Origin of the sequence: Ramlibacter sp. (assembly GCF_035655895.1) — a bacterium.
GTDB lineage: Bacteria > Pseudomonadota > Gammaproteobacteria > Burkholderiales > Burkholderiaceae_C > Ramlibacter.
Genome location: NZ_DASRTN010000008.1, coordinates 110,579 through 330,151 on the forward strand (window position 1 = coordinate 110,579; position 219,573 = coordinate 330,151).

General features: G+C 70.2%; 216 protein-coding genes, 2 tRNA genes, 1 pseudogene and 1 riboswitch (2 of these 220 only partly in view). Of the genes and pseudogenes, 102 read left to right on the forward strand and 117 right to left on the reverse strand.

What is annotated here, in order from left to right; translation table 11 throughout:
* Window positions 1-702: the 5' portion of an ATP-dependent DNA ligase gene (locus VFE82_RS10100; protein ID WP_325000181.1), read on the reverse strand. It extends 399 nt beyond the left edge of the window; 702 of the gene's 1,101 nt are visible here — the first part of the coding sequence; the start codon lies at window positions 700-702; its stop codon lies beyond the left edge, outside the window.
* A 160-nt stretch (window positions 703-862) separates the two neighbouring features.
* A riboswitch (S-adenosyl-L-homocysteine riboswitch) is annotated at window positions 863-930 on the forward strand.
* Between the two features lie 63 nt (window positions 931-993).
* Between VFE82_RS10100 and ahcY the strand changes: the two genes are divergently transcribed.
* The 4 genes from ahcY to VFE82_RS20035 all read left to right on the forward strand — a co-directional run bounded on the left by ahcY (window position 994) and on the right by VFE82_RS20035 (window position 4,557).
* Complete coding sequence (gene ahcY, locus VFE82_RS10105) at window positions 994-2,430, forward strand: adenosylhomocysteinase (RefSeq protein WP_325000182.1); 1,437 nt, start codon at window positions 994-996, stop codon at window positions 2,428-2,430.
* Window positions 2,431-2,507: 77 nt separating this feature from the next.
* Window positions 2,508-3,257 carry a TlyA family RNA methyltransferase gene (locus VFE82_RS10110; protein ID WP_325000183.1) on the forward strand — a complete coding sequence of 250 codons (750 nt, stop codon included), beginning with the start codon at window positions 2,508-2,510 and terminating at the stop codon, window positions 3,255-3,257.
* Window positions 3,254-4,081, forward strand: coding sequence for a methylenetetrahydrofolate reductase [NAD(P)H] (gene metF / locus VFE82_RS10115; RefSeq protein ID WP_325000184.1), 828 nt, complete (start codon window positions 3,254-3,256; stop codon window positions 4,079-4,081). Before VFE82_RS10110 ends, metF begins: the two co-directional genes overlap by 4 nt.
* A complete protein-coding gene (locus VFE82_RS20035; RefSeq protein WP_414708750.1) occupies window positions 4,081-4,557 on the forward strand; it encodes a septal ring lytic transglycosylase RlpA family protein in 477 nt (158 codons plus the stop codon). The genes metF and VFE82_RS20035 overlap by 1 nt, the downstream gene beginning before the upstream one ends.
* Before the next feature lie 162 nt (window positions 4,558-4,719).
* On the opposite strand, the gene VFE82_RS10125 is transcribed toward VFE82_RS20035, so the two are convergent.
* A complete protein-coding gene (locus VFE82_RS10125; RefSeq protein WP_325000185.1) occupies window positions 4,720-5,622 on the reverse strand; it encodes a 23S rRNA (adenine(2030)-N(6))-methyltransferase RlmJ in 903 nt (300 codons plus the stop codon).
* 215 nt (window positions 5,623-5,837) lie between these two features.
* Between VFE82_RS10125 and rplM the strand changes: the two genes are divergently transcribed.
* The 5 genes from rplM (at window position 5,838) to erpA (ending at window position 8,317) form a co-directional block, all read left to right on the forward strand.
* Window positions 5,838-6,266, forward strand: a complete 429-nt coding sequence (gene rplM / locus VFE82_RS10130; protein WP_325000186.1) for a 50S ribosomal protein L13 — start codon at window positions 5,838-5,840, stop codon at window positions 6,264-6,266.
* A gap of 10 nt (window positions 6,267-6,276) precedes the next feature.
* Window positions 6,277-6,669, forward strand: a complete 393-nt coding sequence (rpsI, locus tag VFE82_RS10135) for a 30S ribosomal protein S9 (protein ID WP_325000187.1) — start codon at window positions 6,277-6,279, stop codon at window positions 6,667-6,669.
* A gap of 79 nt (window positions 6,670-6,748) precedes the next feature.
* A complete protein-coding gene (locus tag VFE82_RS10140; RefSeq protein ID WP_325000188.1) occupies window positions 6,749-7,465 on the forward strand; it encodes a DUF6776 family protein in 717 nt (238 codons plus the stop codon).
* 24 nt (window positions 7,466-7,489) lie between these two features.
* Entirely contained in the window at window positions 7,490-7,894 is a 405-nt protein-coding gene (locus VFE82_RS10145) for a polymer-forming cytoskeletal protein (protein ID WP_325000189.1), read from the forward strand.
* A gap of 57 nt (window positions 7,895-7,951) precedes the next feature.
* Window positions 7,952-8,317, forward strand: coding sequence for an iron-sulfur cluster insertion protein ErpA (gene erpA, locus VFE82_RS10150; protein WP_325000190.1), 366 nt, complete (start codon window positions 7,952-7,954; stop codon window positions 8,315-8,317).
* Here erpA and VFE82_RS10155 read toward each other — a convergent pair.
* Together VFE82_RS10155 and VFE82_RS10160 are read right to left on the reverse strand one after the other, a co-directional pair.
* Complete coding sequence (locus VFE82_RS10155; RefSeq protein ID WP_325000191.1) at window positions 8,314-9,423, reverse strand: anhydro-N-acetylmuramic acid kinase; 1,110 nt, start codon at window positions 9,421-9,423, stop codon at window positions 8,314-8,316. The genes erpA and VFE82_RS10155 overlap by 4 nt on opposite strands.
* Window positions 9,424-9,436: 13 nt before the next feature.
* On the reverse strand, window positions 9,437-10,780 hold the full coding sequence (locus VFE82_RS10160) for a M23 family metallopeptidase (protein ID WP_325000486.1): 1,344 nt from the start codon (window positions 10,778-10,780) through the stop codon (window positions 9,437-9,439).
* 181 nt (window positions 10,781-10,961) lie between these two features.
* On the opposite strand from VFE82_RS10160, the gene tyrS reads away from it, so the two are divergent.
* On the forward strand, window positions 10,962-12,197 hold the full coding sequence (gene tyrS / locus VFE82_RS10165) for a tyrosine--tRNA ligase (RefSeq protein ID WP_325000192.1): 1,236 nt from the start codon (window positions 10,962-10,964) through the stop codon (window positions 12,195-12,197).
* Window positions 12,198-12,227: 30 nt separating this feature from the next.
* Here tyrS and VFE82_RS10170 read toward each other — a convergent pair whose 3' ends face one another.
* The 4 genes from VFE82_RS10170 to VFE82_RS10185 all read right to left on the reverse strand — a co-directional run bounded on the left by VFE82_RS10170 (window position 12,228) and on the right by VFE82_RS10185 (window position 15,587).
* Complete coding sequence (locus tag VFE82_RS10170; protein WP_325000193.1) at window positions 12,228-12,914, reverse strand: ankyrin repeat domain-containing protein; 687 nt, start codon at window positions 12,912-12,914, stop codon at window positions 12,228-12,230.
* Entirely contained in the window at window positions 12,911-13,402 is a 492-nt protein-coding gene (locus VFE82_RS10175) for a heme-binding protein (RefSeq protein ID WP_325000194.1), read from the reverse strand. Before VFE82_RS10175 ends, VFE82_RS10170 begins: the two co-directional genes overlap by 4 nt.
* A 104-nt stretch (window positions 13,403-13,506) precedes the next feature.
* Window positions 13,507-14,142, reverse strand: coding sequence for a response regulator transcription factor (locus VFE82_RS10180; RefSeq protein ID WP_325000195.1), 636 nt, complete (start codon window positions 14,140-14,142; stop codon window positions 13,507-13,509).
* A complete protein-coding gene (locus VFE82_RS10185) occupies window positions 14,139-15,587 on the reverse strand; it encodes a sensor histidine kinase (protein ID WP_325000196.1) in 1,449 nt (482 codons plus the stop codon). Before VFE82_RS10185 ends, VFE82_RS10180 begins: the two co-directional genes overlap by 4 nt.
* Window positions 15,588-15,629: 42 nt before the next feature.
* Between VFE82_RS10185 and VFE82_RS10190 the strand changes: the two genes are divergently transcribed.
* Window positions 15,630-16,547: a cation diffusion facilitator family transporter gene (locus VFE82_RS10190; RefSeq protein WP_325000197.1), complete on the forward strand. Its 918-nt coding sequence runs from the start codon at window positions 15,630-15,632 to the stop codon at window positions 16,545-16,547.
* Complete coding sequence (dtd, locus tag VFE82_RS10195) at window positions 16,544-16,993, forward strand: D-aminoacyl-tRNA deacylase (RefSeq protein WP_325000198.1); 450 nt, start codon at window positions 16,544-16,546, stop codon at window positions 16,991-16,993. The genes VFE82_RS10190 and dtd overlap by 4 nt, the downstream gene beginning before the upstream one ends.
* Before the next feature lies 1 nt (window position 16,994).
* Here dtd and ybeY read toward each other — a convergent pair whose 3' ends face one another.
* Both ybeY and VFE82_RS10205 read right to left on the reverse strand, forming a co-directional pair.
* Window positions 16,995-17,447, reverse strand: a complete 453-nt coding sequence (gene ybeY, locus VFE82_RS10200; protein WP_325000199.1) for an rRNA maturation RNase YbeY — start codon at window positions 17,445-17,447, stop codon at window positions 16,995-16,997.
* Window positions 17,434-18,381: a PhoH family protein gene (locus tag VFE82_RS10205; RefSeq protein WP_325000200.1), complete on the reverse strand. Its 948-nt coding sequence runs from the start codon at window positions 18,379-18,381 to the stop codon at window positions 17,434-17,436. The genes ybeY and VFE82_RS10205 overlap by 14 nt, the downstream gene beginning before the upstream one ends.
* Window positions 18,382-18,427: 46 nt before the next feature.
* Between VFE82_RS10205 and ruvA the strand changes: the two genes are divergently transcribed.
* On the forward strand, window positions 18,428-19,006 hold the full coding sequence (gene ruvA, locus VFE82_RS10210) for a Holliday junction branch migration protein RuvA (protein ID WP_325000201.1): 579 nt from the start codon (window positions 18,428-18,430) through the stop codon (window positions 19,004-19,006).
* Between the two features lie 7 nt (window positions 19,007-19,013).
* Window positions 19,014-20,069: a Holliday junction branch migration DNA helicase RuvB gene (gene ruvB / locus VFE82_RS10215; RefSeq protein ID WP_325000202.1), complete on the forward strand. Its 1,056-nt coding sequence runs from the start codon at window positions 19,014-19,016 to the stop codon at window positions 20,067-20,069.
* Between the two features lie 2 nt (window positions 20,070-20,071).
* Here ruvB and VFE82_RS10220 read toward each other — a convergent pair.
* From VFE82_RS10220 to ttcA, 5 genes and pseudogenes are all read right to left on the reverse strand, one after another.
* Window positions 20,072-21,208 (reverse strand): annotated as a pseudogene (locus tag VFE82_RS10220) (sterol desaturase family protein); the annotation flags it as partial.
* Between the two features lie 100 nt (window positions 21,209-21,308).
* Window positions 21,309-22,505 carry a DSD1 family PLP-dependent enzyme gene (locus tag VFE82_RS10225; protein WP_325000203.1) on the reverse strand — a complete coding sequence of 399 codons (1,197 nt, stop codon included), beginning with the start codon at window positions 22,503-22,505 and terminating at the stop codon, window positions 21,309-21,311.
* On the reverse strand, window positions 22,477-23,118 hold the full coding sequence (locus VFE82_RS10230) for a histidine phosphatase family protein (protein WP_325000204.1): 642 nt from the start codon (window positions 23,116-23,118) through the stop codon (window positions 22,477-22,479). The genes VFE82_RS10225 and VFE82_RS10230 overlap by 29 nt, the downstream gene beginning before the upstream one ends.
* A gap of 58 nt (window positions 23,119-23,176) precedes the next feature.
* Window positions 23,177-23,860, reverse strand: coding sequence for a DUF4136 domain-containing protein (locus VFE82_RS10235; protein ID WP_325000205.1), 684 nt, complete (start codon window positions 23,858-23,860; stop codon window positions 23,177-23,179).
* A 10-nt stretch (window positions 23,861-23,870) separates the two neighbouring features.
* The gene (gene ttcA, locus VFE82_RS10240; RefSeq protein WP_325000206.1) at window positions 23,871-24,791 is read right to left on the reverse strand and encodes a tRNA 2-thiocytidine(32) synthetase TtcA; all 921 of its coding nucleotides are present in this window, start codon (window positions 24,789-24,791) and stop codon (window positions 23,871-23,873) included.
* 186 nt (window positions 24,792-24,977) lie between these two features.
* On the opposite strand from ttcA, the gene VFE82_RS10245 reads away from it, so the two are divergent.
* Window positions 24,978-26,408, forward strand: a complete 1,431-nt coding sequence (locus tag VFE82_RS10245; protein WP_325000207.1) for an MFS transporter — start codon at window positions 24,978-24,980, stop codon at window positions 26,406-26,408.
* Here VFE82_RS10245 and VFE82_RS10250 read toward each other — a convergent pair.
* The 3 genes from VFE82_RS10250 to VFE82_RS10260 form a co-directional block, all read right to left on the reverse strand.
* Window positions 26,392-27,024: a DUF4136 domain-containing protein gene (locus tag VFE82_RS10250; protein ID WP_325000208.1), complete on the reverse strand. Its 633-nt coding sequence runs from the start codon at window positions 27,022-27,024 to the stop codon at window positions 26,392-26,394. The genes VFE82_RS10245 and VFE82_RS10250 overlap by 17 nt on opposite strands.
* Before the next feature lie 120 nt (window positions 27,025-27,144).
* Complete coding sequence (locus VFE82_RS10255; protein WP_325000209.1) at window positions 27,145-27,513, reverse strand: dihydroneopterin aldolase; 369 nt, start codon at window positions 27,511-27,513, stop codon at window positions 27,145-27,147.
* Window positions 27,514-27,567: 54 nt separating this feature from the next.
* Complete coding sequence (locus VFE82_RS10260) at window positions 27,568-28,344, reverse strand: SDR family oxidoreductase (protein ID WP_325000210.1); 777 nt, start codon at window positions 28,342-28,344, stop codon at window positions 27,568-27,570.
* A 19-nt stretch (window positions 28,345-28,363) separates the two neighbouring features.
* Between VFE82_RS10260 and VFE82_RS10265 the strand changes: the two genes are divergently transcribed.
* Genes VFE82_RS10265 through VFE82_RS10275 form a run of 3 tightly spaced genes read left to right on the forward strand, consistent with a single transcriptional unit; the run spans window position 28,364 to window position 30,627 of the window.
* Window positions 28,364-29,458, forward strand: a complete 1,095-nt coding sequence (locus tag VFE82_RS10265; RefSeq protein WP_325000211.1) for a class I SAM-dependent methyltransferase — start codon at window positions 28,364-28,366, stop codon at window positions 29,456-29,458.
* Window positions 29,459-29,498: 40 nt separating this feature from the next.
* Complete coding sequence (locus VFE82_RS10270; protein WP_325000212.1) at window positions 29,499-29,693, forward strand: DUF2905 domain-containing protein; 195 nt, start codon at window positions 29,499-29,501, stop codon at window positions 29,691-29,693.
* A 10-nt stretch (window positions 29,694-29,703) separates the two neighbouring features.
* Window positions 29,704-30,627: an ROK family protein gene (locus VFE82_RS10275; protein WP_325000213.1), complete on the forward strand. Its 924-nt coding sequence runs from the start codon at window positions 29,704-29,706 to the stop codon at window positions 30,625-30,627.
* Window positions 30,628-30,675: 48 nt separating this feature from the next.
* Here the strand turns inward: VFE82_RS10275 and VFE82_RS10280 are convergent, their stop codons facing one another.
* The 4 genes from VFE82_RS10280 to VFE82_RS10295 all read right to left on the reverse strand — a co-directional run bounded on the left by VFE82_RS10280 (window position 30,676) and on the right by VFE82_RS10295 (window position 35,254).
* Window positions 30,676-31,935 carry a multifunctional CCA addition/repair protein gene (locus VFE82_RS10280; protein WP_325000214.1) on the reverse strand — a complete coding sequence of 420 codons (1,260 nt, stop codon included), beginning with the start codon at window positions 31,933-31,935 and terminating at the stop codon, window positions 30,676-30,678.
* Window positions 31,936-31,970: 35 nt separating this feature from the next.
* Window positions 31,971-32,654, reverse strand: a complete 684-nt coding sequence (locus VFE82_RS10285; protein WP_325000215.1) for a glutathione S-transferase family protein — start codon at window positions 32,652-32,654, stop codon at window positions 31,971-31,973.
* Window positions 32,655-32,733: 79 nt separating this feature from the next.
* Window positions 32,734-33,258, reverse strand: a complete 525-nt coding sequence (locus VFE82_RS10290) for an MgtC/SapB family protein (protein ID WP_325000216.1) — start codon at window positions 33,256-33,258, stop codon at window positions 32,734-32,736.
* A 4-nt stretch (window positions 33,259-33,262) separates the two neighbouring features.
* Window positions 33,263-35,254: a lytic transglycosylase domain-containing protein gene (locus VFE82_RS10295; protein WP_325000217.1), complete on the reverse strand. Its 1,992-nt coding sequence runs from the start codon at window positions 35,252-35,254 to the stop codon at window positions 33,263-33,265.
* A gap of 10 nt (window positions 35,255-35,264) precedes the next feature.
* Here VFE82_RS10295 and VFE82_RS10300 point away from each other — a divergent pair, with 10 nt between their 5' ends.
* Complete coding sequence (locus VFE82_RS10300; protein ID WP_325000218.1) at window positions 35,265-35,852, forward strand: 5-formyltetrahydrofolate cyclo-ligase; 588 nt, start codon at window positions 35,265-35,267, stop codon at window positions 35,850-35,852.
* 9 nt (window positions 35,853-35,861) lie between these two features.
* On the opposite strand, the gene VFE82_RS10305 is transcribed toward VFE82_RS10300, so the two are convergent.
* Window positions 35,862-36,845 (reverse strand): LysR substrate-binding domain-containing protein, encoded by a 984-nt coding sequence (locus VFE82_RS10305; protein WP_325000219.1) that lies wholly within the window; start codon window positions 36,843-36,845, stop codon window positions 35,862-35,864.
* Between the two features lie 114 nt (window positions 36,846-36,959).
* Here VFE82_RS10305 and VFE82_RS10310 point away from each other — a divergent pair, with 114 nt between their 5' ends.
* From VFE82_RS10310 to VFE82_RS10325, 4 genes are all read left to right on the forward strand, one after another.
* On the forward strand, window positions 36,960-37,430 hold the full coding sequence (locus VFE82_RS10310) for a DUF2917 domain-containing protein (protein WP_325000220.1): 471 nt from the start codon (window positions 36,960-36,962) through the stop codon (window positions 37,428-37,430).
* A gap of 27 nt (window positions 37,431-37,457) precedes the next feature.
* Window positions 37,458-37,985: a gluconokinase gene (locus VFE82_RS10315; RefSeq protein WP_325000221.1), complete on the forward strand. Its 528-nt coding sequence runs from the start codon at window positions 37,458-37,460 to the stop codon at window positions 37,983-37,985.
* A gap of 76 nt (window positions 37,986-38,061) precedes the next feature.
* Complete coding sequence (locus VFE82_RS10320; RefSeq protein ID WP_325000222.1) at window positions 38,062-39,051, forward strand: MBL fold metallo-hydrolase; 990 nt, start codon at window positions 38,062-38,064, stop codon at window positions 39,049-39,051.
* Between the two features lie 99 nt (window positions 39,052-39,150).
* Entirely contained in the window at window positions 39,151-39,375 is a 225-nt protein-coding gene (locus tag VFE82_RS10325; RefSeq protein ID WP_325000223.1) for a hypothetical protein, read from the forward strand.
* 110 nt (window positions 39,376-39,485) lie between these two features.
* Here the strand turns inward: VFE82_RS10325 and VFE82_RS10330 are convergent, their stop codons facing one another.
* Together VFE82_RS10330 and VFE82_RS10335 are read right to left on the reverse strand one after the other, a co-directional pair.
* The gene (locus VFE82_RS10330; protein ID WP_325000224.1) at window positions 39,486-40,601 is read right to left on the reverse strand and encodes an MFS transporter; all 1,116 of its coding nucleotides are present in this window, start codon (window positions 40,599-40,601) and stop codon (window positions 39,486-39,488) included.
* A 23-nt stretch (window positions 40,602-40,624) separates the two neighbouring features.
* On the reverse strand, window positions 40,625-41,518 hold the full coding sequence (locus tag VFE82_RS10335) for a DUF6279 family lipoprotein (protein WP_325000225.1): 894 nt from the start codon (window positions 41,516-41,518) through the stop codon (window positions 40,625-40,627).
* Between VFE82_RS10335 and glmU the strand changes: the two genes are divergently transcribed.
* The gene (glmU, locus tag VFE82_RS10340) at window positions 41,517-42,917 is read left to right on the forward strand and encodes a bifunctional UDP-N-acetylglucosamine diphosphorylase/glucosamine-1-phosphate N-acetyltransferase GlmU (protein ID WP_325000226.1); all 1,401 of its coding nucleotides are present in this window, start codon (window positions 41,517-41,519) and stop codon (window positions 42,915-42,917) included. The genes VFE82_RS10335 and glmU overlap by 2 nt on opposite strands.
* Before the next feature lie 6 nt (window positions 42,918-42,923).
* Here the strand turns inward: glmU and VFE82_RS10345 are convergent, their stop codons facing one another.
* The gene (locus VFE82_RS10345) at window positions 42,924-43,421 is read right to left on the reverse strand and encodes an Lrp/AsnC family transcriptional regulator (protein ID WP_325000227.1); all 498 of its coding nucleotides are present in this window, start codon (window positions 43,419-43,421) and stop codon (window positions 42,924-42,926) included.
* A 129-nt stretch (window positions 43,422-43,550) separates the two neighbouring features.
* Here VFE82_RS10345 and glmS point away from each other — a divergent pair, with 129 nt between their 5' ends.
* Window positions 43,551-45,401: a glutamine--fructose-6-phosphate transaminase (isomerizing) gene (gene glmS / locus VFE82_RS10350; protein WP_325000228.1), complete on the forward strand. Its 1,851-nt coding sequence runs from the start codon at window positions 43,551-43,553 to the stop codon at window positions 45,399-45,401.
* A gap of 181 nt (window positions 45,402-45,582) precedes the next feature.
* On the opposite strand, the gene VFE82_RS10355 is transcribed toward glmS, so the two are convergent.
* Together VFE82_RS10355 and VFE82_RS10360 are read right to left on the reverse strand one after the other, a co-directional pair.
* A complete protein-coding gene (locus VFE82_RS10355) occupies window positions 45,583-46,539 on the reverse strand; it encodes a toll/interleukin-1 receptor domain-containing protein (RefSeq protein WP_325000229.1) in 957 nt (318 codons plus the stop codon).
* A gap of 32 nt (window positions 46,540-46,571) precedes the next feature.
* A complete protein-coding gene (locus VFE82_RS10360) occupies window positions 46,572-46,808 on the reverse strand; it encodes a hypothetical protein (protein WP_325000230.1) in 237 nt (78 codons plus the stop codon).
* A 76-nt stretch (window positions 46,809-46,884) separates the two neighbouring features.
* Here VFE82_RS10360 and VFE82_RS10365 point away from each other — a divergent pair, with 76 nt between their 5' ends.
* Together VFE82_RS10365 and VFE82_RS10370 are read left to right on the forward strand one after the other, a co-directional pair.
* The gene (locus VFE82_RS10365; RefSeq protein ID WP_325000231.1) at window positions 46,885-50,931 is read left to right on the forward strand and encodes a helix-turn-helix domain-containing protein; all 4,047 of its coding nucleotides are present in this window, start codon (window positions 46,885-46,887) and stop codon (window positions 50,929-50,931) included.
* 301 nt (window positions 50,932-51,232) lie between these two features.
* The gene (locus VFE82_RS10370) at window positions 51,233-52,162 is read left to right on the forward strand and encodes a hypothetical protein (RefSeq protein WP_325000232.1); all 930 of its coding nucleotides are present in this window, start codon (window positions 51,233-51,235) and stop codon (window positions 52,160-52,162) included.
* 167 nt (window positions 52,163-52,329) lie between these two features.
* Here the strand turns inward: VFE82_RS10370 and VFE82_RS10375 are convergent, their stop codons facing one another.
* The 3 genes from VFE82_RS10375 to VFE82_RS10385 form a co-directional block, all read right to left on the reverse strand.
* Window positions 52,330-55,416, reverse strand: coding sequence for a helicase-related protein (locus VFE82_RS10375; protein ID WP_325000233.1), 3,087 nt, complete (start codon window positions 55,414-55,416; stop codon window positions 52,330-52,332).
* A 96-nt stretch (window positions 55,417-55,512) separates the two neighbouring features.
* Complete coding sequence (locus VFE82_RS10380; RefSeq protein ID WP_325000234.1) at window positions 55,513-56,517, reverse strand: hypothetical protein; 1,005 nt, start codon at window positions 56,515-56,517, stop codon at window positions 55,513-55,515.
* 144 nt (window positions 56,518-56,661) lie between these two features.
* A complete protein-coding gene (locus VFE82_RS10385; RefSeq protein WP_325000235.1) occupies window positions 56,662-57,423 on the reverse strand; it encodes an SDR family oxidoreductase in 762 nt (253 codons plus the stop codon).
* Window positions 57,424-57,515: 92 nt separating this feature from the next.
* On the opposite strand from VFE82_RS10385, the gene VFE82_RS10390 reads away from it, so the two are divergent.
* Complete coding sequence (locus VFE82_RS10390) at window positions 57,516-58,442, forward strand: AraC family transcriptional regulator (RefSeq protein WP_325000236.1); 927 nt, start codon at window positions 57,516-57,518, stop codon at window positions 58,440-58,442.
* A gap of 34 nt (window positions 58,443-58,476) precedes the next feature.
* On the opposite strand, the gene VFE82_RS10395 is transcribed toward VFE82_RS10390, so the two are convergent.
* A complete protein-coding gene (locus VFE82_RS10395) occupies window positions 58,477-59,373 on the reverse strand; it encodes a LysR family transcriptional regulator (RefSeq protein WP_325000237.1) in 897 nt (298 codons plus the stop codon).
* A gap of 102 nt (window positions 59,374-59,475) precedes the next feature.
* Between VFE82_RS10395 and VFE82_RS10400 the strand changes: the two genes are divergently transcribed.
* Genes VFE82_RS10400 through VFE82_RS10410 form a run of 3 tightly spaced genes read left to right on the forward strand, consistent with a single transcriptional unit; the run spans window position 59,476 to window position 61,538 of the window.
* Complete coding sequence (locus tag VFE82_RS10400; protein WP_325000487.1) at window positions 59,476-60,345, forward strand: NmrA/HSCARG family protein; 870 nt, start codon at window positions 59,476-59,478, stop codon at window positions 60,343-60,345.
* Between the two features lie 39 nt (window positions 60,346-60,384).
* A complete protein-coding gene (locus VFE82_RS10405; protein ID WP_325000238.1) occupies window positions 60,385-60,873 on the forward strand; it encodes an AtaL-like protein in 489 nt (162 codons plus the stop codon).
* Window positions 60,870-61,538, forward strand: coding sequence for an SDR family oxidoreductase (locus VFE82_RS10410; RefSeq protein WP_325000239.1), 669 nt, complete (start codon window positions 60,870-60,872; stop codon window positions 61,536-61,538). The genes VFE82_RS10405 and VFE82_RS10410 overlap by 4 nt, the downstream gene beginning before the upstream one ends.
* Before the next feature lie 78 nt (window positions 61,539-61,616).
* Here VFE82_RS10410 and VFE82_RS10415 read toward each other — a convergent pair whose 3' ends face one another.
* On the reverse strand, window positions 61,617-61,934 hold the full coding sequence (locus VFE82_RS10415) for a DUF2000 family protein (protein ID WP_414708751.1): 318 nt from the start codon (window positions 61,932-61,934) through the stop codon (window positions 61,617-61,619).
* 217 nt (window positions 61,935-62,151) lie between these two features.
* Between VFE82_RS10415 and VFE82_RS10420 the strand changes: the two genes are divergently transcribed.
* The 6 genes from VFE82_RS10420 (at window position 62,152) to VFE82_RS10445 (ending at window position 65,324) form a co-directional block, all read left to right on the forward strand.
* Complete coding sequence (locus tag VFE82_RS10420) at window positions 62,152-62,544, forward strand: hypothetical protein (RefSeq protein ID WP_325000240.1); 393 nt, start codon at window positions 62,152-62,154, stop codon at window positions 62,542-62,544.
* Window positions 62,545-62,606: 62 nt separating this feature from the next.
* Entirely contained in the window at window positions 62,607-62,903 is a 297-nt protein-coding gene (locus tag VFE82_RS10425; RefSeq protein ID WP_325000241.1) for a hypothetical protein, read from the forward strand.
* Window positions 62,904-63,018: 115 nt separating this feature from the next.
* Window positions 63,019-63,426: a GFA family protein gene (locus VFE82_RS10430; RefSeq protein ID WP_325000242.1), complete on the forward strand. Its 408-nt coding sequence runs from the start codon at window positions 63,019-63,021 to the stop codon at window positions 63,424-63,426.
* Between the two features lie 41 nt (window positions 63,427-63,467).
* Entirely contained in the window at window positions 63,468-63,992 is a 525-nt protein-coding gene (locus VFE82_RS10435; RefSeq protein WP_325000243.1) for a GNAT family N-acetyltransferase, read from the forward strand.
* A gap of 310 nt (window positions 63,993-64,302) precedes the next feature.
* The gene (locus tag VFE82_RS10440; RefSeq protein WP_325000244.1) at window positions 64,303-64,746 is read left to right on the forward strand and encodes a PACE efflux transporter; all 444 of its coding nucleotides are present in this window, start codon (window positions 64,303-64,305) and stop codon (window positions 64,744-64,746) included.
* A gap of 173 nt (window positions 64,747-64,919) precedes the next feature.
* Window positions 64,920-65,324 carry a hypothetical protein gene (locus VFE82_RS10445; RefSeq protein WP_325000245.1) on the forward strand — a complete coding sequence of 135 codons (405 nt, stop codon included), beginning with the start codon at window positions 64,920-64,922 and terminating at the stop codon, window positions 65,322-65,324.
* Between the two features lie 237 nt (window positions 65,325-65,561).
* Here the strand turns inward: VFE82_RS10445 and VFE82_RS10450 are convergent, their stop codons facing one another.
* The 4 genes from VFE82_RS10450 to VFE82_RS10465 are packed head-to-tail and all read right to left on the reverse strand — an operon-like array spanning window position 65,562 to window position 71,933.
* The gene (locus tag VFE82_RS10450; RefSeq protein WP_325000246.1) at window positions 65,562-66,431 is read right to left on the reverse strand and encodes an NAD(P)H-hydrate dehydratase; all 870 of its coding nucleotides are present in this window, start codon (window positions 66,429-66,431) and stop codon (window positions 65,562-65,564) included.
* A 16-nt stretch (window positions 66,432-66,447) separates the two neighbouring features.
* Complete coding sequence (locus tag VFE82_RS10455) at window positions 66,448-67,206, reverse strand: histidine phosphatase family protein (RefSeq protein ID WP_325000247.1); 759 nt, start codon at window positions 67,204-67,206, stop codon at window positions 66,448-66,450.
* Between the two features lie 5 nt (window positions 67,207-67,211).
* On the reverse strand, window positions 67,212-69,845 hold the full coding sequence (gene ligD / locus VFE82_RS10460; RefSeq protein ID WP_325000248.1) for a DNA ligase D: 2,634 nt from the start codon (window positions 69,843-69,845) through the stop codon (window positions 67,212-67,214).
* A 54-nt stretch (window positions 69,846-69,899) separates the two neighbouring features.
* Entirely contained in the window at window positions 69,900-71,933 is a 2,034-nt protein-coding gene (locus VFE82_RS10465) for a PA2169 family four-helix-bundle protein (protein WP_325000249.1), read from the reverse strand.
* A gap of 228 nt (window positions 71,934-72,161) precedes the next feature.
* Between VFE82_RS10465 and VFE82_RS10470 the strand changes: the two genes are divergently transcribed.
* The 3 genes from VFE82_RS10470 to VFE82_RS10480 all read left to right on the forward strand — a co-directional run bounded on the left by VFE82_RS10470 (window position 72,162) and on the right by VFE82_RS10480 (window position 75,226).
* Complete coding sequence (locus VFE82_RS10470) at window positions 72,162-73,073, forward strand: hypothetical protein (RefSeq protein WP_325000250.1); 912 nt, start codon at window positions 72,162-72,164, stop codon at window positions 73,071-73,073.
* 117 nt (window positions 73,074-73,190) lie between these two features.
* Window positions 73,191-74,636: an APC family permease gene (locus tag VFE82_RS10475; RefSeq protein ID WP_325000251.1), complete on the forward strand. Its 1,446-nt coding sequence runs from the start codon at window positions 73,191-73,193 to the stop codon at window positions 74,634-74,636.
* Between the two features lie 11 nt (window positions 74,637-74,647).
* Window positions 74,648-75,226, forward strand: a complete 579-nt coding sequence (locus VFE82_RS10480; protein ID WP_325000252.1) for an SAM-dependent methyltransferase — start codon at window positions 74,648-74,650, stop codon at window positions 75,224-75,226.
* Between the two features lie 51 nt (window positions 75,227-75,277).
* On the opposite strand, the gene metK is transcribed toward VFE82_RS10480, so the two are convergent.
* The gene (metK, locus tag VFE82_RS10485) at window positions 75,278-76,459 is read right to left on the reverse strand and encodes a methionine adenosyltransferase (protein WP_325000253.1); all 1,182 of its coding nucleotides are present in this window, start codon (window positions 76,457-76,459) and stop codon (window positions 75,278-75,280) included.
* Window positions 76,460-76,600: 141 nt separating this feature from the next.
* Here metK and VFE82_RS10490 point away from each other — a divergent pair, with 141 nt between their 5' ends.
* Both VFE82_RS10490 and VFE82_RS10495 read left to right on the forward strand, forming a co-directional pair.
* Window positions 76,601-77,419 (forward strand): lysophospholipid acyltransferase family protein, encoded by an 819-nt coding sequence (locus tag VFE82_RS10490; protein ID WP_325000488.1) that lies wholly within the window; start codon window positions 76,601-76,603, stop codon window positions 77,417-77,419.
* Window positions 77,419-78,285, forward strand: coding sequence for a lipid A biosynthesis acyltransferase (locus VFE82_RS10495; RefSeq protein ID WP_325000254.1), 867 nt, complete (start codon window positions 77,419-77,421; stop codon window positions 78,283-78,285). The genes VFE82_RS10490 and VFE82_RS10495 overlap by 1 nt, the downstream gene beginning before the upstream one ends.
* Before the next feature lie 3 nt (window positions 78,286-78,288).
* Here the strand turns inward: VFE82_RS10495 and VFE82_RS10500 are convergent, their stop codons facing one another.
* Window positions 78,289-79,209, reverse strand: coding sequence for an alpha/beta hydrolase (locus VFE82_RS10500; protein ID WP_325000255.1), 921 nt, complete (start codon window positions 79,207-79,209; stop codon window positions 78,289-78,291).
* Window positions 79,206-79,916 (reverse strand): ribosome biogenesis GTP-binding protein YihA/YsxC, encoded by a 711-nt coding sequence (yihA, locus tag VFE82_RS10505; protein WP_325000256.1) that lies wholly within the window; start codon window positions 79,914-79,916, stop codon window positions 79,206-79,208. Before yihA ends, VFE82_RS10500 begins: the two co-directional genes overlap by 4 nt.
* An 82-nt stretch (window positions 79,917-79,998) precedes the next feature.
* Here yihA and VFE82_RS10510 point away from each other — a divergent pair, with 82 nt between their 5' ends.
* The 5 genes from VFE82_RS10510 (at window position 79,999) to VFE82_RS10530 (ending at window position 85,911) form a co-directional block, all read left to right on the forward strand.
* Complete coding sequence (locus VFE82_RS10510; protein WP_325000257.1) at window positions 79,999-80,673, forward strand: c-type cytochrome; 675 nt, start codon at window positions 79,999-80,001, stop codon at window positions 80,671-80,673.
* A 94-nt stretch (window positions 80,674-80,767) separates the two neighbouring features.
* Window positions 80,768-82,882, forward strand: a complete 2,115-nt coding sequence (locus VFE82_RS10515) for a cytochrome c biogenesis protein ResB (RefSeq protein WP_325000258.1) — start codon at window positions 80,768-80,770, stop codon at window positions 82,880-82,882.
* Window positions 82,882-84,201, forward strand: a complete 1,320-nt coding sequence (ccsB, locus tag VFE82_RS10520; RefSeq protein WP_325000259.1) for a c-type cytochrome biogenesis protein CcsB — start codon at window positions 82,882-82,884, stop codon at window positions 84,199-84,201. The genes VFE82_RS10515 and ccsB overlap by 1 nt, the downstream gene beginning before the upstream one ends.
* Before the next feature lie 70 nt (window positions 84,202-84,271).
* Window positions 84,272-85,267, forward strand: coding sequence for a protein-methionine-sulfoxide reductase catalytic subunit MsrP (gene msrP, locus VFE82_RS10525; RefSeq protein WP_325000260.1), 996 nt, complete (start codon window positions 84,272-84,274; stop codon window positions 85,265-85,267).
* Complete coding sequence (locus VFE82_RS10530; RefSeq protein ID WP_325000261.1) at window positions 85,267-85,911, forward strand: protein-methionine-sulfoxide reductase heme-binding subunit MsrQ; 645 nt, start codon at window positions 85,267-85,269, stop codon at window positions 85,909-85,911. The genes msrP and VFE82_RS10530 overlap by 1 nt, the downstream gene beginning before the upstream one ends.
* On the opposite strand, the gene lysA is transcribed toward VFE82_RS10530, so the two are convergent.
* Together lysA and lptM are read right to left on the reverse strand one after the other, a co-directional pair.
* Window positions 85,908-87,182, reverse strand: a complete 1,275-nt coding sequence (gene lysA, locus VFE82_RS10535; protein ID WP_325000262.1) for a diaminopimelate decarboxylase — start codon at window positions 87,180-87,182, stop codon at window positions 85,908-85,910. The genes VFE82_RS10530 and lysA overlap by 4 nt on opposite strands.
* A complete protein-coding gene (lptM, locus tag VFE82_RS10540; protein ID WP_325000263.1) occupies window positions 87,179-87,433 on the reverse strand; it encodes an LPS translocon maturation chaperone LptM in 255 nt (84 codons plus the stop codon). Before lptM ends, lysA begins: the two co-directional genes overlap by 4 nt.
* A 348-nt stretch (window positions 87,434-87,781) precedes the next feature.
* On the opposite strand from lptM, the gene VFE82_RS10545 reads away from it, so the two are divergent.
* A complete protein-coding gene (locus VFE82_RS10545; protein WP_325000264.1) occupies window positions 87,782-88,567 on the forward strand; it encodes a sigma-70 family RNA polymerase sigma factor in 786 nt (261 codons plus the stop codon).
* Window positions 88,568-88,583: 16 nt separating this feature from the next.
* Window positions 88,584-89,726: a tetratricopeptide repeat protein gene (locus VFE82_RS10550; protein WP_325000265.1), complete on the forward strand. Its 1,143-nt coding sequence runs from the start codon at window positions 88,584-88,586 to the stop codon at window positions 89,724-89,726.
* A 93-nt stretch (window positions 89,727-89,819) separates the two neighbouring features.
* Here the strand turns inward: VFE82_RS10550 and VFE82_RS10555 are convergent, their stop codons facing one another.
* Both VFE82_RS10555 and VFE82_RS10560 read right to left on the reverse strand, forming a co-directional pair.
* Window positions 89,820-90,806, reverse strand: coding sequence for a phosphatidate cytidylyltransferase (locus VFE82_RS10555; protein WP_325000266.1), 987 nt, complete (start codon window positions 90,804-90,806; stop codon window positions 89,820-89,822).
* 7 nt (window positions 90,807-90,813) lie between these two features.
* Window positions 90,814-91,425 carry a lysophospholipid acyltransferase family protein gene (locus tag VFE82_RS10560; protein ID WP_325000267.1) on the reverse strand — a complete coding sequence of 204 codons (612 nt, stop codon included), beginning with the start codon at window positions 91,423-91,425 and terminating at the stop codon, window positions 90,814-90,816.
* Window positions 91,426-91,524: 99 nt separating this feature from the next.
* Between VFE82_RS10560 and VFE82_RS10565 the strand changes: the two genes are divergently transcribed.
* On the forward strand, window positions 91,525-92,355 hold the full coding sequence (locus VFE82_RS10565; RefSeq protein WP_325000268.1) for a CAP domain-containing protein: 831 nt from the start codon (window positions 91,525-91,527) through the stop codon (window positions 92,353-92,355).
* Between the two features lie 3 nt (window positions 92,356-92,358).
* On the opposite strand, the gene mtgA is transcribed toward VFE82_RS10565, so the two are convergent.
* From mtgA to VFE82_RS10590, 5 genes are read right to left on the reverse strand one after another with little or no spacing between them, the layout of a single operon-like run.
* Window positions 92,359-93,090, reverse strand: a complete 732-nt coding sequence (gene mtgA, locus VFE82_RS10570) for a monofunctional biosynthetic peptidoglycan transglycosylase (protein WP_325000269.1) — start codon at window positions 93,088-93,090, stop codon at window positions 92,359-92,361.
* Window positions 93,091-93,096: 6 nt separating this feature from the next.
* Entirely contained in the window at window positions 93,097-93,930 is an 834-nt protein-coding gene (gene aroE / locus VFE82_RS10575; protein WP_325000270.1) for a shikimate dehydrogenase, read from the reverse strand.
* Window positions 93,927-94,781 carry a TonB family protein gene (locus VFE82_RS10580; RefSeq protein ID WP_325000271.1) on the reverse strand — a complete coding sequence of 285 codons (855 nt, stop codon included), beginning with the start codon at window positions 94,779-94,781 and terminating at the stop codon, window positions 93,927-93,929. The genes aroE and VFE82_RS10580 overlap by 4 nt, the downstream gene beginning before the upstream one ends.
* Window positions 94,778-96,835: a ribonuclease catalytic domain-containing protein gene (locus VFE82_RS10585; RefSeq protein ID WP_325000272.1), complete on the reverse strand. Its 2,058-nt coding sequence runs from the start codon at window positions 96,833-96,835 to the stop codon at window positions 94,778-94,780. The genes VFE82_RS10580 and VFE82_RS10585 overlap by 4 nt, the downstream gene beginning before the upstream one ends.
* Before the next feature lie 23 nt (window positions 96,836-96,858).
* Window positions 96,859-97,449, reverse strand: a complete 591-nt coding sequence (locus VFE82_RS10590; RefSeq protein WP_325000273.1) for a YqiA/YcfP family alpha/beta fold hydrolase — start codon at window positions 97,447-97,449, stop codon at window positions 96,859-96,861.
* A gap of 259 nt (window positions 97,450-97,708) precedes the next feature.
* Here VFE82_RS10590 and rodA point away from each other — a divergent pair, with 259 nt between their 5' ends.
* The 6 genes from rodA (at window position 97,709) to VFE82_RS10620 (ending at window position 105,774) form a co-directional block, all read left to right on the forward strand.
* Window positions 97,709-98,863 carry a rod shape-determining protein RodA gene (rodA, locus tag VFE82_RS10595; RefSeq protein WP_325000274.1) on the forward strand — a complete coding sequence of 385 codons (1,155 nt, stop codon included), beginning with the start codon at window positions 97,709-97,711 and terminating at the stop codon, window positions 98,861-98,863.
* Window positions 98,864-98,913: 50 nt separating this feature from the next.
* Window positions 98,914-99,768 (forward strand): NAD(P)-dependent oxidoreductase, encoded by an 855-nt coding sequence (locus tag VFE82_RS10600; RefSeq protein ID WP_325000489.1) that lies wholly within the window; start codon window positions 98,914-98,916, stop codon window positions 99,766-99,768.
* Window positions 99,765-101,822 carry a protein kinase domain-containing protein gene (locus VFE82_RS10605; protein WP_325000275.1) on the forward strand — a complete coding sequence of 686 codons (2,058 nt, stop codon included), beginning with the start codon at window positions 99,765-99,767 and terminating at the stop codon, window positions 101,820-101,822. Before VFE82_RS10600 ends, VFE82_RS10605 begins: the two co-directional genes overlap by 4 nt.
* A 43-nt stretch (window positions 101,823-101,865) precedes the next feature.
* A complete protein-coding gene (gene tldD / locus VFE82_RS10610; protein ID WP_325000276.1) occupies window positions 101,866-103,326 on the forward strand; it encodes a metalloprotease TldD in 1,461 nt (486 codons plus the stop codon).
* A 208-nt stretch (window positions 103,327-103,534) separates the two neighbouring features.
* Window positions 103,535-104,659 (forward strand): 3-deoxy-7-phosphoheptulonate synthase, encoded by a 1,125-nt coding sequence (locus VFE82_RS10615; protein ID WP_325000277.1) that lies wholly within the window; start codon window positions 103,535-103,537, stop codon window positions 104,657-104,659.
* 56 nt (window positions 104,660-104,715) lie between these two features.
* On the forward strand, window positions 104,716-105,774 hold the full coding sequence (locus VFE82_RS10620) for a hypothetical protein (RefSeq protein ID WP_325000278.1): 1,059 nt from the start codon (window positions 104,716-104,718) through the stop codon (window positions 105,772-105,774).
* Here the strand turns inward: VFE82_RS10620 and mpl are convergent.
* Entirely contained in the window at window positions 105,771-107,150 is a 1,380-nt protein-coding gene (gene mpl / locus VFE82_RS10625; protein WP_325000279.1) for a UDP-N-acetylmuramate:L-alanyl-gamma-D-glutamyl-meso-diaminopimelate ligase, read from the reverse strand. The two genes, VFE82_RS10620 and mpl, sit on opposite strands and share 4 nt — an antisense overlap.
* Before the next feature lie 140 nt (window positions 107,151-107,290).
* On the opposite strand from mpl, the gene VFE82_RS10630 reads away from it, so the two are divergent.
* From VFE82_RS10630 to VFE82_RS10660, 7 genes are all read left to right on the forward strand, one after another.
* Window positions 107,291-107,890 carry a hypothetical protein gene (locus VFE82_RS10630; protein WP_325000280.1) on the forward strand — a complete coding sequence of 200 codons (600 nt, stop codon included), beginning with the start codon at window positions 107,291-107,293 and terminating at the stop codon, window positions 107,888-107,890.
* Window positions 107,880-108,422 carry a TlpA disulfide reductase family protein gene (locus tag VFE82_RS10635; protein ID WP_325000281.1) on the forward strand — a complete coding sequence of 181 codons (543 nt, stop codon included), beginning with the start codon at window positions 107,880-107,882 and terminating at the stop codon, window positions 108,420-108,422. The genes VFE82_RS10630 and VFE82_RS10635 overlap by 11 nt, the downstream gene beginning before the upstream one ends.
* A gap of 132 nt (window positions 108,423-108,554) precedes the next feature.
* On the forward strand, window positions 108,555-109,007 hold the full coding sequence (accB, locus tag VFE82_RS10640; RefSeq protein ID WP_325000282.1) for an acetyl-CoA carboxylase biotin carboxyl carrier protein: 453 nt from the start codon (window positions 108,555-108,557) through the stop codon (window positions 109,005-109,007).
* Window positions 109,008-109,029: 22 nt separating this feature from the next.
* Window positions 109,030-110,379, forward strand: a complete 1,350-nt coding sequence (gene accC / locus VFE82_RS10645) for an acetyl-CoA carboxylase biotin carboxylase subunit (protein ID WP_325000283.1) — start codon at window positions 109,030-109,032, stop codon at window positions 110,377-110,379.
* A 96-nt stretch (window positions 110,380-110,475) separates the two neighbouring features.
* Window positions 110,476-111,357, forward strand: a complete 882-nt coding sequence (prmA, locus tag VFE82_RS10650) for a 50S ribosomal protein L11 methyltransferase (RefSeq protein WP_325000284.1) — start codon at window positions 110,476-110,478, stop codon at window positions 111,355-111,357.
* Window positions 111,358-111,382: 25 nt separating this feature from the next.
* A complete protein-coding gene (locus VFE82_RS10655) occupies window positions 111,383-112,549 on the forward strand; it encodes a DUF3426 domain-containing protein (protein WP_325000285.1) in 1,167 nt (388 codons plus the stop codon).
* 21 nt (window positions 112,550-112,570) lie between these two features.
* Entirely contained in the window at window positions 112,571-113,452 is an 882-nt protein-coding gene (locus tag VFE82_RS10660; protein ID WP_325000286.1) for a carbohydrate kinase family protein, read from the forward strand.
* Between the two features lie 73 nt (window positions 113,453-113,525).
* Here the strand turns inward: VFE82_RS10660 and VFE82_RS10665 are convergent, their stop codons facing one another.
* The 10 genes from VFE82_RS10665 to VFE82_RS10710 all read right to left on the reverse strand — a co-directional run bounded on the left by VFE82_RS10665 (window position 113,526) and on the right by VFE82_RS10710 (window position 126,671).
* Complete coding sequence (locus VFE82_RS10665) at window positions 113,526-114,293, reverse strand: SDR family oxidoreductase (protein ID WP_325000287.1); 768 nt, start codon at window positions 114,291-114,293, stop codon at window positions 113,526-113,528.
* A 189-nt stretch (window positions 114,294-114,482) separates the two neighbouring features.
* A complete protein-coding gene (locus tag VFE82_RS10670; RefSeq protein WP_325000288.1) occupies window positions 114,483-115,499 on the reverse strand; it encodes a branched-chain amino acid ABC transporter permease in 1,017 nt (338 codons plus the stop codon).
* A 1-nt stretch (window position 115,500) separates the two neighbouring features.
* The gene (locus VFE82_RS10675; protein ID WP_325000289.1) at window positions 115,501-116,385 is read right to left on the reverse strand and encodes a branched-chain amino acid ABC transporter permease; all 885 of its coding nucleotides are present in this window, start codon (window positions 116,383-116,385) and stop codon (window positions 115,501-115,503) included.
* A 56-nt stretch (window positions 116,386-116,441) separates the two neighbouring features.
* Window positions 116,442-117,644 (reverse strand): ABC transporter substrate-binding protein, encoded by a 1,203-nt coding sequence (locus tag VFE82_RS10680; protein WP_325000290.1) that lies wholly within the window; start codon window positions 117,642-117,644, stop codon window positions 116,442-116,444.
* 30 nt (window positions 117,645-117,674) lie between these two features.
* Window positions 117,675-118,382, reverse strand: a complete 708-nt coding sequence (locus tag VFE82_RS10685; protein ID WP_325000291.1) for an ABC transporter ATP-binding protein — start codon at window positions 118,380-118,382, stop codon at window positions 117,675-117,677.
* 88 nt (window positions 118,383-118,470) lie between these two features.
* Entirely contained in the window at window positions 118,471-119,244 is a 774-nt protein-coding gene (locus VFE82_RS10690; RefSeq protein ID WP_325000292.1) for an ABC transporter ATP-binding protein, read from the reverse strand.
* 162 nt (window positions 119,245-119,406) lie between these two features.
* Entirely contained in the window at window positions 119,407-122,700 is a 3,294-nt protein-coding gene (gene icmF, locus VFE82_RS10695; RefSeq protein WP_325000293.1) for a fused isobutyryl-CoA mutase/GTPase IcmF, read from the reverse strand.
* A gap of 120 nt (window positions 122,701-122,820) precedes the next feature.
* Complete coding sequence (locus tag VFE82_RS10700; RefSeq protein WP_325000294.1) at window positions 122,821-124,833, reverse strand: TRAP transporter large permease subunit; 2,013 nt, start codon at window positions 124,831-124,833, stop codon at window positions 122,821-122,823.
* The gene (locus VFE82_RS10705) at window positions 124,830-125,456 is read right to left on the reverse strand and encodes a TRAP transporter small permease subunit (RefSeq protein ID WP_325000295.1); all 627 of its coding nucleotides are present in this window, start codon (window positions 125,454-125,456) and stop codon (window positions 124,830-124,832) included. The genes VFE82_RS10700 and VFE82_RS10705 overlap by 4 nt, the downstream gene beginning before the upstream one ends.
* Before the next feature lie 105 nt (window positions 125,457-125,561).
* Window positions 125,562-126,671, reverse strand: a complete 1,110-nt coding sequence (locus VFE82_RS10710) for a TRAP transporter substrate-binding protein (RefSeq protein ID WP_325000296.1) — start codon at window positions 126,669-126,671, stop codon at window positions 125,562-125,564.
* A 160-nt stretch (window positions 126,672-126,831) separates the two neighbouring features.
* On the opposite strand from VFE82_RS10710, the gene VFE82_RS10715 reads away from it, so the two are divergent.
* The 5 genes from VFE82_RS10715 to VFE82_RS10735 are packed head-to-tail and all read left to right on the forward strand — an operon-like array spanning window position 126,832 to window position 130,683.
* Window positions 126,832-127,620: a fumarylacetoacetate hydrolase family protein gene (locus VFE82_RS10715; protein ID WP_325000297.1), complete on the forward strand. Its 789-nt coding sequence runs from the start codon at window positions 126,832-126,834 to the stop codon at window positions 127,618-127,620.
* A 34-nt stretch (window positions 127,621-127,654) separates the two neighbouring features.
* Complete coding sequence (locus VFE82_RS10720; RefSeq protein ID WP_325000298.1) at window positions 127,655-128,092, forward strand: rhodanese-like domain-containing protein; 438 nt, start codon at window positions 127,655-127,657, stop codon at window positions 128,090-128,092.
* A gap of 28 nt (window positions 128,093-128,120) precedes the next feature.
* Complete coding sequence (argJ, locus tag VFE82_RS10725; protein ID WP_325000299.1) at window positions 128,121-129,347, forward strand: bifunctional glutamate N-acetyltransferase/amino-acid acetyltransferase ArgJ; 1,227 nt, start codon at window positions 128,121-128,123, stop codon at window positions 129,345-129,347.
* Window positions 129,344-130,216 carry an ATP-binding protein gene (locus VFE82_RS10730; protein WP_325000300.1) on the forward strand — a complete coding sequence of 291 codons (873 nt, stop codon included), beginning with the start codon at window positions 129,344-129,346 and terminating at the stop codon, window positions 130,214-130,216. Before argJ ends, VFE82_RS10730 begins: the two co-directional genes overlap by 4 nt.
* Window positions 130,213-130,683 (forward strand): NUDIX domain-containing protein, encoded by a 471-nt coding sequence (locus VFE82_RS10735; RefSeq protein WP_325000301.1) that lies wholly within the window; start codon window positions 130,213-130,215, stop codon window positions 130,681-130,683. The genes VFE82_RS10730 and VFE82_RS10735 overlap by 4 nt, the downstream gene beginning before the upstream one ends.
* Before the next feature lie 4 nt (window positions 130,684-130,687).
* Here the strand turns inward: VFE82_RS10735 and VFE82_RS10740 are convergent, their stop codons facing one another.
* The 8 genes from VFE82_RS10740 to VFE82_RS10775 all read right to left on the reverse strand — a co-directional run bounded on the left by VFE82_RS10740 (window position 130,688) and on the right by VFE82_RS10775 (window position 137,412).
* Window positions 130,688-130,903 (reverse strand): DNA gyrase inhibitor YacG, encoded by a 216-nt coding sequence (locus tag VFE82_RS10740; protein WP_325000302.1) that lies wholly within the window; start codon window positions 130,901-130,903, stop codon window positions 130,688-130,690.
* Between the two features lies 1 nt (window position 130,904).
* Window positions 130,905-131,660: a cell division protein ZapD gene (zapD, locus tag VFE82_RS10745; protein WP_325000303.1), complete on the reverse strand. Its 756-nt coding sequence runs from the start codon at window positions 131,658-131,660 to the stop codon at window positions 130,905-130,907.
* A gap of 37 nt (window positions 131,661-131,697) precedes the next feature.
* Entirely contained in the window at window positions 131,698-132,294 is a 597-nt protein-coding gene (coaE, locus tag VFE82_RS10750) for a dephospho-CoA kinase (RefSeq protein ID WP_325000304.1), read from the reverse strand.
* Between the two features lie 8 nt (window positions 132,295-132,302).
* Complete coding sequence (locus VFE82_RS10755; protein ID WP_325000305.1) at window positions 132,303-133,145, reverse strand: prepilin peptidase; 843 nt, start codon at window positions 133,143-133,145, stop codon at window positions 132,303-132,305.
* Window positions 133,145-134,362, reverse strand: a complete 1,218-nt coding sequence (locus VFE82_RS10760) for a type II secretion system F family protein (RefSeq protein WP_325000306.1) — start codon at window positions 134,360-134,362, stop codon at window positions 133,145-133,147. Before VFE82_RS10760 ends, VFE82_RS10755 begins: the two co-directional genes overlap by 1 nt.
* 29 nt (window positions 134,363-134,391) lie before the next feature.
* Window positions 134,392-136,131: a type IV-A pilus assembly ATPase PilB gene (gene pilB, locus VFE82_RS10765; protein WP_325000307.1), complete on the reverse strand. Its 1,740-nt coding sequence runs from the start codon at window positions 136,129-136,131 to the stop codon at window positions 134,392-134,394.
* Between the two features lie 246 nt (window positions 136,132-136,377).
* A tRNA-Pro gene (locus tag VFE82_RS10770) sits at window positions 136,378-136,454 on the reverse strand.
* A 28-nt stretch (window positions 136,455-136,482) separates the two neighbouring features.
* Window positions 136,483-137,412, reverse strand: coding sequence for a polyprenyl synthetase family protein (locus VFE82_RS10775; RefSeq protein ID WP_325000308.1), 930 nt, complete (start codon window positions 137,410-137,412; stop codon window positions 136,483-136,485).
* Window positions 137,413-137,621: 209 nt separating this feature from the next.
* On the opposite strand from VFE82_RS10775, the gene rplU reads away from it, so the two are divergent.
* The 4 genes from rplU to proB all read left to right on the forward strand — a co-directional run bounded on the left by rplU (window position 137,622) and on the right by proB (window position 140,551).
* A complete protein-coding gene (gene rplU / locus VFE82_RS10780) occupies window positions 137,622-137,933 on the forward strand; it encodes a 50S ribosomal protein L21 (RefSeq protein ID WP_325000309.1) in 312 nt (103 codons plus the stop codon).
* A gap of 15 nt (window positions 137,934-137,948) precedes the next feature.
* Window positions 137,949-138,209, forward strand: coding sequence for a 50S ribosomal protein L27 (rpmA, locus tag VFE82_RS10785; protein ID WP_325000310.1), 261 nt, complete (start codon window positions 137,949-137,951; stop codon window positions 138,207-138,209).
* 66 nt (window positions 138,210-138,275) lie between these two features.
* The gene (gene cgtA, locus VFE82_RS10790; RefSeq protein ID WP_325000311.1) at window positions 138,276-139,397 is read left to right on the forward strand and encodes an Obg family GTPase CgtA; all 1,122 of its coding nucleotides are present in this window, start codon (window positions 138,276-138,278) and stop codon (window positions 139,395-139,397) included.
* Window positions 139,398-139,414: 17 nt separating this feature from the next.
* Window positions 139,415-140,551, forward strand: a complete 1,137-nt coding sequence (gene proB / locus VFE82_RS10795; RefSeq protein WP_325000490.1) for a glutamate 5-kinase — start codon at window positions 139,415-139,417, stop codon at window positions 140,549-140,551.
* Between the two features lie 23 nt (window positions 140,552-140,574).
* Here the strand turns inward: proB and VFE82_RS10800 are convergent, their stop codons facing one another.
* Together VFE82_RS10800 and VFE82_RS10805 are read right to left on the reverse strand one after the other, a co-directional pair.
* Window positions 140,575-141,072: a CNP1-like family protein gene (locus tag VFE82_RS10800; RefSeq protein ID WP_325000312.1), complete on the reverse strand. Its 498-nt coding sequence runs from the start codon at window positions 141,070-141,072 to the stop codon at window positions 140,575-140,577.
* A complete protein-coding gene (locus tag VFE82_RS10805; protein WP_325000313.1) occupies window positions 141,062-141,715 on the reverse strand; it encodes an RNA pyrophosphohydrolase in 654 nt (217 codons plus the stop codon). Before VFE82_RS10805 ends, VFE82_RS10800 begins: the two co-directional genes overlap by 11 nt.
* An 86-nt stretch (window positions 141,716-141,801) precedes the next feature.
* Between VFE82_RS10805 and VFE82_RS10810 the strand changes: the two genes are divergently transcribed.
* Window positions 141,802-143,547, forward strand: a complete 1,746-nt coding sequence (locus tag VFE82_RS10810; RefSeq protein ID WP_325000314.1) for a proline--tRNA ligase — start codon at window positions 141,802-141,804, stop codon at window positions 143,545-143,547.
* Complete coding sequence (locus VFE82_RS10815; protein ID WP_414708752.1) at window positions 143,544-144,200, forward strand: lytic transglycosylase domain-containing protein; 657 nt, start codon at window positions 143,544-143,546, stop codon at window positions 144,198-144,200. The genes VFE82_RS10810 and VFE82_RS10815 overlap by 4 nt, the downstream gene beginning before the upstream one ends.
* An 18-nt stretch (window positions 144,201-144,218) precedes the next feature.
* On the opposite strand, the gene VFE82_RS10820 is transcribed toward VFE82_RS10815, so the two are convergent.
* The 5 genes from VFE82_RS10820 to hemA form a co-directional block, all read right to left on the reverse strand.
* Window positions 144,219-145,217 (reverse strand): AAA family ATPase, encoded by a 999-nt coding sequence (locus VFE82_RS10820; RefSeq protein ID WP_325000315.1) that lies wholly within the window; start codon window positions 145,215-145,217, stop codon window positions 144,219-144,221.
* A 231-nt stretch (window positions 145,218-145,448) separates the two neighbouring features.
* Complete coding sequence (grxD, locus tag VFE82_RS10825; protein WP_325000316.1) at window positions 145,449-145,781, reverse strand: Grx4 family monothiol glutaredoxin; 333 nt, start codon at window positions 145,779-145,781, stop codon at window positions 145,449-145,451.
* Window positions 145,782-145,827: 46 nt separating this feature from the next.
* Entirely contained in the window at window positions 145,828-146,655 is an 828-nt protein-coding gene (gene prmC, locus VFE82_RS10830) for a peptide chain release factor N(5)-glutamine methyltransferase (RefSeq protein WP_325000317.1), read from the reverse strand.
* Window positions 146,652-147,749, reverse strand: coding sequence for a peptide chain release factor 1 (prfA, locus tag VFE82_RS10835; protein WP_325000318.1), 1,098 nt, complete (start codon window positions 147,747-147,749; stop codon window positions 146,652-146,654). Before prfA ends, prmC begins: the two co-directional genes overlap by 4 nt.
* 96 nt (window positions 147,750-147,845) lie before the next feature.
* Window positions 147,846-149,117 carry a glutamyl-tRNA reductase gene (gene hemA, locus VFE82_RS10840; RefSeq protein WP_325000319.1) on the reverse strand — a complete coding sequence of 424 codons (1,272 nt, stop codon included), beginning with the start codon at window positions 149,115-149,117 and terminating at the stop codon, window positions 147,846-147,848.
* 62 nt (window positions 149,118-149,179) lie between these two features.
* On the opposite strand from hemA, the gene VFE82_RS10845 reads away from it, so the two are divergent.
* The 4 genes from VFE82_RS10845 to queF all read left to right on the forward strand — a co-directional run bounded on the left by VFE82_RS10845 (window position 149,180) and on the right by queF (window position 152,044).
* The gene (locus VFE82_RS10845; protein WP_325000320.1) at window positions 149,180-149,455 is read left to right on the forward strand and encodes a hypothetical protein; all 276 of its coding nucleotides are present in this window, start codon (window positions 149,180-149,182) and stop codon (window positions 149,453-149,455) included.
* A gap of 5 nt (window positions 149,456-149,460) precedes the next feature.
* Window positions 149,461-150,237, forward strand: coding sequence for a peroxide stress protein YaaA (yaaA, locus tag VFE82_RS10850; protein ID WP_325000321.1), 777 nt, complete (start codon window positions 149,461-149,463; stop codon window positions 150,235-150,237).
* A complete protein-coding gene (locus VFE82_RS10855) occupies window positions 150,234-151,094 on the forward strand; it encodes a 2OG-Fe(II) oxygenase (protein WP_325000322.1) in 861 nt (286 codons plus the stop codon). Before yaaA ends, VFE82_RS10855 begins: the two co-directional genes overlap by 4 nt.
* A 101-nt stretch (window positions 151,095-151,195) precedes the next feature.
* Window positions 151,196-152,044, forward strand: a complete 849-nt coding sequence (queF, locus tag VFE82_RS10860) for an NADPH-dependent 7-cyano-7-deazaguanine reductase QueF (RefSeq protein WP_325000323.1) — start codon at window positions 151,196-151,198, stop codon at window positions 152,042-152,044.
* Here the strand turns inward: queF and VFE82_RS10865 are convergent.
* The 3 genes from VFE82_RS10865 to VFE82_RS10875 form a co-directional block, all read right to left on the reverse strand.
* On the reverse strand, window positions 152,012-152,368 hold the full coding sequence (locus tag VFE82_RS10865; protein ID WP_325000324.1) for a hypothetical protein: 357 nt from the start codon (window positions 152,366-152,368) through the stop codon (window positions 152,012-152,014). The genes queF and VFE82_RS10865 overlap by 33 nt on opposite strands.
* Window positions 152,365-153,264 carry a hypothetical protein gene (locus VFE82_RS10870; RefSeq protein WP_325000325.1) on the reverse strand — a complete coding sequence of 300 codons (900 nt, stop codon included), beginning with the start codon at window positions 153,262-153,264 and terminating at the stop codon, window positions 152,365-152,367. Before VFE82_RS10870 ends, VFE82_RS10865 begins: the two co-directional genes overlap by 4 nt.
* Window positions 153,265-153,410: 146 nt before the next feature.
* The gene (locus VFE82_RS10875) at window positions 153,411-154,607 is read right to left on the reverse strand and encodes a DNA polymerase IV (protein WP_325000492.1); all 1,197 of its coding nucleotides are present in this window, start codon (window positions 154,605-154,607) and stop codon (window positions 153,411-153,413) included.
* A gap of 98 nt (window positions 154,608-154,705) precedes the next feature.
* Here VFE82_RS10875 and VFE82_RS10880 point away from each other — a divergent pair, with 98 nt between their 5' ends.
* On the forward strand, window positions 154,706-155,053 hold the full coding sequence (locus VFE82_RS10880) for a GFA family protein (protein ID WP_325000326.1): 348 nt from the start codon (window positions 154,706-154,708) through the stop codon (window positions 155,051-155,053).
* Here VFE82_RS10880 and VFE82_RS10885 read toward each other — a convergent pair.
* The 3 genes from VFE82_RS10885 to VFE82_RS10895 form a co-directional block, all read right to left on the reverse strand.
* Window positions 155,050-155,871 (reverse strand): 2-keto-4-pentenoate hydratase, encoded by an 822-nt coding sequence (locus VFE82_RS10885; protein WP_325000327.1) that lies wholly within the window; start codon window positions 155,869-155,871, stop codon window positions 155,050-155,052. The genes VFE82_RS10880 and VFE82_RS10885 overlap by 4 nt on opposite strands.
* 10 nt (window positions 155,872-155,881) lie before the next feature.
* Window positions 155,882-157,054: an alpha-hydroxy acid oxidase gene (locus VFE82_RS10890; RefSeq protein ID WP_325000328.1), complete on the reverse strand. Its 1,173-nt coding sequence runs from the start codon at window positions 157,052-157,054 to the stop codon at window positions 155,882-155,884.
* A 122-nt stretch (window positions 157,055-157,176) separates the two neighbouring features.
* Window positions 157,177-157,590 carry a VOC family protein gene (locus VFE82_RS10895; RefSeq protein ID WP_325000329.1) on the reverse strand — a complete coding sequence of 138 codons (414 nt, stop codon included), beginning with the start codon at window positions 157,588-157,590 and terminating at the stop codon, window positions 157,177-157,179.
* A gap of 60 nt (window positions 157,591-157,650) precedes the next feature.
* On the opposite strand from VFE82_RS10895, the gene serS reads away from it, so the two are divergent.
* The 4 genes from serS to VFE82_RS10915 all read left to right on the forward strand — a co-directional run bounded on the left by serS (window position 157,651) and on the right by VFE82_RS10915 (window position 163,526).
* The gene (gene serS / locus VFE82_RS10900; RefSeq protein WP_325000330.1) at window positions 157,651-158,961 is read left to right on the forward strand and encodes a serine--tRNA ligase; all 1,311 of its coding nucleotides are present in this window, start codon (window positions 157,651-157,653) and stop codon (window positions 158,959-158,961) included.
* A gap of 54 nt (window positions 158,962-159,015) precedes the next feature.
* Window positions 159,016-159,106 (forward strand) — tRNA-Ser (locus VFE82_RS10905).
* Window positions 159,107-159,882: 776 nt separating this feature from the next.
* On the forward strand, window positions 159,883-162,183 hold the full coding sequence (locus VFE82_RS10910; RefSeq protein ID WP_325000331.1) for an AAA family ATPase: 2,301 nt from the start codon (window positions 159,883-159,885) through the stop codon (window positions 162,181-162,183).
* Window positions 162,180-163,526, forward strand: coding sequence for an McrC family protein (locus tag VFE82_RS10915; protein ID WP_325000332.1), 1,347 nt, complete (start codon window positions 162,180-162,182; stop codon window positions 163,524-163,526). Before VFE82_RS10910 ends, VFE82_RS10915 begins: the two co-directional genes overlap by 4 nt.
* Window positions 163,527-163,893: 367 nt before the next feature.
* Here the strand turns inward: VFE82_RS10915 and VFE82_RS10920 are convergent, their stop codons facing one another.
* Complete coding sequence (locus VFE82_RS10920; RefSeq protein ID WP_325000333.1) at window positions 163,894-164,094, reverse strand: hypothetical protein; 201 nt, start codon at window positions 164,092-164,094, stop codon at window positions 163,894-163,896.
* A gap of 59 nt (window positions 164,095-164,153) precedes the next feature.
* The gene (locus VFE82_RS10925; RefSeq protein ID WP_325000334.1) at window positions 164,154-164,651 is read right to left on the reverse strand and encodes a response regulator; all 498 of its coding nucleotides are present in this window, start codon (window positions 164,649-164,651) and stop codon (window positions 164,154-164,156) included.
* Window positions 164,652-164,899: 248 nt separating this feature from the next.
* On the opposite strand from VFE82_RS10925, the gene VFE82_RS10930 reads away from it, so the two are divergent.
* The gene (locus VFE82_RS10930) at window positions 164,900-165,454 is read left to right on the forward strand and encodes a hypothetical protein (RefSeq protein WP_325000335.1); all 555 of its coding nucleotides are present in this window, start codon (window positions 164,900-164,902) and stop codon (window positions 165,452-165,454) included.
* A gap of 64 nt (window positions 165,455-165,518) precedes the next feature.
* On the opposite strand, the gene VFE82_RS10935 is transcribed toward VFE82_RS10930, so the two are convergent.
* The 4 genes from VFE82_RS10935 to VFE82_RS10950 all read right to left on the reverse strand — a co-directional run bounded on the left by VFE82_RS10935 (window position 165,519) and on the right by VFE82_RS10950 (window position 169,285).
* The gene (locus VFE82_RS10935) at window positions 165,519-166,754 is read right to left on the reverse strand and encodes a YbfB/YjiJ family MFS transporter (RefSeq protein ID WP_325000336.1); all 1,236 of its coding nucleotides are present in this window, start codon (window positions 166,752-166,754) and stop codon (window positions 165,519-165,521) included.
* A 60-nt stretch (window positions 166,755-166,814) separates the two neighbouring features.
* Entirely contained in the window at window positions 166,815-167,462 is a 648-nt protein-coding gene (locus VFE82_RS10940; protein WP_325000337.1) for a carboxymuconolactone decarboxylase family protein, read from the reverse strand.
* A 100-nt stretch (window positions 167,463-167,562) separates the two neighbouring features.
* Window positions 167,563-168,048, reverse strand: a complete 486-nt coding sequence (locus VFE82_RS10945; RefSeq protein ID WP_325000338.1) for a (R)-mandelonitrile lyase — start codon at window positions 168,046-168,048, stop codon at window positions 167,563-167,565.
* Window positions 168,049-168,133: 85 nt separating this feature from the next.
* The gene (locus VFE82_RS10950; RefSeq protein ID WP_325000339.1) at window positions 168,134-169,285 is read right to left on the reverse strand and encodes an MFS transporter; all 1,152 of its coding nucleotides are present in this window, start codon (window positions 169,283-169,285) and stop codon (window positions 168,134-168,136) included.
* Window positions 169,286-169,578: 293 nt separating this feature from the next.
* Here VFE82_RS10950 and VFE82_RS10955 point away from each other — a divergent pair, with 293 nt between their 5' ends.
* Window positions 169,579-170,472 carry a LysR family transcriptional regulator gene (locus VFE82_RS10955; RefSeq protein WP_325000340.1) on the forward strand — a complete coding sequence of 298 codons (894 nt, stop codon included), beginning with the start codon at window positions 169,579-169,581 and terminating at the stop codon, window positions 170,470-170,472.
* 114 nt (window positions 170,473-170,586) lie between these two features.
* Here the strand turns inward: VFE82_RS10955 and VFE82_RS10960 are convergent, their stop codons facing one another.
* From VFE82_RS10960 to VFE82_RS10990, 7 genes are all read right to left on the reverse strand, one after another.
* A complete protein-coding gene (locus VFE82_RS10960) occupies window positions 170,587-170,871 on the reverse strand; it encodes a DUF3325 domain-containing protein (RefSeq protein ID WP_325000341.1) in 285 nt (94 codons plus the stop codon).
* The gene (locus tag VFE82_RS10965; protein WP_325000342.1) at window positions 170,868-172,502 is read right to left on the reverse strand and encodes a PepSY-associated TM helix domain-containing protein; all 1,635 of its coding nucleotides are present in this window, start codon (window positions 172,500-172,502) and stop codon (window positions 170,868-170,870) included. The genes VFE82_RS10960 and VFE82_RS10965 overlap by 4 nt, the downstream gene beginning before the upstream one ends.
* Window positions 172,499-172,798: a DUF3649 domain-containing protein gene (locus tag VFE82_RS10970; protein WP_325000343.1), complete on the reverse strand. Its 300-nt coding sequence runs from the start codon at window positions 172,796-172,798 to the stop codon at window positions 172,499-172,501. Before VFE82_RS10970 ends, VFE82_RS10965 begins: the two co-directional genes overlap by 4 nt.
* Before the next feature lie 6 nt (window positions 172,799-172,804).
* The gene (locus VFE82_RS10975) at window positions 172,805-173,533 is read right to left on the reverse strand and encodes a cobalt ABC transporter substrate-binding protein (RefSeq protein WP_325000344.1); all 729 of its coding nucleotides are present in this window, start codon (window positions 173,531-173,533) and stop codon (window positions 172,805-172,807) included.
* Window positions 173,534-173,570: 37 nt separating this feature from the next.
* Window positions 173,571-175,742 carry a TonB-dependent siderophore receptor gene (locus VFE82_RS10980; RefSeq protein WP_325000345.1) on the reverse strand — a complete coding sequence of 724 codons (2,172 nt, stop codon included), beginning with the start codon at window positions 175,740-175,742 and terminating at the stop codon, window positions 173,571-173,573.
* Window positions 175,743-176,054: 312 nt separating this feature from the next.
* Complete coding sequence (locus VFE82_RS10985) at window positions 176,055-176,702, reverse strand: trimeric intracellular cation channel family protein (RefSeq protein ID WP_325000346.1); 648 nt, start codon at window positions 176,700-176,702, stop codon at window positions 176,055-176,057.
* Between the two features lie 82 nt (window positions 176,703-176,784).
* Window positions 176,785-177,708: a LysR family transcriptional regulator gene (locus VFE82_RS10990; RefSeq protein ID WP_325000347.1), complete on the reverse strand. Its 924-nt coding sequence runs from the start codon at window positions 177,706-177,708 to the stop codon at window positions 176,785-176,787.
* Window positions 177,709-177,801: 93 nt separating this feature from the next.
* Here VFE82_RS10990 and VFE82_RS10995 point away from each other — a divergent pair, with 93 nt between their 5' ends.
* From VFE82_RS10995 to VFE82_RS11005, 3 genes are all read left to right on the forward strand, one after another.
* Complete coding sequence (locus VFE82_RS10995; RefSeq protein ID WP_325000348.1) at window positions 177,802-178,806, forward strand: zinc-binding alcohol dehydrogenase family protein; 1,005 nt, start codon at window positions 177,802-177,804, stop codon at window positions 178,804-178,806.
* A gap of 144 nt (window positions 178,807-178,950) precedes the next feature.
* A complete protein-coding gene (locus tag VFE82_RS11000) occupies window positions 178,951-180,339 on the forward strand; it encodes a hypothetical protein (RefSeq protein ID WP_325000349.1) in 1,389 nt (462 codons plus the stop codon).
* Between the two features lie 400 nt (window positions 180,340-180,739).
* Window positions 180,740-182,407 (forward strand): hypothetical protein, encoded by a 1,668-nt coding sequence (locus tag VFE82_RS11005; protein ID WP_325000350.1) that lies wholly within the window; start codon window positions 180,740-180,742, stop codon window positions 182,405-182,407.
* Window positions 182,408-182,414: 7 nt separating this feature from the next.
* Here VFE82_RS11005 and VFE82_RS11010 read toward each other — a convergent pair whose 3' ends face one another.
* Window positions 182,415-183,197, reverse strand: a complete 783-nt coding sequence (locus VFE82_RS11010; RefSeq protein WP_325000351.1) for an EcsC family protein — start codon at window positions 183,195-183,197, stop codon at window positions 182,415-182,417.
* A gap of 183 nt (window positions 183,198-183,380) precedes the next feature.
* Between VFE82_RS11010 and VFE82_RS11015 the strand changes: the two genes are divergently transcribed.
* The 3 genes from VFE82_RS11015 (at window position 183,381) to VFE82_RS11025 (ending at window position 185,366) form a co-directional block, all read left to right on the forward strand.
* On the forward strand, window positions 183,381-183,566 hold the full coding sequence (locus VFE82_RS11015; RefSeq protein WP_325000352.1) for a hypothetical protein: 186 nt from the start codon (window positions 183,381-183,383) through the stop codon (window positions 183,564-183,566).
* A 664-nt stretch (window positions 183,567-184,230) separates the two neighbouring features.
* Complete coding sequence (locus tag VFE82_RS11020) at window positions 184,231-185,019, forward strand: WecB/TagA/CpsF family glycosyltransferase (protein ID WP_325000353.1); 789 nt, start codon at window positions 184,231-184,233, stop codon at window positions 185,017-185,019.
* 104 nt (window positions 185,020-185,123) lie between these two features.
* The gene (locus VFE82_RS11025; RefSeq protein WP_325000354.1) at window positions 185,124-185,366 is read left to right on the forward strand and encodes a hypothetical protein; all 243 of its coding nucleotides are present in this window, start codon (window positions 185,124-185,126) and stop codon (window positions 185,364-185,366) included.
* Window positions 185,367-185,415: 49 nt separating this feature from the next.
* On the opposite strand, the gene VFE82_RS11030 is transcribed toward VFE82_RS11025, so the two are convergent.
* From VFE82_RS11030 to VFE82_RS11045, 4 genes are read right to left on the reverse strand one after another with little or no spacing between them, the layout of a single operon-like run.
* Window positions 185,416-186,348, reverse strand: a complete 933-nt coding sequence (locus VFE82_RS11030) for a phytoene/squalene synthase family protein (RefSeq protein ID WP_325000355.1) — start codon at window positions 186,346-186,348, stop codon at window positions 185,416-185,418.
* Complete coding sequence (locus VFE82_RS11035; RefSeq protein WP_325000356.1) at window positions 186,345-187,832, reverse strand: phytoene desaturase; 1,488 nt, start codon at window positions 187,830-187,832, stop codon at window positions 186,345-186,347. Before VFE82_RS11035 ends, VFE82_RS11030 begins: the two co-directional genes overlap by 4 nt.
* Window positions 187,829-189,055 (reverse strand): lycopene beta-cyclase CrtY, encoded by a 1,227-nt coding sequence (gene crtY, locus VFE82_RS11040; RefSeq protein WP_325000357.1) that lies wholly within the window; start codon window positions 189,053-189,055, stop codon window positions 187,829-187,831. The genes VFE82_RS11035 and crtY overlap by 4 nt, the downstream gene beginning before the upstream one ends.
* Window positions 189,052-190,395, reverse strand: a complete 1,344-nt coding sequence (locus tag VFE82_RS11045; protein ID WP_325000358.1) for a glycosyltransferase — start codon at window positions 190,393-190,395, stop codon at window positions 189,052-189,054. Before VFE82_RS11045 ends, crtY begins: the two co-directional genes overlap by 4 nt.
* Before the next feature lie 164 nt (window positions 190,396-190,559).
* Between VFE82_RS11045 and VFE82_RS11050 the strand changes: the two genes are divergently transcribed.
* The 4 genes from VFE82_RS11050 to VFE82_RS11065 all read left to right on the forward strand — a co-directional run bounded on the left by VFE82_RS11050 (window position 190,560) and on the right by VFE82_RS11065 (window position 194,654).
* Entirely contained in the window at window positions 190,560-191,519 is a 960-nt protein-coding gene (locus VFE82_RS11050; protein WP_325000359.1) for a polyprenyl synthetase family protein, read from the forward strand.
* 52 nt (window positions 191,520-191,571) lie between these two features.
* A complete protein-coding gene (locus VFE82_RS11055; RefSeq protein ID WP_325000360.1) occupies window positions 191,572-192,975 on the forward strand; it encodes a cytochrome ubiquinol oxidase subunit I in 1,404 nt (467 codons plus the stop codon).
* Window positions 192,972-193,982 (forward strand): cytochrome d ubiquinol oxidase subunit II, encoded by a 1,011-nt coding sequence (gene cydB, locus VFE82_RS11060; protein ID WP_325000361.1) that lies wholly within the window; start codon window positions 192,972-192,974, stop codon window positions 193,980-193,982. Before VFE82_RS11055 ends, cydB begins: the two co-directional genes overlap by 4 nt.
* Before the next feature lie 108 nt (window positions 193,983-194,090).
* A complete protein-coding gene (locus VFE82_RS11065; protein ID WP_325000362.1) occupies window positions 194,091-194,654 on the forward strand; it encodes an NAD(P)-dependent oxidoreductase in 564 nt (187 codons plus the stop codon).
* A gap of 72 nt (window positions 194,655-194,726) precedes the next feature.
* Here the strand turns inward: VFE82_RS11065 and VFE82_RS11070 are convergent, their stop codons facing one another.
* Genes VFE82_RS11070 through VFE82_RS11080 form a run of 3 tightly spaced genes read right to left on the reverse strand, consistent with a single transcriptional unit; the run spans window position 194,727 to window position 197,084 of the window.
* Window positions 194,727-195,380, reverse strand: a complete 654-nt coding sequence (locus VFE82_RS11070; RefSeq protein ID WP_325000363.1) for an aldolase — start codon at window positions 195,378-195,380, stop codon at window positions 194,727-194,729.
* Window positions 195,377-196,660: a 3-oxo-tetronate kinase gene (gene otnK / locus VFE82_RS11075; protein WP_325000364.1), complete on the reverse strand. Its 1,284-nt coding sequence runs from the start codon at window positions 196,658-196,660 to the stop codon at window positions 195,377-195,379. Before otnK ends, VFE82_RS11070 begins: the two co-directional genes overlap by 4 nt.
* A gap of 40 nt (window positions 196,661-196,700) precedes the next feature.
* Entirely contained in the window at window positions 196,701-197,084 is a 384-nt protein-coding gene (locus VFE82_RS11080; protein WP_325000365.1) for a TraR/DksA family transcriptional regulator, read from the reverse strand.
* A 297-nt stretch (window positions 197,085-197,381) separates the two neighbouring features.
* Between VFE82_RS11080 and VFE82_RS11085 the strand changes: the two genes are divergently transcribed.
* Entirely contained in the window at window positions 197,382-197,609 is a 228-nt protein-coding gene (locus VFE82_RS11085; protein ID WP_325000366.1) for a hypothetical protein, read from the forward strand.
* A gap of 69 nt (window positions 197,610-197,678) precedes the next feature.
* Here the strand turns inward: VFE82_RS11085 and VFE82_RS11090 are convergent, their stop codons facing one another.
* From VFE82_RS11090 to VFE82_RS11115, 6 genes are all read right to left on the reverse strand, one after another.
* On the reverse strand, window positions 197,679-198,176 hold the full coding sequence (locus VFE82_RS11090; protein WP_325000367.1) for a hypothetical protein: 498 nt from the start codon (window positions 198,174-198,176) through the stop codon (window positions 197,679-197,681).
* A 7-nt stretch (window positions 198,177-198,183) separates the two neighbouring features.
* Window positions 198,184-199,167: a Ku protein gene (locus VFE82_RS11095; RefSeq protein ID WP_325000368.1), complete on the reverse strand. Its 984-nt coding sequence runs from the start codon at window positions 199,165-199,167 to the stop codon at window positions 198,184-198,186.
* A 101-nt stretch (window positions 199,168-199,268) separates the two neighbouring features.
* Window positions 199,269-199,568: a hypothetical protein gene (locus tag VFE82_RS11100; protein ID WP_325000369.1), complete on the reverse strand. Its 300-nt coding sequence runs from the start codon at window positions 199,566-199,568 to the stop codon at window positions 199,269-199,271.
* Window positions 199,569-199,672: 104 nt separating this feature from the next.
* Complete coding sequence (locus VFE82_RS11105; protein ID WP_325000370.1) at window positions 199,673-199,912, reverse strand: KGG domain-containing protein; 240 nt, start codon at window positions 199,910-199,912, stop codon at window positions 199,673-199,675.
* A gap of 102 nt (window positions 199,913-200,014) precedes the next feature.
* Window positions 200,015-201,418 carry a sigma-54 dependent transcriptional regulator gene (locus VFE82_RS11110; protein WP_325000371.1) on the reverse strand — a complete coding sequence of 468 codons (1,404 nt, stop codon included), beginning with the start codon at window positions 201,416-201,418 and terminating at the stop codon, window positions 200,015-200,017.
* Window positions 201,419-201,521: 103 nt separating this feature from the next.
* On the reverse strand, window positions 201,522-204,137 hold the full coding sequence (locus tag VFE82_RS11115) for an ATP-binding protein (RefSeq protein ID WP_325000372.1): 2,616 nt from the start codon (window positions 204,135-204,137) through the stop codon (window positions 201,522-201,524).
* Window positions 204,138-204,453: 316 nt separating this feature from the next.
* Between VFE82_RS11115 and rpoN the strand changes: the two genes are divergently transcribed.
* Together rpoN and VFE82_RS11125 are read left to right on the forward strand one after the other, a co-directional pair.
* Entirely contained in the window at window positions 204,454-205,854 is a 1,401-nt protein-coding gene (gene rpoN, locus VFE82_RS11120) for an RNA polymerase factor sigma-54 (RefSeq protein ID WP_325000373.1), read from the forward strand.
* A gap of 28 nt (window positions 205,855-205,882) precedes the next feature.
* Window positions 205,883-207,343, forward strand: coding sequence for a HAMP domain-containing sensor histidine kinase (locus tag VFE82_RS11125; protein ID WP_325000374.1), 1,461 nt, complete (start codon window positions 205,883-205,885; stop codon window positions 207,341-207,343).
* A gap of 6 nt (window positions 207,344-207,349) precedes the next feature.
* Here VFE82_RS11125 and VFE82_RS11130 read toward each other — a convergent pair whose 3' ends face one another.
* The 7 genes from VFE82_RS11130 to pcp all read right to left on the reverse strand — a co-directional run bounded on the left by VFE82_RS11130 (window position 207,350) and on the right by pcp (window position 213,257).
* Complete coding sequence (locus VFE82_RS11130) at window positions 207,350-207,964, reverse strand: response regulator transcription factor (RefSeq protein WP_325000375.1); 615 nt, start codon at window positions 207,962-207,964, stop codon at window positions 207,350-207,352.
* A gap of 43 nt (window positions 207,965-208,007) precedes the next feature.
* Window positions 208,008-209,345, reverse strand: coding sequence for a tryptophan--tRNA ligase (locus VFE82_RS11135; RefSeq protein WP_325000376.1), 1,338 nt, complete (start codon window positions 209,343-209,345; stop codon window positions 208,008-208,010).
* Between the two features lie 5 nt (window positions 209,346-209,350).
* On the reverse strand, window positions 209,351-210,019 hold the full coding sequence (locus tag VFE82_RS11140) for a site-2 protease family protein (protein ID WP_325000377.1): 669 nt from the start codon (window positions 210,017-210,019) through the stop codon (window positions 209,351-209,353).
* 93 nt (window positions 210,020-210,112) lie between these two features.
* Window positions 210,113-210,748, reverse strand: a complete 636-nt coding sequence (locus tag VFE82_RS11145) for an L-threonylcarbamoyladenylate synthase (RefSeq protein WP_325000378.1) — start codon at window positions 210,746-210,748, stop codon at window positions 210,113-210,115.
* A 6-nt stretch (window positions 210,749-210,754) separates the two neighbouring features.
* The gene (locus VFE82_RS11150; protein WP_325000379.1) at window positions 210,755-211,669 is read right to left on the reverse strand and encodes a DMT family transporter; all 915 of its coding nucleotides are present in this window, start codon (window positions 211,667-211,669) and stop codon (window positions 210,755-210,757) included.
* Entirely contained in the window at window positions 211,666-212,517 is an 852-nt protein-coding gene (locus tag VFE82_RS11155; protein WP_325000380.1) for a 3',5'-nucleoside bisphosphate phosphatase, read from the reverse strand. The genes VFE82_RS11150 and VFE82_RS11155 overlap by 4 nt, the downstream gene beginning before the upstream one ends.
* A 68-nt stretch (window positions 212,518-212,585) precedes the next feature.
* Window positions 212,586-213,257 (reverse strand): pyroglutamyl-peptidase I, encoded by a 672-nt coding sequence (gene pcp, locus VFE82_RS11160; protein ID WP_325000381.1) that lies wholly within the window; start codon window positions 213,255-213,257, stop codon window positions 212,586-212,588.
* 27 nt (window positions 213,258-213,284) lie between these two features.
* Between pcp and ypfJ the strand changes: the two genes are divergently transcribed.
* Both ypfJ and VFE82_RS11170 read left to right on the forward strand, forming a co-directional pair.
* A complete protein-coding gene (gene ypfJ / locus VFE82_RS11165; protein ID WP_325000382.1) occupies window positions 213,285-214,157 on the forward strand; it encodes a KPN_02809 family neutral zinc metallopeptidase in 873 nt (290 codons plus the stop codon).
* Between the two features lie 149 nt (window positions 214,158-214,306).
* A complete protein-coding gene (locus tag VFE82_RS11170) occupies window positions 214,307-215,752 on the forward strand; it encodes a DEAD/DEAH box helicase (protein ID WP_325000383.1) in 1,446 nt (481 codons plus the stop codon).
* A 93-nt stretch (window positions 215,753-215,845) separates the two neighbouring features.
* Here the strand turns inward: VFE82_RS11170 and VFE82_RS11175 are convergent, their stop codons facing one another.
* Window positions 215,846-216,679 carry a symmetrical bis(5'-nucleosyl)-tetraphosphatase gene (locus tag VFE82_RS11175; protein WP_325000384.1) on the reverse strand — a complete coding sequence of 278 codons (834 nt, stop codon included), beginning with the start codon at window positions 216,677-216,679 and terminating at the stop codon, window positions 215,846-215,848.
* Window positions 216,680-216,703: 24 nt separating this feature from the next.
* Between VFE82_RS11175 and VFE82_RS11180 the strand changes: the two genes are divergently transcribed.
* Window positions 216,704-218,011, forward strand: coding sequence for a hemolysin family protein (locus VFE82_RS11180; protein WP_325000385.1), 1,308 nt, complete (start codon window positions 216,704-216,706; stop codon window positions 218,009-218,011).
* Window positions 218,012-218,027: 16 nt separating this feature from the next.
* On the opposite strand, the gene VFE82_RS11185 is transcribed toward VFE82_RS11180, so the two are convergent.
* Entirely contained in the window at window positions 218,028-218,375 is a 348-nt protein-coding gene (locus tag VFE82_RS11185; RefSeq protein ID WP_325000386.1) for a hypothetical protein, read from the reverse strand.
* Between the two features lie 162 nt (window positions 218,376-218,537).
* Between VFE82_RS11185 and VFE82_RS11190 the strand changes: the two genes are divergently transcribed.
* Window positions 218,538-219,573: the 5' portion of a response regulator gene (locus VFE82_RS11190; protein ID WP_325000387.1), read on the forward strand. 50 nt of this gene lie beyond the right edge of the window; 1,036 of the gene's 1,086 nt are visible here — the first part of the coding sequence; it begins with the start codon at window positions 218,538-218,540; the stop codon falls past the right edge of the window.

Genomic DNA, 219,573 nt, shown 5'->3' on the forward strand with positions numbered 1-219,573 from the left:
CCCGGCTTCGTTGTACAGGCCGAGCAGCAGCGAGCCGACGGCGTCCTGCGTGTCCTTGTACCAGCGAAACCCCGCGACCACGCAATCGGCGGTGCGTGCATGCTTGATCTTGAACATCGCGCGCTTGCCGGGCTGGTAGGGCGCATCGGCCGGCTTGGCCATGACGCCGTCCAGGCCGGCGCCCTCGAAGCGCTGCAGCCAGTCCTGCGCCTGCGCGCGGTCGGCCGTCACCGGCGTCAGGTACAGCGGCGCGCGGGCCTGGCCGAGCAGGCGCTCCAGGCGCGCCCGCCGCTCGCGCTGCGGCAGCGCGGTGGTCGGCTTGCCGCCCGCGGCGAGCAGGTCGAAGGCGACGAAGCCGGCCGGCGTGTCCTTGGACAGGCGGGCGATGCGCGAGGCGGCCGGATGGATGCGCTGCTGCAGCGCGTCGAAGTCCAGGCCCTGCGGCCCCGCCACCACGATCTCGCCGTCGACGATGCAGCCGCGCGGCAGCTGCTCCAGCAGCACCTTTTCCAGCTCGGGGAAGTAGCGGTTGAGCGACTTCAGGTCACGGCTCTGGATCACCACGCCGTCCGGGCCGCGGAACACCAGCGCCCGGAAGCCGTCCCATTTGGGTTCGAAGAGGAACCCCTCGCCCTGCGGCAACGCGTCGGCCACCTTGGCCAGCATGGGATCGATGGGGGCGGAGAACAGGGGTTCGGGCATCGGCATGTTGTAACCGATGCGGTGCGGTCCGTGGCGGCCCTGCCACGGTCGGGGACCGGGGCGCGAGAGGTCGTCCACGGCCGAGGGCCCTGCCGCACGGCGCCGTCGCGCTGCCGCGGCGCCCGGGTGGCTCCGCCGTGGCCGCTCCGTATAATCTTGCCCATCCGAGGAGCGTTGCAGCGCCGCCAGGCGTGAGGCTCGGAACGACCGCAACGACGCTCACCCACTGATCCGTGCGGTGAGTCCCTCCGCCGGCAGTGGCTGAACCGAAACACCGCTTTTGGAGCCACCATGAACGCCGTTCTCAAGCCCTCCGCCGCGCAGGACCGCGCGATCGCCGACCTCTCGCTGGCCGACTGGGGCCGCAAGGAAATCCGCATCGCCGAGACCGAGATGCCCGGCCTGATGGCCATCCGCGAGGAATTCGCGAAGAGCCAGCCCCTCAAGGGCGCCCGCATCACCGGCTCGCTGCACATGACCATCCAGACCGCCGTGCTGATCGAGACGCTGCAGGCGCTCGGCGCGCAGGTGCGCTGGGCTTCGTGCAACATCTTCTCGACCCAGGACCATGCCGCGGCCGCGATTGCCGCCAACGGCACCCCGGTGTTCGCCATCAAGGGCGAGTCGCTGGAGGACTACTGGGACTACACGCACCGCATCTTCGACTTCGGCGCCAAGGGCACCGCGGGCGAAGGCCCCAACATGATCCTGGACGACGGCGGCGATGCCACGCTGCTGATGCACCTGGGCCAGCGCTGCGAGAAGGACCTGTCGCTGATCGACACCCACTCGAGCGAGGAGGAGCGCATCCTCCACGCCGCCATCCGCAAGAAGCTGGCGGAAGACCCGACCTGGTACAGCCGCAAGTCCAAGGAGATCCTCGGCGTCACCGAGGAGACCACCACCGGCGTGCACCGCCTGATCGACATGGCCAGCAAGGGCCAGCTGAAGTTCCGGGCGATCAACGTCAACGATTCGGTCACCAAGAGCAAGTTCGACAACCTGTACGGCTGCCGCGAATCGCTGGTCGACGGCATCAAGCGCGCCACCGACGTGATGGTGGCCGGCAAGGTCGCGGTGGTGGCCGGCTACGGCGACGTGGGCAAGGGCTCGGCCCAGGCGCTGCGCGCGCTGTCGGCCCAGGTGTGGGTCACCGAGATCGACCCGATCAACGCCTTGCAGGCTGCGATGGAAGGCTACCGCGTGGTGACGATGGAATACGCCGCCGACAAGGCCGACATCTTCGTCACCGCCACGGGCAACAAGTCGGTCATCACCTTCGAGCACATGGCGAAGATGAAGGACCAGGCGATCGTCTGCAACATCGGCCACTTCGACAACGAGATCGACGTCGCGTCGATCGAGGCCAAGTGCAGGTGGGAGGAGATCAAGCCGCAGGTCGACCACGTGATCTTCCCGGACGGCAAGCGCATCATCCTGCTGGCCAAGGGCCGGCTGGTGAACCTGGGCTGCGGCACCGGCCACCCCAGCTACGTGATGTCCTCCTCGTTCGCGAACCAGACCCTGGCCCAGATCGAGCTGTTCACCAAGCCGAACGATTACAAGGTCGGCCAGGTCTACGTGCTGCCCAAGCACCTGGACGAGAAGGTCGCGCGCCTGCAGCTGTCCAAGCTGGGCGCGCAGCTGACCGAGCTGTCGGACGAGCAGGCCGCCTACATCGGCGTGTCCAAGCAGGGTCCGTACAAGCCGGACACCTACCGCTACTGATGCGCGCCGCCGGCGCCGAGCCGCCCGGGGAGCCGCAGCCGGCCTACGGGCGCCCGTGGCGCCGCGGGAGATCGCCCATGCGCGCCGACCAGCTCCTCGTCGAACGCGGCCTGGCGGCCACCCGGTCGCAGGCACAGCGCCTGATCGCCGCCGGCATGCGCTGGCACGACGGCCGCGACTGGCGCGTGGTCGGCAAGAACGGCGAGGACCTGCCGCACGCCGCGCGCATCGAGCTGCAGGACGCCGCCGAGACGCGCTACGTCTCGCGCGGGGGGCTCAAGCTCGAAGGGGCGCTGGCAGCCGCCGGGATGGACGTGCGCGGCCGGCGCTGCCTCGACGTGGGGCAGTCCACGGGCGGCTTCACCGACTGCCTGCTGCAGCACGGCGCCACGGCGGTCGTGGGGGTCGACGTGGGGCACGGCCAGCTGCACGAGACGCTGCGCACCGATCCGCGCGTGACCTGCCTGGAAAAGTGCAACGCGCGCGATCTCGATGCGGCGACGCTGGCTGTCCCGGCCGGCTTCGACCTGGTGGTCGGCGACCTGTCGTTCATCTCGCTCACGCTCGTGCTGCCCGTGCTGGGCCCGCTGCTTGGCGAGGGCGGCGCGCTGCTGATGCTGGTCAAGCCGCAGTTCGAGCTGCAGCCCGGCCAGCTCGGCAAGGGCGGCATCGTGCGCGACGAGGCGCTGTACCCGCAGGTGGAGCGGCGCATCCGCGACGCCTGTGCCGGTGGCGGCCTGCAGGTGCAGGGCTGGTTCGACAGCCCGATCCGCGGCGGCGACGGCAACCGTGAGTTCTTTGTGATGGCGACCAGGGGGTCCCGATGAAATGTCCGATCAGTCTCGAGTTCTTCCCGCCCAAGACGCCCGAGGGCGCCGAAAAGCTGCGCGCCGCGCGGCAGAAGCTGTATGCGCTGCAGCCCGAGTTCTGCTCGGTGACCTTCGGCGCCGGCGGCTCGACGCAGGAGGGCACGCTGCAGACCGTGCGCGACATCATGGGCGAGGGCGTGTCCGCCGCGCCGCACCTGTCGTGCATCGGCCAGACGCGTGACAGCATCCGCGAGCGGCTCGTGGCCTACCGCGAAGCCGGCATCCGCCGGATCGTCGCGCTGCGCGGCGACCTGCCCAGCGGCTACGGCCTGGGCGGCGAGTTCCGCTACGCGAGCGACCTGGTGGCCTTCATCCGCAGCGAGACCGGGCGGCACTTCCACCTGGAGGTGGCGGCCTACCCCGAGGTGCATCCGCAGGCCAGGTCGCCCGACGCCGACCTGCAGGCCTTCATCGCCAAGGTGGAGGCCGGCGCCGACTCGGGCATCACCCAGTACTTCTTCAATGCGGATGCGTACTTCCGCTACGTCGACGAGCTGCGCCGGCGTGGTGTGGAGCTGCCGGTGGTGCCGGGCATCATGCCGATCGCCAGCTCAAGCCAGCTGCTGCGCTTCTCGGATGCCTGCGGGGCCGAGGTGCCGCGCTGGATCCGGCTGCGCCTGCAGGCCTACGGCGACGACACCGCATCGATCAAGGCGTTCGGCCTGGACGTGGTGGCCGGGCTGTGCGAGCAGCTGTGCAAAGGCGGCGCGCCGGGTCTGCACTTCTACACGATGAACCAGGCCGCCGCGACGCTGGAGATCTGCCGGCGCCTGGGGCTGTGATGCTGCACGCCGCCGTGCTGGCGCTGCTGGTTGCGCTGGCAGGCGCGCCGGCGTTGGCGCAGGAAGCGCAGGCGCCGGAGCTGGCCGCGGCGCCGATGCCAGCCGCGGCCGCATCCGCCACGTCCGCCACGTCTGCCACGTCTGCCACGTCTGCCACGTCTGCGCTGCCGGTCCGCGGACCGGCGTCGTGGTACGGCCTCACGTTCCAGGGACGCCGGACTGCCAACGGCGAGCGGTTCGACATGAATGCCTTCACCGCGGCCCATCCCTCGCTGCCGTTCGGCACGCGGGTGGAGGTGCACAACCCCGCCAATGGCCGTCGGGTCACGGTCCGCATCAACGACCGCGGCCCGCACACCGGCGGCCGCGTGATCGACCTGAGCCACGCCGCGGCGCGCGCGCTCGGGATGCTCGGTTTCGGCACCCGGATCGTGGAGCTCTCGCCGGCGTCGGAGACGCGCCCGGCCATCCGTTGACACGCCGCCGCCTGCGGCCGGGCAGGTGGCGGTTCAGGGCTGGTGCCGAGGGCGGAGCTGGGCGCCGTCGCGCTTCCGATCGGCTCGCCGGGGATGGCGGTGTGGCCCGCCGCTGGCTTTGTGCACGTGGCGCGCAGGGCGGCCGCGCCCAGGGCGCCGTGCTCAGCCGCCGCCCGATTCGATCAGCTGGCCCTTGCCGCGTCCGCGTCCCAGCACGTCCAGCAATTGGGGCAGCGCGGCCTGCAACGCGGGCTTGAGCGTATGAGGCGGGTTGACCAGGAACATGCCGCTGGCGGCCATGCCCGTGCGCCGCTCTTCGCCCGGTGCCGGTGCGGCGTCGTCCGGTTGACCGATCGAGAAGGTCGCGTGCAGCCAGGGCTTGCGAAAGGAGTTGGCCAGCGTCTTGAGCTTGCGCGGCAGCTCGTGCGCCTCGGGCCGCGGAATGATGGGGTACCAGACAGCGTAGGTGCCGGTGGCGAAGCGCTGCAGCGCGTCGCGCAGCACCGCGTGCACCTTGGCGTAGTCGCTCTTGATCTCGTAGCTGGGATCGATCAGCACCAGGGCCCGGCGCGACGGCGGCGGAAGCACGGACTTGAGGGCCTCGAACCCGTCCTCGCGTGCCACGCTGACCTGCCGGCCTGCGCCCAGCTGGGCGATGTTGGCCGCCAGCGACTTGCTGTCGGTGGGGTGCAGCTCGAACAGCTTGAGCTTGTCGCGCACCTCCTGCCGCAGCAGGGCCTGGGCGAGGAACGGTGAGCCGGGGTAGATGCGCCAGGAGCCTTCCCGGTTGAAGCTGTGGACGCGGTCGAGGTAGTCGGTCAGCGCCGGCGCCGGCTCGGCCAGGCCCGGCAGCGCGGCGACCAGCTTCAGGATCCCCTCGGCCGCTTCCCCGGAGGTGCCGGCGTAGTCGCCGTCGAGCCGGTAGAGCCCGGCCCCGGCATGGGTGTCGACCACCCACAGCGCGGTCTCCTTCTGCGTCAGGTGGCGCAGCGCAGCGACCAGCACCAGGTGCTTGAGCACGTCGGCGTGGTTGCCGGCATGGAAGGCATGGCGGTAGCTGAACATGCGCCGATGCTAACCCGCGCCGCCCCTGCCTTGCGGTAAGTCCTTGATTCATCGTAGAATCGCCGGCTTTCCGCAGCGCTACCCGTAGCCCCGCGGCGGAAATCGGGGACGTCCTGCCTTGCGCGGGGCGGCTTCGGTCACCCACCTAAGAGGTTCCCGGCAGAGGAACACCGACCGTGGAAAAGGGCTGCCAAACCACTTCGAAGGAAAGACTCATGAAAACGTTCAGCGCGAAACCCGCTGACGTGACGCACGAGTGGTTTGTGATTGACGCCACCGACAAGGTGCTCGGGCGTGTTGCCAGCGAAGCAGCAGCCCGTTTGCGCGGCAAGCACAAGGCCATCTACACGCCTCACGTCGACACCGGCGATTACATCGTCGTGATCAACGCCTCCAAGCTTCGCGTCACCGGCGCGAAGGAACTGGACAAGATGTACTACCGCCACTCGGGTTTCCCGGGCGGCATCTATGCCACCAACTTCCGCGACATGCAGGCCAAGCATCCTGGCCGCGCGCTCGAGAAGGCCGTCAAGGGCATGCTGCCCAAGGGCCCGCTCGGCTACGCCATGATCAAGAAGCTGAAGGTCTACGGCGGCGCGGAGCATCCGCACACCGCCCAGCAGCCCAAGCCGCTGGAAATCTGAGGAGCGCCGAATGATTGGTGAATGGAACAACGGCACCGGCCGCCGCAAGAGCAGCGTGGCCCGTGTCTTCCTGAAGAAGGGCACCGGCAAGATCACGGTCAACGGCAAGGAGATCGAAAAGTTCTTCGGCCGCCAGACCTCGATCATGATCGTCAAGCAGCCCCTGTTCTTGACGAACCACGTCGAGACGTTCGACATCCAGGTGAACGTGCACGGCGGCGGTGAATCCGGCCAGGCCGGCGCCACCCGCCACGGCATCACCCGGGCGCTGATCGACTACGACGCGACCCTCAAGCCGGCCCTGAGCCAGGCCGGGTTCGTGACCCGCGACGCCCGCGAGGTCGAGCGCAAGAAGGTCGGTCTGCACTCCGCACGCCGCCGCAAGCAGTTCAGCAAGCGCTAACTGTCGCGCCCGCGTTACAAAGCCGCACAAGTTCGCTTGGTGCGGCTTTGTTTTTTGGGGCATCCTCCAGCGCTAGCTCATGCGTTGGAAGTTGTTACGTCGTCGGCTGACGATCAGCGCCCCCCAGGTCGCGATCCGAAGCTCCATGCCCTGGCCGTTGAAGTGGGCGGCCGTTGCGATCATGCTGGGTTTCTGGGCCGCCATCGGCCTGTGGGCCTTCGAGCTGGGCAAGGGCCTGGCTGGTGTCGACACCGGCATCAAGGACGAGGTGATCCAGCTGCGTGCCGAGGTCGCCCGCCTGCAGGCCGAGCGCGATCGCGTGCAATCGATCCTGAACACCTCCGGCAGTCTCATGACGGCCGAGCGCGCCGTCCAGGAGCGCCTGCTGGCACAGATCAAGCAGGTCGAGGCGGAGAATCGCGCCCTGCGCGGCGACCTCGGCTTCTTCGAGAAGCTCATGCCTGCGGCCGCTGCCGAAACGGTGGCCATCCGCGCACTGCAGGCCGAAGTGCTGCCCGGCAGCCAGCTCAAGTGGCAGGTCCTGGTGATCCAACCCATCAAGAACGCACCCGAATTCCGCGGGCGCCTGCAGGTGAGCATGGATGGCACGCTCGACGGCAAGCCCTGGACGGTGGAGCTTCCCGACAACGGTTGGCAGGACCTTCGGTTCCGCCAATACCGCCGCCTGGAAGGTATGGTCGACCTGCCTGCGCAGGCCGTGGTAAAAAACGTTTCCGCCAAGGTGGTGGAAGGCGCGGCCACCCGCGCGGTGCAGAGCATCAAGCTCGGTGCCTAGGACAACGAAGTTGAGGAATCACGGATGTTCGGCAAGAAAGCGCAGCCCCCCATCAAGAGCCTGATCGCCCACGGCACGCGTGTCGAGGGCAACCTGAAGTTCACCGAAGGCCTGCGGATCGACGGCGAGGTGGTCGGTGACGTGCGCTCGCTGACGGAAGAGCCCAGCATGCTGGTCATCTCCGAGGCGGCGGTGGTGCAGGGCGAGATCCACGCCGACCACGTCATCGTCAACGGCACCGTGCGGGGCCCGATCCATGCCCGCGAGCTGCTCGAGCTGCAGCCCAAGGCGCGCATCGAGGGCGACGTGTCCTACCAGTCGCTGGAAATGCACCAGGGCGCCGTCATCTCGGGTCAGCTCAAGCCGCTGAACCTGAACGTGGGCGACGAGGAAAAGCCCTTACTGAAGCTGGCGGCAAACAACCACTGACCGGAATTCCCGAGCGCGTTGCCGTACCATTCGCGTTCGTTTTCCCGAGAGTCCACCATGAGCGCAGTTGCCGACAACGTCCAGACCGAGATGCCCGCCCCGCTGATCTTCACCGACAGCGCCGCAGCGAAGGTCGCCGATCTGATCGCCGAGGAAGGCAACCCCGACCTGAAGCTGCGCGTGTTCGTCCAGGGTGGCGGCTGCTCCGGCTTCCAGTACGGCTTCACCTTCGATGAGATCGCCAACGAGGACGACACCGTGATGAGCAAGAACGGCGTCTCCTTGCTCATCGATGCGATGAGCTACCAGTACCTGGTCGGTGCCGAGATCGACTACAAGGAAGACCTGCAGGGTGCGCAGTTCGTGATCAAGAACCCGAACGCGTCCACCACCTGCGGCTGCGGCTCCAGCTTCTCGGTCTAGGCGGGCCACACCGCTCCCAGCACACGGGCGCCTCGGGCGCCCGTGGTGCTTTGGAGCTCCAGCGGCTCGCGCCGCAGGGTCTTGCGGGCGAGCCACGCGAAGGCAGTGGCCTCCACCTGCAGCGGCGGCAGCCCGGCGTCGTCACTCGACCGCACCGCGGTGGTCGGCAGCAAGGCCTGCAACCGCGCCATCAGATGCGTGTTCAGCGCCCCGCCGCCACACACCAGCAGGCGACCCAGCCGCGGCGCGAGCCGCTGCACGTCGTCGCTGCAACACCGGGCGGTCAGCTCGGCCAGCGTCGACTGCACCACCTGCGGCTCGAGCGGTCCTGCGGCGTCCAGCCGCTGCAGCAGCCACTCCTGGTTGAACAGGTCCCGGCCGGTGCTCTTGGGCGGCCGGCGCGCGAAGTAGGGATCGTCCAGCAACACCTGCAGCAGCCGGGCATCCGCCGCCGCGCCGGCCGCCCAGGCGCCGCCGGCGTCGTACGGCTGGCCGGTGTGGCGTCGGCACCAGAAATCCATCAACGCGTTGCCGGGGCCGCAGTCGAACCCGAGCTGGCTGCCGTCGGCCCGCAACAGGGTCAGGTTGGAGATGCCGCCGATGTTGAGCACGCCGACGGTCTCGCCGGCGCGGCCGAACATGCCACGGTGGAAGAACGGGGCGAGCGGCGCGCCCTGACCGCCGGCCGCGACATCGCGGGTGCGGAAGTCCGCGACCACCGCAATGCCCGTCAGCTCGGCCAGCAGCGAGGGCTGGGCGAGCTGCACCGTGTAGCCGGTCCCGTCGAACTCCTGGGGGCGATGGCGCACCGTCTGGCCATGCGCGCCGATGGCCTGCACCTCGCCCGCGCGCACGCTTGAGATGGCGAGCAGCTGGGCCACGACGTCTGCATAGACGCGCATCAGGGCGTTGGCGGCCAGTTCCGCACGGTGCAGTTCGTCGCTGCCGGCGCGGTTCAGGGCCAACAATTCGTCGTGCAGCCGCGGGTCGAACGGCGCACTGGCGTGCGCCAGCACCCGCAGCCCGTCGCCAGTGAAGTCGGCCAGCACGCCATCGACGCCGTCCAGCGACGTGCCGGACATCAGCCCGATGAAGAGGTCGGCCATGGGCAGCCGGCCGCTACTCGGCCGACGCTACCGAGGCGTACGCCGCGGCTTCCAGCTGGGCGCGCATGGACCGGGCCAAGCGCTCGAAGTCGGGCCGCGCGGCGGCACTGAGCGTCATGCCCTGGCTGCGCTTGGCCACGGCGATCGGGTCCTGGTGGGCGCCGTTGACCCGGAACTCGAAGTGCAGGTGCGGCCCGGTGGCCCAGCCGGTCGCGCCGACCGCGCCGATGCGCTGCCCCTGCTCGACCTTCTGGCCGACCCGCACGTCGATGCGCGAGAGGTGGGCATAGACGGTTTCGTCGCTGCCGTTGTGCTTGACGAAGACCACGTTGCCGAATCCGTTCTGCCAGCCGGCGAAGGCCACCTGGCCATCGCCCACCGTGCGCACCGGCGCACCGGCCGGCGCGCCGTAATCGACGCCCAGGTGGGCGCGCCACTGCTGCAGGACCGGATGGAAACGCATCTGGAAGCCGCTGGTCACGCGCGAGAACTCCATCGGCGAGGCCAGGTACGAACTGGTCAGGCTCTTGCCGTCCAGCGAGAAGTAGGCGCCCTTGGTGCCGGGCTCCTGGAACCAGAGCGCCGAATGCGAACGGCCGTCGTTCACGAAGTCGACGGACAGCACGCGTCCCGTGCGCAGCGGCTCGCCGTCGGCCTCGAGCGCTTCGTAGACCACGCTGAAGCGGTCGCCCTTGCGCAGGCCGCGGTGGAAGTCGATCTCGGACGACAGGATGTCGGCGACCTGCACGGCCACCTCGTCGGGAATGCGGGAGTCGTCCATCGCCGCGAACAGCGAACTGCGGATGGTGCCGCTGCCCAGCCGCACCGCGGCGGTGAGCGGCGCGGTCTCGATGCGCGAGACCAGCCGCTGGTCGGCCGTGCGCTCGACCACCAGGCGCTTGAAGCTGCCGGTGTCGTCGACGACCCAGCGCGCGGTCAGGCCGCGCAAGGTGTGTTGATCGCTCGTCTCGGCGCGCACCGTGCGGCCATAGCGACCGAGCAACTGGGTGCGCACGAGCGCGTCGGCCCGCAGGAAGGCCGCCGCTTCGGCATCGTGGATGCCCAGTCGGGCCAGCAGGGTGTCGACCGTGTCGGTCGGCCGCAGGACCTCGGTGCGGTACAGGCTGATGCTGTGGCCCACCAGGGCGTCGGCCTGGACGCCGATGGCCAGCGGCTCCACGGCTTCCACCACCTCGCGCACCGGCAGCGCAGAGGGGTCGGGGCCGAACGAGGCGACCGCGAACGCGCCGCCACCGGCGCCCAGGAGCAGTGCTGCGACGGCAATCGTCACTTGCCTCGGATGGTGTTCCAGCACCCGCGCCACGGCCCACAGGGCCTGTTCAACGGCGACGCCAATACCGCTTCTTTTCAATCCTCGGATCCTTGTGGCGGGGACCGCGCCCGTTCGAGGGCGCAGTCGCAGTTGCAGTTGCAGGGGCCGCAGGGCCCGCTTGGGGCGTCCTCTTAGAATCGGCCGGGCCAGGAAGCCGGCGCCAGTATACCGATGGCAACAGACCGTCGGATCAGGAAAAATCGTTATGAATCAAGCCTTTGTTACAAACCCACACCCGGTGACCGAGCGCGTGCGTGACGCCCTGGCAGTGTCGCTGCGCGGCTGCGAGGAGCTGATTCCGCAGGACGAATGGATGAGAAAGCTGGCCCGCTCGGAGGCCACCGGCGTGCCGCTGCGCATCAAGCTCGGCCTGGATCCGACCGCGCCGGACATCCACATCGGCCACACCGTCGTGCTCAACAAGATGCGCCAGTTGCAGGACCTGGGGCACACGGTCATCTTCCTCATCGGTGACTTCACCTCGATGATCGGCGACCCGTCGGGGCGCAACACCACCCGCCCGCCGCTGACCCGCGAGCAGATCGAGGCGAATGCCCAGACCTACCGGGCGCAGGCCTACCGGATCCTCGATCCGGCGCGCACCGAGCTGCGCTACAACAGCGAGTGGAGCGATCCGCTGGGGGCGCGCGGCATGATCCAGCTGGCGGCGCGCTACACCGTCGCCCGCATGATGGAGCGGGAGGATTTCCACAAGCGCTTCAGCGAGGGCCGCTCGATCAGCGTGCACGAGTTCCTCTATCCACTGATGCAGGGCTACGACTCGGTCGCGCTGAAAAGCGACCTCGAACTCGGCGGCACGGACCAGAAATTCAACCTGCTGATGGGGCGCCACCTGCAGCAGGAATACGGCCAGGAGCCGCAGTGCATCCTGACCATGCCCTTGCTCGAAGGCCTGGACGGCGTCGACAAGATGAGCAAGAGCAAGAACAACTACATCGGCATCACCGAGGACGCCAACACCATGTTCGCCAAGGTGATGTCGATCTCGGACACCCTGATGTGGCGTTGGTTCACCCTGCTGAGCTTTCGCTCGGAAGCCGAGATCGCGGCGCTGCGCGCCCAGGTGGAGGGCGGCCGCAATCCGCGCGATGCCAAGGTGCTGCTGGCCAAGGAGATCACGACCCGGTTCCACGATGTGGGCGCGGCCGACGCAGCCGAACAGGATTTCGTCAACCGCAGCAAAGGCGGCATCCCGGACCAGATCCCGGAGGTGCAGCTGGCCGGGGCGCCGCTGGGCATCGCCGCACTGCTCAAGCAGGCGGGCCTCGCACCCTCGAGCAGCGAAGCCAGCCGCCTCATCGACGGCGGCGGGGTGCGGGTCGACTCCAGCGTCGTGTCCGACAAGGGCCTCAAGCTGGACGCGGGCACCTACGTCGTGCAGGTGGGCAAGCGCAAGTTCGCGCGCGTCACCCTGGCCTGACCGCCCCTCAGGGGCACGCGCGGCGCGGGTTCACCTGGCGCCGGCCTGCTCCAGCAGCGCGACCATCGCGAGGAAGCCGCGCGAGCGCGCCAGCTGCAGCGGCGTGTTGCCCTGGCGGCCGGGCCGCTGCAGGTCGACACCGGCGGCCACCAGTGCCTGCAGCGTCTGCTGGTGGCGTGGGCCGCCGTCCCCCAGCACGATGGACTCGATCACGGCCGTCCAGTGCAGGTTGTTGACGTGGTCGAGCGGAGCGCCCGCGCGGATCAGCTGCCGCACCACGCCGGCATGCCCCAGGTGCGCCGCCGCGATGAGCGCCGTCCCGTCGTAGCGGCTGGTCACCTGGCGGGCGCTCGCGCCCAGTGCCAGCAGCAGCCGCAGCGTTTCCTCGTCGTCGGCCACCGCCGCGATGGTCACCGCGTCATAGCGGTCGTGCTCGAGCGCATCCAGCCGGGCGCCCGCCTCGGCCAGCGCGCGGACCGCTTCGCGCTGGCGCGCGAAGGTCGCCACGTGCAGCGGCGTGCGCCCATGGCCATCGACCGCATTCGGGTCGGCCTGGCGGGCCAGCTTGCGGATGGCCGGGACGTCGCCCCGGTGCGCTGCCGCGTGCAGGCCGCCGTAGCGGGCGGTCTCGGCGGCATCCGGCCCGACCTGGGCCGATGCCGGCCCGGCGAGCACCGCGCCCGCCGCCAGCAGCAGTGCGGCGAGCCTGGCTGTCACTTGAGCTGGTCCTTGACCTTGTCGATACCGGCCATGGCGCACTGCTCGTCCAGGTGACCGCCCGGCGCACCGCCGACGCCGACCGCGCCGATGACTTCGTTGCCCACGCGGATCGGAACGCCGCCGCCGAGCAGCAGGTAGCCCGGAATGGACACCAGGTTCGCGCTGGCCGGGTTCTTCTGCGCCCCTTCCATCATGGCGAGCGTGCTGTTCTTGGCCGAGGCCGAGGTGTAGGCCTTGAGCCGGCTGGAGTCCAGCGTGTGGGGCCCTGCGTTGTCGGCACGCTGGAGCGCCCGCACGATGCCCGCGCGATCGACCACCGTCGCCGCGACCGGGTAACCGTTGGCCGTGCAGGCCGCCACGGTGGCGCCGGCGATCTGGTTGGCCAGCTCCAGCGAGATGTTGCGCTCGGTGCGCACCGCCTGCGCGCCGGCGCCGCCGGCCAGCGCGGACAGCACGAGGATGGACAACAGGGACTTCAGGGACATTCGGGGTTCTCCTTCGATGGCGGCCGCGATTCGACCGTGCCGCCACTGTAGGAACCGCCGGCCTTCGCGGCCATTCGTGCGGCTACGCCGCCGGCCGCGTAGAACTACGCGGTGCCGTCGCCCTCGGCGAGCGAGGCGTAGCGCCGGATCAGCTGCGCCAGCGAGCTGGCCTCGAGCTTGTCGAACAGGTGGGCCCGGTGGGCCTCGACCGTGCGTGGCGACAGCCCGAGCACCCGCCCGATCTCCTTGTTGGTCAGGCCCTCGACGATGCGTCCCAGCACCTCGCGCTCACGCCCCGAGAGCTGTGCGTAGCGCTCGCGCGCGGCGCGGTCGGCCTGGCGGCGCTCGCGCGATTTCACGTGCTGCCGCACAGCCTGCTGCAGCGTCTCGAGCAGCAGTTCGTCGTCGACCGGCTTTTCCAGGAACTCGGCCGCACCGGCCTTGAAGGCGCGCCGGCACATCTCCACCGTGCCGTGGCCGGTGAGCATGACCACCGGCTGGTCGGTGCCCAGCGCCTGCAACCGCTCGAGCACCGCCAGTCCCCCCACGCCGGGCATGCGCACGTCCAGCACGATGGTGCCGATCGCCTCCCGATCGAGCTCCTCCAGGAAGCGCTGCGGATCGGCCCAGGTGCGCACGCGCAGGCCGACCGTGCCGATCAGCAGGGCCAGGCCCTCGCGCACCGCCTGGTCGTCGTCGACCAGCTGCACCAGGGGTGAATCCTGCGTGGACGTCGTCATGCGGCGGGGAGGGTCAGGCGGAACAGGGCGCCGCGCGGTGCGCGCTGCAGGGCCTGCAGCGTGCCACCCATGCCGCTGGCCAGGCTGTCGCACAAACTCAGCCCGAGCCCCAGGCCATGTTCGCGGGTCGAGACGAACGGATCGAAGATGCGTGGCAGCAGTTCCGGCGCGATGCCCGGGCCGCTGTCGGCCACGCTCAGCACGCCGCCCTCGGGGCGCTGCTCGATGTCGACCGACAGCTCGCGCTGGGCGGCCGGAACCTGGTCGAGCGCCTGCAGGGCGTTCATCAGCAGGTTGTGCACGATCTGCTCGAGGGCGACCGGCTCCGCGTGCACGCGCACCGGCGCCGGCCCATGCAGCCGCGGGGCCACCTCGCGCCGGGCGAACTCGGGCTCGAGCAGGTCGAAGGCGTTGCGCACCGCGTCCTGCAGCACCACGGGCTGCATGGCCGCGTCGGCGGCCGGCCGCTCGATGGTGCGGCGCAGTCGCGCGACCACGTCGCTGGCACGCCGGGCCTGCTCGGCGGCCTGTCCCATCGCGGCGCGGGCCGGATCGAGCTCCGGCGGTTGCTCGGCCAGCAGGCGCCGCGCCGCCTGCGTGTTGGCCAGCACCGCCGTGAGCGGCTGGTTCAATTCGTGGGCCAGACCGCCGGCCAGCTCGCCCAGCGTGTTCAACCGGGCCACCTGGCCCAGCCGCAGCAGCTCCTCGGCCCGGCGACGCGCCGAACGCTGCCGCTGCACCGCCGCTGCCGCACCGACCAGGGCCGCACTGAACACCGCCCACAGACCCCAGGGCCCCCACGGCAGCTCCGACCAGCGCGCGGCGCGCAGGGCCACCAGCTCGAACGGCTGGCTGGGGGACGCCAGCGGCTTGCGCAGCGCGAATTGCCAGGGCCCGCGCGCGTCGGTGCGACCGGGCTGCAGCACCAGCGCCTGGTCGCCCCGCAGCAGCAGCACGCGCACCGGGCTGACCAGCCGCGGCATCGGCCACTCGGTCCAGGGCACCGAGGCCACCAGGTCCACCTGCAGGGCGAAGCTGGCGGGCTCGGCGGCCAGCACCAGCCACGCCCGCCCGGTCACGAGGTCGGCGGCCGCCAGCACCGGGCGCCGTTCGCGCAGCGATTGCTGCTGCGCCTGCTCGAAGGCCGGGAACGCCCAATGTTCGCCGGCGGCCAGCTGCCGCACGGCGAGGATCTGCGGGTACAGCGCGGGCAGCCGCTGCACGCCGTCGGCGCCGGGCGCCGGCTGCAGGAGCGCGAGCGTCGCGAGGATGGCGTCGTGCTGGGCGGCCCGCTGGCTGAGCAGGCGGTGCGCGATGCGCACGTCGTTGTCGAACGCCGACCGCTGGCGATCGCGCTCGGACGCGCCCAGCACCCAGCCGCCGGCGACCGCGAGCAGCAGCCAGGCAGCCAGCCAGGGCAGGAACGGACGCAGGCTCGGCCTCATCGCCGGCGATTCTGGCACGGGGGCTGCCGCACAATCGCCCGCATGACCTTGAGGGAACGAGCGGGGGCCGTGCCACCGCAGACCTGGCTGCGTGCCTCGATCGGCGTGGCCACCGCGACGATCGGGCTGAAGACGCTGGCGTGGTGGCTCACCGGTTCGGTCGGCCTGCTGTCCGACGCGATGGAGTCGCTGGTCAACCTGGCCAGTGCCATCTTCGCGCTGGCGATGGTGCGCATCGCCCTGCGGCCCGCGGACGCGGAGCACCCGTACGGGCACCACAAGGCCGAGTATTTCTCCTCCGCCTTCGAGGGCCTGGCCATCCTGGTGGCGGCGCTGGCCATCCTGTGGACGGCGGTGGACCGGTTCCTGCATCCGCGCGGGCTCGAGCAGGTTGGCGTCGGCCTCGTGCTCTCGGTGCTGGCGTCCGCACTCAACGGCCTGCTGGCCTGGGGCATGCTCCAGTCGGCGTCGGTCCACCGGTCGATGGCGCTCGAAGGCGATGCGCGGCACCTGGTCACCGATGTCTGGACTTCGGCGGGCGTGGTGGTCGGCATCGGGCTGGTGGCGTTCACGGGTTGGCTGTGGCTGGACGCGGTGGTCGCTGCGGCCGTCGCACTGAACATCCTGCGCGAGGGCGGCAGCCTGGTCTGGCGCTCGTCGCAGGGCCTGATGGACACGCAGGTCGAAGGCGCGGTCCAGGCCCAGATCGAGCAGGTCCTCCAGGGCCTGGCGCATCCGGCGGTGCGCTTCGACCACATCACGACGCGGCGGGCCGGCAGCCGGCGCTTCGTCGACATGCACATGCATGTTCCCGCCGACTGGACGCTGCGCCGCGCGGCCGCCCTGCGAGCCTCCGTGGAGCAGGCGCTGATGGGGGCGGTGCCCGGGCTGCGGGCCAGCATCCAGCTGCTGCCGCAGGACGTGGAAGCCCACCTGGACGAACGGAAGGACGCCGCATGATCGGCCTGGTGCAACGGGTGCGCGAGGCGCGCGTGGTGGTCGAGGGGCGCACGGTCGGCGAGATCGGCCCGGGCCTGCTGCTGCTGCTGTGCGCCGAGCGCGGCGACGGCGAGGGCCAGGCCGATCGCCTGCTGGCCAAGCTGCTGAAGCTGCGCATCTTCGCGGACGAGCAGGGCAAGATGAACCGCAGCGTGCAGGACACCGCCGGCGGGCTGCTGGTCGTCAGCCAGTTCACGCTGGCGGCGGACACCGCGGGCGGCAACCGGCCAAGCTTCGGCAATGCCGCCGCGCCGCCGGAGGGGCGCCGGCTCTACGACTACTTCGTCGCGGCGGCGCGCGCGCAGCATCCGGTGGTGCACACCGGCGAGTTCGGCGCCGACATGCAGGTGCACCTGGTCAACGACGGGCCGGTCACGATCCCGTTGCGGATCGTGCCGGCCGGCTGACTCAGTACGGGTTGGGAAAGCCCAGGCTGCCGAGCAGCAGGATCTCCAGCGCTTCCATCTCCAGGGCGTCGCGTTCGCCGGCCTCGTGGTCGTAGCCCTGGGCGTGCAGGGTGCCGTGCACCAGCAGGTGCGCGTAGTGCGCCTCCAGCGGCTTGCCCTGCTCGCGCGCCTCCCGCTCGAGCACCGGCGCGCACAGCACCAGGTCGGCGCTCACCACCGGGTCGCGCGTGTAGTCGAAGGTGAGCACGTTGGTGGCGTAGTCCTTGCGCCGGTACTCGCGGTTGAGCGCCCGGCCCTCGTCCTCGCCCACGATGCGCACCGCGATCTCGCCGGGCCGCTCCAGCGCAGCCGCCATCCAGCGCCGCACCTTGGCGCGCTGCAGCAGGGCCTTGTGGGTGGCCGCCCCCGGGAACTCGCCGAACTGGAGATCGAGCGCCAGCTCAGCGGGCGTCATCGCTCTTCTTGGCGGCGTCGTAGGCGTCCACGATGCGTGCCACCAGCGGATGGCGCACCACGTCGGCGCTGGTGAAGCGCGTGTGGGCGATGCCCTTGACGCGCTTGAGCACGCGCTCGGCATCCACCAGGCCCGACAGGTGGCCCTTGGGCAGGTCGATCTGGCTGATGTCGCCGGTGACCACGCACTTGCTGCCGAAGCCGATGCGGGTGAGGAACATCTTCATCTGCTCGGGCGTCGTGTTCTGCGCCTCGTCGAGGATGACGAACGCGTTGTTCAGCGTGCGCCCGCGCATGAAGGCCAGCGGCGCGATCTCCAGCGCGTTGCGCTCGAAGGCCTTGGTGACGCGCTCGAATCCCATCAGGTCGTACAGCGCGTCGTACAGGGGGCGCAGGTAGGGGTCGACCTTCTGCGTGAGGTCGCCGGGCAGGAAGCCCAGCTTCTCCCCGGCCTCCACCGCTGGCCGCGTGAGCACGATGCGCTGCACGCTGCTGCGCTCCAGCGCATCGACCGCGCAGGCGACGGCCAGGTAGGTCTTGCCGGTGCCGGCCGGGCCGATGCCGAAGGTGATGTCGTGGCTGGCGATGTTGTCCAGGTACACGCTCTGGTTCGGCGTGCGCGCCTTCAGATCGGTGCGGCGGGTGTGCAGGAGCTGGGCACCATCCTCGTCCTCCTCCATCACCTGGTCACCGGCCAGCATCAGCTGGACCTTGTCGGGCGAGATGGTGCGGCCGGCGATCTCGTAGAGCGCCTGCAGGACGTCCAGCGCCCGCTGGGCCTTGGCCTTGGGCCCCTCGACCTTGAAGTGCTCCTGCCGTCGGGTGATCCGCACCTGCAGGCCGTTCTCGATGGTGCGCAGGTGTTCGTCGGTCGGCCCGCACAGGTGCGCCAGGCGCGTGTTGTTGGGCGGCGAGAAGGCGTGGCGAAGGATCAAGCTGATAATCCGGAGAGCTGAAGGGGCGTGACGCCCGGGACCTCGCATGATAGGCAGATTGAACGGAACGCTGGCCGACAAGAATCCTCCCCAGGTGCTGGTGGACTGCCACGGCGTGGGCTACGAGGTGGACGTCCCGATGAGCACGTTCTACAACCTGCCCGGCCTGGGCGAGGCGGTGACGCTGCTCACCCACTTCGTGGTGCGCGAGGACGCGCAGATCCTGTTCGGGTTCGGCACGCCGGGCGAGCGGGAGGCCTTCCGCCAGCTGATCCGCATCTCCGGCGTCGGTCCGCGCACCGCGCTCTCGGTGCTCAGCGGCATGAGCGTGGGCGACATCGCCCAGGCAGTCACCGCGCAGGACGCCAGCCGCCTGGTCAAGGTGCCCGGCATCGGCAAGAAGACCGCCGAGCGCCTGCTGCTCGAGCTCAAGGGCAAGATCGGCGCCGACATCGGCGTGGCGCACGGCGCCAGTGCCGCGACCGACGCGCAGGCCGACATCCTGCAGGCGCTGGTGGCGCTGGGCTACAGCGACAAGGAGGCGCAGATGGCCCTCAAGGCGCTGCCCCAGGACGTGGGCGTGAGCGAAGGCATCAAGCTGGCGCTGAAGGCGCTGGCCCGGTGAGGCAGGCGTGAGCATCAAGACCGACGACTTCGGCCTGCCGCCTTCGCCGCCGCGCGTGGTGTCGGCCGCGCCCGCCTCGCCCAACGAGGAGGCCATCGAACGCGCCCTGCGCCCCAAGCTGCTGCAGGAGTACGTGGGCCAGGCGAAGACGCGCGAGCAGCTCGAGATCTTCATCGGCGCGGCCAAGAAGCGGGCCGAGGCCCTCGACCACGTGCTGCTGTTCGGCCCGCCGGGACTGGGCAAGACCACGCTGTCGCACATCATCGCGCACGAGCTGGGCGTGAACCTGCGGCAGACCTCGGGACCGGTGCTGGAGAAGCCGAAGGACCTGGCGGCACTGCTCACCAACCTCGAGAAGAACGACGTGCTCTTCATCGACGAGATCCACCGCTTGTCGCCGGTCGTCGAGGAGATCCTCTATCCGGCGCTCGAGGACTACCAGATCGACATCATGATCGGCGAGGGCCCCGCGGCGCGCTCGATCAAGCTGGACCTGCAACCGTTCACGCTGGTGGGCGCGACCACGCGGGCGGGCATGCTGACCAACCCGCTGCGCGACCGCTTCGGGATCGTCGCCCGGCTGGAGTTCTACACGGCCGAGGAGCTCACCCGCATCGTGCGGCGCAGCGCGGCGCTGCTCGAGGCGCCGATCGACGACGAAGGCGCGGTCGAGATCGCGCGCCGCTCGCGCGGCACCCCCCGGATCGCCAACCGCCTGTTGCGGCGCGTGCGCGACTACGCCGACGTCAAGGGCTCCGGGCGCATCACCCAGGACATCGCGCACAAGGCGCTGGCCATGCTCGATGTCGACCCGCAGGGGTTCGACGTGATGGACCGCAAGCTGCTGGAGGCGGTGATCCACCGGTTCGACGGCGGCCCCGTGGGGCTGGACAACATCGCCGCCTCGATCGGCGAGGAGCGCGACACGATCGAGGACGTGATCGAGCCGTACCTGATCCAGCAGGGGTATCTGCAGCGCACGCCGCGCGGCCGCATCGCCACGCTGGCGGCGTTCCGCCATCTGGGCGTCGCGCCGCCGCGCGCCGACACCGGCCTCTTCTAGCGCCAGCCGGCTGCGAAGAGCGCGGCTGCGCCCAGCGCCAGGGCCTGCAGCAAGACCGCCCTTCGCATCGGCAGCCGGCGCTCCATGACGGCCCCGAGCGCCCACAGCGCGGAGCACAGCACCAGCACCCAGGCGAGCGCCTGCGGCAGCGGCAGCCGGTGCGCATGCCACAGCAGCAGGGAGACGCCGGCCAGCAGGGCGGCGAACTGCAGGGCCGCGAAGCGCGCCAGCGCGGGCGTGAGCGGCGGGTCGTAGCGGGCCGCCGCGGCCAGGTCGAACGCCGGCTTGGGAAACCGCGCGGCCACGTCGGCCGGGCGCCAGCCCGGCGGCTTGAACCAGACCCGCAGCTTGTCGGCCCAGGACCGCGCATGCCAGCTGTCCCGGGCCAGCGCCCAGTAGACCTCGGCGTTGGACCACAGCGGGTCCCAGCTGTTCAGCGGGGCGCGCGTGCCGTACACGCACTGCTCGTCTTCTTCCTGGAAGCTGCGGAACAGGCGGTCCCACACGACCAGGATCCCGCCGTAGTTGCGATCGAGGTAGCGGTCGTTGACGGCGTGGTGGACCCGGTGGTTGGAGGGCGAGCAGAACCAGCGGTCGAACCAGCCCAGTTTCGGCACGTGCTCGGTGTGCACCCAGAACTGGTAGAGCAGGTCGACCAGCGCCACCACCCCGAACACCAGCGGCGGCACGCCGGCCACCGCCATCGGCAGGTAGAAGATCCATCCGAACAGGCCCCCGCTGGCCGTCTGGCGCAGGGCCGTGGAGAGGTTGTAGTGCTGGCTCTGGTGGTGGACCACGTGCGCCGCCCAGAACAGCGCCACCTCGTGGCCGGCGCGATGCAGCCAGTAGTAGCAGAGGTCGTAGAACAGCAGGGCGAGCAGCCAGCCGGCCCAGGACGTCCAGAAGGCTGGGGCGTGCCACACGGCCAGGCGGTCGTGGACCGCGGTGTAGACGCCGATCGTCAGGAGCGGCGTGAACAGGGCCACCAGCTGGCTCAGCATGCCCAGGCCGATGCTCGAGAACGCGTCGTTCAGCCGGTACGTGTCGCGCCCGCGTGCCCGGCCCCAGGCGTATTCGGCCGCGATCAGCAGCAGGAACACGGGGGTGGCAAGGACGATCACCTGGCTCGGGGTCGGCATGGGGGGATTGTTCCCGCGCGGCACGGCGGGCGCTTCCGCGGGAACCCTGACACGGCCGGGCTTGGCCGCCGCCCGCTTCACACGGGTGGCGCGGGGCGGCTCAGGTCAGTGCGCCGCGGGCGTCCACCCGGATGATGCGGTCGACCACGCCCCTGAGCAGTCCACCCTTCACGCCCACCAGGTGATCGTGCAGGTTGACTGTCGGATCGCAATGGCCGGGCACCAGCCAGAGCACGTCGCCGATGGCCGGCAGCGGCGCCCCGGGGCGGGCCGGGCGCAGGATGCCGTGCTCGTCGCCGCCATTGCCGTACTCGAGCAGCGGCTCGCCGTCGGGCACGTGCACGCGGGGCAGGCCCGAGTCGATCGCGTGGCTCTTGTGCCCGGCGTCGCACACGGCATGCAGCAGGCCGGCGCTCATCACCTGGGTCTTGATGAACAAGGCGTGCTCGAACTGGGGCTGCGCCGGGTCGCGCTCGTTCTGCGCGTAGTCGGCGTCCATGAACAGGAAGGAGCCGGCCTGCAACTCGCCGTACACCCCGCTGGCGGCCTCGCACACCATGCTGCCGGTGCCTGCGCCGGTGACCAGCTCCACGGGAATGCCTTCGGCTTCGATCAGCTTGCGGGTGAAGGCCGCCTCCTGGGCCGCCACCGCGATGATGTCGCGCCGCTCGCGCGCGCTGCGCACGTGCTGGGCCTTGCCGTGGTAGGCCTGCAGGCCGGCGAAGCGCAGCGCCGGATGGCGGCGGATCTCGTGCACCAGCTCGACCGCCAGCCGGCCCGGCGGCACGCCGCAGCGGCCCTGGCCGACGTCGATCTCGACATAGACATCGATGACGGCCGTCGCGCCCGACTCCTGGCGCGCGTCGTTCATGGCCTGGGCCAGCCGCAGGACGCCTTCGCGGCTGTCGACCGCGATCGAGAGCCGTCCGTTCTCGGCCGTCAGGCGCCCCGCAAGCCGCGCCACCCGGGCGAGCTTGTGCGGTGCGACCACCTCGTTGGTGATGAAGATGTCGCTGACGCCGCCGGCCGCCATCGCTTCCGCCTCGGCCGTCTTCTGCACGCAGACGCCGACGGCGCCGGCCTGCATCTGCAGGCGTGCCAGCGCCGCGCTCTTGTGCATCTTGGCGTGCGGCCGCCAGCGGATGTCGTGCTTGCGGGTGAACTCGGCCATGCGGCCGAGGTTGCGCTGCATCGCATCGAGGTCGACCACCAGGGTCGGGGTGTCGATCGCGTCGACCGACTGGCCGATCAGCTGCTTGAGCGAGTCGCTAAGTGGTGGTTTCGTCCGCGGGAGCATCGTCGAGGTGCTGGGTGTCTGACCAGCCGACCAGCGTGAGGCCTTGCGGAGTCCAGAGCAACCGGTTGATCGCGCCGTTGGGAAGCTCCCAGGTGCGCGGTGAATTGACTTCCTGGCCGGTGGCGAGCCGGTACAGCGCGTCCAGCACGCCGCCGTGCGCGACCACCACGATCTGCTCGCCCGGATGCCGGGCGGCCAGGGCGGTGATGGTGCGGGTGACCCGCTCGCGCAGCGCGAGCAGCGATTCGCCGCCTTGGGGCGGCTGCCACTCGGGCACGCGCCGGCGCCACTGCTGGGCATGCTCGGGCCAGGCCTGGTGGATCTCGTCGAAGGTCTTGCCCTCGAACATGCCGAAGCCGCGCTCGCGCAGCCCCCGCTCGGTCACCACCTCGGTGCCGGCGGCCTCCGCGATCGGCTGCGCCGTCTGGCGGGCGCGGCCGAGGTCGCTGGAATACACCGCGCTGATCGGCTCGCCGGCGAGCGCCTCGCCGACGCGGCGGGCCTGCCAGCGGCCGGTGTCGTTCAGGTCGATGTCCCGCTGTCCCTGGATGCGGGCATCGGCGTTCCAGGACGTCTCGCCATGGCGCACGGCGATGATGCGGGTCGCTTCCATCCGGGGAATTCTAGGCAAGCGGCCCGTGCCTGCCTATCGGCACAACGGTTGCCAGTTGTCACCGCGCTGCAGAGGCAGCTGGACGGGGACCGGGCGCGGCCGGTGCAGCAGGCGCCACGGGCGCGGTCGGGGCGACGGTGGGCGCCGCGGCTGCCTGCGTGCCGCCGATCTGGATGTTCACCCGTCGCACGCCGTCGGGCGGATTCGGGAAGCCCTGCATGGCCGCGTCGAACATGGCCGAGAGCACGACCGCGTTGTCGACGTAGGGCCCGTCGTTGCTCGCGTGGCTCTCGAACACCACCTTGTTGCCGGCGAGTTCCCGCACGATCACACCCACTTCGCGCTGGAACCAGGGCTGCTCCATCCGCGGGAACGGGCCGCCGAATCCCATGCCCCAGCGCGGCCCGAAGCCGCCCCAGCCCCAGCCGCCCGCCCACGGATCGGCCCACGGCGAGTAGACCCGCTGCACGCGCGCGGTCAGCAGGACGCTGTACCGCGGCGACGCGTCGTCGCGACGCAGGCCGGCGCGGAACAGCGCCGGATCGGCCAGGCCCTCGAGCTGGGTCTGGTCAGGCGACGCGAGCTGCGAGGGCAGGCGCTCGAAGCGGTAGCTGGGATTGGCCGGCAGGCTGGGCAGGCCGGAGAACGACTGCACGGTGTTGTCCAGCTTGTAGCCGGTGGCACAGCCCGCCAGCAGCACGGTGCCGGCGAGGAGAGCGGGAACGGAGCGCGTCAGGCGCATGGCGGAAAGCTCAGAGTTGCACGACGGAGAGGCCGGGCAGCGCGGGCGGCACGCCGAAGTCCTCCGAATCGAAAGCCTTGTCGCCGTCCTCGCTGGCCACGCCAGTGGCGGTCAGACCCTTGAAGTCGTGCAGCGTTCCGTCGGCCAGGTGCGAAGGGACGACATTCTGTAACGCGTTGGCCATGGTCTCGAGCCGCCCTGGATGCTTCTTCTCCCACTCGCGCAGCATGGCGCCGACCTGCTTGCGCTGCAGGTTCTCCTGGCTGCCGCACAGGGTGCAGGGGATGATGGGGAACTGCCGGTGCTCGGCCCAGCGCACAAGGTCCTTCTCGGCGACGAAGGCAAGCGGCCGGATCACCACGTGGCGGCCGTCATCGCTCACCAGCTTGGGCGGCATCCCCTTGAGCTTGCCGCCGAAGAACATGTTCAGGAAGAAGGTCTGGAGCATGTCGTCGCGGTGGTGGCCCAGCGCCACCTTGGTCGCGCCGAGCTCGTCGGCCACCCGGTACAGGATCCCGCGGCGCAGGCGCGAGCACAGGCTGCACATCGTCTTGCCGGCCGGGATCTTGTCGGTGACGATGGAGTAGGTGTCCTGCTCCTCGATGTGGAACGGCACGCCCAGCGCCTTCAGGTAGTCGGGCAGCACGTGCTCCGGGAAGCCGGGCTGCTTCTGGTCGAGGTTGACGGCCACCAGCTCGAAGCGCACCGGCGCGCGCTGCTGCAGCTTCATCAGGATGTCCAGCAGGCCGTAGCTGTCCTTGCCGCCGGACAGGCAGACCATCACGCGGTCGCCTTCCTCGATCATGTTGTACTGCGCGATCGCCTGGCCGACCTGGCGGCACAGGCGTTTCTCGAGCTTGTGCGTCTCGCGTTCGATCTTCGCGTCGCGCGAGAGCGGCTTGGGTTCGGTGTCGATCCAGACGGCGGCCATGGTCGCCCGATTGTCTCATCCGCCCCGGCGCCGGCGCAGGGCCGCGTCGCGCCGCCCTGCCCACGGGCGGTCTTTTCGGGCCTCGCGCGGTGGCGACTGCGCAGCCGGGCGCAGGTCGCCGGCAGCTCTTGCGGACGACGCCAGGCAAGTGCCCCGCGCGCTGGCCGTTTCCGCGATAGTGGACGCATGCCGCCCGGCCCGACCCTTCCCGAGCGACTCGACCGCCTGCCCTGGTCGCGCTGGCATTGGCGCGTCGTGCTTGCGCTGGGCATCGCGTGGGTGCTGGACGGCCTGGAGGTCACCCTGGCGGGCTCGGTCGGCAGCGTGCTGGAGCGGCCGGACACGCTGGCGCTCACCGCCGCCCAGGTCGGCTGGGCCGGCTCGCTGTACGTCGGCGGCGCGGTGCTCGGCGCGCTGGTGTTCGGCCGGCTGGCCGACCGGCTCGGCCGCAAGCGCCTGTTCCTGCTGACGCTGCTGGTCTACATGGGAGCCACCGTGGCGACGGCGTTCTCGACCGGGTTCGGCACCTTCGCGCTGTGCCGGTTCGTCACCGGCGTGGGCATCGGTGGCGAGTACGCCGCGATCAACTCCGCCATTGACGAGCTGATCCCGGCCCGCGTGCGCGGCCGCGTGAACCTGGCGATCAACGGCAGCTTCTGGCTCGGCGCCGCGCTCGGGGCGGTGCTCAGCCTGGTCCTGCTGGATGCCCGGGTGCTGGGGCCGCAGGACGGCTGGCGTGCCGGCTTCCTGCTGGGCGCGGTGCTGGCGCTGGCCATCCTGCTGGTGCGCCGGCACGTGCCGGAGAGTCCGCGCTGGCTGCTCGCGCACGGCCGGGCGCAGGAGGCCGAGCGCATCGTGGCCGAGATCGAGGCGGCCGCCGGCGTGCAGGTGCAGCAGGCCACCACGACGGCGCCGCCGGCCGTCCGGGCGCGGGTGGTGCCGACCGCGCGCGAGGTGGTGCACGTGCTGCTGCGCCGCTATCCGCAGCGCAGCGCGGTGGTGCTCTCGCTGATGGTGTCGCAGGCGTTCTTCTACAACGCCATCTTCTTCACCTATGCGCTGGTCCTCACGCGGTTCTACGGCGTCGCGGCCGAGCAGGTCGGGCTGTTCATCGTTCCCTTTGCGCTGGGCAATGTGCTGGGCCCGCTGATGCTCGGAGCACTGTTCGACCGGATCGGGCGGCGGCGCATGATCGCGGCCACCTATGCGCTGTCCGGCCTGGGGCTGGTGCTGACCGGACTGGGCTTCCTGGCCGGTGCGCTGGATGCCGTGACGCAGACCGTGGCGTGGTCCGCGGTCTTCTTCCTCGCGTCGGCGGCGGCCAGTTCAGCCTACCTGACCGTGAGCGAAGTGTTCCCGCTGGAGATGCGGGCGCTGGCGATCTCGATCTTCTATGCCGTCGGCACCGGTGTCGGGGGCTTCGCGGCGCCGGCCTTGTTCGGCGCCCTGGTCGAGAGCGGCAGCCGCACACAGGTGTTCGCCGGCTATGCGTTCGGCGCCGCCTTGATGGTGGCCGCGGCCGCGGTCGCCTGGCGCCATGCGGTGGACGCCGAGCGCAAGCCGCTGGAGGAGATCGCGCCGCCGCTGGCGTCCTCGCCGCCTAGCGCGCCACGGTAGCCGGGGCCGAGGCGCCGGCCGGCGCGGCGGCGGTCCCGAGGCCCACGCGCCGCGCGCCCGCCGGCGGGTTCGGAAAACCCTGCAGCGCCGCGTCGATCAGGCCCGTGAGCATCTGGGTGTCTCCGAGGCCCGGCGCCGAAGCGCGCGACTCGAACACCACCCGCCCGCTCGCCAGCTCACGCACCAGGACGTTGACGTGCTGCACGGTGCGCGGCTGCGAGAACGGGGGAAACAGGCTGCCGATGCCGAGGCTTACGCCGCCGCCTCCGCCCCCCACGCCCAGCCCCACGCCGACCGAGGACCCGCCGAACGCCCCGGGCGCGGCGGTCTGCTCGACGGGAGCGCTCACCTGCACTGCGAAGCGCGGTGCGGCGTCGTCGCGCCGCAGCCCCGCCCGGTGCAGCGCGGGATCGGCGAGCGCCTCCACCTGCAGCTGGGATGGCTGGCCGGCCTGCGAGGGGAGCCGCTCGAAGCGGTAGGTGGCCGGCGAGGGCAGCGCCTGCAGGCCGGAGAACGCCTGCACGGTGGCCTCGTTGGTGCCGGGGGTGGCGCAGCCGGCCAATGTGGCAGCCAGGACGACGGCGGGCAGGAGCAGAAGGCGAAGCGATGCGGACATGGGGGACCTCCCCCACGATGCTCGGCGCGCGGGCGTGCGTGTCGTGTAGGACGCGCCCGGCCGGCGCACGGCCGCGTCGCTCCAGCTGGCGTCAGGCATTCCCGCAGGCGGCGCAGGGGGTCACCAGTGGCCGGTCTCCACGCGGATCGCCACCTCGCAGTCGTCGAAGATCTCCAGCTTGGCGATCTTCACGCGCACGCCCAGCACGCCCGGCAGGGCCATCAGGCGCAGCGCCAGCTTGCCGATGAGGCTCTCGAGCAGATTCACGTGCTCGGCCGTGCACTCGTCGATGATGATCTTGCGCACCTTGCGGTAGTCCAGCACGTGGCGGATGTCGTCGTCGTGCGGCTGCAGCGGCTGCGTGCCGAGGTTGAGTTCCGCATCGACCAGGATCGGCTGCGGCGCCAGCTTCTCGTGGTCGAGGATGCCCAGGTTCGCGTCGAAGCGCAGCCCGGTGAGGGTCAGGATCTGGGTGCCGGCCTTGGCCATGTCGTTCCGCTCGTTGGGGCGGGCGCGCCGGTGCCGGACGTGCCCCGCCAGGGTTCACATCAGGGAAAAGTCGCGCTCGAACTTCATCAGGTGCTGGCCGCCGTCGACCAGCAGCGTGGTGCCGGTGATCGAGCGGTTCTCCAGCGCGAAGCGCACCGCGTCGGCCACGTCGGCCGCCGTGGAGGACCGCCCGAGCGGCGAGAGCTTGTGCAGCTCCTCGAAGCGTTCCTGCGACAGCAGGTGGCTGGTGAGCGTGAGGCCGGGGGCGACGCCGACCACGCGCAGGCGCGGCGCCAGCGCCTGCGCCAGCAGCGTCGTCGCGGACTCGAGGGCGGCCTTGGAGAGCGTGTAGCTGAAGAAGTCTGGATTCGGGTTCCAGAGCTTCTGGTCGAGCAAATTGACCACTGCCCCGTCGCCGTCGCGTGACGCCAGGTGGGCGTGCAGGGCCTGGGCCAGCAGCACCGGCGCGGCGGTGTTCGCCAGCAGATGGGTCAGCAGCGCCGCATGGCCGAAGGTCTGCGCGGTGTCCTGCTCGAACAGGGCAGCACTGTTCACCACGGCGTCCAGCCGCCCCAGCCCGGCGACCACCTGCGGCACCAGCGCGCGGGTGGCCTGCTCGTCGGCGAGGTCGGCCTGGAAGGCGGCGAAGGCGCAACCCGGTCGTGCCCGGGCGGCGCAGTCGGCGACCGTCTGCTTCGCCTCGTCGCCGGAACCGCGGTAGTGCACCGCCACCTGCCAGCCGGCCGCGGCGAGCACCAGCGCGATCTCGCGGCCCAGGCGTTTGCCGGCGCCGGTGACCAGCGCGGTGCGAGGAGGGGAGGCGGCGTTCACGGGAGGGGACAATGGGGGCGTGACCACAGAAGCAGGCAGTGTAACGAGCGCCCTTGCCGCGCTCATCCGATCCGCGATCGCCCGCGATGGCGGCTGGCTTCCGTTCGACCGCTTCATGGCGCTGGCGCTGTACGCACCGGGGCTGGGCTACTACGCCAACGCGTCGCGCAAGTTCGGCGCCATGCCCGCGTCCGGCAGCGACTTCGTCACCGCCCCCGAGCTCAGCCCGCTGTTCGGCCGCGCGCTGGCGCGGCAGGTGGCGCAGGCGCTGGAGGTCTCGGGCACGCGCGAGGTCTGGGAGTTCGGCGCCGGCTCCGGCGCGCTCGCATCCCAGCTGCTCGAGGCCCTGGGGAACCGCGTCGAGCGCTACACCATCGTCGACCTGTCCGGCAGCCTGCGGGCGCGCCAGCGCGAGCGGCTGGCCCCGTTCGGCGCGCGGGTGCAGTGGGCGGGCGAGCTGCCCGGGCAGCTGCGCGGGGTGATCGTCGGCAACGAGGTGCTCGACGCGATGCCGGTGAAGCTGCTGCAGCGGCGGGCCGGCACGTGGCACGAGCGGGGCGTCGAGTCCGCCGACGCGGGCTTCCGGTTCGCCGACCGTCCCACCACCCTGCGGCCGCCGCTCGAGATCCCGGGCGGGCACGACTACCTCACCGAAATCCATCCGCAGGCGCAGGCGTTCGTGCGCACCCTGGCCGACCGCCTGGCCGCCGGCGCGGCGTTCCTCGTCGACTATGGCTTCCCGGAGGCCGAGTACTGGCATCCGCAGCGGGCCATGGGCACCCTCATGTGCCACCGCGGCCACCAGGCCGACCCCGATCCGCTGCAGGACGTCGGCCAGAAGGACATCACGGCCCATGTCGATTTCACCGGCATCGCCGTGGCCGCGCAGGAGTCCGGACTGAACGTGCTCGGCTACACGAGCCAGGCGCACTTCCTGTTCAACTGCGGCGTGCTGGAGCTGGCCGACGGTGCGACGCTGCCCGAACGCGCGGCGCTGCAGAAGCTGGTGAACGAGCACGAGATGGGCGAGCTGTTCAAGGTGATCGGCCTGGCGACCGGCGGGTACTGGGATGCGCTGGGCTTCCGCCAGGGTGACCGCACCGACCGGTTGTGACCGGCCCACGCCCGTGCTGCCTGCCCCTACACTGGACCGAATGATCCGCTGGTTCATCGTCGTCTTCCTGGCCCTGATGCTGATCAGCTGGCTCACGCCCGCGCTGCAGAAGCTGGGGTTCGGCCGGCTGCCGGGCGACCTGCGGTTCCGGCTGTTCGGCCGCGACTGGTCGATCCCGCTGACCAGCACCATCCTGCTGAGCCTTCTGGCCAGCCTCATCGCGAAATACGTCTGATCACGCTGCCATGAAAGCCTGCATCGACATCGGCGGCACCAAGGTGGCCGTCAGCCTCAACAACGGCGAGAACCTGGAGCTGCTCGGGCGGCGCAGCGAGCCGACGGCCAAGACCGGCGGCAACGACGCGCTGGCCGTGCAGGTCCTGCGGATGCTCGACGAGACCTGCCGCGAGCTCGGCGTGACACCCGACAGCGTGCAGTCCGCCGGCGTGTCCTCGTGCGGCCCGTTCGTGGTGGTCGACGGCCGCATCGAGCTGGCGGCGCCCAACATCTGCGGCGGACTGGCCGGCCCCGGCCGGGGCCTGCCGAACGACTGGCGCACGGCCTTGCTGGAGGCCCCGCTGGCGCGCCGGTTCGACCGGCTGCGCGTCGAGAACGACTGCGTGGCCGCCCTCGAGGCCGAGCGCCGCTGGGGCGCGCTGCAGGGCGTCGAGCACTGCGCCTACGTGACCTGGAGCACCGGCATCGGCACCGGGCTGTGCGTCGATGGCCGGGTGCTGCGCGGCAAGAACGGCAATGCCGGCCACGCCGGCCACATGTTCGTCAGCGACAACGACGACGCGCTGTGCGGCTGCGGCAACATCGGCGACGTCGAGGCCCTGGTGGCCGGCAATGCGGTGCAGCGCCGGTTCGGCGCCGACTCGGCCACGCTGCTGCAGCGCGCCCGCGCGGGCGATGCCGGTGCGGTGGCGACGGTCGACGAGCTGTGCCGGGTGCTGGGCCGCGCGCTCTACAACCTGGTCGTCGCGCTCGACCTGCAGCGCATCAGCCTGGGCGGCAGCGTGTTCTGGAACAACCGCGAGTACCTGCTGCCGCGGCTCCGGGCGCAGCTGGCCGGCCATCTGCCCGCGCTCACCGACGGCTGCGAATTGGTGGGCGCCGGACTGCAGGACAAGGTGGGCGACTACGCCGCGCTGGCGCTCTGCGCGTAGGCGCCACAGGCGCGCCGGCCAGTCGCGAGAGGCCGCTGGCGCCGCTGCCTAGGCGCGCTCGCGCGCTGCGGCTTGCGGGGTGGCCGACGCCAGCCAGGCCTGCACGGCCTCGATGCGGGCGGCGTGGATCATCTCGCCTACCTGCGGCCCACCGAGGCCCTTGGCCTGCGCTGCCGCCGCCACCTCGCGCGTGAAGACCGCGCGCGCCGCCCCGAGCGCGCCGAGCAGCCGGTCCCGCTGCGGATAGGGCTGCTCTTCCAGCCCGAGGCGGCCGCGGGCGTCGCATTCGCAAGCCAGCAGGATGTCGGCGAAGCGCTGCGGCTTGCGGAACGCGTCGCAGCGCTCCAGCAGCCGCACGAGCGCCGCGGGGCCGAACTCGCCGCTGCGGTGCAGGTTGCCGTGCTCGCGCGCGACCACGTCGGCCAGCTCGTTGCACTCGGCAGGCACCCGCAGCCGCTTGGCCACCTTCGCGAGCAGCTTCGCACTGCGCTCCTCGTGGCCGATGTGCTTGGGCAGCACCGATGCCGGCGTGGTGCCCTTGCCAAGGTCATGCGCCAGGCAGGCGAAACGCACCGGCAAGCTCGCTTCCAGCCGCGCGCTCATGTCCAGCACCATCATCAGGTGCACCCCGGTGTCCACTTCCGGGTGGTATTCGGCCCGCTGCGGCACGCCCCAGAGCCGGTCGACCTCGGGCAGCAGCCGCGCCAGGGCGCCGCACTCGCGCAGCACCTCGAACATCCGCGACGGCCGCGCCTCCATCAGGCCGCGGGCGAGTTCCTGCCAGACCCGCTCGGCCACCAGGTGGTCGGCCTCGCCGGCCTGCACCATCCCGCGCATCAGCGCCAGCGTCTCCGGCGCCACCGTGAAGTCGCTGAAGCGCGCCGCGAAGCGCGCCAGCCGCAGGATGCGCACCGGATCCTCGCGGAAGGCCTCGGTCACGTGCCGCAGCACGCGGGCCTGCAGGTCGCGGCGGCCGTCGAACGGGTCGATGACGCGGCCCTGCCCATCCTGCGCCATCGCGTTGATGGTCAGGTCGCGCCGGGCGAGGTCCTCCTCGAGGGAGACGCCGGGCGCGGCGTGGAAGCTGAAGCCGTGGTAGCCGCGGCCGGTCTTGCGTTCGGTGCGCGCCAGCGCATATTCCTCGCGCGTCTCGGGGTGCAGGAACACCGGGAAGTCGCGTCCGACCGGCAGGTAGCCGGCGTCGGTCATCGCCGCGGGCGTGGCACCGACGACCACCCAGTCCCGGTCGTTCACCGGCAGCCCCAGCAGCGCATCGCGCACCGCGCCGCCCACCATGTACGTCTGCATGGCGGCCAGTGTAGCCAGGGCGGTCGCCGCGGCGCTCAGCGCCGGGCGCGGTACGGTTCGTCGAAGGCCACGAAGTCCTGCTCGGCCAGGGCGTCCTGGATCCAGGCGGCGACGCCCGGCAGTTCGCTGACCCGCTGGACGTACGCCGACACCGCCGGCGGCACCGGCAGCGCGTAGGTGCGCAGGCGCATGCACACCGGCGCATAGAACGCGTCGGCGATGCTGAACTCGCCGAACAGCATCGGCCCGCCGTGCTGATCGAGCAGGCCGGTCCACATCGACACGATGCGGGCCACGTCGGCCCGCACGCCGGCCTGGTCGCGCCAGACGACCGCACCCGCTTCGGGCAGCGATGCCTCGATGTTCATCGGGCAGTGGCTGCGCAGGTCGGAGAAGCCCGAGTGGATCTCGGCGCAGATGCTGCGGGCGTGCGCGCGGCGCGGCGGGTCGGCGGGCCAGAGCTGGCGCTCCGGGAAGCGCTCGGCCAGGTATTCGGCGATGGCCAGCGTGTCCCAGACCGGCAGCCCGTCGTCGACCAGCACCGGGACCCGGCCGACGGGGCTGATGGCGGCGATGGTGCGCTTGAAGGCCGATTCGCCGTCGAACGAATCGAACCGCACCATCACTTCGCGGAACGGGATGCCGGCCTGGCGCAGCAGCACCCAGGGCCGCATCGACCAGGACGAGTAGTTCTTGTTACCGACGTAGAGTTCGAGCATCGGGGTCTCCGGAGATGTTCGCCGATGCTAGCGGCGGCGCCGCGCCGGATTGATGCCGAAAGCAGCCCGGATTGATGCGCTAGCGCGGGGCGCGTTCGTCGTCCGGCGTCAGCACCCGGCGGTGCCGCCGACCGAGCCAGCGGCGCAGCGGGCCCTCGAGCGACAGGATGCCCAGCGCCAGCAACGTGCTCAGCACCGCGGTGGCCTCGCGCCCGAGCCCGGCGCCCATGCCGATCGCCGCGGTCATCCAGAGGCTGGCCGAGGTGGTCAGGCCGTGCACCTGGTCTTCGTTGGCGGCCTTGAGGATCGCGCCCGCGCACAGGAACCCGACCCCCGCCAGCAGTCCCTGGATCACCCGGCTGAGGTCCTCCATCTCGATGCCCGCCTGCAACGGCACCAGGATGAACATCGCCGAGCCGAGCGCCACCAGCATGTGGGTGCGCAGCCCCGCAGGCTTGGCGGCGAGTTCGCGCTCGATCCCGATCAGGCCGCCGAGCAGGGCTGCGATGAGCAGCCGCAGCACCACCTGGGTGAACTGCTCGGCATTGGCGATGTCCGAGAACTCGGCGGCGACGGTGGCCGCGACGGTGTTCCAGAACGCCATGCGCTCAGGGCAGGTCGGCGTTGGGCTCCGGCGTGCGCGCGTCCCGCGGGCCGACGGTCCCCAGGCGGGCCTTGAGCGACTGTGGCTGCCCGCTCAGGATGGCCGCGTACATGGTGGTGTTCGCGAGCACCTTCTTCACGTAGTCGCGCGTCTCGCCGAACGGAACGTTCTCGGCCCAGGCCGCGGCGTCCATCACCGGTCCGTTGCGCCAGGCGCGGGGCCGGTTAGGGCCGGCGTTGTAGGCCGCCGCCGCCAGCGCCATCGAGCCGGAGAAGTCGTCGAGCACCAGCTTGAGGTAGCCGGTGCCGATCGCGATGTTGGTGTCGCGGTCGGTGAGCTGGTCAGGGGTGAAGCCGTTCATCCCGAGCTTGCGCGCGGTCCAGCGCGCGGTCGCCGGCATCACCTGCATCAGGCCGGACGCCCCCACGTGCGAACGCGCATCCATGACGAACCGGCTTTCCTGGCGGATGAGGCCGTAGACGTAGGCTGGGTCGAGCCCGATGTCGCGGGCGCGGCGCACGACCGAGTCGCGGAACGGCATCGGGTAGCGCTGCTCGATGTCGAACTCGGCGCGGGTGCGGTCGCTCGTGTTGATGCAGCGGTCCCAGACTTCGCGCTCGCACGCGAGCTGGGCGGCCGCGAGCAGTTCGCGGTCGCCCATGCCGCCGGGGCGGGCGAGGTTGGTGCCGTAGTTCCACTCGCGCACGCCGTCCGAGCGCAGCCCGATCGAGATCGCGTACAGCCCGCGCGCCAGGCTCGGGTTGCCGCGGGCCGCCTCGCGCTCTTCCGCGGTGAGCGGTGCCGGCCGGGCTGGCGCGGTGACCTTGCGCCCCAGCTCCTCCAGCGCGAGCTGCTCGTAGAAGCCGCGCGGCGAGGCGATGCCTTCCAGCAGCTGCGTCGCTTCGGCGCGGTTGTCGTCGCCACCGCGAGCGAGCAGGGCGCGCGCGCGCCAGTATTGCCAGGTCGGGTCTTTCGCCTGCACCTCGCCCATGGCACCGATGGCCGACACCAGCGTCTTCCACTCGGGCTGCGGGCCGGCGCGCAGCGCGGCACGTGCCTTCCAGGCCAGCATGTCGTCGGTGAGGTCCTCGTCGCGGCTGACCTTGCGGAAGTGGTCGAGGGCGGCCGGGTCCAGCCGCTGGGCGGCCTGCCGTCCGAGGACGCCCCAGATCCAGTTGCGCTCCTCGGAGGACAGCTGCGGGCCCCACTTGTTCTCCAGCAGCGAGGCGGCGTTGTCCGGATCGCTGGTGGCCAGCTTGATGAGCGCCAGGCCGATCAGCTCGCGACGCATGCGGGAGACCACGGTCACCCGCTTGGTCAGGAAGCGCGTCGGGCTCGCGTTCATCTCCGCGATCAGCGGCAGCACCTCCGGCGCCACCATCTCGACGGCGGAGGTGACGGCGCGCGGCCGGTTGGCCTCCATGGCCAGGCGCGCCTTGCGCCAGACGTCGGCCACGCCGAGCTTGTGGCGGCCGCTGCCTTCGGTCAGCAGCCGGCTCGCGGCCAGCGTGCACGCGTCCTCGGCGTCACGCTGGGCGAACCAGAGGCGGCGCACGTCGTCGGCCAGCGTCGCCGGCGCCTGCGCGCCGTCCTTCAGGTGCTGGACCAGGAGCCCGTAGCAGCGCACCTGGGTGTCGTCGTTCATCCGGAACCGGGGCAGCTCGTCGGCGAAGGTGGCCCAGTCGCGGCGCTGGCCCAGCAGCAGGAGCCAGTCGTTGCGCAGCCGGTCTTCCTGGTAGGTGCCGGCATAGCGCGCGAAGAAGTCCTGGATCTCCTGCGGCGTCGCGGTGTCCAGGCGGGCGCGCAGTTCCCAGTAGGCGGCCCAGGGCTCCAGCACGTGGCCACGGGCCTGCGGCAGCAGCTGGGCCAGCCGGGCCTTGTTGTTCTGCCGGAACGCGTTGCCCATCTCCAGGATGACGTCGTCCCCGCGGTTCTGCGCCTGTGCGGCGCCCGCGGCTGCTGCAAGGATCAGTGTCAGAATCGTTCGGAACTTCATCGGGGAGATTATGGACACGCCGCAGCACAAGGAAGCCCTGCGCAAGAGGTTGATCGAGGAGCGGCTGAACATGCCGGACCGCCTCCGGCGAGCCGACCTGCTGCAGCGGGTGATGCGCATCTGGCTGGTCGGACGTCCGGACTCGGTGATCGGTGCCTACTGGCCCATCAAGGGCGAGTTTGACCCACTTCCCGCGCTGCACCGCTGGAAGGAGGACGGCGAGCTCCTCGATGAGCCACAACGTCGAAGAATCGGCCTGCCCGTGGTGGACAAGCTGCACAAGACGCTCCGATTCCACGCCTGGTTCCCCGGCTGCCCGATGGAAGAGGACGCCTACGGCATCCCCAAGCCCAAGGACACCGAGGTGATCGTGCCAACGCTGCTGTTCGTGCCCTGCGTCGGCTACGGCCCGGGGGGCTACCGCCTCGGCTACGGCGGCGGCTTCTACGACCGCACGCTGGCGCAGCTGGAGCCGCGGCCGTTCACCGTGGGCCTGGGGTTCACCGCCGGCTTCGTGAGCGACCTCGAGCCGGAAGCGCACGACCTCCCGCTCGACGCCATCCTCAACGACAACGGCGTGGTCTGGCCGGTGGGCTGAGGCGCCGACTCAGTCGATGTTGTCAACGGTGTCCGGGTCCGGCACTTCGCCGGTCGCCTGCCGCGTGGCGCGGGCCTGCACGGTCAGCCAGTCGCAAAAGGCCTTGATCTCGGGCCGGTGGTCGCTGCGTGGTCCGACGATCAGCCAGTAGGCCATCGGCGACTCCATCCTCAGGCGCGGCAGCGGCTCGATCAGGTCGCCGTTGGACAGGCTCTCGGCCACCATCGGCAGGCGCGCCAGCACCACGCCCTGGCCGGTCAGGGCGGCCTGCACCATCTGGTAGGCGTAGTTGAAGTAGAGCCAGCGCTTGGGCTGCAGCCGGTTGAGCTGCTGCTCGTCGAACCAGCGCCGCCAGGTGAGCCACTCGAGATGCGTGCGGTGCGCGTCCCCGGCCTCGATCAGCGCGAACTGCGCCAGGTCGGCCGGCTTCTTCACCGGCGTGGCGTCCTTGAGCAGCCACGGGCTGGCCACCGGCGTCAGCTGCTCGCCGAACAGCCGGATGGCCTTGGGCGGCATGTTGGCGACCGGCCCGTAGCGCAGTGCCAGGTCCACGTCGGCGATGTCCAGATCGAGCGAGGTGTCGGTGGCATCGATGCGGATGTCGATGTCGGGGTTGTCGCGCTGGAACTGCTCCAGCCGCGGGATCAGCCACATCGAGGCGAACGAGGCGAAGGTGGTGACCGACACGCTCTTGCGCCCGGCGCTCTGGCGGATCTGGCGCACCGCGGAATCCAGGCGCGGCAGCGCATGGGACACCGCCACCAGCAGCTGCGCGCCGGCGCTGGTCAGTTCGACCGCACGCGTGTGGCGCAGGAACAGCGCCACGCCCACTTCCTCCTCCAGCGACTGGATCTGCCGGCTGACCGCCGACTGCGTCAGTGCCATCTCCTCGGCCGCGGCCCGGAAGTTCAGGTGCCGGGCAACCGCCTCGAAGGCGCGCAGGTAGCCGGCCGAGATCGGCCGGCTGCGCAGGTGGGTCTGGGAGTGCAGCATGGGTCGGACGGGGATTGATGCGGGAAGCGAATGAATAGCCTAGCTGCATTTCATTGGACTGCCAAGCACGCGTCTTCGATCATGCGATGCCTGGAAACGATCAAGGAGTCCCCCATGAACCCGCTCGCCGCCTTCGCCCCGTCCTGCTGCGCCGTCCACGTGCCCGGCGCCTGGAAGCTCGAGCCGGGTCGCGCCGTCACGCTGCGCCCGCGCGAGGAAGCCCTGTTGCGGGTCATGCAGGGCCGCATCTGGGTCACCTTCGACGGCCCGCACGCCGGTGCGCTGAACGACCTGGGCGACCGGGTGGTCGGCGCGGGCGAGACCTTCCACGCGCCGGCAGGTCGGCGGATCGTGCTGGAGCCCATGGACAGCGGCGTGCCCGCCTGGTTCAACTGGGAGTTCGCTCCCGAGGCGCTGCCGGTCGCCACCACCGCCAGGCAAGGCGTGCGCCAGTCGTGGCGCGAGTTGCGCCTGGCGCTGGGGCTTGCGGGCGGCGCCGCGGCCCGCCTGGCCGGCGGCCTGGTCCGGGCCGCCGCCGGTGCGGTGCTGCCGCGGCCCGCGGCCGCGCGCCGCGCCCCGGGCTGAGCGCGGGCCGCGATAATCGCGGCCGCCATGCCCGACACGTCCATCCCGATCCGTTCCCGCCCCGGCCTGCGCCTCGTGGTGATGGGCGTCGCCGGCTGCGGCAAGTCCGCCGTCGGCGAGCGCCTGGCCACCGCCCTGGGCGTGCCGCTGGTGGAAGGTGACAGCTTCCATCCGCCGGCCAACATCGCCAAGATGCGCGAGGGCAAGGCCCTGGACGACGCCGACCGCGCCGGCTGGCTCGCGGTCCTCGGTGAACAGCTCGCGGACCGGCCTGAGGGCGCCGTGCTCACGTGTTCGGCCCTCAAGGCAGCCTACCGGCAGCGCCTGCGCGCCGCCGCCCCCGAGCTGCGCTTCGTCCACCTGTCGCTCACGCCGGCGCAGGCGCTCGCGCGCGTGGCCTCCCGCCAGGACCACTTCTATCCCCCGAGCCTGGTGGACAGCCAGTTCGCCGCGCTGGAGGACCCCCGCGGCGAGCCGGGCGTGGTCAGCCTCGACGCCTCCCAGCCGATGGACGTCGTCGTGGAGCGGGCGCTGCAGGCCTTGCGGGCGGCCTGATCGTTCAACATTCCGTAATGCATTACGGAAAGTAGAATCGGCGCTCTCGCGCCACCCTGGCGCCAGGAGCATCGCCGTGTCCAAAGCCTTCGCCAGCCAGGCCGACCTGGCCGACAAGAAGATCACCTTCGAGCAACTGTCCGCCCACTGCTGGGCCTACACCGCCGAAGGCGACCCGAACTCCGGCGTCGTCATCGGCGACAGGTTCATCCTGGTCAGCGACGCGACGGCCACGCCGGCGATGGCGCGCGACCTGATCGCACGCATCCGCACCGTGAGCGACAAGCCGATCAAGTACGTGCTGCTCACGCACTACCACGCGGTGCGCGTGCTGGGCGCGAGCGCCTATGCCGCCGAGGGCGCGACCGAGATCATCGCCAGCCAGGGCACCCGAGACCTGATTGCCGAGCGCGGCCAGGAGGACATGCAGTCGGAGATGGAGCGCTTCCCGCGCCTGTTCCGCAACGCCGAATCGGTGCCGGGCCTGACCTGGCCGACGATGGTGATCGGCGGCGGCGACCCCACCCGGGGCGAGGTGCCGGGCCGCCTCACGCTCGACCTGGGCGGGGTGCAGGTGCAGATCTGGCATCCGGGGCCGGGCCACACCCGCGGCGACACCATCGCCTGGGTCGAGGACGAGAAGGTGCTGTTCTCGGGTGACCTGGTCGAGTACGAGGCCGGGGTGTACACGGGCGACGCGCACCTGGAGGAATGGCCGGCGACGCTGGAGGCGCTGCGGGCGCTGAACGCCGAAGCGCTGGTGCCCGGTCGCGGCGAGGCGATGAAGGGCAATGCCCAGGTCAACAAGGCGCTCGACTACACCAGCCGCTGGGTGCGCACGCTGTTCGCCGCCGCGCGCGAGGCGGCGGCCGCGAACATGGACCTGAAGGCGGCCATGGCGCACACGCGCAAGACCATGGACCCGGTGTTCGGCCACGTCTTCATCTACGAGCACTGCCTGCCGTTCGACGTCAGCCGCGCCTTCGACGAGGCGCGCGGCATCAAGCACCCGCGCATCTGGACGGCCGAGCGCGACAAGGAGATGTGGGCCGCCCTCCAGGCCTGACGCTCGTTGTCGGAAGCGTCCGACGTGCCGGCCGCCGTCCGACCGACACCCGCTTCCTGTCGCGCTACCTATGCTGTCGGGTAGTCAGGAGACAAGACGATGGCGACAGGAGCCTTTGCCCGGCGGGCGCAGCAGCAGCGCCCCGGGCCCGACCGCATCGCGCGGCAGCAGCAGATGGCCGGAACGGGTGACGTGTTCGGTGCGCCGCAGGCCGGGAGCGGTCGGACCAGGCTGCCGCAGATGGGCGACGGCGACTCGGCGCGCGCGGCCGCGAACCGCGGCGATCGTGCTGCCGACAAGGCGGAGCAGAAGGGCGACGCCTAGGACGCTGCTCCGCACCGCCAGGAGCACATCCCCGCAGATCCAGATGCGGCGGATCCAGATTCGGCGGATCCAGGCGCGGCCATTCCCTGGATTGCCCTGCCCGCGGCGGTTCAGTCCGGAATGCTGCGTGCCGCCACCAGCGTGCCGCACGCCAGGGCGCCCAGCAAGACCGCCAGCCCGGGAACGCCGGCCCATTGCAGCGCGACACCGCTGGCCACCGGCCCCACGGTCGCCCCTGCCGTGTAGCCGCTGATCATGGCGGCGGCCCCGCCCGCCGTGGCGCGGCCATCGAACTGGTGGGCCACTTCCACCATCGTCAGCGTGTACAGCGCACCGCCGATCCCGCCCCAGGCGAGCCCGCCCACCCACAGCAGCCAGGTCGCCCGCGTGGCGAACGCGAAGCCGATGCTGGAGGCGAGCAGGAGCAGCGCCGCCACCGTGAACACGCTGCGCAACGGGAAGCGGTCTGCGGCCAGGCCGGCCGGCATCTGGCACAGGAAGCTGCCGATCCCGATCGCCCCGGCGACGCTGGCGGCCCGGCTGAGGTCGAGCCCGCTGGCCGACGCGTTGGCGGCGCTCACCGAGCCCAGGCCCGCCTCGAAGACGCCGCCGCTGAACGCGATGAGCACCAGCAGCGGCACGGTCCGCATCGTCTCCCAGGTGCCGGCCTGGCCGGGCGGCGGCTCGACGGTCGAGCGGCTCGGGATCGACAGGGCGAGGGCGCAGCACAGCGCCACCAGGCCCGCCGCCGCCCACAGCACCGGCCGCGCGCCCCAGCCCAGCGCCGCCGGCACGAACGGACCCAGCGCGAGGGCGGCGCCGAGGGCGGTCTGGTACAGCCCCATCACCCGGCCGCGCTGCTCCGGCGGCGCCTCGCGCGCCAGCAGCGCTTCGGTCGCGTTCCACAGCGCCGCCGCACCGATGCCGCTGATGGCCGAGCCGGCCGCCCATGGCAGCCAGTGGTCGGTGGTGGCGTAGAGCAGCGCACCGCCCAGCTCCAGCAGGCAGCCCGCCCGGTACGTGCGCACGACGCCATGGCGGGCGAGCACGCGCGGCACCACCGGGATCAGCAGGCCGATCATCAGGAACGGGAGCATGGCGAACAAGCCGACCGCCGACGTGCCGGCCCCGCCGCGCTGCAGGCTGACCGCCAGCACCGGCCCGGCCATGGAGAAGGCCAGCACGACCAGGGTGGTCGCCAAGGCGAACCGCCACACCACGCCCATGGCGTCTCCGGGCGCACGGTCCGTCATTGGGGCAGCGACAGCTCGGTCAGGTCGCGTTGCCAGCCACGCAGCCGTCGCGCCGCATGGTCGCGCTGCGCGGCGGTGGTGCTGCGGTGCACGGCGGCCAGCGAGCGGCAGGTTTCCTGGCGCATCGTGTCCACATAGGCCCGGTAGCCTGCGTCGGGGGACTGGACCAGCCGGTCGAAGAGGCCGCGGACGGCCAGCCGTGCCTCGTCAAAGCCGGCCCCCTGGCCAGCCAGGCGCCGCAGGACCGCCAGCGTGTCCTGCTGGCGGCGACGGCGTTCGGCCAGCACGGCTGCCGGGTTGTAGGCGGAGCCCTCGAGCTGCTGCCGCACGGCGGTGCGCTGCGGCTCGCCCAGGCTGCCGTAGACCGTTTCGGCGCGCTCGACAAACGCCTTCAGCCGCTTGTCCAGGAGGTCCGCCGCCGATAGCCGCACCCACTCGTTCTGGAACTCGCGGTTGCGCTGCGTGAACTTGCGCTCGAGGTGCTCGAGCTGCGCCGGCGTCAGCGCCAGCGCGTGGCCGGCGACCACAGGCTCGACTCTCTGCCGCAGCGCGGTGAACCTCTCGCGCAGGGCGGGCTCGAAGCTGCACGCCTGGTCGGCGGTCACCTCGGCCGGCGCGAGCCGCTCGAACGACTGGAGCAGCTGCACGATGCGCGGCAGCTCTTCCGCTCGGTGCCACGCATGCACGCGCGCGAGATCCTCCCGCATGCGGGGCTGCTGGTCGTCGTCGAAATCGAGGTAGCCGTCGAGCCACCAGTAGCCGACTTCGGGCAGGCTGGCGTAGCCGAGCTTGATGGCGCTGCAGCCGCCAAGGGCCACGGCGAGACTCAGCAAGCCGATAATCCGGGCCAGTGCGGGCGCGGTGCGCAGCAGGATCGAAGGGAATGACATGACAGCAGTGGACGTGGTCATCATGGCCGCCGGCAAGGGCACGCGCATGAGGAGCCGCCGGCCCAAAGTGTTGCATCGTTTGGCCGGCCGTGGGTTGGTCGACCACGTGATGGCGTGCGCGGCGGCGCTCTCGCCGCGCCGCACCGTGCTGGTCACGGGGCACGGTGCCGAAGAGGTGGAAACCGCGGTGCGCGGCACGGAGCAGAAGGCTGGCCGCCCCGCGCCCACCTTCGTGCGACAGGAGCCGCAGCTCGGCACGGGCCACGCCGTGCAACAGGCCGTGCCGGCGTTGCCGGACGACGGCGTGGCGCTCATCCTCAACGGCGACGTGCCGCTGATCCAGCCGGCCACGCTGCAGGCCCTGCTGCAGGCCTGCGATGGCCGGCGCCTGGCGCTGCTGAGCGTGCGCATGCCCGATCCCACCGGCTACGGCCGCATCGTGCGCCAGGGCGAGCAGGTCGCGGCGATCGTCGAGCACAAGGATGCCAGCGAGGCGCAGCGCCGCATCGACGAGGTCTACACCGGCTTCATGGCGGTGCCGAATGCGCAGCTCAAGCGCTGGCTGGCGCGCCTGACCAACGACAACGCCCAGCGCGAGTACTACCTCACCGACATCGTCAAGCACGCGGTAGCCGACGGTGCCGAGGTGGTCGCGGTCGCCTGCGACGACCGGGTGCAGGTCGACGGCGTCAACAGCCCGCTGCAGCTGGCTGAACTCGAGCGCGCCTACCAGCAGCGGCAGGCGCGCGCGCTGATGGAGCAGGGGGTGCGCCTGGCCGACCCGGCGCGCATCGACGTGCGCGGCACGCTCGAATGCGGGCAGGACGTCGAGATCGACGTCAACTGCGTGTTCGAAGGCCGGGTGGTGCTCGGCGATGGCGTGCGCATCGGCCCGAACTGCGTGATCGCCAACGCGACGCTCGAGGCCGGCGCCTTCATCCAGGGCTTCACCCACGTCGACGGCGAGAAGGCCGGGGTGCGCATCGGCGAAGGCGCGCTGGTCGGCCCCTTCGCCCGGCTGCGCCCGGGGGCGCAGCTCGGCGCCGACGTGCACATCGGCAATTTCGTCGAGGTGAAGAACGCGACGCTGGCGCGCGGCGCCAAGGCCAACCACCTGGCCTACCTGGGCGACGCGCAGGTGGGCGAGCGGGTCAACTACGGGGCCGGCTCGATCACCGCCAACTACGACGGCGCCAACAAGCACCGCACGGTGATCGAGGACGACGTGCACGTGGGCAGCAACTGCGTGCTGGTCGCGCCCGTGCGCATCGGCCAGGGCGGCACCGTCGGCGCCGGCTCGACCATCACCAAGGACACCGAGCCGGGCACGCTGTCGGTGGCGCGCGGGCGCCAGGCCAGCATCGCCGGCTGGAAGCGGCCGGCCAAGGCCGCGAAGTAGCCGCTCCTAGGCGCGCACCGGCCTGGGCAGGGCGATGCGCGGGTCGAACTTGGCCCGCTTGACGGCGAAGAAGGCCTTCGCGTTGCGCACGTTGGCGTCGGCCGTGAACAGCCGCTGGGCGATGGCCAGGTAGCCGGGCATGTCCTCGGCCTGCACCACCAGGATGAAGTCGGGGCCGGGCGAGACGCGCCAGCACTGCTGGACGGCGGCGTCGTCCACCACGCGTGCCTCGAAGGCCTCCATCGCGCCGTTGTCCTGGCGGTCCAGCGTGATCTCCACCAGCGCCTGCAGGCCATGCCCGAGCAGGGGCGCCAGCCGGTCGCGCGCGAGGATCGCCACCTGCCGCTCGATCAGCCCGGCCTTGCGCAGCCGGCTCACCCGCCGCAGGCAGGTGGGGGCGGACACGTGGACCCGGGCCGCGAGGTCCTGGTTGGTCAGCGAGGCATCCTGTTGGAGCTGGTCCAGAAGAGCCATGTCGACCGCGTCGAGCGATATTTCTTGCACGAAACTACCCTCAGTGAAACTGAATTGCGTGATTGAAGCACATCGCAAGAAAATTTCAAAAGATGCTGAAACGAGAGGGCATATTTCTTACTGCTGCGCCTAGAGTCCGGTCCATTCAAGGAGTTGCCCATGTGTGGAATCGTCGGCGCGGTCTCGACCCGGAACATCGTCCCCATCCTCGTGCAGGGTCTGCAGCGGCTGGAATACCGCGGCTATGACTCGTGCGGGGTGGCGGTCTACGACAACGGCCTGCGGCGTGCCCGCAGCACCGCCCGGGTGGCCGAACTGCTGACGCAGGTCGAGCGTGAAGGCATCGAGGGCACCACCGGCATCGCCCACACCCGCTGGGCCACGCACGGGGCGCCGGCCGTCCACAACGCGCATCCGCACTTCAGCCACGGGCCCGGCGAGCATGCCGCCGACCGGCCCGGGCGCATCGCGCTCGTGCACAACGGGATCATCGAGAACCACGACGAACTGCGCGCCCAGCTCAAGGCCAAGGGCTACCAGTTCGCCAGCCAGACCGACACCGAGGTGATCTGCCACCTGGTCGACAGCTTCTACGAGGGCGACCTGTTTGAGGCCGTGAAGTCGGCCATCGCCCGGCTGCACGGCGCCTACGCCATCGCCGTGTTCTGCAAGGACGAGCCGCTGCGGGTGATCGGCGCCCGGGCCGGGTCGCCCCTGATCCTGGGCGTGGGCAAGGAAGCGGGCGAAAACTTCCTGGCCAGCGACGCCATGGCCCTGGCCGGCGTCACCGACCAGATCGTCTACCTCGAGGAAGGCGACGTGGTGGACCTCCAGCTGGGCAAGTACTGGATCGAGGACAGGGCGCGCAAGCCGGTCACCCGCCCGGTGCGCACGGTGCAGGCGCACAGCGGCGCCGCCGAGCTCGGCCCGTACCGCCACTACATGCAAAAGGAGATCTTCGAGCAGCCCCGCGCGATCGCCGACACGCTCGAAGGCGTGCAGGCCGTGGTGCCCGAGCTGTTCGGCGACGGCGCCCACGCGGTCTTCAAGGAGATCGACTCGGTCCTGATCCTGGCGTGCGGCACCAGCTACTACAGCGGCTGCACCGCCAAGTACTGGCTCGAAGGGCTCGCGAAGATCCCGACCCAGGTCGAGATTGCCAGCGAGTACCGCTACCGCGACTCGGTCCCGAATCCGCGCACGCTGGTGGTGACGATCAGCCAGTCGGGCGAGACGGCCGACACGCTGGCGGCGCTGCGGCACGCCCGCTCCCTCGGCATGGAGCACACGCTGACGGTCTGCAACGTGTCGACCTCGGCCATGGTGCGCGAGTGCAAGCTCGCCTACATCACGCGGGCCGGCGCCGAGATCGGCGTTGCGTCCACCAAGGCCTTCACCACGCAACTGGCCGGCCTGTTCCTGCTCACCCTGGCGCTGGCCGGCGCCAAGGGGCGGATGACCGAGTCGCAGGAGGCCGCGCACCTGAAGGCGATGCGCCACCTGCCGGCCTCGCTGTCGGCGGTGCTCGCGCTGGAGCCGCAGATCATCAGCTGGGCCGAGGACTTCGCCGCCAAGGAGAACGCCCTGTTCCTCGGGCGCGGGCTGCACTACCCGATCGCCCTGGAGGGCGCGCTCAAGCTCAAGGAGATCACCTACATCCACGCCGAGGCCTATGCCGCCGGCGAGCTCAAGCACGGGCCGCTGGCCCTGGTGACCAGCCAGATGCCGGTGGTCACCGTCGCGCCCAACGACGCCCTGCTCGAAAAGCTCAAGAGCAACATGCAGGAGGTGCGGGCGCGCGGCGGCGTGCTCTACGTGCTGGCGGACGCCGACACCCGCATCGAGAGCGAGGACGGCATCCACGTGATCCGCATGCCCGAGCACTACGGCCCGCTCAGCCCGCTGCTGCACGTGGTGCCGCTGCAGCTGCTGGCCTACCACACCGCCTGTGCGCGCGGGACCGACGTCGACAAGCCCCGCAACCTCGCCAAGAGCGTGACGGTGGAGTGATGGGCGGTGCTGCCCCCGGCAGCAGCGCGAGGAAAAGTGAACGTGAGTAGGGAGTGGTCAGAACGCGAGTAGTCGGCACACGAGAACGTGAGTTTTCCCAATGACGACTGCTGGTGGGCGCTCTTCGCTGCATCTCTCACGATTGCCTTCGGCCGCCTCCCGGTATCGCTCCAGGCGTTAGCTACTGCAGCGGTCGAATGAGCATGGACCACAGATGCTCAGCAGCCGCCTCTGCTGACAAGCGGCTCTGACCGGAGCCGGTGAACCCCATGGTCGTGAAGTACAGCGCTTCTTGGTCAGCCTGCACCGTCATGCTTTCATTGAAGCTGTTGCCGCGGGGGTTCGCATCGTTGGAGTAGCTGATGCCCTGGCCCAGGAAGTCCCCCAGCCGAACGCAGCACTGGCTCACAGACTTCCCGCCCTTGTAGATGATGGCGGTGAACGTATTGATATCAACACGGCGGAAGTCGCCCTCGATGCCATCGTTGCGCTCTGCCAGGGCCTGGAGCGAGCCTTCGAAGGTGCTCGCGATGCGGTCGAAGCTTTCGTGAAGGAATTGGTCCCGGTCTCGCTCGGTGAACTCCTTGCGCAGACGCAAGTTGCTCGAGCGAAGGGTGGCGGCAGCGGTGCTCGGCTGGGGGTTCGCGGCAGGCCGCTGCGCCGCAGGTGCGGGCAGCGCCGCTGGCGCACCTTGGGGCGCAGCGCGCTCCTCGACCACCCGCCGAACCTGCCTGGCGATGTCCACGAAGGCTTCATCGTGGTTCGGCCATGACGTGACCGGCTTGCCATCGGTAGGCACGCCCATGAGCTTGCCGAAGGGGGCTGGATGCCAATCGCACGGCCGCAGGATGACCGGGATGACGACCGCCGTGCCCTCTTGGTGCCGCTCCATGGCCCGGTGCATCTCCCGGGCGTAGCAGTACTCGGACGAGAGGAAGTCGGAGCTGACCAGCAGCAAGATGATGTCAGCACGCTCGAGGTTCTCGGAGATGGCGTCATCGAACGGCGCGCCCGCGGTGATGCGGCGGTCGTGCCAGGTGTCGACCAGCCCCTGATGGCGCAGCATGGCCAGGTGCCGGTCAAGGCGGTTGCGCAGGTCTTCGTCGGCGTGCGAGTACGAGAAGAAGATGGTTGTCATGGCGGGGTGTTGTTCGTCTGGTCGGGCACGCGTCACACGAGGCGCAGCACACCTTGCAACAGCTTCAGCACGGGTTCCAGGGAAGCACCCGTGCCCACGACGTAGATGATGGCGACGGCGAGCGCCAGGCGGCCGCAGAGGCGGCAGACCTCCCGGGTGTTCAGGGCGTTGCGGCGTTCTTTGTCGTCCTTGAACCCGCAGTACGGGTCGTCACGCAGCTTGAGCTGGACCGGGCGGCGCTTCTTCGGTTCATCGGGTTCGTCGGGCACGAGGCGCCTCCGGGTGGTTGGCGGCGGCCATTTTAGAACAACTTTTCAGGATACATGGTTTTGGTGCACAATGATTGTGTTTCCCAAGGAGGAGCGCATGGACGCGCCTGTACGAACTTTTGCTGAGCTGCTGGTCACGTGCCGTGTCGAAGCAGGCATGACGCAGCTGGAGCTCGCCAACAAGCTGGATCTGAAGCAGCAGACGGTGAGCAGGTGGGAGAAGGGACTGGCCCGGCCGCGCGCCAAGGACATCCCCGCGCTTTCCAAAGCCTTGAATGCAGACGAGCAGCGGCTGTTGAACGCTGCGGGCTATTCACAGCATGACGTCGAGCCTGAGGGGGCGCCAACTTACGACCAGGCGCTTCCGCTTTATGCGCTGGCACCAGAGCGCTTCGAGCGTTTCTGCGCTGATTTCCTGGACCGCTACTTTCGCGCATCGGGCGGCCGGGCGTCGCGATATGGGGCGTCCGGACACGACCAGCGAGGCATCGACATCCTTGTTGAATTCCCCGCGAAGGTATACGTCTTCCAATGCAAGCGAGTCGAGGAGTTCGGTGCGCAGAAGGTGCACTCCGCCGTCGCCGAACAAAAGTACCCGGCTGCACTTAGCGTTTTGCTGCTCTCCAACGTAGCGAGTCCGAAGGCTCGCGACGCAATCACCCTACACAAGGATTGGCAGCTTTGGGACCGGGAAGACATCTCCCGCAGATTCCGCGAGCTGCCGATGGTCGAGCGCACTGACCTGGTGGACATCTACTTTCCAGGCAAGCGACTGCAGCTGCTTGGCGTGCCTGAAGACGGGCCTTTGTTGACCGTGGAGAGATTCTTCAAGCCGCTTTTGAAGCCGGGGGGCTTCTTTAGCCAAGACTGGGACTTGGTCGGACGCGACGGCGAACTGCAAGAGGTGCTCAGTGCACTGCAGGACGACCAGGTTCGTGTGTGTGTCGTCGTCGGCGCGCCTGGAGCGGGCAAGACTCGCTTCGTGCGAGACACCATTGCAGCAATCGAATCACGCCATCGCGACGTCCTGGTGCAATGTGTCTCTCCAACGGAAGATGTTCGCTCCGAGCATCTGGCACGTTTGGGAGAGCGCAAGAAACTTCTCGTCGTTGACGATGCGCAGGACAGGGAAGACATCCCTCTGCTCCTGCGATTTGCCTCCGACCCGGACAACAAGGCCAAGCTCCTGATTGCTTCGCGTCCTTACGCACGCCAGCCAGTGGAGGCAGATGCAGTGGGCGCCGGGCTGCATTCCAGTGAAATCAGAACGACCGTGCTCGAGCCGCTTGGCTTGCCGGAGACGAAGGCCTTGGCAGGCGAAGTGCTCACCCGGTTCAATGGGCCGGCCGCAGCAGCGGGCGAAATCGCTGCTGCGACCGTCGGAATGCCTCTCGTGACGGTTATGGCCGCGCAAGTTGTGGCTAGAGAGAAGGTGCATCCGAGCCTCCTGTTGAATGTTCAGGACTTTCAACGCACTGTGCTTGCCCGGCTTCAGGACGTGCTGACCGGGCGAATCGTTGCGGGCATGGATGTCGAGCGACTGAACTCTGTACTCAGGACGATTGCGCTGTTGCAGCCAATCTTTCTCGAAGACCCGGTTTTGCTTGCAATTCTCAATGAGGTTGATGGCATCGCGCGCGAGGACGCGTTGCGCCTCATGCGCCTGCTTACCGATGCGGGCGTGCTCTTCAAGCGTGGCTTGCGCTATCGCCTCGCTCCTGACCTCCTCGCTGACTCAATCATCCAGACCAAGCTTCTGAATCCAGATGGAACGGCATCAGAGAAGGTTTCAGACATCTTTGACCGCGCCGACAGTCAGCTTCTCAAGAACCTGCTTCTGAATTTGGGCAGGCTCGAATGGCGAATGCGAAAGGGCGACGTCACAGAAGGTACGAAGGTTCTGCACAGCTTGATGCCTAAGCTTCAGTGGTTAGATGACCATCGCAACGCTCACGTCGAGGCCGTTGAGGCGGTGGCCTTCTACCAGCCCCGATTGGCTCTCGACTTTGCCGCGAAGCTAATCAAGCAGGGGCATGGCTCCAACGCAGGCGTGTGCGGCATGCTGAAGTACGCGGCCTACAACGGCCAGTACCTAGACGAGGCTTGCCTTCTGCTTTGGAAAGCGTGCAAGGACGATGCGCGCTCCCTCAATCAGCACCCATATCACGGCATTCGAGTCCTTAAGGAACTTGCCCAATTTGCTCCTGGCAAGCCGCTCGACTACGTCCGGCAAGTTGTGCGGTTTGCGCTCAGCCTCCTGAATACGCCCGAGGCGCTGGACGGGCCCTACACGCCCTTTGACATTCTTGAAGGGGCTTTGGCTACCGAAATGCTGACGTCCAGTGCGTCGGCGCGGACGGTGACTATCACGCGATACCAACTGGACCTCTCAAGGGCCAGCGACATCCGAAAAGAAGTGACCACAGAACTGGTGGCTTCGATTGCCAGTGCGAATCTGCGCCGCGCATTTCTAGCCGCCCGCACGCTGGCAAGCGCCCTGAGAGGGCCGCCTGGAGGTGCACGCGACAGCGCCGCCTGGAACGATGCACACACGCAACTGCTTCAAGACGTTTTGCGGACGGTCAGAGCGGCTGAGCTCCACCCCGTCGTTCTGATGAGGGTTGCGCAATCCGTTGGCTGGCACGCAGGGTACGGCAGTGCGCCGCGTAGTGAACTCGCGCAAGAAATCATCAAATCGCTGGATGCCACGCTGCCAGCGCGCTTTGTTCGCGCTTTGATGGACGGCTGGGGAATGGAAACGTGGAAGGCAAGGGAGGGAAGGTTGCGACAAGCGCATGAGGAGCACGCCGCGGTGTTGATTCAGGACCTTGCAACAGAATTTCCGCGAGGGTCTGACTTGTTTGAGTTCGCGTGCAAGTGGCTTGGGGAGGTCCGCGCCGTCGCCCCTTCTGGCCGGAGCACTGCCCACATCTTTCTCAATCGCCTCATTGCAAGCTCCAGCGAGTTCGCTAGGGAAGTCTTTACGCGCCGCGGCGAGCAAACGCCCCTTGCCGAATACGGCGGGGTCGCATTGGCGGCACTCCTGGGCTTCGAGCGCTCAGGAGGTCAAGCGCCTGGCAGTCCGTCGCTCAAAGCTGCTCTGCGCGATGACGAACTGCCGCTTCTGGCCGAGGCGTACGCTCGTCAAACGACTCCTTTCACGAGCGCTGATTTCGCAGTGCTTGGCAGAGTCTTTGGTGCGACGGATGCCCGGGCGCTGCGCTTCACGCCCACTATCGTCCAGCACTTGGCTAATCAAGAGCCATCGTTGGCTCTCGAGTTCGTCTGCAAACTCAATCTCTCCATCGCACCAGATATAGCCGAAGACCTGTTTATGCGGGTTGGCAACGAGCACGGCATCCCGGCCGAAGTCATTGACGCAGACCATTGGACGCGGCTGCTGGCGCTCGTTGGAGACCAGGACGTGCTGGGGGAACACTACGTCAAGGAGTTCCTGCGTAAGGCAATCCAGGTCGTACCTGCTGCTGTCGTTGACCTGCTGAAAGCTCGAATGCTTTCAGCGGCTCGCGAGCACGAATGGGCACACGCGGGTCTCTTCGATGATGACGATGCGGGACTCGGTTTCCTGAGTAGTCCTGGCGCAATAGAGCTTCTTCGAGGCCTTCTCGACTGGGTGCTCCAGCAAAAGCACCCTGAGCAGTTCTCCTATGGAATCGGGCAAGTCGTTGGCGCCCTGTGTGGGCCCTATGACCGCGCGTTTTTGGAAATGCTCCTTGCCTGGATGTCAGGCGGGACGCAGGAGCGAGTGGATTTGGGGGCGGCGGTTTTGCACGCCGCGCAGAACACAATCATCTACGAGCATCCCGCGCTCGTGAGGCAATTCCTTGAGCAGGCCGCTGCTCTGAGCGAGGACGCGCTCAGTGACGTCACCTCCGCGTTCTATGCCGCCACCATGTCAGGCGGCCGGAGCAGCACTCCCGGAGAGCCGTTCAGAGAAGATGTTGAACTCAAAGAACATTGTGAGCAGGTTCTTGCGAGTCTCAGCAGGGTCGAGCCCGCCTATGAGCTCTATTCGAATCTGCTCGCAAGTGCCAAGGAAGGTATCGCGCGGCAAAGGCGCGAAAAGGATGCGCTCGACGCCCAAGAAGCAGAGCAGGTCTGACGCGCTGTCTTTTGTCTGCAGCGCGTCTGGCGAGCGGAGAAGCGCAGGCGTATCCGCCGGCGCCCGGCTCATTCTGGGCAGAGAGGCTACTTGGCGACGTACTCGCGAGTGGTGACACCCTGGGCGTTTGCCACCGTGTGCCACGACTTGCCCTTGCGGTGGTTTGTCTGGTACAGGCCAGCCGCGGCAGCGCCACTGCTTGTAGTTCGCGCGCGGCATGTGGGAGTCGCGCTGACCGCACTTCGGGCAGACCTGCTTGGTCTGACCCACAGTGAAAGGAGGTGACAAGGACGGAAAGGAGATGCAGCCGCGCCGCGGCTACGACACAGACATCTCAGGTGGGGTGGGGGAGGTCTACGACATCGACCGCACGCCGTTCAACAAGGAGCTGGTCTGCCGCTGGACGGTCGAAGGCCGAACCATCAACGTCGGCAAGGCGACCGCGATGGTGGTCTTCGACCGAGAGAGCAAGAAGGCGATTGGATGGAAGGTCTACGTCGGAGAGGAAAGTTGGAAGGAGGGCTACCGACTCGCGCTCTTCTGCGCAATGACATCGAAGAAGCGGCACCTGGAGCGGCTCGGAATCAACGACCCGACTACGTTTCCTGAGGATGAGAACAGCGTTTCCGCGTTCGTGTACGTTGACGGTGGCCCAGGTGCCTCGAAAAGTGGCCCCGGGGCCTTGCAGCGCTGCCGCATCGACATCAAGAAGGCGCCCCCAAATAGGCCCTATTGGAAGCCGACGGTCGAGGGAAGCTTGGGGCACGCACAGGCTGACCAGGCAACAGACGCCGGAGCCTACGACCGCCGCAATCGGTCTCGCTCGAAGGCGAAGAAGCGCACCGCCAAGCTATTTGCAGCCGAGACGGTGTTCGAACTTGAGAAGAAGTTGGTCGAGCATCTGATTGCCTACAACCGCGCACTGGACAAGCGTCACCTGCTGTACTGGGAGACCCCAGACGGCGTATTGGATGAGCTCGAGCGCGACCGGCGCGGTAACAGTAACAACGCGGCCGCCTCAGCGTACGACATCAAGGCCTGGACCCTCCACCTGACGGCGCTCAGCATCGTCAACAACTCCAAGAAGCCCAAACGCCCAGGTCGGCTGAGCAGGCGTCAGTGGGACCGAATCCGGGATGTGGCTGGAGCCGCGCCGAAGCAGCAGCGCAAAAGGCCAAGCAAGGAGGAGAGCTTGGTACTCACGTTCACTTTTGGGTCCGCACAGAAGTGAAGTCCGTGCCCTTCGACCAAGGCTGCCCCGAGGTTTCGCTGCGGGGCGTGCCGGTGCTCGGACGCCCCGATCGGCTCGGGCGGTGACACCGCCTGGCCGATCTCGCCAGCGGCCTGGAGGATCGCTCGGTTCCTTCTGATGTCCCGCGGCCCGGCAGCCAGCGCCCGTCACCACCGCCGGCTCTGGAAACTCTCCTTGGCCGTCTTCCCGAAGCCGTTCTGCCGGACCAGCTCGCGTTCGATGTACCGGCCCAGATGCGCGCGCAGATCGGGCACCGCCTCCCCGTCGCAGTAGACGTCTGGAAACTTGTACGAGAGCCACGCGTAGAGGCTCACATCCTTGCTCAGGAACTCCGCTTCCTCCAGAAATCCGGGCTGCCGCTCCTGCAGCCAGCCGTCCAGGCGCGGCAGCAGGAGCGTGCGTCCCTTCACGAAGGCGAGCAGGCAGGTTTCGAAGTAGGCGAGTTCGTTCGGCTTGTCGTGCGCGATCGGCGCGCAGCTGAAGGTGAACTTGTCGGCCAGCGACAGCTTGCCCGCCATGCGGTCGACGACGCGGGCCAGGCCGATCTGGTCTTCCAGGGCGGCCGTCTCGAACAGGGACCCCTTGGCCGCGATGCGCGTCGCGAAGTACGACAGGATGGGCGCGATCTGCTGCGTCCCCAGCAGCTGCGCCAGCGATTCCACGTGCCACGGGCTCGGCGCAATGGCCAGCGCCGACGGCATCCGGGGCTGGGGCTGCGCGACCATGCGGCGGACGTAGGCCAGGTCTTCGCGGTCCAGCGCCGTGACCCGGCCTTCGTCGTGCAGGCCGAACCGGCCTGCACGGCCGGCGATCTGCTGCACTTCCGCCGCATGCAGCAGGCGGGTCTCCACGCCGTCGAACTTGTGCACGGTGGAAAACACGACCCGCCGCACCGGCAGGTTCAGGCCCATCCCGATGGCGTCGGTGGCCACCACCACGTCGGCCTCGCCATTCGCGAAGCGCTCCGATTCCGCGCGCCGCACTTCGGGCGCCAGCGCGCCGTAGATCGTGGCGACGGACAGCCCTTGCGAGCGGTAGCGGGCGCTCAGGGTCAGCACGTCCTTGCGGGAGAAGGCGATCAGGGCATCGCCCGGCTTCAGGCCGGCGTCGGCCTGCCTGCGCCCGCGACGTGCGGCCAACGGAGCGTCTTCCACCACGAGCGGGGTCTTGCGCTCCAGGATCCGTGTCTCGTGCCGCTCGCCGATCGCGTCGAGAACCTCGACGCAACGCTGGTGGACCGTGTCCGCGCCGCACACGTACACGTCCCGCGCGGGCGCACCGACGAGCGCGGACGTCCAGGCCCAGCCGCGGCCGGGGTCCTGCAGCATCTGGATCTCGTCGATCACGGCGACCTCCACCTCCTGCTGCGGGTTCATCATCTCCACCGTGCACGCCGTGTGGCGCGCGCCCGGCATAAGGTCGTGCTCCTCGCCCGTGAGCAGGTTGCAGGGGATGCCCTGCGCGGCCAGACGGTCGCGGATCTCCATCGCCAGCAGTCGCAGGGGCGCCAGGTAGACACCGGATGACGCGTCCTTCAGCGCCTCGAGCGCATCGTGCGTCTTGCCCGAGTTGGTGGGCCCGAGCCGGAAGTGGATCGTGCGCCCGAGGGTGCGCGCCAGGGGGAAGGCTTGCGGGTAGTCCTTCAGGCGGACGAGCTCCTGCGCGCGCTCTTCCTCGATGCGCCGCAGCAGCGGAGCCACCGAGGCGATCAGCGTGTCCTTCACGCCGTCGCGCAGCTCCTGCTGGCGCAGGCCCTTCTCCAGCGCGAGCCGAAGGCCGGCCAGCAGTTCCGTGCGCTGCACCTGCGACAGGGCATTGCCGTACTCGGCAACCAGGTCCGCCAGCGCCTCGGAGATCGCCTGGCCGATGCCGGTGAGCTTGTCCGGCGCGAAGCACGCGCCGACCCGGGCGGACAGGTTGCCGACCTCCCCGGGATTCTTGGGAAGCGGCAGGGCGGCCTGCAGCAGGACGACCGCCGACCATGTCTGGACCTCGCCTGGCGACACCGCCCACGAGACCGGCACGGTGGCGGTCTGGGTGAAGACGAGGGTGCCGTCGTCCTGGTGCCGCACCTCGCAGCGATGCGCCGCCGTCGTCGCCTCGAGGGCAGCCGCCAGGCGCCGGCGCGCCTGGATCCTGGCGACGCTGCGCGCCCGGGCGGCCCGGTCCTCCGGCGGCAGGGTCTGCAGGTCGGATGCCCGCCATTGGGCGATCTGCTCCTCGGCGATCGTTCCCAGCACGGCGGGATCGAACAGCATCTGCACGCTCTCCTGCCCACCCTTGCGCAGGGTCCGGTGGAGGGCCACCGGCACACGTTGCAGCGCTGTCCACGCGTCGAGCTCCGCCTTCGCCACGCCGAGCAGCTCGAGTGCCTGGTCGTAGCCGATGAGGCTCTGCTCCCAGCGGTGTTGCGCCAGCTTGCGCTCACGGGCGCGGCGTTCCAGCTCCAGCTGGTGCGCGGCAAGCTGCTCGTGCACGGCCGGTGCCAGCTCGAAGATCCTGCGCAGCGCGGTCGGCGACGGCGGCACGCCGTGCACGTCCTTGAAATCGCGCAGGAGCTGGCCGGACTGCAATTGGTCGAAGGTGGCGGGGTCGAACCGGTCCGCGCCCACCCCCTGGTCGCGCAGCCAGGCCTGCAACCCGATGGCGGTCTGCGCAAGGCGGGCTTCTTCGGCCTCCTGCAGTTGCTGGGCGCGTTCGTCCTTGAGGCGCCGCGCTTCGCGTTCCTCGGCCAACCGCTGCTGCTTGCGTTCTTCCTTGCCCGACACTGGCGCGTCGCCCTGCAATTGCCGCAGGCGTTCGGCGCGCTCCTCGGGTTTCCAGCGCCGGGGCGGCAAGACGTCGCCGCCAGCCAGCGCCGCTTCCAGCGCTTCACCGCCGTGCGCGAGCCGGCTCAGCAGCTCGTCGGGCCGCGCCGTCGCCTCCCATGCGGCCAGGGCATGGAGCATCGTCAGGCAATGCGCGACGCGAAGCTCGCCGCCGTTGCGCACGAACTCGGCGCAGAAGCCGGCGTCCGCGACGGCCGCATCGATCTGCCGTTCCAGTTCAGGTGTCGGCGGGGTGCGCCACAGCCCGCGCAAGCTGGAGCGCAAGAGGGGCGGAACGTCGCCGGACCGGGCGACGCTTCGGGCCAGGAGGGCCACCTGGTCGTAGACCACCCAGTTGGGGTGGGCCAGAAGCCGTGTGGGGTCGAGGGATGCGGAGGGCTCGGGGGACGCGGAAGTCTGGGACATCGATCGTGGGTGGCCGGCGGTCTGCCGGAATCCCGGGGCACCCGGGCAGGCGCGCTGTTGGCGCAACGCACCGACCTATGGCCCGCCGCAGGATTATCAAGGCCTGCGCTGGGCCCGCAGCCAGCCTTTCACGGCTTCCACGTCGAGCACCGTCTGGGGCTGGCGGCGCAGCAACACCAGATCGTTGCGCATGCGCTGAGCCTCGGCAGAGATCACCCGGTCGGCCTTGCGCGGCTGCAGTCCCGCGCCGGCCGGCAACCCGGCCGCTTCGCGGAAGCCGGCCTCCAGGCGACGTGTCTCGGACTGCAGGTCCGCCAACTGCGCCTGCAGCACGGCGACGTGGTGCTGCAGGCGCCGGCGATCTGCGGTGGCCCGGTGTGCTGCATCCATCTGCTCCGCCTGCAGCTGCAACTCCAGCAGGGCCAGCAGGTCCTGCTTCGCGTAGGCCTGGTTGGCCTGCTGCATGAGCGCCGTCTTGCGCTCGCGCTGCTGCGCCTCGCGCTCGCGGTCGGGGTGCAGCACGCTCGCGACCCGGCGGTACACATCGCGCACGGACTGGGACACCTCCTGCTCCTGCTGGATGCGTCGCTTGGATGCACTCGCCGCGCGGCGCTTCGCCGCCCATTGCGCGCGCTGGGCAGCGGCCGCAGCGGCCTGCCGCTCCCAGTCCTCCGCGGGGTCGTCCAGGCCTGCTGGGCCGCTCTGCGTCGCATCCTCTTGCGCGGACGAGGCAGATGGCTTGTCGTCGGCGTGCCGGCGCGCGACGGCTTCCATCTCAGGGTCGTCATCCGCTTCCAGCAGGGGGGTGACGGCTTCGAGGATCAACTCGTCCAGCTGCCTGCGTTCGCCGCGCGACAGCCCCGGCTGCAGGCTCGCGTGGTCGAGGGCGAACACCCACTGCCGCCATGCGGCATGCAGTTCCCGCTGGACAGGGCCGACGGCCTGGTGCCAGCGCTCGATCCGGTCCTTCCACTCGGCGAGCGCTGCACGCCACAGGGCGACGTCCTGCAGCAGGCGGTTGAACAGCGTCTGCTGCTGCGCCAGCAGGGGGTCGGCGGCGTCAGGGTGAATCTGAAGGGACTGCGGGTCGGCGTTGGCCATGACCCCATTGTCCGCGGCACGCCGGGGGGCGAGGCATTGGCGCGACGCGTCCGGTCCGCTTCGTGCCCGCTTGCGGCCAGGAGCAGCCATCTGTTCCCGTTGCAGCGAGGTCAGCGCCTCCCGCGCAGGTGGTGCCAACGCGTCCTACCGTGCCCCCACTTCCGCTTCCTCCGCCCACGCAAGAGCATCGGCCCCCGCTGGAATTCGCATCGGTGCGGAGGCGTCGTTCGCCGCCCGCCAGACCGCCTCGGCGACATCCGCGGCACGGGTGCCCGGCCCCGTCATGGCCTGCATGCGCGCGAGCGTGTCGCGGATGAAGTCGCCGTACACCGCATCGCCGGGCCCCTCCAAGCGCTTGGCCGCGGTGGCCCGGAACTGCGTTTCCCCGGAGGAGCCCGGCAGCACCAGGTGCACGCGGATGCCGAACGGAGCGACCTCGCCGGCCAGCGATTCGGACAGGGCGTTCACGGCTGCCTTGGCCCCACGGTAAACGCCCACCAGCGGCAGCGGCTTGTAGGTGGCGCTCGAGGTGACGTTGACGATCACGCCCGAACCTCGCTGCCGCATGCCCGGCAGCACGGCCTGCGTCACGGCGATCGTGCCGAAGGTGTTGGTGTCGAAGAGGGCGCGGACGCTGTCGGCCGAAGTGAGTTCGACGGGCGCGGGGGCGCCGAAGCCGGCGTTGTTGACCAGCACGTCGACGGGACCTGCCGCCGCGACGGCTGCGGCAATGCTGGCGGCATCGGTGACGTCCAATTGAAGGACACGCAAGCGCGGTTCCGGCGGCAGCACGTCGGGACGCGGCGAGCGCATGGTGGCGATGACGTTCCAGCCGCGGTCGAGGAAAAGCTGGGCGGTGGCCAGGCCGAAACCGGAGGAGCAGCCGGTGATCAGAACGGTTTTCATGGGGGTCCTTGGTGTTGGAGCCCTGAGGTTAAGGACGGGCGCCCGGACTGGCTACACTGGGTCGTACAGATTTCTTTAGCGAGCGTCCAAGGATGGTCGATCCTCTTGCCGATGTGGTGGCGCTGCTCCGGCCCGCCGCCCGCTTCTCCAAGCAAGTGTCCGGCGCCGGACAGTGGCGCATCCGGCGCTCCGATGGCGGGGAGCCTTTCTATTGCGCGGTCCTGGAAGGCAGTTGCCACATCGCCCTGGACGACCAGGCGCCCGTGGCGCTCCAAGCCGGCGACTTCGTGCTGGTGCCTGCCGCGCACGCGGTTTGCATGACGAGCGCCGAGCCGCCGCCCGAGGACGTCCTGTCCACCCCGGTGGCCGTCGCGGAAGGCCTCTTCCGGATCGGCGCGCGGAAGGGCGAGGCCGACCTGCGCATCCTGGCCGGGCACTGCACCTTCGCATCACCCAACGCCGGGCTGCTGGTGTCGCTGCTGCCGCGCCTGATCCACGTGCGTGACGCGCCCCGGCTGTCGGCGCTGGTTCAACTGCTGGGCGAGGAGTCGCGCGCGAGGCGGCCCGCGCGCGATGTCGTGCTCGAGCGCCTGCTCGAGGTGCTGCTCATCGAGGCGCTGCGGTCGCCTGGCGAACAGGCGACTGTCTGGCCCGGACTGGCGCAGGGGCTGGCTGACCCCCGGCTGTCGACGGCGATCCGCGCCCTGCATGCAGACCCGACCCGCCCCTGGACGGTGGCCGCCATGGCGAAGGAAGCAGCGCTGTCCCGCTCGTCATTTTTCGCGCGCTTCCAGGCCAGGGTCGGCATGGCTCCGATGGAATACCTGCTGGCGTGGCGCATGGCGCTCGCCAAGGATCTCCTGAGCCACCGGGCCGCTGCCGTCGCGGAGATCGCGGCTCGCGTGGGCTATGGATCTGCCAGCACTTTCAGCGTGGCGTTCACGCGGCACGTCGGGCAGTCTCCGTCGCAGTTTGCGCGCGGGAAGGTGGCAGGTGGCTCGCAGCACATCGCGGCGTGAGCATGGACTTGGCCAGGCGGGGCCCGCTCGCTGGTCAATCTGCGTAGGAAGCCAATTCCTCGGGTGTGCCCTGCGGGAAGGCCTCCTTCAGCAAGTCCAGGAACGCTGACACGCGGGCGCTGAGCAGCCTGCGCGAGGGGTACAAGGCCCACAGTGCGATCTCCGGGCCGCGCACATCGCCCCAGCGCACCAAGGTGCCGGCGCCCAGATCGCGGGCCACCAGGGAGATCGGCAGGCGTGCGGCGCCGGCGCCGGCCCGAACGGCATCCCGGATCATGAAGAGCGATGACAAACGCAAGACGGGCTGCACCGCCATGTGCGTCTGCCCCTCCGCGCCGGACAGTTCCCATGAAGACGCCTGATCGCCGTCTCCACCGCCCCTGACCACCACCGGCACAGGCGAGTTGTCCGCAGTGCGGCCCAGAGACGGGCTTGCCACCACGACCAGCCGGTCCCTCAGGAAGGTGCGTCCCACCAGGTTCTCGTCCGGGTCCGGATTGACGCGGATGACCAGGTCGTACCCTTCTTCCACCATGTCGACGGGCCGATCCTCGGTCGTCACTTGGAGCCGCACCTGGGGGTGCTTCAGGGCGAACTGCGCGGCCAGCTTCCCCATTGCGACCTGCGAAAACAGCAGCGGCGCACTGACCATCAACCGGCCTCGGGGCGTCGCCGCGCCGGAAGCAATGGCCGCCGCCGTTTCGTCCAGTTGGGCGAGCAGGACGGCAGACCTCTCGAACAGTGCACGCCCCTCTTCGGTCAGCTTCAAGGTGCGGACTCCCCGTTCGAGCAGGCGCAGGTTGAGGCTGGCCTCCAGGTCGGACACCCGGCGCGACAGCGTCGCCTTGGGGCGCCCTGCCTCGCGTGACGCCTTGCCGAAGCCGCCGTGCCGGGCGACGAGATTGAAGTCAGCAAGCGCCAAGAGGTCCATTTTTGTTCCGCTGGTGAGACGATCCGTCCAAATATAAGGTCTATCGCGCCGCTGTTGGAACAAGGATCCTACGGGCTCCTGCAACCAACCCGAAAGCAAATCATGACCATCCTGATCACCGGCGCCACCGGCAACGTAGGCCGCCAAGTCGTTCAGCAACTCGTCAACCATGGGGGTGCCGTCCGTGCCCTGGTCCGCGACGTGTCCAAGGCCGCGTTTCCCACCAGCGTCGAGGTCGTCCAGGGCGACCTGCTGGACGTCCCGGCGCTGCGCCGCGCGCTTCATGGCGTGTCGACGCTGTTCCTGCTCAACGGCGTGGTGCCGGACGAGTTCACCCAGGCCCTCATGACGCTCAACCTGGCCCGTGAGGCCGGCATCCAGCGCGTCGTGTACCTCTCGGTCATTCACAGCGACCGCTACCTGAACGTGCCGCACTTCGCCGGCAAATACGGCGTGGAACGGATGCTCGAGCAGATGGGCTTCAGCGCCACCATCCTGCGTCCGGCCTACTTCATGGACAACGACCACACCGTCAAGGACGTCGTCCTGGGGTACGGGGTCTACCCGATGCCGATCGGCGCCAAGGGCTTGGCGATGATTGACGCGCGGGACATCGGCGAGATCGCGGCCCTCGAGCTGCTCCGCCGCGACCGCGCTCCGGAGTTGCTGCCGCTGGAGCGCATGAACCTGGTGGGCCCGGACACCCTGACAGGCGTCCAGGTCGCCGCCATCTGGTCGGACGCCCTGGGCCGGCCCATCGTCTATGGCGGCGACGACACGGCGGGCTTCGAGAAGAACCTGTTGCAGTTCATGCCGCCCTGGATGGCCTACGACATGCGCCTCATGAGCGAACGGTTCCTCACCGAAGGGATGGTGCCGGAAACCGGCGACCTCGAACGCCTGACGGCGCTTCTGGGCCGGCCGCTGCGCTCCTACCGCAACTTCGCTGCGGACATCGCGGCGTCCGCCTGAGCACGGGCGAGGAACCAAGCTTCAGATACGGACGACACCATGATCTATTCCACCGCGACCGTTCCGGTCAATCCCGAAGGGGAGCCGGCGCTCACCCGCTCGCAGGCCTGGGCGGGCCTCGTTCTCAAGGCTCGCGACGCCCGTCAGTTCCTGCCCCCGAACCTCTGCATCCGTTGCGACGTCGTCGAAGAAAGCGCCACGCACATCGTGCGGGAAGCGACGATCGCCGGCGCCGACCTGCGCGAGATCATCACATTCGAGGCGGGGAGCAAGGTCACGTTCTTCCAGGCCACAGGCCCACGGGAAGGAGCGATCGTCAATGAGCTGTTCGAAGACTCCACGGGCCAGCTGCAGCTTCGCTTCTATGGGTATCTGGGCCTGCGTGGCAAGGTTCCCGGCGGAGCCGAAGAGCAGGTCGAGCAGGCCTGGATGGACGGCGACAAGGGCTACAGGAGCGCGCTGCTGTCCACGCTCCAGCGCACCCGCGAACTGCTGGCGCAGGGCAAGCTGCAAGGGGTCGCTGGATGAACGCGCTCCACACTGCACAGACCGCGCGCGCGCGCCAGAAGGTCCTGGTTCTCGGCGCCACTGGCGGCACGGGGCGGCTGATCGTCCAGGAAGCCCTTGCACGCGGGCATGAAGTTCGCGCGTTGGTTCGTTCACCCGACAAGGCCAGGGGCCTGCAGGGAGCCGAGATCATCGTGGGGGACGCCCGGGATGAAGGGGCCTTGCGCATGGCGCTCCAAGGGATCGACGCCGTCTTCAGTGCCTTGGGCACGCCCGCGAGTCCTTTTCGCGCGGTCACTTCGCTTTCGGTCGCGACGAGTGCCCTGGTTCGCGCGATGACGGCGGCCGGAGTACGGCGGCTCGTTTGCGTCACCGGCATCGGCGCAGGCGACAGCGCGGGGCATGGCGGGTTCGTCTTCGACAGGCTGATCTTTCCCGCGCTATTGCGGCGCGTCTATGCCGACAAGAACCGGCAGGAAGCCATCGTCATGCACAGCGGCTTGGACTGGGTGCTCGTGCGTCCTGCCGTGCTGAACGACAAGCCCGCCAAGGAAGTTGTCCGGGCTCTCACGGATCTCACCGGGTTCCACGGAGGGACCATCGCGAGAGCCGACGTCGCGAAGTTCGTGGTGAACCAGGGTCAGGGAGATGCGTGGCTGCACCGCGCGCCGCTGATCTCCTGGTGATCCGGGAAGCCGGACCAGAGAGAACCGCTGGTAGGTCGTGCAGTTGCCGCCCGAACGGAACCGGCGGAGCCCAGCTCGTCAGGGATGCAGGCGAGCGCCCTTGGTGGCCTTGTCGACGTCCTCTTTCGGACCGTGCAGCGCCAGGCCAACCAGATCCGGCGCGACGGGCGGCTCTGCGCGGAAGGCCGCGCGGTTGGCGGCATCGTGGCCGGTCTCGAACATCGCGCGGACGTAGGCACTTCGGTCCAACGCCCGCTGGATGCCTTGTTGCCAAGCTCGCTGCAGGATCTCGGACTGCGCGGCGCTGCGAAGAGCGCTGAAGATCGGCCATCCAGGCCAGCTGGGCGCACGGCACTTCCCGGTATCGTCTCCATCGAAATCGCAATCCTTGCCCACTCGCCTGCTTGCTGGCAGACTGCCTGACCGAGGACAAGCACTTGCCGGATTGGTGATCCGGCAGTTTGATCCAAGAGGTCCCCAGCTCTCTTGCGGAGGGATCACAGGCCACGGTTCGAAGAGCTGGTTGGAAAGGGCGGACGACGAAGATGCACGGGCGCCAAGAACTTACGCGCGCTGGACGCGCCACGTCATTCCGCACGTGCGGGAGACCAGAGTGATCCTTGCGGTCTACATGACGTTGGGCCTCATGAAGAGCGTCGGGCGATCTTTGGTCCGGTCACTGTCGCCGGAGCAGGTATTGGGTTCGCCGTGGCGCGCCCTCAACGCTGACGAACTCGCCCGGTACCTTCGTCGCTTGATCGTCGCGGAGCGCAAGTGCATGAACGGCGATTACCCCCGGTGGATGCGGCCGCGGTTCACATGGCGTCGGCTCTCCGTTGCACATCGTCTTCTGGCGCTCGGCGGCCGCGTTGATCCGCAGGTCTTCACCCAGCCCAACGCCCGTGCTTGGTCGCCTGAGTCACGTCCGACCAGCGTTCCGGCGCGGTACTCCTGGCGTGGTGTGTTCTCGTTGGTTCCGCTGCCGGAAGGTGCGCATGATGCTTAACCTGTCGTTCGACACCGACATGCACCGGCAGTGCGCCGGTCAACTCAGACGTTAGGACTCACATGAAGATCAATCGTGCGGCGTACCTCGTCGCGCTAGGAGTTGCGCTCTCCGCCTGCTCCCAGGACGTTCTGACGGTGCGCGTCCTTCCTGAGCAATACGAGGTAGGTGAAGTGAAATCCCGGCTGGCTACGCCAGCCGTAGACGAGACGGTCAGGCTGAACCCGAGCGAGGTGCAGATGCACGTGTGTCACGGTACGCCACCCGCAAAGGCCATTCAGTTCGAGACCGAGTTGAAGGCTCGCTACAAGGGCAAAGTGTCGTTGGCTTTCCTAGAGGCAAGCAGATGTCCCGCATAGCAAAGGGTCCGCATCCGCTGGCGCTGAGCCCTCACATGGCAGTCGACCGACACGTTCTTTGGGCCAGCTCTCGCCGGCCGACAGTCCGCCGCCCATTTCCACGCTAGGGCGCGCAATGACCACCCCCATCGCTCGCGGATCGTGTCGATGTGGCGCCGTCCGCTTCTGCGCAGCGTTTCCCTCCAAGTGGGTCTCGCACTGCCATTGCGAAGACTGCCGCCGCGCTCATGGCGCACCACTCGTCACCTGGGCCGGGTTCCCCAGCGAGCAGTTCTTCCTCGAGGCTGGCGCCGAGAGCCTCACCTGGTATGAGTCGAGTGCGGGCGCAAAGCGCGGCTTCTGCGCGGTATGCGGAAGCCCGATGCTCTTCCAGTCAGTGCGCTGGCCCGGCGAGATGCATGTTGCGAGGGCGCTGTTTTCCGATCCGCTGGACCAGGAGCCGAACGAGCACGCCTCCTACGCGAGCCGCGTTCCATGGCTCGACGTGAATGACGATCTCCCGAAGAACGCCAGCCAGAACTGAGAGAGTGAACCAGCAGCGAGACCGCACCTTCGAACATGCGCTTGCAACCAGTCAGCTTTCGTCCAGGCGAACACGCCGACGCGGTGAAGATTGCCGCCTTGTCGGTGCATGTCTTCCTGGACACGTATGCCACAGAGGGCGTGAGAAGCGATCTCGCACGAGAGGCGTTTCACGAGTACTCCGAGCGGGCGTTCCTTGCCCGGCTTTCCGACCCCCGTCGGAGGTTCATCCTGGCTGAGGCTCACGCGGGCCTGGTCGGCTTTGCGGAGCTGGAGATCCGGCGCCAGGCACCCGTGCCGGGACTCACTGGCTGCGAGTTGGTGCGCCTCTACGTCCAGCCGCGATCGCAGCGGTGTGGGGTGGGCTCTTCGCTGCTGCGCAGAGCTGAAGAGATGGCGCAGGAGGGGAACACACCCGTCCTCTGGTTGTCCGTGTGGGAAGGCAACGCGCGGGCGCTGGCCTTCTATGCCGCAATGGGCTACGCCGTGATGGGGGCAAGCACCTATGCCCTCGAGGGACGGGAGTATGGCAACCAGGTGGTGGCAAAGCGGCTGCGCGCGGTCTGACAGATCGCTTTCCCGCGCATGGCGCGCGAAGAACAGACTGTTTGCTTGCTGTGTTCTTGGGGCGGGTCTGCTTCTATACGCGGCGGGGCTGCGGATTTTCGCCTTTGTCACTCCGCATCATTGATGGCGGCTCAAGCACCGCACCGACCGGATCCGTCTCACGAGAACGCCCCTCGCCGGAGCAGGGCGGCCCCTACAATCCGCCAACGCTCCCCATGCGGCACACGGCACGCGGAGGGGCGAGGAGGAACGACCTCCCCCGTCGCGGGAAAGAATGTCCGGGACGGCCCGGCGCAACTTCCTCCTGCCCATGACACCGACAAGCCGCCGCGTTCTCCAGGCCGCCCTCTACGAACTGATCGCCATCGCCGTGGTCGGCCCGGTGCTCAGCCTCGCGTTCGACAAGTCGCAGACGTCCACCCTCGGACTGGCCGTCGTGCTGTCCACGATCGCGCTGATGTGGAACTACGCCTTCAACTGGATCTTCGAGCGCTGGGAGTCGCGACAGGTGGTGCGCGGCCGATCGTTCGCCAGACGGCTGGCACACGGCCTGGGCTTCGAGGGTGGGCTGGCGATCATCCTGATCCCGGTCATGTCGCTCTGGCTGGAGATTTCGTGGAAGGCCGCCCTCGCCGCCAACCTGGGGCTCCTCGCGTTCTTCTTCGTCTACGCCATGGCGTTCACATGGGCCTTCGATCGCATCGTCGGCCTGCCTGCGTCGGCCGCCGGAAACCGTCCAGACGCTGACCGTTAGCCAGGCGCTTGCGCGGGTGCGACGCACGTCGTGCCGCCGGAGAGCCGACGGCCGCGTCACTGGCATGCGGGCGTTCACGCGAACTTTGCACGGCGGACGCGGGACTGGCGTGCGCCTTCATCGACGGTTCACCCACCTCGCCACACCATGGAGCCTCACACCAGGAGTCTTCCATGCACAGCATCTTCTCCGCCAAGACTGCCCTCGCTGCTGCCATCGCGCTCGGCACCCTCGCCGCTGCCCCGGGCGCACGCGCCGAGGGCGTGTCGCACGGCTTCATCTCCGTGACGGTGGGCACGCCCGTGCGCCAGGTGCAGCCCGTGGCGGTGCACGGCCGACCCGCGCGCGCCGACCTGGCGCCGGTGCCGGTGTTCGTGCAGCCGCGCGACGCGCGCGGACCCGAGCGGCGCAACCACGAGCGCGGCCCGTGGGGCGACATCGACCATGATGGCATTCCGAACCGCCATGACCGGCACGACGACCGCCGTGTGGCCGCGTACGGGCCCCGGAGCGACGCCGACCGCGACGGCGTCCTGAACCGCCACGACCGCGCGCCGTACGACCCGCGCTTCCGGTGAACGCCAGGGGCGCGCCCGCGGCTTTGACGGACGCCAGGCGGCTCACGAGAGGTGTTCAGGAGCGCCGGCCGGGCAGGTCCACCATCGTGCCCAGCAGCCCACGCCGGGACTGCATGGACAAAGGCCCGGGCCGCAGGCGCTGGCGACGGGCGAGGGTTGAGGTGCTGCGGCGTGCGCCCGGCGAATGGCTGCGGCTGCTTCCATGAGCGCCGGCCGAGGAGACCTGAGCGCGGCCGTTCAGGCTTCCAGCGTGCGCAGCACGGCCAGCATCTCCTGCGGGATCTCGCGCGCCAGATAGCCCACCGGCCCCAGCCGTTCGGCCAGCCGGTCGCCCGCCTGGGCATGCAGCAGCACGCCCCAGGCGCAGGCCTGCTCGAGCGTCGCGCCGCGGGCGCACAGCCCGGCAATGGCACCGGCCAGCGTGTCGCCGGAGCCCGACGTCGCCAACCCCCGGTTGCCCCCCTCGTGTAGCCACAGCCGCCCGTCCGGCGCGGCGATCACGGTCCGGGGGCCCTTGACCGCGACGACGGCGTTCCAGCGCCGCGCCGCGTCGGTGGCCGCAGCCACCGGGTCGGCCAGCACGGCGTCCTTGCTCGCGCCCGTGAGGTGGGCCATCTCGCCAGCGTGTGGCGTGAGCAGCAGCGGTTCCTCGAAGCGGCCCACCTCCGGCGCCGCCTCCATGGCCAGTGCATCCAGGACGGCGGCCCTGCCCCGGAGCGCCGGCAGCAGCGCGGCCATGAAGCGGCGCGTGCCTTCGGGGTCCATCAGTCCGGGACCGACCAGCACGCAACCCGCGTGGCGCAGGGGGCGCTCGAGCAGCTCCACGCCGGCCGGCGCGAAGCCGCCCTGCGCGGTCTCGGGCAGCGCGATCACGCGGGCCTCGGGCATGGCGAACGCCATCTGCGCGGCCACCGAGGCGCCGGTCGCGATGGCCAGCTTGCCGGCGCCGGTGCGCAGGGCGGCGGTGCCCGCGAGCACGGCCGCGCCCGGCACTTCCCGGCTGCCGGCGATCACGAGGACGCGGCCGCGGGCCTCCTTGTCCGCGTCGTCGGACAGCGCCGGCAGTGCCCAGTCGCGCAGCGCCTGCGCATCGATCCGCTTTGGCATGGCCGTCGCGTCCATCTCAGGGCTTAGCCGCGACCGGGGCGTCCGGCTCGACGGTGACGGGCGCGCCGGCTTCACGCAGCGGCGCGACGAAGTTCACCAGGTCGACCTGCAGCTGGTTGCGCGCGGGGTCGAGCTCGTACGAGGTCACGCCGCAGTTGGGCACGTCGCCGCGCCGGTCCAGCTCCAGGATCTCGTGCTCCTCCAGGCATTCGATCAGGTAGCGCATGCAATTGACGATGACCTGGTGGGCCACGATCAGCACGCGCTGGCCGGCGTGCTCGCGCGTGACCATCTCGACGACGCTGCGCAGCCGCAGGATCACGTCGCACCAGCTTTCCCCGCCGGGCGGGCGGAAATAGAACTTGCCCACGTGGGCGCGCTGCGCGGCCAGCTCCGGATGGTGCTGGCGGATGCCGAACACGGTGAGCCGGTCCAGGATGCCGAACTCCTTCTCGCGCAGGCGCTCGTCGGTGCGCACGCGCACGCTGCGGGGGTCGAGGCCCGCGGCCTCCATCAGCGCGCGCGTGGTCTCGCGCGCCCGCACGTAGGGCGAGGTCAGCACCACCTCGGGCCGTCGGCCGGGCGGCAGCTCGCCGAACCACTCGCCCAGCGCGCGCGCCTGCAGGCGGCCGAGGTCCGACAGCGGCACGTCGATGTCGCGCTCGGCGATGTCGATCCGCGGCAGACCGGCGGCTTCGGCCGCATCGCGCGCCACGTTGCCGGCGCTCTGCCCGTGGCGCACGATCCAGAGGGTCTGGGGCCAGTCGTTCGACATGCGCGTCAGGCCGGCTCGAAGCCCAGCCGCTTCATGGCGGCCTTGGGCGAGACGGCACTCGCCGCATAGCCCTCCCAGGGCGCGTTGCCCTCGCCGAGGCGCTCGTGGACGGTCGAGACCGTCCAGTGGGCACCGCTGCGCAGGCCCTTCAGCTCGTCCCAGCGCACCGGCACCGAGATGCCCAGGCCTGGACGCGCCCGGGCCGACCAGGCGGCCACCGTGGTGGCGCCGAAGCCGTTGCGCAGGTAGTCGATGAAGATGCGGCCGACGCGGTTCTTCGGCCCGCTCTTGGCCACGAACCTCTGGGGGATGGTGCGGGCCAGGTGCTGCACGATGGCCTGCGAGAAGTCCTTGACGGGATCCCAGCCGTACGGGCCTTTCAGAGGCACGACCACGTGGAGCCCCTTGCCCCCACTGGTCTTGAGCCAGGCCGGCAGCCCGAGCTCGGTGAGGAAGGCCTGAACCAGCAGCGCGGCTTCCTGCATCTGCGTCCACTCGACGCCGTCGCCCGGATCGAGGTCGAAGGTCATCCGGTCGGGCGTGGTGCTGGACTTCGCGAGCGCGTTCCAGGTGTGGAACTCCACGACGTTCATCTGGGCCGCGGAGAGCAGGCCCTCGGGCGTGGCGATCTCGAGCATGGCTGGATGCCCGGGGAAGATCGACGGATCGAGCTGCACCACGCCTGCCATCTTGTAGCGCTCCAGGTGCTTCTGGAAGAACAGCTGGCCCCCGACCCCGTCGGGCGCGCGCACCAGCGAGATCGGCCGGCCCTGCACGTGCGCCATCATCAGCGGCGCCACCAGCGCGTAGTAGCGCACCAGGTCGATCTTGGTGGTGCCGCTGGCGGGATCGATCACGCGTTCGGGGTGGCTGACCTTCAGCGCGGACGGCAGGGGAACCGCGGGGGCCGCGACGGCGGGGGCGGACGATGCCGTCGTTGCCGCCTGCGTCGCGCCGCGGCGCGACGCAGGCGCCTTTGCCGCGGCGGCCTTCGCGCGGGTGGCCGGCAGCGCCTGCGGCACCTCGCGCGTGATGCGCTGCGGCGGCTTGTCGGCGCGCAGACCGTGGAAGACGGAATGCCGGATGCGGCCCTCGCGCGTCCATTCGCCGAACGAGATCTCGGCCAGCAGCTCCGGGCGCACCCAGTGCGCGTTGCGCGGCAGGCCGGGCGTGGGGGCGAACGGCGGGCGTGGCGCGGCCAGCGCGTCCAGCTGCTCGCGCAACTCCTTGAGCGAGCGCTCGTTGAAGCCGGTCCCCACGTTGCCTGCGTATTGCAGCCGGCCGTCCTGGTCGTGGATGCCCAGCAACAGGGAGCCGATGCCGGTGCGCGATCCTTTCGGATCGGTGAAGCCGCCGATCACGAACTCCTGGCGCTGCGTGCACTTGAGCTTGAGCCAGTCGCCCGAACGACGGGTCACGTAGGGCGCGTCCCGGCGCTTGGCGATCACGCCTTCCAGGCCGAGCTGGCAGGCCGAGGCGACCACGTCCTGTGGCCGCGCCTCGAACACCTCGGAGAAGCGCACGTTCGGTTGCGGCTGGCGCTGCACGATGCGCTGCAGGACGGCCCGGCGCTCCTCCAGGGGGACCTGGCGCAGGTCGTAGCCGGCGCAGTACGGCAGGTCGAACAGGTAATAGACGATGTCGGCCGTGCGGGCCGTGTCGAACGCCCCTTGCAGGGCCTGGAAGTCGGAGGGCGAGCTGCGCCCGGGCATGATGATCTCGCCGTCGTACCAGCCGTCGGGCAGTGCCATGGCCTGCAGCGCCGCCTTCAGCTCGGGCATGCGGCTGGTCCAGTCGTTGCCGTTTCGGGTGATCAGCTGCACCTGGCCACCTTCGGCGCGGGCGAGCATGCGGTAGCCATCGAACTTGATCTCGTACAGCCAGTCCTGCGCCTGCGCAGGGGGGCCGTCGGCGAGGGTGGCCAGCTGCGGCTGCAGTTCTGCCGGCAGGTCGGCCGCGATGGCGCCTGCGGGCGGCCCCGAGGCGGCCGCGGAGGCCGCGGGGGCCGCGGCCGGCGGCAGCGCGGCGCTGTCCGGGTGCGGTTGCAGCGTGGTCACGGGCCGGTCTTCGAGCGCGCCCACGCTCTCCGGCCGCTCGTCCACGACGCTGTAGTCCGCCGCCGGACGGGCGAAGTCGTCCTTCTCCTTGATCAGCAGCCAGGGGTCTTCGCGGCCATTGCCGCGGCCCTTCATCCGCACCAGCGTCCAGTGGCCCTGCAGCTTGTGGCCGCGCAGCTCGAACTTGAGCTTGCCCTCACGCCAGCCGCGGTGCGGGTCTTCCAGCGGGATCCAGGTGCCCTTGTCCCAGATGATGACCTTGCCGGCCCCGTAGTTGCCTTTCGGGATCTCGCCCTCGAAGCGGTTGTAGGCGATCGGGTGGTCCTCGGTCGGCATCGCCATCCGCTTGTCGTGCGGATCGAAGCTCGGGCCCTTGGGCACGGCCCAGCTCTTCATCGTGCCTTCCAGCTCGAGGCGGAAGTCGTAGTGCAGCCGCGTCGCCCAGTGCTTCTGGATCACGAACGCCCGCGCCTGCTCGTTGGGCACGCCGCCTTCGGCCGGCTCGGGCGTGGCATCGAACCTGCGCTTGGCCCGGTAGGTCTTCAGCGCTTCGGCGGGGGAGGGGCGGTCGTCGTCACTCATCGTCGGCAGGGCGCCGGCAGCGGCGAGGGCGCGGGGCGTAGGGCCCCGCTGCCTTCAGGAGGCTGCGCGGAACTGGTCCCTCAGCATCTTGATCTGGTCGTGGTTGCGCTGCACGCCCTGGTACTGGCGCTCCACCACCTGCTTGATCTGCTCGGGCAGGGGCTGCTTGAGCGCCTTGCGGTAGCGCGCCAGCGCGTTGTCTTCGCCACGCTCGCATTCCTCCAGCACCGCCTTGTCGTCCTGGGTGCTGAGCGCCGACTTCACCGACACCCAGCCGCGGTGCACCGCACCCATCGCGCTGCCGCCGGTCTCGACCTGGCCGCCCAGCCCGAGGATCTGCTGGTTCAGTTCGTCGGCCCCCCGACGGCAGTCGTCCGCGCGCTGCTGGAACAGCGACTTCAGATCCTGCCGGTCCGTGCGCTCGGCGCTCTCGCGAAAGCCGTACTCGCCGTCCTTGCAGCACTCCACCAGGTCGGTGAGGGCGTCGATCACGTCGGTGCGGTCGCCGCTGGTGTTGCCGGCGCTCTGCGCACTGCCGACCCAGCCGGCCGCGCCGGTGTCCTGGCCCGAGCCGCTGCCCAGGCCCGAGCTTTGGCTCTGGCTCTGGCCCATCGACGAACCGCCGGCCAGGCCCAGGCCGGCGCCGGCACCCGCGGCCATGCCAGTGGTGCCCATGCCGCCGCCCGTGGACGTGCTGCCGCCCGCCGGCGACGCGTTGCCGGCGTCGTTGCCCCGGGCCCGGTATTCGTTGCGCAGGCGCTTGATCTCGTCGTGGTTGCGCTGCACGCCCTGGTACTGCCGCTCGACCAGCTGCTTGACCTGCGGCGGCAGCGGCTGCTGCAGCGCCTTGCGGTAGCGGGCCAGGGCGTTGTCCTCGCCGCGCTCGCACTCCTCGAGCACGGCCTTGTCGTCGTAGGTGGTGAGCTTGGACTTCACCGAGACCCAGCCGCGGTGCATGGCGCCCAGCGCGCTGCCGGCATCCTCGACCGAGCCGCCAAGCCCGCGGATCTCCTGGTTCAACTGCTCGGCTCCGCGGCGGCAGTCGTCCGCGCGCTGCAGAAAGGTCTGCTTCAGGTCCTGGCTCTTGGCCTGTTCGGCGCTCTCGCGGAAACCGTACTCGCCGTCCTTGCAGCACTCGACCAGGTCCTGCAGCGCGTCGACCACGTCGCCCCGGTCGCCGCTGGTGTTGCCGGCGCTCTGCACCGCGCCGGCCAGTCCGGCGGCGCCGGTGTTCTGTGCCGCGCCCGTGCCGCCCCCCATGCCGGAGCCCAGGGTGGAGCCGGTCGGCCCGCCGGTCGACCCGGTACCGCCGGTGATCCCGGAGCCCGCGTCGGCCTCGCGGCCGATGCCGCGGCCGCTTTCCAGACCCGTGGTGCCCATGCCGGCCGCACTGCTGCGGCCGCCGATGTCCTGGTCCATGCCGATGCTGGAGCCCACCAGGTCGGTGCCGGCCGCCCCGGCCAGGCTGCCGGCGCTGCTGCCGCCCGCCAGGTCGTTCGCGCGCACCATGGCGGTGTCGCTGCCCATCGCTCCGGAGCCACCGCCCAGCGCGCCCGAGCCGCCGGTCGCACCCATGCCGCCCGTCAAGCCGGTGCCGCCTGCAGTGCCCGTGCCGGTGCCAGTCCGCAGGGTTTCCACCCGATCCCACGCGGCGCGCGTGGCCGGACGGGCCTGCTGCCAGTCCAGGCCCGAGCTGGCGCGGGAGGCCTGCCATTCGGAGGCCAGGCGCGGCTCGGCGGCGTCCCAGTCGGTGTCATGCTGCATGCGGCCGCGCACGCCGTGCATGTAGGCCGGGCCATAGTCGTCGAAGGTGCGGCCCTGCTCGTAGTACGGCTCGCGGGTGTAGTTGTCGCGCCAGTGCGATTCCTCGGCCGTGGGGTTCACCGCTTCGGCGGCCGCCTTGCCGGCCAGCCCGCCCACCACGGCACCGATCACGCCGCCCACCAGCGTGCCCACCGGCCCGCCGATCGTGCCGGCTGCCGCGCCGGCCATCGCGCCGCCGGCTGCGCCCACGCCAGTGCCGACCGGATGCGCCCCGGGTTCGTCGGTGAGGGGGTCGCGGTTCAGATCCTTGTCTTCTGCAGCCATGTGAGTACTCCTTGTGTCGTTGGTCGGCGTGGCGCCCCGCTGGGACGCGTCGACGGCCATCTTCCGGCGCAGCTGGGAAACTGGGCCGTCAGCCAACCATTGGACCGGGTGTAGGAAAGCCGCCAGTGGCGTGCGGCCCCCGCGAACGAGGGCGCACAGCCGAAGCCATGCGCGTCCTACAGCGCCCGGGCAGCGGCGCGCGCAACCTGCACGGACGAGGAGCCAGCCATGCCATCCACGCCCCCCTGTTCTCCAATCCGCAGCCGCCACGCGCTGGCCGCAGGCCTGCTGAGCCTGGCCGCCCTGCTCGCGCCGGCGGCGTCCCGGGCCGACGCGACGGAGCTGCGCGCGAGCCATGCGCAACTGCGCGACCAGCTGCGGCCCAATGCCCACGGCCACGCGCTGCACATCGATTCGGTCGAGCAGCAGGACCGGCTCACCGGCGACGTGTTCGCGGTGCTCGACCATCCGTTTGCCAAGGTCAGCGCTGCGCTGCGAGAGCCGGCCAACTGGTGCGACATCCTCATCCTGCCGTTCAACACCAAGTCGTGCCACGTGCAGAACGCGGGCGGGGACACCGCGCTGCTGGTGCGGATCGGGCGCAAGTACGACCAGCCGCCCGAGCAGGCGTACCGGCTGCAGTTCGGCTGGCGCAGCGCCGCGTCGCAGCCCGACTACTTCGAGACGCGGCTGCAGGCGGCCGACGGGCCGGTGGGCACGCGCGACTACCGGATCCAGGTGTCGGCCACGCCGATCGAGGGAGGACGCACCTTCCTGCGGCTGAACTACTCGTACGGCTTCGGGTTCAGCGGCCGCATGGCGATGCAGGCCTACCTCGGCACCGTGGGCGCGGACAAGGTCGGCTTCACCGTGACGGGACGCGACCGCGACGGCCAGCCGCAGTACATCCGTGGCGTGCGCGGCGCCATCGAGCGCACCTCGATGCGCTACTACCTCGCCATCGATGCCTACCTGCAGGCGGCCAGCGCTCCCGCGCCCCAGCAACTCGAGCGGCGGCTGCAGGCCTGGTTCGACAGCAGCGAGCGCTACCCCCGCCAGCTGCACGAGATGGACCGCAGCACCTATCTCAGCATGAAACGGCACGAGGTCGAGCGCCAGCAGACGGCGCTCCGGGACTAGGGTTCCAGCCCGGCTTCACGGCCGCCGACAGGGCGCGGCATCCCGTCCGACAGCGGAACGCGGCGGAACCGACGCAGGATGCCCCGGCCGCGACCTGCGGCGCAGTTGGGGAGTTCCATGGACTTCGCTCCGGATCCTTCGTTCGGCGAGCCGCCACGGCAGCCGTCGGCACGGCCTGCCGCACCGGCCGCGGTGCTCGGCATCCGCCCTGCGGTCATGCTCATCGTCGGCGTGGTGGTCGGGGCCGGGATCTTCAAGGCGCCCTCGATGGTGGCCAGTCTGGCAGGCACCCCGTCCTGGATGTTCGCCGCATGGCTGCTGGGCGGCGTCATCTCGCTGGCCGGCGCCCTCTGCTACGCCGAGCTGGCCACCACCTGGCCGCACGCCGGCGGCGACTACCACTTCCTGTGCCGGGCCTACGGCCGCTCGGTGGGGTTCCTGTTCGCGTGGGCACGCTTTTCCGTCATCACGACCGGCTCCATTGCGCTGCTGGCCTTCGTCTTCGGCGACTACATGCAGCAGGCACTGCCGCTGCCCGGTGGTCCGGCGGTCGGCGCCGCGCTCTATGCCGCGGCCGTCGTCCTGGTGCTCTGGGCGGTCAACGCGCGTGGCCTGCGCACGGGCACTTCGGCGCAGAGCTGGCTGACCGGGGTCGAGGTGGCGGGGCTGCTGCTGCTGGGCGTCGCCGCCCTGTGGCTGATCGCCGGCCTTGCCGGCCAGGCGGCGCCGCCCGCCGATGCCCTGACAGGCGTGGCACCACCCGGCCCGGCGACCTTCGGGCTGGCCATGGTCTTCGTGCTGCTCACCTACGGTGGCTGGAACGAGGCCGCCTACATCAGCGCCGAGATGCGGCACCGGCGGGACATCGCGCGCGCGCTGGTCCTGTCGATCCTGGTCATCACCGCGCTCTACATGCTGGTGACCTGGGCCTACTGGCGCGGCCTGGGCTTCGCGGCCATGGCCAGGTCCGAGACCGTGGCCGCCGACCTGATGCGGGTGGCCTTCGGGCCGGTCGGCGAGAAGGCGATCTCGCTGCTGGTGGCCCTGGCCGCACTGACGTCGATCAACGCCACCATGATCGTGGGAGCCCGCACGCAGTACGCGCTGGGCGGCGACTGGACGCTGCTGGCCAGGCTGGCCGCCTGGGACAGCGAACGCGGGACGCCGGTGGTCGCCATGCGCGTGCAGAACATCGCGGCATTGCTCCTGGTCGCGCTGGGTGCCTGGGCCGGCGGCGGCTTCCGCTCGATGGTGGAGTTCACCGCCCCGGTGTTCTGGCTGTTCTTCCTGCTGGTGGGCGTTTCGCTGTTCGTGCTGCGCCGGCGCGAGCCCGCGGCGCACCGCCCGTTCCGCGTGCCGCTCTACCCGGTGCTGCCCGTGCTGTTCTGTGCGACCTGCGCGTACATGCTGTGGTCGAGCCTGTCGTTCGTGTCCAGCCAGTCGCTGGGCGGCTTCAACGCTGCCTGGATCGGCGTGGCCGTGATGGCCCTCGGAGGCGTCCTGCTCCTGCTGCTGCGGTGGCGCTCCGGTCCGGCAAGTCCCTTCCCGCAACCCGACCGATGAAGGACGATCCCATGCCCCACGAGACATTGAACCGCCGCGCCGCGGCCTCGCTCCTGCTGCTGCCCCTGGTGGGCCGAGCGCCGTCCGCCGTCGCCCAGGAGGGCCGGCCCAGGCTGGACGTGCCCTACGTGCCGACCGTGATGCCGGTGGTGGAGAAGATGCTGGAGATGGCCAAGGTGCGCCAGGGCGACGTGCTCTACGACCTGGGCTGCGGCGACGGTCGCATCGTGGTGACGGCGGCCAAGAAGTACGGCGCCTCCGGGGTCGGCATCGACATCGACCCGCAACGCATCCAGGAAGCACGTGAGAACGCCGAACGCGAGGGCGTCGCCTCGCGCGTGCAGTTCCGGCAGGCCAACCTGTTCGAGAGCGACTTCTCCAAGGCCAGCGTGGTCACGCTCTACCTGCTGCCCGACATCAACCAGAAGCTGCGGCCGCAGTTGTGGCGCCAGCTCAAGGTGGGCACCCGGGTGGTGTCGCACGACTTCGACATGGGCGACGCGTGGCCGCCCGAGCGCACCGAGCGGGTCGGCAACAAGACGGTGTACGCCTGGACGATCAAGCCGGAGCACAAGAAGGCGGCGGCCTGAGCGGCGGCCGGGGGCGCCGCCCGGAGCGTGACGTTTCTAGCGCAACGGGGCTTACTTCAGGCCGGCGGCCGCGCGCAGGACGGCGGCCTTGTCCGTCTTCTCCCAGGCGAACTCCGGCTCCTCGCGGCCGAAGTGGCCGTAGGCGGCGGTCTTCTCGTAGATCGGGCGCAGCAGGTCCAGCATCTGGATGATGCCCTTCGGGCGCAGGTCGAAGTGCTCGTTCACCAGCGCGGCGATCTTCTCGTCGGAGATGACGCCGGTGCCCTCGGTGTAGACCGTGACGTTCATCGGCTTGGCCACCCCGATCGCGTACGCGACCTGGATCTGGCACTGGCGCGCCAGGCCGGCCGCCACGATGTTCTTGGCCACGTAGCGGGCGGCGTAGGCGGCCGAGCGGTCGACCTTGGACGGATCCTTGCCGGAGAACGCGCCACCGCCGTGCGGGCAGGCGCCGCCGTAGGTGTCCACGATGATCTTGCGGCCAGTCAGGCCGCAGTCGCCCTGCGGGCCGCCGATGACGAAGCGGCCGGTCGGGTTGATCAGGTAGCGGGTGTCCTTCAGCCACTCCTTCGGGAGCACCGGCTTGATGATCTCCTCGATCACCGCCTCGACGAACGCCGGCTTCATCTTCGCGCCGTCGCTCATCTCGGGCGCGTGCTGCGACGACAGCACCACGGTGTCGATGCTGTGCGGCTTGCCGTCGACGTAGCGCATCGTGACCTGGCTCTTGGCGTCCGGGCGCAGGAACGGCAGGCGGCCGTCCTTGCGCAGCTGGGCCTGGCGCTCGACCAGCCGGTGCGCGTAGTAGATCGGGGCCGGCATCAGCACCGGCGTCTCGTCGCAGGCATAGCCGAACATCAGGCCCTGGTCGCCTGCGCCGGTGTTCAGGTGGTCGTCGCTCGCGTGGTCGACGCCCTGGGCGATGTCGTTGGACTGCTTGTCGTAGGCCACCAGCACCGCGCAACCCTTGTAGTCGATGCCGTACTCGGTGTTGTCGTAGCCGATGCGCTTGATGGTGTCGCGCGCGACCTGGATGTAGTCGACATGCGCGTTGGTGGTGATCTCGCCGGCCAGCACCACCAGCCCGGTGTTGGTCAGCGTCTCGGCGGCCACGCGGCTGCGCGGGTCCTGCCTGAAGATCGCGTCGAGGATGGCGTCGGAGATCTGGTCGGCGACCTTGTCGGGGTGGCCTTCCGAGACGGATTCGGACGTGAAGAGGAAGTCGTTCGCCATTTGAATAAACTCCAGCGGTTCGGTTGACAAGGCGCGTTGCCTTGGCCGGAGCTTCGGGCGAACGCTTTAGCAGATTTCTTTAGCGTCGCCCTGCAAGTAGTTCATAACTCGGCGACAGGCCCCATTCTAAATCCCTCCGTGGTGACTCTCCTGTTTCGAGCCCTGGCCGTGCTGCCGCTGTGGCTGCTCCACGTCATCGGCCGGGCATTCGGCTGGCTGGCGTTCCTCGGCTCGCCCACCTACCGGCGCCGGTTCGTCGAGAACGCCGGCCAGGCCGGCTACCGGCTGCGCGACGTCCGCGGCGCCATCGGCGCGGCGGGCCAGCTCATCGCGGAGGTGCCGCGCCTGTGGTTCGGCCGCGGTGCGCCCGTCCAGTGGTCCGGCGCGCACCTGATCGAGGCCGCCCGCGACCGCGGGCGGGGCATCGTCTTCCTCACCCCGCACCTGGGCTGCTTCGAGGCGACGGCGCAGGGGTACGCCTCGCGCTTCGGGCCGATCACGGTGCTGTACCGGCCGGCCCGCAAGGCCTGGCTGCGCGAACTGGTCGACCGCTCCCGCCTGCGCGAGAACCTGTTCGCCGCCCCGACCACGCTGGCAGGGGTCAAGCAGATGCTCAAGGCGCTGCAGGCCGGCCAGGCGATCGGCCTGCTGCCCGACCAGGTGCCGCCGGCCGGCCTGGGCGTGTGGGCACCGTTCTTCGGCCGCCCGGCCTACACCATGACGCTGTCCGCGCGCCTGGCCCGGCAGGCCGGGGCCGAGGTCCTGCTCGCGTGGGGCGAGCGGCTGTCGTTCGGGCGCGGCTACCGCATCCACCTGCGCGCCTGGGGCGGCGAGATGCCGGCCGACGCCCAGGACGCCGCGACCCAGGTGAATGCCCGGATGGAAGCGTTGATCCGCGAGTGCCCGTCGCAATACCTGTGGGGCTATGCCCGCTACAAGACGCCGCGGGGGGCTGCCTGATGCTCAGCCGCCTCGGCGTCGTCTTCATGCGCCTGCTCGCGCCCTTGCCGCTGCGCTGGGTGCGCGCGCTTGGCTGGCTGCTCGGCTGGGTGCTGTACCTGGTGGTCGCCAAGCGCCGGCACGTGGTCAAGGTCAACCTGGACCTGTGCTATCCGCAATGGACCGAGCAGGAGCGCCGCGCGCTCGTGCCGCGCGTGTTCATCGCGTTCGCGCAGGCCTGGCTCGATCGCAGCTGGATCTGGCACGGCCGCCCGGACGTCGTGCGCGACCGCGTCAAGCTCACGGGCGCGCTGTCCGAACTCGAGGGCCGCGAGCCGACGGTGATCTTCTGGCCGCACTTCGTCGGCATGGATGCCGGCTGGACGGCCTTGACGCTGGACAGCGAACGGCCGTTCATGACCATCTACACGCACCAGGCCAACCCGGTGGTGGATGCCTGGATCCTGGCCGGCCGCCAGCGCTTCGGCCAGGTGCGCCTGTTCCGCCGCGCCGACGGCGTGAAGGCGGTGATCAGCGCCCTGCGCGAGGGCACGCCCCTGTGCCTGCTGCCCGACATGAACTTCGGCGCCGAGGAATCCATCTTCGTGCCGTTCTACGGCGTGCCGGCCGCCACCGTGCCTTCGCTCTCGCGCTTCGCCCGGCTCGGGCGGGCGAAGGTGGTGCCGCTGCTGACACGCATCACGCCGGGCGGCTACGACGTGCAGGTGCTCCCTGCCTGGCGCGACTATCCGACCGACGACCTCGAGGCCGACACCGCGCTGATGAACGAGCGCCTGCAGGACTACATCGACGGCATGCCCGAGCAGTACTACTGGGTGCACAAGCGCTTCAAGACACGCCCGCCCGGCGACCGGCCGGTCTACTGAGCTTCAGGCGGGGCTGGCCAGGAAAGCGGCCAGCCGGTCGGCGACGAAGCCGGGCCGCTCGTGCACGATCCAGTGGGAGGCGCCCGGCACCCGCTCCAGGGTGAGCTGCGGCACGTAGTCCTCGAGGCCCTCGACCAGCCCCGGCGGCAGCGCCGTGTCCTCCATGCCCCACAGCACCAGGGTGGGCAGCGGCACCGACAGCATCGAGGGCGGCAGCGTCACCCCCGCCGCGGCCGGATCGCCGGGGCGTGGCGGGCGCAGCGGGGAGGTGCGGTAGTAGTTGCAGCCGCCCACCAGCCCGCTGCCCGGCGGGCTGCCCGCAGGGCCGTTCCAGACCTGGCGGTATTGCGCCTTCACCGGCTCGGTCAGCCAGCCGGCATCGCCCCAGCCGGTGAAGAACGCCCACAGGCGCCGGTAGTCGTCCTGAGCCAGCAGCTGCTCGGCATCCGGGCGGATCAGGAAGTTCATGTAGGCACTGGCTTCCTGCTGCCGCGGGTTGTCGCGCAGCTCGCGCAGGAAGGTGCCCGGATGCGGCGAGTTGATGATCGCCAGGCGCCGCGCCAGGTGCGGCAGCTGGTTGGCGAGGTTCCAGGCCACGGCGCCGCCCCAGTCGTGCGCCACCAGGCAGTCGAGCGTGCCGCCTTCGAGGGCGATCAGGGCGGCGATGTCCTGCACCAGGTGCTTGGGGCGGTAGGCTGCCACGTCCGCCGGCGTGCTGGAACGCTCGAATCCGCGCAGGTTCGGCGCCACGCAGCGGTAGCCGCCGTTCTCGGGCCGCGCGAAATGCAGCAGCAGCTCGTCCCACACGAAGGCCGCTTCGGGAAATCCGTGCAGGAACAGCAGCACCGGCCGGCCGCGCTCGCCGGCTGCGCGGCAGCTGAGGGTGATGCCGTGCGCAAGCGGCTGCAGCCAGGTCTGGATCATGCGTCCTCGGGGTCGGGCGGCTCGCCTTCGGCCGCAGGGTGGGTCCATTGCCAGAGCAGCAGGGCGGTCTCCGGGATGCCTTGCCGCTTCAGGGCGGAGAACAGTCTGACCTCGCCGCCGCCGGCCTGCAGTCGCGCGATCGACAGCGCCTTGGCCTGCTCGGCACGGGTCAGCTTGTCGGCCTTGGTCAGCAGCACCAGGAACTTCAGGCCCTGCTCGACCCGCGGGCGGATCACCTCGAGCAGGATGTCGTCGAGCTCGGTCAGGCCGTGCCGCGGGTCGCACAGCAGCACGACGCCGCGCAGGTTGGGCCGGCTGACCAGGTAGTTGGCCATCACCTGCTGCCAGCGCAGCTTGTCCTGCTTGGGCACGGCCGCGTAGCCGTAGCCGGGCAGGTCGGCCAGCACGGCATCGGTGATGCCCTGCTTGCCGAGCGAGAACAGGTTGATGCTCTGGGTGCGGCCGGGCGTCTTGGAAGCGAACGCCAGCCGCTTCTGCTGCGTGAGGGTGTTGATGCAGGTCGACTTGCCGGCATTGGAGCGGCCGACGAAGGCGATCTCCGGATGCTCGTGCGGCGGCAGGAATTCGAGCTTGGGCGCCGTGGTCAGGAAGCGGGCGGTGTGCAGCCAGGCGATGGCGCGGTCGGCCTCGGCCTTGGGAGCCGCCGCGCCTGCGCTGCCGGGGGCGGATCCGGGCGTTGGGTTCATGAGGGTGTCCGACCCGGAATGGGAGCCGGGGAGGCGCATTGTAGAATCGCCGGGTTTTGCGCCAAAGAACCTGAAGACACCCATGAAGTTGCTCGCTTCCCTGCTGACGGCCGCGTTCCTGGCGGCGCCCGCGCTCGACTCCCTCGCCCAGCAGCAAGGGGGCGCGCCCGCCGGCGAGAAGCCGGCCGCCGCACCGGCAGCGGCGGCGCAACCTGCCAAGCCCGACGCGGCGCAGGGCGAGGCCAAGTTCGGCGCGGTGTGCGTGGCCTGCCACGGCGCCGGCGGCAATTCGGGGATCACGGCCAACCCGAAGCTGGCGCAGCAGCATCCCGAGTACATCGTCAAGCAGCTGCAGGACTACAAGGCCGGCAAGCGGCAGAACCCGATCATGCAAGGTTTCGCATCGCAGCTGACCGAAGCCGACATGCGCAACATCGCCGCCTACGTGTCCTCCAACAAGGCCAAGGAAGGCTTCGCGCGCGACAAGGACCTGGTCACCCTGGGCGAGCGCATCTACCGCGGCGGCATCGCCGATCGCCAGATCGCCGCCTGTGCGTCCTGCCACAGCCCCAACGGCGCCGGCATCCCGGCCCAGTACCCGCGCCTGGCCGGCCAGCATGCCGACTACACGAGCGCCCAGCTCGCCGCGTTCCGCGACGGCGGCCGCAAGAACAGCGTGCAGATGACCCAGATCGCCGCCAAGCTGAACGACCGCGAGATCCGGGCGGTCGCCGATTACATCTCCGGCTTGCGATAAGTCAGCCGGCGGGCGCGGCGGGAACCAAGCAGCGCCTGGCAGACACTACAGTAGGGCGGGGTCCTCGGATGCCCGCCTTTTTCTTTGACGTGCCATGACCGTCTCCACCCACGGCCTCCGCCTCGCGACGCCCTCGCAACGACTGCGCACCGCGGTGGAGCTGCTGTCGTCGATGCGGTTCGCCATCTCGCTGCTGACGGTCATCTGCATCGCCTCGGTGATCGGCACCATCCTCAAGCAGCACGAGCCGGCCACCAACTACGTCAACCAGTTCGGGCCGTTCTGGGCCCAGCTGTTCCTCGCGCTCAAGCTCAATGCGGTCTACAGCGCCTGGTGGTTCCTGCTGATCCTGGCGTTCCTGGTGACGAGCACCTCGCTGTGCATCGCGCGCAACACGCCCAAGATCCTGGCGGACCTGCGCAACCACAAGGAGACCATGCGTGAGCAGAGCCTGCAGGCGTTCGGCCACCGCGCGCAGGGTGCGCTGGCCGATGCGCCGGAAGCGGCGGCGCGCCGGATCGGCCAGGCGCTGGCGCGCTCGGGCTGGAAGGTCAAGCTGCAGCAGCGGCCCACCGACCAGGGCGACGGCTGGATGGTCGCGGCCCGTGCCGGCGCGGCCAACAAGCTCGGCTACATCGCGGCACACAGTGCGATCGTCCTGGTGTGCCTCGGGGGCCTGTTCGACGGTGACCTGATCGTGCGCGCGCAGATGCTGCTGGGCGGCAAGACGCCCTACACCGGCGGCGGCATGCTGGCCGATGTCCGGCCCGAGCACCGGCTGCCGGCCACCAATCCGACCTTCCGCGGCAACGTCCTGGTGGCCGAAGGCTCCCAGTCGGCCACGGCCATCCTGAGCCAGTCGGACGGCATCCTGCTGCAGGAGCTGCCGTTCTCGATCGAGTTGAAGAAGTTCATCGTCGAGTACTACTCGACCGGCATGCCCAAGCTGTTCGCCAGCGAGATCGTGATCCACGACCGCGAGACGGGCGAGGCGGTGCCGGCGCGCGTCGAGGTCAACCACCCGGCCCGCTGGCGCGGCATCGAGATCTACCAGTCCAGCTTCGACGATGGCGGCTCCAGCGTGAAGCTGGCGGCGGTGCCGCTCAACGGCACCGGCCGGCCGTTCGAGGTCGCCGGCGTGATCGGCGGCAACACCCAGCTGACCCGCGCCGATGGCACGGCCGCCCAGTCGATGACGCTGGAGTTCAGCGGGCTGCGCGTCATCAACGTCGAGAACATGGCCGATGCCTCGCGCAGCGGTGCCGACCCGCGCAAGGTCGACCTGCGCGACTCGATCGGCCAGCACCTGGGCGCCGCCAACAAGCCGGGCGGCAGGAAGGAGCTGCGCAACATCGGTCCGTCGGTCAGCTACAAGCTGCGCGACGCGGCAGGGCAGGCGCGCGAGTACAACAACTACATGCTGCCGGTGGACATGGGCGACGGCGTGCCCGTCTTCCTGCTCGGGATGCGCGAGACCCCGGCCGAACAGTTCCGCTACCTGCGGCTGCCGGCCGACGACCAGGGCAGCATCGACGGTTTCGTGCGCCTGCGCACCGCGCTGGCCGATCCGGCGGCGCGTGCCGAGGCCGTGCGCCGCTATGCCGCCAAGGCCACCGACCCCGCCCGCCCGGCGGTCACCGAGCAGCTGGCCGCCTCGGCGGGCCAGGCGCTGGCCCTCTTTGCCGGGGATGCCGCCGCCGGTGGCAAGGGCGCCGGCCTGGGCGCGGTGTCCGACTACCTCGAAGCCCGCGTGCCCCAGGCCGAGCGTGACCGCGCCGGCGAGGTCGTGGTGCGCATCCTGGGCGGGGTGCTGTTCGAGCTGGCGCAGCTCACGCGCGAGAGGGCGGGCCTGCAGCCGCTTGACGCCGGTGAACGCACGCAGGCCTTCATGGCGCAGGCGGTGGTCGCGCTGAGCGACGCCTTCCTCTACCCGGCGCCGATGGCCTTCCAGCTCAAGGATTTCCAGCAGGTGCAGGCCAGCGTGTTCCAGGTGACCCGTTCCCCCGGGCGCAATGTTGTCTACCTGGGGTGCGCGTTCCTCATCATCGGCGTTTTTGCGATGCTCTATGTCCGCGAGCGCCGCCTCTGGGTGTGGCTCGCGCCCGCCGGCGGCGGCAGCGCGGTCTCCATGGCCCTGTCGAGCAACCGGCAGACCCTGGAAGTCGACCGCGAGTTCGAGCGGCTGCGCCACCAACTCCTGGGATCCTGATGAACACCGCCACTCAGACCATCACGCTCGACGACGGCTTTCTCGCCCGGCGACGCCCCCTCGACTGGCTGTTCGCCCTGGTGGTGGCGGCCGGCGGCCTGTTCGCCTTCAGCCGGTACTCGGCCCACATGGATGTCTACGAGAAGGGCATCCTGCTCGGCGCCATCCCGGCGGCGATCTGGCTCGGCTGGTTCTGGCGCCCGCTGCAGGCGCTGATGGTCGGCGTGGCCGGGCTGTCGCTGCTGGCCATCGGCTCGTACGAGGGATCGCTGGCCCGTGCCGACAGCGTGTTCTGGCTGAAGTACTTCCTGTCCAGCCAGTCGGCCATCCTCTGGATGAGCGTGCTGTTCTTCATGAGCACCGCGTTCTACTGGCTCGGCATGTTCGCGCGCGGCGAGGCCGGCACGATGGAGCGGCTGGGCTCTCGCATCGCCTGGGCGGCGGTCACGATGGCGCTGGTGGGCACCATGGTGCGCTGGTGGGAGAGCTACCTGGTCGGTCCCGACGTCGGGCACATCCCGGTGAGCAACCTGTACGAAGTGTTCGTGCTGTTCTGCTGGCTCACGGCGCTGTTCTACCTCTACTTCGAGGCGCAGTACGGCACCCGCTCGCTCGGCGCCTTCGTCCTGCTCGTGGTCAGCGCGGCGGTCGGCTTCCTGCTCTGGTACACCGTGGTGCGCGAGGCGCACGAGATCCAGCCGCTGGTGCCGGCACTCAAGAGCTGGTGGATGAAGCTGCACGTGCCGGCGAATTTCATCGGCTACGGCACCTTCGCCCTGTCGGCGATGGTGGCGTTCGCCTACCTGATCAAACAGCAGGCGGGCGAGACCCGCTGGTGGAAGCTGGCGCCCTTGTGGCTGCTGGGCATCGTGCTGTGCTTCGAGCCGGTGGTGTTCCGCAAGACGGTCGAGGGCGGCAGCAGCTACTGGGCGGTGTACTTCGGCATCGCAGCCCTGATCGTGGCGGGCATCCTGGTGGCGCGCCGGCGCATCGCCGCCCGCCTGCCGTCGTTCGAGGTGCTCGACGATGTCATGTACAAGTCCATCGCCGTCGGCTTCGCGTTCTTCACGATCGCGACCGTGCTGGGCGCCCTCTGGGCCGCCGAGGCCTGGGGCGGGTACTGGAGCTGGGACCCCAAGGAGACCTGGGCGCTGATCGTCTGGCTGAACTATGCGGCGTGGTTGCACATGCGCCTGATGAAGGGCCTGCGCGGCGCGCTGTCGGCCTGGTGGGCGCTGGTGGGTCTGGCCGTCACGACCTTCGCCTTCCTGGGCGTCAACATGTTCCTGTCGGGTTTGCACAGCTACGGCACCCTGTGATGTGAATCCGCTGTAAGGTCGTCGCGCGTATCCGGAGCAACGTCGCTCCGACGCCATGCCAGAGGACTCCATGCTGATCAAGACCGGCCGCGACGGCTTCATCCATCCCGTCTCCAGCGAGATCACGCCGCAGGCGGTCTACCGCGACCGGCGCGAGATCCTGCGCCTCATGGCCACCGGCGCGGCGGGCACGGCACTGGCCGCCTGGGCCGGGCGCCAGGCCCAGGCGCAGGCGCAACGTCCCGGCAAGCTGGCCGCGTTGCAGGCGGCACGGTCCACCGTCCCAGGGGCGGTGACCATGGAGAAGGTGACCGACTACAAGGACGCGAGCACCTACAACAACTTCTACGAATTCGGCACCGACAAGGCCGACCCCGCCAGGAACGCCCACACCCTGAAGACGACGCCGTGGACGGTGGAGGTCGAGGGACTGGTGAAGAAGCCGGCGAAGTACGCGCTGGAAGACCTGCTCAAGCTCGGCGCGCAGGAAGAGCGGATCTACCGGCTGCGCTGCGTCGAGGGCTGGTCGATGGTGATCCCGTGGGTCGGCTACTCGCTGTCCAAGCTGGTCGAGAAGGTCGAGCCGATGGGCAATGCGAAGTTCGTCGAGTTCATCACCCTGGCCGATCCCAAGACCATGCCGTATGTCGGCTCGCGGGTGCTCGACTGGCCCTATGCCGAGGGCCTGCGCCTGGACGAGGCCATGCATCCGCTCACGCTGCTGTCCTTCGGCATGTATGGCGAGGTCCTGCCGAACCAGAACGGCGCGCCGGTGCGGCTCGTCGTGCCCTGGAAGTACGGCTTCAAGAGCGCCAAGAGCCTGGTCAAGATCCGCTTCACCGACCGCGAGCCCAAGACCGCCTGGAACAAGGCTGCCGCCAACGAGTACGGCTTCTATTCCAACGTGAATCCCGAGGTCGACCACCCGCGCTGGAGCCAGGCGACCGAGCGCCGCATCGGCGAGGACGGCCTGTTCGCCAAGAAGCGCAAGACGCTGATGTTCAACGGCTACGAGGCGCAGGTCGGTCAGCTCTACGCCGGCATGGACCTCAAGAAGAACTATTGATGGTGGCGCCGGCACGTCGTGGTCGACGGGTGGTCTGGCTGCATCCCGCTGCCAAGCCCGTCCTCTTCGCCGCGTCGCTGCTGCCGTTTGCCTGGCTGTTCTACGGCGCGTGGGCCGACCAGCTGGGCGCCAACCCGGCCGAACACCTGATCCGCGCCACCGGCGACTGGACCCTGCGGTTCCTCTGCCTGACGCTGGCCGTCACGCCGGTGCGCACCATCGCCGCGCAGCCCGCGCTGGCGCGGTTCCGCCGCATGCTGGGGCTCTTCACCTACTTCTACGCCACCTTGCACCTGGTGGGCTATGCCTGGTTCGACATGGGGCTGGATGTCGCCGACATCGCCAAGGACATCGCCAAGCGCCCGTTCATCCTGGTGGGCTTCACGGCTTTCCTGCTGCTGACGCCGCTGGCCGCCACCTCGTTCAACCGGGCCATCCGCGCGCTGGGCGCGGCACGCTGGCAGGCCCTGCACCGCGTCATCTACGCGATTGCCGGCGTGGCGATCCTGCACTTCTTCTGGATGCGTGCCGGCAAGAACAACTTCGCCGAGGTCGCCATCTACGCGGCGATCCTCGGCGTGCTGCTCGGCTGGCGGTTGTGGCGGCAGTGGCGCGGCACGGCGCTGCAGCCGCAGCGCGGCTAGCGCACCAGGCGCTCGCCACGCAGGAGGTCTGGCACCTGCTCGCGCTCGCGGATCAGGTGGGCGCGGTCGCCGTCGACCAGCACCTCGGCCGCGCGCGGGCGGGTGTTGTAGTTGCTGGCCATGCTCATGCAATAGGCACCGGCGGACAGCACGGCGAGCAGGTCCCCGGCCTGCACTGCCAGGCTGCGGTCGCGGCCCAGCCAGTCGCCGCTTTCGCAGACCGGGCCGACCACGTCGTACACGGCGCCGGCCGCGCCCGCCGCGGGGCGCGAGACAGGCTCGATGCCGTGGAACGCCTCGTACATCGCCGGGCGCGGCAGGTCGTTCATCGCGGCGTCGACGATGCAGAAGTTCTTCTGCTCACCCGGCTTGAGGTACAGCACCTCGGTCACGCACACACCGGCGTTGCCCACCAGCGAGCGGCCCGGTTCGATCATCAGTTCGCGGTCGCCGTAGCCCCGCGCGTCGAGCTTGCGCAGCAGCTGCGCCCACAGCGCGTCGGCCGCGGGCGGCCGGTCGCCGCGGTAGTCGATGCCCAGGCCGCCGCCGAAGTCGATGTGGCGCAGCCGGATGCCCGCCGCCTCGATGGCATCCACCAGGTCGAGCACGCGGTCCATCGCGTCCAGGTAGGGATCGCTCTGCGTGATCTGCGAGCCGATGTGGCAGTCGATGCCGACGACGTCCAGGTTCGGCAGCGATGCGGCGCGCCGGTAGGCCGCCAGCGTGCGCTCGTGGGCGATGCCGAACTTGTTGCCCTTGAGACCGGTCGAGATGTACGGATGCGTTTTCGCATCGACATTGGGATTCACGCGGATGCTGACCGGTGCGCGGCGGCCGGCGCGGCCGGCGACTTCGTCGAGCACCTCGAGCTCGGCCTCGCTCTCGACGTTGAAGCAACCGATGCCCGCCTGGAGGGCCTGCGCCATCTCGGCGCGCGTCTTGCCGACGCCCGAGAAGATCACGTCAGCGGGCCGGCCACCGGCCGCGAGCACGCGCTCGAGCTCGCCGCCCGACACGATGTCGAAGCCGCAGCCCGCGCGGGCGAACACCTGCAGCACGCCCAGCGACGAGTTGGCCTTCATGGCATAGCAGATCTTCGCGCGGCGCCCGGCAAACCCGCGCTGGTAGGCCGCCAGCGCCTCGAGCATGGCGGCCTTGGAATAGATGAACAGCGGCGTGCCGTGCTCGCGCGCCAGGTCGCGCACGCGCAGCTGTTCGACGTGCAGCTCGCCCTCGCGCCAGCTGAAATGGGGATGGCCGGGATGCGTCATGGATTGCGGACCGGTGCAGCGGTCCCCGTGCCCTGGCCGCCCGTGGAAGCCTCCGGCAGCGGAGAGGTGGGATTGGTGGGCGTGCCGATCGGAACCAGCACCTGGGGCAGCGTCGCGCGATTGGCCGCCGCCGGATCGGTGGGCAGGTACAGGGGCCCGCGCTGACCGCAGCCCGCCAGGGCGACCAGCACAGCCGCCAGCAGCGCGCCGGGTGCGGCCCTGCCGCGGGAGATTCGACCGGGATTCGACATCGCGAAATTGTACGGGTCGGCATCTGCCGCGCCGGCGTGCAGAGACCGGTGCCGAGCCGCGCGCGAGCCGCGTCCTCCGCCGAGCAGGGGATGCCAGCCGGCGGGCGCGGGCCTACCGTTGCGCCCAGTTGCGACCAACGCCGCCGCGCCGGACGCTGGCCCGAACGCGTGGCGCCCCATGCACGACGGCCAGCCGAGCGCACCCCCCCGACTTGTTCGAACCGGACCGCCAATGACCGCCTCCGCCCCGGCCTCGCCGACCCGCACCGCCGTGCTGCGCCGCAGCGGGCGGGGGGCCGCCGACCGCCGCGCCGGCCCGGCCACGTCGCGGTGCCGAGCGCCCGGCGCATGAACCCGGGGCCGCTTGCCCACGAAGCGGCGCCGGCCGGCGCGGCGCCCCACGAACTGGCGCTGTGGCAGCGGCTGCGCGCCCAGGACGACCCGGCTGCCCGCTCCGAGTTGCTGGCGCTGCACCTGCCCTATGCCCGGGTGGTGGCCGCATCGCTCTATGCCCGGCGCTACCACGATGACATCGAGTTCGCCGACTACCTGCAGTATGCGAACGTGGGCCTGCTCGAGTGCGTGGATCGCTACGACCCGGCCCGCGGCGCGCAGTTCAGGACCTTCGCCTCGCGCCGGATGCACGGGGCCATCCTGAACGGCATCGAGCGGCTCACCGAGAAGCAGCAGCAGATCACGGCGCGGCAGCGCCTCCAGGCCGAGCGCCTGGACCGGATCAAGGCCCAGGCGCACCGGCACGATGCGGACGGGCCGCTGCCCGCATCCCCCGAGCCGCCGCTGTTTCGCTACGTCGCCGAGGTCGGGATCGGGCTCGCGCTGGCATGGCTCCTCGACGGCACCGGGATGGTCGAGGACGCCGAGCGCAGCGAATCGGTTCCGTTCTACCGCGACGCCGCCGTCCGCCAGGTGAGGCAACGCCTCGACGCCATCGTCGGCGCGCTGCCGGCCCAGGAGCGGCTGGTGGTGCGCAGCCACTACCAGCAGCAGATGCGGTTCGACGAGATCGCGCAGATGCTGCATCTGACCAAGGGGCGCATCTCGCAGATCCATGCGCAGGCGATGCGGCACCTGCGCGAGGCGGCCGCCACGGCCGATCTCGATTGCACCGCCTGACCAGGTGTCCCGGACCGTGACCACCTCCGACCCCGCCGGCCGCCGCGAACGTCTCGAGGCCTATCTGGCCGAGGATCCGGACAACCCGGCACTGCTGGCCGAGGCCTTCGATGCCAGCCTCGCCGCCGGCGATCTGCCACGCTGCGCGGTGCTGGCCGAGCGCGGCGTGGCCAACGGGGCCGATGCGTCGGCCTGGGCGCTGCGGACCGCGCGTGTCTGCCTTGCACGCGGCGATGCGGCTGCGGCCGAAGCCCTGTTGCAGCCGCTGCAGGCCGAGGGGCATGCCAGCCTGGCGATCGGGCACGACCTCGCCCTGGCCCGCTTCCTCCAGGGGGACGTCGAGGGGTGTCGCCGGCTGCTCGATCCTTGGATGCAGGCGGGCGCGAGCACCCGCGAGAACACGCAGGCACGGGCCGCCGCCGCGGCGCTGTGGCTGCGGGCGCTGCACCGCCTGGGGCGGCTCGCGCAGGCCCTGCAGTGGCTGGAGGAGGCGCAGCCGCCTGTCGATGCGGCGGCCGACGTGCTCGGCATCGCCAGCCTGGTGGCCCTCGATGCCGGCCGGTTCGATGTTGCCCTTGCGCTGGCCGATCGGTGCCTGGCGGCCTCGCCTGACCAGGCCGAGGGGCTCGTCGCCCGTGGTTCGGTCGCCATCGCGTCGGCCGACACCGCGTGCGCGGAGCAGCTGCTCGCGCGGGCGCTGGCGCTGCGCCCGGCCGACGGCCGCGTCTGGTCGGCTGCCGGGCTGGCGCGCATGCAGGCGCGCGACTGGAACGGCGCGCAGCAGCGGCTGGCGCAGGCGGTGCGACGGATGCCCGGGCACGTCGGCAGCTGGCACGCGCTCGGCTGGACCGAGCTGTTCCGGCATGACCTCGCGGCGGCGCGGGAAGCCTTCGGGCAGGCGCTGGCGCTCGCTCCCGCTTTCGCCGAAAGCCATGGCGCGCTGGCCATGGTGCTGGCGCTCTCGGGGCAGGCGGAGGAGGCCCGCCGCAGCCTGGCCACCGCCAGGCGGCTGGACCCCGACAACGTCACCGGACGCTACGCGCGGGCGGTGCTGCGGGGAGAAGCCGGGCCGGCGGCATCGCGCGAGCTGGCGGCGGCCGTGCTGGACCGCCCCGGCTTCTTCGGCGAAACGCTGGCGGCCTGGCTGCCCGCCGCGTGAGGACGCCGCCGCGCGCGCCTGCCCGTGGCCGTGGCCGTGAGACGTGAGACGTGAGACGTGAGAGGTGAGACGTGAGACGTGAGCCGCGGGCGGTCAGACGCCGAAGTACCAGCGCACCGAATGGAAGAAGATCGGCGCGGCGAAGCACAGCGCGTCCACCCGGTCCAGCAAGCCGTTGGCCCCCGTGATGGAGGGGCGGTGGCCCCAGGCCGGGACGCCGCGGTCGCGCTTGAGGGCTTTCATCACGAGGTGACCCAGCGAGCCGGCGGCGCACGCGATCACCGCCATCGCGGCCGCCTGCCCGGGCTTGAACGGCGTGACGAACGCCAGCGCCGCGCCCAGCATGCCCCCCACGCCCATGCCCAGCGCCCAGCTCGCCCAGTTGAAGCTCTTGCTCACCTCGGGGATGCTCGGCGGGCGGCGCAGCCGCCGGGCCAGCAGGTGTTGCACCACCATGCAGGTCTGCACCACGAACACGAGGAAGAACACCAGGAACGCCCCGCTGCCGCCGTTGCCCTGGCCGAAGTCCAGCAGCATCAGCGCCGGCACGTGGCTCATGCCGTACACGCACACGACGATGCCCCACTGCAGCTTGGCGTTGCGCTCCAGGAAGCGCTGGGTGTCGCCGCCGAGCGCGCTGGCCAGCGGCAGCGCCAGGAAGACGTAGACCGGGATGAACACGGTGAACAGGTCGAAGTGCCGCGTGGCCGCCAGCCAGAACTGCACCGGCAGGACGACGAAGAACGCCAGCACCAGGCTGCGGTGATCGGCGCGCCGCGTTGGCGACAGGGTGATGAACTCCCGCAGCGCCAGGAAAGCGATCGACGCGAACAGCACCGTGGCGACCGTCTCGCCGGCCGCCCAGCCGATCCAGAACACCGTGACCATGAACCACGAGGTGCCGAGCAGCCGGCGGAAGTCGCGCAGCGCCTCGTGCCAGGCCTCGTCGTGCGCATCCTCGCGGGACCGGAACGTGAGCAGGAAGGCGGTGACGCTCACCAGCACCAGCACGCCGAAGACGATCAGGAAAAGGGCGCCGACCTGCTGGTCGGGCGTGAGGCTGCGCAGGAAGGCGTTCATCGCGGGCTCACAGGTCGCGCAGGGCGATCACCGCCTGCCGGGCGCGCTGCAGGAAGGCCTGGCGCTCCTCGCCGGGCAGCAGCTGCACCGGCGCGCCGAAGGTGACCGAGCACAGGATCGGCACCGGCACCACTTCCCCCTTGGGCATCACGCGCTGCACGTTGTCGATCCAGGCCGGCACCAGCACCACGTTCGGAAAGCGCAGAGCCAGGTTGTACAGGCCCGCCTTGAACGGCTGCGGTTCCTCGGCGTGGCCGCGGGTGCCTTCGGGGAACAGGATGATGGAGTCGCCGTTCTCGAGCGCCTGCACCAGCGGCTCGAGCGGATCGGCGTCGCCGGTGCGGGCGCGGTCCACGTAGACGGCATTGAACACCGCGGTGGTGATCCACTCGCGCAGCCGGCTGCGGGTCCAGTAGTCGCGGGCGGCGATCGGGCGCGTGATGCTGCGCAGCTCCTGGGGCAGGGCGGCCCAGATCATCACCAGGTCGGCGTGGCTCTGGTGGTTGGCGAAGTAGATGCGCTGCTCGGCCTTGGGCGGGCAGCCGGACCAGCGTGCCTGGGCACCGGTGAGCAGGCGCACCAGGCCCAGGAGGAACAGGCTCATGGCCTTGGCGAGCATCGGGCGATGATAGCCACGGTCGAGCAGAGGCCGGCACAACTGCTTGCGGCTGATGCGGCGCGCCACGCCTGGCACCCAGCGCGCTCGCTATGCTGGGCCATGGCCCTTCCGTTCCGTCACCCCGGCACCATCGCCGGGTTGCTGGCCCTGGCCGCCACTGGCGCGCAAGCCGATGACCTCTTCGACGCCGTCGCCCAGGCGCGCCGGCAATGTGCCGCCGGTGCACCTGCGCTGCGCGCCCAGCCGCGGCTGGACGATGCGGCGGCGCGGGTGGCCCAGGGGAGTCCGCTGCAGGCGGCGTTGCAGTCCAGCGGCTACCGGGCGCGGCGCAGCTTCCAGTGGGCGCTCGGCGGCTACGCTTCGCCGCAGGCGGTGGGCCAGGCGCTGGTCCAGAAGCATTGCGGCACGCTCGGCGATCCGCAGCTCACGGAAGCCGGTGTGCTGCGGCGGGGCACCGCGTACTGGATCGTGGGGGCGGCGCCATTCGAGCCGCCGCCGCAGGCGCAGGCGGGCGAGGTCGCACAGCAGGTGCTCGCGCTGGTGAACCAGGCCCGCGCGCAGGCCCGGCGCTGCGGCTCGCGATCGTTCGCCGCCGCTCCGGCACTGTCGCTCGATGCCGCGCTGACCAAGGCCGCCGCCGCGCATGCCGAGTCGATGGCGCGGTACGGCTACATGGAGCACACCGGGCGCGATGGCAGCACCCCGGCCGACCGTGCCACCCGGGCCGGCTACCCGTGGCGCAGCATCGGCGAGAACGTGGCCATGGGCCAGACCACGCCGCAGCAGGTCGTGCAGCAGTGGCTGACCAGCCCGCCGCACTGCGCCAACATCATGGAGCCGCGCTTCACGCAGATGGGCGTCGCGTTCAGCGTCCATCCGACCAGCGAGGGCGGGATCTACTGGGCCCAGACCTTCGGGCTGCCGCGCTGAGGGTCAGGGCAGCTCGGCGTGCCGCATGCGCGCGGAGATGGTGCCGGCGCGGCTGGCCAGGTAGCGGGAGTTCGGCACCTTCTCGAAGTAGCGCGGGCGCGGCAGCATGACGGCCAGGCGCGCCGCCTCGTAGGGCGTGAGCTGCGAGGCGTGCTTGCGCCAGTAGTGCTGCGCCGCCGCCTCCGCGCCGAACACGCCTTCACCCCACTCGACGCTGTTCAGGTAGATCTCGAGGATCCGCTGCTTGGACAGCATGCGCTCCAGTGTCCAGGCGAGCACCAGCTCCTGGCCCTTGCGCAGCATGTGGCGCTCGCCCGAGAGCAGCAGGTTCTTGGCCAGCTGCTGGGTGATGGTGGAGCCGCCGACGATCCTGGGTGCGCGCGTGGTGCCCGGCCGCAAGGCCGGCCGGCGCGCTGCCTGCTCCTCGGCCTTGGCATTCTTCTCCCAGGCCTTCTCGATGGCCTCCCAGTCGACGCCGTCGTGGTTGACGAAGTCGTCGTCCTCCGAGGCGATCACCGCGCGCTTGAGGTTGTCGGAAATCCTCTCGTACGGCACCCACTCCTGCTTCCACCGCAGCCGGCCCTTGTCGTTGGCGATGCGCCACGCCTCGGACCGCTGGAACGCGGTGGACTGCGGGTCGACCGACGCGGTCACCGCGATGCGCAGGATGAAGAAGGTCTCCAGGCAGCAAGCGGCCGCGACCACCAGCAGCAACCAGCGCAGCACGCCCTTCATGGCCGGTCAGGCGGCAAGCAGGCCGCGCAGGTCGGCCAGGACGCCCGCAGTGGGCGGCTGCACGCCGCGCCAGACCGTGAACGACTCGGCGGCCTGCTCGACCAGCATGCCCAGGCCGTCGCGCCCGACCGCCCCGTGCGCCCGGGCCCAGTCGAGAAAGCCCTGCGCGGCAGTGCCGTACATCATGTCGTAAGCCAGCGTGCCGGGTCGCAGCACGCGCGCATCGACCGGGACGGCGTCCCCGCCCAGGCTGCTGGCGGTGGCGTTGACCACGATGTCCTGGTCCGCCGGCGCATCGCCCAGGGCGCAGGCGTCCAGCCGCACCCCGGCGGTGCGGGCCGGATCGGCGTGGCGGGCGACCAGCAGGCGGGCCTTGTCGACCGTGCGGTTGGCGATGGCGATGACCGCCGGACGGGCCTCGATCAGCGGTCCGAGCACGCCGGCTGCCGCGCCTCCTGCGCCCACCAGCAGCACGCGCCGGCCGGCCAGGTCGATGCCGGCGCTGACGATGTCGCGCACCAGGCCCACGCCGTCGGTGTTGTCGCCGTAGGTGCCATCGGCGTCGAAACGCAGCGTGTTGCACGCGCCGGCCAGCCGCGCCCGCTCGCTCAGGCGCCCGGCCAGGGCGAAGGCCTCGAACTTGAAGGGCACCGTCACGTTGCAGCCGCGCCCACCGGCGGCCCGGAACGCCTGGATGGCGCCGGAGAACCCGTCGATGGGGGCGAGCAGGCGCTCGTACTGCACGGCCTGGCCGGTGAGCTGCGCAAAGCGCGCGTGGATCCAGGGCGACCTGCTGTGTTCGACCGGGTTGCCCACGACGCAGTAGCGGTCGGCGGTCATCGGCTGGTGAGCTTGGTTTCCAGGGTCTCGTCGCGGGTGAACTTGAAGCGCGAGACCACCACGATCTGGTCGGCGCGGCGGCGCATGGCCTCGCTGAAGCGGCCGAAGGGGCCGGCGGCGCGCGCGATGCTCTGCGCCCGCCGATCGAGCGTGAGGTTGCCGGAGGTCTCGACCACTTCGGTGTCGAGCACCCGGCCATCGTGGTTGACGGTCACGATCATGGTCAGCTCGCCATAGAGCTTGCGGCCGGCCAGCTCCGGGAAGTTGTGCGTGCCGCGCTCCTCGACCTTGCGGCGCAGCGTGTCGTAGTAGACGGCGTACACCTCCTCGCGCGTGGCGGGGCTGATGTAGCGCTTCTTGGGGCGCGCGTTCTCTTCGTTGATGCGGCGCTCGATCTCGGCCAGCAACTGGGTGAGCTGGCGGCGCTTCTGCTCGCGCTCGCGCGCCTCGGGCGAGTTGGCCGGCTGCGTCGGATCGGCCGGCGGCATGGCCGCGAGCATCGCCTTGACCTGCGACAGCATCACGACCTGCTGCTCCTGCATCGACTCGATCTTGCGCTGCGCTTCCTCGGCGGCCTCGCCCACTTCGGTCAGGGCGGAGGGCGGCAGGGGCGAGGTCGCGCGGCCCTTGTCGGCCTCGCCGCCGCCGGCCAGCGTGGTCTGCGCGATGGCCTGGGCCTTGTCGGGCTTGTCGGCGCTGCGCGCGTTGACCAGGACCACTTCGAGCGGCGTGTCCTGGAACACGCGGTTGAACGCCTGCGGGTCGACCAGGCGCACCGTCAGCAAGGTGGCATGGACGGCGACGGAGACGCCCAGCGCGATCTGCAGAGTGCTGACGGACTTGAGGTTCACGAGGGCGGATTATCCGCCCCATTGTCGGGTTCGCCCGCTTCGTTCACATCGACCGCGATCGCGATCGGGCCGGCAACGGGCTCTTCCTCCTCGGCGCTGTCGTCTTCCGCCGACAGTCCGGCCGCCGCCGTGTCCAGGCGCTCCAGCACGGTGCCCGTCACTTCCAGCGTGATGTCGTCGATCGCGCCCAGGCGCACGCGCACCTGGGTGCCGCGCGGCAGGCCCTCGGCGCCCATGGCGGGCAGCACCAGCGGCAGGTCGTCGGCGCGCACCAGGCCCTCGCGGAAGACCGTGCCCACCAGGTCCTGCAGCTTCTTCTGGCGCACGTACTGGAGCGTCCAGAACCGCTCCATGCCGGCCTGGTAGCCGTTGTAGGCGGTGGCGGCGGCGTCGAAGCTGGAGATGATCGAGAACAGCTCGGCGTCCTTCGGCTTGAACGGCGCGGCGAGCGCCGCGGTGCGGCCGTGGCGGGCCGCCGCGATGATCTGCCACTGGTTCACCAGGTCGGTGTAGCGGCGCAAGGGCGAGGTGCTCCACGCGTAGCACTTGACGCCGATGCCGGCGTGCGGGGCGGCCTTGGTGCCCATGCGCACCTTCACCCCGGGCGCCAGGCTGGCCTGGCTGCGGTAGATGCCGGGCACGCCCAGGTCGGCCAGCAGCTGGCCCCAGGTGCTGTTGGCCAGGATCATGGCCTCGGCCACGATCAGGTCCAGCGGCGCGCCGCGCCGGCGCACGGTGATCTCGACCTGCTCGCCGCCGGTGGGCTCGCCGCCGTCGTGGCCGACCAGGCGGAAGTTGTAGTCCGGACGGCTGAAGCTCTCGGGCTTGCCCCGCACCAGCTCGCGCGCGGATTTCAGCTGCCGCGCCAGGCGCCACAGGAACGACAGCGGTTCGCGCAGCCGGGCCGCCGGCGCCGGCACATCGGCCGGCGCGGCGCCCCCTTCGAGCCAGGCCTGCGACACGTGTGCGTCGAGCTGGTCGTGGCGCAGGTTGGCCACGATCGGCACCCGTTCCACCCGCGTGGCGGAGTCCCGCATCACCAGGGTCGCTTCGTCGAAGTCGACGTACAGCGAGACGGCCGGGCAGTCCCGCCCTTCCTGCAGCGTGTAGGCCTGCACCACCTCGTCGGGCAGCATGGTGATCTTGTGACCGGGCATGTACACGGTCGACAGCCGCTGCCGTGCCACGTGGTCGATCGGGCTGCCGGGCTGCAGTGCCAGGCCGGGCGCCGCAATGTGGATGCCGACCGTCACGGTGCCGGTGCCCAGGCCCTGGACCGACAGGGCGTCGTCGATCTCGGTGGTGCTGGAGTCGTCGATCGAGAACGCGGCCACGTCCGCCACCGGCAGGTCGCCGCCGATCGCCGGCGCCGCCAGCGGCGGGAAGCCGGTGCCCTTCGGGAAATGGTCGAACAGGAAGCGTTTCCAGTGGAACTGGTACGCCGAGTCGATCGCGCCGGCTCCCTGCAGCAGCGCCAGCGGGGGCGTGCGCGTGGTCCGCGACGCCTCGACCACCGCCTTGTACTCGGGCGAGTTCTTGTCCGGCTTGAACAGGATCCGGAACAGCTGCTCGCGGATCGGCGGCGGGCAGCTGCCGGCGCCCAGTTCCGCCGCCCAGGCAGCGATCTGCTGCTGCACCTGCTTCTTCTTCTCGATCGCGGCCAGCGCCTGCTGGACGATCTCGGCCGGCGCCTTGCGGAAGCGCCCCTTGCCGGCGCGCCGGAAGTAGTGGGGCGCCTCGAACAGCCGGAACAGGGTGGCGGCCTGCTGCTCCAGGCTGGCCTTGTCGCTGAAGTACTCGCGCGCCAGGTCGGCGAACCCGAATTCCTCGTCCGGCGCGAACTCCCAGGCGAGGTCGAGCTCGATGCCCTGGGCCAGGCCCTGCGCGCCCGCGATCAGCTCCGCCGGCTGGGGTTTGTCGAACTTCAGGAGGATGTTGGCGGCCTTGACCTTGACCCGCTTGCCGGTCTCCAGCTCGATCTGCGAGGACGCGTCGGCCTCGGCGAGCACCCGGCCCGCCTGGAACTTGCCGGCCTCTTCGAACAGTGCATACATCGCGTGGATTGTCCCACGCAGGCTCAGCGCGACAGCAGGTCCAGGAAGTCCAGCACCTCGTCCAGGTGCTGGTCGAAGTCGGACAGCGCATGGTCGCTGCCCTCGAGCAGCCGGATGCGCGAGCCCGGGTAGCGCGCCGCCATCTCGCGCCAGTCCAGCACCTCGTCGCCCTTGGCGACGATGGCGAACAGCCGCTCGGGATGGGGCAGGGCGCCGTGCTCCAGGGCCTGCAACTCGTCCACGAACCGGGGTTCGAAGAAGAAGCGCTGCGCCGGATCGTGCCAGGCGGTCTGCTCCCCGATGTGGCGGGCCAGGTCGCGCGCCGCATGCACCGCCGGATTGAGCAGCACGGCACGGCAGCCGGTCGCGTGGGCGACGTGGGTGGCGTAGAAGCCGCCGAGCGAGGATCCGATCACGCCCATGTGGTCGCGCGGCCAGCCGGCAGTGCCGTCGGCCACCATCGCCATGGCGTCGCGCGGCGAGGGGGGCAGCTGGGGACACCACCACACCACGCGGGGATGGTCGCGTGCCACGCGCTCGGCGACCTGCCGCGCCTTGGCCGACCGGGGCGATGAGCGGAAGCCGTGCAGGTAGAGCAGGTGGGTGGTGGGCATGGGCCCATGATAAGGAGCGGGCCGGCCGCCCCTGGTCGGTGCCCCGCGGGCGCCGCGGCGGGCTGATGACCGGGATGACGCAAGGCCTGGCGGGGCGGGCGCCGCCCGGAACGCTCCGGGCGGCATCGCGGCTTCGGAGCGGGCGTGAACGACGCGGGAGAGCCGCCCAGGCCACACCGGCGTGCAAATCTCCCTGCCTGGCCCAGCCTTGGCGCCGCTGATGGGGGCGGGCCCGGGGCAGGGCCGATAATCCGCGCCCATGTCCGCAGTCTTCGAGAAGCCGCCGGTCTGGCAGCGCGCCGTCCCGATGCTCCAGGGGTTCGACGGCCCGCTGGCGTTCGCCGTCTTCCTGCTGGCGTGCGCCGGGCTGCTCACCATGTATTCCTCCGGGTTCGACCACGGCACGCGCTTCGTCGACCACGGCCGCAACATGCTGATCGCCGGCACCATCATGTTCGTGGTGGCCCAGATCCCGCCGCAGCGGCTCATGAGCTTTGCAGTGCCGCTCTACGCCGTCGGCGTCGCGCTGCTGATCGCGGTGGCGGTCTTCGGCATCACCAAGAAGGGCGCCAAGCGCTGGGTCAACGTGGGCATCGTCATCCAGCCCAGCGAGATCCTGAAGATCGCCATGCCGCTGATGCTGTCCTGGTGGTTCCAGAAGCGCGAGGGGCAGCTGCGCCCGCTGGACTACGTGATGGCGGCCGTGCTGCTGCTGATCCCGGTCGGCCTGATCATGAAGCAGCCCGACCTGGGAACGTCGCTGCTGGTGCTGGCCGCCGGCGCCTCGGTGATCTTCTTCGCCGGCCTGTCCTGGAAACTGATCATCCCGCCGCTGGTGCTGGGCCTGGTGGCGCTTGTGCTGATCGTCATCTTCGAGTCGGACCTGTGCGCCACCGGCGTGCGCTGGCCGGTGCTGCACGACTACCAGCAGCAGCGCATCTGCACCCTGCTCGACCCGAGCAAGGATCCGCTGGGCAAGGGCTTCCACATCATCCAGGGCATGATCGCCATCGGCTCCGGCGGCGTGCTGGGCAAGGGCTTCATGCAGGGCACCCAGACCCACCTGGAGTTCATCCCCGAGCGCACCACCGACTTCATCTTCGCCGCGTTCTCGGAGGAGTTCGGCCTGGTCGGCACGCTGCTGCTGATCGCCGGCTTCATCTTCCTGATCCTGCGCGGGCTGGCCATCGCCCTGGAGGCGCCGACGCTTTTCTCGCGGCTGCTGGCAGGCTCGGTGACCATGATCTTCTTCACCTACGCCTTCGTGAACATGGGCATGGTCAGCGGGATCCTCCCGGTCGTGGGCGTGCCGCTGCCGTTCATCAGCTACGGCGGCACCGCGATGGTCACGCTCGGCCTGGGCCTGGGCATCCTGATGTCGATCGCCAAGGCCAAGCGGCTGGTCCAGTCGTGACCACCGCCACGGCGCCAGCGCCGCGATCCGGCCGGGGCCCGGTCGCGATCGTGGGCGCCGGCAACATGGGCGGGGCGATGGCCGTCCGTCTCCTCGGCCGGGGCTGGGCGGTGCGGATCCGCGACATCGACGTGGCCAAGGCGCAGGCACTGCGCCAGCACGGTGCCGAGGTGGCACCGACCCCTTCGGTGGCCGCCGCGGGCGCTGCGGCCCTGGTCGTGTGCGTGGTCGACGCCCAGCAGATGGACGAGGTGCTGTTCGGCCCGCAAGGCGCCGCCGCGCAGCTGGCCGCCGGGACCCCCGTGCTCCTGTGCCCCACGGTCGCTCCGCAGGACATCGAACACTGTGCCGGCCTGCTGGCTGCCGGGGGCTGCCTGCCGATCGATGCGCCGATGTCGGGCGGCCCGGCCCGTGCGCAGGCCGGCACCATGAGCCTCATGGTGGCCTGCGGCGACGCCGCGTTCGCTGCCGCCGCGGACCTGCTGGCGGACCTGAGCAGCCGGCTGTTCCGGGTCGGCAGCCGCCCTGGCGACGGTGCGCGGACCAAGCTGGTGAACAACCTGCTCGCCGGAATCAACCTGGTCGGCGCGGCCGAGGCCCTGGCGATGGCCCAGCGGCTCGGACTCGATCCGGCGCGGACCTTGGAGGTGATCGAGCAGTCCAGCGGCCAGAGCTGGATCGGCTCCGACCGCATGCGCCGCGCCATCGCCGGCGACTTCGCGCCACGCGCCCATCTGTGCCTGCTGCAGAAGGACACCCGTCTGGCCGTCGCGGCCGCGGCCGAAGCCGGCTTCGAGGGGCCCCTGGGCCCTGCAGCCCGCGACGCGTTCCAGCAGGCCGCCGAGGCCGGGCTGGCCGACCTGGACGATGGCGCCCTGCTGCGCCTGCTGGCGCCCGGCCCATGAACCGGGTTCTGGTCGTCGAGGACGACGAAGCCATCCGCGCGAATGTCACGCGCCTGTTGCGCCTGGAAGGCTACGAGGTGCTCGCCGCCCCGGACGGCACGACCGGGCTGGCCGTGCTGCGCGAGCAGCGGCCCGACCTCGTGGTGTCCGACATCGGCATGCCGGGGCTGGACGGCTTCGCCCTGCTGGAGGCCATCCGCGGCGACCCGGCCCTGGCGGCCACCCCGGTGCTGCTGCTCACGGCGCTGGACGACCGCGCGAGCATGCGGCGCGGCATGACCGCAGGCGCCGACGACTACCTGGCCAAGCCCTTCACCCGGATCGAACTGCTGGACGCCCTGGGCGGGCTGCAACGCAAGTCGCAGCGGCTGCGGCAAGGCGTGGAGCAGGCGATCGGCGCGCGGGAGGCCCAGCTTCGCCACGGATTCACCGAAACGCTGGCTGGCCGGGTGCCGGCCGGGCCGCCGGGGCCGCGGCTGCCCGACGGCGCCGTGCCGGAGGCCACCTTGCCAGGCGTCGTGCTGGCCGTGCAGATCCGCGACTTCACGGCCCTGGCCGAACGGCTGCAGGCGGCCGAAGTGGCTGAACTGCTGACCGTCTGGGGCGAGCGCGCGGGCGCGGCTCTCCTGCAACGGGGCGGTGCGCACCTGACGTTCGCCGGCGAGCACCTCCTTTCGGTCTTCCCCGAAACGGCCGGAGCAGGCTCGGGCATGGCCGCGCGGGCGGCGGTGGCGGCCGCGCTGTCGGTGCGGGCCGCGGCACAGGGCCTGGGCGACTGGATCGGGCACCGCTTCGCACAGCGGGCGATGCCGCGTGTCGAGGTGGGGGCGGGGCTGCACCGCGGGACCGTGACGCTGCACCGCATCGACGGGCCGGGTGGCGAACTGGTCCTGGAGGGCGAGCCGGTGCGGCTGGCGTCGGCCTTGCCGTCGGCCGGGATGCGGCGGGGATGGGCGGTGGTGGCCAGCCGCGCCGTGCTGGAGGCGGCAGGCCTGGACGCGGCCGGCGCCACGTGGCTCGACCTGGCCGGGGTGCGGGTCGAGGCGGCCCAGGTCGCCGATGGAGACTCCCTCGCCGACGAGGGCGCGCCCCCGGCCGCCGCGGCCGCCGTCTTGCCGCGTGCCGCGCTGCGCGCCAATGCCGAGATGACCGCACGGGCCGTCAAGGGCGCGCTGCAATCGCGGCTGGCGACGCTGAAGGCGCACGCGTTCGCACCCGGCCAGGAGCCGCCGCGGCTGCGGGGGTACCGGCTCACGCGCAAGATCGGCACCGGCGGCATGACCGACGTCTACCTCGCGCAGCGCGACGCCGACGGCCTGGAGGTGGTGCTCAAGGTCCTGGAGGCGAGCGGGGATTCGGCGACCCCGCACCTGTCGCGGTTCATCCAGGAGTACGCGCTGCTCTCGCGCATCGACCATCCGCACGTGGTCCGCATCCACGATCAGGGCTTCACCGACGACCACGCCTACATCGCGATGGAGTACTTCCCGCTGGGCGACCTGCGGGCCGAGCTCGCCGGTGCCTTGCCGCAGCGGCGCGCGCTGGAGGTGCTGGCGCAGGTCGCCCGGGCACTGGACGCGATCCACGGCCTGGGCGTGGTCCACCGCGACCTCAAGCCCGAGAACATCATGCGGCGCGCCGACGGCAGCGTGGCCTTGGCCGACTTCGGCATCGCCAAGTCCCTGCTGGACGACGAGAGCCTGGCGCTCACGAAGACGCGCCATGGCGAGGTGGTCGGCACGCCCTACTACCTCAGCCCGGAGCAGGCCTCCGGGCAGGCGGTCACGCCCGCCTCCGACCTCTACAGCCTGGGCGTGACCCTGTACGAGATGCTCACCGGCGAGCGGCCGTACCGGGCCGAGTCGCTGGAGCTGCTGCTGGCGCGGCACCTGGCCGCGCCGGTGCCCAGGCTGCCCGAGGCGCATGCGGCCGTGCAGCCGGTGCTCGACCGACTGATGGCCAAGTCGCCAGCCGACCGCTTCGCCGATGCCGCCTCGCTTCTGGAGGCCCTGCAGGCGCGGGCACTGCTGAGCGAGCCGACCTCGAGCGCGTGACCCACGGCGCGCGGGGGCACGTGGCGAAGTCTAGAATCGTCCGATGATCTCCCGCGAACCCACCATGGAGCGGCTGGCCACGGCCCAGCGGCTGCTGCTCGAGCCTTTCGGCCTGGACGAGACGCACCTCGCGCGCGCCCTGGCCGAGATCCGCACCCACCAGGTCGACGACGCCGACCTGTACTTCCAGTACACGCGCAGCGAAGGCTGGAGCCTGGAGGAGGGCATCGTCAAGACCGGCAGCTTCAGCATCGACCAGGGCGTGGGTGTGCGCGCGGTCAGCGGCGAGAAGACCGCGTTCGCGTACTCCGACGACATCTCCGAGGCGTCGCTGCTCGATGCCGCGCGCACGGTGCGTTCCATCTCGTCCGCATCGCAGTCGCGCCGGGCCAAGGTCGCGCCGCGCAAGGTGGCTTCCAGCCGGTCGCTGTACCCGGCCATCGATCCGATCGCCACGCTGGACAGCACTGCCAAGGTCCAGCTGCTGGAAAAGGTCGAGAAGCTCGCGCGCAAGAAGGATTCGCGCGTCGTGCAGGTCATGGCCGGGCTGGCCAGCGAGTGGGACGTGGTGATGGTGGCGCGCGCCGACGGGACGATCGCCGCCGACGTGCGTCCGCTGGTGCGGCTGTCGGTGACCGTCATTGCCGAGCACAACGGCCGGCGCGAGGTGGGCAGTGGTGGCGGGGGCGGCCGCTTCGGGCTGGCCTATTTCGACGAGTCCCAGATCCAGGGCTACGTCGACGACGCGGTCCAGGCCGCGCTGACGAACCTGGAGTCGCGCCCGGCGCCCGCCGGCGAGATGACCGTGGTGCTCGGCCCCGGCTGGCCCGGGATCCTGCTGCACGAGGCGATCGGCCACGGCCTGGAGGGCGACTTCAACCGCAAGGGCTCGAGCGCGTTTTCCGGACGGATCGGCCAGCGCGTCGCGGCCAAGGGCGTGACCGTGCTGGACGACGGCACCATCGCCGACCGCCGGGGTTCGCTCAACGTGGACGACGAGGGCAATCCGAGCCAGCGCAACGTCCTCATCGAGGACGGCATCCTGCGCGCCTACATCCAGGACGCGCTCAACGCCCGGCTGATGGGCGTGCCCGCCACCGGCAACGGCCGCCGCGAGAGTTACGCGCACATCCCGATGCCGCGGATGACCAACACCTACATGCTGGGCGGCGACAAGTCCCCCGAGGAGATCGTGGCCAGCATCAAGAAGGGGCTGTACGCCACCAACTTCGGGGGCGGCCAGGTCGACATCACCTCCGGCAAGTTCGTGTTCTCGGCCAGCGAGGCCTACTGGGTCGAGAACGGGAAGATCCAGTACCCGGTCAAGGGAGCCACCATCGTCGGCAACGGCCCGGATGCCCTGACCCGCGTGACCATGATCGGCGACGACATGAAGCTGGACAGCGGGGTGGGCACGTGCGGCAAGGAAGGCCAGAGCGTGCCGGTCGGCGTCGGCCAGCCGACCCTGCGCATCGACGGCCTGACGGTCGGCGGCACGGCCTGAAGGTGCACTTGAGTTCGGCAACCCCTGTGGTACATTGCGGCCCCATGCGCAAGCAAAGCGTCTTCTTTTTTGGCTACTTCTGGTTCTCTGGCCCCGGCGGTCGAGAGCTCTGAGCGCACCTGAAAAGAAGCGACAAGAACTCCCAGAAACCGCCGGTCCCACCGGCGGTTTTTTTTTGCCCCACGTTTCCCACAGCAGGAGAGATCGGATGAATGCCTTGAACAGCACCGCCAGCGAGACCTGGTATGCGCGGCCCGTCGACAAAACCAGCGAAACCGACGACGAACGCATCAAGGACATCACCGTGCTGCCCCCTCCCGAACACCTGATCCGCTTCTTCCCGATCCGCGGCACCGCCGTCGAGAAGCTGATCACCGACACCCGCAAGCGCATCCAGCAGATCATGGCCGGCCAGGATGACCGCCTGCTGGTGGTGATCGGCCCGTGTTCGATCCACGACCCGAACGCCGCCCTGGACTACGCCCGCAAGCTCAAGGATGTCCGCGCCAAGTACGCGGGCACGCTGGAGATCGTGATGCGCGTCTACTTCGAGAAGCCGCGCACGACGGTCGGCTGGAAGGGGCTGATCAACGATCCGTACCTGGACGAGACCTTCCGCATCGACGAAGGCCTGCGCATCGCGCGCCAGCTGCTCATCGAGATCAACCGGCTGGGCCTGCCGGCCGGCAGCGAGTTCCTGGATGTCATCTCCCCGCAGTACATCGGCGACCTGATCGCGTGGGGCGCGATCGGCGCCCGCACCACGGAAAGCCAGGTGCACCGGGAACTCGCCTCAGGCCTTTCGGCGCCGATCGGCTTCAAGAACGGCACCGACGGCAACATCCGGATCGCCACCGATGCCATCCAGGCTGCCGCCCGTGGCCACCACTTCCTGTCGGTCCACAAGAACGGCCAGGTCGCCATCGTCCAGACCAACGGGAACAAGGACTGCCACGTGATCCTGCGCGGCGGCAAGGCGCCCAACTACGATGCCGCCAGCATCGAGGCCGCCTGCCGCGACCTCGAGGCGGCCAAGCTGCCGCCGACCCTGATGGTCGACTGCAGCCACGCCAACAGCAGCAAGCAGCACGAGAAGCAGCTGGACGTCGCCCGCGACGTCGCCCGGCAGGTCGCCGGTGGCTCCCGCAGCGTGTTCGGCCTGATGGTCGAGAGTCACCTGCAACCCGGCGCCCAGAAGTTCAGCCCGGGCAAGGACGACGCGTCCACCCTCGAGTACGGCAAGAGCATCACGGACGCCTGCCTGGGCTGGCCCCAGTCGATGGAGCTGCTCCAGGTGCTGGCCGATGCGGTGGAGACTCGGCGCCGCCGATGAGTTCCGGGAAATCTATTTACAACCGGTAACAACCTGGGTACAGTGGCTTGCCGCCGTTGCTCCTCTCCGGAGTGGCGCGCGGCGACCACATGGCGCTCGAACTCCCCATCCTCCGGATCGGCCTGGCCGGTTTTTCGCTCGATCAGCAGCAGTTGCTTGCCGAGGCGGTCGCGCGCGAGAGCGCCGGCAGCGTGGACTGGGAGTTCGGCGCGCTGACCGAAGCCGACGCGTGCTGCGTGAACGGCGCCCGCACCCAGCTGCTGCTCGACGGCACCCTGCGGGTCGGCTCCGGGATTCCCGCCGGCCGCTCCGTGCAGATCGACCCGGCTGCGCTGGAGCGGCCCATCGCCTATTCCCTGCCGCTCGCGCCGCGCAATCTCGTGCCCGAATTGAGCTTCGAGCTCGAGCCCGACAGCATCAAGGCGATGCTGCGCCGCATGGTCGGCTCGCTCAAGCCGCTCATCGCGCAGTTCTGCCTGGCCTCCCAGATCCTGGAGCAGGAGAGTGCGCTGGGGGCCGGGATCTACCACGTGATCTCGGTGGAAGGGAAGCTGCTGGCGGTGGTGGACCTGCGCGGCGACGTCGGCGTGCTGGCGAACGCCTCGCCCCTGGAGCTGGAAAGCGCCATGTGGGCGCCGCAGCCGCGCCGGCCCGACGCAGTGCCCGGACATTTCCACCGCTGCAGTCTGTCGCGCCTCATGTGGCAATACGCGCAGCGCACCCACCGTGACCTGCTGCCGCCGCGCTACCGCACCGAACTGCTGTACTTCCGCCGCACGCCGCGCCTGCCGCACCGGCTGTTGAAGGACGCCCATCTGCGCTTGCTGCAGGCGCTGGCGCGCGAGGCGGCCAGGTTCGCCGACCTGGAGCAGCGCACCGGGCTGGGCGCGCCCGAGCTGGCCCGGGAGCTGGCTGCGTTGTACCTCGTCGGCGCCATCACATCCAACCCGAAGCGGGCGGCCAGCGCGCCGCGCCGGCGCGCCGAGGCGCTTGACTCCGACCTGCCGTCGGACCGCGGAGCGATGCCCTCCGGCCTCAATCTGGACACCCACCAGGTGACCATCCATGCGCGGACGGCCGACCTGACCGTGCCTGCGCCGATGGTGCGCGACTAGCCGCCGCGGGCGAGCGCCTGCAGCAGTCGGGCGTGGATGCCGCCAAACCCTCCGTTGCTCATGCAGACGATGTGATCTCCCGGGCGCGCGGCTGGCAGCACCTGCTCGATCACCTCGTCGACCGAGGCGCCCACATGCGCCCGGGCGCCCAGCGGAGCGAGCGCTTCGCCCGGATCCCAGCCCAGTCCGCCGCTGTGGCAGAAAGACAGGTCCGCGGCTTCCAGGCTCCAGGGCAGCTGCGATTTCATGGCACCCAGCTTCATGGTGTTGCTGCGCGGCTCGAACACCGCCAGGATGCGGCCGCCGTCGGCGCCGAGCTTGCGACGCAGCCCGTCGAGCGTGGTGCGGATGGCCGTCGGATGGTGGGCGAAGTCGTCGTACACCCGGATGCCGCGGACCTCGCCGCGCAGTTCCATCCGCCGCTTGACGCTCTCGAAGGCGCCCAGCGCGGCGGCCGCCTCGGCCGGTGCCACCCCGAGGTGCTCGGCCGCGGCAATGGCGGCCAGCGCGTTCAACTGGTTGTGCGTGCCGCTCAGGTCCCACTGGACGCGACCGGCCCGCTGGCCACGCAGCAGCACGTCGAAGCTGCCCGGGTCGCCTTCCGCGGTGAAGTCGCTCACCGCCGCGCCGAAGCTGCGCACCTCGCTCCAGCAACCCTGGTGGAGCACGCGCGCCAGGCTTTCCTCCAGACCATTGACGACCACCCGCCCGCTGGCCGGCACGGTGCGCACCAGGTGGTGGAACTGCCGCTCGATCGCGGCGAGGTCGTCGAAGATGTCCGCGTGGTCGAACTCGAGGTTGTTGAGCACGGCCGTGCGGGGGCGGTAGTGCACGAACTTGCTGCGCTTGTCGAAGAAGGCGGTGTCGTACTCGTCGGCCTCGATCACGAAGGGCGCGCTCCCGCCCAGGCGGGCCGACCGTCCGAAATTCATCGGCACGCCACCCACCAGGAAGCCAGGCGCGCGGCCGGCCTGCTCGAGGATCCAGGTGAGCATGGACGTGGTCGTGGTCTTGCCGTGGGTGCCGGCGACGGCCAGCACGTGGCGGCCCTGCAGGACGTTCTCGGCCAGCCACTGCGGACCGCTGGTGTAGCGTGCACCGCGGTCCAGGATGGCTTCCATGAGGGGATAGCGCGCGCTGCCGTCCGGCAGCCGGGCGCGTGACACCACGTTGCCGACCACCCAGACATCGGGCCGGAACGACAACTGGTCGGCGTCGTAGCCTTCCACCAGCTGGATGCCGAGCTCGCGCAGCTGATCGCTCATCGGGGGATACACGCCGCTGTCGCAGCCGGTGACGGTGTGCCCGGCCTCCCGGGCGAGGGCCGCCACACCACCCATGAAGGTGCCGCAAATGCCCAGGATGTGAATGTGCATCGATCGATTATCGCGGCCCGCCACGGTGCCGGGCGGCGCCGGTGTCCGTGGCGCGCACGTCGGCCCCGCGGTGCGTGGTTTGTCGCTGCCGCCGTGCGGATGCAGGCCCCGGCGGCAGTCGATCCATGCAGAATGCCCCGATGGACAACACCCGGTCGGAGATTGCCGCGACCGCGGCCCGCATGGTGGTCGAGGAGGGCCTGGAGTACGGGCCGGCCAAGCGCCGGGCCGTCAAGCAGCTTGGCCTGCCGTCGCGCACCGCGCTGCCCGAGAACGACGCCATCGAGGAAGCGGTGCGCGAGTACATCGACCTGTTCTGCGGCGACACCCAGCCAGCCGAGCTGGCGGCCCTGCGGCGGCTTGCGCTCACCTGGATGGAGCGGCTGGCCGAGTTCCGCCCGCATCTGGCGGGCGCCGTGTGGCATGGCACCGCGACGCGCCTGTCGGATGTGTACCTCCAGCTGTTCTGCGACGACCCCAAGTCCGCCGAGATCGCCCTGATCGACCACGGCGTGGATTACGAAGCCCGCACCGTGACGGGCTTCCAGGGGCAGCCAGTGGAGGCGCTCAGCCTGTCGGTCGCCAGCCGCGAGCTGAGCGAATCGATCGGGTTGCACCTGCTCATCCACGACCACGACGACTTGCGCGGCGCCCTCAAACCCGATGCGCGCGGGCGGACGCCCCGCGGCGACCTGCGGGCCGTGCGCGCCCTGGTCGACAATCCGGGGGATGAGCATTGACCCGCAGCCCCGCCCGAGCCGACGCGCCCTGACCCTGGGAATCGGTGCGGCGGCCGCACTGGCCGGAACGGGCGCGGCGTGGTGGACCTCGCGCTCCGCGGACGCGGACCCCGGCGCGGCCGGTGCCTTCTGGGCGGCCAGCTTCGACGCACCGCAGGGCGGCAGCGTGGCAATGGCCACGTTCCGCGGACGGCCGTTGCTCCTGAACTTCTGGGCCACCTGGTGCCCGCCCTGCGTCGAAGAGATGCCGATGCTCGACGGGTTCGCGCAGCAACACGCCGCGAACGGCTGGCAAGTCATCGGTTTGGCGATCGACCAGCCCAGCGCCGTGCGGCGGTTCCTGGCCCGCACACCGGTCCGGTATCCGATCGGCTTGGCGGGGCTGGAAGGCACGGAGCTCACCAAGAAGCTGGGAAATCTCGGCGGTGGCCTGCCGTTCACGGTGGTGTTCGGCCCGGATGGCGGCATCCGGCAGCGTAGAATGGGCAAGCTGTCCAGCGCTGACCTGGCCCAGTGGGCCGCAGCCGCCTGACGCCTCCTTCCCCTTCCGCCGAAACCCTTCCGGCAGATCGCGCGAAGCGTGCAGTTGCACGACGAAAAGTAATAATTGCGGCAAGTTCAGGTACATTCGCGACCTTTGATGAAGAAGCCGCCTGGAGCCACCATGGACCTGCGAAAACTCAAGACGCTGATCGACCTCGTCTCCGAATCCAACGTCTCCGAACTGGAAATCACCGAAGCGGAGGGCAAGGTCCGCATCGTCAAGGGCGGCACCAGCGCCGTCCAGCAGGCCGCGCCGGTGGCCGTGCAGGCGCCGCAGCAGGCCGCGCCGGCTGCCGCGGCCCCGGTGCCGGCAGCCGCCCCGGCGCCGGCACCCGCCACGGGACACCCCGTCAAGTCGCCCATGGTGGGCACCTTCTACCGCGCGTCCAGCCCCGGTGCCAAGCCGTTCGTGGAGATCGGCAGCCAGGTCAAGGAAGGCGAGACCGTCTGCATCATCGAGGCGATGAAGATCCTCAACGAGATCGAGGCCGACAAGAGCGGCACCATCAGCCAGATCCTGTGCGAGAACGGCCAGGCCGTGGAGTACGGGCAGCCGCTGTTCATCATCGAGTAACGCTTTCCGCAAGCGCTCACTCATGTTCAAGAAAATCCTGATCGCCAACCGTGGCGAGATCGCCCTTCGCGTCCAGCGTGCCTGCCGCGAGCTGGGCATCAAGGCGGTGATGGTCTACTCCGAGGCCGACCGCGAAGCCAAGTACGTCAAGCTGGCCGAAGAGGCCGTTTGCATCGGGCCGGCGCCCTCGCCCCAGAGCTACCTCAACATGCCGGCCATCATCTCGGCGGCCGAGGTGACCGACGCCGAGGCCATCCACCCCGGCTACGGGTTCCTGTCCGAGAACGCCGACTTCGCCGAGCGGGTGGAAAAGAGCGGCTTCCAGTTCATCGGCCCCACGCCCGAGTCGATCCGCATCATGGGCGACAAGGTCTCGGCCAAGCAGGCGATGATCAAGGCCGGCGTTCCCTGCGTCCCCGGCTCGGAAGGCGAGCTGCCGGACGATCCCGCGGTCATCCGCCGCACCGCCAAGGCGATCGGCTACCCCGTCATCATCAAGGCCGCGGGCGGCGGCGGTGGCCGCGGCATGCGCGTGGTCCACACCGAGGCGGCGCTTGTCAATGCGGTGCAGATGACCAAGGCCGAGGCCGGCGCGGCGTTCGGCAATCCGGCCGTGTACATGGAGAAGTTCCTCCAGAACCCGCGCCACATCGAGATCCAGATCCTCGCGGACAAGCACCGCAACGCGGTCTACCTGGGCGAGCGCGACTGCTCGATGCAGCGGCGCCACCAGAAGATCATCGAGGAGGCGCCGGCGCCGGGCATCCCGCGCAAGCTGATCGACCGCATCGGCGAGCGCTGCGTCGCGGCCTGCAAGAAGATCGGCTACCGCGGCGCGGGCACCTTCGAGTTCCTCTACGAGAACGGTGAGTTCTACTTCATCGAGATGAACACGCGCGTGCAGGTGGAGCACCCGGTGACCGAGCTCATCACCGGCGTGGACATCGTCAAGACGCAGATCATGGTGGCGGCCGGCGAGAAGCTGCCGTTCACCCAGCGTGACGTCCAGTTGCGTGGCCATGCGATCGAGTGCCGCATCAACGCCGAGGACCCCTACAAGTTCGTGCCGTCACCGGGCCGCATCACCCTGTGGCACGCCCCCGGCGGCCCGGGCGTGCGGGTCGACTCGCACGTGTACAACAACTACTTCGTGCCGCCCAACTACGACTCGATGATCGGCAAGATCATCGTGCACGGCGACACCCGCGAGCAGGCGCTCGCCCGCATGCGCACCGCGCTGCTGGAGACGGTGGTCGAGGGCATCAACACCAACATCCCGCTGCACCGCGAGCTGATGGTGGACGCCAAGTTCATGGGCGGCGGCACCAACATCCACTACCTGGAGCAGTGGCTGTCGCACCACAAGCGTTGAGCGGCATGGCTGGCGCCGTCCGCTCCTGCTGCCGGCACGTTCCGCGCCAGGCTGTGGCGCCGTCACCGCGCGGCGCGGACGTCCGGGGGATCCGTCATGTTTGAGTTGCGCCTTCTTTGCGGCGAGGACCAGGTCGAAGCCGTCAGCGACGCGCTGGAGGCGCTGGACGCCCTGAGCGTCTCGGTCGAGGACGCCGATGCGCACACCGACGCCGAGCAGGCGCTCTTCGGAGAGCCGGGCATGCCGCCGCCCAAGGAAGGGTGGCAGCGCTCGCGCGTGCTGGCGCTGTTTGGCGAGCGTGCCGCCGCGCAGGAGGCCGCAGCGCTGCTCCAGGCGCAGGATTTCTTCGCTGCCGGCCAGGTGCTGGGCGTCGAGCAGGTGCCCGACCAGGATTGGGTGCGGCTGACGCAGTCGCAGTTCGCTCCGGTCGAGATCACGCCCGATTTCTGGATCGTGCCGACCTGGCACGAGCCGCCGGCCGCTGCCGCGCGGGTGATCCGCCTCGACCCGGGCCTGGCGTTCGGCACTGGCACCCACCCGACCACGCGGATGTGCCTGCGCTGGATCGCGCGGCACGACCTGCAGGCCAGGCGCGTGCTGGACTACGGGTGCGGCTCCGGCATCCTGGCCATCGGCGCCGCGAAATTCGGCGCGGCGACGATCGACGCCGTCGACATCGACGAAGCGGCCGTGCGCGCCACGCTGGACAACGCGCAGGCCAACGGGGTCGACCTGAACGCCGGCCTGCCCGACCGGGCCCGGGGCCGCTACGACACCGTGCTCGCGAACATCCTTGCCACGCCGCTCAAGGTGCTCGCGCCGCTGCTGTGCGGACACGTCGCGCCCGGCGGGCACCTGGTGCTGGCCGGCATCCTGGAGCGGCAGGCCGAAGAGCTCAAGCAGGCCTATGCGCCGCATGCGCAGCTGTCGGTCGCGGACACCGAGGACGGCTGGATCCTGATGACGGCCACCCTCTAGGGGCGCCTTCTACAATGCCCGGCTCATGAGCATGATCACCGGGTGCCCGGCTTGCGGAACGCTGTTCAAGGTGGTCCCCGACCAGCTGCGGATCTCCGAAGGCTGGGTCCGCTGCGGCCATTGCGGCGACGTGTTCGATGCCAGCCTGCACCTGCAGCCGGATGCTCCCGCCGAACCGCCGGCGGCGGTGCCGGCACCGGCGCCGCAACCGCAGCCGCGTGCTGCCCGGGCCGAGGCCGACCTCGCGACGCCGGCCGTCTCCCGATCTGCCGTGCCGCCGGCCGCCGACGCGGCGGCCGCGGAGGCACCCCAGTCCCGCCTGGCGCGTCCGTCGCGCCCCACCGGACCGGGCGGGGCTGCAGCTGCGCCGGCCAGGCCCCTGACGGGCCCCGAGCAGACGCCGGGGAAGCCGCCCGCGGCCACCGAGCCGCCTGCGCCAGCCGCCGACGCGGCGCCTGCGCGCGAACCGGTGCCTGCGGTGCTGGTGCCCATCCGCCCCGCGCCTGCCGCAGGTGCCCGGCCGGCGCCGCCACCCCCGGACTCCGTCTACCCGCCGATCGAGCTGGTCCGCGCCGAAGTCGAGGCCCGGGTGTCGCGCTACCTGGTCGACGAGGACCACGACGACGAGGAGGATGACGACGACGAGGATGCACGCGATCCCTCGCTGGCGCAGGTGTCCTTCGTGCGGCAGGCCCGGCGCAAGGCATTCTGGCGACGCACGTCGGTCCGTCTTGCGCTGCTGGGGGTGGCGCTGCTGCTGTCCGCGTCGCTCGCAGCGCAATGGGCACTGCACGATCGTGACCGGCTGGCGGCATCGCATCCGCAGTGGCGGCCCTGGCTGGAGCAGCTGTGCCGACCCCTGGACTGCCGCATCGGGCCGCCGCGCCGCATCGACGCCATCCTGATCGACAGCAGCGGCTTCACGCGCCTGCGCCAGGATGCCTACCGCCTGGGCTTCACGTTGAAGAACCAGGCCCCGCATCCCGTGGCGGTGCCCGCCCTCGAGCTCACCCTGACCGACACCCAGGACCAGCCGCTGCTGCGGCGGGTGCTCCTGCCCAAGGAGCTCCATGCGCCCGGCGACACCCTGGCGGCCGCATCGGACTGGTCCGGCTCGGTCGCCATCGCGGTCGAGGCCGACCCGGCAGCCGCGCGCGTGGCCGGCTACCGCCTGCTCGCCTTCTATCCCTGAACCACCACCCACCAGCACACCATGGCAGCCGTCATCTGCGGATCCCTCGCGTTCGACACCATCATGAACTTCGAGGGCCGCTTCGCGCAGCAGATCCTTGCGGACCAGCTGCACATCCTGAACGTCTCGTTCCTCGTGCCCGGGTTGCGCCGCGACTTCGGTGGCTGCGCGGGCAACATCGCCTACAGCCTCAAGCTGCTGGGGGGCGAGCCGCTGCCCATGGCGACCGTGGGCACCGATGGCGGCAGCTACCTCGACCGGCTGCGTGAACTGGGCATCAGCACCGAGTTCGTGCGGCAGGTGCAGGACACCTACACCGCGCAGGCGATGATCATGACGGACCTGGACAACAACCAGATCACCGCCTTCCATCCCGGCGCGATGATGCAGGCGCACGTCACGCGCATCGAGAAGCGCGCGGACGTCAAGCTGGGCATCATCTCGCCCGACGGACGGGATGCGATGCTGCAGCACGCCGAGCAGTTCCACGCGGCCGGCATCCCCTTCGTGTTCGACCCGGGCCAGGGCTTGCCGATGTTCGACGGCAAGGAGCTGGCGGCCTTCATCGACAAGGCCACCTGGGTCACGGTGAACGACTATGAGGGCAAGATGCTCAGCGAGCGCACCGGCTGGGACAGCGCGGCGATCTCCCGGCGCGTGCAGGGGCTGGTCGTCACGCTCGGCGCCGAGGGCTGCGAGGTGTGGATCGGCGGCCAGAAGACCCACGTTCCGCCGGTCCGGGCTGCCGAGGTGGTGGACCCGACCGGCTGCGGCGACGCGTGGCGGGGCGCGCTCCTGCACGGGCTGGAGCAGGGCTGGCCGCTGGCGCGGTGCGCCGAGCTGGGCAACCGGGTCGGCGCGGCGAAGATCGCCAGCCGCGGGCCGCAGAACTGGCGCCTCTGAGCGCGCCGCCGGCGCCCGGCCGGCCGGACAGCGGCTGGCCCGGCGCTGGCGCGAGGGGCGCCGGGCGCCGCGTTCAGCCCCGGCCGAGCGTCACGCCGCCGTCGACCACGATGGTCTCGCCGACCACGTAGTCGCCGGCCCGCGAGGCCAGGTAGATCGCCGCACCGGCCATGTCCTCGTCGGCGCCGATGCGGCCCACGGGCACCCGCTGCGCGACCTCGTCGGCGTGGTCGCGCGCCTGCCTGTTCATCTCCGACGCGAACGGGCCGGGCGCGATGCCGCTCACGACGATGTTGTCCTGCGCCAGGCGCAACGCCATCCGCCGCGTCAGGTGGATCAGCCCCGCCTTGCTCGCCGCGTACGAATAGGTCTCCCATGGATTGACGGTGATGCCGTCGATCGAGGCGATGTTGATCACCTTGGCGGGGCGCTGGCGGGCGCCGGCCTTCAGGCTCGCGTGCAGCGCCTGCGTGAGGAAGAACGGCGTCTTCATGTTCAGGTCGACCACCTTGTCCCAGCCCTTTTCGGGGAAGGTGTCGAACGGCTCGCCCCAGGCGGCGCCCGCGTTGTTCACCAGGATGTCCAGCGCCGGTTCGCGCCGCGCGATCTCCGCGGCGAGCGCCTGGGCAGTGGCAAGGTCCGACACGTCGGCCGGCACCGAGATGCATGGACCCAGCGACGAGAGTTCGGCGGCCGCCTCGTCGCAGGCCTGCGCCTTGCGCGCGCTGATGTAGACCTTCGCGCCCTGGCGCAGGAAGCCCGCGGCAATCATGCGACCGATGCCGCGCGAGCCGCCGGTGACCAGGGCCACCCGGCCCTGCAGCGAGAAGAGGTCGTTCATGCGTGTCTCCTGTGTTGGCACGGCTTGCAGGCTAGGGCAGGACCGGCCCGGCTGCCAATCACCTGCAGGACAGCGGCTGGCTGGACAGGGGCGGCGCTGGCGGCATCGCCGCTGCGCACGCCCGGACCGCCCGTCGAGCCCGTCCGGCCCGCGACGACGGGCCAACGCGGCCGCAGCGGCCGACCCCCTTCAGGCCCTGGCGCGGCGCCGCTCGCGCCAGGCGAGCAGTTCACCCACGATGCCCTTGCGGAACGCCAGCACGCAGACCACGAAGATCGCGCCGATGATCACCGTGACCCAGGCACCCACCTTGTCGGCCAGCAGGTTCTGCAGGCCGATCACGATGCCGGCTCCGAGGACCGGGCCGAAGAAAGTCCCGACGCCGCCGAGCAGGCTCATCAGGATGACCTCGCCGGACATCGACCAGTGCACGTCGGACAGGGTGGCAAAGCCCATGACCAGCGTCTTCAGGCCACCGGCCAGGCCGGCGAGCGACGCCGACAGCACGAAGGCGAGCAGCTTGTAGCGGTCGACCTCGTAGCCCAGCGACACCGCGCGTGGCTCGTTCTCGCGGATCATCTTGAGCACCTGGCCGAACGGCGACGTGACGATGCGCAGGATGCCCACGAAGCAGGCCACGAAGATCGCGAGCACCACGTAGTACATCACCGTGTCCGAGCCCAGCGGCAGCAACCCGAACAGCACGCCGCGGGGCACGCCCTGCAAGCCGTCCTCGCCGCCGGTGAACGGGGCCTGCAGGCAGATGAAGAACACCATCTGCGCCAGTGCCAGCGTGATCATCGCGAAGTAGATCCCCTGGCGGCGGATCGCCACCAGGCCGAAGATGAGGCCGAGTCCGGCGGCCACCACGGTGCCCGCGACGAGCGCGAGCTCCGGCGACCAGCCCTGCGCCTTGATGAACCAGCCGGTGACGTAGGCGGCGAAGCCGAAGAAGGCGGCATGGCCGAACGAGAGCAGGCCGGTGAAGCCCAGGAGCAGGTTGAAGGCAGCGGCGAACAGCGCGAAGCACAGCAGCTTCATCACGAACACCGGGTACAGGCCGATCACCGGCGCGACCAGCGCCAGCGCCAGCAGCGCCAGGTAGGTCAGGCGCGCGGCCTTGCCGAGGCCGCCAGCGGCGGTGCCCGGCGCGGACGTGGGCGTGGCGGCAGGCAGCGTGGCGGCAGCCGAGGATGGGGTGGACATCTCAGGCTTCCTTTCCGAACAGCCCGGCGGGGCGCAGCATCAGCACGATGGCCATGATCACGAACACCACCACGTTGGATGCCTCAGGATAGAACACGCGCGTCAGCCCTTCGACCACGCCCAGGCCCAGCCCGGTGACGACGGACCCCAGGATGGAGCCCATGCCGCCGATCACCACCACGGCGAACACGACGATGATCAGGTTGGATCCCATCAGCGGAGTGACCTGGATCACGGGGGCCGCCAGCACGCCGGCCAGCCCTGCCAGCGCGGCGCCGGCCCCATAGGTGAGCATCACCATGAGCGGCACGTTGACCCCGAACGCCTGCACCAGCTTGGCGTTCTCGGTGCCGGCGCGCAGGTAGGCGCCCAGGCGCGTGCGCTCGATCAGGTACCAGGTGGCCAGGCAGACCACCAGCGAGGCCACCACCACGAACGCGCGGTAGTTGGGCAGGATCATGAAACCGAGGTTGGTCGCGCCGGCCAGCAGCTCGGGCACGGGATACGACTGGCCCGAGACGCCGTACTGTTCGCGGAACACGCCTTCCAGGATGAGGGACAGGCCGAACGTCAGCAGCAGTCCGTACAAGGGGTCGAGCCCGTAGAGCCGCTTGAGGAAGGCGCGTTCGATGACCACGCCCAGCACGCCCACCAGCAGCGGCGCGAGGACGATGGCGAGCCAGTAGTTCACGCTCCAGCGGTCCAGCATGATCCAGGCCAGGAACGCGCCGACCATGTAGAGCGCGCCGTGGGCGAAGTTCACGATGTCCAGCAGGCCGAAGATGACCGCCAGCCCGAGGCTGAGCATGGCGTAGAACGCGCCATTGACCAGCCCCAGCATCAGCTGGCCGAGGAAGGCCTGATGGGGGATTCCGAAAATTTCCATGGAGCAGCGGGTGGTTGCACCCCCTCCCGGGCGGGAGGGGGCAGGGGCACGTCAGATCACTTCTTCAGCGCCGAGCACTTGCTCTCGGCGGCGGTGGTGAAGGCCTGCTCGCCCGGCACCTTCGCCACCAGCTTGTAGTAGTCCCACGGGGTGGTGGACTCCTTGGGGCTCTTGACCTGGAACAGGTACATGTCGTGCAGCACGCGGCCGTCGGCGCGGATGCTGGCGTTCTTGTGATAGAAGTCGTTGAACTTCGTGGCCTTGAGCGCAGCCATCACCTTGTCGCCGTCGGTCGTGCCGGCCTGCTGCACCGCCTTCAGGTAGTTCATCGCGGCCGAGTAGTCGGCCGCCTGCAGGCTGGAGGGCATGCGCTTGTACTTGTCGAAGAAGCGCTTGGCGAACTTGCGCGAGTCGTCGTCCTGGTTCCAGTACCAGCTGTCGGCCACCTGCAGGCCTTCGGCGTTGGCCACGCCCACGGCGTGCACGTCGTTGATGAACACCAGCAGGCCGGCCACCTTCATGCTCTTGGTGATGCCGAACTCCTTGGCCGCCTTCATCGCGTTGATGGTGTCGCCGCCCGCATTGGCCATGGCCAGGATGTCGGCCTTGGAGCCCTGGGCCTGCAGCAGGAACGAGGAGAAGTCGGAGGCGTTGAGCGGGTGCTTCACCGAACCCACGACGGTGCCGCCGTTCTCCTTGACGACCTTGGTCGCGTCGCTCTCCAGCGAGTGGCCGAAGGCGTAGTCGGCCGTCAGGAAGTACCACTTCTTGGCGCCACCCTTGACCAGCGCGCTGCCGCCCACCTTGGCCAGGGCCACGGTGTCGTAGGCGTAGTGGACCGTGTAGGGCGAGCAGTCCTCGTTGGTCAGGCGGGCAGAGCCGGCGCCGATGGAGATGAACGGGCGCTTCTTCTCCTTGGCGATGCCGGCCATGGCCAGGTTGGTGCCCGAGCTGGTGCCGCCGATCAGCATGGAGAGGTTCTGGCTGTCGATCCACTCGCGGGCCTTGGAGGCGGCGACGTCGGCCTTGTTCTGGTGGTCGGCGGTCAGCACCTCGATCGGGCGGTTGAGCACCTTGCCGCCGAAGTCCTGCACCGCCCACTTGATCATCTCCGCGCCCGCGGGGCCGTCGATGTCCGCGTACAGGCTCGCCATGTCGGTGATGAAGCCGATGCGGACCGGGCCGTCCTGGGTCTGGGCCGCGGCGCCGAAGCTGGCGAGGCCGGCGGCGATGGCGGCGGCGAGGGTCTTGAGTTTCATGACAGAGGTCTCCTTGTTGAAAACGTTTGGTCAGACGCCCAGGTATTCCTGGAGCATCCCCATGTTGGCCTGCAGCTCGTGCTGCGCGAACTCCGTGACGATCTTGCCGTGCTCCATCACGTAGAAGCGGTCGGCCAGCGGCGCGGCGAAACGGAAGTTCTGTTCCACCAGCACGATCGTGTAGCCCTTGGCCTTGAGCGTGCGGATCGTCTCGGCGAGCTTCTGCACGATCACGGGAGCCAGGCCTTCCGAGATCTCGTCCAGCAGCAGCAACCGTGCGCCGGTGCGCAGGATCCGGGCCACGGCCAGCATCTGCTGCTCGCCACCCGACAGGCGCGTGCCGGGACTGCCGGCGCGCTCCTTGAGGTTGGGGAACATCTCGTAGATCTCGGCCACGGTCATGCCGCCGTCCGACAGCGTGGGCGGCAGCAGCAGGTTCTCCTCGGCCGAGAGGCTGGCGAAGATGCCGCGCTCTTCCGGGCAGTAGCCCACGCCCAGGCGCGCCACCTTGTGCGGCGGCATGGCGACGGCCTCCTGGCCGTTGATCCGGATGGAGCCGGTGCGCCGGCCGGTGAGGCCGACGATGGCGCGCATGGTGGTGGTGCGGCCGGCGCCATTGCGGCCCAGCAGCGAGACGACCTCGCCCTGGCCCACGGTCATGTTCACGCCGTGCAGGACGTGCGACTCGCCGTACCAGGCGTTCAGGTTCTCGATGCGAAGGAGTTCGTTGGCGGCCATCACAGGTCTCCGCACGGCCGCGCGGCGGGGATCCGGACGCCCCCCGGCAGTGCCACATGGCTTGAAGAGGAAAGCGGACGGGCCATGGCTAGTGCGCCCCCTGCAATTCGACGTCCGCCGAGCCCATGTAGGCCTCGATGACCTGCGGATTGCGCGAGACCTCGGCATACGGGCCGTCGGCGATCACGGCGCCGCGCTGCAGCACGGTGATGCGGTCGGCGATGGAGGAGACGACGTTCATGTTGTGCTCCACCATCAGGATGGTGCGACCGGACGAGACCTTCTTGATCAGCTGGGTGACCCGGTCGACGTCCTCGTGGCCCATGCCCTGCGTGGGCTCGTCCAGCAGCATCAGGTCGGGCTCCAGGGCCATGGTGGTGGCGAGCTCCAGGGCGCGCTTGCGGCCGTAGGGCAGGTTGACGGTGAGCTCCTCGGCGAAGTCCTGCAGGTCGACCTCGGCCAGCAGCTGCAGCGCACGCTCGTGCAGGTGGTGCAGCGACCGCTCGGGCTTCCAGAAGTGGAACGAGGTGCCCAGGTTGCGCTGGAGGGCGGCCCGGACGTTCTCCATCACCGTCATGTGCGGGAAGACGGCCGAGATCTGGAACGAGCGCACGATGCCGCGGCGGGCGGTCTGGGCGGGCTTCTCGTGCGTGATGTCGGTGCCCTGGTAGGTGATCCGCCCGCGGGTGGGCGGCAGGAACTTGGTGAGCAGGTTGAAGAAGGTGGTCTTGCCGGCGCCGTTCGGGCCGATGAGGGCATGGATGTCGCCCCGGCGGACCTTCAGGTCGACCTGGTTCACGGCGACGAAGCCCTTGAATTCCTTCGTCAGGCCCTGTGTCTCGAGGATGATCTCTTCTGCCAAGCGCGCGCACTCCTGATGGCATGCCCGTGGCACGCCGCAACGCGGAATCGTAGGAACCCGTGTTGCAGTGCGGTAGGGGGGTAGTCCCTACGTAGTCCTCCCGACGGCGCGGGAAGCTTGCGGAACGCTGACTCGACCCGAGCCGGCCGGCTCCGGCGAGCGCTACATGTTCCGGCGGTACTGGCCGCCCACCTCGAACAGGGCGTGGGTGATCTGGCCGAGCGAGCAGACCCGTACGGCGTCCATCAGGACGTCGAACACGTTCCGGTTCTCGATCACCGCCTGCTGCAACCGGGCGAGCATGGCCGGCGCCTGGTCGGCATGGCGGGCGTGGAATGCCTGGAGCCGGCGCAGCTGGCTCTGCTTTTCGTCCTCGGTGGAGCGGGCCAGCTCCAGCTTGTCCGGAATCGGGTCGCCGTGCGGATTGCGGAACGTGTTGACCCCGACAATGGGCAGTTCGCCCGTGTGCTTGAGCATCTCGTAATGCATGCTCTCGTCCTGGATGCGGCCGCGCTGGTAGCCGGTTTCCATCGCGCCGAGCACCCCGCCGCGTTCGGCGATGCGCTCGAACTCGGCCAGCACCGCCTCCTCGACCAGTTCGGTCAGCTCCTCGATGACGAAGGACCCCTGGTTCGGGTTCTCGTTGCGGGCCAGGCCCCACTCCCGGTTGATGATGAGCTGGATCGCCATCGCGCGGCGGACGCTGTCCTCGGTCGGCGTGGTGATCGCCTCGTCGAATGCGTTGGTGTGCAGTGAATTGCAGTTGTCGTAGATCGCGATCAGCGCCTGCAGCGTGGTGCGGATGTCGTTGAACTGGATCTCCTGCGCGTGCAGGCTGCGGCCCGACGTCTGGATGTGGTACTTGAGCTTCTGGCTGCGTTCGTTCGCGCCGTACTTCTCCTTCATCGCCACCGCCCAGATGCGGCGGGCCACCCGGCCCATCACGGTGTACTCCGGATCCATGCCGTTGCTGAAGAAGAACGACAGGTTGGGGGCGAAGTCGTCGATGTGCATGCCGCGCGCCAGGTAGGCCTCGACCAGCGTGAAGCCGTTGGACAGCGTGAAGGCCAGCTGGCTGATCGGGTTGGCACCCGCTTCGGCGATGTGGTAGCCGGAGATCGACACCGAGTAGAAGTTGCGCACGTTGTGGTGCACGAAATGCTCGGCGATGTCGCCCATCACCTTCAGGCTGAACTCGGTGGAGAAGATGCAGGTGTTCTGGCCCTGGTCCTCCTTGAGGATGTCGGCCTGCACGGTGCCGCGCACGTTGGCCAGCACCCATTCGCGGATCTTGGCGGCCTCGGTCGCGGTGGGCTCGCGGCCGTTCTCGGAGCGGAACTTCTCCAGCTGCTGGTCGATGGCGGTGTTCATGAACATCGCCAGGATCGACGGAGCCGGGCCGTTGATCGTCATCGACACCGACGTGGTGGGGCTGCACAGGTCGAAGCCCGAATACAGCACCTTCATGTCGTCCAGCGTGGCGATCGACACGCCCGAGTTGCCCACCTTGCCGTAGATGTCGGGCCGTGCATCCGGATCGTGCCCGTACAGCGTGACGGAGTCGAAGGCGGTGGACAGCCGCTTGGCCGGCATGCCTTCGGACAGCAGCTGGAAGCGGCGGTTGGTGCGGAACGCGTCGCCCTCGCCGGCGAACATGCGGGTGGGGTCCTCGTTCTCGCGCTTGAAAGCGAAGGTGCCCGCGGTGTACGGGTAGCTGCCGGGGACGTTGTCGAGCATCAGCCAGCGCAGGATCTCGCCGTGGTCCTCGTAGGCCGGCAGGCAGACCTTGCGGATGGTGGTGCCGGAAAGCGACTTCGTGGTCAGCGCGGTCCGGATCTCCTTGTCGCGGATCTTCACCACGTACTCGTCGCCGGCGTAGGCCTTCTGCATGTCGGGCCACTGGGCCAGGAGGTGCCCCGCATCGGCATCCAGCCGCTCGCGCCGGCGCGCGGCGAGGTCGAGGGCCGCCTCGGCGGCCGGCGCCCGGTCGGGCTTTCCGACCTTGAGCATCTCGGCGGCCGCCTCGAGCTGCTGGATCTCGCGCGCCAGCCTGGCCTGCGCACGTGCGCGCTGCTTGTAGCCGCGCACCGTGTCGGCGATCTCGGCCAGGTAGCGCACCCGCGCGGCCGGCACGATGGGCGTCTGGTTGGTGCTGTGGCGCACGCCCGCGGCCGGCAGGCGACCCTCCTGCAGCGGCAGGCCCAGCGCCGCCAGGCGCGGCTTGAGCGCCTGGTACAAGGCCGTGACGCCGTCGTCGTTAAAGCGCGCCGCCATGGTGCCGTACACCGGCATCTCCTCCGGTCGCCGCCCCCAGGCTTCCCGGTTGCGCTGCACCTGCTTGGCGACGTCGCGCAGGGCGTCGGCCGCGCCCTTGCGGTCGAACTTGTTGATCGCCACGAACTCGGCGAAGTCGAGCATGTCGATCTTCTCGAGCTGGCTCGCTGCGCCGAACTCGGGGGTCATCACGTAGACCGGCACATCCACCAGCGGCACGATGGCCGCATCGCCCTGCCCGATGCCCGAGGTCTCGACCACCACCAGGTCGAACCCGGCAGCCTTGCACGCGGCGATCACGTCGGGCAGCGCGGCCGAGATCTCGCTGCCGAAATCGCGCGTGGCGAGCGAGCGCATGAACACGCGCGCGCCCTGGCCCCAGGGGCCGATTGCGTTCATGCGGATGCGGTCGCCCAGCAGCGCGCCGCCGCTCTTGCGCCGCGAAGGGTCGATCGAGACCACCGCGATGCGCGCGCCGTCCGCCTGGTCCAGGCGCAACCGGCGGATCAGCTCGTCGGTCAAGGAGGACTTGCCGGCACCGCCGGTCCCGGTGATGCCGACCACCGGAACGCGCCGGGCCGCGGCACGATCGCGCACCTGCGCCAGCAGGGCAGCGCCTGCAGCTCCGTTCTCGATGGCCGTCACGAGCTGCGCCAGTGCCCGCCAGTGGCGGTCCTCGCCGCCTTCGATGGCGGCAAGCTCGCCAGGTGCGTGCACCGACAGGTCCTTGTCGCAGCGCATCACCATCTCGCCGATCATTCCCTGCAGGCCCATGCGCTGCCCGTCCTCGGGGCTGTAGATGCGGGTGACGCCGTAGTCCTGCAGTTCGCGGATCTCGGCGGGCACGATCACGCCGCCGCCGCCGCCGAACACCTGGATGTGGGCGCCACCGCGCTGGCGCAGCAGGTCCACCATGTACTTGAAGTACTCGACATGCCCACCCTGGTAGGAGCTGACCGCGATGCCCTGCACGTCTTCCTGCAGGGCGGCCGTCACCACCTCGTCGACGCTGCGGTTGTGACCGAGGTGGATGACCTCGGCGCCCATGCCCTGCAGGATGCGTCGCATGATGTTGATCGCCGCATCGTGCCCGTCGAACAGGCTGGCCGCGGTGACGAAGCGGACCTTGTGCGTGGGGCGGTACTCGGCGAGCGCCTTGAATTCGGCGGACAGGTCGGTCATGGGGGGGTGTCTCCAGGGTCCGGGCCGTGGCGGCCGGGAGGGAAAGTCTGCGCGCACCAGCTTAATTGACGTTTACGTCAACGTCAAACGAACGCGGTGCGATCGAGCCACTTCGGGTGCTCAGCCGCCGCCGTAGAGGTAGTTCGGCAGCCAGAGCGTCAGGCCCGGCCAGATGTACATCAGCACCATGCAGACGATCACGATGAACATGTACGGCATCATCCCCGCGAAGATCTGGTTGATCGTCACGTGCGGCGGCGACACGCCCTTCAGGTAGAAGGCCGACATGGCCACCGGCGGCGACAGGAACGCCGCCTGCAGGTTGACGAACACCAGAACGCCCCAGAGCATCGGGTCGATGTTGAAGTGCTGCAGCAGCGGCAGGAAGATCGGCACGAAGATCACGATGATCTCGGTCCATTCCAGCGGCCAGCCCAGCACGAAGATGATGGCCTGCGACACCAGCAGGAACTGGATGGGCGTGAGGTTCATGCTCAGGACCCACTGCTCCACCAGCGCCTGCCCGCCCAGGATGGCGAACACGGCCGAGAAGATCGCCGAGCCGATGAAGAGCCAGCAGACCATCGCGGTGGTCTTGGCGGTGAGGAACACCGCCTCCTTGATGCGCTGCCAGTTCAGCGTGCGAGCTTGCCACGCCATCAGGAAGGCGCCTGCCGCCCCCACCGCCGCCGATTCGGTGGCGGTCGTGATGCCGAACAGGATGACCGCCAGCACCACGAAGGTGAGGATGGCCAGCGGCATCACCGAGGAGATCAGCATGCGCAGGATCTCGAACTGCTCGGCGTCGAAGCGCCAGTAGTACCAGCCCAGCAGCGCCAGGGTGAGCACCGCGGCGATGGCGAAGCCCGTGTAGAACGAGGGCGGCACCGGCGGCGGCGCGTCGCTGCTGGTGGGCCCGCCCAGGCTCTGGGGCGGTGCATCGCCCAGGGTCGCCGGGGTCGCCCCGGGCGGCTCCTTCACGCCTGCGGCACCGGGCGGTTCGCGCAGGGCGCCGCCTGCACCGGGGGGCTCCTGCAAGCCGCCCGAGGACGGCGGCTCCTGCAGGCCGCCGCTGGCCGGCGGTTCTTTCAGGCCCTCGGCGGGTGGTTCGGCCAGGCCCGAGGCGCCCGGCGCCTGGGGCAGCGTGCCAGCACCGGGCGCTTCGGCTCCGCTGCCCGGGGCACGGTCGGCCAGGGCGGCGGCAGTCGGGGCTGCCGTGGGCGGCGCCTCGGTCTTCTGCGAGTAGATGACCACGTACCACCAGGTGGTGCCCAGGATGACCGCGCCCAGCAGGACGGGCACCAGCGACACGCCCAGGGCGCGCACCAGCATGCTCCAGCGGATCGCGGCCGCCTGGCCGGCGCCCTGCAGCGCGCGGCTGGGCGCGACCACCGCCGCCAGCAGCGCGGGCAGGATGCGGCGCGAATACGCGTGCGACACGTGGTCCAGCCACGGCGGCACCGGCACCTTCGACGCCTCGGGCGGCAGCTTGGGCGCGACGCGCGGGTTGATCGTCACCCAGCCGATCACGTAGATCAGGTACAGCAGCGCCAGAAAGAAGCCGGGGAACATGGCCGCCGCGTACAGCTTGACCACCGACTGCCCGGCGACGGCGGCGTACACGATGATCATCACGGACGGCGGGATCAGGATGCCCAGCGTGCCCCCGGCGGTGATGACGCCCGAGGCCAGGCGCACGTCGTAGCCGGCGTTGAGCATGGGACGCATCGCGATCACGCCCATCAGCACCACCACGGCGCCCACCAGGCCCGAGGCGATGCCCCAGAACGTGCAGATGATCAGCGTGGTGACGGCCAGCGAGCCCGGCACGCTGCGGAAGGCTAGCTGCACGCTGCGGAACATCTTGTCGACCAGGGCGCCGCGTTCCATCACGTAGCCCATGAGCACGAAAAGCGGGATCGACAGCAGCGTGTCGTTGTTCATCGCGCCGAAGGCGCGCTGCACCATCAGTTCGAAGATGCGGTTGTCCCAGAAGTGGACCGACGGGTCGTAGAAGGCGACGTACCCGAACATGATGCCCAGCCCCATGAGGGTGAAGGCGGTCGGGAAGCCCAGCATGATCACGCCGACGATGAGGACCAGCATCGTCAGGCCGAGTGCGGCGTTGCTCATCCCTTCATCCCCTTGGACTTCTCGATGGCCAGCGCCGCCGCTTCGGCGTCGACCAGCTCGCTGCCCGCAAGCTGCTGCGCCACCACGTCGGCTTCCTCGGCATCCTCGATGCGCGGGGTCCACTCGCCGGTGCGCAGGCACACCACGCAGCGCAGGATCTCCGACAGGCCCTGCACCAGCACCGACGCGCCGGCCACGGGGATGATGAACTTGAACGGGTAGATCGGCAGGGGCGTGGCGTTGAACGTGGTCTCGTGCATGGCCAGCGAGTCGCCGAAGTAGCGCCAGCCCGCCCAGGTGAGCGCGATCACGCCCGGCAGGAAGAACAGCACGTACAGCACCAGGTCGAGGCCGGCCTGCACGCGCGGGCGGAAGTTGCCGTACAGGAAGTCGCCCCGCACGTGGCCGTCGTGCGCCAGCGCGTAGGCGCCGCACATCATGAACAGCGTGCCGTACAGCATGTTGCTCACGTCGAACACCCAGGCCGTGGGCATGTTCAGGATGTAGCGCTTGAACACCTCGACGACAACCAGGACCATCAGCACGATGATCAGCCAGGCGAACGCCTTGCCGATCCACGTGCTGGTGGCGTCGACGCCGTGCAACAACTTCTGGATGCTCATGTTCCTCCGTCCTCGCCGCTGGTCGGCGGCCTGCACACAAAAAGCCGGCCAGGCACCGGGTTCACCCGATGCCTGGCCGGCGGGGACTGCGTCGCGCGCGCCGGATCAGGCCTTCTTCTGCCCGAAGTAGCGGTTCCAGGCCGGCTTGAAGTCGACCATGTAGTCGTTCTGCCACTGGCCGGCGCGGCGGGCGAACTCGCGCTGCGAGTCCAGCACGCGCTTGAAGAAGGGGTTCTCGCCCTGCTTCTTCTCGACCACCTTGTCCCAGGCATCGAGCTGCGCCTTCAGGATGCTGTCGGGGGTCTTGTAGAAGTTGACCTTGTCCTTGGTCTTGAGCTCGATGTAGTCCTTGGAATTGCGGTCGATCGCCTTCCAGCTCATGTCGGCGCTGGCGGCCTGCACGGCATAGTCGACGATGGCCTTGAGCTCGGCGGGCAGGGCGTTGTACTTGGTCTTGTTGAACAGGATCTCGAACTGCTCGCCGCTCTGGTGGTAGCTCTGGAGCATGCAGTTCTTGGCCACGTCCTGGAAGCCGAGCGCGCGGTCGGACGAGGCGTTGTTGAACTCCGCCGCGTCGATCAGGCCGCGATCCAGCGCGGGCACGATCTCGCCGCCTGGCAGCGGGTTGACCGCCGATCCGAGCTCGGTGAACACGTCGACCGCCAGGCCCACGGTGCGGAACTTCAGGCCCTTCATCTGGGCCACATTGGAGACCGGCTTCTTGAACCAGCCCAGCGGCTGCGTGGGCATTGGCCCATACAGGTAGGACACCACGTCCATGTTGATGGACTTGTAGATCTCCTCCAGCAACGCCTTGCCGCCACCGTAGTAGTGCCAGGCGAGCACCATGTTCGGGTCCATGCCGAAGGCCGGGCCGGACCCCCACAGGGCCAGCGCGGAGTTCTTGCCGTAGTGGTACGCGACGACACCGTGGCCCCCATCGAGCGTGCCCTTGTTCACCGCCTCCAGCAACTGGAAGGCCGGCACCACGGCCCCCGAGGGCAGCACTTCGATCTTGAGCCGGCCGCCGGCCATGTCGTTGACCTTCTTGGCGAAGTCGTTGGCGTACTCGTGGAAGATGTCCTTGGCGGGCCAGGTGCTCTGGAACCGGAACGACGTGGTCTGCGCCATCGCCACCATGGGGGCCGACATCGCGCCGGCGGCGACGGCGGCGCCCTTCAGCAGGCCGCGGCGCGAGTTCTTCTGTTGCGTCATGTTGTCTCCTTGTGCTTGGCTGTTGATCCGGATCCGTTGGCACGCTATCTTCAAAGCCGACATGCGCCCGGGTGAGAGGGTTTTCACCAGAAAGCACTCGTTGCACGGAAGCATGGACCCCCACGTTGTGTTACCGAATGAACAAACAGGAGACTTCTTGATGGATCGTCGTCATTTCTTCAGCGGCACCGCCGCGACCGCCGGTGTTGCGCTCGCGGGCTGCGCCGGCATGGGCGCCGCAGGCACGACCGGCGGGCGCATGCCGTTCAACGTGGCGACCACCACCATCCCGATCGTCGGCAGCGACGAGGTGTTTCCGGTCCGGCGCGTCTACTGCATCGGCCGCAACTACGCCGCCCACGCGCGCGAGATGGGCTCGGACCCGAATCGCGAGCCGCCGTTCTTCTTCCAGAAGCCGACCGACGCGATCCAGTACGTGCCGGCCGGCACGGTGGCCGACCACCCGTACCCCACGCTGACCAAGAACTACCACTACGAGGCGGAGCTCGTCGCGGCGCTGGGCAAGGGCGGCCGCAACATTCCCGTCGACAAGGCACTCGAGCTGGTCTACGGCTACACGCTGGGCCTGGACATGACCCGTCGCGACCTGCAGCGCGCCATGGGCGACGAGAAGAAGCCGTGGGAGATCGGCAAGAGCTTCGACCGCTCGGCGCCGATCGGGGCCATCCACCGCGTGGCGCAGACCGGCCACTTCCAGCGTGGCGCGATCTGGCTCAAGGTGAACGGGCAGACCAAGCAGAACGCCAACCTGAACCAGATGATCTGGTCGGTGGCCGAGCAGATCAGCAAGCTGTCGGAGGCCAACGAGCTGTTTCCTGGCGACATCATCTACTCCGGCACGCCCGAGAACGTCGGCCCGGTGGTCCGGGGCGATGTGATCGAGATGCACATCGACGGGCTGCCGAACCTGAGCGTTCGCATCGTCTGATCGCCCGGCGGGCCGCACTGGCAAAATCGGGCGCATGAACGCGCCCGTCCCACCCCGCCTTCCCGATGGTGTCCGGCCCGCCGAGGGCTATGCCGGCGACATCGCGCCCGAGCTGGCCGATCAGTGGCGACGCGCTGGAGATGCCGTGCTGGTCGACGTGCGCACCGACGCCGAGCGCGAGTGGGTCGGCTTTGTCCCGGGTGCGTTCGGACTTGCCTGGAAGCAATGGCCCGGCATGGCGGTCAATCCCGCCTTCGACCAGGAGCTGCGCCGTGCCGTGCCGCCGGGCCAGAAGGCGGTCTTCCTGTGCCGCAGCGGGGTGCGTTCCATCGCCGCCGCGCGCCGCGCGGCCGAGCTCGGCATCGAGGCCTACAACATCCTCGAAGGCTTCGAAGGCGACGTCGACGAGAACGGCCAGCGTGGCCGCAAGGGTGGCTGGCGCCTGCGCGGGCTTCCCTGGCGGCAGAACTGATTTTTTTCCTCCACACCATCTTCCTCCCATGGCCGTGAATCTTTCCGCCCCGCGCGCGGGTGACCTCCGTCCCGTGCCCGGCGTGACCATCGGCGTCGCCGAGGCTGGCATCCGCAAGGCGAACCGCAAGGACCTGACCGTGTTCCTGCTGGAGCCCGGAGCCAGCGTCGGGGGCGTCTTCACGCGCAACCGCTTCTGCGCCGCGCCGGTCCAGGTGTGCCGCGAGCACCTGCAGCAAGGCGACATCCGCGCCTTCGTGGTCAACACCGGCAACGCCAACGCGGGCACCGGCGAGGAAGGGCTGGTCCGTGCACGCGCCACCTGCATCGCGCTGGCGCGCAAGCTGGAGATTTCACCGCAGCAGGTGCTGCCGTTTTCGACCGGCGTGATCATGGAGCCGCTGCCGCTGGACCGCATCGAGGCCGGCCTGCCGGCCGCATTGGCCGATGCGAAGCCGGATCACTGGTTGCGCGCCGCCGAAGGCATCATGACCACCGACACTGTGGCCAAGGCGTTCAGCGCCACCGCCCGCGTCGGCGGCGCCGAGATCACGGTCACCGGCATCAGCAAGGGCGCCGGAATGATCCGGCCGAACATGGCCACGATGCTCGGGTTCCTGGCCACGGATGCCTGCGTTGCGCAATCGCTGATGCAGCAGCTGGCGTTCGAGCTGGCGGAGTCCTCGTTCAACCGGGTCACGGTCGATGGCGACACGTCGACCAACGACTCCTTCATCGTGGTGGCCACCAACAAGGCGCAGCACGCGCAGGTCACCCGCCTCGACAGCGATGATGGCCGCGCGCTGCTGGCCGCCATGCGCCAGGTCGCGCAGCAGCTCGCGCAGGCCATCGTGCGCGACGGCGAGGGCGCCACCAAGTTCATCGCCGTGCGCGTTGAAGGTGGACGCGACGCGCAGGAGTGCCGCCAGGTCGCGTACGCGATCGCGCATTCCCCGCTGGTGAAGACCGCGTTCTTCGCCAGCGATCCGAACCTCGGCCGCATCCTGGCAGCGGTCGGGTACGCCGGGATCGACGACCTCGACCAGACCCGCATCGATCTCTGGCTGGACGACGTGCACGTGGCCCGCAGTGGAGGCCGCAACCCCGCCTACCGCGAGGAGGACGGGCAGCGCGTGATGAAGCAGCAGGAGATCACGATCCGCGTGGGGCTGGGCCGCGGCGAGGCCGCCGACACGGTCTGGACCTGCGATTTCAGCCACGAGTACGTGAGCATCAACGCGGACTACCGCTCATGAGCGACCGCTTCGACTTGCTGATCGAGCGCGCCACCCGGCTGCTGGACCGCATCGAGGCCGTGCTGCCGCAGCCGCTGGGCGCGCCGGACTGGAACGCCTCGATCGCCTTCCGCTACCGCAAGCGCTCGTCGGGTCATGGCAGCCTCGAGCCGGTGCGGCACGTGGCCGCCATCCGGCTGGGCGACCTCAAGGAGATCGATCCGCAGAAGGAGCGCATCCAGCGCAACACCGAGCAGTTCGTGGCGGGGCAGCCGGCGAACAACGTGCTGCTCACCGGCGCGCGCGGCACCGGCAAGTCGTCGCTGATCAAGGCCTGCCTGAACGAGTATTCGGCGCGCGGGCTTCGGCTCATCGAAGTCGACAAGGCCGATCTCACCGACCTGCCCGACATCATCGACGTGGTGGCCGGGCGGCCCGAGAAATTCATGGTGTTCTGCGACGATCTCAGCTTCGAGGACGGCGAAGCCGGCTACAAGGCGCTCAAGTCCATCCTCGACGGCTCGGTGGCCGCCTCCACGCCGAACGTGCTGATCTACGCCACCAGCAACCGCCGGCACCTCCTGCCCGAGTACATGAAGGAGAACCTCACCTACACCCACACCGACGATGGCGAGGTCCACCCCGGCGAAGTGGTGGAGGAGAAGATCTCCCTGTCCGAGCGCTTCGGCCTCTGGGTGAGCTTCTACCCGTTCAGCCAGGACGAGTACCTGGCCATCACGGCCCAGTGGCTCGCGTCGTTCGGCGTGCCGCACGCGCGGATCGAGGCCGCGCGCGCCGAGGCGCTGGTCTGGGCGCTGGAGCGGGGCTCTCGCAGCGGCCGCGTCGCCTACCAGTTCGCCCGCGACTGGGCTGGCCGCCATCCGGGATGACGGGGATCCTGGTCGCGGATGCGGACCGGCCGCGCGAGGGCGGTCCGGCGCGCGCGCAGGTCGAGGTGGCGGTGGGGGTGCTGATCCGGCCGGACGGCGGCTTCCTGCTCACCAGCCGGCCGGCCGGGAAGGTGTACGCGGGCTACTGGGAGTTCCCGGGCGGCAAGGTCGAGCCCGGCGAGACGGTCGAGCAGGCCCTGCGGCGCGAGTTGATCGAAGAGATCGGGCTGGTGATCGGTGCAGTGCAGCCCTGGCGCGTGGAGCTGGTCGACTACCCGCATGCGCTCGTGCGGCTGAACTTCTGCAAGGTGTTCGAGTGGCGCGGCGAACTGCACATGCACGAGGGCCAGTCGTTCGCCTGGCAGTCGCTGCCGGTCGACGTGCGCCCAGTCCTGCCCGGCACGGTGCCGGTGCTGCAGTGGTTCGCCCAGGAGCGCGGCTTCACCGGCGCCACGCACGCCGGCTGAGCCGCTACTGCAGGCGCGGGTCGCCGAACGGCTGGTCGTCCGGCGGTGTTTGGTCGGGCACCCGGAAGCTTTCGCTGGCCCAGGCGCCCAGGTCCAGGTTCTTGCAACGTTCGCTGCAGAACGGCCGGTAGGGATTGGTCGGGGCGTAGATGCTGTTGCCGCCGCAACCGGGGCACTTGACCACCCGTGCGCGGGGCGTGTTGTTCTGCGCTGCTGCCATGTCAGGAGCAGAGCGTCAGCTCGAAGTCGGAGTTCCCGGTGCTGGCCACCAACTTGTCGCTGCCTTCCTGACGCAGCAGGCGCACCGACACCATCAGCCGGTTGCCGCTGATCTCGGGCACCAGCCGCAGGGAGGGATCGATGCGCAGGCGCAGCAGCTGGAAGGTGCGGCCCTGGGGCAGCGTCTGCTGGAACTGGCCGTTGGCGGCCATCACCTTCTGCGGCGTGCCGGAATCGCGCAGCAGCTTCAGCAGCATGTGGATCGACTCCGCCAAGGTGCCCAGCGGCCTGGCCCAGCGGGCCAGATCGGCTTGGCGGGTGCCCGCGTCGAGCTGTTGCCAGGCGTAGTAGCCCGGCAGGTCGAACTCGCAGGTGCCGCCCGGGATGCCGATGCGGCTGCGGATGCTCATGAGCCACTCGTTGTCGGTGAGTGACTGTCCGGCCTTGCCCGGCTGGCTGTTCAGGGCGGCGAAGTAGCCGTCGAGCTTGCCGATGACATCGTCCAGGACCGACTCGGCGATGGCCGGATTGCCCCGGTAGCCGTTCAGCACCGTCTTCTGCTTTTCCAGGTCCTTCATCACGTCGGACTTGAGGTCGGCTCGGGCCGCGACGTCCATCACCTCGAAGATCGTGGCCAGCGCGTAATGGTGGTCCAGCGGATGTTCGCGGGGAACCAGCTCGCCGAGGCGCCTGAAGAGGTGCTCCAGGCGCAGGTAGGTGCGGATTCGTTCGTTGAACGGATATTCGTAGAGGATCACGCTGTGGGGTGCTGCTCGGGCTTGCGCGAGCGCGCCATCATAGCCCCAACCCCTGCGCGACCTGCCCGACCTCCGCGCGCAACTCGTCCAGCCCGATGCCGTCGTTGAAGATGACAGCATCGGCCGCCGCCAACCGGAGCGAGCGCGGCGCCTGGGCCGCGATGATGGCCTCGACCTCGGCGGCCGCGAGCCCGCTGCGGGCCTGGACGCGCGCGACCTGGGTGACGGGCAGGCAGTCGACCACGACCACCCGGTCGACCTGCTGGCGCCAACGGCCGGATTCGACCAGCAGCGGCACGTCGAAGACGATGCACCGGGCGCCCTGGGCCTGCGCCGCGGCGACCTGGCGGTCGCTCTCCGCGCGAACGAGCGGATGCACGATGGCTTCGAGCTCGCGCCGCGCGTCGGGATGGGCGTAGACGTGGGCTCGCATCCTCTGGCGATCGAGGGCCCCCGTCGCGTCGATGAACTCCGGGCCGAACCGCTCAGCGATTGCCGGAATGGCCGGGCCGCCCGCCGCGGTGCTGGCCCGCGAAATGGCGTCCGCGTCGATGACGGCCGCGCCGAGCTCATGGAGCATCTCGAGCACGGTGCTCTTGCCGCTGCCGATGCCGCCGGTCAGTCCGACCTTCACGGGCGCTCCTACAGGCCGATGGTGCGCAGGATCGCGTCGGGGCCGAACAGCAGGGCCGTCAGGCCGGCACCCGCCAGGAAAGGCCCGAAGGGGACGTAGCCGCCTTCGCGCAGGCTGCTGGCGAACTTCATGGCAATGCCGATCACGGCGCCGATGACCGAGGCCATCAGGATGATTGGCACCAGGGCCTCCCAGCCGAACCAGGCGCCCAGTGCGGCGAACAGCTTGAAGTCGCCGTAGCCCATGCCTTCGCGGCCGGTCAGCAGCTTGAAGCCCTGGTAAACCGCCCACAGCGAGACGTAGCCGGCGACCGCGCCCCAGACGGCCTGCGACAGCGGCAGGCTGTTCCAGCGAAGCGCCGACACGATCAGGCCAGCCCACAGGAGCGGCAGCGTGAGGTCGTCCGGAAGCAGCGTGGTGTCCCAGTCGATCAGCGCGAGCGCCAGCAGGGTGGCGCAGAAGCCGCTCCAGGCCACACCGGTCCAGGTCGCGCCGAAGCGCCAGATGCAGAAGGCGAACAGTGCCGCGGTGCACAGCTCGACGAGGGGGTAGCGCACGCCGATCGGGGTGCGGCAGCTGGCGCAACGCCCCCGCAGCACGAGCCAGCTGAGGACCGGGATGTTCTCGTACCAGCGGATGACGTGCCCGCACTGCCGGCAACGGGAGCCGGGCCGCACCAGGTTGAACGGCTCGGCTGGCTCCGCGGGCTTGCCCGAGAGTTCCGCGCACTCGGCAGCCCACTGCCGCTCGAGCATCTGCGGAAGGCGGTAGATGACGACGTTCAGGAAGCTGCCGACGAGCAGGCCGATGAAGCCGGCGAAGGCGGCATCCAGCCCCGGGGACAGCAGCATCAGACGACTTGGCCCAGCTTGAAGATGGGGAGGTACATCGACACTACGATACCGCCGATCAGGCCGCCCAGGAACACGATGATGACCGGCTCCATCAGGCTGGACAGGCCGGCGACCATGTCGTCGACCTCCTGCTCGTAGAAGTCGGCCGCCTTGCCGAGCATGTGGTCGATGGAGCCGGATTCCTCGCCGATGGCCGTCATCTGCAGCACCATGGTCGGGAAGACGTTGGCGTTGCTCATCGCGGCCGTGAGGCTGGTGCCGGTGGAGACTTCCTGCTGGATCTTCTCGGTGGCCATGGCATACACCGAGTTCCCCGACGCACCGCCGACCGAATCGAGCGCTTCCACCAGCGGAACGCCGGCTGCGAACATCGTCGAGAGCGTGCGGGTCCAGCGTGCAATGACCGACTTGTAGATCAGGTCGCCAAAGATCGGCATCTTGAGCATCAATCGGTCCATGAACATCTGCATCTTCTCGTTGCGCTTCCAGGCCTGCATGAAGAAGTAGAAGCCACCGCCGATCCCGCCGAAGATCAGGTACCACCACTGCACGAAGAACTCGCTCATGGCGATCACGAACAGGGTGGGAGCGGGCAGGTCGGCGCCGAACGACGAGAACACCTGCTTGAACGCCGGAATCACGAAGATCATGATCACCGTGACGACCACGAAGGCCACCACGATCACGGAGATCGGATACATCAGCGCGGATTTGATCTTGGACTTGATGCCCTCGGTCTTCTCCATGTAGATGGCCAGCCGGTCGAGCAGGGCTTCCAGGATACCGGCGGCCTCGCCGGCCTCGACCAGGTTGCAGTACAGGTTGTCGAAGTACAGCGGGTACTTGCGGAACGCCGAGGACAGCGATGTGCCGGTCTCGACGTCGGTACGGATGTCGTTGAGCAGCTTGGTGACGCTGGCGTTGGCATTGCCGCGGCCCACGATGTCGAACGACTGCAGAAGCGGCACGCCGGCCTTCATCATGGTGGCGAGCTGGCGGGTGAAGATCGCGATGTCCTTGGGCTTGATCTTCTGGCCCGAGCGCATGCGGCGCTTCTTGATCTTGGTGGGCGAGATGCCCTGGCGGCGCAGCGACGCCTGGACCTGGTTCTCGCCGCCGGCCCGCGTCTCGCCGCGGACGGGCTTGCCGTTGCGGTCGCGGCCCTCCCACTCGAAGACGAATTCCTGGATCTTGTGTGCTGTTGCGGTGGCCATGTCGGGCTACTCCTCTCGTCCCTGTGTCTTTATTCGTTGGTGCAGCCGAGCACTTCCTCGAGGGAGGTCATGCCGAGCTTCACCTTGTGCAGGCCGGATTTGCGAAGGCTTCGCACGCCCTCGCGCTCGGCCTGCTCCGCGATTTCCATGGAGCTGCCGTCGCGCAGGATGATCCGCTGGATCTCCTCGCTGATCGGCATCACCTGGTAGATGCCGACCCGGCCCTTGTAGCCGTTGTTGCACATCGAGCAGCCCACCGGACGGTAAGGCGTCCAGCTGCCGTCGACCTCGTCCTCGCGGAAGCCGGCGTCCAGCAGCGTCTCGTGCGGAATGTCGGCCGGCTCCTTGCAGTTGGGACAGAGCCGGCGGGCCAGGCGCTGCGCCGTGATCAGGATGACGCTCGACGCGATGTTGAACGGCGCGATGCCCATGTTGCGCATCCGCGTGAGCGTGGTCGGCGCATCGTTGGTGTGCAGGGTCGACATCACCATGTGACCCGTCTGGGCCGCCTTGATGGCGATGTCCGCCGTTTCCAGGTCCCGGATTTCGCCGACCATGATCACGTCCGGATCCTGGCGCAGGAACGACTTGAGCGCGGCCGCGAATGTCAGGCCGGCCTTCTCGTTGACGTTGACCTGGTTCACCCCGGGCAGGTTGATTTCCGACGGGTCTTCTGCCGTCGAGATGTTCACGCCGGGCTTGTTCAGCAGGTTCAGGCAGGTGTACAGCGACACCGTCTTGCCGGAACCCGTCGGGCCGGTGACCAGCACCATGCCGTACGGACGGCCGATCGCGTTGAGCAGCCGCTCCTTCTCCTCGGCTTCGTAGCCAAGGGCATCGATGCCCAGCTTGGCGCTGCTCGGGTCCAGGATACGGATCACGATCTTCTCGCCGAAGAGCGTGGGCAGCGTGCTGACGCGGAAGTCGATCACGCGGTCGGGGCCGACCTTGAGCTTCATGCGGCCGTCCTGCGGGACGCGCTTCTCGGAGATGTCCATCCTGGAGATCACCTTGATGCGGGAGGCCAGCTTGTCCTTGATCGCGACTGGCGGGCTGGCGATCTCGCGCAGCTCGCCATCGATGCGGAAGCGCACGCGGTACGTGTGCTCGTACGGCTCGAAGTGCAGGTCGGATGCGCGCATGCCGAAGGCGTCCAGCAGCATCTTGTGCAGGAACTTCACCACCGGCGCGTCGTCGACGTCGGAGGTGGCGCCCTTCTCCGGCTCGTCGAGGGCCGACTGGTCCATGGTGGACTCGTCGAACTCGAAGTCGTCGCCGATGATGCTGTCCATCGCTTCGCTGGCGCTGGTGGCCTGCGACTCGACCATCTTGGTCAGCTTGTCGTATTCGGCGATGACCCAGTCCACGCCCATCTGGGTCGCGAACTTGATCTTCTCGGCGGCCTCCTGGTCGGAGGGATCGGCTGTCGCGACCGTGAGGCGGTTGCTCCGCTTGGAGAGCACGACCACTCGGTAGGACTGGCAGATCTTCGCGTCGAGCAGGTTCTTCGGGAGGCGGTTGACGTCGATCGCCTGCAGGTCCAGCAGCGGCGCACCGAACGCGGAGGACATGGTGTGCGCCAGATCAGCGGCGGAGACGGCACCGGAGCCGGTCAGCTCGGCGATGAAGCTGCTGCGGCCGGCTTGCGCCTTGCGATACAGCTCCTCGGCCGACTTCTGCCCGAGCTTGCCGGCAGCGACGAGCGCGCGCGCCAGGCCGGGGAGGGCCAGCGACGGGGCATCAGATACAGCGGAATCGACGGCGGCCATCGTGAATTAATGCAGTCAGCTCCTGCGACTGGGGCCGCAGGAAAGCGAGCTGATCATCGCCCAAACCCCATGGGCTGTAAATCTTCGCTGTGGTATGCAGCGCAAATGCGCAGTGCCGCAGGGGAGGCTTTCCGCGCAGGAAGTCACGGCGGCCAGGAATCCGCTGCGACCGCGCACAACCGATCGCCCAAACGAAAGCGGCGAGGGCATTGGCCCTCGCCGCGGTCGTCGTTGTCGATGCAATCCTGGTCGGGGTGAGAGGATTCGAACCTCCGGCCTCTACGTCCCGAACGTAGCGCTCTACCAGGCTAAGCTACACCCCGATGGCTGCAAGTGCCGTCGAAACTGGTGTCAGTTGCGACGCTCAAGCAGTTGAGCCGCCAATTGTACCATCCCCTCGGAGTATTGATTGCGCGGCAGTTGGCGAGCGCAGTCGATGGCCCGTTGCGCCTCCGCTGCCGCGGCCGCGCGGGTCACGTCCAGGGCCCCGGTACCACGCACGATGGCGATGATCGAATCCAGCTCGTCGACGGCCCCGTGTTCGATGGCGTGGCGGATCAGGTCCGCCTGAGCACCGGTGCCCCGCTGCATGGCGGCGATCAAGGGCAGCGTGGCCTTGCCTTCGCGCAGGTCGTCGCCGAGGTTCTTGCCCATCTCCTGCGTGTCACCGTCGTAATCGAGAACGTCGTCGATCACCTGGAACGCGGTGCCCAGCGCCTGGCCGTAGTCGGCACATGCGGCCTCGATGTCCGGCCCCGAACGCGCGAGCACCGCGCCCAGCCGCGCACTGGCTTCGAACAGCTTCGCGGTCTTGGAGCGGATCACGCGCAGATAGCCTGCTTCGTCGAGCGAGGCGTCGTGCATGTTCATCAGCTGCAGGACTTCGCCCTCGGCGATGACGTTGGTGGCGTCGGCGAGGATCTCCATGACGCGCATGTCGTGCGCATCCAGCATCATCTGGAAGGCGCGCGAGTAGAGGAAGTCGCCGACCAGGACGCTGGCCGGATTGCCGAAGCTCTCGTTCGCGGTGGCGCGCCCCCGACGCAGGGTCGATGCGTCGACCACGTCGTCGTGCAGCAGCGTGGCGGTGTGGATGAATTCGACGACCGCCGCCAGGTTGAAGCGCTGTGGACCGGCATACCCCACGGCCCCGCTGACGAGCAGCAGCAGGGCTGGGCGCAGGCGCTTGCCACCGGCCGAGATGATGTAGCGGGACACCTGGCCGACCAGCGGCACGCCGGAATCGAGGCGGTGGGCGATGACCGCGTCGACTTCGCGCATGTCATCGGCGATCAGGGAGAGCACCGAAGCGGCGCTGGCGGAGGAGTCGGTCAAGGCGGTACGGCTGTTCGGCCCGATTATAGGAACCGGTCTCTGGCAAGCGCGGCAGTCGCGGTCGTGCCGGTGTTAGTAACCGCAAACAATGCTATACTCGTGGGCTCCCCTGGAAATCCGTCCCGGGGAGTCACTCGTTTTCAATGAGGTCTCACATGTACGCGGTCATAAAAACCGGCGGCAAGCAGTATCGCGTTGCCTCCGGCGAAAAGATCAAAGTAGAACAGATTGCTGCGGACGTAGGCCAGGAAATCGTGATCGACCAGGTTCTGGCTGTCGGCAACGGCGGCGACCTGAAGATCGGCGCTCCCCTGGTGTCCGGTGCAACCGTCAAGGCCACGGTCGTGGCCCACGGCAAGCACGACAAGGTTCGCATCTTCAAGATGCGCCGTCGCAAGCACTACCAGAAGCGCCAAGGGCATCGCCAGCAGTTCACCGAACTGCAGATCGGTGCCATCGCGGCCTAACCGGGAGCAGTTGACATGGCACAGAAAAAAGGCGGCGGCTCGACGCGAAACGGGCGGGATTCCCAGCCCAAGATGCTGGGCGTCAAGGCGTTCGGCGGCGAACTGATCAGCGCCGGCTCCATCATCGTGCGCCAGCGCGGCACCAAGTTCCATCCCGGCACCAACGTCGGCCTGGGCAAGGACCACACGCTGTTCGCGCTGGTGGACGGCCACGTGACGTTCGCAGTCAAGGGTGGGCTGAACAAGCACACCGTCAGCGTGATCCCGGCGGCCTGACGCCACCGCATTGCGCACCGGCAAGGCCCCGCTCGTCGGGGCCTTGTCCTTTGTAGGATACGAGTCATGAAGTTCGTGGACGAGGCATTCATCGACGTCGCCGCTGGCGACGGCGGCAACGGCTGCGTCTCGTTCCGCCACGAGAAGTACAAGGAATTCGGCGGCCCCAATGGCGGAGACGGCGGGCGCGGCGGACACGTGTACGCGGTGGCCGACCCGAACCTGAACACGCTGGTGGACTACCGCTTCTCGCGTCGGCACGAGGCCAAGCGGGGCGAGCACGGCATGGGCTCGGACATGTTCGGCGCGGCCGGCTCCGACATCACCCTGAAGATGCCGGTGGGCACCATCATCAGCGATGCCGAGACCGGCGAGGTGCTGTACGAACTGCTCACGCCCGGCGAGGTCATCACCATCGCCAAGGGCGGCGACGGCGGCTTCGGCAACATGCGCTTCAAGAGCTCCATCAACCGCGCTCCGCGTCAGAAGACGCCTGGGTGGCCCGGCGAGAAGAAGAACCTGAAGCTGGAGCTGAAGGTGCTGGCCGACGTCGGCCTGCTGGGGATGCCGAATGCGGGCAAGTCGACCCTGATCGCGGCGATCTCGAACGCGCGGCCCAAGATCGCCGACTACCCGTTCACCACCCTCCACCCCAACCTGGGCGTGGTGCGCGTCGGCCCGGAGCAGAGTTTCGTGGTGGCCGACGTGCCGGGGCTGATCGAAGGCGCCGCCGAGGGCGCGGGGCTGGGGCACCAGTTCCTGCGGCACCTGCAGCGCACCCGCCTGTTGCTGCACCTCGTGGACCTGGCGCCGTTCGACGAAGGTGTCGACCCGGTGGCGCAGGCCAAGGCCATCGTCGCCGAGCTGAAGAAGTACGACAAGGCGCTGTACGACAAGCCGCGCTGGCTGGTGCTCAACAAGCTGGACATGATCCCTGCCGAGGAGCGCGAGGCGCGCGTGAAGGACTTCGTCAAGCGGTTCCGCTACAAGGGCCCGGTGTTCCAGATCTCCGCGCTGACCCGCGAAGGGTGCGAAGAGCTCGTGAAGGCGGTCTACCAGCACGTGAAGGCACGCCAGGTCGAGGAGCAGCCGCCGGTGGCGCAGGTCGATCCGCGCTTTGCCGACCCGGCTGCGCAGGCGGCCGTCGGTGCCGATGCCTCGCCTGAGGGCGACGAGCCTGCGCGATGAGCCCGGTCGGCAACGCGATGCTTGGGCCCGAGCACCAGGAACTGCTGCGCGCCGCGCGCCGCATCGTCGTCAAGGTCGGCTCCAGCCTGGTCACCAACGAGGGGCGCGGGCTCGACGAGGGCGCGATCGGCGAGTGGTGCCGGCAGCTCGCCGCGCTCGCACGGGATGGGCGCGAGGTGATCATGGTGTCCAGCGGCGCAATCGCCGAAGGCATGAAGCGCCTGGGCTGGACCTCGCGGCCGCGCGAACTGAATGAACTGCAGGCGGCCGCAGCCGTGGGCCAGATGGGCCTGGCCCAGATGTACGAGACCAAGCTGCGCGAGAACGGCCTGGGCTCGGCGCAGGTGTTGCTGACGCATGCCGACCTGGCCGACCGCGAACGCTACCTCAACGCCCGCTCGACCCTGCTCACGCTGCTGGCGCTGCGGGTGCTGCCGGTCATCAACGAGAACGACACCGTCGTCAACGACGAGATCAAGTTCGGCGACAACGACACCCTCGGGGCGTTGGTGGCCAACCTGGTCGAAGCCGACCTGCTGGTCATCCTCACCGACCAGAAAGGCCTCTTCACGGCCGATCCGCGCAAGGATCCCGCGGCGGAGTTCGTCCACGTGGCCCGCGCCGGCGACGTCGCACTGGAGGCCATGGCGGGCGGCGCCGGCTCCAGCCTCGGGCGTGGCGGCATGATCACCAAGATCCTGGCGGCCAAGCGCGCGGCGCGGTCAGGAGCCTCCACCGTCATCGCCTGGGGGCGCGAGCGCGATGCCCTGTTGCGGCTGGCGCGTGGCGAGGGCATCGGCACGCTGCTGGCCGCGCCCACCCAGAAGAGCCAGGCGCGCAAGCGCTGGATGGCCGACCACCTCCAGTTGCGCGGGGCGGTCCTGGTGGACGAGGGCGCGGTGGCCAAGCTGGTGGGCGAGGGCAAGAGCCTGTTGCCGATCGGCATGGTGTCGGTCGACGGGGAGTTCTCCCGTGGCGACGTCATCGCCGTGCGGGACGGCGCCGGCCAGGAGATCGCCCGCGGCCTGGCCAACTACGCCAGCGCCGAGGCGCGCCTGCTGTGTCGCAAGCCGTCGAGCGAGATCGAACGCCTGCTCGGCTACACGGCCGAGCCCGAGATGATCCACCGCACCAACCTGGTGGTCACCCGGTAACCAGGTGCCAGCGGTGAGGTGCCTCAGCGCACCTCGTTGCGGAAGCGGTATTCGCCATGCGGCGCGGCCAGGTCGCGAGCGATCTGCTCGGCCGAGGTGTTCGGCGCCTCGCCCGCGCAAGCGCCGGCGCGCGCGATGGCCAGGCTGTGGCGCGTGGCCGAGTTGTTGTGGACGGTCTTCCAGTCGGCAGAGGACTTGACCCAGCCACCATCCCGCGACTGCCGGGCGTACACCTTGGCCTCGCCGGTGTCGCAGCGCAGCCCTTCGTAGAGTGCGTTGATCGCGCCGGCTTCACCGAGACCGACCACCACATAGCGGACAACGCGGTCCGGACCGATGCGGATGCTGGCCGGATCGACGCCCCAGCGCAGCTGCGAGCCGGCGACCTCCACCGCGATCAGCTTCTGCGTCTGCAGCGCGGGCGGCGCGGGCGCCTCCGCTTCCTTCCACTCGACATCGGACTGGGCGAGGGCGGCGCCGCAGGCCAGCCCGAGCGCAAGGACGAGAAGCCTAGGGTGCACGGTTGCCTTCTTCCTGGCCGATGTTCAGGCCCGTCTGCGGATCCGGTTCGAAGGTCGCGCCGGGCGGCAGCTCGAATGCAGGTGCCGGCACATGGTGCTCGGCCGGTGCGTCGTGGTGGCCGCCATCGCGCGAGCGCATGCCGCTGCGCAGGTAGCGGTTGCGGTGATCATGGCGTGGCACGAAGCGCGCGAGCTCCGTCAGCGCCATCTCGTACACGCCGCGCTTGAACTCGACCACCACGTCGAGCGGCACCCAGTAGTCGTTCCAGCGCCAGGCGTCGAACTCGGGATGGTTGGTGGCGCGCAGGTTCAGATTCCAATCTTGGCCCGTGAGCTGCAGCAGGTACCAGATCTGCTTCTGGCCCTTGTAGTGGCCTCTTGCGTCGCGCCGGATGTAGCGGTCAGGCACCTCGTAGCGCAACCAGTCGCGGGTGCGGGCAATGATGCGCACGTGCTCGGGTCGCAACCCGACCTCCTCGTGCAGCTCGCGGAACATCGCCTGTTCGGGCGTCTCTCCGCGGTCGATCCCGCCTTGCGGAAACTGCCAGCTGTGGGTGCGGATCCGCTTGCCCCAGAACACCTGGTTTTTCTGGTTGAGCAGGATGATGCCGACGTTGGGCCTGAAGCCGTCCCGGTCAAGCATAATCAAACCCCAAACTTGTGAACTGAGTCCATTATGCACGCCGCTCTGCGTGCACGCCAAGAACTCAGCCGTCCCTCCCGCCCCCGATGAAAGCCTCCCAGTTCCTCATTTCCACCCTCAAGGAAGCGCCTGCCGACGCCGAGGTGGTCAGCCACCAGTTGATGATGCGGGCGGGGATGATCAAGAAGCTGGGCGCGGGCATCTACACCTGGATGCCGATGGGCCTGCGGGTGGTGCGCAAGATCGAGGCCATCGTGCGCGACGAGATGAACCGCGCCGGCGCCGTGGAGCTGCTGATGCCAGTCATCCAGCCGGCCGAGTACTGGCAGGAGACCGGGCGCTGGAACAAGATGGGCCCCGAGCTGATGCGCGTGAAGGATCGCCATGACCGCGACTTCATCGTGCAGCCGACCAGCGAGGAAGTCGTCACCGACGTCGCCCGCCAGGAGCTTCGCAGCTACAAGCAGCTGCCCCGCAACCTCTACCACATCCAGACCAAGTTCCGCGACGAGCGCCGTCCGCGCTTCGGCGTGATGCGCAGCCGCGAGTTCATCATGAAGGACGCCTACAGCTTCGACCGCGATGCGGCTGGCGCGAAGGCGAGCTACCAGGCGATGGCCAAGGCGTACCGCGCGATCTTCGACCGCTTCGGCCTGCGCTACCGTGCCGTCGCCGCGGACAGCGGCGCCATCGGCGGCGACCTGTCCGAGGAGTTCCAGGTCATCGCCGCCACCGGCGAGGACGCGATCGTCTACTGCCCCGACAGCGACTACGCGGCCAACCTGGAAAAGGCCGAGGCGCTGCCGCCCTCGCAAGCGCGTGCCGCCGCCACCCAGCCGATGGCCAGGACGCCGACCCCGGGCAAGAGCACCTGCGCCGACGTCGCCGAGCTGCTCAAGCTGCCACTGCAGCAGACCGTCAAGTCGCTGGTGCTCGCCACCGACGCGCTGGACGACGCGGGTGGCATCACCGGCACCCGGATCTGGCTGCTGCTGCTGCGCGGCGACCATGACATGAACGAGATCAAGGTCGGCAAGGTGCCCGGGCTGGATGCGGGCTTCCGCTTCGCCACCAGCGCCGAGATCGTCGACCACTTCGGCACGCCGCCCGGCTACCTCGGTCCGATCGGGCTGAAGAAGCCCGTGCAGGTGATCGCCGACCGCGAAGTGGCCGCGATGGCCGACTGGGTGTGCGGCGCCAACGAGGAGGGCTTCCACCTCACCGGCGTGAACTGGGGCCGCGACCTGCCCGAGCCCGCGGCGGTGGCCGACCTGCGCAACGTGGTCGAAGGCGACCTGTCGCCCGACGGCAAGGGCCGCCTCGCGATCGAGCGCGGCATCGAGGTGGGCCATGTGTTCTATCTCGGCACCAAGTACAGCGCGCCGATGGACGCGCGTTTCCTCGACGAATCGGGCAAGCCGCAGCTGATGGAGATGGGCTGCTACGGCATCGGCATCACCCGGCTGCCGGCAGCGGCCATCGAGCAGAACCATGACGCGCGCGGGATCATCTGGCCGGACGCCATCGCGCCGTTCACCGTGGTGCTGTGCCCCATCGGCATGGACCGCAGCGCCGAGGTCAAGGCCGCTGCCGAGCAGTTGCACGACGAGCTGGTCGCGCTGGGCATCGACGTGATGCTCGACGACCGGGGCGAGCGTCCGGGCGCGATGTTCGCCGACTGGGAGCTGATCGGGGTGCCGCACCGCCTCGTGATCTCCGACCGCGGCCTGAAGGAAGGGCAGCTCGAATACCAGCACCGCCGCGACGCTGCGGCCACCAAGGTGCCGGCGGCCGAGGCGCTGGCGTTCCTGCGGGGCCGGCTGCAGGCGTGATCTCGCGGCGTGGCTGCCTGCCGGCACTGGCGGTGGGGCTCGGCCTGTTCGGCACCCGCCTCGTGCACGCGGGCGCCCAGGTCGAGGAGCCGCTGGCCGACTCCGTGCGCACCGCCCTGAGTTCGGCGATCGCCAATGCAGCGCCGCCCATCCCCGACTTCCCGACCACCGAGGCCCGTCTGGCCTACCTGCGCTGGCTCGGGGCCATGAGCCCCAAGCTGGCGCGGCGCAAGGTCGACTGGCAGGAGCGCAAGGAGTTCCTGCAGACCGTCTGGTACGAGAGCAAGCGTGCCGGCCTGGATCCCGGGCTGGTGCTGGGCCTGGTGCAGGTGGAAAGCGCCTTTCGCAAGTACGCGGTCAGCGTGGTCGGCGCACGGGGCTACATGCAGGTGATGCCGTTCTGGAGCCGCCTCATTGGCGATGGCGACGCCGGCCGGCTGTTCCACATGCAGACCAACCTGCGGTTCGGCTGCGTGATCCTGCGGCACTACCTCGACCGCGAGCGTGGCAACCTGTACCTGGCCCTGGGCCGCTACAACGGCAGCCGGGGCCAGCCGCAATACCCGAACGCGGTGTTCGGGGCCGCCAAGCAGTGGGCCTTCGACGACCCCGGCCCGCCCAAGCACGCCGAGGCGATCCGCGGCGGGTCCTGAAGCACCGCAGCGGGCGGGCTACTGCAGGAAGCCCATCTTGCCCTTGGCTGCGCCCGACTTCGGCAGATCGTCGGCTGCGATGACGCCGCGCTGGTCGAGCCGGGCATTGCCGAAACCGGTCATGAGCGCGCGGCGCATCTCCCTCGGCGCCAGCTCGGCCAGCTGGTCGAGCAGGTCGTCCGAGGGCTCCGGATCGAAGCGGGCGCCCCAGCCATGCTCGCTGCGGATCGAGCAGTACAGGTTGCGCGCGATCTGCCGGGCCGCCTCGAAGGTCGGCGGCTCGATCTCGAACACGTTCATGCGGTTCAGGATCGGCTCGGGGATGCAGCGCTCGTCATTGGCCGTCATGATCCAGATCACCTGGCTGGCGTCGATGGCCACCTCGGCAAACTCGTCGATGAACGCCTCGGCGGTGTCGTGCTCCAGCAGCCCGTACAAGGCCCCGAGGGGGTCGTACTGTGCGTCCGACGCCGCCTTGTCGATCTCGTCGACCACCAGCACCGGGTTGGCGTACTGGCCGTCGACGATGGCTTCGAACACCTTGCCGGGCTTGGCGCCCTTCCATTGGGAGGACGCGCCCGAGAGCAGCCAGCCCGCGGTCATCGAGCTCATGGGGACCAGGCTCATGCCGGTGCCGAGCAGGTCAGCCAGCTTGCGCGCGAAATGCGTCTTGCCGATGCCGGGCGGGCCCAGCAGCAGCATGGGCGTGACTTCCAGGCCGTCGCGGCTGTCCTGCGACAGGGCGACGTGCCGCTTCACGTCGTCGAGCGCTTCGGTGAAGTTCGGCAGCTGCTCGTAGAGCGCGGCCATGTCGGGGATGCCGCTGGGCTTGACCTGGAAGCGTTCGGGCCCGCGCTCGAGCATGCGCTCGTAGGTCGTCCGCAGGCTTTCATGGTCCCGGCCCGGCAGCTTGGCCAGCTTGCGCTCCACGTCATGCGGACGGAACACATTGCGCAGGTTCGCAATGGGAAGCTTGAACGAAGACGCTTGATGGGGCACCAGACTGCGGCTTTCCATGCACTCTCCTTCAACGGCGGCTGGGTTCATTCCAGCATAAGCCGCTGCACAGTTCAACGGCATGCGATCCCAGCCGCAAGCGGGTGTCAGGAAAATGCCGAAGCCCGTGGAGGCGCCCGTCATCCGGCCGCAAGGCGCGGGGAACGCGCGCAACGAAACGTGGAGGCGCGCGGCCGCCGGTGCGCGTGCAGCGCCGGCATCAGCAGCCGCGTCCGGCGGCTGCCAGCGAGATCAGGCCTGGCCGGCGCCGCCGCCCAGCACCTGCTGCAACTCGCCGCTCTGGTACATCTCCATCATGATGTCCGAGCCGCCGATGAATTCGCCCTTCACATACAGCTGCGGGATGGTGGGCCAGTTGCTGTAATCCTTGATGCCCTGGCGGATCTCGTCGTCCTCGAGCACATTGACGGTGGCGACGGCCTTGGGGTCGACGCCGCAGGCCTTGAGGATCTGGATCGCCCGGCCCGAGAAACCGCACATGGGGAAACTGGCGCTGCCCTTCATGAACAGCAGGACGTCATTGCCCTTGACCAGCTGGTCGATGCGTTGCTGAACGTCGCTCATTCGAATCTCTCCTTGGGGCCCCGTGGCCCGCTGACTTGGGGCCGGATTATCCGCGTTCAAGCCAGCGCCCGCCGGAGCAGCGCGCGATGCCCGCGAGGTCGGTGCGAGAGTCGACCTGCGCGAAGCCGGCCGCATGCAGCAGCGCCTGCACCGCGGCCGACTGGTCCCAACCGTGCTCGAGCAACAGCCACCCGCCGGGCTTCAGGTGAGAGGGGGCCTGCCGCACGATGGTGCGCAGGTCGGCCAGGCCGTCGGTGCCGGCCACCAGGGCGCCGCGCGGTTCGTGCCGCAGCGCGGCCAGATGAGGGTCCTGTTCGGCCACGTAGGGCGGATTGCTGACAATCAGGTCGTACCGCGCCGTGCATCCCTGGAGCCAGTCGCCCTGGCGGACCTCGATGGCCAGGTCCAGCCGGCGCGCGTTGGCGGCCGCCACCGCAACGGCGTCGGCGCTGCCGTCCACTGCGGTGACCCGCGCGTCGGGGCGCGCGTGGCGCAACGCCAGGGCAATCGCGCCACTGCCGGTGCCCAGGTCGATCACCTCGGGCTGCGCCACGCCGTCCAGCACGGCCAGGGCCCAGCTGACGAGCGTCTCCGTGTCCGGCCGCGGCACCAGCACGCGAGGGTCGACCTCGAGGGTGAGCCCGAAGAACTCCTTGCGCCCCAACAGGTAGGCGACCGGCTCGCCGGAGGCCCGACGGGCGCAGGCCTGGCGAAAACGCTCGGCCGCGTCCGGCGCCAGGGCATCGCCGTCGTGCGCGATGAGCCAGGCACGGTCGGTCTCCCCCCGGCCGATCGCATGCAGCAGCAGCAGCTGGGCGTCGAGCCGGGCCAGGCCGCCGGCGGCCGCCTCGGCGAGCGCTTGCGCCAGCGTCATGCGGCCGGGGCGCCCAGCCCGATTTCCAGCTCTTCCAGTTGCTCGGCCTTGCGCGCGAGCAGCAGCCCTTCGATCAGTTCGTCGAGGTCGCCTTCCATCACGAAGGTCAGCTTGTAGAGCGTGAGGTTGATGCGGTGGTCGGTGACCCGTCCCTGCGGGAAGTTGTAGGTGCGGATCCGGTCGCTGCGGTCGCCGCTGCCGATCAGGCCCTTGCGGGTCGCGGCTTCCTTGGCGGCGCGCTCGGACCGCTCCTTCTCCTGGATGCGGGCGGCCAGCACCTGCAGCGCCTTGGCCTTGTTGCGGTGCTGGCTGCGGTCGTCCTGGCACTCGGCCACGATGCCGGTTGGGATGTGCGTGATGCGCACGGCCGAGTCCGTCTTGTTGATGTGCTGACCACCGGCGCCGCTGGCCCGGAAGGTGTCGATGCGCAGGTCGGCTGGGTTGATCTGCACCGCCTGGGCTTCGTCCGGCTCGGGCAGGGCGGCCACGGTGCAGGCGCTGGTGTGGATGCGGCCCTGCGTCTCGGTGGCCGGCACGCGCTGCACCCGGTGGCCGCCCGATTCGAACTTGAGCTTGCCGTACACCGCGCCGCCGACCACGCGCACCACGACTTCCTTGTAGCCGCCGACCTCGCCCGGGCTCTCGCTCACCAGCTCGCAGCGCCAGCCCTGGCGCTCGGCGTACTTCGTGTACATGCGCAGCAGGTCGCCGGCGAACAGCGCCGATTCGTCGCCGCCCGTGCCGGCCCGGATCTCCAGGAAGGTGTTGCGCACGTCGTCCGGGTCCTTGGGCAGCAGCAGCTTCTGCAGGTCGTCCTCCAGCCCAGGCAGCTGCGCCTCGAGGCCGGCGATCTCCTCGCGGGCCATCTCGGCCATGTCGGGGTCGTCCAGCATCTCGCGCGCCTGCGCCAGGTCGGCTTCGCGGCGCCGCAGCTGCTCGTACAGGCCGGCCACCTCGCTGACTTCGGCGTGCTCGCGGGTGAGCGCGCGAAACCGCTCCATGTCCTGCACCACCTCGGGCTGCTGCAGGAAGAAATCCAGCTCCTGCAGGCGGACCGGATAGCGTTCGAGTTGCTGGCGGAGAAAGGGTTTCATGCGGGTGGCTGGATCGGGCGGGGCCGCCATCCGGTGCCGGACGGGCGGTGCTGCGACACCGGGCGGCGCCCGGCACGGCGATGGCGGCGCGCGCCGCTAACGCTCTTTGCGCAGGAAGAAGTGCTCGATGGCCGCGCTGGCGCGCTCGCGGGTCTGCTCGTCGCCGGCGCGCAGCTCGGCCATCGGGCCGTGCAGCATCTTCTGCGTCAGGGCGCGCGAGAGCTGCTCGAGCACCGTGTCGATGTCCTCGCCGCGGGCCAGCAGCCTGCGGGCGCGGGCCAGCTCCACCGCGCGCCACTCGTCGGCCTGCGCGTTCAGCTGCTGGATCAGGGGCACGGTGCGCCGCTGGTCCATCCAGTGCAGGAAGCTCTGCACGCCCGCGTCGATGATCGCCTCGGCCTGCGCCACCGCGGCCTGGCGTTGCGCCTGGCCGGTCTGCACCACGTGGGCGAGATCGTCCACCGTGTAGAGGTACACGTCCTCGAGCGCCTTGACTTCCGGCTCGATGTCGCGCGGCACCGCCAGGTCGACCATGAAGATCGGCCGGTGCTTGCGCAGCTTGACGGCGCGTTCGACCGCGCCCAGCCCGATGATGGGCAACTGGCTGGCCGTGGAGCTGACCACCGCGTCGAACTCGTGCAGCCGGTGCGGCAGGTCGGCCAGGCGCATGACCTCGCCGCCGAAGCGCGAGGCCAGCTTCTCGCCGCGCTCCAGCGTCCGGTTGGCGATGGCGATGCCGGCCGGATTCTTGGCCGCGAAGTGCGTTGCCGCCAACTCGATCATCTCGCCGGCCCCGACGAACAGCACCCGGATCTTGCCCAGGTCCTCGAACAGCTGGGAAGCGAGGCGGACGGCCGCGGCGGCCATGCTGATGGAATGCGCGCCGATCTCGGTGGCGCTGCGCACTTCCTTGGCGACGGCGAACGACCGCTGGAACAGCTGGTTGAGCGTGGTGCCCAGGGCGCCGGCCTGCTCGGCCTCGCGCACCGCGTCCTTGAGCTGGCCGAGGATCTGCGCCTCGCCGAGCACCATGGAGTCGAGGCCGCTGGCCACCCGGAACGCATGCCGCGCGGCCATGCCATCGCGCAGCACGTAGGCATGCGAGCGCAGGAGCGACGGCGAAACGCCGCCCGAATGGGCCAGCCAGTCCACGGTCGGATCGAGGTCGTGTTCGGCGCCCGCGCAGTAGATCTCCGTGCGGTTGCAGGTGGAGAGGATGGCCGCTTCCGGCTGGCGCGCGAGCTTGCCTTGCAGGTTCTCCCGCAGGGCGTGCAGGGTGGGCTGGATCTGGTCGATGGCGAACGCGAACCGGCCGCGCAGGTCGAGGGGCGCGGTCGTGTGGTTGATGCCAAGTGCCCAGACGGCCATGGGGTCGATTATAAAATCCTTCGCCTTCTCAAGCACTTACGCTGGATCAAGCCGCACGCAACATGGGCCCGCTCGACCTCCTGCCGCACCTGGGCGGTTTCCTGGCCCCCGCGGCCTTCCTGGCTCTGCTGTTGCCGCTGCTCGCGCGGCTGATGCTGCGGGCCACCGCCGGCCGCTCGGCGCTGTGGCTGCAGGCCATGCTGGTGTTCCTGGCCGGTTCGGCCGTGCTGGCCGCCGGCCTCTGGTGGTTCGGGCGCGACGGCAAGATGGTGACCTACGGCGCGCTCGTGCTCGCCGCCGCCAGCATGCAGTGGCTGGTGCTGCGGGCCTGGCGCTGAGCGGCATGCTGTTCCTGCTGTCGCCGGCCAAGACCCTCGACTACGAGACTCCCCTGCGGCCGCTGCCCTACACCGACCCAAGTTTCGGCGAGCGCTCCGCCCGCCTGATCGGCGTGCTGCGCAAGCAGTCGCCGCGGCAGATCGCGCAGCTGATGGCGCTGTCCGACAAGCTGGCCGCACTGAACGTGGCGCGCTACCAGGCCTGGACGCCGGTGCATGACGAGCGCAACGCGCGCCAGGCGATCCTGGCCTTCAATGGCGACGTCTACGACGGCCTCGATGCGCGCTCGCTGGACGACGAGGACATCGCGTGGGCCCAGCAGCACCTGTGCATCCTGAGCGGGCTGTACGGCGTGCTGCGCCCGCTGGACCGCATGCAGCCGTACCGGCTCGAGATGGGCACGGCGCTGGCGGTCGGCAAGGCGAAGAACCTGTACCAGTTCTGGGGCGGCGAGATTGCCGAGCACCTCAATGCCCGGCTGGCGGCCGATGCCTCCCCGGTGGTGGTGAACCTGGCATCGCAGGAGTACTTCCGCTCGGTGGACCTCGGACGGCTCAAGGCGCGCGTGATCGAGTGCGTGTTCGAGGACTGGAAGGACGGCCGCTACAAGATCATCAGCTTCTTCGCCAAGAAGGCGCGCGGGCTGATGGCGCGCTATGCCATCACCCACCGGGTCGCGACCCCGCGCAAGCTCGAGGGGTTTGACCTCGAGGGCTATGCCTTCGCTCCGGAACCGTCGAGCCCCGAGCGCCTGGTCTTCCGTCGCAAAATGCAGCCATGACGACACAGGTCCAGCAGCAGATCACGCCCGAGCTTCGCAAGTGGATCGTCGAGCAGGCGCAGGCCGGTCACGGCGCCGAGGCGGTGCTGCAGTCGATGCTGGCGTCCGGCTGGAACGAGGACGTGGCCATCGAGGCGATGGAGAGCACGCTGCGCGAGCACCTGGAGCGCGAGGCGGTGCAGCAGGGGATCCCGTCGCCGGTGCCGGTGCCGGACGCGCGGCTGGACGACTCCCCGCTGTACGTCGATGCCGGCGATCGCCGCGTGCACGTCGTGCACGCGATGTCCAACCCGCGCATCGTGGTCTTCGGGAACCTGCTGTCCGACGAGGAGTGCGACGCGTTGATCGAGCTGGCCCGTCCCCGCATGGCCCGCTCGTTGACGGTGGCCACGCGCACCGGCGGCGAGGAGGTCAACGACGACCGCACCAGCAACGGCATGTTCTTCCAGCGCGGCGAGAACGAGCTGGTGCGCTGCATCGAAGCGCGGCTGGCGCACCTGCTGAACTGGCCCGAGGAGAACGGCGAGGGCCTGCAGGTGCTCCATTACCGCCCCGGGGCCGAGTACAAGCCGCACTACGACTACTTCGACCCGAAGGAGCCGGGCACGCCCACCATCCTCAAACGCGGCGGGCAGCGGGTCGCCACCATCGTGATGTACCTGGCCGAACCGGAAAAGGGCGGCGGCACCACCTTCCCGGACGTCAACCTCGAGGTGTTCCCCAAGCGCGGCCACGCGGTGTTCTTCAGCTACGAGCGGCCGCATCCCTCCACCCGCACCCTCCATGGTGGGGCCCCCGTGCTAGCCGGCGAGAAATGGATCGCCACCAAGTGGTTGCGCGAGCGCCGCTTCGAGTGAGTGCGCCGACCGGGCGCGCGCGCGCTGCATTCCCTTTCCCCACGGCAGGTCGATCGCGGCGCCGGCGCGTCGGCGCCCTGGCTGCGGCAGACTGACGTCCGATGAACAACACGCCCGAACAGTCGCTGCTCGGCAAGCCTGCCGCCTACCGCGACCAGTACGACCCCGGCCTGCTCTATCCGATCGCCCGCGCCGACAAGCGCCGCGAACTCGGCATCGGCGCCCAGGCGCCGTTCTTCGGCGCCGACCTCTGGACCGCCTACGAGCTCAGCTGGCTCACGCCGCGTGGCCGGCCGGTGGTGGCCCTGGCCCACGTCACCGTGCCCTGCGAGACGCCCAACATCGTCGAGAGCAAGTCGTTCAAGCTGTACCTGAACAGCTTCAGCAACACGCGCTTCGCCTCGCCCGAGGAGGTGCAGGCCCGGCTGCGCACCGACCTGGGCGAAGCCGTCTGGCGCGGCGGTGCCGGGAGTGGCTCGGTGGGCGTGCGGCTGCTGCTGCCGGATGCGTTCGACCGCGAACAGGTGCACGAGCTGGACGGCATCAACCTCGACCGGCTGGACATCGAATGCACGCACTACACCCCCGAGCCGTCGCTGCTGACCGCCGCCTTCGACGAGCAGCCGGTCGAGGAAGTGCTGGTGAGCAACCTCCTCAAGAGCAACTGCCTGGTGACCGGCCAGCCCGACTGGGGCAGCGTGCAGATCCGGTATGCGGGGCCGCAGATCGACCAGGGCGGCCTGCTGCGCTACCTGGTGAGCTTTCGCAACCACAACGAGTTCCACGAGCAGTGCGTCGAGCGCATCTTCATGGACCTGCGGGCGCGCTGCCGGCCGGTCAAGCTGGCCGTCTATGCGCGCTACACCCGGCGCGGCGGGCTGGACATCAACCCATTCCGCACCAGCCACCCGCTGGCGCTACCGGCGAACGTCCGGACGGCGCGGCAGTGACCCGCGGCTGACGGCGCACAGCCAGTCGCAGCGCAGGCGCCGCGTGCGGTGCGCCCGCACCCGCCAGGCCTTGTACAGGTCGGGAGCGGCGATCGCCAGCACGCACAGCGGCACGCTCCACAGCGCCTCGCTCGCGAGCGCCGGCACCCAGCCGATCCAGCCGGCCAGCCAGAGCATGAGCATCATGTCCCACAGCTGTGTTTCCACCGGGTGCGAGGTGCGGTGGCCCACGTGCCACTGCTTGATGTGGTGAAGTTCGTCGAGTGTCATGGTGTCGGTGGCGGCAGCCCGCGCGGCCGGCTGCCGGGCGGGCTGCCCGCTCACCCCTGCTTCTGGTAGAGAACGAGGCGCTGCCTCGGGGTCGACAGGCCATCGCGGGTGGCACTCAGGTCCACTTCGAACCGGGTGCCCGGGAGCACCTGCTGCGGTCCGAAGGTGAGGCTGAAGCGCCCGTCCGCGTCGGCCTGCAGCGTCTGCCGCGTGATGTTCCGTGCCACGCGCATCCGCCCCCCGATGGAGGGCGGGACCGCATCGACCTCGGCGCGGACCAGCGCGTGGGGCGCGGTGCGCCCCTCCACCACCACCTCGCTGCCGTCCACGACGGCCTCGGGCGTCGGGTGCAGCACGAGCAGCGTCAGCGGGGCGGTGTCGGCGCCGGGGGAGGGCGGGGACGTTGCCGCCGGGGCCGGGGAAGTCTCGCTGACAGGTGGCGCCGGGAACGGTCCGGGCAACGGTGCCGAAGACGCCGCCTGCGGCGGTGCCGATGGCTGCGCGGGGGGCTCGGCCGCGGGCAAGGCCTGCGGTACCGCGCGCGCCATCGCCTGCTGGTGCGCCTTGAACGACGGGGGAAAAGCGTAGTCGGCCACCACGCTGCGCGCGCCGGCGTCGATGCTGGCCCGCAGCGTGGCACCCGCATCCACCCGGTCGGTGCGGCGGACGGTGTAGTCGCCGGTGTAGAGGCCCGGCGCGCCTTCGCGCAGCGCCAGCTCGATCCCGGCACCGAGGACCTGCACGCGCGCCCGACCGCCCGGGCTGCCGCGCAGTGTGAAGTCCACCCGCGAACCGGGCAGCAGCCCGGCGTCGGCGTTGACCTCCAGCGAGTCGATGCGGGCGGGTGCGCTGCTCGCGGCCGGACGTGGCGGTGCCGCGTCGGCCGGCACGAAGGCCAGCCCGAGCGGCAGCCCCAGCAGGAGGCCCGCGGCGAGACGGAGACGGATCACGAGCGACATCGGGCGGGCGGAAGAGCCGTTGCTGCACCATAGGAGGCGGGCGCCACCGTGCCTGTAGGTGACGCCCTGCGCCCCCGGTAGGAGCGGGTGCGCGGCGCCTGTCCCCGCATGGCGCGGCGGTGGCCGGCGACAGCGTGTCAGGCGCTGCCGAACAGGTCCGGCGTGTGGTCTTCCACCCGTGGCGCACCCGGTGCAGGTGCCGGGCTCGCCGCCTCGGCTGCCTCGTCCGCCCGGGCCAGCTTGCCCACTCGCACGCCCAGCAGGCGCAGCTTGCGATCGAGCGGCACGCGCTTGAGGCACTGCCCGGCCACCTGGCGGATGGTTCGCGGATCGTCGGTGAATGCCTCGATGGTGCTGTCGCGCGTGGCGATGCGGAAGTCGTCGTAGCGCAGCTTGATGCCGATGGTCTTGCCGACGTAGCCCTTGCGCTGCAGGTCGCCGGCCACGCGCTCGCACAGGTCGGTGAAGATCGCGCCGAGCTCGGCGCGGTCGCGCACGGCGTGCAGGTCGCGGTCGAAGGTGGTCTCGCGGCTCATGGAGACCGGCTCGCTTTCGGTGACCACCGGCCGGTCGTCGCGCCCCCAGGCGGCATCGTGCATCCAGGCGCCGGTGGCGCGGCCGAAGTTGTCGACCAGCCACTCGCGGTCCTGCGCCGCGATGTCGCCGATCGTCATCAGGTGCAGCCGGTGCAGCTTGGCCTCCGCCTTGGGGCCGATGCCGTTGATTTTGCGCACTGCCAGCGGCCAGATCTTGGTCTGCACGTCTTCCTCATGGACGATCGAGATGCCGTTCGGCTTGTTGAATTCGCTGGCCATCTTGGCGATCAGCTTGTTGGGCGCCACGCCGATCGAGCAGGTGAGCCCGGTGGCGTCGAGGATGGACTTCTGGATCAGCCGCGCCAGCACCCGGCCGCCTTCGCGCTGCCCGCCTGGCACCTCGGTGAAGTCGATGTAGACCTCGTCGATCCCGCGGTCCTCCACCACCGGCGCGATCTCGCGGATGACCGACTTGAAGGTGCGCGAGTGGCGGCGCACCTCGTCGAAGTCGACCGGCAGCACGATGGCCTGGGGGCACAGCTTGGCCGCCTTCATCATGCCCATGGCGGAGCCGACCCCAAACTGCCGCGCCGGGTAGGTGGCCGTGGTGATGACGCCGCGGCCGACGTAGTCCTTCAGCAGCGGGAAGGCCTGCGGCGGGATCTCCGACAGCGGCCGGTCGGCGTAGCGCTCGCGCACCATGTCGTCGACCCGCCGGCGGCCGCCGCCGATGACGATCGGCAGGCCCTTCAGCTGCGGATAGCGCAGCAGTTCCACGGACGCGAAGAACGCGTCCATGTCCAGGTGGGCGATGCGGCGCCGGCGGTTCACGGTCGGGATTGTCGCGCGCGGCCGGGCTGGCGCCGCACAATGCGGCCTTTGCCACCGGAGGCCCGATGAAACACCGTGGAAGCTGCCATTGCGGCAAGGTCGCGTTCGAGGTCGAGGGCACCATCGACAACGCCCTGGCGTGCAACTGCTCGATCTGCCAGCGCAAGGGATCGCTGTTGTGGTTCGTGCCGCGCGCCAACCTGCGGCTGCTCACGCCCGAGGCGGACGCCTCGACCTACCTGTTCAACAAGCACGTGATCCGGCATCGCTTCTGCGCCACCTGCGGCATCCATCCGTACGGAGAAGGCCGCGATCCCAAGGGCAACGAGATGGCCGCCGTGAACATCCGCTGCATCGAGGGCATCGACCTGGCCGCCGTGCCGGTCACCCCGTTCGACGGCCGCTCGGTCTAAGCGACGAACTCCACCGCCAACGGCGCCAGCGACACGCCGCGCGGCGCGGCCCGCCAGTGCTCGCCCGGCCGGATGGGGTAGGCGGCGGTCACCGTGCCGGTGGTCACCACCTCGCCCAGCTGCAGCGCGACGCCGGGGCCCTGGCCATCGAGGAGCGCCACCAGGTGCGCCAGCGCGGCCAGCGGGCTGCCCAGGACGTTGGCGCCGCGGCCGATCTCGACCTCGTGCCCGTCGCGCGACAGCGCCACCTGCAGCCCGGCCAGCGCACCGGCCGGATCGGGCCCGAGCTGGGCCAGCGGAACGCGGGTGCCGAGCAGCAGCCGGCCATGCAGGCCGCCGTCGGCCACCGTGTCGGCGGCCTGGAACTTCCAGCCGGGGAAATGCGACTGCACCACCTCGAAGGCGGGCGCGACCCAGTCGATGCACGCCAGCAGCGCCGCGGTGTCGGCCCCGGCGGGCGGCGCCGCCTTCAGACCGAACGCGATCTCGGGCTCGATCTTCGGCTCGACCAGCCCACCCAGCGGGAGCTGCACCGGCGCGGCGCCGGCCTCGTGCAGGGTGTGCGCATAGACCCAGCCCCAGATCGGCTGGTGCACGTCGTACTCGGGCCAGATGTTGCTGTTGGTGAAGCCGATCTTGCGGCCGCGTGCCACGGCGCCGGCATCCAGCCTGGCGCCATGCAGGCGGGCGGCCACCGCGTACCCCGCCTCGAGGTCGAAGCCCGCGTGGCGGCCGGTGAACGGCGCCAGCGACACGCCGCGGTCCTGGGCGGCGCGGATCTCGCCGGCCAGGGCGTCCAGTTCGGTGTCGGGCAGCATGGCGCTCGCCTCAGTAGCCGCGGGGCGTGCCGGTCGGGTAGGTGCCGGGCAGCAGGATGCCCGTGTCGACCGACTGGATGTCGGTGCGGCCGCAGAACGCCATCGACAGGTCGAGTTCGTTGCGGATGATCTCCAGCGCGCGGGTGACGCCTTCCTCGCCCATCGCACCCAGGCCATAGAGCATGGCGCGGCCGATGTAGACGCCGCGGGCGCCGAGCGCCACCGCCTTGAGCACGTGCTGGCCGGAGCGGATGCCGCCGTCCATGTGCACCTCGATGCGGCGGCCCACGGCCTCCACGATCTCGGGCAGCGCCGACACCGAGGAGGGCGCGCCATCGAGCTGGCGGCCACCGTGGTTGGAGACGATCAGCGCGTCGGCGCCCGAGTCGACCGCCAGCCGCGCGTCTTCCACGTCCTGCACGCCCTTCAAGATCAGCTTGCCGCCCCAGCGCTGCTTGATCCACTCGACGTCGGCCCACGACAGCCGCGGGTCGAACTGCTTGGCCGTCCATTCGGAGAGCGACCCCATGTTCTCGACGCCCTTGACGTGGCCGACGATGTTGCCGAACTGTCGGCGCGTGGTGCCCAGCATGCCCATGCACCAGCGCGGCTTGGTCATCATGTTCAGGATGTTGCCGGGCGTCAGCTTGGGCGGCGCCGACAGGCCGTTCTTCAGGTCCTTGTGGCGCTGGCCCAGGATCTGCAGGTCCAGCGTGAGCACCAGGGCGGAGCAGTTGGCGGCCTTGGCGCGGTCGATCAGGCTCTCGATGAACGACCGGTCGCGCATCACGTAGAGCTGGAACCAGAACGGATGGTGGTCGGTGCCGCGGGCCACGTCCTCGATCGAGCAGATGCTCATGGTCGAGAGCGTGAAGGGCACGCCCATCTTCTTGGCGGCGCGCGCGGCCAGGATCTCGCCGTCGGCGTGCTGCATGCCCGTGAGCCCGGTCGGCGCGATGGCCACCGGCATGGCCACCGGCTGACCGACCATGGTGGTGCGGGTGCTGCGGCCTTCCATGTTCACCGCCACGCGCTGGCGGAACAGGATCCGGTTGAAATCCTCCTCGTTGGCGCGGTAGGTGCTCTCGGTCCACGAGCCGGAGTCGGCGTAGTCGTAGAACATGCGCGGCACGCGGCGCTTGGCGAGCACGCGCAGGTCTTCGATGTTGGTGATGACTGGCACTGGGGTGTCTCCTCGTGCCCCGGATGCTAGCGGCGGCCGGACGGCGCGCAGGTGATCTTTTCGGCGGGGCCCTGCAAATTTTCTCATGCGCCCCGCGGCCGCCGCGGCCGGAACGCGTGCCGTCACTGGTCGGTCGTCACCATCCAGGGCACGCCGAAGCGGTCGGTCAGCATGCCGAAGTGCCCGCCCCAGAACGGCGGCGAGAACGGCACCGCGACCCGGCCGCCCTCGGCCAGCGCGTCGAAAGTCCGGCGCGCGCGCTCCACGTCGCCGGGCAGGTGGAGCGCCATCGAGAAGCCGCCGTACGACGGCGGCGGCTCGCCCGGCATGCCGTCGCTGGCCATGAAGCGGGCGCCGGTGGACTCGAAGGTGGCGTGCATCACCTTCTCCTTCCACCCCGCGGGCAACTGGCCGTTGTCCATGGGCGAGCCGCCGTACCGCATCAGGGTCGGCACCTCGCCGCCCAGGCACTGGCGGTAGAAGCCCAGGGCCTCCTCGCAGTTGCCGCCGAAGAACAGGTAAGCCTCGATCTGCATCTGGTTGCTCCTTGAAGTGGGAGCTGCCGATGCTACGGAGCGCGCGAATAAAATCCGCCGATGCTCGACATCACCCTGCTAAGAAAAGACCTGGCCTCCGTCGTGGCCCGGCTCGAGGCGCGCAAGACGCCGCAGCCCTACCTGGACGTCGAGGCGTTCAAGGCACTGGAGGCCGAGCGCAAGACCATCCAGAGCCGCACCGAAGAGCTGCAGTCCCGCCGCAACCAGCTGTCCAAGCAGATCGGCCAGCTCAAGGCCAAGGGTGAGTCGGCCGACGAGGTGATGGCGCAGGTGGGCGCGATCAAGACCGAGCTCGACCAGTCGGCCCAGCGGCTGGAGCAGATCCAGCCCGAGCTGCAGGCGCTGCTGCAGGCCATCCCGAACCTGCCCCACGAGAGCGTGCCCATCGGCAGCGACGAGACCGGCAACGTGCAGGTGCGCCAGTGGGGCACGCCGCGCAGCTTCGACTTCCCGGTGCGCGACCACGTGGACGTGGGCGCACCGCTCGGGCTCGACTTCGACATCGGCACCAAGCTCAGCGGTTCTCGGTTCACCGTCATGAAGGGCCCGATCGCGCGGCTGCACCGCGCCCTTGCCCAGTTCATGCTGGACACGCAGACCCAGGCGCACGGCTACACCGAGTGCTACACCCCGTACGTGGTGAACGAGGCCACGCTGCGCGGCACCGGCCAGCTGCCCAAGTTCGAGGCCGACCTGTTTGCCGTGCGCAAGGGCGGCCAGGAAGGGCTGGCGTCGGACGAGCAGCAGGCGCTGTACCTCATCCCGACCAGCGAGGTCACGCTGACCAATTTCGTGCGCGACGAGGTGCTGGCCGAGGCGCAGCTGCCCATCCGCCTGACCGCGCACACGCCGTGCTTCCGCTCCGAGGCCGGCAGCGCCGGGCGCGACACCCGGGGCATGATCCGCCAGCACCAGTTCGACAAGGTCGAGATGGTGCAGATCACGCACCCCGACCGCAGCTACGAGGCGCTGGAGCAGATGACCGGCCACGCCGAGGCCATCCTGCAGACGCTGGGGCTGCCCTACCGCGTCATGCTGCTGTGCACCGGCGACATGGGCTTCGGCGCCGCCAAGACCTACGACCTGGAGGTCTGGCTGCCGGCGCAGAACACCTACCGCGAGATCAGCTCGGTGTCCAACTGCGAGGCCTTCCAGGCGCGCCGCCTGCAGGCCCGCTTCAAGACGGCCCAAGGCAAGAACGAGCTGGTGCACACGCTCAACGGCTCCGGCCTGGCCGTCGGCCGCACGCTGGTGGCCGTGCTCGAAAACTACCAGAACGCCGACGGGACCGTCACCGTCCCGGACGCGCTGCGCCCCTACCTGGGCGGCCTGGAGCTGCTGCGGCCCTGACGGGCTGCCGAGTCGGTTAGAATTTGCGGCTTCGCACCACGCGAACCGAATTCAGGAGCGGTGGCAGAGTGGTCGAATGCGCCGGACTCGAAATCCGGTATACGGGTCTCCCGTATCGAGGGTTCGAATCCCTCCTGCTCCGCCAGGACCCTGTCCACAGAGGTCCACCAGAGTCCCCCAAGCAGCATAAAGCCCTGAGAAATCAGGGCTTTATGTCTTCTAAGGTCCACGGACGTCCATGACGATCCAGCTCCTTATCGGGGTACGAACCGGGGTATCGAGACAGCGGCTATCGGGGTACTTTTCTTCCAACGGAAGCGCCCGAACGATGTCTGAAACGACCGCAACCACTACCACTCAACGCCGACCCCGGCAGCCGGACTGCCGTCTCACCGATCAGCAGTTAGCCAACCTGATCACAAGAGAGCGCCCGTACAAGGTGTTCGACGGCAACTCGCTCTTCGTCCTTGTCACACCGAGCGGGCAGCAGCACGGCCGCGAAAATTTTACTGTCGTCACTCGAGATCAACGATTAGCTGATGTCCTGTACCGTGCGCGGTCAGCTGCCCTGTCGCGACCCATCAAGGCTCATCTGACGGACACCGCCGCTTCGTTGGGCCTCACATACGGGCCGAACCTGTACCCAGAGGTTATTGACTTGGCACACGCGTCGAAGGCGGAGCTTAGGGCACGCTTCCCGAACTGGAATCCTGCCTGGTAAGAGCTTACCGGCTCAACGCGTCCGGTCGAGGTGGGGTACTGAAAGGGCACTGGCGTGCGTGCTTGACCTGGCTTCCCTCGCTGTTTGATGCAGATTCTGCTGCTGACTATTCCGCTATACATTCGTGGCCGATGGATTCAGCCGGCCTGCCAACAGGGGCCTGAGCCTCCCGGCTGCTAGCATCCCCCGCGGAGGAGAAGATGACGACCCAGATCATGGACGAGCTGCGGCAGCGGCTGCAGCAGGCCCTCGCGCGTGGCGCCTACAACCAGAACACCATCGACGCGCAGACCGCCGCCTTCTGGGAACACTTTGGACCAGACGTGCTGCGCAGCGTGGATGGCGAAGTCCTGCTTCGGCTGCTGCACGGACGCCGCGATGACGAGCCGCGCTGCATGGCCTATTGGCTGGAATTCAAGAGCGACGAGGAGTTCTCCTGCAAGCTTTATGGCGGCGTCGGTGGCGGTAGCGCCCTGAAATTCGGCCTGTACGAGAAGCAGCCGGCAGGCGTGTGGGTGACCGGCTCTCCGCAATCACAGCGCAACTTGGACCTCCAAGACGCCATCTCGTTCGCCCGCAAGCAGCGTGACGAACTCGTCGCCGGTTCGGAGGTGCTAACAAACTTCGAGCCCTCTCACGCGAGCGACGACGCCTGCGCCACCCTCGATGCTGCAATGCGCCAGGCAGCTCCCAACCTTGCTGCGGCGGGCTGGGCCCACAAGTATTGGTTCTTGGTTCATCCAGACCGGCTGGACACCTTTCACAGCCCGCAATGGCAGCGCTTTCACTTGATGAAGCTGCTGCAGACGCCCCCCGACGGAGCGGGCGTGCTCGACGGCCAAGCTTCGCGCTTCGTGTGCACCGGCCGCTTCCTGACACTCGCCCGGGAACTCGGAACCTCGATGACCATCTTGGGCAAGCTCCTGGGCGAGCAGCACCCGCACCACCGCTACTGGAGGCTCGGCACCACCTCCGGCAGCACCGGAGAAAGCCAATGGCCGGTCATGAGGGACCAAGGCCTCGTTTCGATCGGCTGGACACAGTTCCTCTCCGATCTATCGGGCGAGCTCAAGGAGGCGGAACTGAAGCAGCGCATTGCCGCCCGGCTCCTGCCTGACTACGAGGATCGCAAGACGGCGACTCGGAAGGCGGGCGAGATCGTCAACTTCCTGCGCGAGATGGAAGAGAACGACGTCGTGGTCGCCTGTGAAGGAGCGACCGTGCGGGGCATCGGCCGAGTGGTCGGCCCCTACGAGTACCGCGCCGATCTGGCCTTTCCACATGTTCGGCGGGTCCAATGGCTCTCGCTCGAAGAATGGAAGCTGGACCCGCTGGAGGGGCCACGGACCACGGTCTATCCCTTCGGCCGGCACCCGGTCAACGTGCTGGGAGTTGAAAGCCGGCTCGCCGGCGCAGCACCAGTCGCCGTTTCCGCGGCTCCGGTGAGCATGCCCGCGTTACCGGCCTTAGATCCATGGAGCGCTCGGGTCGAAGCTGCGCTCAGGCGCAAGGGGCAAGTGATCCTCTATGGGCCGCCTGGCACCGGGAAGACGTGGCGCGCTCTGGCGCTCGCGAAGGACCTGGCTGCGCGCCATGCCTTCCGTAAGTCGGCCGGCCAGCTCGACGCGCAGGACACCGCGGCGCTTACCGGTCAAGGCGGTCTGGTGCGAGTGTGCACCTTCCACCCTAACTGGGGTTACGAGGATTTTCTGGAGGGCATCCGACCACAGGCCACCGGCGGTGTGATCACCTTCCTCGAACGCGATGGCATCTTCAAGACCTTGTGCGTGGATGCAGCAGCGGCGCCTGACAAGAACTTCTACCTAGTAATCGACGAGATCAATCGCGGCGACCTGCCGCGCATCTTCGGCGAGCTGATGACGGTGATGGAACTCGACAAGCGAGACCAGTCGATCACGTTGCCCGTGAGCGCCAAGCCCTTCCGCATTCCTCGTAACGTGTTCGTGGTGGGCACAATGAACACCGCCGACCGCTCGATCTCGTTGCTCGATGCCGCCGTGCGCCGACGCTTCGCATTCATTGAGCTGATGCCGGACACCGGTTGCCTGGACGGTCGTCAGGTGCGCAGCCTGCCGCTCGGCCCGTGGCTTTCGGCCTTGAACGCGCGCGTCCGCAAGCACCTCAAGCGCGATGCCCGCAACCTGCAGGTTGGGCATGCCTATCTAATGCCTGCGGCCGGCATCAACTCCTTCGCCGGCTTCGCGCGCATTTTGCGGGACGAGATCGTGCCGCTGCTGGAGGAGTACTGCTATGACGACTTTCACACCCTGCAGCAGATCCTCGGCAAGGACCTGGTCGATGCCGAGGCCGGTCGTATCGTGGAGGAGCTGTTCCTCCCCGAGCGGGAAGACGACCTGCTGCAGGCGGTGCGCTACGAGGAGGTCGAAAAGATCGCGCTGACCGAAGGCACGCCTTTGGCCGAAGACGACACGGACCTGAACGATGACGAGGGCAGCGCGGAAGCCAACGACGCCAGATGACTCAGCTGCAGATCGATGCAGTCCTGACTGAGTGGCAGCAAGAAGGGCCATTTCCGCTGTCGCCGCAACTGCAGGAGCTGCTAGGCCCGAGTGAGCACGGACCGGGTATTGCGGCGCTGCTGGGCGAGAAGCTGAGGCTGACGCCCGGCTTTGGCGGCTTGGAGATCGCCGCCACCTCCTACGTGGGCCGAGTAGAGGTCGGGCCGCTTCGAGTAACCATCCATCCCAAGATCGCGACAACGACCCTCGCGCGGATGCTGAAGTACGTGTACGGCCTCACGGATCTGTGGCAGCCTGAGCTGCCCACAACCGTGTTGCTGGACGAACACGGGCTGCAGGACCTGCTGGTGCAACTTCTGGTGCGCGAGGTGGAGCGGTTCTGGCGTGCCGGCCTGCCGAAGGTATATCGGCCCCGAACTGATCGGCTGGAAGCGATCCGCGGGCGTCTTCAAGTGGAGGCTCTCGCCCGCCGGGGAGTGCTGACCGAGCCACGCATCCCTTGCAGATATTTCGAGCGCACCGCCGACTGGCACCTGAATCAAGTCCTGCTGGCCGGTTTGCGGCTTGCGCGTCGCGTGTGCCAGCAGCCCGTGCTGGCACGCCGGGCCGAGGGGCTCGTCCGAGCTCTCGATGGCGTGGAGATGCTGGTCACTCTCAGGCATGAGGACGTGCTCCGGGCCCGCAGCGGGCTCACGCGCCTCACTGAAACCGCCGCGCCAGCCCTCGACTTGATTGAACTGCTGCTAGAAGGAAGCGGTATCGCTCTGGATGGTCCGCGCGAACTGAAGGCTACCGCGTTCCTGTTCGATATGAACCGGTTCTTCCAGCGCTTTCTCTCGCGTTTTCTGCGCGAACATGCCGCCGGACTGCGGGTGGATGACGAACAAACAATCCGGGGGCTCTATCGCCTGCTACCCGCCGACGCAGACCTCCGCAGGCGGCGCCCACCTGCGCCGCGGCCAGACTTCGCGCTTTCTGACGTTCGCGGGACGCTGAGCATGTACCTTGATGCAAAGTACCGCGACCTTTGGCGCACGTCGCTGCCACCAGAGTGGCTCTATCAACTTTCGGCCTACGCATTGGCCAGCCCCAATCGCACCAGCGTACTGCTGTATCCGACTACGGTCGCAGCGGCGCAGGAAGAGCGGATCGCGGTTTGCGCTCCCGCGAACGGCAACCAGCTGGGCAGCGTCGTTTTGCGGCCTGTGGCAATCGACACCTTGGGCCGGCTCGCCGGTTCCACCCGCAGAGCGGACCTTGAACAATGCGCCGTCATCGCCAAGCAGCTCGTGAGCAGGTATCCCGCCGACACTGCAATGCCTCAAGAGGCGGAAGGGCAGTAGAGGCAGCAACAGTCGTAAAGGTGGCTCGCGGGGGTATGAATGGGCCAGATTCCAGCGAACCGCTAATGATCTTGCGGATGACCACTCCGCCAAATCACGCGCGAACCATCCAGGAGTTCTTCACCACGCTGGCGCTTCATCGCGCCGCTTCTGCAGGCCGGGGGCCGAGTTGAGCGCTGTGCGCACAAACGTGCTGCTGCTGGCTGGTGTTCGGCGTTGGTCTACCGCTCCGTACTCGTGCGCGCTAGGCAATGGCGTGGGCGATATGTATGCGGGGCTGTTGTGCGAGCGGGCGATGAGTTGCTGCAGTTCAAGTGCGCGGAGGCCGGCGAGGGCGCTCCAGGTGAAGCTTCGAGACCTGGCCCTCTCACTCGCGCGCGCGACCCCTGGCGTCTGCCCACGGCTCCACTTCGCCGGGCTTGACGACTTCGGATTGGTCTTCCCGGCCGGGTTCCTGCCATCCGCAGAACAGGTTCGTGCGGGACGCGATCAAGACCGTCATCACCTTGCCTGTGGCCTTGTGCCGTACCCGGTCGCCCGGTTGAAAGGGATGTTCCGCCTGTTCCATTGCCGGCCAGCATACCAACAGCTCAGCCATTGGTGGCACGCCGCGGCGACATCGACGGCTTAGGCGGCAGGGCTCCGTTCCTGGATCAATCGATCAAGCAGAGCGCGAAGTGCATCCGGATCGAGGGGAGCGATCAGGTACGCATCGGCTAGGGCCTGCAAACCGGCGTCGCGATGCAGATCGTCCACATACACCGCCGACGTCAGGATGATCGGCGTGGTGGCGGTCGCCTTCCGCGACCGCAAGGTGGTGCACACGTCGATGCCGTGCACGTCGGGCAGGTTGACGTCGAGGATGATGGCGGAGACCTGGGAAGCAAGGTTCACGGCATCGTGTCCCGTTTCCGCTTCAAGCGTGCGATAGCCGCCCGCCCGCACCATTCGCTCGGTCGAATACCGCTGGGCGGGAACATCGTCCACCACCAGCACCGTGTGCCCACTCCGGTCGAACACGTTCTCGGCCCGTCCGGGGCGACTGAGCCCCAGGTTGACGTGCTCCAGGATGCTGGCGAACCCGCTGCCCGACCGTTGTCCCGGTGGTGCCTTGTTGCTGGTCATTCGCAGATTTTCCCACGCAGGCCCGCCTCGACGCCCCCAGCCTTCGGTGGTCGCGCCGTGGTCGGGGGAGCAGATGTGGCCGTGGCCATGACCCCTGGGGCACACCATTGGGGCCCTCGTGGCGAGCGTCACGTCAAGCACTCTTTATTGGCCGCTGCCGCCGGCCTGCGCCCAGGCGTGTCCAAGTTCACCGTTCAAGCACTCGGCTGCGCCAATTGGGCCGGAGAACTGCTGGGTTAGCATTCCGCATGCTCGTCACCACCAGAACGCGACTCGCCATGGCGATCGTCGCGGCCATCCTCTCCGGTTGTGGGGGCGGCTCCGTTCCGTTGACCAAGGTGGCAGACGCCCCGGCGCCCGGTCCCGTCGAGGCACCGGCGCCAATCACCTACGTGGTGGAGAACCTTGGCGTCAACCCCAATGTGGGGCTGGCGGCGTTCGACCTCGGGCAGACCTTCGAAGTGCCGACGACGGCGCAACTGAAGCGCCTGGAGTTGCACCTGCGTGGGTACGACCTGGACGTGACGGTGGCGCTCTTCGCCACAGCGGCCGGCATGCCCACCGGGCCGGCGCTGGCGACATCCGGTCCGAAGCGGTTGAACCTGATGGACGCCGACTACGCCTTCGACTTCCCGAGCGCGCCGACGTTGACAGGTGGAACCACCTACGCGTTCATGGCCTCGGCGCCCGCGGGTGTCCAGGCGCCGGTGGACACGACGGCAGGTTATGCAAAAGGCACGGTGGTCGTCACCAGCCCCCTCCCCGCGTACGACCTGCGCTTCCGGGTCCATTTCTCCTACTGATGTCCTGTGCGGGGCCGCATCGCGCCGCGGCGACCTGCACCGATACGAACACGTCCGGGCTGCGTCAGTGCGCCGTCGCCGGATGCCGCCGCGCCGCCAGCACGTACACCACCGCGCCCAGCACCAGCAGTGCGGTGGCGATCCAGAGCGACAGGGCGAAGCCATCCGCCGCCCTTGCGCTGCGTGCCACCAGCCACGCTGCCAGCGGCGGCCCGGCGATCTGTCCCAGCCCGTAGGCGGCGGTGAGCAGGCCCATGAAGCTGGTGGCCTGCAGCGGCCGCACGCGGCGCACCTCCTGCATCGCGAAGAAGGTGATGGCGGTGAACGGCAGGCCCAGCAGCAGGCTGCCGATCGCGAAGCCCGCCAGCGTGGGGCTCACCAGGCTCGCGGCCACGCCCGCGGCCTGGATGACGTAGCAGGCCGCCAGCCGCAGCCGCAGGTCGCCGCCGGGTGGCAGGCGCGACGCGCCCAGTGCGCCGAGCATCACGCCGGTGCCGAACAGGGGCCAGAACAGGTCCAGCCAGTGCGACTCGGGCAGGGCCTGGCGCGCGATCACGGGCAGGAAGGTCGCGGTGATGATGTAGCCGATGCCCGCCAGGCCGTAGGCCAGCGTGAGCAGGCCCATCTCGCCGCCGCCCGCCGGCACGTGCACGGGCGCTGCCGTCGCCTGCTGGGGCGCCGGCGCCTGCGCCGGCAAGCCGCGCCGCGCGTCGAAGACCCGCCACACCAGCGCGGTCAGCAGCGCGGCGAGCGCGCCGAAGGTCAGCCAGCCCCAGGAGGCCGGCGCGTGCAGGTTCACCAGGGCGGTGGCCGCGAGGCCGCTGGCCACGATCCCCATGCCCGGGCCGACGTAGATCAGCGCGCCCATCGCCGGCACGCCGCGCCGCGCCAGTTGCTCGAGGCAGAAGCCGGACGTGTACAGGAACACCACCGCACTCGCCATGCCGGCGGCGAACCGCAACAGGGTCCGCGCGGCGGGCCGGTGCAGCGCCATGCCCAGCGTGAGCAGCGCCGTCGCGACCAGCCCGAAGCGCACCAGCTTCGGCCCGTTGACCGCGGCGGTGAACCCGAAGCGCCGCCACAGCCACGGCTGGAACGTGCATGCCAGCGCGCCCAGCAGGTAGCCCAGGTAGTTGGCGCTCGCCAGCAGGCTGGCGCCCGGCAGGTCGATCGACCGCTCGGCCAGCATCATCGGCAGCAGCGGCGTGAAGGCGAAACGGCCGATGCCCATCGCCACCCCGAGGGCGACGAGGCCGGCCATGGCGATGGTGAGGGGCGCCGGCGGTCTGGAGGTCGTCATGTCGGCGCGCAGTGTCGCACGGTGCGCGCGAGCAGGAGGCCTGCCGCCCCGACCATCGGCCTACCGTCTGGCCGCCTCGCCCAGATGCTTGTCCAGCGCCGCGCGTGCGCGGGCTGCCGCCTCGCGCTGGCCGCGCTGCGCGAGCACGTCCGCCACGCCGCGCAGCTGCGAGGCGGTCAGGCCCACGTTCAGGCTGATGCGGATGTGCGCCTGCAGCTGCGGCTCCACGCCCGCCAGCGCGGCGAGGGCGCCCACGGTGGCCAGCTCGCGGCTTGGCCAGTCGAGGTTGTCGCGCCCGAAGATGTCGCCGAACAGGTGCGTCTTCAGGTACTCGTCGATGGCCGGTGCGAATTCGAACAGCGCTCCCTTGACCGGGCCCCCCGACAGCCTGGTCTGGTTGGCCGTGCCCAGCGCCAGCAGCTCGCGGCCGGTTGGCAGTGGTGCCGGGTCGCGGCCCGGCGCGTCCTGCACGCCGCGCTGGCGGCGTGCCTCCAGCACCTTCATCAGCTCGCCCAGGGCATTGAGGCTGCGCGGAAAGCCCGCATAGGCATACAGCTGCACCAGGATCTCCCGGGCGTCGCTGACCGTGAGGCCCGCATCCAGTCCCTCGTGCAGGGCTGCATGCAGCTGCGGCAAGTCTCCGGTCGCCATCGCGGCGCCGATCGGGGCGATGGCTTGCTGCTGCCGGCTCAGCGAAGTGGGGTCCATGGTGCTGCTCTCCTGGTGCGGTTGCGCGGACGCAGCGCCCCGGCCCGGCGCCGCCGCGGCGGCGAAGGCTGCCGCCAGGACCGTCCGGCGCGGGACTGCTTCAGCGCGCGTTGTATTGCTCGTCACCGACCTTCTCCATCCACGTCACGTTCCTGCCGTCGAGGGTGCCCGTGACGGCCAGGTGCGTCATCGCGGTGGTCGGCGCGGCGCCGTGCCAGTGCTTCACGCCCGGCGGGCACCACACGACGTCGCCCGGGCGGATCGTCTGCACCGGCTTGCCCCATTCCTGCGCCAGCCCGACGCCCGACGTGACCACCAGCCGCTGGCCCGCGGGGTGCGTGTGCCAGGCCGACCGGGCACCCGGCTCGAAGGTCACCAGCGCGCCGGAGGCGTTCATCTCGCGCGTGGCCGGCCAGACCGGGTCCACCCGCACCCGGCCCGTGAAGAACTCGGCCGGCCCCGGTGTGGAGGCCTCCGTGCCGGCCGGCGTGATCTGTTGCGCGAGCGGCGCATCGGGCTGTGCGAGCGCGGCGGCCGCCACCAGGGCCGTGAGGCACGGGGCGATGCGGGAGAGGCGGAAGGTCATGGGCATCCTTGCTGTGAAAGATCTGCGAGCAGGGGCGAAGGGGGGGCAGGAGCGGCAGGGCCGGCCGGCCGGATGCTGCAAGCGGTCATGTGCCGGCGTCGTGGGTGCGCGGCGCAGCGCCGGCTGGCAGCAGCCGGCGGCCCCTGCCCACCGTCGCGGCGGCGAGCACCAGCAAGGCGGCGCCGCCGGCGAAGGTCGCCTGGACGGAGAACGCGTCCAGCAGCCAGCCGCCGAAGGCCGCGCCGGCCATGATGGCCAGCTGGATCGCCGCCACCATCAGGCCACCGCCGGCTTCGGGCTCGTCGGCCACGCCCTGCGCCAGCCAGTTGGACCAGCACACGGGGATGGCGGCGTTGAGTCCGCCCCACAAGACCATGGCGAGGGCGGCGGGCCACAGCGCGCCGCCCCCCGCCAGCAGGGCCAGCGTGGCCGCGGCGAGCGCGAGCGGCAGGCCGCCCAGCAGGCGCTGCAGGTGGCCCGGCAGCAGGGCGGTCGCGGCCGAGGTGCCGACGAAGCCGGCCGCACCCAGGCCCAGCAGGAGCAGCGACAACTGCGGCAAGGTGGCATGGGTGACCGTCTCCAGGAACGGCCGCAGGTAGGTGAAGGTGGCGAAGGCACCGCCGAACGACAGCATGACGGCCAGCATCGCGAAGGCCACGTGGCGCCGCCGCAGCAGGCTCAGCACGCGCAGGGCGGGCGTGGCCGCTGGCGGTCGCATGGCCGGCAGGCTGGCCCACTGCCAGGCCAGGTTGGCAACCGCCAGCGGGACCAACAGCCAGAACACGCCGCGCCAGCCGATCCAGCCGCCGAGGAAGCTGCCCACGGGCGCCGCGACCGCAGTTGCGACGGCGTTGCCCATGTAGAGCACCCCCATCGCGCGTGCGAGGGCGGCGCGCGGCACCAGCCGCATCACGGTCGCCGTGGACAGCGCCCAGAAGCCGCCGACCGTCACGCCCAGCAGCGCGCGCGCCACCATCAGCACGGAGAAACTGGGCGCCAGGGCGATCAGCACCAGCGATCCGAGCATCGAGGCCGTCAACGCCATCAGCACGTGCCGGCGGTCGAAGCGGCCGGCCACGGTCGCGACCAGCAGGCTGGTCAGGACCGCGAACAGGCCGGAGATGGAGATCGCCTGGCCGGCCATCCCGTCGGTGGCGCCCAGGTCGCGCGCGATCGGCGTCAGCAGGCTGACCGGCATGAACTCGGCCGCGATGAGCAGCGCGACGCACATCGTCATGGACCCCACGGCGCTCCACGCCCCGCGCTGCGGGCCGGTGGCGGAAGGGAGGGCGGCGGATGGACTGGTGGGCATGGGCGTGGGCAAGGAGCGCGCACGCCGCAACGGCACTGCTGGTGCCGCGTGGCGGTGCGATCGGGACAGCTGCGGGAAAGGCCGCAAGGGAAGGGATGCATCGTAGGCGCGGCACCTGCCCGGCGGACGGCGCCGCCTGGCATGGGGACATGAGCGGCGGTCATGAATGGCGGGCTCCTAGAATCGACGCGCCACCCGCTCGCCCCCAGCACGCCGCCATGCCCCGGGAGAACTTCAACGACCTGCTCGCGTTCCTCGCCGTCGCGCAGGAGCGCAGCTTCACCCGCGCGGCCGCCAAGCTCGGAGTGTCGCAGTCGGCGCTGAGCCACACGGTCCGGGCGCTGGAGACCCGCCTGGGCGTGCGGCTGCTGGCGCGCACCACGCGCAGCGTGGCGCCGACCGAAGCCGGCGAGCGCCTGCTCCAGACCCTGGTTCCGCGCCTGGAAGAGATCGAGGCGGAGATCGCCGCGGTCAGCGACATGGGCGAGCGCCCGTCGGGCACGATCCGCATCACCGCCATCGACCACGTGATCGACCAGGTGCTCTGGCCGCGGCTGGCGCCGGTGCTCGAGCACTATCCCGACGTGCGGGTCGAGATGAGCGCCGACTACCGGCTCGTGGACATCGCCGCCGACCGCTACGACATCGGCGTGCGGTTCGGCGACCAGGTGGACAAGGACATGGTCGCGGTGCGGCTCACGCCCGACGTGCCCATGACCATCGTCGGTTCACCACGCTACTTCGCGACGCACCCGGTGCCAACCCGCGTGCAGGACCTCGTGCGGCACAACTGCATCACGCTGCGGCTGTCGGGCAGCGGGGGGCTGTACGCCTGGGAGCTGCGGGACGGCGACCGCGAGGTGGAGGTGCGGGTCGGCGGCCAGCTGACGTTCAACGGCGCCTACCAGATGCTGCATGCGGCGGTGGACGGCCACGGACTGGCCTTCCTCCCTGGCGACATGACCCAGCCGCACGTGGACGCCGGCCGGCTGCGGCTGGTGATGGACGACTGCTGCCCGCGCTTTCCCGGGCTGCACGCCTACTACCCCAGCCGGCGCAACTCGTCGCGCGCGCTGCGGGTCGTGATCGACGCGATCCGGTTGCAGGCCTGAGACACGGCGCGGCCGCCGCCGCGGGCACGCCGCGGTTCCTGGCCGCCCACGCAAGGCGCGCGAGTGGCGTCGCCGCGCGACAGTCCGGACGGCCGGCCACGACGCCCGGACGCGTCATTCCTGGCGCGCGCGACGCAGGCGCACGATGAGGGCGGCATAGACCAGGCCGGCGGCCAGGCTGGTGTGACCCGAGTACATCACCAGGGCCAGCGCCCAGCCGTGCGCGGTGACCGGAACGGCCAGTGCGGCCAGCAGCAGCAGCGTGGCGGCCGCGCGCAGGCCGCGTGTGGTGGTGCGCGGCAAGGCCCGGCCGAACAGGTCGTCCTGCTGGCGTTCGGAGCCCAGCGCGAGGGCCGCGAACGCGGCCACGCACAGCAGCAGCGTGAGCGCGTGGGTCATGCATCGCCTCCCGAGGTCGAGACGATGGGCGCTGCGGCCCGGCCTTGCGCACGCGCCGGACGCACGCGTGGGCGATGCCGGGCGGTGCGGATCGCCAGCGCGGCGTGCAAGGCGGCGAGCGCCCAGCACATCAGGTCGACGCCCGCGAACACCCAATCGCCTTGCGCGAGGCTGTGCCACAGGGGCCGGGCGGTGGTGACCGCATTGAGCACGGGCAGCAGTGCCAGCAGGGCCGTGGCCGCCCACCATTGCTCCACCCACGCCTTGCGGGCCGGGCGTGCGACCGCATGCAGCAGCGCCGCGGCCCACAGCGCGAAGAAGACATGGATCTCCCACTCGCCGCGGGCGGGTAGGCCTGGCGGCAGGAGGCGGTTGGCGCAGAGGTAGCCTGCCATCGCGACCGACAGGCCGGCGATCGAGGCGATGTTCAGGCGCTCCACCAGCCGAAAGCCGAAGGAGGGCCGATCGGGATCGGCCTGTTTCTGGCGGCGCTTGACGGTCCACATCACGAGCCCGGTGCCCACCATGGCGGTGCCGGCCAGGCTGACGATGAAGTACAGCCAGCGCAGCTCGAGGTCGCTGAAGCGGCCGAGGTGCAAGGCATACAGCACGCCGCGGGTCTCGGCCGCCGCCCCGACGTGCTCGCGCACTTCCAGCAGATGGCCGGTGGCGCCCTCGAACAGCATCGATTGCGGGCTCATCGAGACACGGCCGGTGTCGGCATGGGCGATCGCCACGCGCGCGGCCGCATCGCCGGGCAGCGACACCGTGATGCGGCCGACCTGGCCGGCCCCCCAGCGCTGCTGCGCCTGCCGCACCATGCCTTCCAGCGGCGCCAGCGGTACCCTGGTCCCCGTCGCCTTGCCCGCTTCGATGAACACCGTGGTGGCCGCACTCATTGCCTGTCGTTCGGCCGGTGTCTTCAGGGCCGCGTCGCTGCCCCAGGGCATGTACATCGCCATCAGCGTCACCAGCCCGGTGTAGGTGATCATCAGGTGGAACGGCAACCCGAACACCGACAGTGCGTTGTGCGCGTCGAGCCAGGAGCGCTGGCCCTTGCCCCAGCGGAAGGTGAAGAAGTCCGTGAAGATCTTCTTGTGCGTGATCACGCCGCTCACGATGGCCAGCAGCATGAACATCGCCGCGGCGCCCGCGAGCCAGCGGCCCCAGGCGATGGGCATGTAGTGGAACTGGAAGTGGAAGCGGTAGAAGAAGTCGCCGCCCAGGGTGTCGCGCCCGGCGACCTTCCGGCCGGTGGCCGGATCGAAGAAGCCCTCGCCGAAGCCGCGCTGGCGCGACCCGCCGCCGCCGCGCCAGAAGGCGTAGACGCTGTTGTTGCGGTCGTCCGCCAGCTTCATGCTGTACTGCGTGACGCCCGGCACCGCCGCCTCGATGCCGGCCGCCACGCGTGCCGCCACGCCGGCGGGGTCGGGCACCTGCACCTGGTGCGGCAGCTCGGGCCGCATCCACTGCGACAGTTCGTCCTTGAAGTACGACACGGTCCCGGTCAGGAACATCGCGTAGAGCACCCAGCCGAGCAGCAGCCCGGCCCAGGTGTGCAGGTCCGCCATGCGCTGGCGCAACCCCGGGCCGGCCAGGCGCGGCCCCTCGTCGTCGCGTGCCACGGTCATGACGCGGCTCCGGCGAACCAGACCGACCAGGCGGCCACGAGCAGCGGCACGCCCACCACCAGCAGGCCGGCCCAGGCGCGCCAGGCGGTGCGCGCCGCGAACACCCAGATGACCGCGGCGGCGTAGAACACGAAACTGAGCAGCTGTCCGGTGAGCACGCCTTGGACCTTGTCGAAGGCCAGCGCGATGGCGGCGACGCTCGCCAGCGCCGCCAGCACGTAGCCGCCCACGGCGGCGGCGGCGATGCGGGAAACCAGCGGGCCGATGCGTCGAGCCCGCGCCAGCGCGGCGTTCACGGGGCGCTACTTGGCGGGAGCGGCCGCCGGCCCGGCCGGAATCGGCGCGACGCCGTCGGCCTTCACGTAGGTGAGGGTGGTGGCATAGCTCACGCCGTCGTAGCGCTCGGGGCCGTTGGCACCGGTGCGCTCGCCGGCGGTGGCGTCGTTGAAGCTGGCCTCGGCCACGTAGGTGCCTTGCCAGGGCATGTCGAAGCGCACCACGCCCTGCTCGTCGGTGTGGCCTTCCTTGGACCAGCCCGACTGCGTCACCAGCGTCACCTTGCCCTTGGCCTTGGGCTGGCCGCGGAAGAACAGCTTGAACTCGCCGACCCTGCCGGTGGGCACCAGGTCCAGCACCAGCCTGGGCTGCAGCGGGGCGATATCGGTGATCAGCCGCGCCGCCGGGCGGTACCAGTTGGTGGTGTTCTTCTCGCCCTGCTTCCAGGTGTAGAGCGGGTAGCTCGCGTCCTCGGCGACGATCGACTCGCCGCGCGCGGCGGCGAACGGAAGGGTGAAACCGCTGGCTGTCTTCACGGCATCGGCGGGCTTCTCGCCCTTGGCCGACAACAGCGTGGCGACCGGCTTGCCGAACTTGTCGAGCAGGCCGGGCGAGGCCTCGCGCAGGTTCTCGCCGAATTCGCCGAAGCGGATCACGGCGGTCTGGCCGGCGGGCTGCTCGATCCAGATCTGGTGAGCCTGCGCCGCCGAGGCGGCGAAGGCGAGGCTGGCGAGCGCGATGCGGGCTGCGTTCATGTCGAATCCTTCTGGAGGGATGGAGGGAGCGAGCCGATCAGAAATCGACGGTCGCGGACAACATCAGGGTGCGGGGTGCGCCGACGGTCACGTAGTTGCTGACCACCCAGTAGCGCTTGTCGCCCACGTTCTCGAGGTTGGCGCGCAGCGTCAGCGGCTTGCCCGCCATCCGGGTGGCGTAGCGCGCGCCGATGTCCAGGCGAGTCCAGTCGCCCACGCGCAGGCGGTTGGCGGCGTCGGCGAACACCGACGAGGTGCTGATCACGCGGCCGTTCAGCGCCAGGCCCTGCACCCAGGGCGTGTCCCAGTCGAGGCCGAGGTTGAAGGTGCGCTCCGGCACGCCGGCTGCGTCGTTGCCCTGGTTCACGCCACCCGCGGTGCGGCTCAACCTGGCTTGCTGGAAGGCGGCGCTGGCCATCAGGCGCAGCGAGCGCTGGAGCTCGCCGTAGGCCGTCAGTTCCAGGCCGCGGTTGCGCTGCTCGCCGCCGAAGCTGAAGACGTTGGTTACCGGGTCGGTGAAGGAACTGGGCCGCTCGATCTGGTAGACCGCCGCCTGGGTGGTCAGCCGGCCCCAGTCGACCTTCACGCCGACTTCCTGCTGGCGCGACTTCTGCGGCGCGAAGGTCTGGCCCGCGTTGGCCGTGGTCACACCGGCCGTGGCGCCCCGCGTAAGGCCGGCGGTGTGGTTCGCGTACAGCGACACGTTCTGCGCCGGCTTGAACACCACCCCCGCCAGCGGCGTGGTGGCACTCGCGTCGTACTGGCTCGTCTGGGCGCCGCTCGCGGGATTGAAGTTGTCCTGCGCGAGGGTCTGGCGGCGCAGGCCGAGCGTGACCAGGAACCGGTCACCGGCGAACGACAAAGTGTCGGCAACCGCCACGCTGTGCTGCTTGACGGCCGAGCTCCGGCCGGGCGCGCCGCGCAGCGCCGTGATGGCCGGCAGCGGGGCCGGGTTGTCGAGATTGGAGGGGTTGGTGGTGGGCGACGTCGCGTAGAAGTACGCCGTGTCCTGGTCCAGGAAGTTGGCGCCGAACACCAGCGTGTGGCGCACGCTGCCGGTGTTGAAGCGCGTGCGCAGGCCGGCATCGGCCGCGGTGCTGCGGGTGTCCTGGTCGTACCAGGCGTTCTGCACGTTGAAGTTGCCCGATGCGTCGGGGCGGCCGGTCGGCAGGTTCTGCTGGTAGTCCAGCCGGGTGGCGCCCAGCCCGGCGTAGACCATGGTGCTGTCGGTCAGGTCATGTTCCAGGCGCGTCATGACCGTGCGGACGTTGTCGTCCAGCTTCTGGCCGGGGTAGAAGTTCGAACGCGCCGACGGAGGCGCCGGGACGGCGGTGGCGTTGGCCGCGAAGCTGGTCTGGGGACGGAACTCGCGGGTCTCGCCGCCCGTGGCCAGGAGGTCGAGCGACCAGCGCGTGCGGGTGCCGGCGAAGTCGAGGCCGAGCGCGCCCAGGTTCAGGTCCTGGCGGCCGCCATCGATGTTGCCCTCGCCGGCGCGCACCACGCCGTTGACGCGCACGCCCCACTGGTTGTCTTCGCCGAAGCGGCGACCCACGTCCAGGTGCGCGCCCAGCTGGGACTTGCCCATGTAGGTGGTGGTCAGGCGCGTGAGCGGGATGTCGTTCGCGCGCTTGGTGACGACGTTGATGCTGCCGCCGATGCTGCCGCTCGGGCCGACGCCGGTGGTCAGGGCACCCGGCCCCTTGAGCACCTCGACGCGCTCGACGAACTCGAGCGGGATGCGCGTGCTGGGCGCCAGGCCGAGCAGGCCGTTGATGGCCAGGTCGCCGTTGCCGACCTGGAAGCCGCGGATCTGGAAGTCGTCACCGAAGCCGCCGCGCGAGGTCAGCGTTCGGACCGAAGCGTCGTTCATCACGACGTCGGCGACGCTGCGCGCCTGCTGGTTCTCGATCAGCTCGGCCGTGTAGTTGGTGGTGCTGAACGGCACGTTCATCAGGTCCGTGATGCCCAGCAGACCCAGGTTGCCGCCGCGCGCGAGCTGCCCGCCCGAGTACGTCTTCTGCAGGCCGCCGATGGCATCGACCGTGCCGTAGACCGTGACACCCGACAGCGCGCGGTTGGTCGGCGCCGTCTGGGCCGTGGCGCTTGCGCCAGGTGCCGGCTGTGCCGCCGCGCCGGCCGCAGGCGCCGTCTGCGCGACCGCACTGGCCGCGGCGATGGCCAGGCCAGCGCCCAGCCATTGACGCGTCAACAGGGCCAGGGGTCGAAGGGCGAAACGGGGGTGCAGGCGGGAAGTGCGAGCGGCGTCGGTTGGCATTGTTGTTGCGACGGTTAATGAGAGTGATTCGCATTATGCATGACGCGTGAGCAAATGTTCGGCGTGGTGGGCGGCAGTCGAGGACGCGTCTTGGTCGGGACTGTCTTCGGCGCGCTCGGACGGAGTCGCGAACTGATGGGCAAGCCTTGGCGGGCAGACCTTGGCGAGCGGAGCTGAGCCGCGACCTGCGCGCGGACCGTGTCTCCGCCCCCTCGGCGTCGCCACCGGCGGCGACGCCCACTGCACTCAGGGCTCGTCCCCGGACGACCAGCGTGGCAGCGTGTAGCCGGTCAGCAGGGCCAGCACGCGCAAGCCGGTGGCGCACGCCGCGCCGAGCACCAGCGCCGGCACCGCCGCCATGCCCGCATGCTGCGCCAGCACCAGCGCCCAGCTGCCGGCAAAGGCGCAGATGGCGTAGGGGCGGTGGTCCCGCAGGGCGGTCGGCACCTCGTTGCAGACGATGTCGCGCAGCACGCCGCCGAAGGTGGCCGTGATCACGCCCATCAGCACGGCGACGATGCCCGGCAGGCCCTCGGCCAGTGCGAGCTGCGTGCCGCTGGCGCTGAACAGCCCGAGGCCCAGCGCATCGGGCCACTGCATGGCCCGCTCGGTGGGCGCGAAATGATGGGCCCGCAGGAAGAGCATCGCGCCGGCGCACACGGCCAGCAGGGCCCAGAGCCATTCGGAGTGCGAGACCCAGAAGAACGGCCGGCGGTCGAGCAGCACGTCGCGCAGCGTGCCGCCGCCGAACGCGGCCAGTCCGGCCACCAGGCACACGCCCACCGCATCGAGGCGCTTGCGGGCAGCCTCCAGCAGCCCCGACAGGGCGAAGGCGAGCGTCGCGGCCGCCTCCACGAGCGTGAGCAGCAGCGAGAGAAGAGGCGCGTTCGACATGTGCCGATTCTCGCGTGCGGGTCGGCCGCCTTCGGAGACGGCGGCGCGCCCGCCAGCCCGGCCGCCAGGCGCGGGTGATCGTTCAGGGCGCAGGCACGGCCGGCGGCGCCTCCCCCAGTGCGTCGCAGCGCGCGCGCAGCCACCCGTGCAGCGCCTGCACCGCGGGCGAGAACTGCTTGCGGTGCGGGCACACCAGGTGCAGCGGCGCCGCTTCGCCCTGCACCTGCGGCAGCAGGCGCACCAGCCGACCGGCCTGCACGTCGGCACGGACATCCAGCCAGGACTTGTAGGCGATGCCCTCGCCGGCCAGCGCCAGCTTGCGCGCGATCTCGCCGTCGTCGCTGTCCAGCGGCCCGCGCACCCGCACCACCCGCCGCTGCGCGCCGTCGTGGAAGCTCCACTTGTCGTGCACGCGGTTGCCCAGCGTCCACAGCAGGCAGTCGTGTCGCACCAGGTCATCCAGCGTGGCCGGCGATCCGGCTCGGTCCAGGTAGGCCGGCGACGCCACCAGCACCCGACGGTTGGCCGGCGCCAGCGGCAGGGCGATGTAGTTCGCGTCGGCCCCGGGGCTGTAGCGGATCGCCACGTCGACCGGATCGCGGAACACGTCGGCGACCTGGTCCGAGCACGACACCCGAAGGTGCAGGGCCGGGTGGGCGCGTCGGAACTCGGCCAGCCAGGGCAGCAGCACGTTGCGGCCGAGGTCCGATGGCGTGGCGACCAGCAGCGTGCCGCGCAGTTCGCCCGGTGTGCCGTGCAGCCGCTCGCGGCCGTCGCGCAGCGCGAGCAGGGCCTCCTGCGCGAACGGCAGGTAGCGCTCGCCCTCGGCGGTCAGCCGCAGGCTGCGGGTGGAGCGGGCAAACAGCCGCACGTCGAGGTGGCGCTCCAGCCGCTGGATCGCGGCGCTGACCTGGCCCGGCAGCAGGTCGGCCTCGCGCGCAGCGCCGGAGAAGCCGCCCAGGGCGGCCGAGCGGACGAAGAGGGCCAGGTCGTCGAGGCGGATCATTTTCACTGCGCGAAGGAAGGTCCTTGCCGATTTTCCGGCTTTTTCCGGAAGCGGTCCGCCGGCACCATGGCCGTCCCGAATGAAGGAGTTCCCATGAAAGCCATCGCCATGACCCGCGCGGGCCTGCCCAGCAGCGATCCGCAGTCCCTGGTGGAGATCGACCTGCCGCGGCCCGAGCCCGGCCCGCGCGACCTGCTGGTGCAGGTGCGGGCCGTGTCCGTCAACCCGGTCGACACCAAGGTGCGGGCGAACAGCGCGCAGGTGCCCCGCGTGCTGGGGTGGGACGCGGCCGGCGTCGTCGAGGCGGTGGGCCGCGAGGTCAGCCTGTTCCGCCCCGGCGACGAGGTGTTCTACGCCGGCGCGATCCAGCGCCCGGGCAGCAACAGCGAGTACCAGCTCGTGGACGAGCGCATCGTCGGGCCCAAGCCCCGCACCCTGGACTTCGCCGATGCCGCTGCGCTGCCGCTGACGGCCATCACGGCCTGGGAACTGCTGTTCGACCGGCTGGGCGTGGCCGAGGGGGGCGGCGAGGGCCAGAGCCTGCTGATCGTGGGCGCCGCGGGTGGCGTCGGCTCGATGCTGACGCAACTCGCGCGGCGGCTGACCGGGCTGACGGTGATCGGCACCGCGTCGCGACCGGAGACGGCCGACTGGATCCGCGGTTTGGGTGCCCACCACGTGCTGGACCATTCCCGGCCACTGGCCGCGGAGCTGGCCGCCGCCGGCCTGCCGCCGGTGCACTTGGTCGCCAGCCTCACGCACACCGACGGCCACTACGCGCAGCTGGTCGAGGCCCTGCGGCCGCAGGGGCGGCTGGCGCTCATCGACGACCCGAAGGCGCTCGACGCCACGCCGTTGAAGTCCAAGAGCCTGTCGCTGCACTGGGAGCTGATGTTCACCCGCTCGCTGTACGGCACCGAGGACATGGTGCGCCAGCACGCGCTGCTGGCGCGGGTGGCGGCCCTGGTGGACCAGGGTGTGCTGCGCACCACGGTCGGCGAGCGCTTCGGCCGCATCACGGCGGACAACCTGCGCCGGGCGCATGCCTTCCTCGAGAGCCACCGGGCGCGCGGCAAGGTGGTGCTGGAAGGCTTCTGAGCGGATGGCGCTCGTGCACACCGGACATCGAACGCTGGTGTGAGTGGACGCGGCCTCGTCGGCGGGCCCGGCATACCCGCGCCGGCCGCGCCAGGCGTGTGCACTTTGTTACGATCGCCCATCATTGAACGAAGAGGTGGGTCGATGTCGCGTGGTTTGAAGGCGGTGCTGTCCGTTGCCGTGCTCCTGGGTGTCCTCGGCTGCGGCGGCGGCAGTGGCGGCATCGCGCCCGCGGTCACCAGCGTCAGTGCGCCCACCTTCGCGGTCGGCGGCCGCGTCACCGGCCTGGCGCCCGGCGGCCGGCTCGTCCTGCTGAACAACGGTGGTGATGCGGTGACGGTCCAGGCCGACGGCAGCTTCACCTTCCCCGCGCCGGTCCCCCGCGACGGTGCCTACGCCGTCACCGTCGGCACCCAGCCGTCGGGTCAGCTGTGCACGGTGTCCCGCGGTGTCGGGACGGCCGTGCGGGCCGCCGTCTCCGATGTCCAGGTCACCTGTTCGGCCCAGAGCCACACCGTCGGCGGCACCGTGTCGGGGCTGGCCGGGGGACAGCAGGTCACGCTCCTGAACAACGGCGCGGGTCCACTGACGGTGGGTGCCAACGGCAGTTTCACCTTCCCGACACCGGTGGCCCGGCATGGCGCATACGCCGTCACGGTGGGAACCCAGCCGTCCGGCCAGTGGTGCACCGTCCAGAACAAGGCCGGCTCCAACGTCACCGCCAACGTGACCGGCGTCTCGGTGTCGTGTTCGCCCTGCGCCACGACGCTGTCCGGCGCCCTGATGACCTCGACGACGTACACGGCCGCGGGGGGACCCTACTGCATCGCCGGCACCCTGCGGATTCCCAATGGCATGGAGGCCTACTTCGATGCCGGCGCCGCCGTCAGCGGCGGACGGATCCTGGTGGAGGGCAACCTCAGGGTGATCGGCAGTTCAGGCGCCATGGTGCGCCTGACCGACGTGGACATCGTGCCCGCCGGCCTCGTGGCCGCGCAGCACGATGTCAGCATCTGGTACGCCGACGTCCGGGGCGGCAGCATCTTCGCTCCCACGGCCACCCCGACGTACGGCGCCCTCCTGATCTACTATTCCAGGATCACGGACCTGGCCTCGACCATCGAGATCCTGGATCCCTGGTGGATCAACACCATTGCGTACAACGTGTTCCTCCGATCCGGTGGCATCGTCTACTCGCTGGACAGCACGGTGGCCAACCTGTGGTACCTGTCGATCTACAACAACCACTTCAGCGACTGGACGTCCGGCGCCGCCATCGAGAGCCGCGGCGAGGTCAATGCCTCGGCAGCCATCCACGGCAACACGTTCGCTTCCACCTCGAAGGTGGCCGTCAAGCTGCCCGGTGGGTTCCCGAATGCGGCCATGGACGCGCGCCACAACTACTGGGGTACGACCGACCCGCTGGTGATCGACAGCATGGTCCACGACAAGCGGGTGGACCCGGCCAGCGCCGGGTTCGTGACAACCACTCCTTTTCTCAGCAGTCCTGACCCGAACACGCCGGTGCCCTGATCCGCGCTTGTGCTCGCCGCGCATGGCACGGCCTGGCAAGCCAAACCGAGGCCCCAGGTGTCATGACCTCGCAGGCTGGCGCGGCGATGCAGAAGTAACCATTGATGCCGGCGGTGGCAGGCGGCGTCGTTAGTCGCGCAGAGGGAGGACACGGCCGCGCCCCCGGCCCGGTGCATTACACGGCGACACGCCGGCTGAGCAGGGCCGGCCCGAAGGTGCCAGGCATCCGCAGAGGTGCCCGCATGCCGTCCACCCTCCATCCGACCCGCCCGCGACCGCCGCTGTCGTCCCCGCCCGTGCGCCGTTGCGGCCGGGTGCGACTCTCCGCAACGATCCCGCCGCTGCCCTGCCGGAGTGCGCCGCCGGCGTTGCGGTCCCGCGCGGTGGCGAGCGTGCGCGGATGAGTGCCGCCAGCGCACCCACGGACACGGACCGGCCTTCCGCCAGCCGCGCGCGCCCCGTCCTGCAGCACCTGGCGTCCTGGGCTGCGCCGCTCGCGGCCTGTGCCTGGCTCGCCGTCGTGCTGGCGCTGCGCTGGCCGGTCTGGACGCATCCGAGCTTCACCTCGGATTCCACCCTGGACTCGGCCTTCTTCGGCTATGCCGGCGAGCTGGTGCGTGGGGGTGGCGTGCCATACCTGACCTTCTGGGACCACAAGGCGCCGCTCATCTTCCTGATCAACGCCGCCGGCCTGGCGCTCGGCGGGGGCGCGGTGTGGGGGCTGTGGCTGGTCAACCTCGGGTTGCTGGCGGCGGCCACCTGGCTCGGGCACGCCGCCATGCGCCGTGCGTTCGGTGCGCGCGCAGCGCTGCTGGGCACGGTGTGCTTCGCCTTTCCGGTGGCGGCCATGCTGCCGGCCAACCTGACCGAGGGCTACGTGCTGCCGCTGCAATGGGCCGCCGTGCTGCTGCTCGCGACGGACCGCACCGTCGATCGGCCCTGGCGCCTGGGTCTGGGCATCGGTGCGCTCGGAGCGCTGGCGTTCTTCCTGCGCGCCAACCTCGCGGGCGCGGCGTTCTGCGTGGCGCTGGTGGTGGTCGTGGCCACGGGGCGCCAGGGCGCCTGGCGCCGCGCCGCGCGCTTCGTGGCTGGCGGCGTGCTGGGCGCGGGCGCCGTCACGGCCGCGCTGCTCGGCTGGCTGGCCGGCAAGGGGGCCCTGGGCGCGTTCTGGGACCAGGCTTTCCACTACAACTTCCTGTACGCCGGCTCCGAGCTGCGCACCAAGGCCGGTGCGTTCCAGTTCGGGGTGGCACAGGTGACCCGCTACGCCTCGGCCATCGTGCCGTTCGCGGCCTGGGGCCTGTGCCTGCGCCAGCTCTGGCTGCGCCGGCGCGAGCGCCAGCCCGACGCGGTCCTGCTGCTCGCCGTGGTGTGGCTGCCGCTCGAACTGGCGCTGGCGTCGACCTCCGGGCGCCAGTACGGCCACTACTTCGCCACTGCCTTCGCCCCGCTTGCCTGGCTGGCAGCCGCGTTCGTGGCGCAGCTGCGAGCGGTGGCGCCGGCCGCCTTCGAGCGCGGCCCCACCGTGCCGCTGCTGGCCGCGGGGACGGCCGTGTTCGCGATGATGGGCACGGGGTTCGACATCACCACCGACCGCAAGGACGCCGAGCGCCGCGCCCAGATCACCGCGACGGCCGACTACGTGCGCCGCAACACGGCGCCGGGTGCCGCGCTGCTGGTGTGGGGCCACGCGGCCGACCTGCACTTCTTCTCGGGACGCCCGCCGGCCAGCCGCTTCGTCTACCCGCTGCCGCTGCTGACGCCGCGCTATGCCGACGCGGCGCTGGTGGCGCAGTACATCGAGCAGGTCCGCGCGAGCGCGCCGCCGGTGATCGTGGATGCTTCGCCGAACGCGAAGGAAGGCGAGGACATGGTGCCGCCGCTGGACACCTGGAACCCGGCCTGGTTCTACCCCAAGGACGCGCGCCCCGGGCGCCGCTGGTGGGCGATGACGCCGGCCCTGCATCCGTTCTACGACTACGTGCACGCCCACTACGCCCCGGTCGGCACGGTGGGCCCCAAGCAGTGGGTGATCTACCGCCGGATCGAGGGGCGGGACGCGTCGTGAACCGCCGCTAGAGCGCCTCGTACGCGGCCCGGACCTTGTCGGCGCCGTACGCCCGCTCCAGCCGCCGCACGGTGAAATGCCCCTGCGCCATGGACTGGAAGTGGTCCATGAACAGCACGTTGATCGTGGCGCCGAGCACCGCGCCGACCACCGGGATCGCCTTGGCCGCCATCTGCTCGGTGACCTGCACGGAAAAGCGGCTGGCAACGGCGGCGATGAAGCGCACCAGCAGCGATTCGCTGGCCGCCGTCCCGCCTCTTGCGACGGTGTCGAGCGCCGCCTTCATTTCGGTGGCGAGCGCGGCGCGCACGGCGAAGTAGCCGGTCTCGGCGCCCTGTGCCTTGGGACCCCCGCCCATGGCGAACACCGACAGGCACTGCAGGCGGCCGGTGATGCTGGCCAGGTCCTCGCCTTCGTTGCGGGCGATCTCGCAGACGGAGCGGAACATCACCGTCGTGGTGAAGGGCAGCTCCACGGGCAGGGCGGCCAGGCCGAAGAAGCCGCCGACCCCGCCCGTGACGGCAGTCGCCAGCTTGTGCGCCTTGTTCCAGGGTGCGTGGCGGACGGCCGGCTGCGAAGGCATCGTCGCGAGCGCCGCCCGCAGGCACTGGTTCAAGGCCGAGGAGACCACCTCGCCGATCCTGGCCGATGCCGCCCGGGGCAGGGCCTTGAATCCCTGTTCCAGCGGCGTACCCACCAGGTCGGCCAGCCGGGCCGTGAAGCCGGGGTTCTCCAGCAGGACCTTCGCCTGCTTCAATGCCTCCAGATCGTCTTGCGCCAGTTCTGCCACCGTCGACTCCTCGTGCTGCGGTCCCGCAAGGATGCCAAGGAATGGTCCGGTGCGCCGTCGCCTCCCGCACGCGTCGGGGCCACGCCATGAGCACCAAGCTAGCTCAGCTGTAGGACATCTCCTGCACGCGGTCAGCACGTCCGCCGATGTTGAGTTTGACGCGCGGGGCCCAAACTTCCGATCATGCCCGCCACTCCTGCCCACCAGGATCCACTCCAGGACTGCTGGCGCCTGGAGGATCTCACCCCCGACGTCCGCCGCCGCCTGTTCGAGCGCACACCGCTGCGCACGCTCGCATCCCGGAACCGGCGCGAAGGCCCGGCGTTGCCGCTGCCTCCCCGGCACACGGAACGTCCACTGAGCCACTGAGCCACTGAGCCACTGAGCCACCAACACGGGTGGCCTGCGCCGCCCTCCGATCGGGTACTCGCGGCTCGATCACTGCCAGGCATCTGCCGCTGGCATCCCCCACCGACCTGACCTGGCTGTCCGCGCCGCCCGGCTCCGGGCCTTTGCCGTTCGCACCGTCGGCGCGAGTAGCGACGGCAGCGCCCTGCGGCGGTTCCGGCCATCGAGGGGTCGGCTCGCGCCATGGACTTCCCCGGTCGGCGCGGCCGCGCGTGCGCTCGCCGCCGACGATGCGCTCGGCGCGCTTCGACACCGAGCAGCCCTCACGCTGGGGCCGGTGGAGGCACTGCTGCTTCCGCCGCTGGTGCTGGATGCCTTCCACGCAGGCTGGTCGCGGCAGCCGCCTGGCGGCGGCCGGCGTGCATGTGCTCACGACTGGCGACCGTTGCCGTGTTGGCTGGCCGGCGCGGTGCGGGTTCGATGCGATGCTCCGTGGGGCTTCGCGGCGGGCTGCGCCACTGCCCGGTTCGATTGCATTGCGTTCCGAAGCTCTCCAGCGGTAACCAGCTCTGCTGTCAGTGCGTCCAATCTGCGCGGCCGTGCACCGGATGGGGCGAGCGGATGGCTACACAATCGCTTCCCTGCCGAGCTTGCCTGACCAGCGCCTGACGCCGAGCATGCGGGCATGAACCACATCCTCCCCAAGGTCGAGTTGTGCGGCATGGCCCTGGCCAGCGTCGATGCCGACAAATTGCTCGACCACATGTTCGCCAATCTGGGCCGTGGCAAGGGCTTGTGGATCGTCACGGCGAACCTCGACTTCCTGCGGCGATTTGTCAAGGATCCGATCTGCCGCAGCATGTACGCCGAAGCGGACGTGCGGGTGGCCGACGGCATGCCGCTGGTCTGGGCCAGCCGGCTGAAGGGAACGCCGCTGCCCGAGCGCGTGGCCGGCTCCTCGCTCGTGCGCCCCTTGTGCCGTCGCGCCGCCGAGGGCGGCTGGCGGGTGTACCTGCTCGGTGGCGACCCGGAAGCCAGCAAGATCGCGGCCGACAAGCTGCTCGCCGAGTTCCCCCAGTTGCAACTGGCCGGGTTGAGCTCGCCCTGGCTCAGCTCGCCGCCGACCGACGCCGAGGTGGAGCAGGTGGCGGCCACGCTCGCCGAGGCCCGGCCCGACCTGGTGCTGGTCGCGCTCGGCTCGCCCAAGCAGGAACACGTGATCCACCGGCTGCGCGGCCGCTTGCCGGGTGTCTGCTGGATGGGCGTGGGCATCAGCCTGAGCTTCATCGCCGGCCACCTGCGGCGCGCGCCGCCCTGGATGCAGAAGCTCGGGCTCGAGTGGGTGCACCGCCTGGCCCAGGAGCCCAAGCGGCTGTTCCGCCGCTACGTGCTCGAGGACCTGCCGTTCGCCGCCGTCCTGTTCGGTCGTGCGGTGAAGGACCGGTTGGGCATGGGCACGCGCCGGCCGACCTGAACGCGCGCCGGGCTTCGCTCCATTGCGGGTGAAGGCGCCGGGCAGGGAAAGCACCGAAGCGTTCGACGGATGAGCTGCCGATACTCGGCACAGGAGAAGTGCCCATGCCGGAAGACTCGATCGTCGAACTCGACCCCTACCTTGCGTTCCTGTTCTCGACGCAGGCTGCCGACGGCGCCTGGACCGCCAGCATCCAGTTCCAGCGGCTGGACGACATGGGGCAGGACTACGAGCCGCCTTCCGTGCGCAAGGAGCTCCCGGGCAGCTTCGCCAGCCGCCAGGCTGCCCTGCAGGCCGCCGAGCAGCTGGCCAGCCAGCTGCACCGCGACGGCGCGGTCGGCCTCTGACGCCGTCGGCCTCTGACGCTGGCGCATCTGGCGCCGGCGCAGCGCCTGCCTAGAGCGGCCGCTGGAACAGGTGGGCCGGCCGCGGCTGCGGGGCCATCGCGTTGACGGCCAGCGCCACGCCCGCGCCCCGGGCGACGAACCACAGCTTCTCGGTCCGGCTGGTGGACACCCGCCGGTCCCAGGCGCCGGCGCCGTAGCGGCTCACCTTCCGCCCGATCTCCCGGTAGATGCCGCGTGCCGTGGCGATCGACCAGGCGCAGCGCAGCGGCAGTTCGCCGATGCCGGCCCGTGCCGAGCGGTAGTAGGGCTCGGCTGTCGCCACCAGGCGCGCGGCCACGCGCGCGAGGGCCTCGCGGTGCGCCGGATCGCGCACGTCGTCCAGCCCATGGAGCCCTTCCTCGGCCAGCCAGTCGGCCGGCAGGTACAGCCGCCCGAGCGCGGCGTCCTCCACCACGTCGCGCGCGATGTTGGTCAGCTGGAACGCCAGCCCGAGGTCGCATGCGCGGTCCAGCGTCTGCGCGTTCCGGGCACCCATGATGCGGGCCATCATCACCCCGACCACACCGGCCACCCGCCAGCTGTACAGCAGGGTGTCGGCCACCGTCCGGTAGGGCGTCGCGCGCGCATCCATCGCGAAGCCCGCCAGCAGCTCCATCGGCAGCCGGTGCGCGATGCGGTGGCGCCGCACCACGTCGGCCAGCCCTTCGAAGACGGGATCCTCGTCCGGCCGGCCCAGGCAGGCGGCCAGGGTGCGCTGCTCCAGCTCGCGCAGGCGATCGTCGATGGAGCGCGGGGAGGCGACATGGCCATGGCCGAGCGCCTGCCCGTCGATCACGTCGTCGCAGTGGCGGCACCACGCGTACAGCAGCACGGCGCTCTCGCGCGTGGCCGGATCGAACAGGCGCGCGGCGGCCGCGAAGCTGTGCGAGCCATGGCGGATGCTGCGCAGCGCGTGGTCCAGGATCTGCTGGCGGTCGGTCATGGGCGGGGCTCCAGCATCAGGCGCGCGGTGGCCTTGGCCGACCCGATGACGCCGGGCACGCCGGCGCCGGGGTGCGTGCCGGCGCCGACGATGTAGAGGTTGGGGATTTCATCGTCGCGGTTGTGCGGCCGGAACCACGCGCTCTGGGTGAGCACCGGCTCCAGCGAGAACGCCGAGCCCAGGTGCGCGCCGAGCTCGTCGCGGAAGTCGGCCGGCGTGAAGATGCGGCAGGTGACCAGGTCGTCGCGCAGCCCGGGCATGTAGCGCTGTTCCAGGTAGGCCAGGATGCGGTCGCGCAGTTTCGGCCCCTCGACGGTCCAGTCCAGCGCCACCTGGCCCAGGTGCGGCACCGGCGCCAGCACGTAGTGGCTGGAGCAGCCGGGCGGCGCCAGCGAGGGGTCGGTCACGCAGGGCGCGTGCAGGTAGAGCGAGAAGTCGTCGGCGAGTGCGTCGCCGTGGAAGATGTCGTCGATCAGCTCGCGGTAGCGTGGCCCGAAGCACACCGTGTGGTGCGCCAGCTGCGTCTGCGCACGCCGCAGGCCGAAGTGCACGACGAACAGCGACATCGAGAAGCGCTTGGACCGCAGGCGCTTGGCCTCGTCCACGCCGCGCGGCACGTGGCCCAGGAGCCGCTCGTAGGTGTGCACCACGTCCGCGTTGGAGGCGACCTGGTCGAACGCGAGCCGCTCGCCTTGCACGTGCAGTGCCCGTGCCTGGCCACCCTCCACCTCGATGCGCTGCACCGGCGCATCCAGCCGCAGGGTGCCGCCCAGGTCCTGGAACAGCCGCACCAGGCCCTGCACCAGCGCGCCGGTGCCGCCCCGGGGGAACCACACGCCCCACTCGCGCTCCAGCGCGTGGATCAGCGCGTAGATCGACGAGGTGTCGAACGGATTGCCGCCGACCAGCAGCGAGTGGAACGAAAAGGCCTGCCGCAGATGCTCGTCCTGCAGGAAACGGGCCACGGTGGCGTACACGCTGCGCCAGGCGCCCAGGCGGGCCAGCTGCGGCGCGACCTGCACCATGCTGCGGAAGTTCAGGAACGGTTGCGTGCCCAGCCGCAGGTAGCCGTGCTCGAACACCGCTCGCGAATAGGCCAGGAAGTCGCGGTAGCCCTGCACGTCGCGCGGGTTGCGGGCGGCGATCTGCGCGTCGAGCGCGGCCTGGTCGTTGGCATAGTCGAAGGTCGAGCCGTCCTCCCAGCACAGGCGGTAGAACGGCGTCACCGGCAGCAGCGTCACGTAGTCGGCCAGACGCCGGCCGGACAGCTGGAACAGCTCCTCCAGCGCCGACGGATCGGTGATCACGGTCGGGCCGGCATCGAACACGAAGCCCTGGTCCTCGTACACGTAGGCGCGGCCGCCCGGCTTGTCCCGGGCCTCGAACAAGGTGGTCTGCACGCCGGCCGACTGCAGGCGGATGGCGAGCGCGAGGCCGCCGAAGCCGGCGCCGATGACGGCGGCGGTGGTCACGGGAGAAGTCATTCGGCGGGTTCCGTGCGAGGAAGGGCGTCGCGTGCTGCACGCGGCAGTTCGCGGCTGGCCGCAGGCGGGCCGCGGCGCGCCGGGAAGGCGACGCGGCAGGCTGCGCCGACCGGCACCGGCGGCTTGCCCACCAGCAGCCGCGCCTTGTCGAGCCCCGTGCTGCGCGACGCGTAGAAGCGGGCGATCAGGCCGCTGGGCAGGCCGTAGAAGCGCTGCATCACCCGGCGACGCTCGGCCGGCCGGGCGGCGCGGAACAGCATCCGGTTCAGCAGCCGGAAGAAGGTTTGGTCGCGCCAGCGTTGCAGCGCATGGGCGCGCATCGCCGCGAACAGGGGGGCGACCGACAGGTCGGCCTGGGCGGCCACCAGGTCGGCCAGCCGCACCGCTTCGGGCAGCGAGTAGCCGGTGGTGGGATGGAAGAGGGCGGCGGCCAGGCCCGAGCGCGGCACACCGCCGGCATCGGCCCAGAGCGCCTCGGGATCCCCGTCCAGCGCGATCGGCAGGACGCCGTGCTCCTCGCGCAGCGTCCCGACCACCTGCCAGCCCTTGGACGCCGCGTACCGCCGCACGCTCTCCCGCAGGGAGTCCAGTGCGAGCCGCTCGCCGTCGGAATAGAAGGTCTCCTCGACCAGCACCGTGCACGGGTCGAGCGGGAGCGAGTAGACGAACCGGTAGCCGTCCTGCTGGTCGACCGTGGCATCCATCAGGATCGGTACCGCCAGCCCGTGGGGCCGCGCCAGGCGCAGCACCTGGCCATGGAATTTCTGGAACCCGAGGTCGAGGTGGGTGCGTGGCGGGACCCCGCGGCCGTCGATCACCGCGCCGGCGTGCAGCACCCGGCCGTCCTCCAGCCGCACCTCGGTCGGCGCCACGCCCGCAACCCGCGCGCCGAGCTGCACCGTGTCGCCCAGCGCGTCCCGCAGCGCGCGGTCGAAGTGGTCCGACGCGATCGAGGCATAGCCGCCGTCCAGGCGCCGGTGCAGGCCCGGGAAGTGGACGTCGTAGCCAGGCCAGCGCCAGCCGACCAGCGGGGCGATCCAGTGCCGCTGCGCCAGCGTGAGGTCGCCGTCGTGGAACGACCAGGTGTGGTTGCCTCCGAGCGCCGGGCCGGCTTCCAGCACCAGCACCCGCAGCTCGGGGCGGCACTGGCGCAGGCGCCAGGCGATCAGGCCGTTGGCCAGGCCGCCGCCGACGAGCAGCAGGTCGGCATCGCGCCGCGTCATGCGCCGACTCCTTCGGCGGTCCGCGGCGACGCAGCCGCCGGCGGGGCGGACGCACCGGGGCGGGCGTCGTGCCCGGCCAGCGCGGCCTCGATGAGCGCTGCACCACGGGCGGCACCGCCGGCCGCGGCGATGCCACTGCCCAGTTGCGCCGCACGCCGGGCAAAACCGTCCTCGTCGAGGAGCCGGCGCAGTGAGCGGCGCAGCACACCGACCGTGGCCAGCGCCGGCAGGTGGCGCACGCCGGTGCCGCTGTGCACGATGCGGGCAGCCGCGCCCGGCTGGTCGAACGCGATTGGCAGCGCGAGCATCGGCGTGCCGCTCTCCAGGCAGTCCATCACCGTGTTGAGGCCGGCATGCGTGATCGCCACGTCGGCCTGGCGCAGCATCGCGCGCTGCGGGACGAAGGCGGTGACCCAGTCGGCGCCGGCTGCTTCGATGGACCGGGCCTGGCCGGCGTCGAGCAGACCGCAGTGGGCGACCACGAGCTGCACGCCTTCCGCGCGGCAAGCCCTGGCGATGCGCCGGAACAGGCCGTGGCGCCCGCCCTGCAGCGTGCCCAGCGACGCGAACACCAGGGGTTGGCCGTGTCGGCGCGGGCGGTCGGCGGGGAAGGCCAGCGGCGCCTCTTCCCCGCTGGCGCGTCGCCAGGGCCCCAGGTGGTGCAGGTGAGCCGGCGCCGCCTGCCGCGGGAAGTCGAAGGCGTCGAGCGTCTGGCTCAGTTGCGCGAGCGGCGAGAGGCAGTCGGCGAGCAGCCGGCGGCGGGGCAGCCCGAGGCGGCTGGCCTCCTGCTCGATCCTGTCGTGCAGCGGCCGCATGAGCCAGTCGTGCACCCGCTCGCTCTCGTCCAGCAGGCGCTGCCGCCGCGCATCGCCGGCGGCCGGCGCCCAGGGCATCACCGGCAGCGGCAGGCCGGGTTCGCGGTTGACCGGCAGGGCACAGGCAACCGAGACGTAGGGCAGGCCCAGCGCCTGCGCGGCCAGCGCGCCGGCCGCTTCCATCTCGTCGGCCAGCACGGCGTCCGCCCCGAGGCGCTCGAGCGCCGCGGGCAGCTCCTCGCACAACATGCGCGTCGCCGCGGCCATGTCGGCGATGACCCGCTTCAATCCCCAGGGGCCGCCGGGACGGGCAGCCCGCGCGATCACGCGGCCCAGCGACCCCGGCGGATGCGTCGCGGCGCCCAGCGGCACGAAGCCGATCCGGCGATCGCCGAGCCAGGCGCGCACGTCCGCCGGCGCCAGCCACGTGACGCGGTGCCCGCGCGCCAGCAGCGGCGCGGCCAGCGCTTCGATGGCGCGGACATGGCTGGGAAAGGGGGGCGCGACGACGGCGAAATGGGTCACGGATGGGTTGCCCGAAGCGCAGGCAGCAAATTCTCGAGCGTGGTCGGCGTAGGACGGCGCCGCGTTCGTGCATTCCATGACTACTCAGTCACCCGGCTCCCGATAACCTGCGTCGTGCCCGGCGGTGCGGATGGTCCTGCCGCGGGTCTTCTGCGCGAGCCCCCATGCCGAACGACCGTGATCAGCCGCTCGACTCCCTGGCGCACCCGACCGCCGTGCTGCGACTGCAGATCGATGCGCGGCTGGGCGAGCTGCTTCCTCCCGAGGCCACCGACAGCGTGGCGCAGGCCATGCGCGCCGCTGCGCTGGCCCCCGGCAAGCGGCTGCGGCCCCTGCTGACGTTGATGGCGGGCCAGGCCCTGGGCGCTCCCCTTCCGGCGCTGCTGGATGCCGGGTGCGCGGTCGAGATGGTGCATGCGGCCTCGCTCGTCATGGACGACCTGCCCTGCATGGACGACGCGGACCTGCGCCGCGGGGAGCCCTCGGTGCACGTGCGGTTCGGCGAGGACGTCGCGATGCTGGCCGCGGTCGGGCTGCTGATGCAGGCCAACGAGGTGCTCCTGCAGGCGCCCGGGCTGGACGCCTCCGCACGTTGCCAGCTCGCGCTGCTGCTCAGTCGCTGCGTCGGCCCGGCCGGCCTGGTGCGCGGCCAGTTCAAGGACCTGCGCGAGGGCGCGGCGACGCGCACCGTGCAGGCCGTGGTCGAGGCCAACGAACTCAAGACGGGCGTGCTGTTCCGGGCCGCGCTGCAGATGGCGGCAGTGGTCGCGCACCGGCCCGACGCGCACGAGCCGCTGGCCCGGATCGCGGCGGACATCGGCCAGGCGTTCCAGCTGCGCGACGACCTCGAGGACGGCGAGGGCCTGGCCAGCCTGGCCGAGGACGACGGCAAGAGCACCATGGTCGCGCTGCTGGGGCGGCGCGGCACGGAGCAGCTGCTGCAAGACCACGTGCAGCGCGCGCTGGAGCAGTTGCGCGCGCTGCTCGGAACGGGCAATCTTCTCGAGCCGGTACTGCGCGGGGTGTTCGTGCCGCCGGCCGCCGGTGCGCGCGCCGAGCCCTGGGCGGTGGCGCAGGCGACCGCCCTGCGCCCCGCCGCCCAGCCCGGCCGGCTGGCGTTGTAACCACCGACCACTTGCCGGCGCCGGCCCACGCGGTCGGCGCCGCGGAGCTTCCATGAACGCGCTGTCCGGCCTCGACGCCACCCTGCTGTCGCGCATCCAGTTCGGCTTCACCGTCGCCTTCCACATCATCTTCCCCGCGTTCTCGATCGGCCTGTCGGCCTTCATCGCGACGCTGGAGCTGCTCTGGATGCGCACCGGCAGCGACCACTTCCACCGGCTGGCGCGGTTCTGGACCAAGGTGTTCGCGGTGTCGTTCGCGATGGGCGTGGTCTCGGGCATCGTGATGGAGTACCAGATCGGCACCAACTGGAGCCGCTTCGCGCAGGTGATCGGCAACACGCTCGGGCCGCTCTTCAGCTACGAGGTGCTGACCGCCTTCTTCCTGGAGGCCAGCTTCCTGGGCGCGATGCTGTTCGGCTGGAACCGGTTCCCGCCCTGGCTGCACACCTTCGCCTCGGTGATGGTGGCGCTGGGCACCGCGCTGTCGGGCTTCTGGATCCTGTCGGCCAACAGCTGGATGCACACGCCCGCCGGCTACGCCATGAAGGACGGCATCACCTACCCGGTCGACTGGCTGCAGATCATCTTCAACCCCAGCTTTCCCTACCGCTTCACGCACATGATGATCGCGACCTACCTCACCACCTCGCTGGTGGTGGCGGCGGCCGGCGCGCGCTATCTGCTCGAGGGGCGCTTCCGCAGCGAGTCGATGACGATGCTGAAGATGGGCCTGGGGATGCTCGCGGTGCTGGCGCCGGTGCAGGCCTTCGTCGGCGACCTGCACGGCCTGAACACCCTGCAGCACCAGCCGGCCAAGATCGCCGCCATCGAGGCGCACTGGCAGACCGAGGGCGACTCAGTCCCCCTGGTGCTGTTCGCCTGGCCCGACATGCAGCAGGAGCGCAACCACTACGAGGTGGCCATCCCGCGCCTGGGCAGCCTGATCCTCACGCACCGGTGGAACGGCACCTTCAAGGGCCTCAAGGAGTTCCCGCGCGAGGACCGGCCGCCGGTCCTGCCGGTCTTCTTCAGCTTCCGCGTGATGGTGGGGCTGGGGCTGGTGATGATCGCGACCGGCCTCGCCGGGGTGTTCCTGCTGTGGCGGCGCAGGATCGAGCGCTCCCGCTGGTTCCTGCGCCTGCTGCAGCACGCCTGGCCGCTGGGCTTTGTCGCGCTGATCGCCGGCTGGGTGGTCACCGAGACCGGACGCCAGCCCTGGATCGCCTACGGCATCCTGCGCACCGCCGATGCCGTGTCGCCGGTGGGGGCCGCGCAGGTCGCGCTCTCGCTGGCCCTGTTCGTGGTCGTGTACTTCGTGGTGTTCGGAATCGGCATCTGGTATGTCTGGCGGATGATCCGCAAGGGGCCGCAGCCGACGCTGCCGGGCCCGGAGACCCTGCCCAACCGGCCACTGGCCGGCGGGCAGCCCGAACGCAAGGAAGCGGTGCCGACATGATCGAGATGGCCGACGTCCTGCCGGTGATCCTGGCCCTGGTGCTCGGCCTGGCCGTCGTGCTGTACGTGGTGCTGGACGGCTTCGACCTGGGCATCGGCATGCTCTTCCCGTTCTACCGCGACGAGCATGACCGCGACCTGATCATGAACTCGGTCGCGCCGTTCTGGGACGGCAACGAGACCTGGCTGGTGCTGGGCGGCGTGACGCTGTGGGCGGCCTTCCCGAAGGCCTTCGCCATCATCCTGCCCGCGATGTACATCCCGGTGCTGGTGCTGCTGCTGGCGCTCATCTTCCGTGGCGTCGCCTTCGAGTTCCGCTGGGTGGCCAAGCCGGCCCACCGCTGGTGGGACCTGTCGTTCACGGCCGGCTCGATCCTGTCGGGTTTCGCGCAAGGCCTGATCCTGGGCGGCATCCTGCAGGAGATCCCGGTGCGCGACGGCCAGTTCGCCGGCGGCGCGCTGGAGTGGCTCAGCCCCTTCAGCCTGATGTGCGGCGCGGCGGTGACCACCGGCTATGCACTGCTCGGGGCCACCTGGCTGATGCTCAAGACCAGCGGGCGGGTCGAGGAGCAGGCGCGCCGGCTGGGGCCCTGGCTGCTGGCGGCACTGCTCGCGTTCATCGCCATCGTCAGCATCTGGACGCCGCTGCAGTTCCCGCGCATCGCCGAGCGCTGGTTCAAGCTGCCCAACATCCTGTTCCTGGCGCAGGTGCCGGTGGCCACGCTGCTGTTCGCCTACCTGTGCTGGCGCGGCATGCGGCGCGGCGCGGTGCTGCCCTTCGTGAGCGCGGTGGCGATCTTCCTGCTGGCGTTCCTGGGGCTGGTGGCCTCGAACGTGCCGTACCTCGTGCCGCCCACCATGACGGTCTGGCAGGCGGCCTCGCACCCGGCCTCGCAGCTGTTCTACCTGGTGGGGGCTTCCCTGCTGCTGCCGATGATCCTGGCGTACACCGTGCTCGTGTTCTGGCTGTTCCGCGGCAAGCTCGCGCCGGGCGAGGGCTACCACTAGCGGCCGGGAGGCGGGGCCTGGGTCGCCGCCGCGTCGCGGCGCCCGCGCAGCGGCGGCGGCGGCGGTTGAGCCTATGCTCGGGGCCTCACCAGACCTTGGACGGACTCCATGCACATCGGCATCGCCGGCACCGGCAACATGGGAAGCGCGATCGCCCGGCGCCTGCTGGCCGCGGGACACGATGTCACCGTCTGGAACCGCACCGCCGCACGCGTGCAGCCGCTGCTGGAGGCCGGTGCCTGCGCGGCCGGCTCGCCCGCCGTGCTCGCCGCGGGCCCGGACCTGGTCATCTCGGTGCTGGCCGACCAGGCGCTGGAGGAGGTGTACTTCGGCGAGGACGGGCTGCTGTCCGGCGACCCCGGCGGGCGGCTGTTCATCGACATGAGCCCGGCCGCCGCCGCCACCCAGCGCCGCATGGGCGAGCGGGTCACCGCGGCCGGCGGGCGCTACCTCGAATGCGCGCCGCTGGGCGATGCCGCCGCCGCGACGCAAGGCGGCCTGGTCGGCCTGGCTGGCGGCGATGCCTGGGACGTGGAAAGCGCCCGGGCGCTGCTGGACCAGTTGTGCCGGCGCCTCGAGCACGTGGGCGGCTGCGGCGCGGGTGCGGCAGCGGTCCGGGCGGGAATGAGGGCCGGCGAGCCGGCCTTGGGCACACCGGCCAGCATCCGCTGACAGGCGGCCGAACGGCGCTTCGCGGGCGTCTGCTGCGGTCGCGACGGTTGTCCGGTGCGGTCGGGCGTGCGCCTACCAGGGGGCACCGAAGGCGTCGCGCAGTTCGGCCAGCGCCGCGGCGTCCAGCGGCGCCGGGCGGGGCGTCGCCCCGTGCCACAGGCGCGCGGTCTCCTCGAGTTCCTCCAGCACCGCCATCGCCCTGGCGGGCGTCTCGTGCCACACGTTCGGCCCCAGCCGCGCCAGCATGACCGCGCGCAACGGGGTGCCGCGCTGGTGGTGGCGCGCGATCTCCTGCGCCACCAGGTCGCCCACCGCGGGATCGCCGGGGCGCCGGTACGGGATGACCGGCACGTGGCCCACCTTCATCACGAAGTAGGGCGTGATCGGCGGCAGCAGGTCGCCTTCCACCGGCTGCAGCGTCAGGGCCACGCAGTGCGTGCTGTGCGTGTGGAGCACGCAGCCTGCCGCATGCCCGGCGGCGTCGTAGATCCGCCGGTGCAGCAGCAGCGTCTTGCTGGCCGGGTCGCCGTCGACCTGGCGGCCCTGCGGGTCCACCCGGGCCAGCCGTCCGGGCTCGAGAAAGCCGAGGCACGCGTCGGTGGGCGTGATGAGGAAGCCGTCCGCCAGGCGCACGCTGATGTTGCCGGCCGTGCCGTGCACGTAGCCGCGCTCGAACAGGCTGCGGCCGACGCGGCAGATCTCCTCGCGTGCCCGGGCCTCGTTCATGCGCCCACCGCGAAGGCGCGGGTGAAGAAGTCGGGGCCGCCGAAGTTGCCGGACTTGAGCGCGAGCTGCACCGGCCTGCCGCACGCCTGGGCATGGGCGAAGCACCAGGGCACGCCGGGGTCGATCTGCGGCCCGATGCGCAGCTGCGCCACCCCCAGCGCCTGGACGGCGGCGCCGGAGGTCTCGCCGCCGGCGACGATCAGCCGCCCGACGCCCAGGTCCACCAGGCCGCGTGCCACGGCCGCGAGCGTGCGCTCGACCAGTTCGCCCGCCGTCGCGGCCCCGAGCGACTGCTGGATGCCGCGCACCGCCTCGGGCGACGCGCTGGAATAGACCAGCACCGGCTGCGCGCCCAGCCGGGCACGCGCCCAGGCCAGCGCCTGCGCCGCGACGTCGTCGCCCGCCGCGATGCGCAGCGGATCGATGGCCAGCGCGGCCCCGCCTGCCCGCACGAAACGCTGCACCTGGTCATTGGTGGCCACCGAGCAGCTGCCCGAGACGATGGCGGCAGGGCCCTGCACCGCAGGCAGCCGCGCCGCGTCCGCGCCCGGGGCCAAGCCATGGTTCTGCGGCAGGCCGATCGCGACCCCCGAGCCGGCAACGACCAGCGGCGCGTCGGCCAGCGCACGGCCCAGCACCTGCAGGTCGGCGTCGTCCACGATGTCGACGATGCCGAACGCCACGCCTTGCGCCTGCAACTGCGCCATGCGGTCGCGGATCGCGCCGGTGCCCTGGCGCACCGTGGCATGGCCGATCAGGCCGACCCGGCGGCGGCATTGCGCCTGCAGCACCCGCACCAGGCTGGCGTCGGTCATCGGGGTGAGCGGGTGCTGGCGCATGCCCGAGTCGCTCAGCAGCACCTCGCCGACGAACAGGTGGCCCTGATAGACGGTGCGCCCGGTTGCCGGGAACGCGGGCGTCACGCAGCAGAAGGGTGCGTCCAGCGCGTCCAGCAGGGCTTCGGCGACCGGTCCGATGTTGCCCTGCGGCGTCGAATCGAAGGTGGAGCAGACCTTGAAATAGACCTGCGAACAGCCCTGGGCCTGCAACCAGCGCAGCGCCTGCAGCGACTGCTCCACCGCCTGCGCGGCGGGGATGGTGCGGGACTTGAGCGCGACCACCACCGCGTCCACGTCGTCGACCGGCCCGGTGGGCACGCCGATGGTCTGCACCACCCGCATGCCGGCGCGCACGAGGTTGTTGGCCAGGTCGGTGGCGCCGGTGAAGTCGTCGGCGATGCAGCCGAGGCGCAGGGGCGGGCGGGCGTCGGGCGGTGTCACGCCCGCGAGTATGACAAGCCCGGCCGGCGTGCGGCGCGGCTCAGGTGGGAAGGGCGCCGACCTGCGGGTGCGCCTTCTCCCATGCTTCCTCGTGGCGGATGCAGAAGCGGGCTTCGGGGCGGGCCTTGAGCCGCTCGAACGGGATCGGCTCGTCGCATTCCTCGCAGCGGCCGTACTCGCCGCGCTGCATCCGTTCGCGCGCTTCGATGACCTCGCGCAGCTCGCTGTCCTGGCGCCGCAGCTGGGTGACGTCGAGCGTGGTCATCATTCGGGCGTCGCCATCTTCCGGGCCGTCGCGCACCTCCGGGCCGGTGTCCCCGGCCGGCGCGGCGATGTCCTCGCGCAGCCCGCGCACGCCCGCGCGCAGGTCGGCTTCACGCTGCTGCAGCAGCTGATCCAGTTCGCTTCGTTGTGACTCGTTCATGCTCTCGGTGGGTTGCGGCGCTCGCGCCAACGTCCGGAGCATTGTTCGCGCGCGGCCCGGGACCGTGGGGCCGGGCGGGGCGGCTGTTACCCGTCTTTCGGCATCGAAACGTGGGCGTCGCCACCTCCCGTGTGTCCGGCCCCGCCACAGCCCATCGTTAAAAAGTATTCAGTTGCAAGGCCGCGCCAGTCCGCCGGGCCCCTTCCTCCGTCAACCGACGACGACGCGGGGTGTTGTCCTACAGGAAGACAGCTGAGCTTCGCCAAGGATGGGCAACCTTTTCACCAGGAGCACACCATGACCAATCCGACCGACACCCCCCGCAAGCGTGGATTCGCTCTGCTCGATCCCGAGAAGATGAAGCAGGTCGCCGCCCTGGGTGGCCGCACCGCGCATGCTGCCGGCCGCGCGCACCAGTTCTCGCGTGAAGAGGCCCGTGCCGCTGCCCGCCGCAGCGTCGAAGTGCGCACCCGCCGCGCCGCCGAAGCGCGTCCGGCCAGCGGCAACGACAGCCCCAGCGCCTGAGCGAACCGCGATGTCGCCACCGCCCCGGCCGCTTGCCGGGGCTTTTTTTCGTCCGGCGCCGGCGCGGGCTCAGGCGGGGAACACGGACTCGGGTTCCGCGTCGTGCAGCGGGCCCCCGGCGCGTTCGCGCAGCAGATCGGCCAGCGCATGCACGGCCGCCCGGTGCTCGCGCCACAGCGCCATGAAGCGGCCGTCATGGTCCGACTCGAGCCATGCCTCGGGGTCGTTCAGCCGGAGCAGCTGCTGGCGCCACAGGAAATCCAGCGTGCGGGCGTGCACCGCCAGCAGCTGCACCATGGCCGGTGCGAGCTGCGGGAACCGGGCCTGCTGCAGGCTTCTCAGCTGCGCCAGGGCATCGGCCGGGCCTGGTCGCTGCAGGCTGAAGCCGGCGCTGCGTCGTTGCTCCGCCAGCCACTCGCAATAGCGCGCCAGGGCTTCCAGCGCATCCTCCGCGCCTTGCCGCCGCCACTCGCGCAGCCGCAGGTGCCGCGTGATCAACGCGCTGCCCAGCGCGATCAAGGCCAGCGCGCCCAGCAGCCAGAGCGCGTGGTAGGTCACGCTGGACATGGCGTCCTCAGGCCGCGCGGCGCGCCCGGGTCTTGGCCGGCGCCTTCTTGGCAGCAGACTTGGCAGCAGCCTTGGCGGGTGTCTTGCCGGCGGCCGGCTTGGCCGCGGCCCTGGTCTTGGCGGGCGCCGGTGCCGCGGCGCTGCTGCGAACACCAGCACCAGCACCAGCACCGCCCCGCAGGCTGCGCTTGAGCAGCTCGGTCAGGTCGATCACGTCCGCGCCGGGCTGCGCCTGCTCGGTCTCCACCTTGCGCACGGCCTCGGTCTGGCCGGCCTCGGCCTTGGACTCGACCAGCTTCATGATCTCGTCCTTGAACGAATCGCGGAAGGCGTCGGCACTCCAGTGCGCCGTCATGCCTTCGATCAGCTGGCGCGCCATGTTCAGCTCGGCCTCCTTCACGCCCGCGGCCTTGGCGTCGGACGGCGGCAGCTTCAGGTCTTCCCAGGAGCGGATCTCGCCACCCCAGCGCAGCAGATTGAGCACGAGGGCGGGGCCGCAGGGGATCAGCACCGCCAGGTGCTGCTTGGTCTGGATCACCACCTTGGCGATGCCCACCTTGCGCGTCTGCTTGAGCGCTTCGCGCAGCAGCGCGTAGACCTTGTCGCCCTTGTTCACCGGACCGACGTAGTAGGGGCGCTCCAGGTACACGAAGGGCACCTCGTCGGCATCGACGAAGGCTTCGATCTCGATCGTCTGGGTGGTGCGCGGATAGGCCTGGGCGATCTCCTCGGGGCTCAGCACCACGTACTGGCCGTCCTGCCACTCGACGCCCTTGACGATGTCGTCCTTGTCGATTTCCTTGCCGGTCTTCTTGTTGATGCGCTTGTAGCCGACCGGGTCCATCGTCCTGCGGTCCAGCCAGTCGAAGTCGATCCCGCTCTCGGCGGTGGCCGAGTACAGCCCGATCGGGATGTGCACCAGACCGAACGTGATGGCGCCTTTCCACAGCGTGCGCGTGGAGGTCGGGGCCATGCCTTTCTTGGTTGCCATCGGTTCAAGCAAATGTTGCGGGGAGTCTGCAAATGTGCAGGGGCCTCGGCTGTAGTCGGCCCGCACCCGGCGGTGTAGGCGGCTGCGTACAGCCGGCGCGTTCAGCCCAGCCCGACGACCTGCAGCATGCGCTGCCACGGCGAAGGGGCCGGTCGGCCCTGGAGCCGGTCGGCCTGTGCCTGCCAGCGCGAACCGAGCCGGGCGAAGCGTCGACGACAGTCGGCGTCGAAGCACTCCTGCTCGCGCAGGGTTTCGAAGTTGCGTGCGATGCGCCGCGCCATCAGGTAGCGATGGGCGGGCGCCTGCGTCTGCATGAACGCCGCCATGAGGGACAGCGTGGCCAGCCACAGGGCTCGGCTGGCATCCTGCAGCGTCGGGGCGGAGGGCGGCGTGGTTTCCATGGCTCTGCCCATTGTGGGAACCCGCGCGCCGCGCCCTTGTCAGCGGGTGGAAGGGGCCTGCCGCCGCCGCGTCCTACAGCGCGGCGGTGGAGCGCCCGTGTCGATCAGCGGCTGCCCTGGGTGTCGGCGCCCGCGCCCTGCCTGGCGGCATGGCGCTTCTTGCCCGCGGCACGCGCTTCCTCGGTGGTGAATTCGTGCGCGTGCCCGCTCTGGTGGGCGGCCCGGCCACCCAGGCTGGCGATCTCGCGCTGGCGCTGGGGATCCATCGCCGCGAAACCGCGCAGACTGCGTTTGGCGCTGCCGCCCGAGTCCTGCTTTTGCGGCGAAGTGTCTTGAGAAGCCATGTTGCCCTGTCCTTTCAGAGTGATGTCGGTTGGGACCAATGCATGGCAACGGGCATGCCCAGGCGGGAGGAACTCAGCCTTTGGCGCGGGGCGCGCCGCTTCTCAGAGCCCGTATTCCTTCAGGCGGTTGTAGAGGGTCTTGAGGCTGACCCCGAGCGCCGCGGCGGTGCGCTCCTTGTGGTGGCCGTAGTGGGCAAGCGTGGCCAGGATCACCTGCCGTTCGACGGCGGCCAGCGGCGTGCCGATCGCCACTTCCACCGTGCCGGAGGCGGCCGCGGGCAGCGCGGCGAGACCGGCCGCGGGTGCGGCGGCCGGCGCCGTCGCCACGGGCGCCGCGCCTGCCACCTGCGACGGATCGCGCGGCAGCCACTGGTCCGTGATCTCCGGGCCGGAGGACATCACCCAGGCGCGCTGCAGCACGTTGCGCAGCTCGCGCACGTTGCCCGGCCACCGGTACGTGGCCAGGCGTTGCATCGCCTCCGGCGTGGCCCGCTTGGCCACCCCTTCGCGCTGGCCGATCTCGTGCAGGAAGTGCTTGACCAGCAAGGGCAGGTCCTCGAGGCGCTCGCGCAGCGGCGGCAGCTCCAGCGGGAACACATTCAGCCGGTACAGCAGGTCCTCGCGGAAACGCCCCTGGGCTGCGGCTTGCGCCGGGTCCCGGTTGGCGGCGGCCACCACGCGCACGTCGGTCTCCTGCAGCGTGGTGGAGCCCACCCGCATGAAGGTGCCCGTCTCCAGCACGCGCAGCAGCTTGACCTGCAGCTCCAGCGGCATCTCGGTGATCTCGTCGAGGAACAGCGTGCCGCCGTGGGCCCGCTCGAAGAAGCCCTGGTGCTGGCGCTCGGCGCCGGTGAAGCTGCCCTTCTCGTGGCCGAAGATCTCGCTCTCGATCAGGTTGGGCGAGATGGCGCCGCAGTTCACCGCGAGGAACGGACGGGCGCGCCGCCGGCTCAGGTCGTGCACCGTGCGGGCGACCAGTTCCTTGCCGGTGCCGCTCTCGCCGGTGATGAACACGCTCACCGAGGTGCCGGCCACGCGGGCGATCTGCTCGTAGATCTGGGCCATCGGCTGCGAGGTGCCCACCAGGTGGCCGAAGCGGCCGGAGCGCTGGAGGTCGTCGTGCAGCAGGCGCACTTCGTCCTTGAGCACCGAGGGCTTCATCACCCGCGACAGGATGCTTTGCAGCTGCCGCGCGCTGACCGGCTTGACCAGGTAGTCGGCCGCCCCGTAGCGCAGCGCCTGGATGGATGTCTCCAGACTGGCATGTCCGGTCATGAACACCACCTCGGAATTGCCGATCAGGTCGGTATCGTCCAGCAGGGCCATGCCGTTGCCGTCGGGCAGGCGCAGGTCGAGCAGCACCACGTCGGGCTGCTGCAACGCCATCTGGCGCCGCGCCTCGCGCAGTGACTGCGCGGTGGCCGCGGAGAAGCCCTCCTTGGCCACCAGCTGCGCCATCATGCGCGCCGCGTCGGCGTCGTCCTCGACGATCAATGCATGACCCATCGGTGCTCCCAGAAGTCTTCTGCTCCGCGTTTGCGGAATGTCGTGCTGATTATTCGGGTGACTGCGCGGTCCGGGTGTAACGGCAGGCAAGCGCCGAGCTGCGTCACGTCTCGTTCAGGCTGGCGCGCAACTGGGTGCGCTCCACCGGCTTGACGAGGTAGGCGTCGAAGCCGGCGACCAGCGCGTTGCGCACATCCTTGTCCTGCCCGTAGCCGGACAGCGCGATCATGCGGCCCGCGTAGCCGGCCGCCCGTGCATGGCGGGCCACTTCGTAGCCCGTCATGCCCGGCAGGCCGATGTCGACGATCGACACCTCCGGTTGCGTTCGCAGCAGGCGGCTGAGCCCGTCGATGCCATCGGCGGCGGTGGCGACGGTGTGGCCGTCCAGCTCGAGCTTGGAGCGCAGCGCCGCCAGCACGTCCTGGTTGTCGTCGATCACCAGCACCCGCCGCCGACGCGACAGGGGCAGCGCCTCGGCCGCGTGGCGCGCGGGCGGTGCGATCCCCGGGAGGCGCACGGTGAAGCGGCTGCCGCGCGCTGAACTGTCGGCCCCCACGGTGCCGCCATGCAGATCGACCAGGCGGCGCACCAGGGTGAGCCCGATGCCAAGGCCGCCCGCGCCTCGGTCGAGCGGCCGCTCGCCCTGCACGAACAGGTCGAACACGCGCGGCAGGAGGTCGGCCGGAATGCCGACGCCCGAGTCGCGCACCTCGAACAAGGCCTGGCCTTCGTGCGCCGCGATCCGGACCTCGATGCGTCCACCGGGCGGGGTGTACTTGATCGCGTTGGTGACCAAGTTGGTCATCACCTGCTCCAGCCGCACCGCGTCGCCCTCGACCCAGGCCTGCGAAACGTCCAGAGCGAGCTGGTGCCCGGTGGACGCGCCGGTCAGCTCGAGCGTGCGCCGCACCCGGTCGAACACCGCGGCCAGCTCGACCGGCTGGCGGGCCAGCACGATCCTGCCGGCGATCACGCGCCCGACGTCCAGCAGGTCGTTCATCACATGCGCGAGGTTGCGCGTCTGCCGCCCGATGATGGACCGCGCCTCGGCGGCCTCGGCGCTGCCGGCCGGCGCCGCCTCCAGCACGTCCACCGCCGCCGAGACGGCACCCAGCGGATTGCGCAGCTCGTGCCCGAGCATCGACAGGAACTCGTCCTTCGCCCGGCTGGCGGCTTCCGCTTCCTGGCGCGCGGCCAGCGCACGCTCGGTCAGCCGGATGCGCTCGATCTCCGCCTCGCGCTGGTCGGTCATGTCCACCGACACCCCGGTGGCCTGGCTGGCCGCGCCGTCGGCCCGGTAGCGCAGCAGCAGCCGGCTCGACAGCCAGCGCAGGCGCTGATCGGGCCGGCTCACGGCGTAGTCGATCGTGGCGGTCTCGCGTCGCAGCGCGCAGGCGGTCCAGAACTCCCGCTCCACGCGGTCGCGGTCGGCGGCGTCGATCCTGTCGAGCCAGTGACCCAGCGTGCCGCCATCGAGCGCCGGCACCCCGAACAGCTTGCAATGGCCAGCGGTCCAGGTCAGCGTGTCGCCGTCGAAGGCGTAGTGGAAGAAGCCGACATGCCCGGCTTCCTGCGCCAGCTCCATCAGCCGCTGCTGGGCCTGCAGCTGCTCGTGCGCCGCCAGCAGTTCGCCCTCGACCCGGCGCCGCTGTCCGATGTCGGCCTCGAGTTCGCGGCGCACCCGTTCGTCGTTGCGCGTGGCCTCGCGCAGCGCGTCGCGCAGCATCGCGATCTCCTGCACGTCGACCCGCCCGGGCAGGCCGGCGTGGCCCTGCGTGGCGAGCGTCTGCAACGGGCGGGAGATCCGCCTGGCCGCCAGGGTGGCGAGCAGGGCACCGAGCAGGAGCGTGCCGGCGATGGCGGACAGCGCACCCAGGATCGCACGGCGGTGCGCGGCGTCGATCGGGCGGGCCGGCACCTGCACCTGCACCTCCCAGCCGGCGGTGGGCAGCGGCTGCCAGGCCGCGTAGACGGGGCGCCTGTCCGTGCCGGTCGTGCGCAGCACGCCGGGGGGTCGCTGCCGCGGCGCGTCGGCCGGGAGCGAAGCCTGCCCGGCCGAGGGGCCTGGCAGGGTCCCGGCGATGGGCCGGCGCTGCGCGTCGAGCAGGAGCACCTCGCCGCCCGCGGGGCGGCTGGCGGCCTGCGTGATCCGCTGCCACGTGCCCACGGGCACGCGCGCGCCCAGCACCTGCCTGACTTGCGCGCCCTGCAGCAGCGGCATCGCGACGAGGACGTGCGGTGCTGCGCCGGGGACGAGCCCGGAGACCGCCGGCCGCGCGCTGCGGGCGACCTGCTCGTGCAGGGCGGCGAGCTGCGCGTCGCCGCCCTGGGCCGCCGCGGCGCTGGTGTCGAACACGGGGGCGCCACCGGCATCGAGGAGGAACACGCCTGTCCAGTCGCGCCGCGGTAGCGGCCGCTGCCGCAGCATCCGCTCGAGCTGCTCCGGCCGGCCTTGCCGCACGACGTCGGCGTGGGACAGGGCGGCGAGGGCGTCCAGCGAGGCGTCCAGCTCCTGGCCGACCGCCTGCGACAGGGCGGCGGCCGAGCGCGCCAGGTCCGCTTCGATGCGCGCCTGCTCCGACCGGATCTCCACCAGCAGCTGCGCGCACACCAGAACCGTCATCGGCAGCAATGCCAGCAGGATCACGGCCACGAGCGAGCGCCGCAGCGGAACGGGCGGCCGCTGCGTCGGGGCGGGAGAGTCGGTGCGCGGGTCCATCGTCGCGGGTGGGCAGGGCAGCGTACCGCTGCCGAGCTGTGGAAGGGCGCTGCCGCAACAGAGTGTGTCGCCCGCGACCACCCTTGCGGCAAGGGCTGCGGCAGCGATGGGCAGGGCAGGCAAGGCCGCGCAAGATTTACAGAAAGCCAAACCTGCGCGGCAGCTGGATTCGTACGCTCGGGACTGCACGGACGGGCAGGCGGTGACGGCTCGTTTCGATGGTGTCCAGGACGCACCGCTTGCCCCTTCCGGCATGCGATTTGCGGCGACCGTCGGCCGTCCGGCGCCGCCGGACTTTTCAAGCACAGGAGATCGGATGCATTCGTTGAGCCTGCAGATCAGTTCCACATTGCAGCCCGCGTTGTCGCCCCGGCTGCAACGCGCGGTGAAGCTGCTGCAGATGTCCTCCCTCGACTTCTCGCAGGTCGTCCGGGACGCCTTGGACAACAACCCCTTCCTGGAGGCCGACGAAGCGGCCGGTGCGCTCGACCTGCCGACCGCCGACGAGGCGGCCGCGCCGCTGGAGACCGAGCCGCCACCCGAGGTGAGCACATGGGGCGCCGAGCCGATCGCGCGCTCGCGCGTGGTCGATGGCGATGGCGACAGCGTGTTCGACACGCTGGCCGCGCAGACCTCGCTGGCCGACCACCTGCTCGGGCAGCTGAACCTGGTGCCGCTGCCGGATCGCGACTGGATGCTGGCCGCGGCGGTCATCGAGTCGCTGGACGAGGACGGCTACCTGCGCACTCCGCTGGCCGAGCTGGCCGGGCTCGTGCCGCTGGATCCGCTGCCCGATGCCGACGAACTGATGATCGCGCTGTGCCGCGTGCAGTCGCTGGAACCCGCCGGGGTGGGCGCGCGCGACGTGGTGGAGTGCCTGCGGCTGCAGCTGTCGAAGATCCCCTGCGACCGCAAGCGCGAGCTCGCCGGGCGCATCCTGCGCGATTGCGTGCAGTGCCTGGCCAGCCGCGACATGCCCGCCGTCGCGCGCCGGCTGGGGGTGCCCCTGGCCGACGCGGAAGCCGCGTGCGCCGCCATCCGCCGGCTCGACCCGCGTCCCGGCTGGCGCTTCGGCGCCCCTTCGGTGCAATACGTGACGCCGGACGTGATCGTGCGCAAGGTGCGCGGGCAGTGGACCGCCGTGCTCAACGAGGCCGTGGTACCCAAGGTGCGGCTCAACCGCAGCTACGCCGAGCTGTTCCGCCGCCACCGCAATGCCGACCATGGCGAGCTGGGTGCCCACCTGCAGGAGGCACGCTGGACGGTGCGCAACGTGGAGCAGCGCTTCTCCACCATCCTGGCCGTGGCCCAGGCCATCCTGCGCCGGCAGCACCGGTTCCTGGCCTATGGCGCGATGGCGATGAAGCCGCTCGCCCTGCGGGAGATCGCGCAGGAAGTGGGTGTCCACGAGTCGACCGTCTCGCGCGTCACCAACAACAAGTTCATGGCCACGCCCTGCGGCGTGTACGAGCTGAAGTACTTCTTCTCGCGCGGGCTGGCGACGGCGAACGGCGGCGAGTGCTCGCCGACGGCGATCCGCGGCCTGATCCAGGAGCTGATCGCCGCGGAGTCGCCGGCCCAGCCGATGTCGGACGTGGAGATCGCCCGCCAGCTGGCCTTCCAGGGACTGAAGGTCGCCCGTCGCACGGTCACCAAGTACCGGCAGCTGATGAAGATCGAGCCGGCGGAGCGCCGCCGCGCCGGACAGCCGGCCTGAGCTCGACCGGCCCGCTAGACTCGGGCGCATGAAGCCCGATCCTGCCTCGCCCGTCGCCGTCGCGGCCGAGGCGCAGTGGGTCGAGGGCGAACTGGTGCGCAGCCTCATGCGCACCCAGCGCACCACGCGCTACCTCGGCCTGCTCCTGGTGCCGGTCTTCGTCGTCATGCTCTGGAGCGACGCCTCGCTGGCGCCGCTGCTCACGTGGGCGGGGTTCGCCGCCGTGGTCGCGCTGGCCCGCTTCACGATGCTGCGCCGCTACGACCGCGCCGTGGCCGAGTCGGGCACGGCGGCGCAACTGGACTTCCTGCACCGCTGGGCGGCTCTGTGGCCGGCCGGCAGCATCGTCTGGGGGATCAGCGTCCTGCTGTTCTTCGACCGCGCGCCCCTGGCCGACCAGTTCGTCTGCTGGCTGGTGCTTGCGGGCATGGCGATGTTCGCCATCAACAGCCTCTCGAGCCACCTGCCCACCATGCGCCGTTCGCTGGACGCCCTGGCGCTCACCGCGCTGGCCGCCATGTCCTGGCGCATCGGCGTGGAGCTGGGCTTCGGCGTGGCGGTCGACCACTGGTGGCTGGTCGTGCTGCTGCTGATCTTCTGGCAGGTGCTGCGCCAGGCGGGCCTGCGTCAGCACGTCACGCTGCGCAAGAACTACGAGCTGCAGTACCGCAACAACCAGCTGATCGAGTCGCTCACGCGGCAGACGCAGGCGGCCCTGGAGGCCGTGGAGATCAAGAACCGGTTCCTCGCGAGCGCCGCGCACGACATCCGCCAGCCGGTCCATGCGCTGGGCCTGTATGCCGACTGGCTGGGCAGCGAGCCGGAGCTGGTGCACGAGATCGCGCCCAAGATCGTCGAGTCGACCAAGGCGGTGAACGCCCTGTTCGACTCGCTGTTCGACCTGGTGCGGCTGGACTCCGGGAAGATCCGGCTCAACATCGAGGAACTGCGGCTTGACAAACTGCTGCACGACCTGGAACTGCAGTACCGCCCGCTGGCCGAAGCCAAGGGGTTGAGGTTCCGGGTGCATGCGGTGGCCGGGTCGGTGACCTCCGATCCGATCCTGCTGCAGCGCCTGGTCGGCAACCTGATCTCCAACGCCGTCAAGTACACCACCGAAGGAGGCGTGCTGGTGGCCGCGCGGATGACGCGCCGCGGGCCGCGCATCGAGGTCTGGGACACCGGCGTCGGCATTGCGCCGGTGCACCAGCGCGAGATCTTTCGCGAGTTCTTCAAGGTGCCCGGCCACGCCGGGACCGACGAAGGCTTCGGCCTGGGGCTCTACATCGTCTCGCGGCTGTCGCACATCCTCGGGCACCCGCTGGAGTTGGCGTCGCGGCCGGGGCGTGGCACGGTGTTCCGCCTGCTGGTGCATCCCACCGACCGCGGCCACGCGGCGCAGCGCGCGGCGTCGGCGATCGACCGGCTCAAGCAGGGCCGGTCGGACCTGGGGACGGTGACCACCGGCGCGGGCACGGCGCCGGGCTGAAACGACCTAGCTGGCGAGCAGCCCGTGCGTGCGGGCGTAGTGGATGGTCTGGGTGCGGCTCTTGACGCCCAGGCGGCGGAACAGCCGCCACAGGTGGACCTTGACCGTGTGCTCGCTGATGCCGAGCTCGTCGGCGATCTCGCGGTTGGACAGCCCGCGGTCAAGCATCACGATCAGCTGCTTCTGGCGCTTGGACAGCTTGTTGTCGGTGGGCGCGAGTTCCTCGAAGCTGCCGTCCGTGGTGAGCAGTGCGCGCAACGCATTGCCGATCTCCTGCGCGCCCGACGACTTCTCGATGTAGATGTCGGCGCCGGCCTCGATGCACGCTTCTTCCGCGTCGGCCGCGGGCGAGGCCGAGAGCACCGCCAGCGGCGCCTGCTGGAAGCGGTTCTTCATCTCGTGGACGCCGGAGGTGCCGGTGGTGTCGGGCAGCTTCAGGTCCAGGCAGATCAGGTCGGGAAAGCCGTGCTGGCGCACGGCGCCTTCCATCCCACCGATGCGATCGAGCTCGATCACCGTCGCACCCGGACGCAGCCGACGCAGCAGCATGACCACCGCTTCCCGCATCAGCGGGTGGTCGTCGATCACGTACAGGGTGGCTGGGTTCGGTGTCGGCTTCATGGGCAGGCGCAAGGATACCCGCAGTCGAATCGGCTTCCCGGCGTCAGGACGCCGCGAGCAGGGCCAGTGCGGCGCGGACCGTCTCGCCGGTGACGCCCGCGGCGGGGGTGGCCGCGGTGTCGCCGTCCTGCCAGCCTTGCTGCTTCAGGCGGGCGACCGCCTTGCCTGCGTCCTGGGGCGAGTCGAAGCCGGCGCTCTGGAGCAGCAGCCCGCCCGAGGCGTCGACGAACTTGAAGTAGTGGCGGCCGTCGGACTCGCGGTACTGCTTGAAGGCGGGCAGGGCAACCTTGGCCTTGGCGGATGCCGAGCCCTTCATGCTGGCGCCGCCGCCGACCAGGTTGCCGGTCGCATCGTGGGTCGTTCCGGTCGGCGCCAGGTTGCGCAAGCCGACCGCGTGGCGCAGCGTCGCAAGGAACGGCGTGGCCCGGTTGCGCGCCTTCGCCGCGCCGGCCTGCAGGATGCGCTCGAGCTGCGCGGGGTCGGCCACCAGCGCGTCGTAGCGCTCGCGCATCGGCGCGATCTCGCGGTCGACGCGCTCGAACAGCAGCTGCTTGGCGTCGGCCCAGGCGATGCCGTCGGCGTACGCCTGGCGCAGCGCCTGCGTCTCGGCCTGGTCGGCGAAGGCCTCGTAGATCTGGAACAGCGCGGAGCCCTCGACTTCCTTCGGCTCGCCGGGCGCGCGCGAGTCGGTGACGATGGAGAAGATCTGCTTGCGCACCTGCTCGCGCGGGGCGAACAGCGCGATGGTGTTGTCGTAGCTCTTGCTCATCTTGCGGCCGTCCAGGCCCGGCAGGGTGGCCACGGATTCGTCGACCGCCGCCTCGGGCAGCACGAAGCGCTCGCCGTACAGGTGGTTGAAGCTGGCGGCCATGTCGCGCGCCATCTCGATGTGCTGGATCTGGTCGCGGCCCACCGGGATGCGGTGCGCGTTGAACAGGACGATGTCCGCGGCCATCAGCACCGGGTACATGAAGAGGCCGGCGGTGACGTCGGCGTCGGGATCGCGGCCGGCGGCCAGGTTCTTGTCGGTCGAGGCCTTGTAGGCGTGCGCCCGGTTCAGCAGCCCCTTGCCGGTGACGCAGGTGAGCAGCCAGGTCAGCTCGGGAATCTCCGGGATGTCGGACTGGCGGTAGAAGAACACCTGCTCCGGATCGAGGCCGGCGGCCAGCCAGCAGGCCGCGATCTCCAGCGTGGAGCGCTGGATGCGGGCGGGCTCGTCACACTTGATCAGCGCGTGGTAGTCGGCCAGGAAGTAGAAGTTCTCGGTGCCGGGGCGGCGGCTGGCGCGCACCGCGGGGCGGATGGCGCCGACGTAGTTGCCCAGGTGGGGCGTGCCGGTGGTGGTGATGCCGGTGAGGAAGCGGACGACGGGAGTGGACATGACGGTCAGGAGAGCAGCGTCTTGAGCGGGGACAGGAGCACGCCGAGGACGGAGTAGCCGACGTCGATCAGCGGACGCAGCCACAGGTTGCCGACGATCCCGGCGATCACCAGGCCCATGACGATGAAGAAGCCCCAGGGCTCGATCCGGCTGAAGGTGTAGGCCGCGCGGCGTGGCAGCAGCCCGGTGAGGACCCGGCCGCCGTCCAGCGGCGGCAGCGGGAACAGGTTGAACGCCCACATCACCAGGTTCACCAGCACGCCGGCCTTGGCCATCTCGAGGAAGAAGCGCTCGTTCACGTCGGCTGCGACCAGCACGGTGAAGACCACGGCCCACAGGATGGCCTGGATGAAGTTGGAGGCCGGCCCGGCCAGCGCCACCCACACCATGTCGCGCTTGGGGCGGCGAAGGTGGCCGAAGTTGACCGGCACCGGCTTGGCGTAGCCGAACAGGAAGGCGCCGGAGGTCGCGAAGTACAGCAGCAGCGGCATCGCGATCGTGCCGATCGGATCGATGTGCTTGAGGGGGTTGAGCGTGACGCGGCCCATCATGTAGGCGGTGTTGTCGCCCAGGTAGCGGGCGACGTAGCCGTGCGCCGCCTCGTGCACGGTGATCGCGAAGAGCACCGGCAGCGCGTAGATCAGGACGGTCTGAATGAGGTTGTTGAGGTCCACCGCCGGGATTGTCTCAGAGGGGATGTGGCCGGGCGCCGCCGGCCCCGGCTGCCACCTGCCGGCGCCGGGACTCTGGCGGGCCAGCCCCGGCGGCTACAGTCCCAGCCGCTGCGGATCGCCGCGGCCCAGGCGCGTCACGACCGCGTCCCCTCCCGTGCCCATCGCGGTGAGGTCGACCACCGTGGTCGGCTCCAGCGGGCAGGCGCCGGCCGCGATCACGCCCTCGATCTGGTGCTGCCAGCGGCGCCGGATCTCCTCGGGGTCGTTCAACGGGTCGCTCTCGCCGGGCGGGATCAGGGTGGTGGCCAGCAGCGGACCGCCGTGCAGCTCCAGCAGTTGCTGCAGCACCGGGTGGTCGGGCACGCGCAGCCCGATGGTCTTGCGTTGCGGGTGGCTCACGCGCCGGGGCACCTCGCGCGTGGCTTCGAGGATGAAGGCATACGGCCCCGGCGTGCCCAGCTTGAGGAGCCGGTACTGGCGGTTGTCGACGCGGGCATAGTTCGCCAGCTCGCTCAGGTCACGGCACAGCAGCGTGAGGTGGTGCTTCTCGTCGACCCGGCGCAGCTGGCGCAGCCGGTCGGCGGCGGTCTTGTCGTCGAGGTGGCAGGCCAGCGCGTAGCTCGAGTCGGTGGGCACCGCCAGGATGCCGCCCTGCTCCAGCAGGGCGACCGCCTGCTTGAGCAGCCGCTGCTGCGGATTGTCGGGATGGAGTTCGAAGTACTGGGCCATGGCGGTTCAGACTTGGGCGGTGCGGGGCACGTTGCGTGCCTCGCGCACGGTGAGCCAGGCGCCGCCGGCGCCGCACAGGGCGATCAGCCCCATGCCCAGCTGCGACCAGTGGTCCGGCATGTGCGAGAACACGAGCCAGCCGCCCAGCATCGAGAAGGCGATCTGCGAATACAGGTACGGCGTCAGCGTCGCGGCGGGTGCGTTGCGGAAGGCGAGGATCAGCAGGAAGTGCCCGACCGTGCCCATCAGGCCCATGAAGCACAGGCCGGCCCACAGCCAGGGATCCTGCAGCGGGGTCCAGACCATCGGCAGCGTCACCGACGCCACCAGCGTGCCGACCCAGCCGGTGTACAGGTGCATGGTCACCGGGTCCTCGGTGCGCGCCAGCTTGCTGGTGAGCACCTGGAACCAGGCGTTGCTGGCCACGAGCCCGAGCGGCAGCAGCGTCGCCCAGCTGAAGCTCTCCCCACCCGGGCGGATGATCACCAGGGTGCCGGCGAAGCCGCCCGCCACCAGCGTCCAGCGCAGGCCCGACACGTGTTCCTTCAGCACCGTGGCCGCCAGCAGCGTCACGGCCAAGGGCCCCATCATCACGATGGCGGTGAACTCGCCCACCGGCATCACGCGCAGGCTGGCAAACGCAAGCAGGCTGCTGACCAGCAGCAGCGCGCCGCGCAGGCACTGGAACGGCAGGTGCCGCGTGCGCAGCACGGCGAGGCCGCGCCAGGGCAGCACGACGGCGGTGGTGGCCAGCGCCTGGAACGCGTAGCGGAACCACAGGGCCATGAGCAGCGGCACCGAAGCGCTCACCAGCTTGGTGGTGGTGTCCAGCGTGGAGAAGCAGGCCGCGGCCACCAGCACCAGGCCGATGCCCAGCAACTCGGAGCGGGCACCGCGTGCCGCACGCGCCGGCACGGTCACCGGAGGCGGTCGGCCAGCAGTTCCCAGACCGGGGTCAGCTCGCCCGGCAGGTAGGGCAGCCGGCCCAGGTCGGTGTGGCTCTCGTCGGGGCTGTGGAAGTCGCTGCCGCGCGAGGCCGCCAGGCCGAACTCCTTGGCGGTGGCGGCGTACCGCACGTACTCGGCAGCCGTGTGGCTGCCGGTGACCACCTCGACGGCCTGGCCGCCGTGGGCCTTGAACTCGGAGAACAGGGCGTACTCCTCGTTCGGCGTGAAGCGGTAGCGCGCCGGATGGGCGACCACGGCCATGCCGCCGGAACGCGTGATCCACTGCACCGCGTCCCTGAGCGACGCCCAGCGATGCGGAACGTAGCCGGGCTTGCCTTCCGTGAGGTACTTGCGGAACACCTCGCTGGTGTCCTTGCAGAAGCCGGCCTCGACCAGGAACCGGGCGAAGTGGGTGCGCGAGATCAGCTCGGGATTGCCGACGTACCGGAGCGCGCCTTCGTAGGCGCCCTGGATGCCGACCTGCGCCAGCTGGGCGGCCATCTCGTGGGCGCGGGCGCCGCGGCCGCCACGGGTGGCAAGCAGGCCTTCGCGCATCTGCGGATCGTCGGGGTCGAAGCCCAGCCCGACGATATGCACGGTCTCGCCGGCGAAGGTGACCGAGATCTCGGTGCCGGTGAGGTACTTCATCCCGTGCTCGCGCGCGGCCGCGGCGGCGCGGTGCTGGCCGCCGATCTCGTCGTGGTCGGTCAGCGCCCACAGCTCGACGCCATTGGCGGCGGCGCGCGCCGCGAGCGCCTCGGGCGTGAGCGTGCCGTCGGAGACCACGGAGTGGCAGTGCAGGTCGGCGTTGAGGATGGCCACCGTCCGATTCTAGGCTCTGCCCCCGGCGCAATGGGCCGGCGCGGCGCGCGCCCCTGTGCCGGACGAGGTCAGCTGATCGCGCCGGCCTGCAGCCGCAGGTCGGCCCGCGTGCGCACCGCGCAGCGCAGCGCGACCTGCAGGCCGTGCACCACCTGCTCCTGGGTCATCGAGGGCTGGCCCTGCTGTGGCAGCCAGGGCACGTGCACCATGCCCCCGCGCACACCGGCCCAGCGCGGGTCGGTGGCCAGCAGGTGCATCAGGCCGTAGAACACGTGGTTGCACACGAAGGTGCCGGCGCTCTGCGACACGTCGGCCCGGATGCCTTCGCCCAGCAGCGCGGCCATCATGGCCTTGATGGGCAGGGTGCTGAAGTACGCCGCGGGACCGCCTTCGATGACCGGAGTGTCGATCGGCTGCTCGCCGCCGTTGTCGGGGATGCGCGCGTCGTTGACGTTGATGGCGACCCGCTCGAACGAGATCGCCGAGCGGCCGCCGGCCTGCCCGGTGCACAGCACCAGCGAGGGCCGCACGCCGGCCAGCAGCTCCTGCAGGCACGGCAGGGCGCTGGCGAAACGGGTGGGCAGCTGGGCCGACACGACCCGGTGGCCCTCGATGTCGAGGCCGTCGAGTGCCTGGGCGGCGAGCCAGCTGGGGTTGACCGGTTGCCCGCCGAACGGGTCGAAACCGGTGACGAGGATGCGGGGTTGGCCGACAGTCCGCGCCGCGGGTGCGCTTAGCATTCGGGCACTGTACAGGAAGGGTGTGCCATGCGGTGGGAAGGCAATCGCGAATCCGACAACGTCGAGGACTACCGCGGCCACGGCGGCGGGGGTGGGGGCTTCGGCCTCGGGGGACGCAGCATCGGCATCGGCACCCTCGTGATCGCCCTGGTGGGCGGCGCCATCTTCGGCATCAACCCGCTGACGATCCTGGGCCTGCTCAGCGGCGGGCCGGCGCCGGTGCAGCAGCAGGCGCCCGCCCACGCGCCGCCGGCGCAGGACCGCTCGGCGCGCTTCGTCTCCACCGTCCTGGCGGACACCGAGGACGTCTGGCGGCAGGTCTTCGCCCAGGGCGGGGCCACGTACCGCGAACCCAAGCTGGCCCTGTTCAGCGGCGGCATCCGCACCGGCTGCGGGGCCGGCCAGTCGGCCATGGGGCCGTTCTACTGTCCAGCCGACCAGAAGGTCTACATCGACCTGGGCTTCTACCGGACGCTGCGCGACCAGCTCGGCGCGCCCGGCGAGTTCGCGCAGGCGTACGTGATCGCCCACGAGGTCGGGCACCACGTGCAGCACCTGCTCGGCATCACCGACCGGGTCGATCAGCTGCGCGCCCGCAGCACGCAGCAGCAGGCCAACGCCATGAGCGTGCGGCTGGAACTGCAGGCCGACTGCTTCGCGGGCGTGTGGGCCCACTACTCCCAGCAGTCCAAGCAGTGGCTGGATCCGGGCGACATCGAATCGGCCATCAATGCGGCCGCGCGCATCGGGGACGACACGCTGCAGCGGTCCGCGGGCCGCGCAGTGGTGCCCGAGAGCTTCACCCACGGCAGCAGCGCGCAGCGCCAGCGCTGGTTCACCAACGGCTGGCGCAGCGGCAGCGTCCAGGCCTGCGACACCTTCCGGGCCGCGGCCTTGTAGCCGCCCGGTCGAGCGCGGGGGGACTGGCGTTCGGCGCTGCCGCGTCCGTGCCCCCGGGCCGCCGCCGGCCGGCATGGCGGGCTCCGCCGTGGGGCTGCTGGCGGTCGCCAGGACCGCCGCGGCGCCAAGTGCGACAATCCCGGGTTGACATGAGCGCATCCTTCTCCAACCTGTCGCTGGCTGAGCCGCTGGCACGAGCCGTGGCCGAGATGGGCTACGAGCAGATGACCCCCATCCAGGCACAGGCCATCCCGGTCGTGCTGACCGGCAAGGACGTGATGGGCGCCGCGCAGACCGGCACCGGCAAGACGGCGGCGTTCTCGCTGCCGCTGCTGCACCGCCTGCTCAAGCACGAAAACGCCTCCACCTCGCCCGCCCGGCACCCGGTGCGCGCGCTGGTGCTGCTGCCCACCCGCGAGCTGGCCGACCAGGTCGCCCAGCAGATCAAGCTCTACGCCAAGCACACCAACCTGCGCAGTGCCGTCGTCTTCGGCGGGATGGACATGAAGCCGCAGACGCTGGAGCTCAAGCGTGGTGTCGAGGTCCTGGTGGCCACCCCCGGTCGCCTGCTGGACCACATCGAGGCCAAGAACGCGGTGCTCAACCAGGTCGAGTACGTCGTGCTCGACGAGGCCGACCGCATGCTGGACATCGGCTTCCTACCCGACCTGCAGCGCATCCTGTCGTACCTGCCCAAGCAGCGGACGACGCTGCTGTTCTCGGCCACGTTCTCGCCGGAGATCAAGCGGCTGGCTTCCAGCTACCTGCAGGATCCGGTGACGATCGAGGTGGCGCGGCCGAACGCCACGGCGTCCACCGTCGAGCAGCATTTCTACAGCGTGACGGACGACGACAAGCGCCGCGCGGTCAAGCAGATCGTGCGCCAGCGCGGCATCCGCCAGGCCTTCGTGTTCGTCAACAGCAAGCTGGGCTGCGCGCGGCTGGCCCGGTCGCTGGAGCGCGAGGGGCTCAAGACGACGGCGCTGCACGGCGACAAGAGCCAGGACGAACGGCTCAAGGCACTGGCCGCCTTCAAGGCGGGCGAGGTCGACCTGCTGGTCGCCACCGACGTGGCGGCGCGCGGCCTGGACATCAAGGACGTGCCGGCGGTCTTCAACTTCGACGTGCCGTTCAACCCGGAGGATTACGTCCACCGGATCGGCCGCACCGGGCGCGCCGGCGCCTCCGGCCTGGCCGTGACCCTGGTCTCGGGCAGCGACGCCCGGCTGGTGGCCGACCTGGAGAAGCTGCTCAAGAAGAAGATCGACCTCGAGGCGCTCGAGTACGAAGACGAGCGCCCGCGTGGCCGCATCAACGACGGCCGCCGCGCCTGGCGCGAGCAGGGCGAAGTCGGTGACCCGCGCGACGCGCTGGACGCCGGCCGGGACCGCGAGCGGGCACCGCGCCCGGTCCGGGAATCGCGCCCCGCGCCCGCCGCGGCACCGCGCGATCCGTTCTTCGACCAGCCCTACGAGGCGCCCGAAGGCGAGGTCAAGCCGGCCTGGGAAGGCGGCGCCAAGCCCGCGACCAGCCGCGTCTCGGCCAACATCAAGCCCAAGCGCAAGGTCGCCGCGCTGTTCAAGTCGGCGAGCTGACGCCAGGCGTGGCGCCGGGTCGGCGCTGGCGCGGTTCCGGGACGGGCCTGCCCGTGTGCCTGAAGGGCAGAGGGCCGGCGCGCCAGGCGCCCGTCACTCGCCCGGTGCCTGCGCCTGTTCGCACGCCACCTGGATGACCTCGCGCGATCCCGTCACCGGGTCGTAGCGCAGGGCGCTGAGGCAGCCGCCCCAGACGCACCCCGTGTCCAGCGCGATCACGTCGGGCCGCAGCAGCAGCCCCAGCTGGGACCAGTGTCCGAACGCGATGGGCGTGCCCGCGCTCGCGCGGCCCGGCACGTCGAACCAGGCCACGGTGCCCGCCGGTGCCGCTGCCGGTGCGCCCCCGGCCTTCAGGTCCATTGCGCCGTCCACGGTGCAGAACCGCAGCCGGGTCAGCGCGTTCACGATGGCGCGCAACCGGTCGGCTCCCTGCAGGGCGTCGCTCCACCGGGCGGGCTCGTTGCCGTACATCTGCCGCAGGAACGAGGCGGGCTCGGGCCCGCGCAGCACCGCTTCGACCTCGGCCGCCAGGCGCAGCACCTGCGGCACGTCCCATTGCGGCAGCACGCCGCCGTGCACCATCAGCAGGCCGTGCGCGTGGACCGCCAGCGGGCGGTGGCGCAGCCAGTCGAGCAGGACCTGGCGGTCGGGCGCCTGCAGCACCGACGCCAGGGTGTCGTTGCGATGCGCGGCCCGCACGCCGTGCGCCACCGCGAGCAGGCTGAGGTCGTGGTTGCCGAGCAGGCAGGTCGCACTGCCCCCCAGTGCCATCGCGCGGCGCAGCACGGCGGCCGACGCCGGCCCGCGGTTGACCAGGTCGCCCAGCAGCACCGCATGGTCGCGGCTCGCGGAGAAACCCACCTTCTCCAGCAGCCGGCCCAGCGCGCCGTCGCAGCCTTGCACATCACCGATCAGATACAGTGCCATCGTGTCGAAACCTTCCCCCAAGCCATGGATTTTCTGCTGATCGCGCTGTTGACGCTCCTCAACGGCGTGTTCGCGATGTCCGAGCTCGCACTGGCTTCCAGCCGCAAGGGCCGGCTGATCGCGATGGCGGAGGACGGCGACAAGGGCGCCGCGACGGCGCTGCGCCTCCTGGACCATCCGACCCAGTTCCTCTCCACCGTGCAGGTGGGCATCACCTCCATCGGCGTGCTCAACGGCATCGTCGGCGAGGCCGCCTTCAGCGCCAGGCTCGCGGCCTGGCTGCAGACCTGGAGCATCACGCCCGGCGTGGCGGCCATCGCGGCCACCGCGATCGTGGTGGCCACGATCACCTTCGTGACCATCATCTTCGGCGAGCTGGTGCCCAAGCGCATCGGCCAGCTCTACCCGGAGAACGTCTCGCGCTGGATCTCGCGGCCCATGGCCTGGCTGGCGCGCGTGGCCGGCCCCTTCGTCCTGCTGCTGTCCGCCACCACGCAGGCGGTCCTGAAGATGCTGCGCATCGACACCGCGCAGGCGCGCGGCATGACGCAGGAGGAGATCGCCCACAGCCTCGAGGAGGGCGTGGACGCCGGCGTGATCGAGGCGCAGGAGCACCAGATGGTGCAGAACGTGTTCCGCCTCGACGACCGTGCGCTCACCTCGATGATGGTGCCGCGCTCGGACATCGAGTGGCTCGACGCCAGCAGCACGGTGGCCGCGGGCCTGCAGCAGGTGGGGCAGGGCGGCGCGCATTCGTGGTACCCGGTCTGCCGCGGCTCGCTCGACGACGTGGTGGGCGTGGTCAATGTGGCGCGGCTGCTCGCACTCGGTCTGCAGCACGAGGGGCCGCTGCTGCCGCACGTGGTGCCGGCCGCGTTCGTGCCCGAGACGCTGACCGGCATGGAGCTGCTCGAGCAGTTCCGCCGGCAGGCGCAGCGGCTGGTGTTCGTGGTCGACGAGTACGGGGTCGTGCAGGGGCTGATCACGCCGCGCGACCTGCTGGAGGCCATCACCGGCGAGCTGTGGCCCGAGGCCCAGGCCGAGGCCTGGGCGACGCCCCGCGAGGATGGCTCCTGGCTCCTCGACGGCCTGATGCCGGTCGACGAGCTGAAGGTGCGCCTGGACATCCGGGAGCTGCCCGAGGAAGAGCGGGGCCGCTACAACACGGTGGCGGGCCTGCTGCTGGCGGTCTCCGGCCACCTGCCGAGCGTTGGCGAGCGCATCGAATGCGGCGACTGGCTGTTCGAGGTGGTCGACCTGGACGGCCGCCGGATCGACAAGGTGCTGGCGCTGCGGGCGACGCCGGCACCCACCGGCGAAGAGCGCGTCTGAACCGCCGGCCGGCGCCTCAGCGCGGCGCGTAGCTCTCGCTGGCGAAGGCGGAAGGGTCGATCACCTCGAGCGCGTCCTGGGCCCGCAGCTGGCGCAGCAGCAGGTCGACGCGCCGGGCTTCCAGGCCCGAGTGGTTCAGCATCCAGCTGCGGTTGACCGGGCGCGTGCCCATGCGCGAGAGCAGCCGCAGCACGTCGGCGGTGCGCAGGGAAGGCGACAGCGAGGGCCACTGCCGCAGGCGGTAGATCGGCTCCGCGCCCGTGGCCGGCGGCATCGTCTCGGCCGGCGTCTCCGACAGCAGCTCGGAGAAGGACGTGCTCGTGCGCCGGGCCCAGCGGGCCAGGGTGTCAGCAAGGCGCGGCATGGTTCGCACCAGTTCCGTCGCGGGTCGTCATGCAGACAGTCTCGGCCTGCGCACGGGCCGCCGTTTAGGGAATCGCGTCCGCCTGCCCTAGGGCATTCACCTAAGGGCCTTACGGTCGGGCGTGCACCGAGGCCTCGAAGGGCGCGTCCGATAATCCAGGGAGTGGCCGCCATCCTGCTCATCGAGGACGACCCGCACCAGCGGGCCTATGCCGCCATGGTGCTGGGCGAGTCGGGGCATGCCGTGCGCGAGGCGCCGGATGGCCAAGAGGGCCTGCGGCTCGCGCTGGAGAAGCCTCCCGAGCTCATCGTCTGCGACGTGCTGATGCCGGGCATGAACGGCTACCAGCTGGTGGCCGCCGTGCGCCGCGAGCCCTCGATCTGCACGACGCCGGTCATCCTGCTCACCTCGCTGTCGGAGCGGGCGCAGATGCGCACCGGGATGAACGCCGGCGCCGACGACTACCTGCCCAAGCCGTTCCGGCCGCCCGAGCTGATCGAGGCGGTCGACTCCCTGCTGCAGCGGCGCAAGACCCAGTACGAGGCGATCGCCGGCACGCTGATGCAGGACATGGATGCGGCGCTGGAGCACCAGCGCGAGGTGCTGGCGGCCAAGTACGAGACGCAGCTGCTGCAGGAGATCAACGGCAAGTGGAAGACCGACGTCGAGGCCGGGCGCGAGATCGTGATCGACCCGGCCGTGGTCGTCGTGGCCGACCTCTTCACCCTGGTCGAGCGCGAGGGCGCCGACCGCCCCAACCTGGCCGACCTCCTCAAGCGCAGCCACGAAGCGGCGAGCGACGCGCTGTACCTGTTCGGCGCCAAGCACGTGCTGCACCACGGCCACGACATCGTCGGTGTCTTCGCACCCGACGAACACGGCCGGCCCAACGTGCCGAGCGCGCTGCGCGGCACCTTCGCGCTGGTGTCGGCGACCGCCAACCTGCTCGGTGGCGACAGCGCCTGGGAGGCCTACCAGCTGGCGATCGGGCTGAGCGCGGGCCCGGTGTCGCTGCTGCGCCTGCAGGACCCGCTGCATGGCGACGCGGGGCTCAAAGCGGTGCCCGGCGCGACGCTGCAGCAGGCGCAGGGGCTGCGCGCGATGGCCCGCGAGGAAGGCTGGCCGACGGCCGTGCCGGCGAGCCTGGTGCGCCTGCTGCCCCCCGGCGCGGCGTTCCAGGGCCGCACCGGCTGGCGCG

What these genes read in the sequence shown, in the direction of transcription:
- VFE82_RS10185 (WP_325000196.1), bottom strand. Translation starts at nt 15,587, where the DNA reads ATGAGGCCGAGCCTGCGTCCGTTCCTGCCCTGGCTGGCTGCCTGGCTG.
- VFE82_RS20035 (WP_414708750.1), top strand. Translation starts at nt 4,081, where the DNA reads ATGCTGCACGCCGCCGTGCTGGCGCTGCTGGTTGCGCTGGCAGGCGCG.
- VFE82_RS10310 (WP_325000220.1), top strand. Translation starts at nt 36,960, where the DNA reads ATGAACCCGCTCGCCGCCTTCGCCCCGTCCTGCTGCGCCGTCCACGTG.
- metK (WP_325000253.1), bottom strand. Translation starts at nt 76,459, where the DNA reads ATGGCGAACGACTTCCTCTTCACGTCCGAATCCGTCTCGGAAGGCCAC.
- VFE82_RS10325 (WP_325000223.1), top strand. Translation starts at nt 39,151, where the DNA reads ATGGCGACAGGAGCCTTTGCCCGGCGGGCGCAGCAGCAGCGCCCCGGG.
- VFE82_RS11180 (WP_325000385.1), top strand. Translation starts at nt 216,704, where the DNA reads ATGGATTTTCTGCTGATCGCGCTGTTGACGCTCCTCAACGGCGTGTTC.
- rplM (WP_325000186.1), top strand. Translation starts at nt 5,838, where the DNA reads ATGAAAACGTTCAGCGCGAAACCCGCTGACGTGACGCACGAGTGGTTT.
- VFE82_RS10685 (WP_325000291.1), bottom strand. Translation starts at nt 118,382, where the DNA reads ATGGCCGCCAACGAACTCCTTCGCATCGAGAACCTGAACGCCTGGTAC.
- argJ (WP_325000299.1), top strand. Translation starts at nt 128,121, where the DNA reads ATGGCCGTGAATCTTTCCGCCCCGCGCGCGGGTGACCTCCGTCCCGTG.
- VFE82_RS10560 (WP_325000267.1), bottom strand. Translation starts at nt 91,425, where the DNA reads ATGCTCGCCAAGGCCATGAGCCTGTTCCTCCTGGGCCTGGTGCGCCTG.
- VFE82_RS11065 (WP_325000362.1), top strand. Translation starts at nt 194,091, where the DNA reads ATGCACATCGGCATCGCCGGCACCGGCAACATGGGAAGCGCGATCGCC.
- VFE82_RS10470 (WP_325000250.1), top strand. Translation starts at nt 72,162, where the DNA reads ATGCCATCCACGCCCCCCTGTTCTCCAATCCGCAGCCGCCACGCGCTG.
- VFE82_RS10730 (WP_325000300.1), top strand. Translation starts at nt 129,344, where the DNA reads ATGAGCGACCGCTTCGACTTGCTGATCGAGCGCGCCACCCGGCTGCTG.
- VFE82_RS10275 (WP_325000213.1), top strand. Translation starts at nt 29,704, where the DNA reads ATGAAAGCCTGCATCGACATCGGCGGCACCAAGGTGGCCGTCAGCCTC.
- VFE82_RS11145 (WP_325000378.1), bottom strand. Translation starts at nt 210,748, where the DNA reads ATGGCCCAGTACTTCGAACTCCATCCCGACAATCCGCAGCAGCGGCTG.
- ahcY (WP_325000182.1), top strand. Translation starts at nt 994, where the DNA reads ATGAACGCCGTTCTCAAGCCCTCCGCCGCGCAGGACCGCGCGATCGCC.
- ybeY (WP_325000199.1), bottom strand. Translation starts at nt 17,447, where the DNA reads ATGACGCCCGCTGAGCTGGCGCTCGATCTCCAGTTCGGCGAGTTCCCG.
- glmU (WP_325000226.1), top strand. Translation starts at nt 41,517, where the DNA reads ATGACAGCAGTGGACGTGGTCATCATGGCCGCCGGCAAGGGCACGCGC.
- VFE82_RS10375 (WP_325000233.1), bottom strand. Translation starts at nt 55,416, where the DNA reads ATGTCCCAGACTTCCGCGTCCCCCGAGCCCTCCGCATCCCTCGACCCC.
- VFE82_RS10245 (WP_325000207.1), top strand. Translation starts at nt 24,978, where the DNA reads ATGCCGCCCGGCCCGACCCTTCCCGAGCGACTCGACCGCCTGCCCTGG.
- VFE82_RS11080 (WP_325000365.1), bottom strand. Translation starts at nt 197,084, where the DNA reads ATGAACGAGTCACAACGAAGCGAACTGGATCAGCTGCTGCAGCAGCGT.
- ypfJ (WP_325000382.1), top strand. Translation starts at nt 213,285, where the DNA reads ATGCGGTGGGAAGGCAATCGCGAATCCGACAACGTCGAGGACTACCGC.
- VFE82_RS10400 (WP_325000487.1), top strand. Translation starts at nt 59,476, where the DNA reads ATGACCATCCTGATCACCGGCGCCACCGGCAACGTAGGCCGCCAAGTC.
- VFE82_RS11070 (WP_325000363.1), bottom strand. Translation starts at nt 195,380, where the DNA reads ATGAACGAGGCCCGGGCACGCGAGGAGATCTGCCGCGTCGGCCGCAGC.
- mtgA (WP_325000269.1), bottom strand. Translation starts at nt 93,090, where the DNA reads ATGAAGGGCGTGCTGCGCTGGTTGCTGCTGGTGGTCGCGGCCGCTTGC.
- VFE82_RS10935 (WP_325000336.1), bottom strand. Translation starts at nt 166,754, where the DNA reads ATGACGACCTCCAGACCGCCGGCGCCCCTCACCATCGCCATGGCCGGC.
- VFE82_RS10380 (WP_325000234.1), bottom strand. Translation starts at nt 56,517, where the DNA reads ATGGCCAACGCCGACCCGCAGTCCCTTCAGATTCACCCTGACGCCGCC.
- VFE82_RS10655 (WP_325000285.1), top strand. Translation starts at nt 111,383, where the DNA reads ATGAGCATGATCACCGGGTGCCCGGCTTGCGGAACGCTGTTCAAGGTG.
- VFE82_RS10615 (WP_325000277.1), top strand. Translation starts at nt 103,535, where the DNA reads ATGAATGCCTTGAACAGCACCGCCAGCGAGACCTGGTATGCGCGGCCC.
- rpsI (WP_325000187.1), top strand. Translation starts at nt 6,277, where the DNA reads ATGATTGGTGAATGGAACAACGGCACCGGCCGCCGCAAGAGCAGCGTG.
- erpA (WP_325000190.1), top strand. Translation starts at nt 7,952, where the DNA reads ATGAGCGCAGTTGCCGACAACGTCCAGACCGAGATGCCCGCCCCGCTG.
- VFE82_RS10930 (WP_325000335.1), top strand. Translation starts at nt 164,900, where the DNA reads ATGCTCGTCACCACCAGAACGCGACTCGCCATGGCGATCGTCGCGGCC.
- ttcA (WP_325000206.1), bottom strand. Translation starts at nt 24,791, where the DNA reads ATGGCCGCCGTCTGGATCGACACCGAACCCAAGCCGCTCTCGCGCGAC.
- VFE82_RS10440 (WP_325000244.1), top strand. Translation starts at nt 64,303, where the DNA reads ATGACACCGACAAGCCGCCGCGTTCTCCAGGCCGCCCTCTACGAACTG.
- icmF (WP_325000293.1), bottom strand. Translation starts at nt 122,700, where the DNA reads ATGACCGACCTGTCCGCCGAATTCAAGGCGCTCGCCGAGTACCGCCCC.
- hemA (WP_325000319.1), bottom strand. Translation starts at nt 149,117, where the DNA reads ATGGCCGTCTGGGCACTTGGCATCAACCACACGACCGCGCCCCTCGAC.
- VFE82_RS10235 (WP_325000205.1), bottom strand. Translation starts at nt 23,860, where the DNA reads ATGCGCCTGACGCGCTCCGTTCCCGCTCTCCTCGCCGGCACCGTGCTG.
- VFE82_RS10715 (WP_325000297.1), top strand. Translation starts at nt 126,832, where the DNA reads ATGGATCGTCGTCATTTCTTCAGCGGCACCGCCGCGACCGCCGGTGTT.
- VFE82_RS10385 (WP_325000235.1), bottom strand. Translation starts at nt 57,423, where the DNA reads ATGAAAACCGTTCTGATCACCGGCTGCTCCTCCGGTTTCGGCCTGGCC.
- VFE82_RS10370 (WP_325000232.1), top strand. Translation starts at nt 51,233, where the DNA reads ATGCAGCCGCGCCGCGGCTACGACACAGACATCTCAGGTGGGGTGGGG.
- VFE82_RS10820 (WP_325000315.1), bottom strand. Translation starts at nt 145,217, where the DNA reads ATGGAAAGCCGCAGTCTGGTGCCCCATCAAGCGTCTTCGTTCAAGCTT.
- VFE82_RS10635 (WP_325000281.1), top strand. Translation starts at nt 107,880, where the DNA reads ATGAGCATTGACCCGCAGCCCCGCCCGAGCCGACGCGCCCTGACCCTG.
- VFE82_RS10545 (WP_325000264.1), top strand. Translation starts at nt 87,782, where the DNA reads ATGAACCCGGGGCCGCTTGCCCACGAAGCGGCGCCGGCCGGCGCGGCG.
- VFE82_RS11105 (WP_325000370.1), bottom strand. Translation starts at nt 199,912, where the DNA reads ATGGCTTCTCAAGACACTTCGCCGCAAAAGCAGGACTCGGGCGGCAGC.
- yihA (WP_325000256.1), bottom strand. Translation starts at nt 79,916, where the DNA reads ATGAACCCAACGCCCGGATCCGCCCCCGGCAGCGCAGGCGCGGCGGCT.
- VFE82_RS10230 (WP_325000204.1), bottom strand. Translation starts at nt 23,118, where the DNA reads ATGGAAGCGACCCGCATCATCGCCGTGCGCCATGGCGAGACGTCCTGG.
- VFE82_RS10465 (WP_325000249.1), bottom strand. Translation starts at nt 71,933, where the DNA reads ATGGCTGCAGAAGACAAGGATCTGAACCGCGACCCCCTCACCGACGAA.
- VFE82_RS10175 (WP_325000194.1), bottom strand. Translation starts at nt 13,402, where the DNA reads ATGTCCCTGAAGTCCCTGTTGTCCATCCTCGTGCTGTCCGCGCTGGCC.
- VFE82_RS11035 (WP_325000356.1), bottom strand. Translation starts at nt 187,832, where the DNA reads ATGACTTCTCCCGTGACCACCGCCGCCGTCATCGGCGCCGGCTTCGGC.
- rpmA (WP_325000310.1), top strand. Translation starts at nt 137,949, where the DNA reads ATGGCACAGAAAAAAGGCGGCGGCTCGACGCGAAACGGGCGGGATTCC.
- VFE82_RS10480 (WP_325000252.1), top strand. Translation starts at nt 74,648, where the DNA reads ATGCCCCACGAGACATTGAACCGCCGCGCCGCGGCCTCGCTCCTGCTG.
- VFE82_RS10330 (WP_325000224.1), bottom strand. Translation starts at nt 40,601, where the DNA reads ATGGGCGTGGTGTGGCGGTTCGCCTTGGCGACCACCCTGGTCGTGCTG.
- msrP (WP_325000260.1), top strand. Translation starts at nt 84,272, where the DNA reads ATGCTGATCAAGACCGGCCGCGACGGCTTCATCCATCCCGTCTCCAGC.
- VFE82_RS10710 (WP_325000296.1), bottom strand. Translation starts at nt 126,671, where the DNA reads ATGACGCAACAGAAGAACTCGCGCCGCGGCCTGCTGAAGGGCGCCGCC.
- dtd (WP_325000198.1), top strand. Translation starts at nt 16,544, where the DNA reads ATGATCGGCCTGGTGCAACGGGTGCGCGAGGCGCGCGTGGTGGTCGAG.
- VFE82_RS10910 (WP_325000331.1), top strand. Translation starts at nt 159,883, where the DNA reads ATGACGACCCAGATCATGGACGAGCTGCGGCAGCGGCTGCAGCAGGCC.
- VFE82_RS10305 (WP_325000219.1), bottom strand. Translation starts at nt 36,845, where the DNA reads ATGCTGCACTCCCAGACCCACCTGCGCAGCCGGCCGATCTCGGCCGGC.
- VFE82_RS10285 (WP_325000215.1), bottom strand. Translation starts at nt 32,654, where the DNA reads ATGCTCGAACTCTACGTCGGTAACAAGAACTACTCGTCCTGGTCGATG.
- VFE82_RS10410 (WP_325000239.1), top strand. Translation starts at nt 60,870, where the DNA reads ATGAACGCGCTCCACACTGCACAGACCGCGCGCGCGCGCCAGAAGGTC.
- ruvA (WP_325000201.1), top strand. Translation starts at nt 18,428, where the DNA reads ATGATAGGCAGATTGAACGGAACGCTGGCCGACAAGAATCCTCCCCAG.
- VFE82_RS11175 (WP_325000384.1), bottom strand. Translation starts at nt 216,679, where the DNA reads ATGGCACTGTATCTGATCGGTGATGTGCAAGGCTGCGACGGCGCGCTG.
- VFE82_RS10925 (WP_325000334.1), bottom strand. Translation starts at nt 164,651, where the DNA reads ATGACCAGCAACAAGGCACCACCGGGACAACGGTCGGGCAGCGGGTTC.
- VFE82_RS10740 (WP_325000302.1), bottom strand. Translation starts at nt 130,903, where the DNA reads ATGGCAGCAGCGCAGAACAACACGCCCCGCGCACGGGTGGTCAAGTGC.
- VFE82_RS10140 (WP_325000188.1), top strand. Translation starts at nt 6,749, where the DNA reads ATGCGTTGGAAGTTGTTACGTCGTCGGCTGACGATCAGCGCCCCCCAG.
- VFE82_RS11130 (WP_325000375.1), bottom strand. Translation starts at nt 207,964, where the DNA reads ATGAAGCCGACACCGAACCCAGCCACCCTGTACGTGATCGACGACCAC.
- VFE82_RS11015 (WP_325000352.1), top strand. Translation starts at nt 183,381, where the DNA reads ATGCCCGCCACTCCTGCCCACCAGGATCCACTCCAGGACTGCTGGCGC.
- VFE82_RS10675 (WP_325000289.1), bottom strand. Translation starts at nt 116,385, where the DNA reads ATGGAAATTTTCGGAATCCCCCATCAGGCCTTCCTCGGCCAGCTGATG.
- rpoN (WP_325000373.1), top strand. Translation starts at nt 204,454, where the DNA reads ATGCATTCGTTGAGCCTGCAGATCAGTTCCACATTGCAGCCCGCGTTG.
- tldD (WP_325000276.1), top strand. Translation starts at nt 101,866, where the DNA reads ATGATCTCCCGCGAACCCACCATGGAGCGGCTGGCCACGGCCCAGCGG.
- VFE82_RS10605 (WP_325000275.1), top strand. Translation starts at nt 99,765, where the DNA reads ATGAACCGGGTTCTGGTCGTCGAGGACGACGAAGCCATCCGCGCGAAT.
- VFE82_RS11030 (WP_325000355.1), bottom strand. Translation starts at nt 186,348, where the DNA reads ATGACCGACCGCCAGCAGATCCTGGACCACGCGCTGCGCAGCATCCGC.
- VFE82_RS10510 (WP_325000257.1), top strand. Translation starts at nt 79,999, where the DNA reads ATGAAGTTGCTCGCTTCCCTGCTGACGGCCGCGTTCCTGGCGGCGCCC.
- VFE82_RS10875 (WP_325000492.1), bottom strand. Translation starts at nt 154,607, where the DNA reads ATGGACGCGTTCTTCGCGTCCGTGGAACTGCTGCGCTATCCGCAGCTG.
- VFE82_RS10590 (WP_325000273.1), bottom strand. Translation starts at nt 97,449, where the DNA reads ATGCCCACCACCCACCTGCTCTACCTGCACGGCTTCCGCTCATCGCCC.
- proB (WP_325000490.1), top strand. Translation starts at nt 139,415, where the DNA reads ATGCTTGGGCCCGAGCACCAGGAACTGCTGCGCGCCGCGCGCCGCATC.
- cydB (WP_325000361.1), top strand. Translation starts at nt 192,972, where the DNA reads ATGATCGAGATGGCCGACGTCCTGCCGGTGATCCTGGCCCTGGTGCTC.
- VFE82_RS10295 (WP_325000217.1), bottom strand. Translation starts at nt 35,254, where the DNA reads ATGAAGTTCCGAACGATTCTGACACTGATCCTTGCAGCAGCCGCGGGC.
- VFE82_RS10125 (WP_325000185.1), bottom strand. Translation starts at nt 5,622, where the DNA reads ATGTTCAGCTACCGCCATGCCTTCCATGCCGGCAACCACGCCGACGTG.
- VFE82_RS10995 (WP_325000348.1), top strand. Translation starts at nt 177,802, where the DNA reads ATGAAAGCCATCGCCATGACCCGCGCGGGCCTGCCCAGCAGCGATCCG.
- VFE82_RS10885 (WP_325000327.1), bottom strand. Translation starts at nt 155,871, where the DNA reads ATGCTGCCCGACACCGAACTGGACGCCCTGGCCGGCGAGATCCGCGCC.
- yaaA (WP_325000321.1), top strand. Translation starts at nt 149,461, where the DNA reads ATGCTGTTCCTGCTGTCGCCGGCCAAGACCCTCGACTACGAGACTCCC.
- prfA (WP_325000318.1), bottom strand. Translation starts at nt 147,749, where the DNA reads ATGAAACCCTTTCTCCGCCAGCAACTCGAACGCTATCCGGTCCGCCTG.
- serS (WP_325000330.1), top strand. Translation starts at nt 157,651, where the DNA reads ATGCTCGACATCACCCTGCTAAGAAAAGACCTGGCCTCCGTCGTGGCC.
- VFE82_RS10985 (WP_325000346.1), bottom strand. Translation starts at nt 176,702, where the DNA reads ATGTCGAACGCGCCTCTTCTCTCGCTGCTGCTCACGCTCGTGGAGGCG.
- VFE82_RS11115 (WP_325000372.1), bottom strand. Translation starts at nt 204,137, where the DNA reads ATGGACCCGCGCACCGACTCTCCCGCCCCGACGCAGCGGCCGCCCGTT.
- ligD (WP_325000248.1), bottom strand. Translation starts at nt 69,845, where the DNA reads ATGAGTGACGACGACCGCCCCTCCCCCGCCGAAGCGCTGAAGACCTAC.
- VFE82_RS10755 (WP_325000305.1), bottom strand. Translation starts at nt 133,145, where the DNA reads ATGCTGCTGTCCCCGGGGCTGGATGCCGCCTTCGCCGGCTTCATCGGC.
- VFE82_RS10975 (WP_325000344.1), bottom strand. Translation starts at nt 173,533, where the DNA reads ATGAACGCAGCCCGCATCGCGCTCGCCAGCCTCGCCTTCGCCGCCTCG.
- VFE82_RS11170 (WP_325000383.1), top strand. Translation starts at nt 214,307, where the DNA reads ATGAGCGCATCCTTCTCCAACCTGTCGCTGGCTGAGCCGCTGGCACGA.
- glmS (WP_325000228.1), top strand. Translation starts at nt 43,551, where the DNA reads ATGTGTGGAATCGTCGGCGCGGTCTCGACCCGGAACATCGTCCCCATC.
- VFE82_RS10735 (WP_325000301.1), top strand. Translation starts at nt 130,213, where the DNA reads ATGACGGGGATCCTGGTCGCGGATGCGGACCGGCCGCGCGAGGGCGGT.
- accC (WP_325000283.1), top strand. Translation starts at nt 109,030, where the DNA reads ATGTTCAAGAAAATCCTGATCGCCAACCGTGGCGAGATCGCCCTTCGC.
- VFE82_RS10190 (WP_325000197.1), top strand. Translation starts at nt 15,630, where the DNA reads ATGACCTTGAGGGAACGAGCGGGGGCCGTGCCACCGCAGACCTGGCTG.
- VFE82_RS10450 (WP_325000246.1), bottom strand. Translation starts at nt 66,431, where the DNA reads ATGCCAAAGCGGATCGATGCGCAGGCGCTGCGCGACTGGGCACTGCCG.
- VFE82_RS10565 (WP_325000268.1), top strand. Translation starts at nt 91,525, where the DNA reads ATGGCCCTTCCGTTCCGTCACCCCGGCACCATCGCCGGGTTGCTGGCC.
- tyrS (WP_325000192.1), top strand. Translation starts at nt 10,962, where the DNA reads ATGAATCAAGCCTTTGTTACAAACCCACACCCGGTGACCGAGCGCGTG.
- aroE (WP_325000270.1), bottom strand. Translation starts at nt 93,930, where the DNA reads ATGACCGCCGACCGCTACTGCGTCGTGGGCAACCCGGTCGAACACAGC.
- VFE82_RS11085 (WP_325000366.1), top strand. Translation starts at nt 197,382, where the DNA reads ATGACCAATCCGACCGACACCCCCCGCAAGCGTGGATTCGCTCTGCTC.
- lptM (WP_325000263.1), bottom strand. Translation starts at nt 87,433, where the DNA reads ATGTCGAATCCCGGTCGAATCTCCCGCGGCAGGGCCGCACCCGGCGCG.
- VFE82_RS10515 (WP_325000258.1), top strand. Translation starts at nt 80,768, where the DNA reads ATGACCGTCTCCACCCACGGCCTCCGCCTCGCGACGCCCTCGCAACGA.
- VFE82_RS10630 (WP_325000280.1), top strand. Translation starts at nt 107,291, where the DNA reads ATGGACAACACCCGGTCGGAGATTGCCGCGACCGCGGCCCGCATGGTG.
- rodA (WP_325000274.1), top strand. Translation starts at nt 97,709, where the DNA reads ATGTCCGCAGTCTTCGAGAAGCCGCCGGTCTGGCAGCGCGCCGTCCCG.
- grxD (WP_325000316.1), bottom strand. Translation starts at nt 145,781, where the DNA reads ATGAGCGACGTTCAGCAACGCATCGACCAGCTGGTCAAGGGCAATGAC.
- VFE82_RS10720 (WP_325000298.1), top strand. Translation starts at nt 127,655, where the DNA reads ATGAACGCGCCCGTCCCACCCCGCCTTCCCGATGGTGTCCGGCCCGCC.
- VFE82_RS10895 (WP_325000329.1), bottom strand. Translation starts at nt 157,590, where the DNA reads ATGCAGATCGAGGCTTACCTGTTCTTCGGCGGCAACTGCGAGGAGGCC.
- VFE82_RS10920 (WP_325000333.1), bottom strand. Translation starts at nt 164,094, where the DNA reads ATGGAACAGGCGGAACATCCCTTTCAACCGGGCGACCGGGTACGGCAC.
- VFE82_RS10700 (WP_325000294.1), bottom strand. Translation starts at nt 124,833, where the DNA reads ATGAGCAACGCCGCACTCGGCCTGACGATGCTGGTCCTCATCGTCGGC.
- VFE82_RS11090 (WP_325000367.1), bottom strand. Translation starts at nt 198,176, where the DNA reads ATGTCCAGCGTGACCTACCACGCGCTCTGGCTGCTGGGCGCGCTGGCC.
- VFE82_RS11025 (WP_325000354.1), top strand. Translation starts at nt 185,124, where the DNA reads ATGCCGGAAGACTCGATCGTCGAACTCGACCCCTACCTTGCGTTCCTG.
- VFE82_RS10950 (WP_325000339.1), bottom strand. Translation starts at nt 169,285, where the DNA reads ATGACGATGTGCGTCGCGCTGCTCATCGCGGCCGAGTTCATGCCGGTC.
- VFE82_RS11020 (WP_325000353.1), top strand. Translation starts at nt 184,231, where the DNA reads ATGAACCACATCCTCCCCAAGGTCGAGTTGTGCGGCATGGCCCTGGCC.
- VFE82_RS10315 (WP_325000221.1), top strand. Translation starts at nt 37,458, where the DNA reads ATGCCCGACACGTCCATCCCGATCCGTTCCCGCCCCGGCCTGCGCCTC.
- VFE82_RS11100 (WP_325000369.1), bottom strand. Translation starts at nt 199,568, where the DNA reads ATGGAAACCACGCCGCCCTCCGCCCCGACGCTGCAGGATGCCAGCCGA.
- queF (WP_325000323.1), top strand. Translation starts at nt 151,196, where the DNA reads ATGAACAACACGCCCGAACAGTCGCTGCTCGGCAAGCCTGCCGCCTAC.
- VFE82_RS10155 (WP_325000191.1), bottom strand. Translation starts at nt 9,423, where the DNA reads ATGGCCGACCTCTTCATCGGGCTGATGTCCGGCACGTCGCTGGACGGC.
- VFE82_RS11005 (WP_325000350.1), top strand. Translation starts at nt 180,740, where the DNA reads ATGAGTGCCGCCAGCGCACCCACGGACACGGACCGGCCTTCCGCCAGC.
- VFE82_RS11110 (WP_325000371.1), bottom strand. Translation starts at nt 201,418, where the DNA reads ATGGGTCATGCATTGATCGTCGAGGACGACGCCGACGCGGCGCGCATG.
- VFE82_RS10290 (WP_325000216.1), bottom strand. Translation starts at nt 33,258, where the DNA reads ATGGCGTTCTGGAACACCGTCGCGGCCACCGTCGCCGCCGAGTTCTCG.
- VFE82_RS10395 (WP_325000237.1), bottom strand. Translation starts at nt 59,373, where the DNA reads ATGGACCTCTTGGCGCTTGCTGACTTCAATCTCGTCGCCCGGCACGGC.
- prmA (WP_325000284.1), top strand. Translation starts at nt 110,476, where the DNA reads ATGTTTGAGTTGCGCCTTCTTTGCGGCGAGGACCAGGTCGAAGCCGTC.
- VFE82_RS10940 (WP_325000337.1), bottom strand. Translation starts at nt 167,462, where the DNA reads ATGGACCCCACTTCGCTGAGCCGGCAGCAGCAAGCCATCGCCCCGATC.
- VFE82_RS10845 (WP_325000320.1), top strand. Translation starts at nt 149,180, where the DNA reads ATGGGCCCGCTCGACCTCCTGCCGCACCTGGGCGGTTTCCTGGCCCCC.
- VFE82_RS10445 (WP_325000245.1), top strand. Translation starts at nt 64,920, where the DNA reads ATGCACAGCATCTTCTCCGCCAAGACTGCCCTCGCTGCTGCCATCGCG.
- metF (WP_325000184.1), top strand. Translation starts at nt 3,254, where the DNA reads ATGAAATGTCCGATCAGTCTCGAGTTCTTCCCGCCCAAGACGCCCGAG.
- pilB (WP_325000307.1), bottom strand. Translation starts at nt 136,131, where the DNA reads ATGGCCGCCGTCGATTCCGCTGTATCTGATGCCCCGTCGCTGGCCCTC.
- VFE82_RS10960 (WP_325000341.1), bottom strand. Translation starts at nt 170,871, where the DNA reads ATGACCCACGCGCTCACGCTGCTGCTGTGCGTGGCCGCGTTCGCGGCC.
- VFE82_RS10280 (WP_325000214.1), bottom strand. Translation starts at nt 31,935, where the DNA reads ATGCAGACGTACATGGTGGGCGGCGCGGTGCGCGATGCGCTGCTGGGG.
- VFE82_RS11185 (WP_325000386.1), bottom strand. Translation starts at nt 218,375, where the DNA reads ATGCCGCGCCTTGCTGACACCCTGGCCCGCTGGGCCCGGCGCACGAGC.
- VFE82_RS10180 (WP_325000195.1), bottom strand. Translation starts at nt 14,142, where the DNA reads ATGACGACGTCCACGCAGGATTCACCCCTGGTGCAGCTGGTCGACGAC.
- VFE82_RS10145 (WP_325000189.1), top strand. Translation starts at nt 7,490, where the DNA reads ATGTTCGGCAAGAAAGCGCAGCCCCCCATCAAGAGCCTGATCGCCCAC.
- VFE82_RS10300 (WP_325000218.1), top strand. Translation starts at nt 35,265, where the DNA reads ATGGACACGCCGCAGCACAAGGAAGCCCTGCGCAAGAGGTTGATCGAG.
- VFE82_RS10250 (WP_325000208.1), bottom strand. Translation starts at nt 27,024, where the DNA reads ATGTCCGCATCGCTTCGCCTTCTGCTCCTGCCCGCCGTCGTCCTGGCT.
- rplU (WP_325000309.1), top strand. Translation starts at nt 137,622, where the DNA reads ATGTACGCGGTCATAAAAACCGGCGGCAAGCAGTATCGCGTTGCCTCC.
- VFE82_RS10585 (WP_325000272.1), bottom strand. Translation starts at nt 96,835, where the DNA reads ATGTATGCACTGTTCGAAGAGGCCGGCAAGTTCCAGGCGGGCCGGGTG.
- VFE82_RS10355 (WP_325000229.1), bottom strand. Translation starts at nt 46,539, where the DNA reads ATGACAACCATCTTCTTCTCGTACTCGCACGCCGACGAAGACCTGCGC.
- crtY (WP_325000357.1), bottom strand. Translation starts at nt 189,055, where the DNA reads ATGACGCGGCGCGATGCCGACCTGCTGCTCGTCGGCGGCGGCCTGGCC.
- VFE82_RS10335 (WP_325000225.1), bottom strand. Translation starts at nt 41,518, where the DNA reads ATGTCATTCCCTTCGATCCTGCTGCGCACCGCGCCCGCACTGGCCCGG.
- VFE82_RS11000 (WP_325000349.1), top strand. Translation starts at nt 178,951, where the DNA reads ATGTCGCGTGGTTTGAAGGCGGTGCTGTCCGTTGCCGTGCTCCTGGGT.
- VFE82_RS10110 (WP_325000183.1), top strand. Translation starts at nt 2,508, where the DNA reads ATGCGCGCCGACCAGCTCCTCGTCGAACGCGGCCTGGCGGCCACCCGG.
- VFE82_RS10810 (WP_325000314.1), top strand. Translation starts at nt 141,802, where the DNA reads ATGAAAGCCTCCCAGTTCCTCATTTCCACCCTCAAGGAAGCGCCTGCC.
- VFE82_RS11055 (WP_325000360.1), top strand. Translation starts at nt 191,572, where the DNA reads ATGAACGCGCTGTCCGGCCTCGACGCCACCCTGCTGTCGCGCATCCAG.
- VFE82_RS10760 (WP_325000306.1), bottom strand. Translation starts at nt 134,362, where the DNA reads ATGGCCACCGCAACAGCACACAAGATCCAGGAATTCGTCTTCGAGTGG.
- cgtA (WP_325000311.1), top strand. Translation starts at nt 138,276, where the DNA reads ATGAAGTTCGTGGACGAGGCATTCATCGACGTCGCCGCTGGCGACGGC.
- VFE82_RS10670 (WP_325000288.1), bottom strand. Translation starts at nt 115,499, where the DNA reads ATGTCCACCCCATCCTCGGCTGCCGCCACGCTGCCTGCCGCCACGCCC.
- VFE82_RS11050 (WP_325000359.1), top strand. Translation starts at nt 190,560, where the DNA reads ATGCCGAACGACCGTGATCAGCCGCTCGACTCCCTGGCGCACCCGACC.
- VFE82_RS10500 (WP_325000255.1), bottom strand. Translation starts at nt 79,209, where the DNA reads ATGATCCAGACCTGGCTGCAGCCGCTTGCGCACGGCATCACCCTCAGC.
- ccsB (WP_325000259.1), top strand. Translation starts at nt 82,882, where the DNA reads ATGAACACCGCCACTCAGACCATCACGCTCGACGACGGCTTTCTCGCC.
- accB (WP_325000282.1), top strand. Translation starts at nt 108,555, where the DNA reads ATGGACCTGCGAAAACTCAAGACGCTGATCGACCTCGTCTCCGAATCC.
- VFE82_RS10665 (WP_325000287.1), bottom strand. Translation starts at nt 114,293, where the DNA reads ATGAACGACCTCTTCTCGCTGCAGGGCCGGGTGGCCCTGGTCACCGGC.
- VFE82_RS10880 (WP_325000326.1), top strand. Translation starts at nt 154,706, where the DNA reads ATGAAACACCGTGGAAGCTGCCATTGCGGCAAGGTCGCGTTCGAGGTC.
- VFE82_RS11095 (WP_325000368.1), bottom strand. Translation starts at nt 199,167, where the DNA reads ATGGCAACCAAGAAAGGCATGGCCCCGACCTCCACGCGCACGCTGTGG.
- VFE82_RS10495 (WP_325000254.1), top strand. Translation starts at nt 77,419, where the DNA reads ATGCTCAGCCGCCTCGGCGTCGTCTTCATGCGCCTGCTCGCGCCCTTG.
- VFE82_RS10660 (WP_325000286.1), top strand. Translation starts at nt 112,571, where the DNA reads ATGGCAGCCGTCATCTGCGGATCCCTCGCGTTCGACACCATCATGAAC.
- VFE82_RS10430 (WP_325000242.1), top strand. Translation starts at nt 63,019, where the DNA reads ATGACCACCCCCATCGCTCGCGGATCGTGTCGATGTGGCGCCGTCCGC.
- VFE82_RS11135 (WP_325000376.1), bottom strand. Translation starts at nt 209,345, where the DNA reads ATGTCCACTCCCGTCGTCCGCTTCCTCACCGGCATCACCACCACCGGC.
- VFE82_RS10955 (WP_325000340.1), top strand. Translation starts at nt 169,579, where the DNA reads ATGCCCCGGGAGAACTTCAACGACCTGCTCGCGTTCCTCGCCGTCGCG.
- VFE82_RS10945 (WP_325000338.1), bottom strand. Translation starts at nt 168,048, where the DNA reads ATGACCTTCCGCCTCTCCCGCATCGCCCCGTGCCTCACGGCCCTGGTG.
- VFE82_RS10225 (WP_325000203.1), bottom strand. Translation starts at nt 22,505, where the DNA reads ATGCTCCCGCGGACGAAACCACCACTTAGCGACTCGCTCAAGCAGCTG.
- VFE82_RS10990 (WP_325000347.1), bottom strand. Translation starts at nt 177,708, where the DNA reads ATGATCCGCCTCGACGACCTGGCCCTCTTCGTCCGCTCGGCCGCCCTG.
- VFE82_RS10455 (WP_325000247.1), bottom strand. Translation starts at nt 67,206, where the DNA reads ATGTCGAACGACTGGCCCCAGACCCTCTGGATCGTGCGCCACGGGCAG.
- VFE82_RS10965 (WP_325000342.1), bottom strand. Translation starts at nt 172,502, where the DNA reads ATGACCGTGGCACGCGACGACGAGGGGCCGCGCCTGGCCGGCCCGGGG.
- prmC (WP_325000317.1), bottom strand. Translation starts at nt 146,655, where the DNA reads ATGACGCTGGCGCAAGCGCTCGCCGAGGCGGCCGCCGGCGGCCTGGCC.
- mpl (WP_325000279.1), bottom strand. Translation starts at nt 107,150, where the DNA reads ATGCACATTCACATCCTGGGCATTTGCGGCACCTTCATGGGTGGTGTG.
- VFE82_RS10915 (WP_325000332.1), top strand. Translation starts at nt 162,180, where the DNA reads ATGACTCAGCTGCAGATCGATGCAGTCCTGACTGAGTGGCAGCAAGAA.
- VFE82_RS10530 (WP_325000261.1), top strand. Translation starts at nt 85,267, where the DNA reads ATGGTGGCGCCGGCACGTCGTGGTCGACGGGTGGTCTGGCTGCATCCC.
- VFE82_RS10855 (WP_325000322.1), top strand. Translation starts at nt 150,234, where the DNA reads ATGACGACACAGGTCCAGCAGCAGATCACGCCCGAGCTTCGCAAGTGG.
- VFE82_RS11125 (WP_325000374.1), top strand. Translation starts at nt 205,883, where the DNA reads ATGAAGCCCGATCCTGCCTCGCCCGTCGCCGTCGCGGCCGAGGCGCAG.
- VFE82_RS10705 (WP_325000295.1), bottom strand. Translation starts at nt 125,456, where the DNA reads ATGAGCATCCAGAAGTTGTTGCACGGCGTCGACGCCACCAGCACGTGG.
- VFE82_RS10255 (WP_325000209.1), bottom strand. Translation starts at nt 27,513, where the DNA reads ATGGCCAAGGCCGGCACCCAGATCCTGACCCTCACCGGGCTGCGCTTC.
- VFE82_RS10390 (WP_325000236.1), top strand. Translation starts at nt 57,516, where the DNA reads ATGGTCGATCCTCTTGCCGATGTGGTGGCGCTGCTCCGGCCCGCCGCC.
- VFE82_RS10775 (WP_325000308.1), bottom strand. Translation starts at nt 137,412, where the DNA reads ATGCGCGAAGTCGACGCGGTCATCGCCCACCGCCTCGATTCCGGCGTG.
- VFE82_RS10475 (WP_325000251.1), top strand. Translation starts at nt 73,191, where the DNA reads ATGGACTTCGCTCCGGATCCTTCGTTCGGCGAGCCGCCACGGCAGCCG.
- VFE82_RS10405 (WP_325000238.1), top strand. Translation starts at nt 60,385, where the DNA reads ATGATCTATTCCACCGCGACCGTTCCGGTCAATCCCGAAGGGGAGCCG.
- lysA (WP_325000262.1), bottom strand. Translation starts at nt 87,182, where the DNA reads ATGACGCATCCCGGCCATCCCCATTTCAGCTGGCGCGAGGGCGAGCTG.
- VFE82_RS10270 (WP_325000212.1), top strand. Translation starts at nt 29,499, where the DNA reads ATGATCCGCTGGTTCATCGTCGTCTTCCTGGCCCTGATGCTGATCAGC.
- pcp (WP_325000381.1), bottom strand. Translation starts at nt 213,257, where the DNA reads ATGCTAAGCGCACCCGCGGCGCGGACTGTCGGCCAACCCCGCATCCTC.
- VFE82_RS10555 (WP_325000266.1), bottom strand. Translation starts at nt 90,806, where the DNA reads ATGAACGCCTTCCTGCGCAGCCTCACGCCCGACCAGCAGGTCGGCGCC.
- VFE82_RS10805 (WP_325000313.1), bottom strand. Translation starts at nt 141,715, where the DNA reads ATGCTTGACCGGGACGGCTTCAGGCCCAACGTCGGCATCATCCTGCTC.
- VFE82_RS10425 (WP_325000241.1), top strand. Translation starts at nt 62,607, where the DNA reads ATGAAGATCAATCGTGCGGCGTACCTCGTCGCGCTAGGAGTTGCGCTC.
- VFE82_RS10680 (WP_325000290.1), bottom strand. Translation starts at nt 117,644, where the DNA reads ATGAAACTCAAGACCCTCGCCGCCGCCATCGCCGCCGGCCTCGCCAGC.